This is a genomic window from Collinsella sp. HCP3S3_E11 (assembly GCF_052067375.1).
In the GTDB taxonomy this organism is placed as follows: domain Bacteria; phylum Actinomycetota; class Coriobacteriia; order Coriobacteriales; family Coriobacteriaceae; genus Collinsella.
In genome coordinates this window covers 57,672-288,357 of the sequence record NZ_JBQHQI010000001.1, presented here as the reverse complement: position 1 = coordinate 288,357, position 230,686 = coordinate 57,672, and the positions used below count along the sequence as shown (strand labels likewise).

188 protein-coding genes, 2 tRNA genes and 1 riboswitch (2 of these 191 only partly in view) are annotated in these 230,686 nt (G+C 59.9%); of the genes, 135 read left to right on the top strand and 55 right to left on the bottom strand.

Annotated features, from left to right (window positions below; translation table 11 throughout):
- The 4 genes from ACTM86_RS01195 to ACTM86_RS01180 form a co-directional block, all read left to right on the top strand.
- Window positions 1–1,714 carry the 3' portion of a helicase-related protein gene (locus ACTM86_RS01195; protein WP_427727140.1) on the top strand. It extends 1,577 nt beyond the left edge of the window, so the window shows 1,714 of its 3,291 coding nt (coding positions 1,578–3,291); its start codon lies off the left edge, out of view; the stop codon is at window positions 1,712–1,714.
- Entirely contained in the window at window positions 1,707–3,560 is a 1,854-nt protein-coding gene (drmB, locus tag ACTM86_RS01190; RefSeq protein WP_427727142.1) for a DrmB family protein, read from the top strand. Before ACTM86_RS01195 ends, drmB begins: the two co-directional genes overlap by 8 nt.
- Window positions 3,561–3,795: 235 nt before the next feature.
- Window positions 3,796–4,971: a DNA (cytosine-5-)-methyltransferase gene (gene dcm / locus ACTM86_RS01185; protein WP_427727144.1), complete on the top strand. Its 1,176-nt coding sequence runs from the start codon at window positions 3,796–3,798 to the stop codon at window positions 4,969–4,971.
- The gene (locus ACTM86_RS01180) at window positions 4,949–6,163 is read left to right on the top strand and encodes a type II restriction endonuclease (RefSeq protein WP_441015042.1); all 1,215 of its coding nucleotides are present in this window, start codon (window positions 4,949–4,951) and stop codon (window positions 6,161–6,163) included. The genes dcm and ACTM86_RS01180 overlap by 23 nt, the downstream gene beginning before the upstream one ends.
- A gap of 174 nt (window positions 6,164–6,337) precedes the next feature.
- Here the strand turns inward: ACTM86_RS01180 and ACTM86_RS01175 are convergent, their stop codons facing one another.
- Window positions 6,338–8,782: a DUF2357 domain-containing protein gene (locus tag ACTM86_RS01175; protein WP_441015040.1), complete on the bottom strand. Its 2,445-nt coding sequence runs from the start codon at window positions 8,780–8,782 to the stop codon at window positions 6,338–6,340.
- Between the two features lie 91 nt (window positions 8,783–8,873).
- Window positions 8,874–11,471, bottom strand: coding sequence for a hypothetical protein (locus ACTM86_RS01170; protein ID WP_441036892.1), 2,598 nt, complete (start codon window positions 11,469–11,471; stop codon window positions 8,874–8,876).
- Window positions 11,472–12,141: 670 nt separating this feature from the next.
- Between ACTM86_RS01170 and ACTM86_RS01165 the strand changes: the two genes are divergently transcribed.
- A complete protein-coding gene (locus ACTM86_RS01165) occupies window positions 12,142–13,509 on the top strand; it encodes a PqqD family peptide modification chaperone (RefSeq protein WP_441015036.1) in 1,368 nt (455 codons plus the stop codon).
- Between the two features lie 55 nt (window positions 13,510–13,564).
- Here ACTM86_RS01165 and ACTM86_RS01160 read toward each other — a convergent pair whose 3' ends face one another.
- The 3 genes from ACTM86_RS01160 to ACTM86_RS01150 form a co-directional block, all read right to left on the bottom strand.
- Window positions 13,565–13,987: a hypothetical protein gene (locus ACTM86_RS01160; protein ID WP_441015035.1), complete on the bottom strand. Its 423-nt coding sequence runs from the start codon at window positions 13,985–13,987 to the stop codon at window positions 13,565–13,567.
- Window positions 13,988–13,995: 8 nt separating this feature from the next.
- Window positions 13,996–14,086: riboswitch (SAM riboswitch) on the bottom strand.
- Between the two features lie 331 nt (window positions 14,087–14,417).
- Window positions 14,418–15,104 (bottom strand): hypothetical protein, encoded by a 687-nt coding sequence (locus ACTM86_RS01155; protein WP_441036891.1) that lies wholly within the window; start codon window positions 15,102–15,104, stop codon window positions 14,418–14,420.
- A gap of 121 nt (window positions 15,105–15,225) precedes the next feature.
- A complete protein-coding gene (locus ACTM86_RS01150; protein WP_427717686.1) occupies window positions 15,226–15,879 on the bottom strand; it encodes a helix-turn-helix transcriptional regulator in 654 nt (217 codons plus the stop codon).
- A gap of 267 nt (window positions 15,880–16,146) precedes the next feature.
- Here ACTM86_RS01150 and ACTM86_RS01145 point away from each other — a divergent pair, with 267 nt between their 5' ends.
- The gene (locus ACTM86_RS01145; RefSeq protein WP_441015031.1) at window positions 16,147–16,737 is read left to right on the top strand and encodes a nucleotidyltransferase family protein; all 591 of its coding nucleotides are present in this window, start codon (window positions 16,147–16,149) and stop codon (window positions 16,735–16,737) included.
- Window positions 16,738–16,850: 113 nt separating this feature from the next.
- Here the strand turns inward: ACTM86_RS01145 and yqeC are convergent, their stop codons facing one another.
- Window positions 16,851–17,588: a selenium cofactor biosynthesis protein YqeC gene (gene yqeC, locus ACTM86_RS01140; RefSeq protein ID WP_441015029.1), complete on the bottom strand. Its 738-nt coding sequence runs from the start codon at window positions 17,586–17,588 to the stop codon at window positions 16,851–16,853.
- A gap of 102 nt (window positions 17,589–17,690) precedes the next feature.
- On the opposite strand from yqeC, the gene yqeB reads away from it, so the two are divergent.
- The 24 genes from yqeB to ACTM86_RS01020 all read left to right on the top strand — a co-directional run bounded on the left by yqeB (window position 17,691) and on the right by ACTM86_RS01020 (window position 34,008).
- Window positions 17,691–18,485 carry a selenium-dependent molybdenum cofactor biosynthesis protein YqeB gene (yqeB, locus tag ACTM86_RS01135; protein WP_441015027.1) on the top strand — a complete coding sequence of 265 codons (795 nt, stop codon included), beginning with the start codon at window positions 17,691–17,693 and terminating at the stop codon, window positions 18,483–18,485.
- A gap of 9 nt (window positions 18,486–18,494) precedes the next feature.
- Entirely contained in the window at window positions 18,495–19,538 is a 1,044-nt protein-coding gene (locus tag ACTM86_RS01130; RefSeq protein ID WP_441015025.1) for an XdhC family protein, read from the top strand.
- 298 nt (window positions 19,539–19,836) lie between these two features.
- On the top strand, window positions 19,837–21,150 hold the full coding sequence (locus ACTM86_RS01125) for a uracil-xanthine permease family protein (RefSeq protein ID WP_441015023.1): 1,314 nt from the start codon (window positions 19,837–19,839) through the stop codon (window positions 21,148–21,150).
- Between the two features lie 307 nt (window positions 21,151–21,457).
- Window positions 21,458–22,015, top strand: a complete 558-nt coding sequence (rplE, locus tag ACTM86_RS01120; protein WP_154516073.1) for a 50S ribosomal protein L5 — start codon at window positions 21,458–21,460, stop codon at window positions 22,013–22,015.
- A 79-nt stretch (window positions 22,016–22,094) separates the two neighbouring features.
- On the top strand, window positions 22,095–22,280 hold the full coding sequence (locus ACTM86_RS01115) for a type Z 30S ribosomal protein S14 (protein ID WP_022094280.1): 186 nt from the start codon (window positions 22,095–22,097) through the stop codon (window positions 22,278–22,280).
- A gap of 119 nt (window positions 22,281–22,399) precedes the next feature.
- Complete coding sequence (gene rpsH, locus ACTM86_RS01110; RefSeq protein WP_006235262.1) at window positions 22,400–22,798, top strand: 30S ribosomal protein S8; 399 nt, start codon at window positions 22,400–22,402, stop codon at window positions 22,796–22,798.
- A gap of 33 nt (window positions 22,799–22,831) precedes the next feature.
- On the top strand, window positions 22,832–23,368 hold the full coding sequence (gene rplF / locus ACTM86_RS01105) for a 50S ribosomal protein L6 (protein WP_370450587.1): 537 nt from the start codon (window positions 22,832–22,834) through the stop codon (window positions 23,366–23,368).
- Window positions 23,369–23,443: 75 nt separating this feature from the next.
- Window positions 23,444–23,812 (top strand): 50S ribosomal protein L18, encoded by a 369-nt coding sequence (gene rplR / locus ACTM86_RS01100; RefSeq protein WP_118270231.1) that lies wholly within the window; start codon window positions 23,444–23,446, stop codon window positions 23,810–23,812.
- Window positions 23,813–23,826: 14 nt separating this feature from the next.
- Window positions 23,827–24,351, top strand: coding sequence for a 30S ribosomal protein S5 (gene rpsE / locus ACTM86_RS01095; RefSeq protein WP_154516070.1), 525 nt, complete (start codon window positions 23,827–23,829; stop codon window positions 24,349–24,351).
- Window positions 24,352–24,353: 2 nt separating this feature from the next.
- Entirely contained in the window at window positions 24,354–24,536 is a 183-nt protein-coding gene (gene rpmD, locus ACTM86_RS01090; protein ID WP_154516067.1) for a 50S ribosomal protein L30, read from the top strand.
- 3 nt (window positions 24,537–24,539) lie between these two features.
- The gene (rplO, locus tag ACTM86_RS01085; RefSeq protein ID WP_006235267.1) at window positions 24,540–24,989 is read left to right on the top strand and encodes a 50S ribosomal protein L15; all 450 of its coding nucleotides are present in this window, start codon (window positions 24,540–24,542) and stop codon (window positions 24,987–24,989) included.
- The gene (gene secY, locus ACTM86_RS01080) at window positions 24,983–26,269 is read left to right on the top strand and encodes a preprotein translocase subunit SecY (RefSeq protein ID WP_370450586.1); all 1,287 of its coding nucleotides are present in this window, start codon (window positions 24,983–24,985) and stop codon (window positions 26,267–26,269) included. Before rplO ends, secY begins: the two co-directional genes overlap by 7 nt.
- 18 nt (window positions 26,270–26,287) lie before the next feature.
- The gene (locus tag ACTM86_RS01075) at window positions 26,288–26,914 is read left to right on the top strand and encodes an adenylate kinase (protein ID WP_154516064.1); all 627 of its coding nucleotides are present in this window, start codon (window positions 26,288–26,290) and stop codon (window positions 26,912–26,914) included.
- Window positions 26,911–27,699 (top strand): type I methionyl aminopeptidase, encoded by a 789-nt coding sequence (gene map / locus ACTM86_RS01070; protein WP_329738298.1) that lies wholly within the window; start codon window positions 26,911–26,913, stop codon window positions 27,697–27,699. The genes ACTM86_RS01075 and map overlap by 4 nt, the downstream gene beginning before the upstream one ends.
- Before the next feature lie 232 nt (window positions 27,700–27,931).
- On the top strand, window positions 27,932–28,150 hold the full coding sequence (gene infA / locus ACTM86_RS01065; protein ID WP_035137443.1) for a translation initiation factor IF-1: 219 nt from the start codon (window positions 27,932–27,934) through the stop codon (window positions 28,148–28,150).
- Window positions 28,151–28,300: 150 nt separating this feature from the next.
- Window positions 28,301–28,414, top strand: coding sequence for a 50S ribosomal protein L36 (rpmJ, locus tag ACTM86_RS01060; protein WP_006363204.1), 114 nt, complete (start codon window positions 28,301–28,303; stop codon window positions 28,412–28,414).
- Between the two features lie 14 nt (window positions 28,415–28,428).
- The gene (rpsM, locus tag ACTM86_RS01055; protein WP_154516058.1) at window positions 28,429–28,803 is read left to right on the top strand and encodes a 30S ribosomal protein S13; all 375 of its coding nucleotides are present in this window, start codon (window positions 28,429–28,431) and stop codon (window positions 28,801–28,803) included.
- A gap of 14 nt (window positions 28,804–28,817) precedes the next feature.
- A complete protein-coding gene (rpsK, locus tag ACTM86_RS01050) occupies window positions 28,818–29,222 on the top strand; it encodes a 30S ribosomal protein S11 (RefSeq protein ID WP_006235274.1) in 405 nt (134 codons plus the stop codon).
- A gap of 19 nt (window positions 29,223–29,241) precedes the next feature.
- A complete protein-coding gene (gene rpsD / locus ACTM86_RS01045; protein ID WP_006235275.1) occupies window positions 29,242–29,838 on the top strand; it encodes a 30S ribosomal protein S4 in 597 nt (198 codons plus the stop codon).
- A gap of 32 nt (window positions 29,839–29,870) precedes the next feature.
- Window positions 29,871–30,812 carry a DNA-directed RNA polymerase subunit alpha gene (locus ACTM86_RS01040; protein WP_154516055.1) on the top strand — a complete coding sequence of 314 codons (942 nt, stop codon included), beginning with the start codon at window positions 29,871–29,873 and terminating at the stop codon, window positions 30,810–30,812.
- Between the two features lie 30 nt (window positions 30,813–30,842).
- Entirely contained in the window at window positions 30,843–31,325 is a 483-nt protein-coding gene (gene rplQ, locus ACTM86_RS01035; protein ID WP_271742473.1) for a 50S ribosomal protein L17, read from the top strand.
- A 92-nt stretch (window positions 31,326–31,417) separates the two neighbouring features.
- Complete coding sequence (gene truA / locus ACTM86_RS01030) at window positions 31,418–32,242, top strand: tRNA pseudouridine(38-40) synthase TruA (protein WP_441015021.1); 825 nt, start codon at window positions 31,418–31,420, stop codon at window positions 32,240–32,242.
- A 155-nt stretch (window positions 32,243–32,397) separates the two neighbouring features.
- Window positions 32,398–33,438 carry a glycosyltransferase gene (locus ACTM86_RS01025; protein ID WP_441053278.1) on the top strand — a complete coding sequence of 347 codons (1,041 nt, stop codon included), beginning with the start codon at window positions 32,398–32,400 and terminating at the stop codon, window positions 33,436–33,438.
- A 132-nt stretch (window positions 33,439–33,570) separates the two neighbouring features.
- Window positions 33,571–34,008, top strand: a complete 438-nt coding sequence (locus ACTM86_RS01020) for an arginine repressor (protein WP_154516043.1) — start codon at window positions 33,571–33,573, stop codon at window positions 34,006–34,008.
- A 172-nt stretch (window positions 34,009–34,180) separates the two neighbouring features.
- On the opposite strand, the gene ACTM86_RS01015 is transcribed toward ACTM86_RS01020, so the two are convergent.
- The gene (locus ACTM86_RS01015; RefSeq protein ID WP_441015017.1) at window positions 34,181–36,373 is read right to left on the bottom strand and encodes a transglycosylase domain-containing protein; all 2,193 of its coding nucleotides are present in this window, start codon (window positions 36,371–36,373) and stop codon (window positions 34,181–34,183) included.
- A gap of 160 nt (window positions 36,374–36,533) precedes the next feature.
- Between ACTM86_RS01015 and ACTM86_RS01010 the strand changes: the two genes are divergently transcribed.
- The 4 genes from ACTM86_RS01010 (at window position 36,534) to ACTM86_RS00995 (ending at window position 42,979) form a co-directional block, all read left to right on the top strand.
- A complete protein-coding gene (locus tag ACTM86_RS01010; RefSeq protein ID WP_441015015.1) occupies window positions 36,534–38,492 on the top strand; it encodes a U32 family peptidase in 1,959 nt (652 codons plus the stop codon).
- A 96-nt stretch (window positions 38,493–38,588) separates the two neighbouring features.
- Window positions 38,589–39,800, top strand: a complete 1,212-nt coding sequence (gene tyrS / locus ACTM86_RS01005) for a tyrosine--tRNA ligase (protein ID WP_427717719.1) — start codon at window positions 38,589–38,591, stop codon at window positions 39,798–39,800.
- A 357-nt stretch (window positions 39,801–40,157) separates the two neighbouring features.
- Entirely contained in the window at window positions 40,158–41,978 is a 1,821-nt protein-coding gene (locus ACTM86_RS01000) for an adenine deaminase (RefSeq protein WP_441015013.1), read from the top strand.
- Window positions 41,979–42,184: 206 nt separating this feature from the next.
- Window positions 42,185–42,979 carry a Cof-type HAD-IIB family hydrolase gene (locus ACTM86_RS00995; protein ID WP_441015011.1) on the top strand — a complete coding sequence of 265 codons (795 nt, stop codon included), beginning with the start codon at window positions 42,185–42,187 and terminating at the stop codon, window positions 42,977–42,979.
- A 118-nt stretch (window positions 42,980–43,097) separates the two neighbouring features.
- On the opposite strand, the gene ACTM86_RS00990 is transcribed toward ACTM86_RS00995, so the two are convergent.
- From ACTM86_RS00990 to ACTM86_RS00980, 3 genes are all read right to left on the bottom strand, one after another.
- Entirely contained in the window at window positions 43,098–43,940 is an 843-nt protein-coding gene (locus ACTM86_RS00990) for a Cof-type HAD-IIB family hydrolase (RefSeq protein ID WP_441015009.1), read from the bottom strand.
- An 87-nt stretch (window positions 43,941–44,027) separates the two neighbouring features.
- Complete coding sequence (locus tag ACTM86_RS00985) at window positions 44,028–45,446, bottom strand: citrate synthase (protein ID WP_441015007.1); 1,419 nt, start codon at window positions 45,444–45,446, stop codon at window positions 44,028–44,030.
- 74 nt (window positions 45,447–45,520) lie between these two features.
- Window positions 45,521–45,808: an ACT domain-containing protein gene (locus ACTM86_RS00980; RefSeq protein WP_006235289.1), complete on the bottom strand. Its 288-nt coding sequence runs from the start codon at window positions 45,806–45,808 to the stop codon at window positions 45,521–45,523.
- A gap of 349 nt (window positions 45,809–46,157) precedes the next feature.
- On the opposite strand from ACTM86_RS00980, the gene rpmE reads away from it, so the two are divergent.
- The 14 genes from rpmE (at window position 46,158) to ACTM86_RS00910 (ending at window position 62,183) form a co-directional block, all read left to right on the top strand.
- A complete protein-coding gene (gene rpmE, locus ACTM86_RS00975) occupies window positions 46,158–46,583 on the top strand; it encodes a 50S ribosomal protein L31 (protein ID WP_154516018.1) in 426 nt (141 codons plus the stop codon).
- Window positions 46,584–46,774: 191 nt separating this feature from the next.
- A complete protein-coding gene (locus tag ACTM86_RS00970; RefSeq protein ID WP_427717732.1) occupies window positions 46,775–47,878 on the top strand; it encodes a hypothetical protein in 1,104 nt (367 codons plus the stop codon).
- Window positions 47,865–48,137: a hypothetical protein gene (locus ACTM86_RS00965; RefSeq protein ID WP_441036890.1), complete on the top strand. Its 273-nt coding sequence runs from the start codon at window positions 47,865–47,867 to the stop codon at window positions 48,135–48,137. The genes ACTM86_RS00970 and ACTM86_RS00965 overlap by 14 nt, the downstream gene beginning before the upstream one ends.
- 156 nt (window positions 48,138–48,293) lie before the next feature.
- Window positions 48,294–51,101 carry a preprotein translocase subunit SecA gene (gene secA, locus ACTM86_RS00960; protein ID WP_427747705.1) on the top strand — a complete coding sequence of 936 codons (2,808 nt, stop codon included), beginning with the start codon at window positions 48,294–48,296 and terminating at the stop codon, window positions 51,099–51,101.
- A complete protein-coding gene (prfB, locus tag ACTM86_RS00955; RefSeq protein ID WP_441015003.1) occupies window positions 51,101–52,249 on the top strand; it encodes a peptide chain release factor 2 in 1,149 nt (382 codons plus the stop codon). Before secA ends, prfB begins: the two co-directional genes overlap by 1 nt.
- 162 nt (window positions 52,250–52,411) lie before the next feature.
- Window positions 52,412–53,302 carry a YitT family protein gene (locus ACTM86_RS00950; RefSeq protein ID WP_441015002.1) on the top strand — a complete coding sequence of 297 codons (891 nt, stop codon included), beginning with the start codon at window positions 52,412–52,414 and terminating at the stop codon, window positions 53,300–53,302.
- Between the two features lie 207 nt (window positions 53,303–53,509).
- Window positions 53,510–54,340 (top strand): transketolase, encoded by an 831-nt coding sequence (locus tag ACTM86_RS00945; RefSeq protein WP_441015000.1) that lies wholly within the window; start codon window positions 53,510–53,512, stop codon window positions 54,338–54,340.
- Window position 54,341: 1 nt separating this feature from the next.
- The gene (locus ACTM86_RS00940) at window positions 54,342–55,283 is read left to right on the top strand and encodes a transketolase family protein (protein ID WP_441014998.1); all 942 of its coding nucleotides are present in this window, start codon (window positions 54,342–54,344) and stop codon (window positions 55,281–55,283) included.
- Window positions 55,284–55,706: 423 nt separating this feature from the next.
- Window positions 55,707–56,924 carry a cell division ATP-binding protein FtsE gene (ftsE, locus tag ACTM86_RS00935; RefSeq protein ID WP_441014996.1) on the top strand — a complete coding sequence of 406 codons (1,218 nt, stop codon included), beginning with the start codon at window positions 55,707–55,709 and terminating at the stop codon, window positions 56,922–56,924.
- Window positions 56,911–57,831 carry a permease-like cell division protein FtsX gene (ftsX, locus tag ACTM86_RS00930; protein ID WP_154515997.1) on the top strand — a complete coding sequence of 307 codons (921 nt, stop codon included), beginning with the start codon at window positions 56,911–56,913 and terminating at the stop codon, window positions 57,829–57,831. Before ftsE ends, ftsX begins: the two co-directional genes overlap by 14 nt.
- Before the next feature lie 267 nt (window positions 57,832–58,098).
- Window positions 58,099–60,234, top strand: a complete 2,136-nt coding sequence (locus ACTM86_RS00925; RefSeq protein WP_441014994.1) for a ribonuclease R family protein — start codon at window positions 58,099–58,101, stop codon at window positions 60,232–60,234.
- Window positions 60,235–60,408: 174 nt separating this feature from the next.
- Entirely contained in the window at window positions 60,409–61,122 is a 714-nt protein-coding gene (locus ACTM86_RS00920; RefSeq protein WP_441014992.1) for a recombinase family protein, read from the top strand.
- A 12-nt stretch (window positions 61,123–61,134) separates the two neighbouring features.
- The gene (locus ACTM86_RS00915) at window positions 61,135–61,701 is read left to right on the top strand and encodes a VanZ family protein (protein ID WP_441014990.1); all 567 of its coding nucleotides are present in this window, start codon (window positions 61,135–61,137) and stop codon (window positions 61,699–61,701) included.
- Window positions 61,702–61,817: 116 nt separating this feature from the next.
- Window positions 61,818–62,183 carry an arsenate reductase family protein gene (locus tag ACTM86_RS00910; protein ID WP_441015216.1) on the top strand — a complete coding sequence of 122 codons (366 nt, stop codon included), beginning with the start codon at window positions 61,818–61,820 and terminating at the stop codon, window positions 62,181–62,183.
- Between the two features lie 212 nt (window positions 62,184–62,395).
- On the opposite strand, the gene ACTM86_RS00905 is transcribed toward ACTM86_RS00910, so the two are convergent.
- Window positions 62,396–62,659, bottom strand: a complete 264-nt coding sequence (locus ACTM86_RS00905) for a hypothetical protein (protein ID WP_441014988.1) — start codon at window positions 62,657–62,659, stop codon at window positions 62,396–62,398.
- Window positions 62,660–62,917: 258 nt separating this feature from the next.
- Between ACTM86_RS00905 and ACTM86_RS00900 the strand changes: the two genes are divergently transcribed.
- The 6 genes from ACTM86_RS00900 to ACTM86_RS00875 all read left to right on the top strand — a co-directional run bounded on the left by ACTM86_RS00900 (window position 62,918) and on the right by ACTM86_RS00875 (window position 65,527).
- Window positions 62,918–62,991: transfer RNA gene (locus tag ACTM86_RS00900), tRNA-Gln, on the top strand.
- Window positions 62,992–63,008: 17 nt separating this feature from the next.
- Window positions 63,009–63,085: transfer RNA gene (locus ACTM86_RS00895), tRNA-Glu, on the top strand.
- A 95-nt stretch (window positions 63,086–63,180) separates the two neighbouring features.
- Window positions 63,181–64,098, top strand: a complete 918-nt coding sequence (locus ACTM86_RS00890; RefSeq protein WP_427727424.1) for a hypothetical protein — start codon at window positions 63,181–63,183, stop codon at window positions 64,096–64,098.
- Window positions 64,088–64,558, top strand: a complete 471-nt coding sequence (gene smpB / locus ACTM86_RS00885; protein WP_006235325.1) for an SsrA-binding protein SmpB — start codon at window positions 64,088–64,090, stop codon at window positions 64,556–64,558. Before ACTM86_RS00890 ends, smpB begins: the two co-directional genes overlap by 11 nt.
- Window positions 64,559–64,790: 232 nt before the next feature.
- A complete protein-coding gene (locus ACTM86_RS00880; RefSeq protein ID WP_441014986.1) occupies window positions 64,791–65,294 on the top strand; it encodes a flavin reductase family protein in 504 nt (167 codons plus the stop codon).
- An 89-nt stretch (window positions 65,295–65,383) separates the two neighbouring features.
- On the top strand, window positions 65,384–65,527 hold the full coding sequence (locus tag ACTM86_RS00875) for a rubredoxin-like domain-containing protein (RefSeq protein WP_035137395.1): 144 nt from the start codon (window positions 65,384–65,386) through the stop codon (window positions 65,525–65,527).
- A 469-nt stretch (window positions 65,528–65,996) separates the two neighbouring features.
- On the opposite strand, the gene ACTM86_RS00870 is transcribed toward ACTM86_RS00875, so the two are convergent.
- Window positions 65,997–67,253 carry an Nramp family divalent metal transporter gene (locus ACTM86_RS00870; protein ID WP_441014984.1) on the bottom strand — a complete coding sequence of 419 codons (1,257 nt, stop codon included), beginning with the start codon at window positions 67,251–67,253 and terminating at the stop codon, window positions 65,997–65,999.
- A gap of 523 nt (window positions 67,254–67,776) precedes the next feature.
- Here ACTM86_RS00870 and gltB point away from each other — a divergent pair.
- The 5 genes from gltB (at window position 67,777) to ACTM86_RS00845 (ending at window position 78,547) form a co-directional block, all read left to right on the top strand.
- Window positions 67,777–72,474: a glutamate synthase large subunit gene (gltB, locus tag ACTM86_RS00865; protein WP_441014982.1), complete on the top strand. Its 4,698-nt coding sequence runs from the start codon at window positions 67,777–67,779 to the stop codon at window positions 72,472–72,474.
- A 5-nt stretch (window positions 72,475–72,479) separates the two neighbouring features.
- Window positions 72,480–73,961 carry a glutamate synthase subunit beta gene (locus ACTM86_RS00860; protein ID WP_441014980.1) on the top strand — a complete coding sequence of 494 codons (1,482 nt, stop codon included), beginning with the start codon at window positions 72,480–72,482 and terminating at the stop codon, window positions 73,959–73,961.
- 424 nt (window positions 73,962–74,385) lie between these two features.
- Window positions 74,386–75,093: a hypothetical protein gene (locus ACTM86_RS00855; protein WP_441014978.1), complete on the top strand. Its 708-nt coding sequence runs from the start codon at window positions 74,386–74,388 to the stop codon at window positions 75,091–75,093.
- Between the two features lie 434 nt (window positions 75,094–75,527).
- A complete protein-coding gene (locus tag ACTM86_RS00850) occupies window positions 75,528–76,604 on the top strand; it encodes a hypothetical protein (protein WP_441036889.1) in 1,077 nt (358 codons plus the stop codon).
- Window positions 76,605–77,176: 572 nt separating this feature from the next.
- Window positions 77,177–78,547, top strand: a complete 1,371-nt coding sequence (locus ACTM86_RS00845) for an amidohydrolase family protein (protein ID WP_441014974.1) — start codon at window positions 77,177–77,179, stop codon at window positions 78,545–78,547.
- 90 nt (window positions 78,548–78,637) lie between these two features.
- On the opposite strand, the gene ACTM86_RS00840 is transcribed toward ACTM86_RS00845, so the two are convergent.
- The 6 genes from ACTM86_RS00840 to ACTM86_RS00815 all read right to left on the bottom strand — a co-directional run bounded on the left by ACTM86_RS00840 (window position 78,638) and on the right by ACTM86_RS00815 (window position 85,967).
- Complete coding sequence (locus tag ACTM86_RS00840; protein WP_441014972.1) at window positions 78,638–79,111, bottom strand: hypothetical protein; 474 nt, start codon at window positions 79,109–79,111, stop codon at window positions 78,638–78,640.
- A 146-nt stretch (window positions 79,112–79,257) separates the two neighbouring features.
- Window positions 79,258–79,527, bottom strand: coding sequence for a metal-sensing transcriptional repressor (locus tag ACTM86_RS00835; RefSeq protein ID WP_441014970.1), 270 nt, complete (start codon window positions 79,525–79,527; stop codon window positions 79,258–79,260).
- Window positions 79,528–79,578: 51 nt separating this feature from the next.
- The gene (locus tag ACTM86_RS00830; protein WP_154515953.1) at window positions 79,579–79,800 is read right to left on the bottom strand and encodes a heavy-metal-associated domain-containing protein; all 222 of its coding nucleotides are present in this window, start codon (window positions 79,798–79,800) and stop codon (window positions 79,579–79,581) included.
- 147 nt (window positions 79,801–79,947) lie between these two features.
- Window positions 79,948–82,290 carry a heavy metal translocating P-type ATPase gene (locus ACTM86_RS00825; RefSeq protein WP_441014968.1) on the bottom strand — a complete coding sequence of 781 codons (2,343 nt, stop codon included), beginning with the start codon at window positions 82,288–82,290 and terminating at the stop codon, window positions 79,948–79,950.
- Between the two features lie 572 nt (window positions 82,291–82,862).
- Window positions 82,863–84,938, bottom strand: a complete 2,076-nt coding sequence (locus ACTM86_RS00820) for a protein kinase domain-containing protein (protein WP_441014966.1) — start codon at window positions 84,936–84,938, stop codon at window positions 82,863–82,865.
- 96 nt (window positions 84,939–85,034) lie between these two features.
- Window positions 85,035–85,967 carry an FHA domain-containing protein gene (locus ACTM86_RS00815; RefSeq protein ID WP_441014964.1) on the bottom strand — a complete coding sequence of 311 codons (933 nt, stop codon included), beginning with the start codon at window positions 85,965–85,967 and terminating at the stop codon, window positions 85,035–85,037.
- Window positions 85,968–86,247: 280 nt separating this feature from the next.
- Here ACTM86_RS00815 and ACTM86_RS00810 point away from each other — a divergent pair, with 280 nt between their 5' ends.
- From ACTM86_RS00810 to ACTM86_RS00745, 14 genes are all read left to right on the top strand, one after another.
- On the top strand, window positions 86,248–86,868 hold the full coding sequence (locus ACTM86_RS00810) for a hypothetical protein (protein WP_441014962.1): 621 nt from the start codon (window positions 86,248–86,250) through the stop codon (window positions 86,866–86,868).
- Between the two features lie 23 nt (window positions 86,869–86,891).
- Window positions 86,892–87,326 carry a zinc ribbon domain-containing protein gene (locus ACTM86_RS00805; RefSeq protein WP_441014960.1) on the top strand — a complete coding sequence of 145 codons (435 nt, stop codon included), beginning with the start codon at window positions 86,892–86,894 and terminating at the stop codon, window positions 87,324–87,326.
- 14 nt (window positions 87,327–87,340) lie between these two features.
- Window positions 87,341–87,538 carry a hypothetical protein gene (locus tag ACTM86_RS00800; RefSeq protein WP_441014958.1) on the top strand — a complete coding sequence of 66 codons (198 nt, stop codon included), beginning with the start codon at window positions 87,341–87,343 and terminating at the stop codon, window positions 87,536–87,538.
- 5 nt (window positions 87,539–87,543) lie between these two features.
- Window positions 87,544–89,082, top strand: a complete 1,539-nt coding sequence (locus ACTM86_RS00795) for a TRAFAC clade GTPase domain-containing protein (RefSeq protein ID WP_441014957.1) — start codon at window positions 87,544–87,546, stop codon at window positions 89,080–89,082.
- Window positions 89,083–89,088: 6 nt separating this feature from the next.
- Window positions 89,089–89,877: a nucleotide exchange factor GrpE gene (grpE, locus tag ACTM86_RS00790; protein ID WP_441014955.1), complete on the top strand. Its 789-nt coding sequence runs from the start codon at window positions 89,089–89,091 to the stop codon at window positions 89,875–89,877.
- 56 nt (window positions 89,878–89,933) lie between these two features.
- Window positions 89,934–91,652 carry an Hsp70 family protein gene (locus ACTM86_RS00785; protein WP_441014953.1) on the top strand — a complete coding sequence of 573 codons (1,719 nt, stop codon included), beginning with the start codon at window positions 89,934–89,936 and terminating at the stop codon, window positions 91,650–91,652.
- A 35-nt stretch (window positions 91,653–91,687) separates the two neighbouring features.
- Window positions 91,688–93,832, top strand: coding sequence for an Hsp70 family protein (locus tag ACTM86_RS00780; protein ID WP_441014951.1), 2,145 nt, complete (start codon window positions 91,688–91,690; stop codon window positions 93,830–93,832).
- A gap of 121 nt (window positions 93,833–93,953) precedes the next feature.
- Window positions 93,954–96,158, top strand: a complete 2,205-nt coding sequence (locus ACTM86_RS00775; protein ID WP_441014949.1) for an Hsp70 family protein — start codon at window positions 93,954–93,956, stop codon at window positions 96,156–96,158.
- An 11-nt stretch (window positions 96,159–96,169) separates the two neighbouring features.
- Entirely contained in the window at window positions 96,170–99,193 is a 3,024-nt protein-coding gene (locus tag ACTM86_RS00770) for a hypothetical protein (protein WP_441014947.1), read from the top strand.
- 12 nt (window positions 99,194–99,205) lie between these two features.
- Window positions 99,206–100,501, top strand: a complete 1,296-nt coding sequence (locus ACTM86_RS00765; protein ID WP_441014945.1) for a TRAFAC clade GTPase domain-containing protein — start codon at window positions 99,206–99,208, stop codon at window positions 100,499–100,501.
- 3 nt (window positions 100,502–100,504) lie between these two features.
- The gene (locus tag ACTM86_RS00760) at window positions 100,505–103,147 is read left to right on the top strand and encodes a GAP1-M domain-containing protein (RefSeq protein WP_441014943.1); all 2,643 of its coding nucleotides are present in this window, start codon (window positions 100,505–100,507) and stop codon (window positions 103,145–103,147) included.
- 27 nt (window positions 103,148–103,174) lie between these two features.
- Window positions 103,175–103,576, top strand: a complete 402-nt coding sequence (locus ACTM86_RS00755) for a hypothetical protein (protein WP_147579384.1) — start codon at window positions 103,175–103,177, stop codon at window positions 103,574–103,576.
- Window positions 103,577–103,702: 126 nt separating this feature from the next.
- Window positions 103,703–103,900 (top strand): hypothetical protein, encoded by a 198-nt coding sequence (locus tag ACTM86_RS00750; RefSeq protein WP_441014941.1) that lies wholly within the window; start codon window positions 103,703–103,705, stop codon window positions 103,898–103,900.
- 58 nt (window positions 103,901–103,958) lie between these two features.
- A complete protein-coding gene (locus ACTM86_RS00745) occupies window positions 103,959–105,602 on the top strand; it encodes a zinc-ribbon domain-containing protein (protein ID WP_441014939.1) in 1,644 nt (547 codons plus the stop codon).
- A gap of 189 nt (window positions 105,603–105,791) precedes the next feature.
- On the opposite strand, the gene ACTM86_RS00740 is transcribed toward ACTM86_RS00745, so the two are convergent.
- Window positions 105,792–106,217: a hypothetical protein gene (locus ACTM86_RS00740; protein ID WP_441014937.1), complete on the bottom strand. Its 426-nt coding sequence runs from the start codon at window positions 106,215–106,217 to the stop codon at window positions 105,792–105,794.
- A gap of 143 nt (window positions 106,218–106,360) precedes the next feature.
- Between ACTM86_RS00740 and ACTM86_RS00735 the strand changes: the two genes are divergently transcribed.
- The 4 genes from ACTM86_RS00735 to ACTM86_RS00720 all read left to right on the top strand — a co-directional run bounded on the left by ACTM86_RS00735 (window position 106,361) and on the right by ACTM86_RS00720 (window position 111,304).
- A complete protein-coding gene (locus tag ACTM86_RS00735) occupies window positions 106,361–108,283 on the top strand; it encodes a serine/threonine protein kinase (RefSeq protein WP_441014935.1) in 1,923 nt (640 codons plus the stop codon).
- Window positions 108,271–109,251, top strand: coding sequence for an FHA domain-containing protein (locus ACTM86_RS00730; protein WP_441014933.1), 981 nt, complete (start codon window positions 108,271–108,273; stop codon window positions 109,249–109,251). The genes ACTM86_RS00735 and ACTM86_RS00730 overlap by 13 nt, the downstream gene beginning before the upstream one ends.
- A gap of 189 nt (window positions 109,252–109,440) precedes the next feature.
- Window positions 109,441–110,514 carry a zinc ribbon domain-containing protein gene (locus tag ACTM86_RS00725; RefSeq protein ID WP_441014931.1) on the top strand — a complete coding sequence of 358 codons (1,074 nt, stop codon included), beginning with the start codon at window positions 109,441–109,443 and terminating at the stop codon, window positions 110,512–110,514.
- Between the two features lie 31 nt (window positions 110,515–110,545).
- On the top strand, window positions 110,546–111,304 hold the full coding sequence (locus ACTM86_RS00720) for a hypothetical protein (protein ID WP_441014929.1): 759 nt from the start codon (window positions 110,546–110,548) through the stop codon (window positions 111,302–111,304).
- 150 nt (window positions 111,305–111,454) lie between these two features.
- Here the strand turns inward: ACTM86_RS00720 and ACTM86_RS00715 are convergent, their stop codons facing one another.
- The gene (locus ACTM86_RS00715) at window positions 111,455–112,108 is read right to left on the bottom strand and encodes a zinc-ribbon domain-containing protein (protein ID WP_441014927.1); all 654 of its coding nucleotides are present in this window, start codon (window positions 112,106–112,108) and stop codon (window positions 111,455–111,457) included.
- Window positions 112,109–112,330: 222 nt separating this feature from the next.
- Here ACTM86_RS00715 and ACTM86_RS00710 point away from each other — a divergent pair, with 222 nt between their 5' ends.
- The 4 genes from ACTM86_RS00710 (at window position 112,331) to ACTM86_RS00695 (ending at window position 117,888) form a co-directional block, all read left to right on the top strand.
- Window positions 112,331–112,897: a GNAT family N-acetyltransferase gene (locus ACTM86_RS00710; protein WP_441014925.1), complete on the top strand. Its 567-nt coding sequence runs from the start codon at window positions 112,331–112,333 to the stop codon at window positions 112,895–112,897.
- Window positions 112,898–113,507: 610 nt separating this feature from the next.
- The gene (locus ACTM86_RS00705; protein ID WP_441014923.1) at window positions 113,508–115,712 is read left to right on the top strand and encodes a DEAD/DEAH box helicase; all 2,205 of its coding nucleotides are present in this window, start codon (window positions 113,508–113,510) and stop codon (window positions 115,710–115,712) included.
- 972 nt (window positions 115,713–116,684) lie between these two features.
- Window positions 116,685–116,888 (top strand): type II toxin-antitoxin system RelB/DinJ family antitoxin, encoded by a 204-nt coding sequence (locus ACTM86_RS00700; RefSeq protein WP_117647680.1) that lies wholly within the window; start codon window positions 116,685–116,687, stop codon window positions 116,886–116,888.
- A gap of 88 nt (window positions 116,889–116,976) precedes the next feature.
- Window positions 116,977–117,888, top strand: a complete 912-nt coding sequence (locus ACTM86_RS00695) for a CPBP family glutamic-type intramembrane protease (protein ID WP_441014921.1) — start codon at window positions 116,977–116,979, stop codon at window positions 117,886–117,888.
- Here the strand turns inward: ACTM86_RS00695 and ACTM86_RS00690 are convergent.
- Window positions 117,885–120,029 (bottom strand): YgiQ family radical SAM protein, encoded by a 2,145-nt coding sequence (locus tag ACTM86_RS00690; protein WP_441014919.1) that lies wholly within the window; start codon window positions 120,027–120,029, stop codon window positions 117,885–117,887. The two genes, ACTM86_RS00695 and ACTM86_RS00690, sit on opposite strands and share 4 nt — an antisense overlap.
- Window positions 120,030–120,279: 250 nt before the next feature.
- Here ACTM86_RS00690 and ACTM86_RS00685 point away from each other — a divergent pair, with 250 nt between their 5' ends.
- The 4 genes from ACTM86_RS00685 (at window position 120,280) to ACTM86_RS00670 (ending at window position 125,188) form a co-directional block, all read left to right on the top strand.
- Window positions 120,280–120,996, top strand: coding sequence for a YoaK family protein (locus tag ACTM86_RS00685; protein ID WP_154515938.1), 717 nt, complete (start codon window positions 120,280–120,282; stop codon window positions 120,994–120,996).
- A gap of 228 nt (window positions 120,997–121,224) precedes the next feature.
- Window positions 121,225–122,391 carry a lactaldehyde reductase gene (gene fucO, locus ACTM86_RS00680; RefSeq protein WP_154515935.1) on the top strand — a complete coding sequence of 389 codons (1,167 nt, stop codon included), beginning with the start codon at window positions 121,225–121,227 and terminating at the stop codon, window positions 122,389–122,391.
- Between the two features lie 265 nt (window positions 122,392–122,656).
- Window positions 122,657–123,676, top strand: a complete 1,020-nt coding sequence (locus ACTM86_RS00675) for a M42 family metallopeptidase (protein WP_117635086.1) — start codon at window positions 122,657–122,659, stop codon at window positions 123,674–123,676.
- 138 nt (window positions 123,677–123,814) lie between these two features.
- Window positions 123,815–125,188 (top strand): hypothetical protein, encoded by a 1,374-nt coding sequence (locus ACTM86_RS00670; RefSeq protein WP_427795723.1) that lies wholly within the window; start codon window positions 123,815–123,817, stop codon window positions 125,186–125,188.
- Window positions 125,189–125,196: 8 nt separating this feature from the next.
- On the opposite strand, the gene mnmA is transcribed toward ACTM86_RS00670, so the two are convergent.
- Both mnmA and cysK read right to left on the bottom strand, forming a co-directional pair.
- Window positions 125,197–126,462 (bottom strand): tRNA 2-thiouridine(34) synthase MnmA, encoded by a 1,266-nt coding sequence (mnmA, locus tag ACTM86_RS00665; protein ID WP_441014917.1) that lies wholly within the window; start codon window positions 126,460–126,462, stop codon window positions 125,197–125,199.
- Between the two features lie 18 nt (window positions 126,463–126,480).
- Window positions 126,481–127,419 (bottom strand): cysteine synthase A, encoded by a 939-nt coding sequence (gene cysK, locus ACTM86_RS00660; protein ID WP_154515926.1) that lies wholly within the window; start codon window positions 127,417–127,419, stop codon window positions 126,481–126,483.
- Window positions 127,420–127,670: 251 nt separating this feature from the next.
- Between cysK and ACTM86_RS00655 the strand changes: the two genes are divergently transcribed.
- On the top strand, window positions 127,671–128,099 hold the full coding sequence (locus ACTM86_RS00655; protein ID WP_154515923.1) for an RrF2 family transcriptional regulator: 429 nt from the start codon (window positions 127,671–127,673) through the stop codon (window positions 128,097–128,099).
- A gap of 137 nt (window positions 128,100–128,236) precedes the next feature.
- Here the strand turns inward: ACTM86_RS00655 and ACTM86_RS00650 are convergent, their stop codons facing one another.
- A complete protein-coding gene (locus ACTM86_RS00650) occupies window positions 128,237–128,602 on the bottom strand; it encodes a phage holin family protein (protein WP_154515920.1) in 366 nt (121 codons plus the stop codon).
- A gap of 326 nt (window positions 128,603–128,928) precedes the next feature.
- Between ACTM86_RS00650 and ACTM86_RS00645 the strand changes: the two genes are divergently transcribed.
- From ACTM86_RS00645 to ACTM86_RS00590, 12 genes are all read left to right on the top strand, one after another.
- Window positions 128,929–129,228, top strand: coding sequence for a YerC/YecD family TrpR-related protein (locus tag ACTM86_RS00645; protein ID WP_154515917.1), 300 nt, complete (start codon window positions 128,929–128,931; stop codon window positions 129,226–129,228).
- A gap of 240 nt (window positions 129,229–129,468) precedes the next feature.
- Window positions 129,469–132,567: a PD-(D/E)XK nuclease family protein gene (locus ACTM86_RS00640; RefSeq protein ID WP_441014915.1), complete on the top strand. Its 3,099-nt coding sequence runs from the start codon at window positions 129,469–129,471 to the stop codon at window positions 132,565–132,567.
- Between the two features lie 3 nt (window positions 132,568–132,570).
- The gene (locus ACTM86_RS00635) at window positions 132,571–136,197 is read left to right on the top strand and encodes a UvrD-helicase domain-containing protein (RefSeq protein ID WP_441014913.1); all 3,627 of its coding nucleotides are present in this window, start codon (window positions 132,571–132,573) and stop codon (window positions 136,195–136,197) included.
- 262 nt (window positions 136,198–136,459) lie between these two features.
- Window positions 136,460–140,263, top strand: coding sequence for a DNA polymerase III subunit alpha (gene dnaE / locus ACTM86_RS00630; RefSeq protein WP_441014911.1), 3,804 nt, complete (start codon window positions 136,460–136,462; stop codon window positions 140,261–140,263).
- A gap of 162 nt (window positions 140,264–140,425) precedes the next feature.
- Window positions 140,426–143,899, top strand: a complete 3,474-nt coding sequence (locus ACTM86_RS00625) for a DEAD/DEAH box helicase (RefSeq protein WP_441014909.1) — start codon at window positions 140,426–140,428, stop codon at window positions 143,897–143,899.
- 165 nt (window positions 143,900–144,064) lie between these two features.
- On the top strand, window positions 144,065–144,427 hold the full coding sequence (locus ACTM86_RS00620) for a desulfoferrodoxin family protein (RefSeq protein ID WP_154515902.1): 363 nt from the start codon (window positions 144,065–144,067) through the stop codon (window positions 144,425–144,427).
- Between the two features lie 117 nt (window positions 144,428–144,544).
- A complete protein-coding gene (locus tag ACTM86_RS00615) occupies window positions 144,545–146,530 on the top strand; it encodes a hypothetical protein (protein WP_441014907.1) in 1,986 nt (661 codons plus the stop codon).
- A gap of 294 nt (window positions 146,531–146,824) precedes the next feature.
- A complete protein-coding gene (ruvC, locus tag ACTM86_RS00610; protein ID WP_035137351.1) occupies window positions 146,825–147,346 on the top strand; it encodes a crossover junction endodeoxyribonuclease RuvC in 522 nt (173 codons plus the stop codon).
- On the top strand, window positions 147,346–147,966 hold the full coding sequence (ruvA, locus tag ACTM86_RS00605; RefSeq protein ID WP_441014905.1) for a Holliday junction branch migration protein RuvA: 621 nt from the start codon (window positions 147,346–147,348) through the stop codon (window positions 147,964–147,966). The genes ruvC and ruvA overlap by 1 nt, the downstream gene beginning before the upstream one ends.
- A complete protein-coding gene (ruvB, locus tag ACTM86_RS00600) occupies window positions 147,966–149,033 on the top strand; it encodes a Holliday junction branch migration DNA helicase RuvB (RefSeq protein WP_441014904.1) in 1,068 nt (355 codons plus the stop codon). Before ruvA ends, ruvB begins: the two co-directional genes overlap by 1 nt.
- 146 nt (window positions 149,034–149,179) lie before the next feature.
- The gene (locus ACTM86_RS00595) at window positions 149,180–150,847 is read left to right on the top strand and encodes a formate--tetrahydrofolate ligase (RefSeq protein ID WP_441014903.1); all 1,668 of its coding nucleotides are present in this window, start codon (window positions 149,180–149,182) and stop codon (window positions 150,845–150,847) included.
- Window positions 150,848–150,969: 122 nt separating this feature from the next.
- Entirely contained in the window at window positions 150,970–151,269 is a 300-nt protein-coding gene (locus ACTM86_RS00590) for a hypothetical protein (RefSeq protein ID WP_441014902.1), read from the top strand.
- A gap of 48 nt (window positions 151,270–151,317) precedes the next feature.
- On the opposite strand, the gene ACTM86_RS00585 is transcribed toward ACTM86_RS00590, so the two are convergent.
- Window positions 151,318–151,554, bottom strand: coding sequence for a hypothetical protein (locus ACTM86_RS00585; RefSeq protein ID WP_441014900.1), 237 nt, complete (start codon window positions 151,552–151,554; stop codon window positions 151,318–151,320).
- 138 nt (window positions 151,555–151,692) lie between these two features.
- On the opposite strand from ACTM86_RS00585, the gene ACTM86_RS00580 reads away from it, so the two are divergent.
- Window positions 151,693–152,649 carry a hypothetical protein gene (locus tag ACTM86_RS00580; RefSeq protein WP_441014898.1) on the top strand — a complete coding sequence of 319 codons (957 nt, stop codon included), beginning with the start codon at window positions 151,693–151,695 and terminating at the stop codon, window positions 152,647–152,649.
- An 18-nt stretch (window positions 152,650–152,667) separates the two neighbouring features.
- Here ACTM86_RS00580 and ACTM86_RS00575 read toward each other — a convergent pair whose 3' ends face one another.
- Window positions 152,668–153,849, bottom strand: coding sequence for a cation diffusion facilitator family transporter (locus ACTM86_RS00575; RefSeq protein ID WP_441014896.1), 1,182 nt, complete (start codon window positions 153,847–153,849; stop codon window positions 152,668–152,670).
- Between the two features lie 218 nt (window positions 153,850–154,067).
- Between ACTM86_RS00575 and ACTM86_RS00570 the strand changes: the two genes are divergently transcribed.
- A complete protein-coding gene (locus ACTM86_RS00570) occupies window positions 154,068–155,405 on the top strand; it encodes a hypothetical protein (RefSeq protein ID WP_441014895.1) in 1,338 nt (445 codons plus the stop codon).
- Window positions 155,406–155,673: 268 nt separating this feature from the next.
- On the opposite strand, the gene ACTM86_RS00565 is transcribed toward ACTM86_RS00570, so the two are convergent.
- The 3 genes from ACTM86_RS00565 to ACTM86_RS00555 form a co-directional block, all read right to left on the bottom strand.
- Window positions 155,674–155,895 carry a hypothetical protein gene (locus ACTM86_RS00565; RefSeq protein WP_441014893.1) on the bottom strand — a complete coding sequence of 74 codons (222 nt, stop codon included), beginning with the start codon at window positions 155,893–155,895 and terminating at the stop codon, window positions 155,674–155,676.
- Between the two features lie 35 nt (window positions 155,896–155,930).
- Window positions 155,931–156,716, bottom strand: a complete 786-nt coding sequence (locus ACTM86_RS00560; RefSeq protein WP_441014892.1) for an ADP-ribosylglycohydrolase family protein — start codon at window positions 156,714–156,716, stop codon at window positions 155,931–155,933.
- 349 nt (window positions 156,717–157,065) lie between these two features.
- Window positions 157,066–157,674 (bottom strand): hypothetical protein, encoded by a 609-nt coding sequence (locus tag ACTM86_RS00555; protein WP_441014890.1) that lies wholly within the window; start codon window positions 157,672–157,674, stop codon window positions 157,066–157,068.
- 436 nt (window positions 157,675–158,110) lie between these two features.
- Here ACTM86_RS00555 and ACTM86_RS00550 point away from each other — a divergent pair, with 436 nt between their 5' ends.
- From ACTM86_RS00550 to ACTM86_RS00520, 7 genes are all read left to right on the top strand, one after another.
- Window positions 158,111–158,743 (top strand): cyclodeaminase/cyclohydrolase family protein, encoded by a 633-nt coding sequence (locus ACTM86_RS00550; RefSeq protein ID WP_441014888.1) that lies wholly within the window; start codon window positions 158,111–158,113, stop codon window positions 158,741–158,743.
- Window positions 158,744–158,745: 2 nt separating this feature from the next.
- Window positions 158,746–159,600 (top strand): bifunctional 5,10-methylenetetrahydrofolate dehydrogenase/5,10-methenyltetrahydrofolate cyclohydrolase, encoded by an 855-nt coding sequence (locus ACTM86_RS00545; protein ID WP_441014887.1) that lies wholly within the window; start codon window positions 158,746–158,748, stop codon window positions 159,598–159,600.
- A gap of 99 nt (window positions 159,601–159,699) precedes the next feature.
- Window positions 159,700–161,223 carry a C69 family dipeptidase gene (locus ACTM86_RS00540; protein WP_441014885.1) on the top strand — a complete coding sequence of 508 codons (1,524 nt, stop codon included), beginning with the start codon at window positions 159,700–159,702 and terminating at the stop codon, window positions 161,221–161,223.
- A gap of 153 nt (window positions 161,224–161,376) precedes the next feature.
- Window positions 161,377–161,787: a hypothetical protein gene (locus tag ACTM86_RS00535; RefSeq protein ID WP_229770640.1), complete on the top strand. Its 411-nt coding sequence runs from the start codon at window positions 161,377–161,379 to the stop codon at window positions 161,785–161,787.
- Window positions 161,788–161,795: 8 nt separating this feature from the next.
- The gene (locus ACTM86_RS00530; protein WP_441014883.1) at window positions 161,796–163,559 is read left to right on the top strand and encodes an ABC1 kinase family protein; all 1,764 of its coding nucleotides are present in this window, start codon (window positions 161,796–161,798) and stop codon (window positions 163,557–163,559) included.
- 667 nt (window positions 163,560–164,226) lie between these two features.
- Complete coding sequence (locus ACTM86_RS00525; RefSeq protein ID WP_441014881.1) at window positions 164,227–171,078, top strand: InlB B-repeat-containing protein; 6,852 nt, start codon at window positions 164,227–164,229, stop codon at window positions 171,076–171,078.
- A gap of 9 nt (window positions 171,079–171,087) precedes the next feature.
- Window positions 171,088–171,978, top strand: a complete 891-nt coding sequence (locus tag ACTM86_RS00520; protein WP_441014879.1) for a DUF4430 domain-containing protein — start codon at window positions 171,088–171,090, stop codon at window positions 171,976–171,978.
- 586 nt (window positions 171,979–172,564) lie between these two features.
- Here the strand turns inward: ACTM86_RS00520 and ACTM86_RS00515 are convergent.
- From ACTM86_RS00515 to ACTM86_RS00505, 3 genes are all read right to left on the bottom strand, one after another.
- On the bottom strand, window positions 172,565–172,972 hold the full coding sequence (locus ACTM86_RS00515) for a GtrA family protein (protein WP_370450581.1): 408 nt from the start codon (window positions 172,970–172,972) through the stop codon (window positions 172,565–172,567).
- A 220-nt stretch (window positions 172,973–173,192) separates the two neighbouring features.
- Window positions 173,193–173,588, bottom strand: coding sequence for a GtrA family protein (locus ACTM86_RS00510; RefSeq protein WP_154515815.1), 396 nt, complete (start codon window positions 173,586–173,588; stop codon window positions 173,193–173,195).
- 78 nt (window positions 173,589–173,666) lie between these two features.
- A complete protein-coding gene (locus tag ACTM86_RS00505) occupies window positions 173,667–175,583 on the bottom strand; it encodes a fructose-1,6-bisphosphatase (RefSeq protein ID WP_441014877.1) in 1,917 nt (638 codons plus the stop codon).
- Window positions 175,584–175,901: 318 nt separating this feature from the next.
- On the opposite strand from ACTM86_RS00505, the gene ACTM86_RS00500 reads away from it, so the two are divergent.
- Window positions 175,902–176,792: a DegV family protein gene (locus ACTM86_RS00500; protein ID WP_427747414.1), complete on the top strand. Its 891-nt coding sequence runs from the start codon at window positions 175,902–175,904 to the stop codon at window positions 176,790–176,792.
- A 106-nt stretch (window positions 176,793–176,898) separates the two neighbouring features.
- Here the strand turns inward: ACTM86_RS00500 and ACTM86_RS00495 are convergent, their stop codons facing one another.
- On the bottom strand, window positions 176,899–177,990 hold the full coding sequence (locus ACTM86_RS00495) for a hypothetical protein (RefSeq protein ID WP_427728970.1): 1,092 nt from the start codon (window positions 177,988–177,990) through the stop codon (window positions 176,899–176,901).
- A gap of 190 nt (window positions 177,991–178,180) precedes the next feature.
- Here ACTM86_RS00495 and ACTM86_RS00490 point away from each other — a divergent pair, with 190 nt between their 5' ends.
- Window positions 178,181–178,351 (top strand): hypothetical protein, encoded by a 171-nt coding sequence (locus ACTM86_RS00490; RefSeq protein WP_441014875.1) that lies wholly within the window; start codon window positions 178,181–178,183, stop codon window positions 178,349–178,351.
- A 21-nt stretch (window positions 178,352–178,372) separates the two neighbouring features.
- Here ACTM86_RS00490 and ACTM86_RS00485 read toward each other — a convergent pair whose 3' ends face one another.
- Window positions 178,373–179,476 (bottom strand): RsmB/NOP family class I SAM-dependent RNA methyltransferase, encoded by a 1,104-nt coding sequence (locus tag ACTM86_RS00485; RefSeq protein WP_441014873.1) that lies wholly within the window; start codon window positions 179,474–179,476, stop codon window positions 178,373–178,375.
- 151 nt (window positions 179,477–179,627) lie between these two features.
- Window positions 179,628–181,778, bottom strand: coding sequence for a methionine--tRNA ligase (locus tag ACTM86_RS00480; protein WP_441014871.1), 2,151 nt, complete (start codon window positions 181,776–181,778; stop codon window positions 179,628–179,630).
- A 132-nt stretch (window positions 181,779–181,910) separates the two neighbouring features.
- Between ACTM86_RS00480 and ACTM86_RS00475 the strand changes: the two genes are divergently transcribed.
- The 3 genes from ACTM86_RS00475 to queA all read left to right on the top strand — a co-directional run bounded on the left by ACTM86_RS00475 (window position 181,911) and on the right by queA (window position 184,534).
- Window positions 181,911–182,480 carry a DUF3267 domain-containing protein gene (locus ACTM86_RS00475; RefSeq protein ID WP_441014869.1) on the top strand — a complete coding sequence of 190 codons (570 nt, stop codon included), beginning with the start codon at window positions 181,911–181,913 and terminating at the stop codon, window positions 182,478–182,480.
- A 196-nt stretch (window positions 182,481–182,676) separates the two neighbouring features.
- Window positions 182,677–183,252, top strand: a complete 576-nt coding sequence (locus ACTM86_RS00470) for an epoxyqueuosine reductase QueH (RefSeq protein ID WP_441014868.1) — start codon at window positions 182,677–182,679, stop codon at window positions 183,250–183,252.
- A 70-nt stretch (window positions 183,253–183,322) separates the two neighbouring features.
- The gene (gene queA, locus ACTM86_RS00465) at window positions 183,323–184,534 is read left to right on the top strand and encodes a tRNA preQ1(34) S-adenosylmethionine ribosyltransferase-isomerase QueA (protein WP_441014866.1); all 1,212 of its coding nucleotides are present in this window, start codon (window positions 183,323–183,325) and stop codon (window positions 184,532–184,534) included.
- A gap of 399 nt (window positions 184,535–184,933) precedes the next feature.
- On the opposite strand, the gene ACTM86_RS00460 is transcribed toward queA, so the two are convergent.
- A complete protein-coding gene (locus ACTM86_RS00460) occupies window positions 184,934–186,706 on the bottom strand; it encodes a hypothetical protein (RefSeq protein ID WP_441014864.1) in 1,773 nt (590 codons plus the stop codon).
- 233 nt (window positions 186,707–186,939) lie between these two features.
- On the opposite strand from ACTM86_RS00460, the gene tgt reads away from it, so the two are divergent.
- Both tgt and ACTM86_RS00450 read left to right on the top strand, forming a co-directional pair.
- A complete protein-coding gene (tgt, locus tag ACTM86_RS00455) occupies window positions 186,940–188,079 on the top strand; it encodes a tRNA guanosine(34) transglycosylase Tgt (RefSeq protein WP_441014862.1) in 1,140 nt (379 codons plus the stop codon).
- 233 nt (window positions 188,080–188,312) lie between these two features.
- Entirely contained in the window at window positions 188,313–189,071 is a 759-nt protein-coding gene (locus ACTM86_RS00450; protein WP_427719574.1) for a TIGR00730 family Rossman fold protein, read from the top strand.
- A gap of 187 nt (window positions 189,072–189,258) precedes the next feature.
- Here the strand turns inward: ACTM86_RS00450 and ACTM86_RS00445 are convergent, their stop codons facing one another.
- Window positions 189,259–189,417, bottom strand: coding sequence for a DegV family protein (locus ACTM86_RS00445; protein ID WP_441014860.1), 159 nt, complete (start codon window positions 189,415–189,417; stop codon window positions 189,259–189,261).
- Window positions 189,418–189,574: 157 nt separating this feature from the next.
- Between ACTM86_RS00445 and ACTM86_RS00440 the strand changes: the two genes are divergently transcribed.
- From ACTM86_RS00440 to ACTM86_RS00405, 8 genes are all read left to right on the top strand, one after another.
- Entirely contained in the window at window positions 189,575–190,237 is a 663-nt protein-coding gene (locus tag ACTM86_RS00440; RefSeq protein ID WP_441014858.1) for an HAD hydrolase-like protein, read from the top strand.
- Between the two features lie 53 nt (window positions 190,238–190,290).
- Window positions 190,291–191,727 (top strand): M20 family metallopeptidase, encoded by a 1,437-nt coding sequence (locus ACTM86_RS00435; RefSeq protein ID WP_427719569.1) that lies wholly within the window; start codon window positions 190,291–190,293, stop codon window positions 191,725–191,727.
- Window positions 191,728–192,020: 293 nt separating this feature from the next.
- Window positions 192,021–192,956: a phosphate ABC transporter substrate-binding protein gene (locus tag ACTM86_RS00430; protein WP_441014856.1), complete on the top strand. Its 936-nt coding sequence runs from the start codon at window positions 192,021–192,023 to the stop codon at window positions 192,954–192,956.
- Between the two features lie 24 nt (window positions 192,957–192,980).
- Window positions 192,981–193,889, top strand: a complete 909-nt coding sequence (gene pstC / locus ACTM86_RS00425) for a phosphate ABC transporter permease subunit PstC (RefSeq protein ID WP_441014854.1) — start codon at window positions 192,981–192,983, stop codon at window positions 193,887–193,889.
- Window positions 193,882–194,808 (top strand): phosphate ABC transporter permease PstA, encoded by a 927-nt coding sequence (pstA, locus tag ACTM86_RS00420; protein ID WP_427719564.1) that lies wholly within the window; start codon window positions 193,882–193,884, stop codon window positions 194,806–194,808. Before pstC ends, pstA begins: the two co-directional genes overlap by 8 nt.
- Complete coding sequence (gene pstB, locus ACTM86_RS00415; RefSeq protein WP_441014852.1) at window positions 194,805–195,677, top strand: phosphate ABC transporter ATP-binding protein PstB; 873 nt, start codon at window positions 194,805–194,807, stop codon at window positions 195,675–195,677. Before pstA ends, pstB begins: the two co-directional genes overlap by 4 nt.
- 205 nt (window positions 195,678–195,882) lie before the next feature.
- Window positions 195,883–197,742, top strand: a complete 1,860-nt coding sequence (locus ACTM86_RS00410; protein WP_441014850.1) for an ABC-F family ATP-binding cassette domain-containing protein — start codon at window positions 195,883–195,885, stop codon at window positions 197,740–197,742.
- Window positions 197,743–197,748: 6 nt separating this feature from the next.
- Window positions 197,749–198,519: a Cof-type HAD-IIB family hydrolase gene (locus ACTM86_RS00405; RefSeq protein WP_441014848.1), complete on the top strand. Its 771-nt coding sequence runs from the start codon at window positions 197,749–197,751 to the stop codon at window positions 198,517–198,519.
- Between the two features lie 98 nt (window positions 198,520–198,617).
- Here ACTM86_RS00405 and ACTM86_RS00400 read toward each other — a convergent pair whose 3' ends face one another.
- The 5 genes from ACTM86_RS00400 to ACTM86_RS00380 all read right to left on the bottom strand — a co-directional run bounded on the left by ACTM86_RS00400 (window position 198,618) and on the right by ACTM86_RS00380 (window position 204,330).
- Entirely contained in the window at window positions 198,618–200,570 is a 1,953-nt protein-coding gene (locus ACTM86_RS00400) for a heavy metal translocating P-type ATPase (protein ID WP_441014846.1), read from the bottom strand.
- Between the two features lie 100 nt (window positions 200,571–200,670).
- Window positions 200,671–200,889 carry a cation transporter gene (locus ACTM86_RS00395; protein ID WP_117583778.1) on the bottom strand — a complete coding sequence of 73 codons (219 nt, stop codon included), beginning with the start codon at window positions 200,887–200,889 and terminating at the stop codon, window positions 200,671–200,673.
- Window positions 200,890–200,952: 63 nt separating this feature from the next.
- The gene (locus tag ACTM86_RS00390) at window positions 200,953–201,321 is read right to left on the bottom strand and encodes an ArsR/SmtB family transcription factor (protein ID WP_427747430.1); all 369 of its coding nucleotides are present in this window, start codon (window positions 201,319–201,321) and stop codon (window positions 200,953–200,955) included.
- Window positions 201,322–201,732: 411 nt separating this feature from the next.
- Complete coding sequence (locus ACTM86_RS00385) at window positions 201,733–202,932, bottom strand: hypothetical protein (protein WP_441014844.1); 1,200 nt, start codon at window positions 202,930–202,932, stop codon at window positions 201,733–201,735.
- Between the two features lie 429 nt (window positions 202,933–203,361).
- Window positions 203,362–204,330: a 3'-5' exonuclease gene (locus ACTM86_RS00380; protein WP_441014842.1), complete on the bottom strand. Its 969-nt coding sequence runs from the start codon at window positions 204,328–204,330 to the stop codon at window positions 203,362–203,364.
- Window positions 204,331–204,501: 171 nt separating this feature from the next.
- Here ACTM86_RS00380 and ACTM86_RS00375 point away from each other — a divergent pair, with 171 nt between their 5' ends.
- Complete coding sequence (locus ACTM86_RS00375) at window positions 204,502–205,584, top strand: putative manganese transporter (protein WP_441014840.1); 1,083 nt, start codon at window positions 204,502–204,504, stop codon at window positions 205,582–205,584.
- A gap of 132 nt (window positions 205,585–205,716) precedes the next feature.
- Here the strand turns inward: ACTM86_RS00375 and ACTM86_RS00370 are convergent, their stop codons facing one another.
- A complete protein-coding gene (locus ACTM86_RS00370; protein ID WP_154515742.1) occupies window positions 205,717–206,199 on the bottom strand; it encodes a YaiI/YqxD family protein in 483 nt (160 codons plus the stop codon).
- Window positions 206,200–206,802 carry an HdeD family acid-resistance protein gene (locus ACTM86_RS00365; protein ID WP_118099399.1) on the bottom strand — a complete coding sequence of 201 codons (603 nt, stop codon included), beginning with the start codon at window positions 206,800–206,802 and terminating at the stop codon, window positions 206,200–206,202.
- 233 nt (window positions 206,803–207,035) lie between these two features.
- Here ACTM86_RS00365 and ACTM86_RS00360 point away from each other — a divergent pair, with 233 nt between their 5' ends.
- From ACTM86_RS00360 to ACTM86_RS00350, 3 genes are all read left to right on the top strand, one after another.
- Complete coding sequence (locus tag ACTM86_RS00360; RefSeq protein ID WP_441014838.1) at window positions 207,036–207,707, top strand: nitroreductase family protein; 672 nt, start codon at window positions 207,036–207,038, stop codon at window positions 207,705–207,707.
- 80 nt (window positions 207,708–207,787) lie between these two features.
- A complete protein-coding gene (locus ACTM86_RS00355) occupies window positions 207,788–208,330 on the top strand; it encodes a histidine phosphatase family protein (RefSeq protein WP_427747436.1) in 543 nt (180 codons plus the stop codon).
- Between the two features lie 17 nt (window positions 208,331–208,347).
- Window positions 208,348–208,983 (top strand): histidine phosphatase family protein, encoded by a 636-nt coding sequence (locus ACTM86_RS00350; protein ID WP_441014836.1) that lies wholly within the window; start codon window positions 208,348–208,350, stop codon window positions 208,981–208,983.
- Window positions 208,984–209,110: 127 nt separating this feature from the next.
- On the opposite strand, the gene ACTM86_RS00345 is transcribed toward ACTM86_RS00350, so the two are convergent.
- Window positions 209,111–209,791, bottom strand: a complete 681-nt coding sequence (locus ACTM86_RS00345; RefSeq protein ID WP_441014834.1) for a DUF1015 family protein — start codon at window positions 209,789–209,791, stop codon at window positions 209,111–209,113.
- 39 nt (window positions 209,792–209,830) lie between these two features.
- A complete protein-coding gene (locus ACTM86_RS00340) occupies window positions 209,831–211,051 on the bottom strand; it encodes a M20 family metallopeptidase (RefSeq protein WP_441014832.1) in 1,221 nt (406 codons plus the stop codon).
- Between the two features lie 397 nt (window positions 211,052–211,448).
- Between ACTM86_RS00340 and ACTM86_RS00335 the strand changes: the two genes are divergently transcribed.
- Window positions 211,449–212,255, top strand: a complete 807-nt coding sequence (locus ACTM86_RS00335) for a hypothetical protein (protein ID WP_441014830.1) — start codon at window positions 211,449–211,451, stop codon at window positions 212,253–212,255.
- A gap of 347 nt (window positions 212,256–212,602) precedes the next feature.
- On the opposite strand, the gene ACTM86_RS00330 is transcribed toward ACTM86_RS00335, so the two are convergent.
- The 5 genes from ACTM86_RS00330 to ACTM86_RS00310 all read right to left on the bottom strand — a co-directional run bounded on the left by ACTM86_RS00330 (window position 212,603) and on the right by ACTM86_RS00310 (window position 217,551).
- Complete coding sequence (locus ACTM86_RS00330; RefSeq protein ID WP_441014828.1) at window positions 212,603–213,766, bottom strand: phosphoglycerate dehydrogenase; 1,164 nt, start codon at window positions 213,764–213,766, stop codon at window positions 212,603–212,605.
- Between the two features lie 69 nt (window positions 213,767–213,835).
- Window positions 213,836–214,960 carry a 3-phosphoserine/phosphohydroxythreonine transaminase gene (serC, locus tag ACTM86_RS00325; protein ID WP_441014826.1) on the bottom strand — a complete coding sequence of 375 codons (1,125 nt, stop codon included), beginning with the start codon at window positions 214,958–214,960 and terminating at the stop codon, window positions 213,836–213,838.
- Between the two features lie 135 nt (window positions 214,961–215,095).
- The gene (locus ACTM86_RS00320) at window positions 215,096–215,278 is read right to left on the bottom strand and encodes a hypothetical protein (protein ID WP_441014824.1); all 183 of its coding nucleotides are present in this window, start codon (window positions 215,276–215,278) and stop codon (window positions 215,096–215,098) included.
- A 181-nt stretch (window positions 215,279–215,459) separates the two neighbouring features.
- The gene (locus ACTM86_RS00315) at window positions 215,460–217,202 is read right to left on the bottom strand and encodes a DNA/RNA helicase domain-containing protein (RefSeq protein ID WP_441014822.1); all 1,743 of its coding nucleotides are present in this window, start codon (window positions 217,200–217,202) and stop codon (window positions 215,460–215,462) included.
- A complete protein-coding gene (locus tag ACTM86_RS00310; protein WP_441014820.1) occupies window positions 217,195–217,551 on the bottom strand; it encodes a nucleotide pyrophosphohydrolase in 357 nt (118 codons plus the stop codon). The genes ACTM86_RS00315 and ACTM86_RS00310 overlap by 8 nt, the downstream gene beginning before the upstream one ends.
- A gap of 115 nt (window positions 217,552–217,666) precedes the next feature.
- Between ACTM86_RS00310 and ACTM86_RS00305 the strand changes: the two genes are divergently transcribed.
- The gene (locus ACTM86_RS00305) at window positions 217,667–217,858 is read left to right on the top strand and encodes a hypothetical protein (RefSeq protein ID WP_441014818.1); all 192 of its coding nucleotides are present in this window, start codon (window positions 217,667–217,669) and stop codon (window positions 217,856–217,858) included.
- A gap of 338 nt (window positions 217,859–218,196) precedes the next feature.
- Here the strand turns inward: ACTM86_RS00305 and ACTM86_RS00300 are convergent, their stop codons facing one another.
- Window positions 218,197–219,798 (bottom strand): potassium/proton antiporter, encoded by a 1,602-nt coding sequence (locus ACTM86_RS00300; RefSeq protein WP_441014816.1) that lies wholly within the window; start codon window positions 219,796–219,798, stop codon window positions 218,197–218,199.
- Between the two features lie 325 nt (window positions 219,799–220,123).
- Here ACTM86_RS00300 and ACTM86_RS00295 point away from each other — a divergent pair, with 325 nt between their 5' ends.
- Window positions 220,124–220,963 (top strand): metallophosphoesterase, encoded by an 840-nt coding sequence (locus ACTM86_RS00295; RefSeq protein ID WP_441014814.1) that lies wholly within the window; start codon window positions 220,124–220,126, stop codon window positions 220,961–220,963.
- 317 nt (window positions 220,964–221,280) lie between these two features.
- Here the strand turns inward: ACTM86_RS00295 and ACTM86_RS00290 are convergent, their stop codons facing one another.
- Window positions 221,281–222,855, bottom strand: coding sequence for a lipopolysaccharide biosynthesis protein (locus ACTM86_RS00290; RefSeq protein ID WP_441014812.1), 1,575 nt, complete (start codon window positions 222,853–222,855; stop codon window positions 221,281–221,283).
- 177 nt (window positions 222,856–223,032) lie between these two features.
- On the opposite strand from ACTM86_RS00290, the gene ACTM86_RS00285 reads away from it, so the two are divergent.
- The 6 genes from ACTM86_RS00285 (at window position 223,033) to ACTM86_RS00260 (ending at window position 229,582) form a co-directional block, all read left to right on the top strand.
- On the top strand, window positions 223,033–224,604 hold the full coding sequence (locus ACTM86_RS00285; RefSeq protein WP_441014810.1) for an L-lactate permease: 1,572 nt from the start codon (window positions 223,033–223,035) through the stop codon (window positions 224,602–224,604).
- Between the two features lie 262 nt (window positions 224,605–224,866).
- Entirely contained in the window at window positions 224,867–226,537 is a 1,671-nt protein-coding gene (gene pckA, locus ACTM86_RS00280; protein ID WP_427719537.1) for a phosphoenolpyruvate carboxykinase (ATP), read from the top strand.
- Window positions 226,538–226,761: 224 nt separating this feature from the next.
- The gene (locus ACTM86_RS00275; RefSeq protein ID WP_441014808.1) at window positions 226,762–227,481 is read left to right on the top strand and encodes a B3/B4 domain-containing protein; all 720 of its coding nucleotides are present in this window, start codon (window positions 226,762–226,764) and stop codon (window positions 227,479–227,481) included.
- A gap of 163 nt (window positions 227,482–227,644) precedes the next feature.
- The gene (locus ACTM86_RS00270; protein ID WP_154515655.1) at window positions 227,645–228,094 is read left to right on the top strand and encodes a MarR family winged helix-turn-helix transcriptional regulator; all 450 of its coding nucleotides are present in this window, start codon (window positions 227,645–227,647) and stop codon (window positions 228,092–228,094) included.
- Window positions 228,095–228,213: 119 nt separating this feature from the next.
- Window positions 228,214–229,068, top strand: coding sequence for a DegV family protein (locus ACTM86_RS00265; protein WP_441014806.1), 855 nt, complete (start codon window positions 228,214–228,216; stop codon window positions 229,066–229,068).
- A 193-nt stretch (window positions 229,069–229,261) separates the two neighbouring features.
- Window positions 229,262–229,582: an MGMT family protein gene (locus tag ACTM86_RS00260; protein WP_441014804.1), complete on the top strand. Its 321-nt coding sequence runs from the start codon at window positions 229,262–229,264 to the stop codon at window positions 229,580–229,582.
- Window positions 229,583–230,002: 420 nt separating this feature from the next.
- On the opposite strand, the gene ACTM86_RS00255 is transcribed toward ACTM86_RS00260, so the two are convergent.
- Together ACTM86_RS00255 and trpS are read right to left on the bottom strand one after the other, a co-directional pair.
- Window positions 230,003–230,296 (bottom strand): DUF6485 family protein, encoded by a 294-nt coding sequence (locus ACTM86_RS00255; RefSeq protein ID WP_195838532.1) that lies wholly within the window; start codon window positions 230,294–230,296, stop codon window positions 230,003–230,005.
- 221 nt (window positions 230,297–230,517) lie between these two features.
- Window positions 230,518–230,686, bottom strand: the end of a protein-coding gene (gene trpS / locus ACTM86_RS00250) for a tryptophan--tRNA ligase (RefSeq protein ID WP_441014802.1). It continues 881 nt past the right edge of the window; 169 of the gene's 1,050 nt are visible here — the last part of the coding sequence; the start codon falls outside the window, past its right edge; the stop codon is at window positions 230,518–230,520.

The following is a 230,686-nucleotide window of genomic DNA, read 5'->3' as shown; positions in this document are numbered from 1 at the left end:
CGAGTTCAGAATTGGATTATGGGTTGGTGGTGATGCAAGTCCGAATAAGCGTGACGAAGCTGAGAAAAAGAGGCAGGCTTATGTTGATAGAAACGAAGGCCTTAATCCATTTCCAGTGCGCAAGTGCCCTTGGTGTGGGAGTAGTTTTGAAGACGACCGCAGGGCATCTTATGTGCGTCAAAGGCGGACAAAAAAGCTATTGTTTGTCTGCTCGAATCCTGAATGCGGTTATTCGAAAGGCGACGGACTGCCTTTGGATGTCGTCGATGAGGAGATTTATCAAAACCCGCCATCACTTCTTGTCGGAACAATTGATAAGTTCGCAATGCTGCCCTACCGTCACGAAGCCTTTGCTTTGTTCGGAATTCACAACGGCAGAAGGGGTCGTCCTCCCAAACTGATCATCCAGGATGAGTTACATTTAATATCTGGGCCGTTAGGGTCGATGGCGGGCCATTACGAAACCCTTGTTTCTGCGCTTTGCGAGCGTACGGACGACTCTTCCAAGATTTTGCCAAAAGTCGTTGCTTCGACAGCGACGGTTGGCAGGGCTAAAGAGCAGTGCAATCAGTTATATGCCTGTGGGGAAGACAAGGTATTTCAGTTTCCGCCTTCAGGAATAGACTACGACGACTCTTTCTTTTCCTATGAAGACAAGGAAGCTCGAGGTCGCCGATATGCTGGTTTGTTTATCCCGACATTGAATGCTGCTTCAGCAAATATACGCCTCTATGCAGACCTTCTTTGGGAGCCTGCAACATGGAATGATGTTACTGATGAACAAAAAGATCCTTATTGGACCATCGTTGGCTACTATGGAACAACGAGAGAACTTGGACAAGCCGTCACTTGGATGGGCGGTGATATTCCGGAACGACTTCACGAACACAAGATGCGTGCGGAGCGAGTTGGCGATAAATCCGTGCGGTATATCAACGTGGCGAAAGAGCTGACGGGACGTAAGGATGCCGACGAGGTGAGAAAGGGCTTAGACAGCCTCACTATTTCATATCCTTCGAGTAAGGCTGTTGACCTTTGTTTTGCGACTAATATGATTTCTGTAGGCTTGGATGTCGGGCGTCTTGGGCTGATGGTTGTCGAGGGCCAGCCCAAGACAACGGCAGAATACATTCAGGCAAGTAGTCGTGTTGGCCGCGGTAAGGCCAAGGGCATTGTGTTTGTTGTTTATAGTGCTACGAAGCCACGCGATCGTTCGCATTACGAGAATTTTGCAATGTATCACAATGGGTTTTATCAAAACGTTGAGCCATCTAGCGTCACCTCATTTTGTAGACAGGTCCGCGATCGTGCTCTGTTCGGAACCTTGATCGGTATTTATCGGTCGGTGGATGAAGAAGATTCCGAGGCGTTCCGAAGCCCCGAGGAAAGGGCTTTTTCACTTGCGGCGGAAACGATACTATCTCGAATCGAAAAGGTTGACCCTCATGAGCTTGCTGGTGCCAAACAGGATATAGAAGCCATTCGCGCCATTTGGCAAGAGAGTGACTATGACCGATGGTTCGAACTTAAGCCGGATAATCTTGATCCGCCGACTCCGCTTATGCATCCTTCGGGAAGCAAGACGAGCGATGCATGGAGCGGGGGAACGTTTGATGTTCCGACTTCGATGAGAAGCGTTGACGCTCAATGCAAGCTGCGGATTGTAGGCTCATATGGCGAATATAACGAGAGGGAGGCGGAATGTAATGCCTAGGTTCAATGCTGGAAATACTCGCAAACAGGGAAGAGGAAAAAGTTATTCGCTTCGCATGGGCCAGATGTTCGGGCCGTATAGCGTTGGCGCAATATACCCGTGCGATGCCAATACTACGGTAATGATTGCCGGCCTTGATGCTTATGAGCAACAGGTAAACAAGGGGAACCTGGAGACAATTGCAGATTCAAGGCTGAAAAGATACGTTGGAGTAAATAGGTTGTATGCGCCTCCAGTTGATGACGGGCACCACGGCGGTTTCGTCCCAGCGCTTCGTTTTCCCAACTGGTTGTATTGCCCACGATGCGGTCAAATGCAATACAAAGAGTCGACCAATGTAAGTACACAGATTCGATGTGAGGCTTGTTCAAAAAAATTTAAGCGCGATATTAAGCTCATTCCAGAGCGTTTTGTCGTCGTGTGTCCACATGGCCATATCGATAATTTTCCCGTTATGCAGTGGGTGCATAACGGAACAGACATTGATCCGAAATCAAGAGAACATGTTGTAAGCAGAAGGACCATGGGCGGAAGTACGACCATGGGCGATATCGTCTATCAGTGCACTTGCGGAGCTCGTAAATCGCTCCACGGAGCTAATAGACCAGAAGGACTGAACAAGATTGGTTATCACTGCAGCGGCAGGCAGCCATGGCTTAATCGTATTTCCAAACAACAATGTTCTTGCGACGGGAAAGACCTGCGCGTCGTTATTATGGGCGCAACGAACGTATGTTATCCCGATGTGGTCAGCTCGGTGCTCATCCCCGATGCATTGGATGAGCGGGTGAAGAAAGTTGCTGATGAGCAGTTTACTACGATGCTCGAGTTCGATCGAAAAGGTGATTTGGACGCAGCGTTATCGTTAATTGCAAGCATGGGCGGAGTCGACCCGGAAGACTTGCGTCTGGCTTATCAACGAAAGAAAACTGAAGGGGACTCTGGACAATCCGAGATTGAGTATCTTCATGACGAGTATCTGACGCTGCGAGATCCTAAAATTAGGAAGAGTGGGGAATTTGTCGGTCGTGCCGTTAACCCCAATGAATACGAGTCGCCGCTAATCCGTAACTACATAGCGGGTGTATCCCTGATAGACACTTTGACCGTAACCCGGGCTCTCGTTGGGTTCACCAGATTGAACCCTGAATACAACGATCTGAAGAGTATGGAGGAAAGGCGAAGAGAGCTTTCGAGAAAACGACTTGACTGGACGCTTGCAAACCAAACCGTTGGTGAGGGAGTGTTTGTCGAATTCGACCAGAGCGTTTTGGAAGAGTGGTGTGCGCGGCCCGAGGTTGCTGCCAGAATCGAGGTAATGCAGGAAAACCTTAATAACGCGATAAAAAGTCGTAATGCTAAGCCTAGGGAGATCAATCCCCTGTTCGTCGCCATTCACACTTTTTCTCACATAGTTTTGTTGGGTATCAGCGAAGTCTGCGGTTATTCCGCCGCATCTCTTCGTGAAAGAGTGTATTGCCAAGCGTACCTAGAGGATGGCGCCGAGGAGTTCGAGGACATGCACGGCGTTCTAATCTACACTGCGTCCGCGTCGGGAGATGGTTCCCTGGGCGGCTTGGTCAGATCCGGGGAGCCGGGTAGGTTCGAAGAGATTCTAAACAATTCCATGCAGAAAGCTACTTGGTGTTCAGATGATCCTGTCTGTATTGAATCGCGGGGCCAAGGGCTTGACTCCTGTAATCTGGCAGCTTGTTATAACTGTGCACTTGTTCCGGAAACCGCCTGCGAAAACGGCAACAGGTTTCTCGATAGGGCTCTAATCGTAGGTACGTTCGACATGCCGACGACTGGTTTATTTAGTGCTGATCTTTACAATGCCCTTTGAGGAAATTGGAACAGGAAACAGACTGCTCAAACGCCTGTTTAACTAGTGGGCTAGCGAAAGCTGGCCCACTAGTTAATTGAAGGTCATAAAGACTATTCGGCTAAATATGTCCGCATGCGCATTTAATTTACTGTCATGCTGTCACTATTGCCATGCGTTGTGATACGCCTTAAGCTAGTGATTCGCTGTGTCAATTAGCGGACAAGTCGTCCGCAGTTTATTCCGATTGGATAGCATGTTAGACGTAAAAGGGGAGATAACTGCAAAGCGTAAAGAGCTTGCGTTAACTCAAAAAGAGTTCGCCGCTGCCCTTGGGATGGGGCCAAATGGTGATAGAACTGTGCGCCGGTGGGAGACGGGAGAATCTTGTCCTTCTGCAGCTGAGCTGGCTTTTATTCGCTCTTTTGGCCATAAGGCTCCATTTGCACAAGGCGATCGCAAGGACGCCCCCTTTACTTATATTGACCTCTTTGCGGGCATCGGTGGCATACGCATGCCTTTTCAAGAATTGGGCGGCAGGTGCGTTTTCTCTTGCGAGTGGGATAAGTTCGCGCAGAAGACCTATCGAATGAATTACGGGGACACCCCTGCGGGAGATATTCACGAGGTCCGCTCGGAAGACATTCCGAGTTTTAATGTGCTGCTAGCAGGCTTTCCGTGTCAGCCCTTTTCGCTTGCAGGTGTGTCAAAAAAGAAATCTATGGGCAGGGCGACGGGATTCGAAGACAAAACTCAGGGTACTTTATTCTTTGAAGTTGCTCGGATCCTGCGCGATAAGAAGCCGGAGGCTTTCCTGCTTGAGAACGTTAAGAATTTAACGAGCCATGACCATGGCAAAACCTTCAAGATTATTATGCAGACGCTTGAAGATGAACTGGGTTATGACGTCCATTACAAAGTGCTCGACAGTAAAAATTGGACTTGCCAACACCGTGAGCGCATCTATATTGTCGGCTTCAAGAAAAAGACTCCATTTGACTGGAATCAGCTTGATATGGGGTCTGGTGGTCATACTGTTAAGGAGATCCTTGAAGACAGCCCAGATAATCGATACATTTTGTCGGATAAGTTATGGGACTATTTGCGTGCTTATAAGAAAAAGCATCAGGCGGCTGGCAATGGATTTGGCTATAGCACAGTGGGCCCCGACGACACCACACGTACCCTTTCAGCGCGATATCATAAGGACGGTAGCGAAATTCTTATTTCTCGTGGCGAGGGAGTCAATCCCCGCAAGCTCACTCCGCGTGAATGCGCAAGGCTCCAGGGCTTTCCCGATCAATTCATCATTCCGGTGTCTGACACGCAGGCATATCATCAATTCGGAAACTCCGTTACTGTTCCAGCAGTGCGGGCGGTTGCCAAGGTAATGATGGAGGCTTATTTCGATGGATTACGGTGTACTGAGTAGCTACTTTGATGGCGCAGTCGCAAAGAGGCTGGTCGCGGTTGATATCGACGGGAAAGTAAGCAATCAGCACGAATTCAATGGTACCGCTGAGCTTCGATCGCTCTTTGGCGATAATGATATCAGGGGCATACCGACGACCTTTGCTTATCTGTGCGACGATGCTAACCCACTGTTTGACCATGGCTTCACAACTTGGTATGACGCTCGCAGGAAGCATCCTACTAGGACTGAATACAGGCTTTACTACAATGACAATGACGCAATTAAGGCCGCCCATATCGACGACCTAATGATCATGGCGATTTCTGATGAGCACGGTCTTTTGGTTGTGTTCGCGAGTCGAGGATCAAATGCCGAAAGTCAACTGAGGTGGCTGTTTGGTTTAGAGGATGTCTCTAGTGGCAGATTCTCGCGGTCAACGACCGATGACATTAGAATCGGATCGATTGCGGCATCTATTCTCGAGGCAATTGGTGTTGAGGTTGCCTTACCTGCTTCTGCCGAGTCATATCTGGACGATATGATCGAAAAGTTCGGCGACTCGTTTCCCAAAGGAATCGACTTCACAAGGTATTCTGCTTCGACGCTTGGCGATCTTGACTGGAGGGAATTTCCTGACCAGTGCTTACTCGATTGCTATGAACGAGAAGAGATTCTATTCAAGGTATTCGAAAGGTACTTACTTGAAAATGACCTCACTCCCTATATGAGGGGAGTGCTGGATGTTGACGCGGTACTTCGAATAACGATGTCAACATTTCAGCGAAGGAAGTCGCGAGCAGGTGCGGCGTTTGAACACCAGCTCGAGTTTCTGTTTAAAGGAAGGGGCATTCGTTATACCGCTCAGCCCTACACTGAGGGTAAATCGAAGCCGGATTTCATTATGCCGTCCATTGAGGCGTACAGAGATGCCTGTTTTCCGGTAGAGCGGCTGACGATGCTTGGGGCAAAGACGACAATAAAAGAGCGTTGGCGTCAGGTTCTCGAAGAGGCAAATCGAATTGATCATAAGCACCTAATTACGCTCGATGCTGCGGTTAGCACGGAGTACACGGATTCGATGCGCGAACACAATCTGCAACTAGTTGTGCCTCGTCCCGTTTTTGCTTCATATACTGCCGAACAACAAAAATGGTTGATGAGCGTAAGCGAGCTTTGCGAGATGCTTGAGGAAAAACAAGCAAGCGAATAGTTTGTGTGCCGTTCGCTTGCTTGACCGTACTCATAAGTTTTACGCGAAGGGCAATGTGTTGGGTAGTACTGCGGTAATTACATACACTGCTCACTGTTGGCTAATGGAACGTTGTAGATTGTAGTCACGAATGGTACGCATCCTCTCCCTGCCATTAGGCCTTCAAACAAGTCGTCAATCCCCAGCCTGCTCCTTAGCCAATCGGGCGCAGGCGCGTTTGATCTGATTCACATTCATCGGCGTCCAGGCCTTAAAGATAAAAGCGTCCTTTCCGTCAACGGTGATGGGCTCTACATCGTAGAACTTGCCTTCGCGGCCCGCTGGTATTTTGTCGCGAAGCAGCGGATGGCTAATACCCAAGGTGTCGAATGAGCACCGCTGGTCGTAAAGCGCACGTCTGTCAGGCGTCCCGTCGATAATCTGGAGCAGCATCCGTCGAACTTCGGCAGTGTCTATTGCCGGCCCAGCGGGGCGCTTTGGCTTGGCCTTGCTTTTCGGCTTGCGCTTCTTCTCCTTTTTGGGGTTTGCGGGCTTGTCGGGCTCAGCGGGATTGGCTGCGCCAGCTTCCTCCGCGGGCGCCTTGACCGCATCGGTTGCCTCTACCACAGGCTCGGCTTCAACGACCGCCGAGACCTCGATGGACTCCTCGGGTTCCGGTTCCGGTTCGCGCACAGGCTCTGCAGGATCAGGCTCCACCACTTGTTCAATTTCGACCTGAACAGGCGCCGCCGGATTCTCCGGCATCGCCGTAGTTGCAGCAAACGGTTCCCATTGCGGCTCAGGGCTTACCTCAACAACGTTCTCGGCAGCCTGCATGACATTCTCGATCGTAGCGCCCTTCGCAATTCCCAGACACTGCATCATCTGGTCAATAGAGTTTCCAAAGGGCGAGAGCGCCGCCAGTCCTCCGATAGGGGGGATGCCCTGCTGGCGGGCCCAGGACATTGCTCCTGTTGGGACGCAAGCTGCCTCGGGTGCCTGTCCGCAAAGGAGCCACACGCTATCGATGGGCATGCCGTTGGAACGAATGGTTTGAAAACGGTATTTGTTGATGCAGGGATTGAAGCGTTGCTCTTTTGCATTCTCGACAGACGTGAACTTGGAATCGAGTAAAAACAGCGAATTTTGGTCGGCATCTTTGAAGCTCAGGGCAAAATCGGGCGTCCAGTAGGAGTCACTTGGCTGCTGATCAAACAAATCATTTGCGAGCAGGCGATGCGCGCCAAGGCCGGCGAATTCTCGGTCGTTTCCATAGAGCACGGGCTGATACCACAGCGTGACCCGTTCGCTTCCACGCTGCAGGCGGTAGACGTTTGCGACTTCTCGTTCGTTGTTGGGCATCCCGTATTCCTGAGTTCGCTCAACTCGCTCAAAGGGAGCTGCGTACGAACTGTCCGGTGTATATCCCTGGCAGTCAAACCAACGGAGCAGAGAGGCGAGCGAGTACAGCTCGTAAAGGCGCGAGACGCGATGCATGCTCAAGATGAGACCTTCGCGCGCAAAATCAAATTCACCAAAAGCGTCCCACGCGCGCATGAGCTGAAAAAGGCGCGCGTAATGGGGTATTTCCTGGAAGATCTTGGTTTTGCGAGGCATCTGGAACGTGTTGGAAACGGCGGCCGGCATGGCTTCGGAAAGGAGCCTATAAAAGCGCTGTGCACGAGTTCTCTGTGCTTGGAGCTTTGACAGCAAAGGCTGGTCGCGTTCAATCTGCGCATCGATAATCATGACGGGAATGAGGTGCCCCTCGGTGCCCTGTATCCCAGACAGCCTGTTTTTCGCTTCTTGAAGGGCATCCAGCTTTTGATTGATGCCCGCAATTACCTGCGCGAGCGTGCGGGAAACATGCGAGATAAAAGAAACGACGGCCCTGTTCTCGTACGTGTCGCACGAGCGGACGGTCTGCTTCGTTTGAATTTTGCGGCTATACCAGTTGCGTCCCTGCATGCGGATGGCGGTGTTCTGGCGCACCGGGAACAGCCTGTCGGGGTTTTTGTAAAGCCATTCGATTTCGTTTCGACCGATTTGTCGCAGCTTTTCGGAAGCGACGAGCTGCTCCGAGCGATCGGTTTTGGTGCATGGTCGTGTTTTAAAGTTGGGAAGCTCTGCTTCAATACCAGCAAGGATCGTCTCGGTGAGCAAAACGAACGATTGAAGGCTATTCGCCTCAGAACCCTCCGCATCGCCAAGAGAGTCGCTGTCCTGCGTGTTTCCTGCCGATAGCATCCACCCGATAGGCGTGGCAAGCTCCTGTCCGGCAAGTTCATCCAACAATTTCACGACATACTGACGTTGGTTGCTTATGGTGCTGGAACAAGGGATTTCTTTTGTCTTTACAGCGAACGGCTCAAACAGGCGTTGGCACGAATGAATGCGGGCTTCGACGGTGGCAAATCCGTAGGTATCCGAGAACGGTCTCCAATTGTTATTCTCATTGGTGGGGACCAGTCTATAAATATAGCTGCTGCCAGCCTGCTCCGGCATGATGCAGCGCCACTGGTGCTCGTCCTCGTTAATACGCAGCATTATCTTGACTGCGCCCAGGTTGCAGTCGGTAAACAGTGACAGCTCATACTGGGCGCGGTCGACGATCGCCGCGCTGTAGTCTATTTCACCCAAGCCAGGTGTCCTGCGACCCTCGTGCATCTCAAACGACAGGGGAGCGGAAGGGTTACGGGGGTCGCGCAGGATAAGCCGGATCGAGCAGGCTTTAAGCGAAGAACTGGTAGAAGCCACTGTCTCCACCAACCTCGAGAATGTGCTCGATACGCTGCTTTGTCTTGGGAAGGCCGGTTATGGCTCCCAGGCCATCGAGCAGGCTTCTCACGCGATCCTCTGTTCCGCAGATTTGAGGCAGGACCTTTTGGGCGACGGCAAAATCGACCGGATCATAGGTGGTCGATGCCGAGGAGGTATCCATAAGGTTGCTCGCGGTAACGATGTAATTGCGCATCATGAGCTGGGAGCGCGGGCTTACGGGATGATTGGATGTAGCGCAGCATGTGAGCACTTCCTGGAATTTCGCCGCAAGGCCAGCGGGCATCTGCGTTTCGCGGACTCCAAATGCGGATTCGATCGTCGAGAGGGGGACGGCGGGCTCGTCGGAAAAGTCGTGCTCCTCGCTCTGAATGTCATCGATATCCAGGGGAGTGTCCGGCGCGTCGAGCATAATGACCCAGCTTCGGTCGAGGAAGCGGGGAGAGAGCTCTTCGGTTGTGTGGTCAAAGTTGACCGTCGCGATAAAGCGCAGCCAGGAAGGGGTCGTAAAGGCGTGCCCGCCGCCAAGGGAGAGCACCGTGGGACGGTTCCTAAACTTGTCGCACGCTAGGAGGAACGGTGACCAGTAGTGCTCGAGCGAGCTAAGGTTTGCTTCGTCTAGGAGCATGATGTAGGGGGTGGGGGTGAGGTCTTTGAGCTGTTGCTCGGCATCGAGTTGCTCAAAGGCCTGGTAGGCGGCAGCGTTTGCAGGCTCCACGCGCTCCATAAAGGGATTGTAGAAGCCGATGAAGTCCTTGTAGCTGGTCCATCCGCGCTCGACTGAGACCTCGCAGAAGCGGTTTGCTTGGGGCTGGGTAAGCCCCAAGGCTCCGGCGAGTATTCCCGCGAGGCTCGTCTTGCCCGTGCCCGGCATGCCGGCAAAGGTAGTGATATAGCCTTGTGTAAGGCAGATCATAAGGTTGGCGATATCGTTGCGGGTAAAGTCGCGTCCAGCTCGATTGATGACGGTATCGCTCATACGGTCTAAAAGGTCCGAAGCTGAAAGCTTATCGTCGGACAGCATGGCGGGCATGGTCAAAGTGGGGGCTACTTCATTTGCTTGTTGCGGGTTTGCCAAGGGGGCGGTTCCCGACGGTACGGGATTGACCGCTCCCAGAATCTCGCGAACGACGGTCGACTCGAGGAGCTTTTCGCTCGCGGTCATCTCATCCTTAAACGACTCGACGACATTTTTAATGGCTCGCTTGGCAAGGACCTTGCCTTCTTCTAGGTTTTCGAGATTTGCTTTCGCGCTCCTGAGGTCCTCGAGCGTCTTATCGAGCTCCGCTTTGCGTCCGGTGAGTTCCGCTTCCGTCTCGGCTACGATTCGTTTTTTGACCTCGTCGCGGCTGGCTTCCGCCTCATCGGCGGCCGCCCTGGCGTCACGAGCTCGCTGCTCTGCTTGAGCAGTTTCTTCTTGGGCTCTTTGGATTTGTTTTTCCAGGTCAGCCTGACGGCGCGCGACCTCTTGGCGGATTTGCTCGTTCTCTTTGACCTTGTCATAGAACTCTGCAAAGTGCTCGTCATCTAGAACGTACTGTGCGAGCTGCTCGCTAGAGACGGTATCGATAATTTCGCGCTTGCGGTTGTCGGAAAGAGTCGACCACTCTTCGTACTTGCTCAGCGCGGTGAGCATGCGCTTGCGTCGCTCTGGGGTCGTGACGATCTTCGTTTCCAGGTCGGTGCAGGCCTCGATTGCCGTCTTAAGATTACGGGCTTCGTTTTTCGAAAGGCCGACTTCCGTGGTGCGTGAAACTCGAGCGATGGCGCTCAAAACCGTTTCATTGGGCATCCAGTCATACTTGCGATTGCTGGATGTAAATCGAGTTTTGATTTCGTCGATGTCGAGAAGGCGTGCATAGGGATTGCCCTCTCCATCGTTTACGGTGAGCTTAAAGGTAAAGCACGACGCTTTCTCGGCAAAAATGTACTCGTCAAAAGACTGAACGGCCTTGATGGAATAGACGCCGGGTGCTTTTTGCTCAATCTCGAATGGCCCGTAGAGGTAAGGCTGGTCGTCTATTTCCTGGCGCAGCATGATGTACTTGGTGAGCGGCATTGCCTGCGAAACAGACGGATGAATGGTGCTGACGAGCGGTTGGCTGAAATCGATCAGCCCGTCGTCTGCGGAAATAATCTGAACAAGGCGTGATGAGATTTGGCTTTTTCTGAACTCGACAAAGTCGATGTTGCTGCGTCCCGGCTTCCAGTTGTAATTGGCAATTGAGTTGTAGCGATGATGTTCCAGATGGGGATAGTAGTTGTTATCCATGAACTGGTCGACATCAACGTTGGTTTTCATAACGACGAGTCGGCCAAAAATACCTTCGTATTCTTCTTTGGTTTTGCCTTCGAGTGTTACCGGGAGGCCGCCGATTTCGGGGAAGGTAGTGGTATCGATTCGCGTTATCTTGTCTTCGTCTACGAGGTATTGAGGATAGGTAATTGCTCGTTTTGGAGATGGCCCGTCGTACTCCACGTAGGTAATCATTTCCTTACGAACGCATTCCGAGATACTCGTAACTTTACGCGATGCGAGTGTGAAGCCCATGAGCGGTTCCTTTCAACACTGCCAAGACAGATGACTGACTAATAATTAATTGTACGGACGCTACCTGCCAATTTATTGAGCAACAAAATCGATTACGCGAACGGTTGATTACATGAGGTGAGCGCCAGTTTAGTCGTATGGCTGTCGCGATGTTCAGCTGTTTCGTCGGAAGCCAAAAGGCGAGAAGAGGATGCGTCGTCTGATCAGCCTGAGCAAATTAGATGAAACTATGCTATCTACCTGCTATTTCTGGATGAAAAAAGTTAATTCGTTTGATTGCCATGCATATTCGCAGGTAAACAGGCACGTTTTTCATTAAATTAAATAATTAAATAATTAAATAAGAAATGCGCAGCTCAGTAACGCTTGGCCTCTTCCCAATTAAACCTAACGCCGCAAAACGCTCTTGTTTATTCGCCGTATCGGACATACCATTGGTTTGACGCGGAGAATGTGCTCGCGTCGTCATTCAATGAAAGGTGATCCACATGAAGAAGGCCTACGTCAAGCCTCAGGTTTCAAAGAAGGGCTCGGTTGCGATTATTACCTCCATGTCTTGCTCTCGTGGCGGCTCCGGCCGCTCCCATTGCCTGCGTGCGTAGTTTTGCGGTCAGATTGATTGAAAAGACGCCTGCCCTACGGGACGGGCGTCTTTCTGTTTGGAGGCGTGATGCGGATTTCTTACTCACCGAATGATATCTGCTGGAGGGAATACGAACCCTTTACCGTTCTATACGATTTACGCACGCGGCAGATGCTTACGCTTGAGAACGTGGCGGCTGATATATGGCATAAGATTGCCAATGAGAAGTCTTGTGAGCTTGTTGACATTGCCAGATATATCGCACAGCAATACGACTGTGATAGCGGTGAAGTCATCAGTGATGTGTGTTCCTTTGTTGACGAGCTTTATGAAATGGGCATTATCCTTCTTGATGGAGGCTACAGCGAGGCTGAAGCTGTGTCGGGGAATTTCGCCAAGCCGGATGATGATATTGAGGGCGAAGTTATGCGATGCTTGGAGCCGTACGATCAGATTTACTCAGCGACCTTTGAGATGACTTATGCGTGCAATGAAAGCTGTGTACATTGTTACGCTCATTTCCCTGGTGCCACGCAGTCGCATTGTGTAATTGATTTTGAAGACTACCGTGGTGCAATCGATGAGCTATGCGAAATGGGTTGTATGCATCTCGCTTTTACTGGTGGAGACCCATTTGTACATAGAGAATTCCCCGATGTTTTCTTCTATGCTAGAGAACGCGGGTTCGTCTGCGACGTATACACCAATGGATTATTTCTCTACGAGAATGATGCGCTGCTGGTGCGCTTGGCGAAAGCTAGGCCTAGGGCATTTTTCATTAGTCTGTATGGCTCAAATCCGAACGTGCATGATGCGATTACATGTAAACCTGGGTCATTCGACAGGACAATTCATGTTATAAAGCGGCTTCGGGAGCTCGATGTTCCTGTGGTTCTCAATGTTATGCTTCTATCGATCAATCATCTTGATCTTCCTAACGTTATCGATCTCGCTGAAAAGCTTGGAGTGGAATACCGCGTTAGTGCGAGTCTAATTTCGCGCAACGATGGCAGCGACAAACCCATGGAGTACTTCATTGGCGACAAGGCTGCTATTAGGACCGCGATTTCGGCGATCCGTAGTAACTATTTCTCAATTGACGTTTCTGCTTCGGGACTCGAAAGAACCAAGTACATGTGTGGTGCGGGAGTCACCTCGATCTCTATTGATCCCAGCGGGCAGATACATCCCTGTGTGTCCCTAAAAAATGTTCTTGGCAATATCAAGACCGGTACAGTAAGGCAAGCTTGGAATAGTCCAGCAAGAAAAACAGTGATGGAGTCTCTGAGATGGGATAACACGAGGGAATGTACATCCTGTAAAACCCGGGATTTCTGTCCACATTGTCCAGGTATGTCTCAGGCGGAATCTGGTGATATTTTTGCTTGCAATATGTGCGATAGGATAATATCCGAGTGCATAATGGAAATTGATTCCGGATACGTTGGAATGTAAGCTCGATTTTTGCGTCACTTCGACGTATCAGAAAATGCAATTATCGAAAACTTGCCTACACTCCCGTAATCCCGCGCGCCGCGCTCAGCAGCTCGTACTCTCTTTGACTCCACTGGCGCAGTTCGGCCGCGCACACGGCGTTGCGGCACAGGTCCAGGAATACCTCAGCGCCCTCGCAGAAGCACTCACGGGCAAAGGTGCCAGATCCGTCCGCAACGCACGCGCCGTCGGCGAAGAGCTTCCAGCTGGATGGCTCGCACGAGTCATCTCCGAGCAGCTTGATCTGCAGCACATGTGGATTGCCAGCAGCACAGAGCTCTTCCTCGAGCTTCTGTACCGTAAAGCGCATCTGGTGGGAGAGGCTGTTCTTGACCATGGCCGAGGCATAGCCGCTCGGCTTGTCCAGAAGATGCATTCGTTTTGGCTTGGCTACCAAGTTGTGGAAATTGCGCTCACTGCGCACAGAGAAATTGTCCATACGGACTCCTTTCATCGATGTTGGCAGGGCCACCGTGCCTCTTGGCCGGTTGGCGTCGGGATCGTGGAGCCAACTCTCTACCCCGACTCTGGATAAAACGCGCCCGCTCCTTGCGGGCACGATGGAGTCTATCAGCGCGCGCGGACACAAATCAAGCGCCGCCTGCGAAATGATGTGCGGGCGGCGCTTGATTGCGCGGCGAATATTCGACCTGTATTCGGATAAGTGTCGAAATCGTCCGTAAGAAAGTACGGAAAAGTGTCGAAATCGGCACCTCAAAAGAACGGAAAAGTGTCGAAATCGGCACCTCAAAAGAACGGAAAAGTGTCGAATCTGACGGTCTCAACATCTGGAATAGTGTAACTGGATAACAAAACAGCACGTAGAAGCTGGTGCTACATATGGACGCTTCAGCCGCCCTCAGCCCTCGCTACTCGTCCCCGTCGTTGGGGTCGCCCTTGAGGGTGTTGATATCCAAGTAGTCGTTGTCGTCCTCTTTTTGCTGTGTTGCCGATTCGGACTCGACGGGGCTGCGGAACAGCTGGAATCCCTCAAACGCAATGACGCCAAGCAGCACTACGACAATCGCTATAAAGACAATCTTTGCTACTGGATTGAAATCCAAAAAGCGCGGCGCCTCTTCCGCGGCGTAGTAGTCGCCATAATAATCGTCGTTATCAGTGTGGCTATCGGTGTATGAGGATGTGGGCATAGCTTGCGCATGGTCGTCCGGCTCGTATTCGGAAGCGGACGCGGCGACAAGCGGATTTACCGGCTCGCCGAGCGTTGGCGCGCCGGCAGTTGTTTCGTCCAGATCGGCATCAGCCCAGGAATCGAAGGCAAACTGACGGGTCGCAAAGTCGTCGAGATCTGCAACGGGCGGTTCGGGCGCAAGATGCTGCGCCGCGGCGATAAACGATGCCGTCTCGGAGGGATCGCCTGCCGAATGGGTTTTGCCGCTCATGGGCTCGTCGGCGGTCCAAGGGCGATCGCTCATCACGTCGTCGAGGCTCAACGCAAACAGATCGTCTTCGCCCTCGTCAAACACGCGTTTCGCATGCCTGGCGCCAGAAGCGAAGCCTCTGCGGTCGTTGCGTAATGCGTTGTTCGACCCCATCTTGTTCCATCCTTTCGAACTGTCTCGTCCTTCGATTATATGGAACTTGCCTTGCGGCCGAGTCTTGGATTCGTGCATTCCAGAACTCACGCCCAAAAGGGGAGGGGCGCAGGCGCACTGACTATTTGTCGCCGGCGGCAGCCTTTGCCTCGTTGAGGTAGCTATAGAAGCTGTACTTAGAGATGCCAAAGAACTCGCAGGCACGCTCGCTCGACTTGGAAATGAGGAAGGCGCCGCGACGATCGAGGTAGCCAATGGCGCGAATGCGCTCATCCTTGGTCATAAGGGCTGCGGGCTTGCCCACGTATTGCTCGCACTCGCGCAGCAGATCTTCGAGCAAGTCGCCGATGGTTTTGGTAATGGGCTCGGGCTCGGTGTAGCCCGTGCCGTCGGTGCCGGTAAAGGCATCGAGCGAGCGCTCAAAAGCTTTCATGAGCGTAATGTCAAAGTTAATGCCCAAAATGCCGACAGGCTTGCCTTCGTCGTTGCGGATAAAGATGGTCGAGGACTTAAGCAGCTTGCCATCGGCGGTTTTGGTGAGGTATGGCTCGCGGTCGTGCACGTCGGTGGTGTCCTCGTGCATGGACTCAAACACAATATGGCTGGGACCGTCACCCAGTTTGCGTCCGCTGACGTGGCCGTTTTCGATCACTACGATGGAGTGGTCTACGTCCTCGGTCTCCAGATCGTGGACGACGACTTCGCAGTTGGGGCCAAACTGGAGCGCCAGGCCGTGTGCAAGGCGCTTATAAAACTCAATCTGTGCGGGGGTCATGGGTGCCTTCCTAAAAATTAGTTTGGGCACACTTTGCCATAAACCCCACTTGTTCGCAAATAACGAAAGTGTCGCTGCGTTATGAGCGCAACACCGCCCGTTGGTTCCAGGCCTAAAGCCGGGCTGAGGTAAACCATGTAAAGGGGGCGCTCTGCCAAACGGCGGGGTGCCCCCTTTTTGCATCGTGGGCGTGCGGGATAAGCGCTTTCGATGTAGGTGCCCCGCGGCGCGCGTTATGGGTACGATGGCTTCAGGGGAGGTATCGCCATGAAACTTGGTTGCGTCATTATGGCTTCGGGCGAGGGCAAACGGTTTGGCTCTAACAAGATGCTTGCCGATATCTATGGCGAGCCGCTGATTGCCCGGACCATCGATTCGGTTCCCCGGGGCTTTGACGTTGTTGTTACGACGCGCTGGCCCGAGGTTGCTCAGATTTGCGAGGACAAGCATTGCCCGTGCGTGCTGCATGATGGCGAGCTGCGCAGCGAAAGCGTCCGTGCGGGCCTTTCGTGGGGAGTCGATCACAACTGGAAAGGTTGCCTCTTTTTGCCGGGCGACCAGCCGCTCGTGAGTTCGGATTCCTTTGAGGCACTCGCCGGTGCTTTTAAGGCCAACGGCGGTGTCGCGCCCGTGCGTCTTGCCCTGAACGGCGAGCCGGCCTCTCCGGTGCTGTTCCCCGCGAGCTTCTTTCCTAACCTTATGGGGCTTAAGGGCAAGGACGGCGGATCGTCGCTGCTGCGCGGCCGTGCCGATATCCAGTTGGTCGAGGCACGTGCCTACGAGCTGTGGGATGTCGACACCGCCAAGGGCCAGCGCCGCGTCTCAGAACACGTTGCGGCCTGCTACGCGCCTCGCTAGCAGGGGGTGCCGCCAGGGTAGCTAATTTGGGACGGGGCTCTTTTAGCTACCCTGCCTACCTGATGGTTTTTCTCTCAACATGGGGTAGCTAAAAGAGCCCCGTCCCAAATTAGCTACCCCTGGAGGCTGGTGGCGACGACGGGGCGGCCGAGGGCAGCCTCAAAGCGGTCGGCCATCGTGGGGTCGCTGAGCGTGTCGACTTGGTTGAGCATGACGCGTGCGGTGCAGAGTCCCAGCGCCTGCATCTCGGCATTGAGCACCTGGGCGACGCGCTCGGGCGTGGCGGTATCGGTGAGCTCGCAGCCGCAACGCTCGCAAAAGAGCTCGGGGCGGTGGACGGCTTCGTTGATGGGCTTGCCGAGCCCCGAGGCGCCAACGATCCAGACGATGTTGGCCGTGCCAGAGGGAATCACCGGCTCCCAGGCGGCGTGGGCTTTGAGCGGGAGCCGCTTGCTGCCGTCCGCCTCGGCCAAGACGTAGTTAAAGCGCTGTGCCAGCTCGCCGAGCGGCTCGGCGGGGGCAGAGAGCTTGCCCGTCTCGGGGTCCAAGACACCTGCTTGGCGGATGCTTCCCCGCGCAAGGCCCGCGCAGGCCTCGCAGGTGCAACCGGGGACATGTGCGGCGCCCGGCTTCCAAGGTGCGGAGTCCAGGCGACGACTCGACCCGTTCCATGGCACGCCGGCGACGGGAAACATATGCGTGGTGGTGCAGAGGAGCACGCGGCCGCCCGCGCGCATAAGCTCAAGGCCGAGCGCCTTGAGCAAGGTCGACTTGCCGCCGCTGCCGATAATCGCGGTAATGCCCGGCTCGAGCTTGAGCGCGGAGGCAAGGTTTCCGCTCGTCGTTTCCATCTGTTCACCGCCGTATAATACTGTGATAATAAATAATCATTAGAGTAGCGGTCGAACCGCTTTTGCTCTGCTCAAACCGTAGCACAGGGAGGTGCCCCGGAAATGCTCGTTTATGTTCGCGGCGCCGGCGATATCGCCACGGGCGTCGCCGCCCGTTTGGTGCGCGCCGGCGTGTCGGTTGTCATGGCCGATATCGCGGTTCCCACGTGTATCCGTCGCACGATCAGTTTTTGTGAGGCCATTCGCCTGGGCGAGGTCCAGGTCGAGGGCATTCGCGCTCGCTTGGCGCAGACGCCGGCAGAGGCGCTTGCAATTACCCAGGCCGGCGATGTTGCCGTCGTGGTGGATCCCCAGGCCAAGATGCTCGGCGAACTTAAGCCCGCTGCCGTGGTCGACGCGATCCTGGCTAAGCGCAACTTGGGCACCACGCGCGATATGGCGCCTGTCGTCATCGCCGTAGGACCGGGCTTTACCGCGCCGGTCGATTGCGATGCCGTGGTCGAGACCATGCGCGGGCATTTCCTCGGCCGCGTCATCACCCAGGGCTCGCCCCAGCCCAATACGGGCGTGCCGGGTGTCATCGCCGGCTATGGCAAGGAGCGCGTTATCCACAGCCCCGCCGCCGGCGTGTTTAGGTCCGACCATGTGATTGGCGACATCGTGAGTGCCGGTGATGTGATTGGGCATGCGGGCGACACTCCCATGGTCACGCAGATTGACGGCTGCTTGCGCGGCCTTTTGGCCGACGGCGTTCTGGTGACCGAGGGCTTTAAATGTGCCGACGTCGACCCGCGTGGCGATGCCAGCTATATCAACTATATTTCGGACAAGGCGACGTCGGTCGGCGGCGGCGTACTCGAGGCGCTCGCCATGTTCACCGACGTTTTTAGGGGATAGGAAGCGACGATGGAAAAGCTCGATGTGGTGAATGCTGCGCTTGGCGCTCTGAAGGCTGGTAGGACGTGCGAGCTGGTGGTAGTTGCCGGCACGGCAGGGTCATCGCCGCGCGGCGTGGGTGCCTGGATGGCCGTCTTTGCCGATGGCAGCCAAGCGGGTACCATCGGCGGCGGTAAGATTGAGCTCCTTGCGCTGGACGAGGCGCGCGAGCTGCTGGCCGCAGGGCAATCGCGCCTGGTCCGCTACACCATGGGCGGCGAGAACTCCGATACCGGCATGATCTGCGGCGGAGCCATCTGCCTGTGCTATCTGCACCTGGATGTATCGCAAGCGCCGTTGTTCCAGTCGGTTGCCGACGTCTTGGCGTATCGACGCATCGGCGACTTCGTCATCGACTTTGAACCGTTTATCGCAAGCGCGCTCGAAAGCGACGCCGCCGAATACCATGGCGAGGAGTCGCGCCGCACCATTGTGGGTTGCCCCGGGCTTTCGCTGACGGAAGAGGGGAGTAAGGTCACCTACACCAACGCCGCCTCCGAGATTCCCCCGGCGCACATCGAGACGCTTTGCCCCGAGGGCCTGACCTACATCTTTGGCTGCGGTCACGTGGGCGCCGCGACGGCGCGCGTGCTCACGGCGGCGGGCTTTGCCGTCGTGGCGTGCGATGACCGCCCCGGCACGTTGACGCCCGAATGGGTGCCCGGCGTCTACGACCGTCGTCTGGTCGACTACAAGAACCTGGACGAGTTGTGCCCCATCGGTCCGCGCGATCTGGTAGTCGTCGCCACGGCGGGTCACAAGTCCGATATCGATGTGGTGATTCAGGCCATGCGCGCCAAGCCCGCCTATTTGGGTTGCCTGGGTTCGCGCCGCAAGACGGCCTTTGTGCGGGCTCGCTTGGAGCAGGAGGGCTTTACGCAGGACCAGATCGACGAGCTGCACCTGCCGATCGGCGTTGCCATTCAGGCCGAGGACACCGAAGAGATCGCCATCTCCATCGCCGCCGAGATGATCCATCTGCGTCGCACCAAGCTCGTCCCCCGCAAGCGCTAGTCGCATCCCAGGGGTAGCTAATTTGGGACGGGGCTCTTTTAGCTACCCTGCCTGCTCGATGATTTTTCTGGGACGGGGACTAAAAAATCATTAGGTACGCAATGATTTTTAAATCCCCGTCCCAGAAAAATCATCTCGAGGCGTTCGCTCACTGTTGGGTAGCTAAAAGAGCCCCGTCCCAAATTAGCTACCCCAGCTCTCTGTCGCATGCGGGTCAAAATGCTACCTGTGCCATATGCCCTATAATGTCCGCCCGTTGGGCGGCATAGGGCCGCTGCCTAGGGTATGGGAGGCGCAAATGGCAGAGTCGGTGGCAGGGGACGCCCTGTTCGAGCGTACGGGAAAAGTTTCGTTTGTGCAGGTATTGCCCCATGCACTGCAGCATGTGCTGGCGGCATTCGCGGGTATCGTTACGCCCGCTATCATCATCGCGTCGGTCTGCGGCTTTACCCCTCAAGAGGAAGCCGCCGTCATTCAGGCGTCGCTGGTCCTCTCGGCGCTTGACATTTTCCTTCAACAGTTCCCCATAAAAGGCATCGTCGGCTCGGGCTTGCCCATTGTGATGGGTGCGAGCTTTACCTTCGTGCCGGCACTTAAAGCGGTCGGTCTTGAGCTTGGTTTCGAGGCCGTGCTGGGCGCTCAAGTTATCGGCGGCGCGCTCGTCGTACTCTTCGGTCTTTTGTTTAAGCGCGTGAGCTTTCTGTTCCCAGCTCCGGTGCTCGGTACCGTCATCTTTGTCATTGGCCTGTCGCTGTGCCCGGTTGCCGTGGCGTCCATGGCAGGCGGGGAGGGCGCGGCCGATTTTGGCAGCGTCACCAACTGGACCGTCGCGCTCGTGACGTTTGTCGTCACCTTTATGGTCGGTAACTACGGCAAGGGCGCGCTCAAGCTGGGCAGCATCCTGGCCGGTATCTGCGCAGGTTTTGTCGTTGCGGCGGTGTTGGGCATGGTCGACTTATCGGCTGTCGCGACTGCAAGTTGGTTTGCCCCACCGGCGTTTGGCGCCCATCGTCTGGTGTTCGATCCAGCGGCGTGCGCCGTGGTGGGCGTTGTGGCCATCGTGAACGCCGTGCAGGTTATGGGAGAGTTTGCCGCCGTGTCCTCTGCTGCGCTCGATACCCCCGCGACCGATAGTCAGATCTCGGGCGGATTGATCGCCAATGGTCTCGTCGGTATGCTCTCGGGCTTTTTGGGCGGCGTCCCCACGGCAACCTTTGGCCAGAATGTGGGCATCATCGCCGAGAACAAGGTCGTCAACCGTATGGTCTTTACGCTCGCAGCCGCCATTCTGCTCGTCGCGGGCCTGCTGCCCAAGTGCGCGGCAGTGCTCACGTCCATTCCGCAACCGGTGATCGGCGGCGCCACGATCGGCGTGTTCGCAACCATCGGCATGAACGGTGTGGTCATGTTTTCCCGCCACGGCCTGTCTCAGCGCGATACCACGCTCATGGGTCTCTCTATCGCCTTTGGCACGGGTATTGAGCGCACGGCCGGCGCGCTTGCCGGCGCTGGATTCCCCGCATGGGTCGACACCGTCTTTGGCGGATCCTCCATTGCCGTCGCCGCACTTGTCGCCGTCGTCCTCAACCTGGTCCTGCCTCGCCAAAAATAACGCCCCATATATGAGTTGCGGTGAAATACGGATTGTTTAAGCCGGTTAAGCTGTCAAACAGTCCCTATTTCACTGCAACGGCTTTTTGGGACCCATTTGTGCGAGGGAGTTGTGGAGTTGTGCAGGCAGACGATGTTTTTCTGGAAATACGCACCCAATGCGCGTATAGTACCGATTGTTTTGTCGGCTCCTGCTGCGTCGAGTCCAAACCGCGAAATGCCATGAGCGGCGCGGATGCAGTCAGGAGGCACGAGGACAACCCACCGTGGCCACGCCCCGTGCTTAAAACCCCAAGAAGGAGTGAACAATGGCAGAAGAGAAGTATGTGCCGCGTCTGAAGGCCAAGTACAACAACGAGGTCAAGCAGCAGCTTCAGGACAAGTTCCAGTACGAGAACGTCATGATGATCCCCAAGTTTGAGAAGATCGTCGTGAACATGGGTGTCGGCGAGGCCGCTACCGATTCCAAGGCCATCGACGGTGCCGTGCGCGACCTGCGCGCCATCACCGGCCAGCAGCCGATGATCACCCGTGCCCGCAAGTCCATCGCTACCTTCCGCCTGCGCGCTGGTATGCCGATCGGCTGCAAGGTTACCCTGCGTGGCGACCGTATGTGGGAGTTCTTCGATCGTCTGACCTCCGTCGCTATCCCCCGTATCCGCGACTTCCGCGGCATCTCCGCCAAGAGCTTCGACGGCCGTGGTAACTTCTCCATGGGCGTCACCGAGCAGCTCATCTTCCCCGAGATCGACTTTGACTCCGTCGATCACCAGCGTGGTATGGACATCACTTTCGTGACCACCGCCAACACCGATGAGGAGGCCAAGGCCCTTCTGGACGCCTTTGGTTTCCCGTTCAAGAAATAGGTTCACCTGCCCTATAAGCGCCGTTCCCACAAGGGGGCGGCGCTTGGGGCGAACAATACTCTATGTGAGGAGGATATAAGTGGCTAAGACATCGATGATCGTCAAGTGCAATCGCAAGCAGAAGTTCTCTACTCGTGAGTACACGCGCTGCCAGCGCTGCGGCCGTCCGCACTCTGTGTACCGCAAGTTCGGCCTGTGCCGTGTCTGCTTCCGCGAGCTTGCACTCAAGGGCGAGCTTCCCGGCGTTAAGAAGGCCAGCTGGTAAGTCACTACCAGCGTTTCAAGCATCCGTTTGGAACAGGGAAAACGTGCTAGTTAGGCTTTGCCGTTAAGGGCGGCGAAGAACCAAGAGCACGTGTTCATCAAGAACGAAGGAGAATCTGTATGAACCTTACAGACCCGATCGCAGATATGCTTACGCGCATTCGTAACGCTAACTCTGTGAACAAGGCCACGGTCTCCATGCCGAGCAGCAAGAAGCTCGTCGAGATCGCTCGTGTTCTGCACGAGGAGGGCTACATCGAGGGCTACGATGTCGAGGACACCGTTCCCCAGAAGACTCTGCACATCACGCTTAAGTATGGTCCCAAGAAGGCTAAGGTCATCAACGGCATCCGTCGCATTTCCAAGCCGGGCCTGCGTAAGTACACCGGCGTTGCCGACATGCCCCGCGTCCGCGGTGGCCTTGGTACCGCCATTATTTCCACCAGCCATGGCGTCATGACCGACCGCGATGCTCGCAAGCACAACGTCGGCGGCGAGATCATCGCTTACGTCTGGTAATTCGCTCGGTAGGTAGAAGGAAAGGAGATCACCGTGTCTCGTATCGGTAATAAGCCTGTCCAGATTCCCGCCGGAGTCGAAGTGGCAGTCAACGGCAACAACGTTGTCGTCAAGGGCCCCAAGGGCCAGCTCGAGCTCGATGTCTATGAGAAGCTCGCTATCAACATCGAGGACAACGTCCTCACCGTTTCCCGTCCCGACGACGAGCGTGAGACCCGTGCCCGCCACGGCCTCACCCGCGCCCTCATCCACAACATGGTTGTTGGCGTTTCCGAGGGCTTCGAGAAGAAGCTCGAGCTCGCCGGCGTCGGTTACCGCGTGCAGCAGAAGGGCAAGAACCTCGAGTTCTCCCTGGGCTTCTCGCACCCCGTGATCGTCGAGGCTCCCGAGGGTATCACCTTCGAGGTTCCCGACAACACCCACGTGAACGTCAAGGGTATCAACAAGCAGCAGGTCGGTCAGATCGCCGCTGAGATCCGCGGCCATCGTCCTCCCGAGCCTTACAAGGGCAAGGGTATCCACTACGTTGGCGAGCACATCCGCCGCAAGCTGGGTAAGGCCGCCAAGTAGTCGTAACCGACTCACTCGCATAAGACCAGCACCCCGTTAGGTGCTGGCAAGATCAACCTTTTTAGGAGTTTACGTATGAACAAGCATAAGGCGAAGCTGGAAGGCCTCAAGCGTCGTCAGCGTCGTGTTCGCGGCAAGATCTCGGGTACCGCCGAGCGTCCGCGTCTTCGCGTGACCCGTACTAACGCCAACATCTATGCCCAGATCATCGACGACAGCAAGGGCTCCAGCCTGACGCTCGTCTCTGCCTCGACCCTCGAGGCCGAGTTCAAGGGCACCCACACCTCGAACAAGGAGGCTGCGGAGAAGGTCGGTCAGCTCGTTGGCAAGCGTGCCATCGAGGCCGGCATCACCAAGGTCGCCTTCGATCGCGGTGGCCGTATCTACCATGGCCGCGTCAAGGCCCTCGCCGACGGTGCTCGTGCCGCCGGTCTCGAGTTCTAGGAGGTATGTAGCACATGGCTCGTAATCAGAAGCAGCAGCGCGAGGCCTCCGAGTTCGAGGAGCGCGTCGTTTACATCAACCGCGTGTCGAAGACCGTCAAGGGCGGTCGTCGCATGAGCCTCGTCGCTCTCGTCGTCGTTGGCGATGGCAAGGGCAACGTCGGCGTTGGCATGGGCAAGTCCGCTGAGGTGCCCATGGCCATCTCCAAGGCGTCTCTCGATGCCAAGAAGAACATGTTCCACGTGCCGGTGACCGAAGAGGGCACCATTCCGCACGAGGTTATCGGCCACTTTGGTGCCGGCCGCATCATCATCAAGCCCGCTGTCGAGGGTACCGGCGTTATCGCCGGCGGCGCTGTGCGTCCCCTCTTTGAGCTTGCTGGCATCAAGAACGTCCTGTCCAAGTCCCTCGGTACCGACAACGGCCTCAACATCATCAAGGCTGCCGTCGAGGGCCTCAAGGAGCTCTCCAGCCCTGAGGACGTCGCGGCTCGCCGTGGCCTGACGGTCTCCGAGATGTTCGTCGGTAAGGAGAACTAAGCATGGCTGACACCATCAAGATCAAGCAGGTCCGCAGCACCAACGGTTGCAAGCAGGACCAGGTCCGTACTGTCCGTGCCCTCGGTCTCCACAGGATCCGCGAGGTTCGCGAGATTACTGACAACGAGTCCGTCCGCGGCATGATCTTCAAGGTCAAGCACCTTGTCGAGATTGTAGAGGAGTAGCAAATGCAGCTTCACGATCTTACTCCCGCGCCCGGTTCCACCAAGAACCGCAAGCGCGTTGGCCGTGGCAATTCTTCGGGTCACGGCACCACTTCTGGCCGCGGCCAGAAGGGCCAGGGCTCTCGCTCTGGCGGCACCAAGGGTGCCGGCTTCGAGGGTGGCCAGACTCCGCTGGCTATGCGCCTGCCCAAGCTTCCGGGCTTCCGCAACCCCCGTCGTATCGAGTACACCGCTGTTAACGTTGAGCGTCTCGAGCGTAAGTTCGAGGATGGCGCTGTGATCGACGGTGCCGCTCTTAAGGCCGCTCGCATCACCAAGAGCGAGTTCGAGCCCGTCAAGGTGCTCGGCAATGGTGAGCTTACCAAGAAGTTCACGGTCAAGGTCGACAAGGTCAGCGCTTCTGCGCAGGCCAAGATCGAGGCCGCCGGCGGAAAGGTCGAGCTGCCGTGCTAAATGGTCTTAAGAATGCTTTCCGCATCAAAGAACTGCGCGAAAAGATTCTTTTTACCATAGCTATGCTCGTCGTGTACCGCATTGGTGCGCACGTTCCTGTGCCCGGCATTCCCTTCCAGGGGATGCTGGGCCTTTTCTCGACCGATAACAATTCGGTCGCCGCAGGTGCTATGGCCCTCCTGAATCTTTTCTCTGGCGGCGCGTTGAGCTATGTGTCGGTGTTTTCGCTGGGCATCATGCCTTACATCACCAGCTCGATCATCCTCCAGATGCTCCAGGCCGTTGTGCCTTCCCTGCATGAGCTTGCCCGCGAGGGCGAGGTCGGTCAGACCAAGATTACGCAGTATTCGCGTTACCTCACCCTGGCTCTGGCAATCCTCAACTCCGTGGGTTACCTCTTCCTCTTTAAGAGCTTCGGCATCAGCTTTAATGGCGCCGCCGCTCCCGAGATCATCTTCGACCTCATGATCGTCGGCACGCTCACCGCGGGCGCCATGCTGATCATGTGGATTGGTGAGCTCATTACCCAGCGTGGTATCGGCAATGGCATGTCGCTGATCATCTTTGCGAACATCATGGCCGGTCTGCCGCAGGCGATCTTCTCCAGCACCGAGGGCAATGGCGGTGGCATCATCACTATGGTGATCATCTGCGCCATCATCCTGCTGGTTATCCCGCTGATTGTTTTCCTTGAGCGCGGCCAGCGCCGCATTCCGGTCTCCTACGCTAAGCGCGTCGTGGGCCGTCGCATGATGGGTGGCCAGACCACCTACCTGCCCATCAAGGTCAACACCGCGGGTGTCGTGCCGATCATCTTCGCTTCGGCGCTGCTGTACTTCCCGGCTCAGGTTGCCGTGTTCTTCCCCGGCATCGGCTGGATTCAGGCAGTTGCCTCTGCGCTTTCGACCGGTTGGCTCAACTGGGTGCTTAACGTTGTCCTCATCGTGTTCTTCGCGTACTTCTACACCTCCATGGTGTTCAATCCCGATGACACGGCCGACAACCTTAAGAAGCAGGGCGGCTTTATTCCGGGCGTTCGTCCGGGTAGGGCTACCGCGGCCTACATCAAGAACGCGCTCAACAAGATTACGCTTCCCAGCGCTGTCTTTTTGGCGCTCATCGCCATCGTGCCTTCGATCATCTTCTCCTTCACGGGCAATCAGCTGATCCAGGCATTTGGCGGCACGTCCATCCTCATCATGGTCGGCGTCGTGCTCGACACGGTCGACAAGCTCGAAGGCCAGATCAAGATGTATGATTACGATGGATTCTTTAAATAGGCTAGAGGAGGATTGCTCATGAACCTCGTATTGCTCGGAGCTCCGGGTGCCGGTAAGGGCACCGTTGCACAGGAGCTCGTCGCCGAGTTTGGCGTCGCTCACATCTCCACGGGCGACCTGCTGCGTGCTGCCGTCAAGGGTGGCACCGAGCTTGGTATTCAGGCTAAGAAGTACATGGACGCTGGCGAGCTCGTTCCCGACCAGCTCGTGATCGACCTTGTCAAGGAGCGCCTTGCCGCCGATGACGCCCAGCAGGGCTTCATCCTCGACGGCTTCCCGCGCAACACCGCCCAGGCTGTGACGCTCGATTCCGAGCTCTCCACCATGGGTCGCGAGATCGACTGCGCCCTTCTGGTCGACGTTGCCCCCGAGGTCATTATCGATCGTCTGTCTTCGCGTCGCACCTGCCGCGCCTGCGGTTACACCGGCACTGCTGCCGATGTTACCTGCCCCAAATGCGGCGGCGAGATGTATCAGCGCGACGACGATAAGCCCGAGACCATCAAGAACCGTCTCGATGTCTACGAGAAGTCCACGAGCCCGCTTGTCGATTACTATCGTGGCCAGGGTCTGCTCAAGTCGGTCAACGGTGACCAGGCTCGCGAGACCGTATACGGGGATGTCAAAGAGGCCCTCGGTCTATGATTAAGATTAAGTCTGCAACGCAAATCGAGCAGATGAAGAAGGCAGGAGCGCTATCTAAGATGGCGCTCCGCCACGTTGGAGCCATGGTGCGTCCCGGCGTTTCGACTTTTGAGCTCGATCAGCTCGCGGAGCAGATTATCCGCATGCATGGCGGCACCCCGGCCTTTAAGGGTTACGGCGGGTTCCCGGGGACCATTTGCGCATCGATCAACGATGCCGTGGTCCACGGTATTCCCAACCCCGATATGATCCTGCGCGATGGCGATATCATCTCTATCGATACGGGAGCCGTTGTCGACGGTTGGGTTGGCGATAACGCATGGACGTTTTTCGTCGGCACCCCTACGCCCGAGGCCAAGGCCCTGTGCGAGGTCACGCGCGATTGCCTTAAGGCTGCCATTGAGCAGGCTGTTCCCGGTAACCATATCGGGGATGTTGGTTATGCCGTCCAGTCCCTCGCCGAGTCTCACGGTTATGGCGTGCTTCGTGACTATGTGGGTCATGGCATTGGCCGCGTGATGCACGAGGACCCCAACGTTCCTAACTATGGAAAGAAGGGGAGGGGCGTTCGCCTCCAGGCCGGTATGGTCATTGCCATCGAGCCGATGGTAACGATGGGTTCCAACCATGTGAGCACGGGCTCCGACGGTTGGATCGTCACCACCAACGACCACCTGCCCGCCGCGCACTACGAGAACACCGTCGCCATCACCAATGACGGTCCGGTGATTCTCACCACCGATGCGCAAGGATCCTGGTGCTCGCTCCAAGGCGGAGAAATGTAAAAGTCGCCGCCCCCTGATGCCCAACCTCGCCTTTCAATTTCGAAGGCATGACCCCAAGGTCTATGCCTTCTCATTTCAAGGCGATCTTGGGCATCAGGGAACGGCTTTGTTTTACATTTCAAATGTAACAAGTTCCACGTAGTTGTGGAGCCATTACGAAGTTATTACGATGCGTGTATACGTGTTGTAGAATACTCAATCGCTGTCGTTTTCTAGAGAAAGATGATTGCTTGTGAAGAAGGAAGACGCAATTGAGCTCGAGGGTACGGTAAAGGAACCGTTGCCTAATGCCATGTTTAAGGTCGAGCTCGAGAACGGTCATTCGGTTCTGTGCAACATTTCTGGCAAGATTCGAATGAATTACATCCGTATTCTCCCCGGTGACAGGGTTGTCGTGGAGCTTTCCCCGTACGACCTGACCCGCGGCCGCATCACCTATCGCTACAAATAGCGGCACGCATACACGCACTCTATTTCCGACTGCAGGCTTAGCTCAACCTACGGTCGGATTGTGTGTGAAGACCAGCCATAGTTTTAAACGCCTGCGGCTGGGCGAGTAGATAGTAGGGAAGTAGTTTGAGCGCTACCGAAAGGAAGAACGATGAAGGTACGTCCTTCGGTCAAGAAGATGTGCGATAAGTGCAAAATCATTAGGCGCCATGGCAAGGTCCTCGTCATTTGCGAGAACCCCCGTCATAAGCAGCGTCAGGGTTAAGAGAGGAGACTACGTTGGCCCGTATTAATGGTGTCGACCTCCCGCGTGAGAAGCGCGTTGAGATCGGTCTGACCTACATTTACGGCATCGGCCGCACCACTGCGACGAAGATTTGCGTCGAGTGCAACGTTAACGTGGATACGCGCGTTAAGGACCTCACCGAGGATGAGGTTAACGCCATCCGCGAGTATATCGACAAGAACCAGATCATGGTTGAGGGCGACCTCCGCCGTGAGCGCAACCAGAACGTCAAGCGCCTTATGGACATCGGCTGCAACCGCGGCCTTCGTCACCGCAAGGGCCTCCCGGTCCGCGGCCAGCGCACCCACACTAACGCTCGTACCCGCAAGGGCCCGAAGCGTCAGATCGGTGCTAAGAAGAAGAAATAAGGAGCGCTAGATAGATGGCTACTGCTAAGAAGAACGTTCGCGCTGCCCGTCTGAAGCGCGCGGACCGTAAGAACATTTCCGTGGGCCAGGCTCACATCCGTTCTACGTTCAATAACACGATCGTTTCGATCACCGATCCCCAGGGCAACGTCATTTCCTGGAAGTCGGCTGGCCAGGTGGGCTTCAAGGGCTCCCGTAAGTCCACGCCGTTCGCTGCCCAGATGGCTGCCGAGGCTGCTGCCAAGCAGGCCATGGAGCACGGTATGAAGAAGGTTTCCGTCTTCGTCAAGGGCCCCGGCTCCGGTCGTGAGACCGCCATCCGCTCCCTCCAGGCTGCTGGCCTCGAGGTCTCGAGCATTCAGGACAAGACCCCCATCCCGCACAACGGCTGCCGCCCCAAGAAGCGTCGCCGCGTGTAACTGAAAGGATCGTATCAATATGGCAATCGACAGGACTCCTGTTCTTAAGCGCTGCCGTCAGCTCGGGATCGATCCCGCTGAGCTCGGTTACAGCAGCAAGAAGGAATCTATCCGTCAGCCCAAGCGCCGTCGCAAGGAATCTGAGTACGGCATGCAGCTGCGTGAGAAGCAGAAGGTCAAGTTCATCTATGGCGTTCTAGAGAAGCAGTTCCACGGCTACTTCAACAAGGCCCGTAAGATGAACGGCGTCACCGGTGAGAACCTCATGATCATCCTTGAGTCTCGCCTCGACAACGTTGTTTTCCGTCTTGGCTTCGCTCGCACCCGTAAAGAGGCTCGTCAGTCCGTCCGCCACGGTCACTTCACCGTGAACGGCAAGCGCGTGGACATCCCGTCCTACCGCGTCAAGGCCGGCGACGTCGTCGCTGTCGGCGAGAAGTTCCGTGACCTCCTCCCCATCAAGGAGGCTCTGATTTCCTCCGAGCGCTTTGAGGTCCCTGGCTGGCTTGAGGTCGATATCGAGAAGCTGTCTGGTAACGTGCTCGCTCTGCCGACGCGTGAGCAGATCAGCGGTGATATCAACGAGCAGCTCATCGTCGAGCTCTACTCTAAGTAGTCCATCCGGGCTGCTGAGGCTGGAGGTAATACATGTCAGAATTCATTAGGCCTCAGGTTCAGGTCGAAGAGATCAACGAGACGTCTGCTCGTGTCTCCGTCGAGCCGCTCGAGCGCGGTTACGGTGATACGCTGGGCAACTCCTTGCGTCGCGTTCTTCTGTCCTCGCTCGAGGGTGCCGCCGTCGAGGCTATTCAGATCGATGGTGCGCAGCACGAGTTCATGACCATCCCTAACATGGTCGAGGATGTCACTGACATCGTCCTGAATGTCAAGGGTCTTGTCTTCAGGGCTCTCGGCACGACCGACGAGGCGACCGCCACCATCTCGGTTGACGGCCCCTGCGAGGTCACCGGTGCGGACTTCTTTATTCCGTCCGAGTTTGAGTTGGTCAACCCCGAGCAGCACATCGCTACGCTCACCGAGGGTGGCCATCTCACCATGAGCATGCGCATCGGCTATGGCCGCGGCTATGTCTCTGGCGAGGCCAACAAGCGCGACAACGATCCCATCGGTGTGATCCACGTCGACTCGCTGTACTCGCCGGTATCCCGTTGCGCCAAGCTCGTTGAGGCTTGCCGTGTCGGTCAGCACACCGACTACGACCGCCTTGTCCTCGAGATCGAGACCAACGGCTCCATCGCCCCGCGCGACGCCGTGGTCCAGGCTGCCAATATCATCAACCAGCATATGGCTGCCTTTATGAACCTTGCCGAGACCCCCGAGGTCGAGGAGGAGGTTTCGATCTTCGCTCCCGAGGTCACCAACGACAACGCCGAGCTGGACAAGCAGATCGAGGATCTGGACCTTTCTGTCCGTTCCTACAACTGCCTTAAGCGTGCCAGCATTCACTCGGTCCGTCAGCTCGTTGAGTTCTCGGAGAACGATCTTCTGAACATCCGCAACTTCGGTGTTAAGTCGATCGAGGAAGTGAAGGACAAGCTTGAGTCCATGGGCCTGAGCCTGAAGGCTTAATGCTTCGCATATTTGAGGAGAAACTAGACCATGCGTCACAACGTTAAGAAGGGCCTGAAGCTCGGCACCGATGCGAGCCACACCAAGGCCATGAAGAAGAGCCTGGCCAAGGCCCTCTTCGAGAACGACCGCATCAAGACCACCGAGACCCGCGCTAAGGCGCTGCGTTCGGTTGTCGAGCCGATCATCACCTGGGCCAAGAAGGGCGACCTGCACTCTCGTCGTCTGGCTATCGCCAAGCTCGGCGATAAGCAGCTCGTTGCCGAGATCTTCGACAAGGCTGCTCAGGGCATGTGGCAGGATCGCAACGGCGGTTACACCCGCATCATGAAGCTCGGTAACCGTAAGGGCGACAACGCTCCCATCGTTATCATGGAGCTCGTCACCGAGCCTTGCACGCCCAAGGCCAAGAAGGCTGCTCCGGCCCCCAAGAAGGCCGCTGCTCCCAAGAAGGTCGAGGCTGTCGAGGAGACCGCTGCCGAGGAGGCTCCTGCTGAGGAGACCGCTGAGTAGACAATTCGTCTGCATAGGCTATATTCGAGGGGTACGTTCGCGTACCCCTCTTTTTTTGTCGCGATATCGTTGTTTGTTTGTTGGGAGCGCCCATGACCGCGCCGTCTGATTTCAATTTGACTCCAGAGCTCGATGCCACGTTGGTGTTTCGTGTTGCCTATGACGGCTCGTCCTATAGCGGATTTGCCGAGCAGCCGGGGCAGACGACGGTTGCCGGAGAGCTGCGTCTTGCCATAGAGACGCTCTTGCGCCGCTCAGTCGATTTGACGTGTGCCGGGCGCACCGATGCAGGGGTGCATGCGGTGGCCCAATACATCAGCGTGCCCGTTATGGACGCTGAGCTCGCTTTAACGCGCCGCAGGTGGCTGCGAGCTATGGATGCGCTGCTGCCCAAAGATATCGCCGTTAATGAGGTCTACAAGGCCCGTAAGGGCTTTTCTGCGCGTTTTGACGCACGTTCTCGGACCTATACCTACCGCATTGCAGATCGCGATGCGCGTCCGGTGCTATCGCGTGGCGCAGTATGGTGGCATCGTTATCCTTTGGACGTGGATGCGATGGCAGGCGCCTGCCCAGCGCTTTTGGGCGAACAGGACTTTAAGAGCTTTTGTAAGGTCGCTTCTGCCGTGGGCAAGCCAACGCATCGTTGCGTGATGCGTGCCGAGTTTGGCCACGAGGTCGCCTTTGGCGAGGATATCCTCACGTTTACCATCGAAGGCAATGCGTTTTTGCATTCGATGGTGCGCACCATCGTGGGAACGCTCGTCGAGATCGGCATGCATCGCCGCGATCCCGAGTGGATGCGCGAGGTGATTGACGCTTGCGATCGTACTGCTGCGGGTCCCACGGCGCCGGCGTGCGGCCTTACCTTTATGGGCGTAGATTATGACCCCACCGAGCTCGTCGCGCTCGAATAGGGGAGAAGCGAGAGCCATCTAAGTATGCTGCTCGTGTGGGCGAGCCGTGTGCAACATCTGTTCTTGGCGTGCAGCGCATCAGGCGACTCATTGCGTTTATTGCCGGGGTGTACCATGAACGGCAGTTGATTATTGCTGTCGAGAGGATGGATAACTTGCTTCGACGTGGCTCGCTTCCGCGACTTTCGGTGATCCTTGTTGTGGAGGGTTCGCCCAGCTACGCGATGCGCGCACTCGAAAGCGTCCAAAACCAAGACCTCTACGATATGCAGATTGTCGTTGCATGTCGCAACGCTGCGCCGGGCGTTCGTCATTCGCTCGATGTTGCCGCGGGCAGAGATATTCACATCGATTTGATAGACGTTGACGATCCGTCGAGCGGAGCTTGCCTTCGCGAGGGTTTTGCCGCTTCGCGCGGGGCCCACATTATCGCTATGAGCGCCGATGAGTGGTTTGCGCCGCACGCGTTTTTGGCAATGCTCGATGTCGCTTGTGAGACCTCGGCAGATATCGTATTTCCCTCGGTGTCGCTCGATCGCTACGATACGCATCGGGAACGCCATTCTCGTATGTTGGATGCGCAATCCATTGCCCTTGCCGACGATGGAGACCGGGCTTCAGGCCTGGCCAAGCTGGTCGAGAGCGGTCTGGTTTGTCAACATTCCGGCGTGATGTATGAACGCGCCCTGTTTGAGTTGTGTCTGCAGCATGCCGAGTCGTATCGTGCGATCGCCTTTTTGGCGCCTGCCCTTTCGCATGCGGAACGCGTATTTGGGTGCGCCGAAGCTTGTTTCCATACGGCCGCGCCATCGGTTGCGGATTCATTCGACCCCACCATGTTCTCGCGACTTTCCGATGACGCCAAGGCGCTTGAAGAGCTTTGCGTGCCATTTGACGCAATAGATGACGATAACCATCTAAAGCTGGCCTGCCAACGGTTTTACTATGGCCGCTTGGTTGCTTGTATCGAGAATTTGTGCCTGAGCCCCCATGGGGTGTCTTCAATTGAGCGCACGGCACGATTGCGTGATATGCTCAACGACGTGCGGACCCGCCAGATGGCGGTGGCCCTTAAGGGAGAGCGCCGAGGCCTTGGGCTTTTGTTTGGGCCGATTGCCAACGTTAAGCCTATGCGCTGCGTTATGTATGCGCATCTGGCTGCTTTTTTGAACAGAACGGGCGCAAGGATAGCCTAGCTGTGTCATATTCGAAAATAATTTGCATATAATTGTTTCGAAATGCGTTCTTATTCACAAATAGCCTCAAATAGCGCTAAACTATTCAATCACTGATAGATTGTCTTCGCCATCTATGGAGTGAGGTTTTATATGGCTAAAAAACGCAACGGGCGCCAGGATGCCATCAGAGATATCGTGCGCAATAAAGACGTGCGTACGCAGCGCGTGCTGGTGGACGAACTCCGCGCCATGGGCTTTGATTGCACGCAGGCGACGGTTTCGCGTGACATCGCCGATATGGGGCTGCGCAAACTGCCCGAGGGCATCTATGTTCTGGCTGAGGACCTGCACCTGCAGCGCATGGTCTCCGAGCTGGTTACCGGTGTGTTGCGTACCGACAACCTGGTTATGATTAAGGCTCAGCCCGGCACCGCCTCGGGCATTGCCGCGGCTGTCGATGCGGCCGAGCTGCCCGATGTGCTCGGATCGCTTGCCGGCAATGACACGATTTTGGTTATCGCTCAGACTGCCGAGGATGGCGAACGCCTCGAAGCGCTGATTAACAAGCTCAGTGCCGCGCGTAAATAGCTTTACGCACGTAAACAACGCCAGCTAAGACGGTAGAAATACAGGGGCGTCGGTTTTGAGCTGACGCCCTTTTTGTGACAGTCCTGTCGTGGCATCTCGATTGCGCGCGATATGCCATGTATGTCCCAACAAAAAGCGCCCGAGCATTTGAGCTGCTCGGGCGCATTGCTATCTACTGACCTGTGGAGGGATCGGGGGTCGGGCTAGGGCTGGGATCGGGGGTCGGGCTAGGGTCGGGGCTGGGGCTGGGGCTGGGGTCGGGGCTGGGGCTGGGGTCGGGGTTGGGAGTAGGGGTGGTACCGCCGCCATCGCCTTCGCCGCCGGTGTTACCGCCCTCGCTGCCGCTCCCGCCGGTGGTCTCCTCCTCTTCTTCCTCGTCTTCGTCCTTATCCTCGCCCTCTTCCTTCTTCTTGTTGTTTGTGCCGTAGAACTTCCAGACGTTATTGTTCTTGTACGTGGGAGCCGTTCCGGTCGGGAACTCCTCGCGCTCGGCGCCCGCAAGAACGGTGTTCATGAACTTCTTAAAGACGGGCAGGTTGGTGCTGTCGCCCAGCAGGTCCGAACCGTACTTTTGGATGGGAATCTCGCCTGCGGAATAACCGGTCCACAGGGCGCATGCCAGTTGCGGCGTGTAGCCGCAGAACCACAGGTTGGTGGTGTTGTCAGTGGTGCCCGTTTTGCCGGCATAGGGCTGGTTGACGTTCAGCGCGCCGGCGGCACCCGTGCCGCTGCCCTGCATGACGCCGGATAGAACGTCGGTAACCGCGGCAGCCTCGCCTTCGGTGAGCACCCGCGTGGGATTGTCGGTGTGCTGGTACAGAACCGAGCCGGTACGCGAGTCGATCTCGGTGATGGCGATCGGCTGGCGATAATAGCCGCCGTTGGCAAAAGCGGCGTAGGCCGATGCCATCTCGAGCGGTGAGATGGACCCGGTGCCGAGCGTCATGACGGGAACGTCCTCGATATTGTCCTTGGCGGGATCGATGCCGAGCTTTTTGACGAGCGACATGATCTTGTCATTGCCGATGGCTTCGGCCACCTGAATGTAGCCGGTGTTGGATGAGTATGCCGTTGCCTGCTTAAGCGTGATGTTGCCATAGCTCTGCTTGCCATAGTTTTGCACCTCGGTCGTGGTGCCCTTGGCCTTGAGTGGCGAGTTGCAGTTGAGACTGACGTTGGGGTTCATGCCGTTTTGGATGGCAGTTGCCAGCGTAAAGGCCTTAAACGTGGAGCCCACGGGGCGCTTTGCCGTAGCGTGGTTCACGTGATTCTCGTCGGCGTTGTAGTCGTAGCCGCCCACCATGCACTTGATGTAGCCGGTCTTGGGGTCAACGACAACCATGCCCATGTCCAGGCCATCGAGCGAAAGCGTGTCGAGCTGTGAGCGCACAGCCTCCTCGGCCACCTGCTGCATGGTGGGGTCGATGGTGGTCTTAACAGTCAGGCCACCCTTAAAGAGCACGTCGGTGGAGAACTCCTGCTCGAGCAGCTGTTTGACATAGGAGATAAAGTAGGGCTGTGAGTATACGTCGACGCCGCTGCCCGAGATCTCGGTCACGTTGAGGGTGATGGGCTCAGCCTGCGCGGCATCGTGCTCTTCCTGCGTGATGTGGCCCAGGCGCAGCATGTTGTCCAGAACCTTGTTGCGGCGGGACAGCGCCAGGTCGGGATTAACCGTGGGGTCGTACTGTGAAGGCGAGTTGGGCAGACCGATGAGCAGCGCGGCCTCGCTCAGGGTGAGGTCGGAAGCACTCTTGGAGAGGTAGGTCTCGGCGGCGGCCTCGATGCCATAGGCGCCGTGGCCATAGTAAATGGTGTTGAGGTACATCATGAGGATCTCGTCTTTGGAGTACATGTCCTCCATCTTGATGGCGATATAGGCCTCGCGTACCTTACGCTCGATGGTCGAGTCGAACTGCTCCTCCTGCAGGATGGTGTTGCGCACCAGCTGCTGGGTGATGGTCGAGGCTCCTTCGTGGCCGCCGGCAAGGGTTGCCACCGAGGCACGCGCGATGCCCAAGAGGTCGATGCCGCCGTGCTCGTAGAAACGCTCGTCCTCGACGTCGATCGTGCCCTGCAGGACGTACGGGGAGACCTGGTCCTTGGTGATGGACTTGCGGTTTTGGGTATAGAAGCTGGCGATCTTGTTGCCGTTGCAGTCAACAATCTCGGTGGGCTCGCTGACCAGATAGGCGTTGGCGTCGGTGTAGTCGGGCAGGTCGGACAGCCAGCGGTTGACGTTGCCGATCATGCCGATGCCAAATGCTACGCCCGCGATGAGCAAAAAGCCCAAAAGCGAAAGCAGGATGACGGGCAGGACGTGCGTCTTAGAGCGACCGTGTCCCTGTCGTTGGCGAGGACCCATATGTTGACCTCCAAGTATGTCGTGCCAGGCGGCGGGTATGCGTCGGGCAGGATGGACATAAGTTATTACACGATAAACCAATCGAGCCGCGCGAAGCCTCGTGTATGCTGGTTGACGGCAATTAACAGAGCGATTGCATACCTTGGTAAGGAGTTTGCCGATGGCGATTTGGGCGACGGAGCCTAGCAGACAATGCGGGAATGGGACGCCAACATCGGGGCTGGCACTGCCCGAGCTGTTGGCTCCTGCTGGCGGGCTCAATCAGATGCTCGCCGCGATCGCGGCAGGTGCCGATGCCATTTATGCCGGGTTGAGCGGATTTAACGCCCGCGTGAGTGCGCACGGGTTTAGTGACGACGAATTTGCGCGCGGGTGTGCCGTGGCGCACGCCCATGGTGTGCGCGTGTACGTGACGCTCAACGTATTCGTGTTCGACGACGAGCTGTCCGAAGCCGTGGCACTGGGGGCACATGCGCATGCGCTGGGCGCCGATGCACTGATCGTGGCAGATGCGGGCCTAGCCCGCGCGCTGCATGCGGCAATTCCGGGGGTCGAGATTCATCTGTCCACCCAAGCGGGCGTCCATAGCAAGGGGGCCGTGCGTTTGGCGGCTGACGAGCTGGGGGTCGAGCGCGTGACGACGGCGCGCGAGCTGACCGTGGCAGAGATTGCGACGCTCTGCGCTACCGGTGTGCCCATCGAGGTGTTCTGCCATGGCGCCATATGCATTGGCTATTCGGGCGCGTGCGAGTTTTCGGCCCTGCGGCGCGGACGGTCGGCGATGCGTGGCGACTGCACGCAGCCGTGCCGCCTGGCATACGATTTGGTGGATGAGGCTGGGGAGAGCGTCGTTGCCGTCGAAGGCGATCGTCTGCTCTGCCCGCGTGACTATCTGGGCATTGCTCATTTACCCGAGCTTGTTGCTGCCGGGGTGGCGTCGCTCAAGATCGAGGGGCGTATGAAGAACCCCGACTACGTCTACAACGTGGTGCGGGCGTGGCGCCGAGCGCTCGATATGCTGCGTGATGGCGCGTGGGATCCCGATGCCGTGCAGGCGCTCGAACGTGAGCTGGGAAGGTCGTTTAACCGCGGGTTTACCGACGCGTATCTGCGAGGCCGCTCGGGCGCGGAGCTTATGAGTTTTGAACGCGCGATCAACCAGGGCGTGCGTGTGGGCCGTTTGGTTGCCGTGGGACATGAGGAAGTGACCGTCGAGCTCGATGCTGCCGTGGCGGCGGGCGATACGCTCGAGATCAGGTTTTACCCGGGCGCCGACGCGCGTCCCGATGTACCTAAACGCTGGCCGCAAGTTCCCTGCCCGGTGGATGCCGCGGCGGGGGAGCGCATCGTTGTCCATTGCAAGCGCAAGGTCGACGCGGGCTGCGAAGTGTATCTGATTCGCAGCGCTGGTGTGCTTGAGCAAACGGCGGCGGCGCTGGATCGCATGCGGGCCGAGGCCGATGCGGCCGTGCTTGCGAAACGCGCTGTCGAGACGCTGCCGTTTGCGGGCGTTCTGATGGATAGCGGAACGCAGCCGGAAGAACCTGCAGAGTCTGTCGCCGCTCGCTTGGTCTTTGCCTGGCAGCTGATGGACCAGGACCCGAACGAAGGGCTCGACCTGTCCGATGCGACTGTTGTGCTCGACGAGGTCTGCCGTGTGGGCGATATCGAGCGGACTCGGTCGCTCATGCAGCGCGCCGGCCGCATCGTCTGTCGTAATCTGGGACAAGTGGCGATAGCTCGCGAACTGCGCGTCGTCTTTGACGTGGCAGCGCCGGTGTTCTGTGCGAACCGGGCAACGCTCGCCTGGTTGCGAGGGCTTGGGGCGCAGCGCGTGTTTTTGCCTGCCGAACTTGTCGCTCACGATGCGAAACGCGTTGCCGAGCTTGCCGCCTGTCCTGGCGTCCTGGGCCCCGTCGATACCGACCGTCCCGAGCTCATGGTGTGCGAGCACTGCCTGCTGACCGCAGAGGGCGTCTGTGCCACCGATGCGACGGGACAGGTCTGTTGCCGCGACTGCTTGCGTCGCCGGCAGACGCGCTATCTGGTTGAGCGTGACGGTACGCGTTTGCCAGTTGCCATCGACGCATGCGGCAGGACGAGGATTTTCCTGTCGTAGGTGCCGCGTCGCGTCAGTTTGTTATCATATGAGAGTTTATGGACTTCCAGCACCGCTGTTTTCGGCGAGGGTGCTATAGCAAAAGGAGGATACCCAATGCTGTCTGTTGACGAGCAAATGCGTATCATCACCTCGGGCGCCGCGAAGATCGTCCCCGAGGCCGACCTTCGTAAGAAGCTTGAGAAGGGTGAGCCCCTCAACATCAAGCTCGGCGTCGATCCCACCAGCCCCGACCTGCACCTGGGCCACGCCGTGCCCCTGCGCAAGATGCGCCAGTTCCAGGACCTGGGCCATAACGTCACCCTGATCATCGGCAACGGTACCGCGCTGATCGGCGATCCTTCGGGCAAGAACTCCACCCGCCCGCAGCTTTCTCAGGAGCAGATCGAGGCCAACGCCGAGACTTACGTGAGCCAGGCCATGAAGATCTTGGACCCCGAGAAGACCACCATCGTGCACAACGGCGACTGGATCTTGTCGATGGACCTGGCCGGTCTGCTGCAGGTGTGCTCCAAGTTCACCGTCGCCCGCATTCTTGAGCGCGATGACTTTACCAAGCGCTATCAGTCCCAGACGCCGATCGCCCTGCACGAGTTCCTGTATCCCGTGATGCAGGCATACGATTCGGTCATGATCAAGGCTGACGTGGAGATGGGCGGCACCGACCAGCTTTTCAACCTGCTCGCCGGCCGTGAGCTCATGGAGAAGATGGGCATGGAGCCGCAGATCGCGCTCACCATGCCGCTGCTCGAGGGCACCGATGGCGTCCGTAAGATGTCCAAGTCCTATGGCAACTACATCGGTCTGACCGACGCGCCCAAGGATATGTTCGGCAAGACCATGTCCATCCCCGACGAGATGATCGGCAAGTACTACCGCCTGGCGAGCTCGCTCACCCCGGCCGAGGTCGACAAGATCGACGCTGCCCTGGCCGATGGCTCTGCCGATCCCTATGAGCTCAAGCGCGCTCTGGGCCGCGACCTGTGCGACACCTACCACGGCGCCGGTGCCGGCGACGAGGCTCAGGCCGAGTTCGACCGCGTGTTCAAGGAGGGCCAGCTCGCCGACTTCCCCGAGAAGCATATTGAGCTGACTGTAAACGACGAGGGCCAGATTTACCTTGCCGGCCTGCTCAAGGACCTGGGTCTTTCGGCCAGCGCCGGCCAGGCTCGTCGCGACATTGACGGCGGCGGTGTCAAGATCAACGGCAAGGCCGTGGCTCCCAAGAGCTACAACATCGACCCCAGTGCCCTCAAGCTGGGTGACACCCTCTCCGTGGGCAAGCGCAAGGGCTTTAAGTTGATTTAGTTACGCGGTTTTACCAAACCGCGTAACAGCTCGACGCTGGGCGGGCTCCAGAGCGACAACTTGTCATTCAAAGAGGACGGCATGACCAGAAGGTCTATGCCGTCCTCTTTTCATGCCAATTTGTTCGCTCTGGAGTCCGCTCGCTGTCCGTCCTCCACCTACGGCGTTGTCCCGGTTGGCACTTAGGGACGTTTCTTTTTGGTGCAAAGCAGCCTGTCCCCATTGCGCCAAGTGGTGTGTGCCGTTAAGCAGAGGGGCGTATTGCTGGCCCATCGTTTGGGCATACAATGGCTATTGGCTTGCTGCGGTGAAGGTCTGTCCGCTCCGCAGCTTTTTTCTACGGTTAAAGGAGTATGTATGTCCGTTGAGGTCATGAGGTCTGTGATCGATGCCGCCGAGGGCCGCGTGCCCGTCGACACGCTGTTTGCCAACGCACAGATCGTTGATGTGTACGGTCAGCGCGTGGCGCCCGGTAGCGTCGCCGTCAAGGACGGCGTGATCGTCGGTGTTCTCTACGATGGTCGAGATGACGCTGCTGGCACGTACGAGGCAGCTGAGGTCATCGACTGTCAGGGTCGCTATCTCGCACCCGGTTTTATTGACGGACACTTGCATATCGAGTCTTCGAACATCCGTCCCGCCGAGTATGCGCGCATGGCGGCGACGCGTGGCACCACCACCGCTATTGCCGACAGCCACGAGATCGCTAACGTTTCCGGCCTAGACGGCCTGCGCTTTATGATCGAGGACGGTTGTCGCGCACCCATCTCCATCAAGTACATGATGCCTTCGTGCGTGCCCGCACTGCCCGACGAGCAGGCCGGTGCCGTCATCACCGCTGCCGATATGCAGGCGTTTTTTGCCGAGCATCCGGGCGACGTCTTTGGTCTGGGCGAAATGATGAACCTGCCGGGTGTCTTTATGGCCGACCCCGAGACCTGCGCTCGCATCGATGCTGCCAACCAGACACCGTCCAAGCAGGTTGACGGTCATGCTCCGCTTGTTGCCGGCAAGGATCTCAACGCCTATGCCGCGGCGGGTATTATCGCCGACCACGAGTCGACGATTCCCGAGGAAGCGCTCGACAAGCTATCCCGCGGCATGTATGTCATGCTGCGCGAGGGTACGTGTAGCCACGACCTGGCCAACCTGTCGCCGATGCTGCTGGAAAACCCCGCCCGTGCTCGCCGCTGCTGCTTTGCGACCGACGACCGCGCTCCCTCCGACGCGCTTTCGACCGGCATGATCGACAACGCCTGCCGCGTGGCTATCGAGGCCGGTATTGACCCCGTGGTTGCCATCTCCATGGCGTCCCTTTCCACGGCCGAGGCCTTTGGCCTGGACCACGGTTGCCGCGACCCGCATGAGCTCCGCGGCGCCATCGCTCCGGGCAAGCGTGCCGACCTGCTGGTGCTCAACGATCTGACGTTTGCCACGGCCCCGCATCGCGTATATGCCGCCGGTGCTCTGGTGGCGCAGGATGGCACCTTTGTGGGCGAGATCGCACCCGAGATGGCTGAGGTTGCAGCCCTTGCCGACGAGCTGCGCGCCTCTGTTAAGCTGCCGAAGCTTTCGCTCGACGTGTTCGACTATGCCTTTAAACCGGGCGAGGCCGTTATCGATGTAGTCCCGGGCATGGCTATCACGGGCACGGTTCGTCCCGAGACTGACGAGGATTTGCGCCGCATTATGCTGATTGAGCGCCATGGCCGCGGCGTGTCGCTGCAAGCCGAGGGCGTCGACGGCGACGGCCCCGCTGGCCTGGGCCTGGTCGGCAAGCATATCGGTCGCGGCTGGGTGCGCGGTTTCACCATCACCGGTGGTGCCATTGCCTCCACGATCGGCCACGACTCGCACAACGTGTGCGTGGTGGGCGACAACGCCGCCGATATGATGGCTGCTGTTGAGGCTGTGGGCCAGGGCGGTCACGTGCTGGTGCGCAACGGCGAGGTCGTGGCGCGCATTCCGCTGGCGCTCGGTGGCCTGATGAGCGAGGGCACGGCCGAGGATGTCGCGGCGCAGCACGACGACTTTATGGTCAAGGCGCGCGCCATGGGTATTGAGCCGCCGCTCGACCCCATCATGGGCATCATCTTCCTGCCCCTGCCGGTCATCCCGACGCTCCGCATCCGCCCCGAGGGCATGTTCGACGTCACGACCTTCACCTACGCCGACTAGTCATCGGGGACGTTCTTAAACGACTAGTCGCTGGGGACACTCTTTGGCGTGTCGCCTGACGCCGCGACCGTGGGCTCTCTGGCGCGCGTGAGCTATTTGCCAGGTCTATGTAACGTTTATGACTGCGGGGTCTTATTTGAGCTCCCTTTGGGTACGTTGGAATCGGATACACGTTCGATTCCAGCAAGCCCGAAGGGAGCTTTTCTATGTTTAAGCTGATTGCATCCGATATGGACGGCACACTGCTTGACGAAAATGGCCAGGTGCCTCCCGAGACCTACGAATTGATCCTGGCACTACGCGAGCATGGCGTGCATTTTGCCGCGTCGTCAGGCCGCCGCTACGATCGCCTGTGCGAGTTCTTTGCGCCCGTTCGCGACAAAATGGACTTTGTCGCAGCTAACGGTGCCCAGGTCTACGCCGACGGCAAAATGGTAGACCGCGAGGTGTATTCGCACCTGGCGATTCGAAAGCTCGCCCAGGCCGTCGCGACGTTTCCCAATTTGCATCTTGCACTCTTTGACCGAACCAAGTCCTTTTTGCTCGATGACGAGTGCAAGTTCGTACGCGAGGTCGATAAGGACCTTCCCAATGCCGAGCGCATTTGGGAGCTGCCCGATCCCAGCGTAAATATCATCAAGGCGAGTATCTTTTGCGATGATGGTGCCGTTATGGACAGCGCTTACGTACTGCAGCGCGAGCTCGGCCAGTTCTTTACCTTTGCGCCTTCGGGCAACGCGTGGATCGATGCCATGCAGCCCGGTGTGTCGAAGGCCTCGGGCATCGCACAGCTCATGGAGCACTATGGCGTCGAACGCGACGAGGTCATGGCGTTTGGCGACTCGATGAACGACTACGAGATCATTCGTTTTGTCGGCACGGGCTGCGCGATGGAAAACGCGCGCCCCGCGCTCAAGGCAGTCGCCGATCGCGTGGTGGGGTGCAACCGCGACCACGCCGTCCAGCAGGAGCTCCGTCGCGTGCTGGAGAGTCTCGCCTAATTCGGCAGATGGGGACAGTCCTTGCAGCGCCCCGCGAAGAGTGCCCCCAACGACTACTGTGACCAGGGTAGCTAAAAAAGCCCCGTCCCAAATTAGCTACCCTGCCGGGTTGCTGCTGCTAGGCGAGGGCGGCCATGATGGCGCGGGCGACGCCGTCGTGGTCGTTGTCGTATTCGGTGATGGCGCCAGCGGCTTCGCGGTCCTCGGGCTCGGCATTGATCATCGCCGTACCGTGGCCCGCTACCTGCAGCATGGGGATGTCGTTGATGTTGTCGCCGAACGCCCAGGCGTCGGCGAGAGGCTCGCCCAGATGCCCACATAGCCAAGCCAATGCCGTTCCCTTGGTGGCGCCCCCGCCCATGACCTCGATATTCATGGCGTACGAACGCGTGACCTCAATGCCTTCGAGTGTGTCGAGCGCCGCCACGATAGCATCGCGGTCGGCTGAGTCGTGCCAGTACATGGCGATGCGTTCGAGCACCTCGACCTCGTCGATTTTGCTGTCGATATCCATGTCGATCGGCGTTCGCGTGCGCTTGAGCGAAGCCGCGATGTGAGGATCTCCGCCGCAGAATTCGTCCAGGCGCGTGTAGAGCGAGCGGGGGAGGAAGCACCGCCCGTCCGCGAAGATATCGAAGGTCACATCGTGGCCGGCGGCAATGCTATGGACGCGGTGGGCGATGGCGCGGTCGAGCGGTCGGCTCAATATGCGCGTGGCGCGTGAGGCATCGGTGGGCACATCCTCGTCGAGCTGCCAGACGCTAGCGCCATTGGCGCAGACTGCGTAGTGCACGGCAGGATGGGCGAGGATGGCCTCAAAGACGCCCGACAGCGGACGCCCCGTGCACGGTACAAACTCAATGCCGCGACGTGCGAGCTCGTCGAGCATCGTCCAGGTGGCGTCGCTCATCTGCTTGTCACTCGTCAACAGTGTTCCATCCATATCGGAAAAAACAATCATTCGATGCAGCCCTTTCTGCTGGCATAAAAAGCGTGGCCGAGGGCGGTGATACCCTGGCCACGCTCGTGCTCTATAACGGTGCGCGTCCTAACGGTCGGCGAGTGGCTTGTACTCCAGTGGCTCGATCACCGGACGGTATGCCGGGCGAATAATACGGTGTGCGCAGAAGAGCTCTTCCATGCGGTGTGCCGACCAGCCGGCCATGCGGGCCACGGCGAACATCGGCGTAAAGAGCGTCTCGGGTACGCCGAGCATCTTGTAGATAAAGCCTGTGTACAGGTCAATATTGGCGCAGATAGGCTTGGTCATGCCGTGGTCGCGCATGACCTGGGGCGCCAGGCGCTCGATGCGCTCGATCAACGCGAATTCCTCGCCCAGATCTTTCTTGGCGGCGAGCGAACGTGCGTAGTGGCGGCAGACCTCGGCGCGCGGGTCGCTGAGCGTGTAGACGGCGTGCCCCATGCCGTAGATGAGCCCCGTGCCGTCAAAGGCCTGCTTGTCGAGTATCTTGCTCAGATATGCAGCAACCTCGTCATCGTCTTCCCAGTTGGAAACATGCGCGCGAATGTCCTCGTGCATGGATACGACCTTGGCGTTGGCACCGCCGTGACGCGGGCCCTTGAGCGAGCCGATAGCCGAGGCGTAGGCGGAATACGGGTCGGTGGCCGAAGACGACAGCACGCGGCAGGCGAAGGTGGAGTTGTTACCGCCGCCGTGCTCGGCGTGGAGCATGAGCATCACGTCGAGCAGCATGGCCTCGTCGCGGGTGAACGCCATGCCGCCGCGCAGGACCTGCAGAATGGTCTCGGCGGTGGAGAGACCGGGCGTGGGGTGCGGCACGTGCATCTCCGAACCGTGGCACTTTGCGATCGATGCCATGTGCGCAAAAGCGGCGATGCGGGGCAGGCGTGCCAGCATGGAAATGGCAACGTCGATCTCGTGCTCGGGTGTGATTACATCGGGTTCGGCATCGAAGGCATAGAGCAGCAACACGGCGCGCTGAAGCACGTTCATGATGCTCGAGGATACCGTGGTCATGGGGAACACGCGGACGTATTCGTCGCTCAGGTGCCTAAAAGCACCCAGGCGTTCGCAAAAACCGTCAAGCTCTTCCTTGGTGGGCAGAGAGCCCGTGATGAGCAGGTAGGCGACTTCTTCGTAGCCGTAGCGGTTCTCGGCCTGGGCATTGTTGACCAGATCTTCGATGCTGTAGCCACGAAGCGTGAGCTTACCCTGATCGGGCACAACCTTTCCGTCGACCTTGTTGTAACCATGCACATCCGAGATGCGAGTGAGGCCTGCAACCACGCCCGAGCCATCTGCATTGCGCAGGCCGCGCTTGACATCGTGCTCGACAAACAGCTCCTCGTCATAAGGGTCGGTCGGCAGGCCGTAGTATAGATTTTCGCTTTCGGGCGAAATCTGGCGGCTTGCTTCGTAGTCCAAGACCAGGCGGCTCAGGTGGTCGTCGAAGCGGTAATAGATTTTCTTGGCGTCGTAGGCCATGCGCGCTCCTCTCCGGGCTATGTGGCGACGTTGCGCCTGGGCGCACGTTGGGCCGTCGTCACGCAGCCTGTTCGCTACAGGCGGTACATAAAGTTAAAGACGTCCTCGCGCTGGATGGACACGTTGACGCCCGAAAGCTCGCCGGCCTCGGCCAGGGCCTTCTGCAGCTCGGCGAAGTCGAGCTTGGACTCGGCGGTGTCGGCCAGCATGGTCATGGTGAAGATGTCCTCGATAATGGACTGCGTAATGTCGCGGATGTCGACATTGGCTTCGCCCAGGACGCGGGTGACGCCGGCGACAATGCCGGGGCGGTTCTTGCCAAGGACGGTGATGACGATACGGGAGGACGAGATCTCGGCCATGGGAAACCCTTTCGCGTGTTAGCGGTGCGCGGCGGCGCTCCTCTACGGTACAGTGTTCATCATTGTACCTGTCCCGTGCAAAAAGGGGCACCTTTGCTGCGGCGTTACACGTCTGCAACATGGAGCGCTTGTCTCGTAGGGTGTATTTTTGGCACCCTGGACAGCTCGGGCGACTCTGTTGGCGCCGCGATCGGGCAGATTCGCCTGTGCGCTCCGGCGTAAAGACCGTGAACCTTTTGTGGGACGCTCGGCGCCGTGGTAACATAGCCGAGTTTGTTGTCTTGGTCGGAAACCAAGACGCCTTATGCGCTGATCGGTAACCAGCGCCTGACCAATAAGGAGTCCTACCATGAAGCAGGGTATCCATCCCCAGTATGTCGAGTGCACGGTGACGTGCTCCTGCGGCAACACCTTCAAGACGCACGCTACCGTGTCCGAGATGAGGGTCGAGCTTTGCAACGAGTGCCACCCGTTCTACACCGGCCAGCAGAAGTTCGTCGACACCGGTGGACGCGTCCAGCGCTTCGCCGACAAGTTCGGTGGCGCCGCTGCCGCCCAGCTCAAGAAGGCCGAGGAGGCCAAGGCCGCCAAGGCCGCCAAGGCTGCTGAGGCCGAGGCCGCTCGCAAGGCCGCCGCTGAGGCTAAGGCTGCCGAGAAGGCCAAGCGTGCCGCTAAGTTTGCCGAGGAGGCTGCCAAGCAGGCCGCCGAGGCTCCCGCAGAGGCTCCCGTCGAGGAGGCCGCTGCCGAGGCCGAGACCACCGAGGCTGCTGAGTAAATAGCTCGCCGAGGAATCGCTCGCATTCATGGCAAAAGGGCCGTGCATCCAATTGGGTGCACGGCCCTTTTCTTATCGACGCAAAGTAGCACGTCCTCTTTGCACCGAACGGTGGGGATTTTTCGTTTGCCCAGATAAAACCTGCCAAAATAAACCTGTCCCTTTTTGGCAGGTAACCGATAGGAGGCTACGTGGACACATCGACGTCCTTGGGCAATCGCGAGCTCGCGGTGGCAAAGAAGCGTGCGCTCGATGCTGCCTATTTTAGGAAGGGTATCGCTGTCGCGGCGCTTTCGAGCTGCATGTATGCGCTGTACACGGCCTTTGTTACCGCCGGTCAGCTCTTTGGCGTTTGGGCCGGTTGGTTCGATGCGTTTGCTCCCTCCGGCCTTTTGGCGGTATTCATCTTGCCCACAATCGCCTCGGGCGTCAATGACGTGCTGAGTGCAGTCTGGGCCACGTTTTTCACTGCCGGTCAGGGCAAACTCGCCGACCTAGGCCGCTGCATCGCCTCAAAGCCCGGCGTCATCGTTATCGCCGCCGCCTTCATTGGCGGGCCCATCGCTTCTGCCGCCTACGTTATCGCGCTTTCGCAGGCAGGCACGCTTGCCGTGCCCATCGCCGCGCTCAACCCCGCGATCGGTGCGGTGCTCGCCCGCGTGCTCTACCGACAGCCGCTTAGCCCCCGTGTCGTCACCGGCATCGTTGTCTGCGTGGTCGCCGGCGCTATGATCGGTAGCGCCGGCCTAAGCGGGCAGGCATCTTCCGGCATGCCGCTTGGCTTGGGCCTGGCGCTGTTAGCCGCCCTGTGCTGGGGCGTCGAGGGATGCGTGGGCGGCCGCGCCACCTGCATGATCGATCCTCAGATCGCCATCAACATCCGTCAGCTTGTCTCGGGCGTCGGCAACCTGTGCTTGGTACTGCCGGCCCTAACCTTGGCATGCGGAGAGCCCCTTGGTCAGAGTTACGTCCTTGTCGCCCAAGCGCTCACCGACAAATCCTCCGTCGTGTTTTTCGCCTGCTCCGGTTTTGCCGCCTACTTTTCGTTTATGAGCTGGTATCGCGCCAACTCCATGTGCGGCACGGCGCTGGGCATGGCCATCAACGGCACCTATACCTTTACAGCGCCGCTGTTTACGTGGATTATCGTCGGCCTGGTCTTGGGCTTTGACGGCTACGCGCTTCCGTCCGTCGCATGGGTGGCGGCCGTCGTCAACCTCGTCGGCATTTGCCTGATCGCCGTGAATCCCCTCGACATGGTTAAAAAGGACGGTGATCGGGATGCTTCCGCTTAACTATGCCATGTTCGATTATTTTGTTTGCCATGACGAGGCTTGCGTCGACGATGTGATGGCCGATCTCGCGGCCGAGTACGCATCGTTTGCCGCCTTTGCAAGGCCGCGCATGCAGGAGGCGCTCATGACCGCGCACAAGAATGGCCTGATTGACGAGACGCGCTTTGATTTGAATGCCGAAGGCGAGCTTCGCGTCTACTATCGGGCGAGCGCCGAGCAGCGCAAAGTTATCGGCGCCTATCTGGGCCGTAGCCACTAAAATAAAACGTCCCTTTTTGGCAGGTCGGTCGTAGTTATTACGTGGGGGATGAGGTCGAGCGTATAGCGTGCGTCCCGTTTGGCTAAAGTACAACTATCTGTGTTTAACTCGCCCAGTGCAGTGCGCTACGGGCGATGGCCAAAAAAGGAAAACCGCATGGGATTCATGTCAAAGCTGCTGTCCTTTGGATCCGATAAGGACCTTAAGCGCTACTACAAGATCGTTGACCAGATCAACGGGCTTGAGCCTCAGTTTGAGAAGATGACCGAGGAGGAGCTTCGCGGCCAGACCGACAAGTTCCGCGAGCGTTATGCTAACGGCGAGTCGCTTGACGACATGCTCCCCGAGGCCTTTGCCACCGTGCGCGAGGCTTCAAAGCGCATCACGGGCATGCGTCACTTTGACGTACAGCTCATCGGCGCCATGGCGCTGCACGAGGGTCATATCGCCGAGATGAAGACCGGCGAAGGCAAGACGCTCGTCTCCACCCTGGCCGGCTATCTTAACGCCATCGCCGGCAAGGGCGTGCATGTCGTTACCGTCAACGACTACCTGGCAAAGCGCGACTCCGAGTGGATGGGCCGCATCTACAAGTATTTGGGCATGACCGTCGGCCTGCTGCAGAACAACATGCCGCTCGAGCTTAAGCGCCCGGCCTACCAGGCCGATGTCACCTACGGCACCAACTCCGAGTTTGGCTTTGACTACCTGCGCGACAACATGGTCACCCGCCCCGAGCAGCGCGTCCAGCGCGGCCACAGCTACGCTATCGTCGACGAGGTCGACTCCATCCTGATCGACGAGGCCAGGACCCCGCTGATCATCTCGGGCGCCGGCACCAAGTCGGCCAGCACCTACAAGGACTTCGCGCGCGCCGTGCGCGGGCTGGAGCGCGGCGAGGACGTGTCGCACGATATGCTCACCGCCACCGAGGACGTGGAGCCCACGGGCGACTACGTCATGGACGAGGCCAAGCACACCATTGCCGCCACCGAGCGCGGCCTCAAGAAGATCGAGCGCCGCCTGGGTATCGAGGACATCTACGCCGACCTTTCGGGCCAGCTGGTCAACCACCTGCAGCAGGCGTTGAAGGCCCAATACATGTTCCACCGCGACAAGCAGTACGTCGTTACCAACGGCGAGGTCAAGATTGTCGATGAGTTCACCGGCCGCATCATGGAGGGCCGTCGCTACTCCGAGGGCCTGCATCAGGCTATCGAGGCCAAAGAGGGCGTGCTCGTGCGCGAGGAGAACCAGACCCTTGCCACCATCACCCTGCAGAACTACTTCCGTCTGTATGACAAGCTCTCCGGCATGACCGGTACGGCGCTTACCGAGGACGCCGAGTTCCGCGAGATCTACAAGCTGCCCGTCGAGGTCATCCCCTCCAACAAGCCCGTGCAGCGTGTCGATCACGAGGACCTGGTGTACCGCACCATCCAGGCCAAGTACAACGCCGTTGCCGACGACGTCGAGCGACGTCACGCCAAGGGCCAGCCGGTCCTGGTCGGTACCGTCTCCATCGAAAGCTCCGAGAAGCTGTCGGCCGCCCTTACCAAGCGCGGCATCGCGCACGAGGTCCTCAACGCAAAGCATCACGAGCGCGAGGCTCATATCGTTGCCCAGGCCGGTCGTTACGGCGCCGTGACCATCGCCACCAACATGGCCGGTCGTGGTACGGACATCTTGCTGGGCGGCAACCCCGACGAGCTGGTGCGCGAGCGCCTTGAGTACGAGGGCCTGACCATGGAGGACGTGACGCCCGAGCAGCTCGAGCAGTTTAACGCCGAGGCCAAGGAGACCTGCAAGGCCGAGCGCGAGCGCGTGCTTGCCGCCGGCGGTCTGACCGTCATCGGCACCGAACGCCATGAGTCCCGCCGTATCGACAATCAGCTGCGTGGCCGTTCTGGCCGTCAGGGCGATCCGGGCGAGACCCAGTTCTACCTGTCGCTCGAGGACGATCTGATGCGCCTGTTCGGTGGCGACAAGATGGACCGCGTCTCCAAGATGATGGTCACGGCAGAAATGGGCGACGACATGCCCATCCAGCACAAGATCATCTCCAAGGCCGTCGAGAGCGCTCAGCACAAGGTCGAGAGCATCAACTTCTCCATGCGCAAGAGCGTTCTTGAGTACGACGACGTGATGAACAAGCAGCGCCAGGTTATCTACGCCGAGCGCAACAAGATTCTGGACGGTAAGGACCTGACCGACCACATCACCGAGGTCATGCACGACACCGTGTACCGCTGCGTGCAGGAGTTTTGCACTAAGGACAGCCACGACGGCGAGCGCGACCTCGATGGCCTGCGCAAGTGGGTCGTGGAGCTGACCGGCCATATCGATACGCCCAAGTTCCCCGACGAGGATTACGAGGCCCTTGCTGCCGATGTCCTGGCCTACGTCGAGAAGTGCTACAACATGAAGGCCGAGCGCTTGGGCGAGGACCTCATGCGCGAGCTCAACACCCAGGTCATGCTGCGCGTCATCGATACCCGCTGGATGAACTACCTGCAGGAGATGGACTATCTCAAGACCGGTATCGGCCTGCGCGGCTTTGGTCAGCGCGACCCGCTGGTCGAGTACAAGACTGAGGCCTATGGTGCCTTCCAGATGCTCGTTGACACCATGTATGAGGATTACCTGCGCACCGTCCTGCGCATCGAGATCAAGGCCGCCCCGCAGGCTGTGGAGCGCAAGGAGGACCCCGCGCTCGAGGGTGCGCGCTTCTCCGGCCCCGCCGACGTCGATGGCGACAACGGCAACTCGGTCCTGCGCAAGGAGGCACGGGCGCAGGCTCGCACGGCCGTCCAGGGCGGACCGGCAGCTGTCAACAACGGCGCTAAGGTGACCACCTACCGCAAGTCCGAGAGCGACGACCCGTATGTCAACGTGGGTCGCAACGAACCGTGCCCTTGCGGCAGCGGCAAGAAGTTCAAGTACTGCCACGGCAGGAATCGTTAATGGCCGAGGCTTTAGAGGTAACGCCCGCCGAGCTGGACAAGTTTGCGGACCGGCTCGGCGAGGTTGAGTCGTATCTTCATTTGGACGAGAAGCGCACCCACGTGACCGAGCTCGAGGCCAAGAGCGTCGCTCCCGGCTTTTGGGACGACGCCGATGCCGCTCGCGCCACGATGGAAGAGATTGCGCGCGCCAAGGAGGATATCGCCGCCGTGGATACCGCGCGCGGCGAGCTCTCCGATGCCCGCGCGGCGCTGGAACTTGCCGAGGAAATGGGCGATGACCCCGATGCCGCTGCACTGCGTGAGGAGGCTGCCGCCACGGCTGATCGTCTGGCGCGCGCCATCGATGAGCTCGAACTTTCGAGCTGGTTTACCGGTGAGTTCGATCACGGTGACGCGATTGTGACCATCAAGCCCGGACAGGGCGGCTTGGAGGCGCAGGACTGGACCTTCATGCTCTTTAAGATGTACATGAAGTACTGCCAGCGCCGCGGCTGGAAGGTCACCATCAACGATTGCCCCGCTGCCGAGGTCATTGGCATTGATCGCGCGACCTTTACCGTTGAGGGCAAGGATGCCTTCGGTATGCTTCGTGCCGAGGCCGGCGTTCACCGTTTGGTGCGCATTAGCCCCACCGATGACAAGAAGCGTCGACAGACTACGTTTGCCGGCGTCGAGGTCATTCCGGTGCTGCCCGACGATATCGATATCGAGATCAACCCCGACGATATCCGCGTCGACGTGTACCACGCAAGCGGCCCGGGCGGCCAGGGCGTCAACACCACCGACTCCGCCGTGCGCGTGACGCATTTTCCCAGCGGCATTGTAGTGACCTGCCAAAATGAGCGCAGCCAGATTCAGAACAAGGCCGCGTGTATGCAGATTCTCAAGGCCCGCCTGTACGAGATTGAGCTCGAGAAGCGCGCCGAGGCGCTCGACGAGATCCGCGGTCCCAAGACCACGATTGGCTTTGGCAACCAGATCCGCAGCTACGTGCTCTATCCGTATCAGATGGTCAAGGACCTGCGCTCGGGCGTGGAGACCAGCAACGTCGAGGCCGTTCTCGACGATGGCGACTTGGATCCGTTTGTGATCGGCTACCATCGCTGGGCTACCGGCAATGCTGATGCGGAGTCTCCGTCCGCTTAAGCCCCGGGTGAGTCGCGGACCGACACTAAACTCTGGACAGGCGGTTTTATATCCAGAGCAAACCCGCCGCGGGGTGGCTTTTGCTCGGCGAATCGGTAGAATCAAATACGGTAAGAAGTTCAAAGCGCACCCAATGGGGTGCGCTTTTTTGAGGGAGGCAGCATGGCATATCGTCTGGATATTAAGCGCATTCTTTCAATGAACTTCTTCCGCGATCTGCCCCAGATCATGCTTGGGTGCGCTTTGGCGGCCATCGCGACCGACCTGTTTTTGATTCCCAACGGTCTTGCCGCCGGTGGCGTTACGGGCCTTGCGACTATTATCCAGGCGGTCGGTGCCGCGCGGGGCGTGTCGCTGCCCGTCGGTATCCAAACCATCGTGATGAATGCCTTGCTGTTGCTGGTCGTAATGCGCGAGGGCGGCATGTTCTATGTGGTACAGACGGCGACAGGCTTTGTGCTACTGGGCTTCTTTACCGACCTGTTTGCCCCGTTTGTAGCGCCTCTGGCAGATGCAGACCTGATGCTTCCCGCTATGTGGGGCGGCATTATCACGGGCATTGGTTACGGCATGGTGTTACGCGCCGGCGCCAACACCGGCGGCTCCGACACCATCGGCCAGATTATCTCGCGTAATACCTCGCTGCCGGTGGGTTCGACCGTCATGGCGATCGATGTCGCCGTATGCGCGGCATCGGCCCCCGTCTTCTCTCTGGAGAACGCGCTGTATGCAGGGCTTTCGATGGTAATTAGCGGCTATGTGATCGACGCTGTGGTCGATGGCGGCAACAAGCGCCGCATGGTGCTCATCATCTCGGAGAATTTCCCCGATATCGCGGCCGATATCATGTATGGCCTGGGTCGCGGCTGCACTAAATTAAAGGCGACCGGCATGTATTCGGGCGCTGAGAAGCCGGTGATTATGGTGATCGTTAGCCGCCGCGAGCTCAATACACTCAAGACCATCGTGCGCGAGCGCGATCCTCAAGCTATCGTGACGGTCGCCGACGTTACGGAAGCCTTCGGCGAGGGGTTCAAGGACATTAACGCGTAGGGCAGACTGCGCTCCATCCAAAAGACGTTCACATTGATAAACCGATTCATCAGCGGGTCTGCCAGCTAAATTATTCAAATAATGATAAAAACTCTGGTAAAGCCTTCAGTTTCCAGCATAATGAATGGCGCACGTGCATTGCGGCTGGGTTGGGATTACCTTCTGCGCCGTGCGCATCTTGTCTAAAGAGGATGAAAGGAAGGCACAATGAGCGACGAAGAGCTCAAAAAGGTTGCCAACGAGGTAAGGAAGGGCATCGTCACCGGCGTGCACGCTGCCAAGTCCGGCCATCCGGGCGGTTCGCTCGGCTCTGCCGACATCATGACTTATCTGTACTTTGAGGAAATGAATGTCGACCCGGCCGATCCTCGCAAGGCCGACCGCGACCGCTTTGTGCTCTCCAAGGGCCATTGCGCTCCGGGTCTGTACGCCGTGCTCGCCGAGCGCGGATTCTTCCCCAAGGAGGACCTCGAGACGCTGCGCCATATCGGCAGCCACCTGCAGGGCCACCCCAACATGAACGACACCCCGGGCGTCGACATGTCCACCGGCTCACTGGGCCAGGGCATCTCCGCCGCCGTGGGCATGGCCGTCGCCGCCAAGCACTGGGGCGATACTTACCGCACGTACGCCCTGCTGGGCGACGGCGAGAGCGAGGAGGGCCAGGTCTGGGAGGCCGCCATGTTTGCCGGCAATCAGCAGCTCGACAACCTCTGCGTGATCGTTGACCACAACGGCCTGCAGATTGACGGTCCCGTCGAGGAGGTCAACGATCCCATGCCGCTCGCCGAAAAGTTCCGCGCCTTTAAGTTCCACGTGGTGGAGCTCGCCGACGGCAACGACTTCGGTCAGATTCGCGCCGCCTTTGCCGAGGCTCGCGCCACCAAGGGTCAGCCTACCGCCATTATCGCCGAGACCATGAAGGGCAAGGGCGTTTCCTTTATGGAAAACCAGGTTGGTTGGCACGGCAAGGCCCCCAACGATGAACAGTTTGAGCAGGCCATGGCAGAGCTCACGGCCGCCGGAGAGGAGCTCTAGGATGGCAGACGTCAAGAAAATCGCCACGCGTGTAAGCTACGGCGAGGCCCTCGTTGAGCTCGCTGCCGAGCACGACGACTTTGTGGTCCTCGACGCCGATCTGGCCGCCGCCACGCAGACCGGTAAGTTTAAGGCCGCCTGCCCCGACCGCTTCTTTGATGTGGGCATTGCCGAGAGCAACCTGATGGGTGTCGCCGCCGGTATCGCGACCACCGGTCGTACTGCCTTTGCGAGCACCTTTGCCATGTTTGCCGCCGGCCGCGCTTTTGAGCAGGTCCGTAACTCCATCGGCTATCCGCACCTCAACGTCAAGATCGGCGCCACGCACGCCGGTATTTCGGTGGGCGAGGACGGTGCCACGCACCAGTGCTGCGAGGATATCGCCCTTATGCGTGTTATCCCTGGCATGACCGTGATTGTCCCGGCCGACGACGTGGAGGCCCGCGCCGTGGTCCGCGCCGCCTACGAGTGCGACGGCCCCGTGTACATGCGCTTTGCCCGTTTGGCCTCGCCGGTCATCAACGACCCCGAGACCTACAAGTTCGAGCCGGGCCGCGGCATCGTCATGCGTGAGGGCGCCGATGTGACCATCATCGCCTGCGGCCTGATGGTTGGCGAGGCTCTCGAGGCTGCCGAGCAGCTCGCTGCCGAGGGCATCGACGCCGAGGTCATCAACATGCACACCATTAAGCCCATCGACGCCGATCTGATCGTCAAGAGCGCCGCCAAGACCGGCCACGTCGTGACCGTCGAGGAGCACTCCGTGATCGGTGGCCTGGGCAGCGCCGTTGCCGACGTGCTCTGCGAGCAGTGCCCGACGCCGCTCAAGAAGATTGGCGTCAACGACACCTTTGGCGAGTCCGGCCCGGGCGCCGAGCTCCTGCACAAGTACGGCCTGGATGCCGCCAACATCGTGGCAACCACCAAGGAGTTCTTGGCCTAGGGCAAGACGAGGCGAAGTATCGCTTCAGCAACCGTAAGCAAGCCAGAACAGGGGCGCCCCCAAAGAGGGCGCCCCTGTTTTTGTCGGTAACAAACAAATTAGGCCCGCACCAAGCAAGGGCTTCCTCCGGGAAGCGGGCCCAGACCAGCAAAGTGCAACTCAGCCTGACGCCTCCAACGGTGATGTTGGCGAAAGCCTCCGGACGGGGCTCGCTTTGAAAACAATCCGCAGCGCGAAACCTGCTTATCTGGAGCTCCGCAGGAGCAAGATAAGCAGGTTTTATGCGCGAGGACGTTTTCAAAGCGAGCCCCGTCCGGAGGCTGGTGGGGGTTGCAAAACCGTGCGTCTTATGTGCAGCGAAGCTAATGCTGCTAAAATACAAAGCGCTCATGTAGTTTAAACGCACGATGATAAGGAGCACCAGTGGGTAACCACTTCCGTACCTCCGGTGCGGGCGATGAGGCCCCCAAGACACGGCAAGGTGTCCCGGGCACACGTTTCGCCACTCCGGATTCAGAGGGCCAGCATATTGCCCAGGCCCCCGCACAGCCGGCAGATCAGGCACGGCCGGTATCCGATCCCTTTGCCTACAATCCCACCAGCGATGCCGAGCTTTCCGCCGCTGCGGGCTTTGAGCCCGTCCAAAAGGTGACTGCTCGCGTGAACCAGCCTCAGACGTCAGCTGAGCCTCAGCCGACCATGGCGGGCATTCCCGATCCCATGGCTCCTGCTACGCCCGCGCCGCAGCCGGCGCAGTCCGGCCTCTTTGCCGGCATTCCCGATCCTACGCAGCCCGCTGCGCCCATGGTCGAGAATGATCAGGCTGCCGAGGTCGCAAGTCTTGACAACGCGCTCAACAACCCCGATTTTACGTCGGTGTTCGCGCCTATCGATCCGCAGGCAAGTCGCAAGAAGATGGCCAAGCAGGCCGGTGTCGAGCCCGTCATTCTGATGGAGCATGTCACCAAGATCTACCCGGCACAGCCCAACAAGCCCGCACTCGACGACATCAACATCGAGATCTATCCGGGTGAGTTCGTCTTCTTGGTCGGTCATTCCGGATCGGGTAAGACCACGCTGCTTTCCACGCTCAACCGTGATGTCAGGCCTACGAGCGGTCGCATTTTGGTCGCCGGTCAGGATCTCATGAAAATCAAGAACCGCAAGGTTCCCTTCCTGCGCCGCCAGATTGGCGCCGTGTTCCAGGACTTTAAGCTTCTGCCGCAAAAGACCGCCTATGAAAACGTGGCGTTTGCCCTGCAGTGCATAGGCAAGCCCAAGGGCGTCATTCGCAGCCAGGTGCCCGAGGTACTGCGTCTGGTCGGTTTGGCCGATCAGATGGACTCGCTGCCCGATCAGCTTTCCGGCGGCGAGCAACAGCGCGTGGCCGTCGCCCGCGCCATGGTCAACCGTCCGCCGCTGCTGATTTGCGACGAGCCAACGGGCAACCTCGACCCGGCAATTTCGCTCGGCATCATGAAGCTGCTCGAGCGCATTAACCGCACCGGCACGACCGTGATCGTGGCTACCCACGATCGCGAGATGGTCGATAGTATGCATCGTCGCGTGATCGCCCTCGAGGGCGGCCACGTAATCCGCGACCAGGAGAGGGGAGGTTACGGCAACTATGGCACCAACTAACGTGGGCTATTCGCTCAAAGAGGCAATGAGCCACTTCTTCCGTAACTGGACCACCTCGCTCGGCGCCGTCATCACGATTTTCCTATCGCTGTTTATCATCGGCCTGTTCATCATGGGTTCCGCGATGCTGAACTCCGTGATCGGCACCGTTGAGGATCAGGTTGTTATCAACGCGTTTATTAGCGATGACGCCGACCAGGCCGACGTCCAGGCTTTCGAGAGTGAGCTCAAGACGTGGAACAACGTTAAGTCCGTGACCTATAAGGACAAGGACGACGCGCTGGCCGAGTACACGAGCAAGATGTCGGGTAACGCCGACGCCACTCTGAGCGCACTTGATGGCCAGAATCCGCTGCCTGCTTCGTTCGCGATCGAGATGGACGATCCGTCCCAGGTCGAGAGCACGGCCAAGAAGCTCAAGAAGAACTCCGATTTCCAGAAGATCGCGGATGACGGTGACGTTGATGCGAGCGTTCTGTACGGTCAGGAGGAAGTGAGCCGCCTGTTCCAGGTGACGAACTACATCCGCATCGCTGCCGTTGTGCTTGTTGGTTTGCTGACGTTTATCGCGTTCATCTTTATCAACAACACGATTCGCCTGTCGATTACGGCTCGCCGCCGCGAGATTGCTATCATGCGCCTGGTGGGCGCCAGCAATGGCTTTATTCGCGGTCCGTTTATCACCGAGGGCGTGCTGCAGGCCGTTTTGGGCTCGCTGCTTTCCATCGGTGTTTTGGAGCTGCTTCGCAACCTGTTGGTTCCGCGTCTTCAGGAGAGCATTGGCTGGATGTCGTTTGCGCTGCCGATGCAATACTACCTGGTGACGTATGCCGCACTGATCCTGGTCGGCGTGATCATCGGTCTCTTTGGTTCCGCCATTGCCATGCGTCGCTACCTGCGCGTGTAGACACAGCTGGAATTAGTTTTGCTAACGGGCCGTCCCGCTCTGGGGCGGCCCGTTTTTTGATCCCGTGCGACGGAGGAAAAGGGCTCACCGGCAGTTCGGCTTGTCTCGATAATTCGATTTTCTCCGTCACATAGGGATCATGACGCGAGGTGCGTGCCCTGTTGTTGATTGGGTAGACTCTTTGATGCGTGCGGTTTAGGCCTGCACGGTGTTTTGACGTGATGCGGTTGCGCCTGCGGGCCCCGCAACAGATAGTAAGGAGGCGCCATGGGGCGCAATAACAAACATAAGCGTAGCGCTCGCAACAAGCGCGCGCCGGTGCGCAGCGAGCGGCGTCCCAGCCTGACGGGCCGCGTGCAGCTCCATGAGCACAGCGCCTATGTTGTCACCGATAATGGCGACTATAAGGTTATGGGTCGCGGCAAGCGCGAGATTATGGACGGCGACATCGTGGCCGTGAGCATTAAGACCGGACCGCGCGGCGATCGCCGTGCGGTGATCGAGGGCGTTGTCGAGCGCGCGGCCATAAGCGTGGTGGGCACGTATCAGACGGCAGGCCCCCTCGGTGTGATCGAGCCGCTTGATTCGCGTCTCAAGGCCGATTTCTTTATTTTGCCCGAGGATACTTCGGCGGAGCGTTTGGGCGTGCATCCGGGCGATGCAGTCGTCGCACGCATCTTGACCTATCCGACACGCTTGGAATCGGGCACCGTGACTCTTGAGCGCCGCATTGGCGGTGACGATGCACCCGACTTGGGCGTTCAATATGTCATGGCTCGTTACGGCTATACCGATAGTTATCCCGAGACCGCCCTTGCCGAGGCCGAGGAGCTATCGCTCGACGTGGCGACGGCTCTTAAGGACCCGCTTCGCCGTGATCTGCGCGACCGTTTTATCATCACGATCGATCCGGTCGACGCGCGCGACTTTGACGACGCCATCTCGTTGGAGCGCACGACGCAGGGCGGCTACAAGCTGGGTGTCCATATCGCCGATGTATCGCATTATGTGGCCTGGGACGGACATATCGACCTAGAGGCTCGCCATCGCACGACGTCGGTGTACCTTGCCGATCGTGTGCTCCCCATGTTGCCCGAGCGCCTGTCGAATGACCTGTGTTCCTTGCGCCCCGACGAGGATCGCCTGGCGTTTACCGTCGACATCGAGCTCGATGCGCAGGGGCACGTCCGCCACTACGATCCGTATCCCAGTGTGATTCGCTCGCGCGTGCGCATGGACTATGACGGTGCCGAGGCACTGCTGGTGCGTGCCGGTGCGGTGGAGTACTCCGTGTTGAAAGGTGCCGCCGAGGATGTTGCTGCAGCCGAGGCGTCGCGCGAGGAGGCGCTTGAGCGCGGTTTGACTTGCGAAGAGACTGCCCGCGACTACGACGTGGATCTGAGCGATTTCCTAGTCGCTGCCAACGAGCTTGCCGAGCGACGCCGTCGCATTCGCCGTGCGCGCGGCTCGGTCGACTTTGACACGGCGGAGATTCGCGCTTTGCTGGACGAGGACGGCATTCCCGTGCAGATCGTGGCCCGCGAGCGCTCGTGTGCCACGTCGCTCATCGAGGAAGCTATGCTGCTTGCCAACGAGTGCGTTGCCGAGTGGCTGGCAGACCGCGATATTGAGGCATGCTATCGCGTGCATGAGGATCCCAGCCCCGACAGCTTGCACGGGGCCGCTGTGGCGCTGGCGCAGCTGGGTATCATCGACGATCGCCGCGCGGCCGGCATTGCCCTGGGAAGTCCCGATGAGCTGCAGGCGGCGGTTGACGCTGCCGCTGGCACGGCAAATGCCCCGCTTGTCAACACGTTGCTATTGCGCAGTATGCAGCGCGCGCTGTACAAGCCGCGCAACGAGGGCCACTTTGCGCTCGCCGCGCCGTGCTACTGCCACTTTACGAGCCCTATCCGACGCTATCCGGACCTTGTTGTCCATCGCGTGCTCAAATTGCAGCTGGCGTATGAGCAGCTGGGCGGCAAGGATGCCTTGGCGCGCACGCCGCGGCTGATCGGCAAGGGTCGCGAGTCGCTGCCGCGCATCTTGCCGCAGATTTGCCGTGCATGCAGCGATGCCGAGCGTGCGGCCGACGCCGCCAGCCATGCGACGCAAAAGATCAAGATTGCCCAGTATTACGAGGATCGTCTGGGCGAGCGCTATGCCGGAACCATTTCGTGGGTCAGCAGCATGGGCCTCTTTGTGCGCCTCGACCTGACACAGGTCGAGGGCTTGGTCTCGATTAAGAGCTTGGGAAGCGAGTGGTTCGAGTTTGACGAGGACGCGCTCACGTTGACGGGTGCCGACACGGGGCGCCGTTTTGAGTTGGGGCAACGCGTGATCATCGAGGTCTCGCGCGTCAATACCACGCGCGGGCACTTGGATTTCAGGCTTATTCATTAGCCGGAATTTGGTGATTGATAGAGAACGGGGCGGTCTTTTGGGGCTGCCTTTTTCGTGGCGGTTCAATCGTCTTGCCGCTCGCGCGCTTGCGTCTTCCGCCTGCTATAGGGGAGATAAAACCTACCAAAATAAACCTGTCCCTTTTTGGGAGGTTTACGAGAGAGCGGGGATGAGATGACAACGGTGTACGGGTATGCGCGGGTGAGCTCGCGTGATCAAAATCTGAATCGGCAGCTGGATGCGCTGGGCGCCTATGGCGTGGAACCGGCGAATATCTTTGCCGACCATGCGAGTGGCAAGGACTTCGATCGACCGCGGTATCGCGAGCTGCTGTGCGCGTTGGATTCCGGCGATGTGCTGGTGGTACTTTCCATTGATCGGCTGGGCCGTAACTACAGCGAGATCCTCGAGGAATGGCGGTGCATAACCAAAGAGCTCGGCGCCGCCATCGTGGTGCTGGACATGCCATTGCTCGACACGCGCGCCAGAGACTGTGGTGGGTCGGACGTGACGAGTACGTTGATTGCCGATATTGTTTTGCAGCTGCTGAGCTATGTGGCACAGGTGGAGCGCGAGAACATCCACCGGCGCCAAGCCGAGGGCATTGCGGCGGCGCGAGCGCGCGGCGTGCGCTTTGGCCGGCCCCGCAAGCCCTGTCCCCCGCAATTCGAGCTGGTACGCGATGCCTACGAGGCGGGTGATATCACGCGGAGTCAGGCGGCAAAGCGGCTAGGCGTGTGCGTGGGGACGTTCGATCGCTGGATGCGCGAGATGGAATCGGGGCGCCACGGTCCTTTGGCGCCCCGATTCGAACATTTTGGATTTCGCTACGGCGACAACTGCATTTGGGGGTACACTCGCTGCTGCTCAAAAAATGACGGAGGTTAGCCCTTGGCGCGTGTGAAGCACATAGTCGGATGGATTTCGATTGTCCTGCTGGTCGTGACGCTGGCAAGTATTTGGATGCTGACGGAGCAAAACGTGGAGCAGACGTCGTCGCTCAGCGAGTCCACCGCGCGTGCGGTGGAAGGACGGGCCGCGGACGTGCGGCCCGACGCCACGCAGGAGTTCCAGGCGGGGGATGCCGTCGAGGGCACGGATTCAACGACTGCCACTGTTCATCCCGACCCGCTTGCGCCCGTTCGTCTGTGGATGGGTGCCAACATTCGTCGCGTCGCACATACCGTTGAGTTCTTCTTTGTAGGACTGTTTGCTTTGGCGACAGTGGCATGCCTGGGCGAGTGCCTGCCATGCGCGCGATTCCGGTACGTACTCGCTCTGCTCTTTTGCGCCGTCTGCTCTGTCGGTGACCAAGTGCACAAGATCTTTGTTCCTGGTCGTCATTTCGACATGATCGACCTGGGCTTCGATGCCGCGGGTTACGTTGTCGCCATGCTGTTGGTGCTGTTGGCCGCCGCGCTGGTTCAGCGCGCGACCTGTCCCATTGGCGCCCATGCGAGGCGCTAACCTCAAGATGGAAAATCGCGACCGCCTGTACGTCGGCGCTGGTTACAATATCGGCATCGGTCGCAGATGGCCATCGATGCGCTGTTTGCCAGACACTTGTCTTTTCTAAGAAGGGAATCCCCATGGCAGTGCTGTTTGTTGAATACCCCAAATGCTCGACGTGTAAAAAGGCCAAGGCCTGGTTGGACGAGCATGGGGTTGAGTACGTCGATCGCGATATTGTTACAGACAATCCTTCGGCTGAGGAACTTGCGACCTGGATTGCTCGTTCGGGGCTGCCGGTGCGACGCTTCTTTAACTCGTCGGGCATGAAATATCGAGAGCTTGGTCTGAAAGCGCGCCTGGATGCGGGTATGACGGACCAGGAATGCTGCGAGCTGCTGGCGACTGACGGCATGCTGGTTAAGCGCCCGCTGCTGGTGGGCGACGACTTTACGATCCCCGGCTTTAGGGAAGCGGCTTGGACCGAGGCGTTGCTGTAGCGGCTTCGGAAAGTGCGTCCCATTTTGAGTGCTGATTCTGGGATGCGCTTTCCGGTTGAGGGCTCTATCGGAAATGACATCCCGTTTCGAGTGCTGATTCTGGGACACGGTTTCCGGTTGAGGGCTCGACGGGAAAGTGGGGACCAGTTTGAGCTTGAAATCTGGGATGCGCTTTCTGCCGGCGGGCCTACTCCAGGGCGGGCCTGCCCCAGTCAGTCCTTCAGCTGCGCCCATTCGTGTGGGTCGTAGATCTTTACGTGCTTGTCGGGCGTGTCGCTCCAGTACTCTTCGTCCATAAAGGGCAGGTATGCCTGAATGCCGGGGCAGATAAACGGAATTCGTTGCCGCTGCAGGCGCTCGCGCTGCCGCCGCTCCAGGTTCGTCTCGGATATGACGGTCGGCATGCCGGACAGCTCGACGAGGCTTGCCTGGATGCGCTTGAGGTCGGGGAGCGCCGCATGCCATGACGTCCGCATGATCAAAAGATACTTCGATTGTGTTGCCTGGTGCTATCGTTTTCGCGTTAGTATCTGCCAACGGTTGACGGTTACCGCTCGCGGCGTTTTGCCCTTCGTGTACAGCGGTCGGCATCACAGGTCCTTCACGGGTTGGACGAAATTAGGCCAATTTGACCGAATTTTAAAAAAGTCAAAATTGGGGCTTGCGTCACGGAGCGACTTCCCGTATATTTCTTTCTTGCGCAAAGGCACAGCCGAGCGCAGCGATGCAATCATTGGGATGTCGTCTAATGGCAGGACAGCGGATTCTGGTTCCGTCAATGGGGGTTCGACTCCCTCCATCCCAGCCATTGCATTTGCTACATATGGCCCGTTCGTCTAGCGGTTTAGGACGCCGCCCTCTCAAGGCGGAGATCACCAGTTCGAATCTGGTACGGGCTACCACAAATTGAATGCCCGGGCCTCGCAAGAGACCCGGGTTTTGTGTATACACCGTATGTGTGGAATGAGCCGCGTTTCACCTGGACCGAGGAGTTGCCATGGACCTGCCCATCAGCCTACAAGACATTACGTATGCCGAGAATTACCTGGCGCAGGGAGACCTGGCCACGGCGACGCCGCTGCTGGAGCGTTTGGTGGAGCTCGCCGAGGAGTATATCGATGCCGAGTGCAAAACGGAGGAGAACCGCCAGTACTTTAGCTTCGATAGCAAGTTTGAGCGCCTGGCCTACCGCCGCGTGGAAAAGGATCCACGCGAGCTGGTGCAGGTCGAGGTGCCCTTTGATCGCCTGTACTCCGACATGGCGTTTGCCTACATCCGTCAGCAGGATTATGTGAGCGCCCGCAATGCCTTGATGCAGGCCGTGCGCTGGGACCCCATGAACTGCAACTACCGACTGGATCTGGCCGAGCTGTTCCGTGCGCTCGAGGACAAGCAGGAGTGGGCTTCGCTTTCGTTTTCGGTGCTGGAGCGTGCGAGTGACGGCAGGTGCGCCGCCCGCGCCTACGCCAACTTGGGCCAGTACTTTTTGGAGCCCGAGACCGAGAACGTCTCGGCGGCCGTGGGTTGCGCACGTCTGGCGCTGCGCTTGGCCCCTGGCGATTCACATACGACGCGCTTGCTCAGCAAGATCCATGCCACCTATCCGGATGCCGCCGACGAGAGTGATGAGCATGTGATGGGCGAGCTGGCGTTGCAGGGCGTACCGACCTCGCCTTCGGCCGAGATTGCCATTTGTCTGATTATGTGTGCGACCGACGCTGCGGGCGACGGTGACAAGCAGGAGGCTACACGCCTGACGGTCCGTGCCCGCGACCTGGTGGGCGAGGAGGCATGCGCGGCGATCATTAAGCTGGTGCGCGAAAGCGATGCCGAGCTCAACGCCGAGCGCAAGGCCAAACGCGAGGCCGCGAGCGGGAAAGCCGATGACGCCGAGGAGGCCGGCGATGCCCAGTAAGCGCGAGCGCAAGCTCATCTCCAAGAATCGTTCGGCGCATCACGAATACTTTATCGACGAGACATTCGAATGCGGCATTGAGCTGAGCGGTACCGAGGTCAAGTCGATTCGCGAGCGCGCCTGTCAGATTACCGATACTTTTGCGCTGATTCGCGGCGGCGAGTGCTGGCTGGTGGGTTTGCACATCCATCCCTATAGTCACGGTGGCGTGTGGAACCGTGATCCCGATCGCCGGCGCCGTCTGCTGCTGCATCGCAAGGAGATTGATTTTCTTGACGGCAAACTGCGCAACCGCGGCTATGCACTGGTGCCGCTCGAGCTCTACTTTAATACCGATGGTCGCGTTAAGCTGCTGTTGGGCCTGGGCCGTGGCAAAAAGCTCTACGACAAACGCGAGGACATGGCCAAACGTGACGTTCAGCGCGAAATCGATCGCGCGCTTAAGGAGCGTAATCGCTAAGGGTTGATATCCGGGCGGGCGGGGATGTTCATCCATCACTGTTGTCGTACTCCCGGTCTGCTCCTCGCAAGTTGCGGTGGAATAGTTCCTGCTTGTTGGGTATCCAGGCTTAAACAGGGACTTTTTCACCGCAACTGCGTGTGGCTCATTTTTCTTACCGTTCTGACACATATGTCTCATTGTGGGTATATACGTCTGCAAGGCTCAATTCCGAGTTAGGGGAGTGATCGTTTTGGATAAAACTGCGTTCTTTACGATGCCGTGCGGGCTGTATGTGGTGAGTGCCGCGGCAGATGGATCGCGCGCCGGCTGCATTATCAACACCGCAGTGCAGGTGACGTCCACGCCGCCGCGCATTTCGGTTGCCGTGAACAAGGAAAATGTCACGTCTAGCGTTATCTCGTCTGCCAAGGCCTTTGCGCTGACCGTGATCGATCAGACGGCCGATATGCCCTACATTGGTAACTTTGGATTCCGTACCAGCAGCAACTTTGACAAATTTGCCAAGTACGAGACGCGCGAGACCGCACTGGGCATGCCCTATGTTCCCGAGCATGCGGCGGCCTTGTTTAGCTGCCGTTTGATCGACACAGTGGATGTGGGCACGCATCTACTGTTTATCGGCGAGGTCGAGGATGCCGAGCGCCTGAGCGACGAGACGCCGCTCACCTACGATTACTACCATAAGGTCCTGAAGGGCAAGACGCCGCCCAAGGCGTCTTCGTACCAAGGGTAGAAATGCGGTAAAACCGCTTGCATTATATTATTAAGAATATATACTAATAAGCAAAGTACATCAGCAGCCACGTTCGAGAGGAGAACATCATGGCCGAGGAAAAGAAGACGTACAAGTTCGTGTGCACCGTTTGCGGTTACGAGGTAGAGGTCGACACGCCCGAGCTGCCCGAGGATTACGTGTGCCCGGTGTGTGGCGTCGGTCCCGATCAGTTTGAGCTCGTCGAGGAGTAGCTCGTAGACACACGACTTGCAGCAACATATAGCTCTGTCCAAGGGCCCCGGTCGGATATCCCGGCCGGGGCCCTTTTCCTCCGTCCCCAAGGGATCACGGCTGCTATTAGCCGATCCTGTCTGTTGTGAGTCCGGCCGACCTTTTGTCTTAACCTGCAACATCTAACGGCTCAAAACGGGTCTTCCTGTTACAGAACGAGACAAACCAAAACCATCATTCTCAAAATCTCAATCTATAACATTTAGGCACGTAAACCCCCTCTACTTGTTACAGATCGAGACAAAAGGTTGGGGCTGAAGAAATATCTCGATCTGTAACATCTGGGCGCGGAAATTGGGTCCACTTGTTACAGATCGAGACAAACTGAAACTATCTCTCAGAAAATCTCAATCTGTAACATCTAAGGGCTCAAAGCGGCCTCACGTGTTACAGATTGAGACGTTATATCTGGACAGTCACGCCATCCCATTACATCCCCGTTAGCAGTACGATGTCGAGAATCGTCACGATGACACCGATCCCTACGAGCAACGCGTTGAGCGGGCGCGAGTTGGCGTATTTGCCCATGACGCGGGGCGAGCTGGTGAGTCGTATGAGCACAAAGACCGTAATCGGCAGCTGAAGCGACAACAGTGCCTGACTCCAAATGAGACCCTCAAAAGGATTCGGGACGATCAGGCACGCCGCCACTGCGCCGACGAAACAGGCCGCCACTCCGATCGAGGAATGTCGGTCGTGGATGTCGTATTCCTCGTCGAATATGCCCGCGGTGATGGTGCCCGCCGCCATGCCCGCCGTCACGCTACTCGATATGCCCGCAAACAGCAGTGCCACCGCAAAGATGGTCGAGCTTGCCGGGCCCAGAATGGGGGAGAGCGTGGCCGCTGCGACGGCGAGGTCGTCTACGACAATGCCGTGCGCAAAGAAGGTCGTTGCGGCCAGGATGACCATGGCCGAGTTGATTGCCCAGCCCACACCCATCGAAAAGAGCGTGTCGAAGAGCTCGTAGTGCAGGCGTTCTTCGATAACCTGCTCGCCTTGGCCTTCGAAGTGCATGGATTGGATGACCTCGGAGTGCAGGAAGAGGTTGTGGGGCATAACGACCGCGCCTAGGACACTTACGATAATCGCGACTGAGCCGGTGGGCATACTGGGTGTAATCCAGCTTGTGGCGGCTTGCGGCCAGTCGACCTTGACCAGCAGAAGCTCGGCTAAAAACGAAAGTCCCACCACGCCCACGAAGGCGATGATCCAGCGTTCGGCGCGTTTGTAGGAGCTTGTCATGAGCATGACAATCGATGCCGCCGCCACGATGATGCAGCCGGCACGTACGGGCAGGCCAAAGAGCATTTGAAGTGCGATCGCACCGCCCAGGACTTCGGCCATGGCGGTGGCGACCGTGGCTAGATACGCGCTGCCGAGTATCGCACGCCCGACGAGGCGGGGCAGGTGGCGCGTCGTGGCCTCGGCAAGACACATGCCCGTGGCGATGCCCAAGTGAGCCGCGTTGTGTTGCAGCACGATGAGCATGATCGTGGACAGCGTGACGATCCACAGCAGCGCGTAGCCAAACTGCGAGCCGGCGGCCATATTGGAGGCCCAATTGCCCGGGTCGATAAAGCCGACGGTCACGAGCAGCCCGGGGCCGATATGCCGTGCGATGTCGAGTCCGCCGTGGCCGCCGGTGCGCGGGGAACCAAAGTGATGTTTGAGTTGGTCGATCATGGTGCACTCCTGCGTGCCGTTTGTTTGACGCCGCAAAGGATACCCGTTTTAGGCTCGAAATTTGACCATGACTAACAAAATTGTTGTATTTGAATAGGATGGTAAAAGGGGGTTGCCGAAATGTCTTGATCTGTAACAACTAGGGATGGAAATTGGGCCTAGGTGTTACAGATCGAGACAGGAAGAAATGGTCCTATGGAAAATCTCGATCCGTAACAGCTGACCGCCAAAACCGCCCCTTCGTGTTACAGATTGAGACATTCGTAACCGTCTCTCGAGAACATCTCAATCTGTAACCGTTAGTCGTCGAAATTGGGTCTTCCTGTTACAGATTGAGATGTTTGAAGCGGTGAGCTTACAGGCCGAACCTGGGGCCCTTGTTGTTGCCCTTGAGGTCGGCGGTGTCCACTCGTAGGGCGTGCGTTACGCAATTGTTTCGAAACGGGCGGGAAACACAATGGGCCGGCGATGCTTCTAGTATGCCTATTCAACTGACTGTCTAAATATCTAGGGGAGGATCGCGATGCAGGCAGATTCCGCTCAGCAGCAGGGCCTTTATCGCCCCGAATTCGACCACGATGCATGTGGCATCGGCGCGCTTGCCGATATCAACGGTGAGCGCCACCACCAGATTCTGGACGATGCGCTGTCCATTCTGGTCAACCTGGAGCACCGCGGTGGCACGGGACTCGAGAAGAATACCGGCGACGGCGCCGGCATCCTGTTCCAGGTTCCGCATCACTTTTTCCGCAAAGAGGCTCAAAAGTGCGGCCAGATTCTGCCGGCAGAGGGCGACTATGGCGTGGCCATGCTGTTCTTCCCGCAAGACGACAAGGGCGTAGAGGATGCCCGCCGCGTGTTTGAGGAAGGCTGTGCCGAGGCCGGCGTGCCGCTGCTCTTTTGGCGCGAGGTGCCGGTCGACCCTCACGATCTGGGCGAGACGGCCCGCGCCTGCATGCCCACCATCCTGCAGGCCTTCCTGGGCCGTCCGGACGACACGCTCGCCGGCGATGCCTTTGAGCGTCGCCTGTACGTGTGCCGCCGTACCATCGAAAAGAAGGCCGACGCCGAGTTTGCCCTGCGTGACAAGATCTTCTATGTGTGCTCCATGAGCTCGCGCACCATCGTGTACAAGGGCATGCTGGTCGCCACGCAGATGCGCCGCTTCTTTATCGATCTCAACGACGCCGCCGTCAAGACGGCCGTGGCGCTCGTCCACTCGCGCTACTCCACCAACACCACGCCTAGCTGGGAGCGCGCACATCCCAACCGCTTTATTATCCACAACGGCGAGATCAACACCCTCAAGGGCAACGTCAACTGGATTCGCGCCCGCGAACCTAACCTGTACAGTCCCGTGCTGCAGCATGATCTTGAGCGTGTGATGCCCATCATCAACCGCGAGGGTTCCGACTCCGCGATTCTGGATAATGTACTCGAGTTTTTGGTCATGAACGGCCGTCCGCTCACGCGTGCCGCGTCCATGTTGCTGCCCGAGCCGTGGGACCACAACGACAACCTGAGCGAGGAGCGCCGCGCCTACGATGCCTACCAGTCCATGCTCATGGAGCCCTGGGACGGCCCGGCGGCCATCGCCTTTACCGACGGCCGTACGCTGGGTGCCGCCCTCGACCGCAACGGCCTGCGCCCGGCTCGCTACTACGTGACGCGCGACGGCCGCTTTATGCTGGCAAGCGAGGTGGGCACCATCGAGGTGCGCCCCGAGAATATCCTGACAAGCGGTTGTTTGGGACCGGGCCAGATGCTCGAGGTCGATTTTGCCCGCGGCCGTGTGATCTACAATGATGAGCTGCGCGCCCGCTATGCCAAGGAAAAGCCCTACCGCGATTGGATTGCCGAAGAGACGCTGACCGTTGACGCGCTCGACAAGCCCGCCGCGGCAACGCCCGCCGAGGATGCCGAGGTGCCTGCCGCCGTGCGTATGGCCAAGCTCGGGTATCACTGGGATGATGTTGACGAGGTCGTGCGCCCCATGGCCCAGCAGGGCAAGGCCCCGCTCGCCTCGATGGGTATCGATGCGCCGCTGGCCTGCCTGTCCAAGAAGACATGCTCGTTCTTTGACTACTTCTATCAACTGTTCGCCCAGGTCACGAACCCGCCGATCGACGCCCTGCGCGAGCATATGGTCACCTCGACCACGCTCTACCTGGGCAACCACGGCAACCTGCTCGAGGATTCTCGTACGGCCTGCCAACTCGTGCGTCTGGAGCGCCCACTGCTGAGCGAGGAGGAGTTCGACCGCATTTGCGCGATTGACCGTGTTGGCTTTAAGACCCGCCGTTTCCGTGCCGTTTACCGCCGCGATGCCGGCGAGGGCGCGCTGCAGGCTGCGCTCAAGCAGCTTGCAGAGGACGTTGAGGCTGCGGTCCGCGACGGCGTGAACATCGTGGTGTTGAGCGATCGCGCCGGAGCGGACGAGGTACCCGTGCCGTCACTGCTCGCCGTGGGCTGCGTGCACAACCACCTGATCCGCGCCGGCGTGCGTACCTTTGCCGACATCGTGGTGGAGTGTGGCGACGCCGTGTCTCCGCACGACTTTGCGGCGCTGGTGGGCTACTCCGCGAGCGGCATCTATCCGTACAACGCGCATGCGTGCATTCGCGACCTGGCGGCGCACGGCGATCTGGACGTGACAGCCGAGCAGGGCATCGCCAACTACAATAAGGCTGCGACCGCCGGCATCGTTTCCATCATGTCCAAGATGGGCATCTCCACGGTGCAGAGCTACCATTCGGCGCAGATCTTCGAGGCCGTGGGCTTTACGCCGGAGTTCGTCAACGCGTACTTCGCCGGCACGGTGAGCCGTGTGGGCGGTATGGGTGTCGAGGACGTTGAGCGCGAGCAAAACGAGCGCTACGACGCCGCGCTCGCTATCCTTAAGAGCCCGGCTCCCGATCAGCTGCCCACGCTGGGTCTGACCAAGTGGCGCCCGCTCGGCGGCGAGGATCACCTCATTGATCCGCAGACTGTCTACTTGCTGCAGACCGCCTGCCGTGAGGACAGCTACGACACCTTTAAGGAGTACAGCGCCCGCCTGCACCGCACCGGCCGTGCCGTGCGCCTGCGTGACTTGCTCGACTTTAATGCCAACGGCCGCACGCCGGTTTCGCTCGACGAGGTGGAGCCCGCGCGCAACATCGTCCGCCGCTTTAACACCGGTGCCATGTCGTACGGTTCTATCAGCAAAGAGGCGCACGAGTGCATGGCCATCGCCATGAACCGCCTGCATGGACGCTCTAACTCGGGCGAGGGCGGCGAGGATCCGCGTCGCGAGACCCCGCTGGCTAACGGTGACTCCAAGAACTCCGCCATCAAGCAGGTGGCAAGTGCGCGCTTTGGCGTAACGAGCCGCTACCTGTGCAGCGCCTTCGAGATTCAGATCAAGATGGCCCAGGGCGCCAAGCCCGGCGAGGGTGGCCACCTGCCCGGTAAGAAGGTCTACCCCTGGATCGCCGAGGTCCGTCAGTCCACGCCCGGCATCGGCCTGATCTCGCCTCCGCCGCACCACGACATCTACTCCATCGAGGACCTGGCAGAGCTGATCTTTGATCTTAAGAACGCCAACCCCGGTGCGCGCGTGTCGGTCAAGCTGGTCAGCGAGGCCGGCGTCGGCACCATCGCCACCGGTGTGGCCAAGGGTGCCGCCGACAAGATCTTGATCAGCGGCCACAATGGCGGCTCGGGTGCCGCGGCGCGCGATTCCATTTGGCACGCCGGCCTGCCGCTGGAGCTCGGCCTTGCCGAGGCTCAGCAGACGTTGCTGCAAAACGGCCTGCGCTCCCGCGTGGTGCTCGAGGCCGACGGCAAGCTCATGGACGGCACCGATGTTGCCGTCGCCTGCCTGCTGGGCGCCGAGGAATTTGGCTTTGCGACCATGCCGCTCATCTCCATGGGCTGCCTCATGCAGCGCGACTGCCAGCAGGACACCTGCCCGGCCGGCATCGCCACGCAAAACTGTCGCCTGCGTCGCGGCTTCCGCGGCAAGCCCGAGCACGTTGAGCACTTTATGCTCTTTGTTGCCGAGCAGCTGCGTGAGGTCATGGCGAGCCTGGGCTTCCGCACCGTCGACGAGATGGTCGGCCATCCCGAGTGCCTGCGCCAGATCGAGGTACCGGGCAACCGCAAGGCCAACCTGCTTGATCTGTCGCCCGTGCTGGCGAGCGCGACCTGCGAGTTCGGTGCCCATATCCCGGGCGCCGACGGTCGCCACTTCCTGCCGCAGATGGCTGCGGACAGCGAGCTCGACAAGACGCTCGACTCCACGTTGTTCGTGCCCTATACGGCCGATGCCCGTGCGCACCTGCGCCCGATTCGGTTCCGCGCCGATATCGCCAACGTCAACCGTTGCGTGGGCACCATCCTGGGCAATGCGGTGACCAAGGCGCATCCCGAGGGCCTGCCCGCCGGCTCCATCACCATCGATTGCGATGGTTCGGCCGGTCAGAGCTTTGGCGCCTTTCTGCCGCGCGGCATTACGCTCAACGTGTGCGGCGACGCCAACGACTACTTTGGCAAGGGCCTTTCGGGCGGCGAGGTGTCGGTGCGCCCCAACCCGCATGCGACCTACAAGTTCGACGAGAACATCATCGTGGGCAACGTGGCGTTCTTTGGTGCCACGAGCGGACGCGGCTTTATTAACGGCCTGGCAGGCCAGCGCTTTGGCGTGCGTAACTCCGGTGCCACTGTGGTGGTCGAGGGCTGCGGCAACCATGGCTGCGAGTACATGACGGGCGGCCTGGCGCTCATCTTGGGAGAGGTCGGGCAGAACTTCGCCGCCGGTATGACGGGTGGCGTGGCCTATGTCTTTGACCAGTACGGCACGCTCGAGGCCCGTGTGAACCACGAGAGCGTGGAACTCAAGGCCCCGACGGCTGGCGAGCTGGCGCAGATTCGCGCGCTCATCCAGGAGCACGTGGACGCGACGCAGAGCCCGCGCGGCATTAAGCTGCTCTACAGCTTCGACTCGATGAGCAAGCACTTTGTGAAGGTCATTCCGACCGAGTACGAGCGCGTGCTGGCGATTGTCGCTGCGGCCGAGGCCGTGGGCAAGACGCATGCGCAGGCCGAGGAGTTGGCGTTTGACATCGTGACCGGCCGCGCGAGCGCCGCGGATGTCGCTCGCTTTGATGTCGCGGGCGGTGCAGCGGGCACTGCGCCCGTGGCTGTCAGCTCTGTTGCTTCGACCAAGAAGGAGGCGTAAGTGCCATGGGTAAGCCCGGTGCTTTTCTTGATATCGATCGCGTGACCCACGAGCTGCGCCCCGTGGAGGAGCGCAGCCGCGATTTCGATCCGCTGTATGTGGAGCTCGACGACGATGCGCGCCGCGCCCAGGCGAGCCGCTGCATGATGTGCGGCGTGGCGTTTTGCCAGATGGGTGCGAGCTTTGGCAAGGCGCGTCCGAGTGGCTGTCCGCTGCACAACCTGATTCCCGAGTGGAACGAGCTGGTGTATCGCGGTCGCTGGGACGAGGCGGCCGAGCGCCTGTCGCTCACCTCGCCCATGCCCGAGTTTACGAGCCGCGTGTGCCCGGCACTGTGCGAGGCTGCGTGCAACCTGGGTTCGGTCGACGGCCAGCCCACAACGATTCACGATAACGAGCGCGCGATCAGCGACCACGAATGGGCAAACGGCGGCCCGCGTCGCTTTGAGCCGGCAGGGGAGGACGCGCCCTCGGTCGCCGTGGTTGGTTCTGGCCCGGCTGGCCTGGTGGCTGCATGGGAACTTGCGCGTCGCGGTGCCCGCGTGATGGTGTTTGAGCGCGACGACCGCCCAGGCGGTCTGCTCATGTACGGCATTCCCAACATGAAGCTCGAGAAGTCCGTGGTCGAGCGCCGCGTGGCGCTCATGCGCGAGCTGGGCATTGTCTTTGAGCTGGGTACTGACGTTACGAACCCTGCGGTGGCGGCCAAGCTCAATGGTTTTGACGCCGTTGTGGTGGCTGCCGGTGCTCGTACGCCCCGCGGTCTTTTGGCTACGAATGTGGATGCCCCGGGCGTGGTGTATGCCGTGGACTACCTGACGGCTTCGACCGTCTCGGTGCTCGATGGCGGTGAGCCCGCGGTGAACGCGCGCGGCCTGGACGTTGTGGTCATTGGCGGCGGCGATACCGGCAACGACTGCGTGGGTACCGCGGTGCGCCAGGGTGCACGCAGTGTGCGTCAGTTTGAGTTCTTGCCGGCTGCGCCCGATAAGCGTGCGGCGAGCAATTCCTGGCCGCAGTGGCCCAACGTTAAGAAGACCGACTACGGTCAGCAGGAGGCTATCGCTGCCATGGGCGGCGAGATGCGTGCTTGGGGCGTGGATACGCTCGAGGTATTGCTGGACAAGAAGGGCGCTGCCGCGGGCCTGCGCGTGGTCGATCTGGACTGGTCGGCCGGCAAGCCCGAACGCATTGCGGGCTCCGAGCACGAGGTGCCGGCCCAGCTGGTGCTGATCGCCTGTGGCTTTACGGGTCCGGAGCACGGCGTGTTCGACGCTGTTGACGTGCCTATTGCCACGGCGGGCCGTCCGTTGCCCGTGATGGCCTCCGATGACTCGCATCTTGCGGCTCGCGTGGATGGCGTTGCCGCAGATGCCGCGCCGGTGTATGTGGCCGGCGATGCCCGCAACGGTAGCTCGCTCGTGGTGAGTGCCATGGCCGATGCCCTCGCCTGCGCAGCCGAGGTCGCCGAGGCGCTGGGGCTGTAAGACAATCACGGAGTTACTCAACAATCGAATCGGCAAGGGCTGTCCCCAACGGCCGGCACGTAAGGAGCGTCCCCAAGTGCCGGCAGCTGGGGACGTTCCTTACGTGCCGGCATCCGGGGACACTCCTTGCGGGTTTGCGAGCGTTTTGCTCGTTTGCCGACGTTTGGCTGCCTACCCGTTGGCGTTTGCGCTCGTTGCGCTCTGCTGTTTATGTGGCGGCTTTAGTTGTTTGCGGACAGCGGCGCGGGTGATTCGTCTAGTTCTACCCGCGATTTTGTGGCAATTTGCATAATCTGCAAGTATCCCGTCAAGTGCTTGGTCAGCATCTGGTTTGCAGCCCGATGCCCATTTCGCCCGTGATGGCGGCGACCACCCGCCCTCCTCGTAAGCTCAAATTGAGGTTTATCAGTTTGAGGAGGATGCCATGGCTGATCATGTTTTGGACCGGGGACGTCTGGCCGAGGCCGTCGGTGACGATATCGCCGGCATGGCCCAGTTTTGGATGCTGCGCAAGTTTCAGTTTTTGGAGTCGGCGCGTACACAGTTCGAAGTGATAGTCGATCCATGGCTCAGCTATTGTGAGGAGCCCTCGCAAAATGAAATCATGGCCTATAACATGGCATTTACCGATTGGCTGCTGTTTGAGCGTCCCTATTACCATGGCAAGACGCTGCTTGAGCTGTATGTTGACGAGCCGCCGGCGTCGCTTTCGCCTACTTCGCTCAGACGGCTCGGGCAGGTGCGCGACACGCACTATTTCTCGCGCTTTGGCATTTTGGATAAGGATCCCGCGACCGGCATGGTCGCGCTGCGTGACACGCGTACCGACCGTCGCTTTGACGTCTACGATCCGCATATCGTGCAAAAGGAGCACTGGCGCGATGGCGCGATTGCAGTGCGCCTCGCGTGCGTCGACGATGTCTGGCTGACGGCGGGGCAGCTCTACCTCTACGACATTGCGCGCCTGAGCGACACGGCGGTCGACGGGCCTGGCGCCGTGCATCCTGAGGACCTAGAAGATGGCTTCGATACCTCGTGTATCAGCTTCTTCTTACGGCTGGTTCGCGACATCATGGGTGCCCAGGGGCGCTACGTAAAGTCACTCAACATCTACAAACAGGAATGGGAGTAGGGGATGGGCATCTGCCGCCGCCGCCCGTCTATTTGTCTCGGTCTGTAACGTCAAGGGACAAAAAACCGGTCTACCCGTTACAGATTGAGACGAATGCTTGGGCGTTGCTGGTTTGTCTAAATCTGTAACGTTTAGGGGTCTGGAGAACGTCTAACTGTTACAGATTGAGACGTTTGGCACCCGGCAGGGGGGGGATGTCTCGATCTGTAACATCTGCAGGCCAAAACTCGATCTAACTGTTACAGATTGAGACGTTTGGCACCTAGCTGGGGAAATGTCTCAACCTGTAACATCTACAGGCCAAAATTCGACCTAACTGTTACAGATCGAGACAAAGGTTGGCCGTGGTACCGAACAATCTAAATCTGTAACAACTAGTGGCTCAAAGATTGTCTTCCTGTTACAGATCAAGACATTTGTCAGCGGAGGCAACGGTGACGATGGTCCATTTGTCTGACGTGGTGGTGATGAAAGTGTCTAATACCGTTTTCAAACACAAACATGCAGTACGTAGCACCTTGGCGCGGAATAGGATGCTCGCCAGGCTCACGGAGGCGGCTGAACAAGGCGTGCTGCTTGCGACGCACGACAATGCCGAGCTCATGTGGCTGCGGCGCCATGTGGGCACAGACGATATTGCGGAGCCCGAATCGCACCTATTCTGTTTTCAGCATGAATGGGATGTGTTGACGCCGCCGGAGCGGGCTCGGCGGACCATCAAGGGGCTTGCGGAGTTTCATCCCGATTGGGCGTTTTGGGGGTATGACGCCGCGCTGATATGGGGTCTGGAGGTGCCTAATGATCTGCTCGGGCCGCGTTACTTGGTCAAGACGGGTTGTTCGGTGGCGTTGAGTACGGGATATAGGCTGCTGCGTCCGCAGGCGTCGGGTGCGCTTGAGCGCGTCGACGGCGTGCGAGTGACGCCGTTTTGGCGCACGGTGGAGGATTGTCTGCTGCGTGCGCCGTTTTCATATGGTCTGGCGATTGCCGATTCTGCGCTGCGGGCGAAGGGCATATCGCGCGACGACCTCTGCGAACGGCTCCAGGCCGATTGCGAGGGCAGACGCGGGTATCGCAGAGCTCAGGTGATTGCGTCGCATGCGGACGGGCTGTCCGAAAATGGTGGCGAGTCTCGGTTCCGAGCGTTCTTTATTGCATACGGTTTTCCGGTGCCAGAGTTGCAGGTGGAGTTTCGCGATCCGCTCGATTCGAGACAGGTGTTTCGGGTCGATTATTTCTGGAGGCTCGAGGACGGGACGTGCGTGATTGGCGAGCTCGACGGAAGAGGAAAGTATACCCTGCAGGATGGTGGGGATCGGGAGTCGGTCGATCCGTTCGTAGCAGAGCGTCAGCGGGAATCTCATCTGACAATGCTCGGGCACAAGGTGCTGAGGTTCACGTTTGATGAACTCAAGAACTCGGGGAAGCTGGCTGAAAAGATGAGGCTGGCGGGTATTTCGCAGCGGGCCGATTTGGCTGAGGGATGGAAGCGTCAGTGGTATGGGCGCTGAGGGATACGACTAACGCGGATGTGGTTGTTCCTGTCGATTTTGTCTCGATCTGTAACAACAAGGGGCCGTTTGGCCTCGTAACTGTTACAGATCGAGACAGAAGGTTGGCTGCCGCTAAAAGATCTAAATCTGTAACATCTAGAGGCCGAAAACCTGTCTACATGTTACAGATTTAGATGTTTGACGACAGGGCTGGAGAATATCTCGATCTGTAACATCTGACGGCCAAAATTCGACCCAACTGTTACAGATTGAGACAAAGGCTGGCCGCGGTGCCGAAAGATCTCGATCTGTAACATCTAGCGGCCAAAATTCGACCCAACTGTTACAGATTGAGACAAAGGTTGGCCGCGGTGCCGAAAGATCTTGATCTGTAACATCTGGCTGCTAAAACCTGGTCTACCTGTTACAAATCAAGACGTTTTGCTGGAACGGCCGGAGCATTGCCGTGCTGTCTCCGTTTGCCCTCACAGCTCTCTCGTCCCTCCGCTAACCGATATGTTCGACTTTAGTTTGCTGCATTAGGTGATAATGGACAAATGTTCAAGTTAATCGTGAGGGAGGAGCTCGATATGGCGTCTGCCGATCGTTCCACGTTGTTTATCAATGCGACCGTCCTGGATGGTTCGGAGCATATGGAGCCGCAGCCCGACATGGCCGTGGCCGTTGAGCGCGGTGTCATCACGTGGATGGGGCCGAGCGCTGTTGCGCAGGCGCCTGCAGGTGCCGAGGTCCTTGACCTGGCCGGGGCGTATCTCATGCCGGGCCTCATCAATATGCATGTGCATCTGTGCGGCTCGGGCAAGCCGGTTTCGGCGGGCGATGCGGGCGCGCTGATGAAGAAGCTCGATAATCCCGTGGGGCGCGCTATCGTGCGCCATATTCTTAAGGGCAGCGCCCAACAGCAGCTGGCAAGCGGCGTGACCACGGTGCGCGGCGCGGGCGACCCGCTGTTTGCCGATCTGGCCGTGCGCGATGCTATCGACGCCGGCAAGTATCAGGGTCCGCGTTTGGTGGCGCCGGGAACGGGCGTCACGGTGCCGGGTGGCCACGGCGCGGGCTTGTTCGCCCAGGTGGCCAACAGTCCCTCCGAGGCGGCCGAACAGGTGCGCGACCTGTATGCGCGCGGTGCCGACGTCATTAAACTGTTCGTAACGGGCGGTGTGTTCGATGCGACCGAGGTGGGCGAGCCGGGCGTGCTGCGTATGCCGGTGGAGGTTGCCGCGGCGGCGTGCAAGGCAGCGCACGATATGGGCCTTCCGGTTATGGCTCATGTCGAGAGCACCGAGGGCGTACGCGCCGCGCTCGAGGCCGGCGTCGATACGATCGAGCACGGCGCTCCGTTGACGCCCGAGATCCTGGAGCTGTACCGCGGCGCCGCGGGAACTCAGCTCGAGGGGCGTGCGCCGAGTGTGACCTGCACGATCAGCCCCGCACTGCCGTTTGTGCTGCTCGATCCGGAAAAGACTCATTCGACTGACACGCAAAAGAAGAACGGCGATATCGTGTGCTCGGGCATTATCGAGAGCGCTCGTGCGGCGCTGGAAGCCGGTATCAAGGTAGGTTTGGGTACGGATTCGAGCTGCCCGTTCGTGACCCAGTACGACATGTGGCGCGAGGTGGCCTATTTTGCCAAGTACGTGGGCGTGAGCAATGCATTTGCGCTGCATACGGCTACGCAGGTCAATGCTGAGCTGCTGGGGCTGGGCGGCGAGACCGGTGCGATCGAGTGCGGCAAGGCTGCCGATATCCTGGTGACGCGTGAGAACCCACTCGATGACCTGTGCGCTCTGCGCGAGCCGATGCACGTGATGTGCCGTGGCGATCTGGTGCGCAAACTCAAGGTGAAGCGTATTCCCGAGGTGGACGCCGAGCTCGACACGATTATGGCCATGCCAGCCGAGGCGCTTTCCGAGGAGCTTGCCCGCGACGGCGTGGCGTAGGTGTGACGGGGGCGGGCCCTTTGTCGCATTCAAAAAAGCCGAGGTCCCGGTGCGAGGCCTCGGCTTTTATTTTGTCCTGCGGTATGGCGGCTACGAGCGCGTCTCCATCTTGGCGTGGCACTTGGGGCAGGTGACGCGGATCTTGCCCTTGCCCTTGGGGACGGAGAGCATCTGGCCGCAGTTGGGGCACTTGAGGTATGCCGTGGTCTTGCGACCCTTCCACATCTTCTTGGCCGTGCGCTTGGCGCGCTCAAAGTCTTCCTTACTGGTGCCGGCCGCGCGTGAGGTGCTGGCCGCTGCAGCGCCGCCACCCAAGCTGGCGACAAACTTGCCCAAGCCGGGGACCTTAGCCGAGCCGGCGACAAAGGCCTCGTTCTCCTTGCGACGTGCGTCGATGTTTTTGGACAGGCCGCGCAGTACGCCGATCACGATGACGGCGATGGCGATCCAACTGAGCCACTGGACGCGGGTCATCGATCCGATCATCGCGATGACGATGCCCGCAAAACCCATCACGATGGTGAGCTCGTCGGCGCCATTGCGGCCCTTCATAAAGTCATTCATGCAAATTGCCTTTCGTTCGATATGCCGCACGCCTTTATACCCGATTTAGAGCAAGGGGGACAGGTTAATCTGCACCAATGTGGTGCAAACATACCTGTCCTCGGAACATCAAGACGGTGCAAAGTGGTTTGTCCTCAATGCGCCGATTACTTAGAGAGCTTGTCGACGACGCGTTCGATCTCGGCGAGCTTCGCGGCTTTGAGGTCTTCGTCGCCCGATTCGATTGCCGAAGTCACGCAGCCCTCGATATGCGCCTTGAGTACGTCGGCGTTAATGCGCGCGAGGAGTGCCTGTGTGGCCATGAGCTGCGTGGAAATATCGACGCAGTAGCGGTCCTCCTCGACCATCCGCAGGATGCCGTCGATCTGGCCGCGCGCCGTCTTGAGCATACGGTTCACCGATTTGCGGTCTGCCATCATGGCGGGTCCTCGTTTCTGGTCGATGGGGTCGAATGCTTCTGGTAGCAGCTAGGCTGCGGTCACGGACAGGGCGTGGAACTTCTCGCCGGCGCTCTCGACGGCGGCAGCGAGCTGCTCAGCGGCCACGGTGTCGGCGCACTCCACCTGTACCGTCTGAGTCTCGTGATCGGCATCGGCGTCGGTCACGCCGGCAACGTTGAGCAGTGCCGTCTCGACAGTAGCGTCGCAGTGGCCACACATAAGGCCGGAAGTCTTAATTGTGTAACGCATGGGTATTCCTCTCTGTTATGTCGGCTTTCCCAGGCACCCGACCTTGACCTTCAAGCCGTCGCTCGCGTACCAAAGTACGCGTCGCTCCTCTTTCAGGTCAATCTCGGGCACCTGGAAAACCCGTTCTAAGTGGACGTAATGGTGAGCCTATTTTGTCACTTTAGGCTTAAAGGATTTCAGGCGCAGCGCGTTGCTTACGACGCACACGCTCGACAGGCTCATGGCTGCGGCGCCAAACATCGGCGAGAGCTGCCAGCCGGTGAGGGGGAAGAACACGCCCGCAGCGAGCGGAATGCCGATGCCGTTGTAGAACAGCGCCCAGAACAGGTCTTGCTTGATGTTGCGAATCGTGGCGCGCGAAAGCTCGATGGCGCGGGCGACGTCCATGAGGTCGCTGCGCATGAGTACCACATCTGCCCCTTCCTTGGCGATGTCGGCACCGGTGCCGATAGCAAGGCCCACGTCGGCGCGCGCCAGGGCGGGGGAGTCGTTGATGCCGTCGCCCACCATGGCGACCTTGCCGCCCGCATCCTGCAGTTCGCGCACGTGGCGTTCCTTGTCGGCGGGCAGGACATCGGCGATGACCTGCTTGCTGCTCAGTCCTACGCGGCGGGCGATTGCTTCGGCCGTCACACGGTTGTCGCCGGTGAGCATGTGCACGTCGACGCCGAGCGAACGCATTACAGCGATGGCCTCAGCGCTCGTCTCCTTGACCTCGTCAGCTACGGCAATGGTGCCGACAAGCTCGCCGTTCTTGGCAAAGAACAACGGTGTCTTGCCCTCGGCGGCGAATCGCTCGGCAAGACCGGCGGGCACGGTGATACCCAGCTCGCCCATTAAGCGCACGTTACCGGCAGCGATGGCGTTTTGTCCCTCGCGCGCCGTAACGCCTCGTCCAGGCACGGCGGCAAAGTCCTCGACCATGCGCGCCACGATTCCGCGCGCCTCGCACTCGGTCATAATCGCCTCGGCCAGCGGATGCTCGCTCGAACGCTCCAGCGCGGCAGCGAGCTTCAGTAACGCCTTTTCACTCATGGCGGGCGAGCCATCGGCGCGCGTGGCTACCGCGATATCGGTCACGGCAGGTTTGCCGCGGGTGACCGTACCCGTCTTATCGAGCACTACGGTACCCACGCCGCGCAGGTTCTCCAGCGCCTCGGCGCTCTTAAACAGAATGCCCATCTCGGCACCCTTGCCGGTGCCCACCATAATGGCGACGGGCGTGGCTAGGCCGAGCGCGCAGGGACAACTGATCACCAGCACGGCCACGGCGGAGGTAAGTGCCTCGTTTATGCTGCCGGTCAGTGCCATCCACACCGCCAAGGTCACGGCCGAGATCACGAACACCACGGGCACGAACACGCCGGCGACCTTGTCGGCCATGCGGGCGATGGGCGCCTTGGTGGCGTTGGCGTCCTCGACGAGCTGGATGATCTTGGCGAGTGATGTCTCGGCACCAACCCGCGTGGCGCGGAAGGTAAACGAGCCGGTGCGGTTGACGGTGGCGGCGTTGACGGTGTCGCCGGCGGTCTTTTCCACGGGGATTGACTCGCCGGTGAGCGCACTCTCGTCCACGGCCGAGCTACCCTCGAGCACCACGCCGTCGACGGGGATTGACTCGCCGGGGTGCACGCGCAGGACCTGGCCGGGAAGGATGCTATCGACGTCGACGGTGGTTTCGCTGCCGTCGTCGGCAACGACGGTCGCGGTTTTAGGCGCCAGATCGATGAGCGCCTCGATGGCGCCGCCGGTTTTGGACTTACTGCGCGTCTCGAGGTATTTGCCCACGGTGACGAGCGACAGGATCGTGCCCGCGCTCTCAAAATACAGATTGTCCATGCCTGTCATCATGGCCTCGTGCACCTGAGCTGTGGCCAGCTGGTCGGCCATGATGAACATGGCGTAGAGCGACCAGGCAATGGAAGCGGTGGCGCCCACGGCAATAAGGGCATCCATGGTGGGTGCGCCGTGCGCGAGCGATTTAAACCCGTTGATAAAGTACGCGTCGTTGACGTAGACGATGGGGATGATCAGGACAAGCTCGGTGAGGGCGAGCGTCATGCTGTGGATATGGTCGGTGAAAATGCCGGGCAGCGGCCAGCCGAGCATGTGTCCCATGCCTATGTAGAACAGTGGGATGAGGAAGACGATCGAGACGATGAGGCGGGTGCGCATGGCAGAGGCGGCGGCCTCCAGCTTTTTGGTGGGCGACTCCATATGGGCGGCGCCAGACCTGGCTTGTGCGCTGCCGTTTGAGCCGGCGGCACCGGTGCCCGTGCTGACGGGCGAGGCCGAGTAGCCCGCGCGGTCGACGGCGGTGCAGATATCGTCGGGGGAGACCTGCGCGGGGTCGTAGTCGACCATCATGGAACCGGCGAGTAGGTTGACCGCGACGCTTTGGACGCCGTCGAGCTTGCTCACGGCACGGTCCACGTGTGCCTGGCAGGCGGCGCATGTCATGCCGCCTACGTCGAACTTATCTTGAGCCATGGCCTCTCCTTTCTGTGGTTCGGTGTTGGAATTGTTAACCTCCCGATACTATACACCCATACCCCCTGGGGGTGTCTAGTAATAGTTGGAATGTATGACTTTTCATTACAGATGAGGGCTGCTGCTCAATCGGTGGCCGCCTCTGCCAAACATCTCAATCTGTAGCGTCTGGACCGGTTTTTGAACCATAGTTGTTACAGATTTAGACAAACATTTCAGCCGAAAACTAACGTCTCGATCTGTAACATTTAGACCCGGTTTTACCGAGTATTTGTTACAGATCAAGACAAACAGCTGGCAGGAAACTCAATGTCTCAATCTGTAACGTCTGGCGGAAAATATAACCTCTAACTGTTACAGATCGAGACGGACCGTCCGCGGTCAACTCAAATGTCTTGATCTGTAACATCTAGAGAGGTTTTTGACCCCTTACTGTTACAGATTGAGATGTTGTCTCGCGGGGCTGGGGTTTTGTTTCGATCTGTAACAACTAGACCGGTTTTTGGGCTCTAACTGTTACAGATTAAGACGATTACCGGGGTGGGGTCCCGTCACGGCAAGACGCCCGCTGCCTAGATGCAGAATCCGGGAATCACGCAGGTTCGCTTGTTTGGCTTTTCCGCAGGCGTTGCGTACATAAAGACGTCGCCGTCGTGCCCCACGCGGTTCATATAGAGTGTGCCTTCGCTCTCCGATGTGTCGGGGCTCGCCGTTCGTTCCCACCAACAGGTGTCCTTGCCCTTCCACTGGCGGACCATCGTCTCGTTCGTGGAATACGGGCTCACCTTGAGCTCGCGGAAGAGCTGATACTCCTTGCCCTCGCCGTTGTAGATGTCTGCCAGGTAGTGATAGTCCTCGGCAAACGAATCGGGCGGTTGCGTACCGCACAGCTCGACCATGGCGGGCAGCCAAAGGGTTGCGGGCAACTCGCTCAGACACGATGCGCTTCTGGCAGCGCCAACGTTATTCGAGATCTTTTTGACAGATTTAATGAGTGCGCGCAACTCGTTGGGCAGCAGCTTAAGGCCATCGTTATCGAGCCATTCCCGCAGCTCGCAATCTGCCCAGCCGGCGCTCAACGGTTGGGCCGCGGCATCGCGCTCGGCGATGCCGGCATCGAACATAAACGTCAGTCCGGCCTTGCCCGTACCGTCTAGAAGCTCGTCGTGACGGATGCCCACGAGTTGTGCGCCGACCTCCAGCCCGTTGGTGAGCGTGACGCGCTTGGTGCATGGATAGGGGATATGACCGTCATCGTCGAGCAGATGATAGCGCTTGGCGATCTCGCGTGCCTCGCTACGGGTCTCGGCAGCCTTAATCTTGAGCGAAATCTCCTGCAGCTGATCCCAGGTGTAGTCGTCAAGCGAACCGCGGATGCCGTCCAGGTAGTCGGGGATGCCAAAGCCATGGGTTGCCGCCCCGATAACGCCGAGCCCCGCAACGGCCGCGACAACGCCACCGATAATAAAGCGGCGGCGGGTCATGGCATCGTGCCGGGCCTGCTCCAGAATCTCTCGCGCTCGCTCGCCGGCGACGTCGACCTTAAGGTGCGTACCAGAATCGATATCAATCGCGGCCTCGTCTCTTGCGCCTTCGCGGCCCTCGGATTCGGCATCGGTGAGGTATGCCGAGAGCACCTCGAGCATCTGCTGCTCGGTGGGACGATCGCACTGCTCGACTGAGATGCCTTTCATGATGATCTGGACGAGCGCTTTGTCGCCCTCGCAGCGCGGCTCGAGCGGTGCCGGATTGGTCTTGGTCTTTATGAGGTAGAACGAGCCGGTTGCCGCGGCGCCCGTCGACTCCACATCGAACGGCTTGCGACCGCTGTAGAGCTGGTACAGAATGCTCGAAAGCGCGTAGACGTCGATTGCGGGCGAGCGGCGAAGGGCCGCGATGCCTTCGATATCCTGCGTGAGCATCTCGGGCGCGGCGTATGCGGGTGTGGCAAAGCGCCAGATGTCGGCGCGCCGGGTGATCGTGTCGTCGCCGAGGGCCATGGTCGCGGAGCCCATGTCGATGAGGCAGGGGTCAAAGGAGCAATCGGCGATCTGCTGCTCGAGCGTTCGACTGGTGGTACGGAACATGATATTGGCGGGCGACAGATCGCGATGGACGACCGGATTTACGAGTCCCTGGGTCATCAGGAGTGCGCGAAGCACGGCGTTTCCAACGGCGGCCACCATCTGGGTGGTTAGCCCGCCCGAGGCATCGTGCGGAAGCAAGGGCAGCGCCTGCTTGAGCGAGGTGCCCTTGACCCACTCCATGAGGATGAGCGGGTCGTCCTCGCACGATCCATAGCCATAGACGCGCGGAAATCCGCGCAGGTGCGAGACGGTGCACAGATGACGGTACTCCTCGAACAACGCGGCGGTGTTGGCCAGGTGCGCAGCCGCTTGCTCGGCGGAGCGATCGGGTGTTTGGTCAGAAAGGATGGCGTTGTCCTTGAGCAGCTTGACGGCAAAGACCTCGCCGCTTGTGTTGGTCGCGCGAAGCACGTGTCCGATATTGCCGCCGTCGCGGTATGCCGTCTGAAGAATAAGCGTCATAAACCGGCGCTTGGCGTCGTCCTCGGCGCTGGGGTCGACCGCCACAGCGGTATCGAACGTGTCGAGACGGATGAGTTTATTACCTTCGACGATATCCATGAGAATGCTCCTGTCAATACGAATAAAGCTGGGTCATCAAGACGAGGAGAGCGGAAGGGAAACGATTTGACCCGTCATGATAGATATTGCCAGCGGCTATTTAGCCAAGGATACGACAAGGAAGGAAGTATCCGTTCCCAGCTGAAGAATGTCACCATTTGCAATGATTGCGGAGGGAGAGGCCTCTGAAATTCCTCGTTTGCTTCGGGGCATTTCGAGCGTCCGCTCTTTTCCGTTCGATCCACTGATGAGAATCGTCCCGTTTGTAGAATGAAGCCCCCTTGCGTACCAGGTGCCGTTTTCGAGCCAGATATGAAGATGCCGGCGTGACACCGAGCTTCCAACATCAGTGATATCGGAGGCGTTGTAACTAATGGAGCCAATGACCGTTCCCTCGGGTTCAATAGACAGGGGGTGAATCGGGGGGACGATCGAGCTGCCGATTACGCGAATTAACCCCAGCTGGGTTTGATCGGGTTTGCGGGAAGCTCGTTTCGGATTACCCGGGCTTGTCAGTTCTGTCTTCAAAGAGACGGCAAGGCTCGCGTTGGCAAACATCTCGGTGCTCTCAACGGCGGCCGAGGCGTTTTGCAGACAGCCGCACGCGATAAAGAGATGCAGATATAAGATGTCGCGGTCCAGCTCTGATTTGAGCGTCCCGTTATTAATTCTGTGCAGCGCGTTGGCATAGACGCTTGCGTCCTCGCCGATGCAGGTTAGAGCTTCTTGCATGTTAAGTGCCGCCGGTCCCGCATAGTGCGCGGACACGAGACGGCGCGCATTTGCCCCGCCCAAATTCGAGATGATTTTCGAAAACAACGTCTGAGTGCTAATGCCAAAGTTAGAAAACTCGGCGGGATCGATGGAACCCGGAGCGGCGTTTGTAATCTTTCGCGAAAGAAACGGACGATTGGAGACATGGCTGAACAGATCAGACTTGCTCGAAATGAGAATCGAGGCGGCAGTGCAGTTAGTGATGCCGCCGAAGCTTCGCAAGTCGCTGTACATCTCTGAACTTGGTGTACGCATACTCCTCCGTTTCCATCGTTAGCCTGACGAGCCTTTAAAATGTGCGCGCCGATTGCAGGGCTTAGGCCAACTCGTAAGGAATGTGCTGGTGGGCGCATTCGGCGTTCGGCGCGATGACACGGGTAGCACGAATCGAATGATGGTCACGCAAAGCAACGGGCAGGGTGTCCCGACCGCCGTTCGCGTAACCTTTTGCGACCATTTTAGATGTTGCGCAACACTTCTCGCAATTTCAGCGATAGAAATAATACGAAAGTTCACCAGCTGAAAGGAAAGAGTTATGGCGCTTTACGACGAAGCTCGGACCATACCTTATGACACCTTTGACTATAAAGCGGAGTGCGATGCATACGATAGGGCGTCCTCGGACTGGGACAAGTTTATGCAGGCCGCCGCTCTCGCGAAGTTCGCTAGCCGCAATGGTGACCGACGCGGCGAGGAAGACTGGCTTTTGCGCGCACTGTGCTGGGCTGATTGCGATTCGTCGTGTAGCGAGGTCGCGTATGCACTTGCCGATCATTGCGATAGGTACGGCGTCTATATTAGCTACTGCTTGGGGAACGACGATGTGCCCACCCGCATGGACGGCAGGCTTTGGAGAAAGTTTGCTAGGGGAGAAAGCCTTAGCGATGACTCTTCAACGGACTCGCAGGATGGTTCCGGTCCCTCTGCCGAGGCCGCGGCTCAGGTTGGCGCGGCGGCTTCGAAGGGCCTGATCGACGAGGTTGGCTGGGGCACCGTTATCCTGCTGCCCTTTGGCGTCTTTATGATTGGCAAGTTTATCCTCGATACCTACGGCGATATTATCTTTGGCTTCCTGAAGACTGCGGGCATCGTGGTCGCCATCATCGCGGTGTTGTTTGTCATTACAAAGTTCATTCTTCCAAGATTTCGTGGTTAATAGCGAACGTGTAAGGAGTTCACATGCAATGCGTGGCTTGCGGAAAAACAATTCCCGATAGCATGGCTTTTTGCCCTTATTGCGGAGCCGCTCAGACAGGAGGTGCGTCTGGCTCGACGAGCTCATCGGCGGATTCCGGAACGGGGTCGTCTTCTGATTCTGGTTCTGATTCGTCATCCGGGGCTAGCGCGACGACGTCCTCCGGTCCTGCTCCTACCCCCGCGCCCAGCCCCACGCCTGGTGCTGGAACGACTTCGGGCTCCTCTGCAGGCGGAAGCGCCGCTGCTTCTGCACCCGTCGCACCGACGCAGTACGAGTCGGACAAGCGCCTGGGACAAATAGCCTGCGTCCTTTCTGCCGTTGCTTTGGTTCTCGTAATCGCTGGCCTTCAGAAGGCATACATCGGTCTCGGCGTAATCATCGCTGCTTACTTGCTGATCAACATTTTTAGGAAGTAGGAGGAGGCAAACGCATGTTAGAGGTATTCGGACTCATTGCAGTTCTGTTTCTTTTGTTTGTCATCTACACGATCGTGAGGGCTTTTCAAGCCCAGATCACCTTTGTTCTTGGCGCTATTGTTTTGAGTTTCTGCGCGTATGGCGTTTTTAAGGCTTTTAAGAATTACGCGGCTGCATTTAAGAAAAATGCGATTGATTCGAACAGGAGCTAGCGATTATGGCATTGACTGACGAGCGCTATAACCAGACGGCTGCTCTTTTGCCGCCCGAGCCTTCTCGTGCTGAGTACTGGCTCGATAAGGGTTTCTCTGATCTTGGAGCGACGATTCGAGAGGCGATCGTCCTTAACAGGGTTACGCGCGGGGAATTAATTACCGAGCTCTACAACGGTGGCTTTATCCACAAGGTCCTGTGGGGCATCTGCTTCCTCTCGTTTCTTGTTGCGGGCGTTGCGGGAACGGTAATCTTTGCATTCATCCATTCGGCCGTCATCATGGTCGTAATGGTGCTCGTTTACATCCTCTTTGGTCTCTCGCGCGCATTGGATGCTTGGTATCGTAAAACGCGCAAAATGGAGTTTGTCTGCGAGCAGTGCAAGCATGTTTGGCCGACCCCTGGGTATGTTTGCCCCAAGTGCGGCAAGGTTCATTCCTACCTTCGTCCCAACACGTTTGGCTTCTATACGCATGTGTGCGAGTGCGGCCAAAAGCTCCCGTGCACCTTCTTTGCGTCTGCTAAGGGGCCTGATGGATCGACCATCCATCGCTCTGACTTGGAGCAGTGCTGCCCTAATCCCAATTGCGCCCATTCGGTCGCTTCGGGTGAGGCCAGGACGATGTCTATTCCCGTTGTTGGTGGCCGTTCGGTAGGAAAGACCTCCTACATTGCGGCACTTGCCCACGACCTTGTGCTCGACCGCGCAGCCAAGGAGGGCTATGACACCGATTTTCTCGATGATGACAAGCGAGGGCTCTTCTCCGAGCTCGAGAAGATTTATCAATCGGGCGATGCGAGCATGACGAGTGAGGACTCAGACGTCAAGCACGCCTCCGCATTCTCGCTGAGCGTCTTTATCCGCAAGGACGGGCTCGATCCCGACCGTCTAATTCATCTCTACGACGTCGCCGGTGAGACCTTCCTTAATAACGACGAGCACGAGGACCAACTTCAGTACGCATACGCCGAAGGCGCCGTGCTGCTGGTGGACCCCATGAGCATCCCGGATTTGGCAAGCGAGCTCGAGGAAGGGCTTTCGGCAACGGATGCCGCCGTTTCTGGCCGCTCGAACCCCGACGACGTCTTGGCTTCCTTGATCGAGAAAGTCAAAAGCGTTGCCAAGCCGGATCGTCAGGGCAGATTCACCATGCCCCTTGCCGTGGTGCTGAGCAAGGCGGATCTTCCGGGCTTGGATGAAAAAATCGGACAGGCCGCCTGCGATGCGTATCTTGCTGCAAATCCCGAGTGTCCTGCCGCCGACGCGCAGGATGCCGTACTCCGCGATTTCCTGCTCGAATATGGCATGGGCAACTTCTTGACGTCGCTTAAGGCGAGCTTCCGCTCGTATCGCTTCTTTGCAGCCTCTGCCGTTGGCCACGAGCGTCTCGCCGGCGCTTACGATCCCAAGGGCGTTGTCGAGCCGTTTTCATGGATTGCGGGCCAGGCGGACCCGACGTTTGCCACGGCGATTTCTCTCCCCGTTGAGAACGCTGTTTCTTATGCCCAACAGCTCGAGATCGATCGAAGGAAGAAGAGGTAGACGCACATGACTGACGATGTTTTTGTTCCCTCGTTTGAGGACGTCGCGCCCGAAGAACCTGTATGCGAAGAGGTGGGGTGCGCTAGCGAACCCGTTGAGACTGCCGAGCCTGCTGCGGAGTCGCCCGAGCCCGTTGAGGCTGAGGCGCCTGCCACCGACGACACGGCCGTCGAGGAGGGGGAGTGCGATTGCGACGCGAATGCCACTGCTGGTGTTGAAGCCGGCGAGTCGACTCCCGTTATGCCTGCCGGGGAGCTGGGGCGTCGCCTCGATGCTTTGGATGAGGGGATTGCTCAACTAACAGGGCTCTTCCGTCAGAAGATTGATCGCACCACCTTTGAGGAGGAAGTGCTCAAGAACAACAGTGCAGAAATTGAGCGGTATCGCTCCGGTGTGTACGAGAAAATCACCACGCCCCTGCTTAAGCGCGTGACGTCGGTGATTGATGCCATGAACAAGACGCTAGCCTATCTTGGCACCGTTGAGGGGGATGCGGCTCAGCAGCAGGCGGAGGATCTCTCCGTCTATCGCGAAATGCTCGTCGAGGTTCTTTGCGATTTTGGCGTCACCTCGTTTGCGCCCGAACCGGGAGAACGGTTTGAGAGCGGTCGTCATACGCTGGCTATGCCACGCACCTTAACGGGCGATCCTGAAAAGCGCGGCGTCATTATCGAGGTCCTGTCGCCGGGCTATGAGCTTTCGGGGTCTGTTCTCGATCCGGCATTTGTCCGCGCGTATACGTATAAAAAGGGTTACGTCGAGCCCGAGCAGCAATTAGACAAAGACGACGAGTAGGCATAGAACCTAGTCGTCTCATTCAACCTAGTCACCATTAAAGGAAGGAAATAATCATGAGTGACGAGAAGACAACGGTAATCGGCATCGACCTGGGTACCACCTACTCTTGCCTCTCTTACATCGACGAGACGGGTAACCCGGTGGTGGTCAAGAACTCCGAGGGCTCCAACACCACGCCCTCTGTGGTGCACTTTGATCCGGATGACCCCTCCAAGTACGACGTGGGTCAGCCTGCCAAGGACAATGCTTTGATCGACCCCGATTTCACGGCCTCTTTTGTTAAGCGCATTATCGGCGACAGTCCCGTTGCCATCACGATAAGCGGCAAGGACGAGAACGATGAAGAATGGACGCAGACCTACTCGCCCGAGCAGATTTCTGCCTATGTGCTCAAGAAGCTCACCTATGACGCTGCCCAAAACATGCCCATGGGCTACGATGGCTGCGTCATCACCGTTCCTGCTTACTTTGGCGATGCCGAGACACAGGCAACGCTTGCTGCGGCAAAGATCGCTGGCCTCAATGTGTACGGTACGGTGCAGGAGCCTGTTGCTGCCGCCATCAACTACGGCTGCGACAAGAGCGATAAGGACGAGGACGTTATCGTTTACGATCTGGGCGGTGGTACCTTTGACGTTTCCGCGGTTTCGTTTAGCCATAGCTCGGGCTCCAAGAACATCGAGGTCGTCTGCAACCAGGGCGATAAGAATTTGGGCGGCGGCGACTGGGATGCCGCCATCGTTGCGTACCTCAAGGATAAGTTCTGCGAAGAGGCGAAGGTAGACGAGGACATCTTTGATGAATATGCCGACCAGCAGCTCCAGGGCGAAGCCGAGAAGCTCAAGTTTGCCCTTACGTCCAAGGACAGCGCCAATGCAGTTCTGAACTTTACGGGTCGGCCCCAAAGGATCGGCCTTACCATCGATGACTTTAACGATATGACGTCCGATTTGCTCTCTCGTACCATCGACATCATGCGTACCTGCTTGGACGGCGCTAGGGCTAAGGGCCATAACCCAACCAAGATTCTGCTCGTGGGCGGCTCTACGCGCATGCGTCAGGTTTCCGACTGCCTCAAGCAGGAGTTCCCCGATCTTGAACAGGCCATTAACGATCCGGATGAGGCCGTAGCAAAGGGTGCTGCCCGCTATGCCGCCCAGCTCGCCAGCATGCTGTATCACAAGGCCGAGCAGGAGGGTACCTCCGAGGAGACGGTTGAGGTCGTCGACCAACAAACGCAGGAGGTCAAACAGCAGCAGAACGTCGGCGCTAACAACCTGGCTATGACGTTCGTCAATCCCGAGGACGCGGCTTCTGCCATTAAGATCTCCGTCGTCACGTCGAAGAGCTATGGCGTCGAGGCGTTGGATGACTCGGGTACTCCCTGCATCTTCAACCTGATTCTTAAGAACCAGAAGATTGATCCCGAGAAGGGTTCTTATGAAAACACCCAGCGCTTTGGTACGTCCGAGGCCGGACAGACGTCTGTTCTCGTTCAGGTCTATGAGAACGATGCCGAGCAGGAGAAGGTCGAGAAGGATCGCGAAGCCCTTGCGTCCGCTTCCATTGACCTTTCGGGCACCAACCTGCCTAAGGGCTCTCCTATTGACGTGACGTTTATTTTGAGCGAGCAGGGCATCCTCGACGTTCGCGCCGTTGAGCCTACGTCTGGTCAGTCCTGCGAGGTCGAGGTCGAGGTCAAGGGCGGCCTTACCGAGGACGAGATCCGCGAGGCGCGCTCCAAGGCCACGGCCATGCAGATGGTGCTTTAAGACACTAAGAAGACAGACGAGTTGAGGGAGACGATATGGGTATCGCGGTAGGTATCGATCTGGGGACGACGTTCAGCGCCGTCGCGTGCGTGGGTGCGGATGGCGAGCCCAGGATCCTCCCCAACTCGTCCGGCGAGCATACGACTCCCTCCGTGGTCGCCGTCGCCGAGGACGGCTCGGTCGTCTGCGGCGAGGCGGCCAAGGAGGCCCAGCTCATGGGCGATGCCAATGTGGCCTCCTTTTACAAGACGAATATGGGCAATGCCGGTTACGTGGAGTGCCTGCGCGGCTGCGAGTTCGACGCGACCACGCTCTCGTCCACGTTTCTGCGCCATCTGATCGCGGACGTCTCCCGCGCCAACGGTGTCCAGATCGACTCCGCGGTGGTGACGGTGCCCGCGTACTTCGAGGCGCCCCAGCGCGAGGCGACGCTCGAGGCCCTGCGGCGCACGGGCGTGCGCGCCCTGGGCACGCTGAACGAGCCCTCGGCCGCCGCCTACGCCTACGGACTCATGAGCGCGGACGCCGCCGGCGAGCGCACGATCCTCATCTACGACCTGGGCGGCGGCACGTTCGACGTCACGGTGGCCAGGCTCTCGGGGCGCGAGATCCGCGTCCTGTCCTCCACGGGCAATCACCAGCTGGGCGGCCGCCAGTGGGACAGCGCCCTCTCGGACTTTATCCTGGACCAGCTCTGCGACGCCAGGGGGCTAGACCGCGACGATGTCGAGTCGGACCTCACGCCCTCCGACATCAACACGCTTGCCGTCGTGTCCGAGCAGGTCAAGCGAGACCTTACGAACCGCGCACGCACGCGCGCCCGCGTTATGGCGGAATCGGTTTCCGGAACCGTCGAGGTCACGCGCGAGGACTTTGAGGAGGCCACGCGCCACCTGCTGACGCTCACGACGGATTGCTGCGAGGAGGCGCTGCGCGAGGCGGGGCTTACGTGGGCGCAGGTCGACGGCTACATCCTCGTGGGCGGTTCCACCAAGATGCCGCAGGTGCGCGAGTACCTCACCGGCAAGGTGGGCAGCGGCCCCATCGGCGGCAACGTCAACCCCGACGAGGCCGTGGCCCTGGGCGCCGCCGTGTACGCGGCCCAGAAGTGCGGCACCGCGTTCTCGCTCCCCGGCGCTTCTGCCGCCGCCCCGCGCTTCTCGCTGGGCGCCCTCCCCAAGCTGGTGGACTGCACGGCGCACTCCATGGGCATGATCGCGGAGAGCGAGGACCGCTCGCGCTACGTGAACTCCACCATCATCGCCAAGAACACGCCCGTCCCCGCCACCAATAGCCGCGAGTACGCCGTGCGCGCCACGCCGGGCCGTCCGGGCTCGCTCGAGATCTACCTTCTGCAGGGAGACGACCCGGCGCCCCTCAACAACACGGTCGTGGGCAAGTACGTGGTCCCAAAGATTCCGGGCGAGCGCGGGCGAGAGACGCACGTCTTGGTCTCGTATTCCTACACCGAGAACGCCACCATCGAGGTGGGCGCAGCGCTCGCGTCCTCGGGCAAGGCGCTCGAGGTGGAGCGCGCCGAGGTCGAGTCCGACCTCTCGCGCTTCCTGAACGCGCCGACGGACAACGATGCAACAGTTGAAAACCATGGCGTGAGTGCTGATGTCATGATTTGTATTGATGTCTCTGGCTCCATGTACGGCGAGGGTTTTGAGGCGGCCGAGAAGGCTGCAACGGCGTTCCTCGATTCCATTGAAGGGTCGGGCGTTCATGTTGGCGTGATGTACTTTGGGTCTAATGCAAAAGTCTGCTGTGATCCAACGCTGGATTACGGCAAAGTTTCGCTGCTCACGAGCAATAGCGATAGGGGCTTTCGGTCCACGCTCGCTTCCGAATGCGGCGGAGGAACGTACAACCCGCTGGGCGTTTATGCGGATTGGTTGGATGCAAAAATGGATAGGAGCGACGCGAAGGCGGACGTTCTCCTCATCCTTACCGATGGGTGCTGGTGCGACGCTGACAAAGCTATTCAGGATGCAGAGTCGCTTAAAGACGATGGCGTGACCATCATCGGTATCGGCACCCCTGATGCCGATCTTGAGTTCCTCAAGGAGATTTCCACCTCCGATAGCTACGCGGGCCTCTTCGACTTCTCCGAACTCGGCACCGCGTTCTCGAGCATCGGCCGCTCCATCTCGAGCGGATCCGGCATCAGCATTTAGGGAGCCTCTTTTATGGGAGCGGCCTTACCGAGGACGAGATCCGCGAGGCGCGCTCCAAGGCCACGGCCATGCAGATGGTGCTTTAAGACACTAAGAAGACAGACGAGTTGAGGGAGACGATATGGGTATCGCGGTAGGTATCGATCTGGGGACGACGTTCAGCGCCGTCGCGTGCGTGGGTGCGGATGGCGAGCCCAGGATCCTCCCCAACTCGTCCGGCGAGCATACGACTCCCTCCGTGGTCGCCGTCGCCGAGGACGGCTCGGTCGTCTGCGGCGAGGCGGCCAAGGAGGCCCAGCTCATGGGCGATGCCAATGTGGCCTCCTTTTACAAGACGAATATGGGCAATGCCGGTTACGTGGAGTGCCTGCGCGGCTGCGAGTTCGACGCGACCACGCTCTCGTCCACGTTTCTGCGCCATCTGATCGCGGACGTCTCCCGCGCCAACGGTGTCCAGATCGACTCCGCGGTGGTGACGGTGCCCGCGTACTTCGAGGCGCCCCAGCGCGAGGCGACGCTCGAGGCCCTGCGGCGCACGGGCGTGCGCGCCCTGGGCACGCTGAACGAGCCCTCGGCCGCCGCCTACGCCTACGGACTCATGAGCGCGGACGCCGCCGGCGAGCGCACGATCCTCATCTACGACCTGGGCGGCGGCACGTTCGACGTCACGGTGGCCAGGCTCTCGGGGCGCGAGATCCGCGTCCTGTCCTCCACGGGCAATCACCAGCTGGGCGGCCGCCAGTGGGACAGCGCCCTCTCGGACTTTATCCTGGACCAGCTCTGCGACGCCAGGGGGCTAGACCGCGACGATGTCGAGTCGGACCTCACGCCCTCCGACATCAACACGCTTGCCGTCGTGTCCGAGCAGGTCAAGCGAGACCTTACGAACCGCGCACGCACGCGCGCCCGCGTTATGGCGGAATCGGTTTCCGGAACCGTCGAGGTCACGCGCGAGGACTTTGAGGAGGCCACGCGCCACCTGCTGACGCTCACGACGGATTGCTGCGAGGAGGCGCTGCGCGAGGCGGGGCTTACGTGGGCGCAGGTCGACGGCTACATCCTCGTGGGCGGTTCCACCAAGATGCCGCAGGTGCGCGAGTACCTCACCGGCAAGGTGGGCAGCGGCCCCATCGGCGGCAACGTCAACCCCGACGAGGCCGTGGCCCTGGGCGCCGCCGTGTACGCGGCCCAGAAGTGCGGCACCGCGTTCTCGCTCCCCGGCGCTTCTGCCGCCGCCCCGCGCTTCTCGCTGGGCGCCCTCCCCAAGCTGGTGGACTGCACGGCGCACTCCATGGGCATGATCGCGGAGAGCGAGGACCGCTCGCGCTACGTGAACTCCACCATCATCGCCAAGAACACGCCCGTCCCCGCCACCAATAGCCGCGAGTACGCCGTGCGCGCCACGCCGGGCCGTCCGGGCTCGCTCGAGATCTACCTTCTGCAGGGAGACGACCCGGCGCCCCTCAACAACACGGTCGTGGGCAAGTACGTGGTCCCAAAGATTCCGGGCGAGCGCGGGCGAGAGACGCACGTCTTGGTCTCGTATTCCTACACCGAGAACGCCACCATCGAGGTGGGCGCAGCGCTCGCGTCCTCGGGCAAGGCGCTCGAGGTGGAGCGCGCCGAGGTCGAGTCCGACCTCTCGCGCTTCCTGAACGCGCCGACGGACAACGATGTTAAGGGCGAGGGCCAGGGCCCCGTCGACGCCCGGGTGATGATCTGCGTTGACGTTTCGGGGTCTATGGATGGAGAGGGCTTGAGGGCGGCGGACGAAGCAGCCTATGCGTTTCTTCAGTCTGTTTCCTCTTCTGGCACTAAGATTGGCGTGATGTATTTTGGGAACATGCCCAAAGTGGTTTGCAATCCTACATCGGATTACAATAGGGTACGTGAGCTCACAAAAGACGATAGTTCTGGTTTTAAATCGTGGTACGCCCGAGACTGCGCAAGCACACTTTTGCTATCTGAAAACGGCGTATGCAAGAGCTGCCCCCGCATCGGCTGCGATATTTGTGGAACTCGTAGCCCCTTGCTTGCTTATTCCAAATGGCTATCTACGGATGAGTGCGAGGATGAGGCCGACATTCTTCTCATCCTTACCGATGGGTGTTGGTGCGACGCTGACAAAGCTATTCAGGATGCAGAGTCGCTTAAAGACGATGGCGTCACCATTATCGGTATTGGCATAGCAGACGCCGACCTGGAATTCCTCAAAAAGATTTCCACCTCAGATAGCTACGCGGGCCTCTTCGACTTCTCCGAACTCGGCACCGCGTTCTCGAGCATCGGCCGCTCCATCTCGAGCGGATCCGGCATCAGCATTTAGGGAGCCTATTTATGGAACAAGAACTCAACTTGCTACTCGTCGTCGGCGCGCCGCTTGACCCCGTTCCTTCACAGGAAAAGCTACGGCAGCTGCTCACGGATGCACGTGTGGTGTGGGGCCCCAAGGCCTCGCGCGGTACGGACCAGATTATCTACAAGCGCTTCTTGGGCGAGGTTCCCAACATGGAGAAAGCGTTTGCCGATGGCAACGAGGCCCAGGTCTCTGCCATCGCGGCAAACGCTCTTAAGGTTGTGAACGGCGCGCTCGATCCGGTACTCGAGGCGGCGGCGGAAAACAATCAGATTTCCGCCGGTCAGCTGGATCTTATCTGCAACAAGACCAAGAAGCGCATTAAGAAAACCCACTTTGGCGTTGAGTATCAGGTGGACGAGGCTCTTGTGCGCAAGCGTGCTGCCGAGCTTAAGTACACGGTTGCCGAGGGCGGTGCCACCGCATCTACCAACGACGGATCAAACGATGTCTACAAACGCTACATGGAAGATAAGCTTCCTGGTTGGGCGGGCTATAAAAAGGAGACGGATCTTATTGCCCTGGGCAAGAGCGACCTGTATGACTTTGCCTGCCCCGACGGCTGCGCCGACCCCTATCGCGCCCGGAGCGCAGACCTGCTTGCGAAGGCAAAACAGGTGGCGGGATCGTTCCGCGCTAACACGCCCGAGCAGGCGGCCGCGGCGAGCCTTGAGGCCCTGTGCCGCAAGGCCTTTGGCACAGACGACGCTCGTAAAGAGTACGACGCATGCCTCAATCGCCTTAAGCTCAACCGTGTCTTTGATGAGCTCGACGAGCTCGCATCGTTCTCGGACAACAGCTTAAGGGTCGAGCAGCAACGTGCTGCCGTTGAGACCCTTGCTCCCTTTGTGGCAGACAAGACCGAGGCGCGTTCCCTGCTCGTTGGTCACTGCAAAAAGAAGGGTATTTCGCTTGAGCGAGATGCAGAGCTCGACTCGCTCGTTCAGTGCCGCTGCGGTCATATGAACGACAAATCTGCTGCCACGTGCGGTCGCTGCGGTTTGCCGCTTATGCTCGAGTGCCCCTCGTGCCACAAGAAATACCCCAACACCAACGATCGCTGCCCCGGTTGCGGCGCGCCTTTGGGTGCGGCCATCGAGGATGCGGAGCGCCTGTGCGACGCTGCCGATAAGCTTGCGGGCTGGCTCAACTTTGAGGGTGCGAAGGCAAATCTCGCTCAGGCGCGCTCGGCGTGGCCGTCCTTGCCCCGCGTTGCCGAGGTCGACACAAAAGTCGCTCAGCTCCAGGCTGCCGCGGGCGATTTGGGCGCCAAGCTCACGTCCGCCATTGCGGAGCGTCGCTTTGCGGAGGCGGATGGACTCTTAAGGCGCGCCCTGCTCGTACCGGGCGTCGATGCTGCCTATCTTAAGGCGCGTGAGGCGGAAGTTTCTTCGGGCGTAACCGAGGCGGACGACCTTGTGCGTCAAGCTCAGGGGACGACAGATGCGGAGGAGGCAGCCGAGCTCTGTGAGCAGGCGCTCGCTCGCTGCGCCGACCACGCCGCTGCCCGTTCGTTCCTTGCGTCGCATGCCCCGCAGTCGGTTTCCAACTTGGAGGCTCGCGGCAATGCCGAGACTTCGACCGTAAGCCTTGTCTGGCAGCCGAGCCGTTCGCGCGGTGCGCTTGTGTACGAGATCTACGTTGTCGAGGGTGACGGTTCTTCCGGCGATCAGCTCCTTGGCACGACTGACCAGCCCTCATATACCCACGAGCATGCTCCCCAGGGGTGTGCGCTTGCATACAAGGTGGTTGTCGTACGCGTCGGTGTGCGTTCCCAGCCTGCTACGAGCGAGGTTATCGCTCTTGCGCCCGACCTTACGGACGTGCGCTTTATGCCGGCGCATGAACAGATCGAGGTGTCTTGGAAGCCGCTGCCGTCGAGTGCGACCGTTCAGATTACGCCGCTCGATGGCGGGGACCCCATTACCGTCCCATCTGGTGGTCACTACGTTATCGGCGGCCTTACGGACGGCGTGACGTATCACTACGAGATGAGTGCTTCCTTCGATATCGTTGGCTTGGGCCGTCGCCAGACGCATCCGCAGACATTCGAGGCGACCCCGCTCGATGCTACGCGCTATGTAGACGGCCTTGTCTCGCGTGCTCATAAGGGCGCGGAAGGCGTCTTTGATCTTGAGTGGGAGGATGTTGGCGCCGAGGTGCGTTTCTTTGGCTCCGTGGACGCCAAATCCATTCCCCAGCCGGGGTCGACGTCCGATGTGGCGTCGCTCGAGCGAGATTTTGAAGTTGTGAGCGTGAACGTTGCCGGGCCGGGCAAAGGCACGCTCACCTGGAAGAGCGATGAGGTCCTTTACTTCTTTGCGGCCACGGTTTGCGGTAGCTCCGCTATCGTGGGCGCCAAGGCTCGTGTGTCAAACGGCGGCAAGGTGGGTATCGACTCCATCGAGGAGGCAAACGGCAAGCTGCTTATCTATGTCTCGGTAAAGGATCGCGCGGTGACGGGATTTAGTGTTGCCGTGAGTGAGACAAGCTTTGTGGACGACCTTTCGGACTCCTCGTGCCAGCCGCGACCCGTTTCCAAGAAAAACTGGGAGCGCGATGGCTGCCTAACCGTACCGGCACCCGACGGACAGAGGCTTTACGTCTCGGTCTTTTCGCGTAAGGGCAGTGTGGGCAGCTTTGAGTTCTCGGATCCTGCGCAGCAGATTTTTGAACGTCGCCATGCACATGTATGCTACGAGCGCACGGATAGCAAGAAGCTCTTTGGTCCTCGAGAGTCTACGTTTACGTTTTCGGCCCAAGAGGGCGGCTCCTTCACGTTGCCTAAGACAAGGATCGCTTATTGCATCGGCAACCTGTCGCCCGCGTTATCGGTCGATTCCGTAACGCTTGAGGAGTTTGGTCCCGTCGAGGTCGATGGAACCTACAGCATCACGGTTACGTTGCCCAAGGCCAAGAAGATATCTATCCAGGCGTTTCCCGCTTCGGGCATTAAGTCTGTGGAGGACGCCTACATTACCTCTTCCGGTTATCTCGTTCAGTAAAGGGTTTTCATTATGGGTTTCTTTTCGTCATTATTCGGATCGGCTGCTACGCCTTCCGGCATGCCGTCCTTCTCGTCGAGCAGCATTGTGTGTCCGTTTTGCTTTGAGCAGTTCGGGGCCGATGCCGTAGAGTATCGCTGCACAAATCGCCAGTGCGACGCCGGCCCTTCGGGGTCTGCTGCCGAGGTGGACGAGAAGTACTCGACGTTTCGCGGATGGCCGCGGCCCAGACCCGTGGGACACGTCTTTAAGCCCCAAAAACAGGGCCACTTTGGTGGCGGCTCCGTGTGCTGCGACGTATGTCACTCCAACACGCCCGTGCCCATTTGCCCTTCGTGTCACAGTCCGCTGCCGCAGTCTTCGATTGATGGCAACAACGAGATCATCGCTATCGTGGGCACGCGCGGCTCGGGCAAGAGCCATTACATTACCGTGCTTATCGACCAGCTCACGCGCCGCGTCGGGCATGTCATGGATGCCGGTGTAAACCCGTTCCTTACCATGGACGGTCTTTATAACTGCCGTGAGCTGTACCAAGAGACCAAGTACAAGCCGCTGTTCGAGGAGCAGCATACGCTCGAGGCAACGTCGCGCGCGCTGGGCGGTGGCGACCGCAAGGACAAGATGCCGCTCATCTACACGTGGAACTATACCGAGGCGTCGCGTGGCCGCAAAAAGGCATTTACGCTTTCGTTCTTCGACGCCGCTGGCGAAGACCTGGAGGACCCGCAGGCCGTTGCCACGGTCAACCGTTACCTGCAGCATGCGCGCGGCATCATCTTCCTTGTCGACCCACTCCAGATTGCGGGCATTCGGGAACAGCTCGAGGCAGCGGGCGAGACGGACCTTACGAGCAGCCTTCGCGGCGTTCAGGGCACGACGGGTTTCGAAGGCGTGCTCAGCGCCATCACGACGCTTATCCGCACGGCGCGCGGCATTCGCGAGGGGGACGCCATCGATGTTCCCGTGGCCATCGCTTTTTCTAAGTTTGACCAGCTGACGCCCATTTGCGGTGCGGCGGTTACCGTTCAGCAGCCAAGCCCGCATGCTAAGCACGGTGCCTTCGTCGAGGCGGATCAGCAGGCCGTCGATGCCGAGCTGCGTGCGCTGCTCGAAAACTGGGATGAGGGCGCCATCGTCTCGAGTGTTCAAAGTAATTTCCGCGATGTTGCCTTCTTTGGCGTGTCTGCCCTGGGCCTGCATAATGCTCCGGACGAGAGCGGCTCGGTTAAGCGCCCTCGTCCGCTGCGCGTGGAGGACCCCCTGCTGTGGATTATGGCCAAGAATCACCTTATTACCAAGGAGTAGAACATGGCTGCTCACCAGATTATCTATACCTCGTGTCGCCGCGGCATAGAGGGGACCTCCGATGGCTTCCAGGTCTTCTCGTACGACGAGAAGCTTCCGTCTATTCCCGCAGCCGGTTCATCTCAGGGTTACAACGCCCTGTTTGTCGACTCTGTTCCGCACGATTTGGGCTTCTCTATCTTTGGCTATCATCCGCTCGATGGGGACTACTGTCTATACTGCAACAACACCCGGCTGCCTCACGACTACATGGGGCCGCAGGGGCGTTCGGGCAATATGTTGCGCCAGTCGTTTCTTGTTCCCTGGGCTGATATGTCGTTTGCGCCCATTGAACTCATGGGTTCGTCTGTGCTGCGTTCGCAGATGGGGCCCGAAGTTCAGAGCGCGGAGAAGCCCGACTATCTGCCGTGCGTAGATTTGGCCCCCGCTGGCAATATTACTTTTGATGAAGTCTGCGAATGGCTCGAGGACGAGGACATGGCAGACTCCATGGGGGAGCTGCTGGCAAAGCTCTTTGCGGCAAAGATGGGCGGCAAGCAGCTTGTTGTCGTTGCCACGGCGGAGGAGGCGGCTCAGATTATCGGAGCCATTTCTTATGCCTTGCCGCTGCGTTTGTCACGCCAAATTTCCTTTGTGCTGGGTGCCGATGATGCAACCGAGGCATCGGGCGATATCATCAACGCTTCTGCCGAGGCCATCGCGGCGGCTCCGGATTACGTGACAAGTGGTTGGATCGTCTTTGATCCCCATAACCCGGACAGCAATGGATCCTACGCAGGTGTTGACGGATATCTGGGATTTGTCGAGCTTTCCTATTCGCTGAACCCCAAGCGCCTCGCGGATTTCTGCAGCTTTGTCCAGGAGCACACGACGGCCAAATTCATGTTGGGCGCACTGGACGATGCCCATGATTTGTGGGCACTGCTTGGAAAGAGCGAGCCGGATGCGGACGCGGGCAGGCTTCTACGTGCACTCTCCTTTGCAGAGGCTTCGTCCGACGAGGCAACAAACGCGCAACTCACCAATCAGCTCGTAGATTCGCTTGATACGCTGGCGGATATGGGTCTTGGCGTGCTCATCCCTGTTTTGAGCTATCTGCTGCGGCGTGTAGGCGGAATGGATGCCGAGAGGCGCGAGGGCGTGTGCGCCGTCGCGGCCGCTACGGTATCGCGTCTGCTTTCCGATGCCTCGGTGGCGCCGCGGGACTTCCCCAAACAGATGAGCTCGCTATGCGAATCTTGCTCACGTGCCGGCCTCGACCTTTTGGCAATTCTTCAGCGCGGCGGCGATTCTTCGTGGCTGTTTGCGCCGGGCGAGGTATCGGACGTTCAAAAGATTATCGATTTGCTGGATCTGTTCTCTAAATCTGCTGCGGCCCGCAAGTGTACGCTGGAGGAAGCTGGTCCCGACGGCGAGCTTGGACGCTTTGCCGCTGGGGCCCTGCAAGCGGCCTTTGCTCTTGATCGCGTGAAGCTATCGACGGCTGTGATTGCCTATGTCAACGGGTTCACCCATTCGCTCGATGTTTACGAATCTGCCGTCGAGGCAGCGGTGACGGCGGTGTGCGCTGTTGCCCCGAAGGAGATTAATGGCATTTGGGGGGTCATCGCTGCTCGCGCTCCGTATGCCAAGGTTGGAGAACTTCCGCGTGGTCTTGTGTGGCTGAGCGACCATGGACGCGAACAAGACATGGGAACCATGTTCTCGTTTGGCTTGGGTCACGTCGAGGGCGTAGAGGCTGCGTCGGATCTGTATAAAATCTGCTGTAGGGAAGGATTCCCTACTCATAAGGCGCTTGCCATAGGTTATACCGATGCTACGTCCTTATATGTTGCTTACCTGTTGAGCTGTCGCAGCGAAAAAGCGACCTCAATACTTCGTGAGCTTGTTGAATCGCTTGCCAAGGCGGCTCCCAGTAACAAGTTGGTGTGTTGCCCACCCATGGTAAAAACGATGGGCACTGCTTCGCATGGCCTTACGGATGGAATCGATCCTTTGAATCCCTCAAAAGAAGATCTTAGGACGTTGCGCGCCCTTTATGGCTATTCCCGGGCTGCGAATGCGGCGGTGCTTGGTCGCCAGGGCATGCTCGCACTGGCACTTGCGGAGTTGGGGAGGGCTTCTCAGGCGAGCGCGGATTTCAGGGCATATCAGGGAATTCCCGATATCCTAAAAAGCTACCGTGGGGCTGTCGATTTTTCCGACGTTGAGGGCCGTGACCGAGATAGGATCTGCGACGCTTTCGCCCAGGGTGTTTTGGGATGTTGCAAGGACCTTGGCGATTTTGCCTTTGCCATGGCTGCAATGTCGGCCACTTGCTGGTTGCCTGCCTTCGAGGCCTGCGCTCAGCTTGCTTTAAAGTATTCGCGCGGCAGACAGGGATCGTTCGATCGCTTGGCACTGGTTCTTTCGTACCTAGCGGTTTACGGAGTGAATCGCGAAGACATGCACGCCGCTATGGGCAAGGTCCTTCCCAAAGTTAAGCTCGAAAACCATGGCGCCCTTAAGCACGAATGTGCCCGTTACTGCGGGCCCCGCGCGCTCGAGGCGCTGGGAATTACGGCTCCTGCCGATGTTGCGCAACAGATTGACGCGATTCTCGCTGACAATGTCAAAAAGGGCGGGTTGCCGTTCTTTAGAAAGTAGGTAAGTTTAAGCAGACGGGTGATGACCATGGGGTTGTTTAATAAGGTTTCTGGGCTGGCGCAGGGCGCTTACGGTAAGGCGGCAGGCTATTCCGATGCCGATGAGTCGTTTATCGGCGCCGATGTCGATGGCATGATTTGCCATATGGGTCTTTATCCCAACTACATTAAGCTCCGCACTAGGGAGCCGCGCACCGAGCAGATCAAGCGTGCCATGGAAGATCCTATTTCTGCGTTGGTTGGCCCGGCTCAAGAGGTCGAGCGCATCATCCGCGTGGGCAGCCACGTTCGAGATTTTGAGCGTTGGACCGAGTTTGGCAAGCGTTGCTATACGCTCAAGATTATGGGCACCAGAAAGCTTGTTCGCATTCGCTTGGTTCCGGCTGATGGCCAGCGCTTTGAGAACTACGTAATGAGTCATTGGATGTAACGAGGACGGCGGGTTGCTCGTTCTGATAGGAAGAAGGTAAGAAGAATGGCTGGAAGCGGTTCTTGGCGTCCTCAATATGATTCGAGGAGGCAAAAGGGTGGACATGGCGCGTACTCGCCGAGCAAGATGTCCTTTTCTGAGCACAGGAGGCGTGGGCCTTCTGTTTACTTTGCCGCCAACTGGGTGCTCATTGGCGTCGTGGGGGCTTTGGCAATGCTGCTCATCGGCCTTACGGCGCTCATCCGAGGCAACTGGGAAGGCTTTCTGTTTGCCCTGGTGGCTGCGCTTATTTGCTACAAGCTGTTTTTCCATAAGCGCTCGTAGGGGAGCGATGGGATTTAGTTTCCCTGTATGCAACTACTAATCAAAATAGGAGAATACCATGGGACTGTTTGGCTCTTTTGTTCAAGCATTTAAAGACGGATACAACGGCGTAGACGAAGAGCAGGACACTGCGCCTTCCACTAAGGAAAATACTGCTCAAAAACCCGCACCCGCAAAGGAGACTGCCCCTGCTCAAAAGCAGGCTGCCTCCGAGGAGCCAAAGTTCTGCGGCGCATGCGGCGCCTCCCTCGAGCCGGGTACCAAGTTCTGCCCCAAGTGCGGAGAACCGGTGATGGGCGTTGCGCCGGAGCATCAGGCCGTTCCGGTCGAACCTCCGCATCTTATGCCGACTGATACATTGCAAGCGTTTTTGGATACGGGCTGCAACCAGATGTCCTTGCTCGAAGGAGCTGCGGCTTACCAAAAGGTTACACATGCCGATCCTGTTTTTGGAACTGAAGAGGTTAATTCTCATTTCCTACTTCATGGCAATGAGATGGCTATTCAAAAGGTTGCTGGAGTAATCAAAGGCCTATCTGAACAGTTTTTTAAGCATAAGCTCATTGTTAATGTAGACATGCTGCCCGCAGATTATCGACAGGTGGTTCGTATCTATTCTGCTGAGGTGGGGAGGCGCTTGGAAAAAATGATGTATTTCACGCTCGTACGAGAAAACGTGAGAGATGGCGCCGTTTATTACCTGTATATGGTTGGCGATGCTTACGAGCTGCAGGCCAAGGCCGATGCCGGTGTCATCTTGTCCAACGACGAGAATGAGAGACTTGCCAGGTTTGCTGCCCTTCACGACACTTTTAGCGAGTTTATTTCAACTGCAACGAACGGGGTTATCTTTGCCTTTGCTTCTTTGAACGACCGCCAAATGAATGGCCAAGCTAACTTTAAAGACGGATACAACGGCGTGGACGAAGGGCGGGACGCTGCGCCCTCTACGAAGAAGGGCGCTGCCGAAAAACCCGCTCCCGCAGAGGGGGCCTCTCCTGTCCAAAAACCGGTTGCCTCCGAGGAGCAAAAGTTCTGCGGTGCGTGCGGCGCCTCCCTTGAGTCGGGCACCAAGTTCTGCCCCAAGTGCGGAGAACCGGTGATGGGCGTTGCGCCGGAGCATCAGGGCGTTCCGGTCGAACCTCCGCATCTTATGCCGACTGATACATGGCAAGCGTATGTGGATACGGGCTGCAACGAGATGTCCTTGCTCGAAGGGGCCGCGGCTTACCAAAGGGTCACACATGCCGATCCTGTTTTTGGAACTGAAGAGGTTGATTCTTATTTCCTATTTCGTGGCAATGAGGTGGATATTCAACAGGTTGCTGAATATATCAAAAAGTATTCTGAACAGGCTTTTGGGGATAAGCTCATTGTTAATGTAGACATGTTGCCCGCAGATAATCGACAGGTGATACGTATCTATTCTGCTGAGGTGGGGAGGCGCATGGAAAAAATGAGGTATCTCACGCTCTTACAAGAAAACGTGAGAGATGGTGCCGTTTATTACGCGTATATGGTTGACAATGTTTACGAGCTGGTGGCCAAGGACAAGGCTGGTGTCACCTTGTCCAACGACGAGAAAGAGGTAGTTGACGCGTTTATCGCCCTTCTCGGCACTTTTATCGATTTTCATACAGCTGCAATCATGGCGGTTCTCTCGACTTTTGCTACTTTGAACGATATCCTAATGAATGGCTAAGCTAACTTTGAGGGCTCCAAGGTGTAAAAAGACTCGCCAATTCTTGTGTTGATCAACTGTAAGCACGCAAGCTATATCATCCGTCCTCATTTCTTGCTTAAGGAAATGAGGGCGGATTTGTTGTTAGGGCCAGAGGTTCATCTTGTTATAAGAATGGGGCGGTCAAAGCCGCCCCATTTACATATTATGCTAGGGGAGTGTCGTCGCTCCCATTGCTGTGCTTTCGGTTGCAATGTTGCCGATGGCCTTCATAAGGCTTTCGACTTGTTTGTTGGTCGCTGCATTGTTTCCGGAGAGATCACAGCGCCACGCCATGAGCTTTGCGTTGCTAGAGCATGCTTCTACCGTTATGTAGATGCGTGCCGGTCCTTCGGGACGAAGCAGATTTAGTTCTAAGGCTCGCAGGCGCTTTCCAAAAAAGACACCTCCCTGGATTGCCTCGAGTCCCGTACGCACGGTTATGCGCAACTCCTCTTGCTTTGCGGCCCGAAATGCAAAATCGGACCATGTCGTGTCTGCAAAGCACTGAGCTCCGGACACCACTATGGGCCCCATGGGGTATCCGGGCGCGCATCGTTTCTGTAGTTGTTCGACAGTGATATCTGATGCGGTCATGTGGCCTCCTCTCACAATTTGCCTGCATAGGGCAGGCGTACTCTCAGTGCAAATTATCCGACAGCCCTTTTCGTGCCTGTTGCGCAACATATTCGAGCATGCCTGCGTGATACTTTTGCTCAGACGATTGCAATGGGGGAGCCATGGATAATTTGGAACAGCTCGAGGTTGTGCAGCTTGATGGTTTTACGCCCAGCATTCCTGTGGAGCCCGGGCGTGAACAGGAGCTCACATCGCGTTTTGATATGCTCTTTCTTCAACCGGGGAGCACGCTTCATGGTGGTTTTGGTGCGGTTGCCAAGGTGGTGAACCTTTACGAAGAGGTTTTTGCCCTCAAGCGGTTAAACGCACCCGATTCCAACAGCGATTGCTCGCCTTCTGAGCTGAGGGAGATGCTGTTCGAAGAATATAAAAACCAACTCGCAGTATCTAGGCTAAAAGGCTTTCCACAGGTCTATGGCTATGGGTCGTGGAAGGGCGAGCCGCTTATCCTTATGGAATGGATCGAGGGCACCACGCTGGCGCATGCTGTACCCGATCTGCCTCATGAAGGCGACGGTGTTCAGGGTGAAGTCGTGGCACAAGTGGGCATTTCGGTCTTGGAGATCTTGCAGGGTGTCGAGCGCCTGAACAGCCGCCTTGTGCATCGCGATATTTCTCCTAATAACATTATGTTTCGCACCAAGGATATGAGCCTGTCTCAGCAGATTGCTGCCGGCGCCTTCGATACGTGCCTGATCGATTTTGGCAATTCGACCACAGAATGCCAAGATATTCCCATGGCCTTTACGCAGCGTGTGGGCATGATGCGTGGGGCCACGCGAGATTACGCTCCTCCCGAGATGCTGACGGCAGACGTAGAGGGCGTGGAAGAGCTTAGAAACAATCCCGCAATTGATATCTATGCACTCTGCAGCGTGCTGTATGAACTTTACGCGGGGCATACGCCATTCGACCTTACCCACTCTCTTGGAGGGTCAGATTATCGCACCAAAATGAGCATGGATCCAAAACCGCTTGTTGCCCGGCGCACATACGAGGCGCCGTTGCTCAATGCGATTATGAGCGGTATCAGGCCTTCTCAGGAGGCCAGGCCAACGGTGGATGGCCTTTTGTACGAGCTTGAATGCTGGTATGAGGGTCGTCAACGAAACGGAACGGTCGCAGCTCCTAAGCCGGTTGAAATGCCCGAAAAATATGATGCGGATTCGGGCTGGGATGAAACGACGCCTGTTGGCAATGCGGTGGTCGTACCTCTTACGGAATCCAACCCGTTCGAGAACGACTTTGTGGCTCCGGTGGCAGAATCGGCAACTGTGCCTATGCCGCATGCTGAGGAGCGTTTTGAAGCGTCCCGTAAAACTCCGGTGTCCGAGCCGGAGCCAACAGGGGACGCTTGGTCTGAGCCTGATGTTTATTTTGATGCTTCCGGTGCGGAGCACGTTCCGGTTCCCACGCCGGTGCCCGTGCCTACGCCTGACACCGCACGGAGTGCGGCAGGCGCCGCGGCGGCGGGGGCTGGCGCTGCATCGACGGCGAGGGCCGGCACTGCATCCGCCGCAGCCGCTGCTGGTGCCGCTGCTGGTGCTGCTGCGGGCTCGGCCGCCGCGGGGGCTGCATCGCCGCGACCGAAAAGAGGTGGAGGATCAGGCACTGCCCGCGCCTCGAAACCCCGTTCTGCCTCTGCTTCTTCGAGCCCCGTGCCGCCGCCCCCTGCGCCTCCCGTACCGTCTCCTGCGCCGGCGACTTCTGCACCGGCGCCCCCTGTTCCCTCGGGCTTTTCGAGTTCGAGAAAAAAGAAACGAGGGGCCGTTTCGAGCAGTGGCACATCTATTGGGTTTAGGGACGTTCGTCATTCGCGTCCCGTGCGAAAACTCGGTTGGCGATTGCTAATAATTTTGGCAATCATGTTTGCGCTTAGCGTAGTGTCGTGTGCCGCACGGATTGCGTTTGGGTCGGAACTCCCCGGCCACCAGGAGAGTTCTGAGGTTCAAGAAACGAATTGCGTTAGCGATGATAGCCAGGGCGTAGTCCCTGCTGAGGAGGATGTTTTATGGCAGAGATAACACCGCGCCGTATCATGTTCGAGGATTTAAGGGGGTTTGCGGGCCTCGACTATCACGATGCGTGCTGCCTATTGCTTTCCGTTCGACCTGTTGCCGGCGGGATGTCTCCTCGTGAGTCGCTCGAGGTCATGCATCGTTCGAGCATTATGCGCAACTACGTTGACATTGTCCCATCCAAGACAAATCCCTCGCATTTTGGCGATCTCCAAAACGCCTCGCTCAACGTTATGGCGCGACTGGCGGCACGACAGGGCTCCGGTGCAGCGTCGCGCGTTAAAATTGCCGATCACTACCGCGGACCGGCTGCCCACGCTATGGCCGATGCATTCGATGCGTGGGGGTTGAGCGGGCAGACGTATCTTAATGCGGTCAGGTGTATCGACATGGCAGTGCTTCCTGCCGGCAAGGATAGAGCTGCTCTGTTCGTCATGCTGTTTGTAGTGGCGGGCTGCCTCCAGGATCCGACGCGTGCGGCAGAATTAGTCGAGGACTTTCTGGAGCGATGCATGGGCGGGCACTTTAGCTCAACGACGCTTAGGCTCGATAACGGTAAGAATGATTATGCCTCCGTAACGAGCCCCGTCGATAGCGCTTCTACAACGCTTGGCCTTATCTTGCGGGAAGGCAGCGTCGTGCGCCTGCCGGCATATGAGCTGTCCCAAGATCCAGAAGGCACTGTCATTGGCTATTTGCCAACTGGTACAAACGTGATCGGTGCGCCCGATGGCTGTGTAAGCGCCCGTCACCTTCGTATTTGGTGCGAGGGTGGTCGTTGGTATGCGCAGGGTCTTGGTTCAACAGCGGGAACAGTACTCAAACGCGGCGCCGAAGACTTGACGGTCGTTGAGCCCCCGAGCTCTGAGGCCGAGCCGGGGCGTGAGTACCCGCCGGTGGAAATCAAAGTGGGGGATGAGCTTTGCCTTGGCGGCAAAGTGACGTATATCGTTGCGCGAGGCAAAATCGGATAGCTGCAGCTTCTACATCCAACCGTTCGGCGGTGTTGCGCAACGTTTTTTGTCCTTTTGGGTTTACGAAAAGATAAAGGTATCGTTCCGACGAGAAAGGGCATGTTATGGGCCTATTCGATAATCTAAAGTCTGGGCTGTCATCTGCGGGAAGCGCTCTTAATATCAAAGACGGCTGCCGATGCTGCGGACGTGGCGGCGAGCATCCAGGCGGAGAGCGCATTTTGCACGCAATGCGGTGCTCCGCTATTGCCGGGAGCGATGTTTTGTGGGAAATGCGGCGCTTCGCAGACAGGGACCACCAAAGCGGCTACGACATCAAAGGTGCTGCCCGACTACGTCTTTCCGGACCTTTCGTGGAATGAGGTCGCCGATCGAATTCTTGCGGACCGTCGCTTTCCAAGCGAACTATGGGATCTTGCGGGGAGCGTAAGTAAGCCGCATGAGATTCAGATTTCCGATGTAATTGGCTTTTGCAACATTTCCAACTGTGATGCTTTTATTGTTAGAGGCGGGGGTTCACTCTCTCTGGATGTTTTGGCACTCGAGCTTATCGATGTCGCCGAAGACCACGATCGATCGTCTCTGAAAATAAAAATCGACCGCGACATTACTCGCGGGGGCGGAATTACCATTGCGGCGAATGTTCCAGATCCCGAGAGCCCAATTGAGGCAAACCCCTTCAATTTGATAGTGCAAGAGGCCTATGGGGACGATGCCATTTTCTACTATTACCGTATTCGTAAAACCGACCATCGCGTCTTTGTCGGTCCCGATGCTTTCGGTCGGACCGACTGTGTTGTCGCGATGACGTTTGCTAGGCTCAATTCTAAGGGGGGCGAACCGCTACGCCCTGTGCTCTGGATTGTCGATGCAACTCCATTATGCAATCCAATTGAGGCTTCGCTGACAGAGGCGATAAATGAGAATTCGGACGACCTCCTTGCGCAGGCCGCTGGCTTCAAGAAGGGAAGGTACCCTTCTCCTATCGACGGAGTGATGCGCGACGATATCGAGTCCTATACGATTCTGGACCCATCTGTTAATCCGTATCAAGCGGTCGTCGAACTTGGGCATCGTATGGGCCAGGAGGGCTGGAAAATTGTCCAAGGGCCTGATGATTGGTATTACGGAGGCGACTTAATTCAGTTGGCTCCTTCGGGCGCTGGTATGGGCAAACAGTGGTGGGATACTTTAGTCGTTCGGGTCGAAGCGAAAACAAGGGGTTACATCTTGTACCTCATTCCGCTGTATAATCTGTTATAATCAGGCGTACAGTCTTCGCAAAGAGGGCAAGATGCTGCGTCCAGATATGGAAGCGGCTTTCCAGGCTGTGGCTCCGTTTGCAGACCAAATGTTTGATTTTCTTGAGGCTGCAAAACATACCTTTATTTATGCAGTCGCGCAAATCAACCAAGAGGCAGCCAGCCGGTGCGGCATATCGCTGGATTTAAAGAGATCTTTGCCGCGCGGTTCCTTTGATGAATTTCTCCAGGCTTGTCAGGCAGGTGAGCATGAAAAGGCGAGCAAGTTGGACAACGATCTTACTACGCTTCAATTCCGCCTTTATGATGACCCACTTGCTGACAAGCGATTCTGTGCCTCATATGTAGTCCCCCTTGTGGTACTTGGTTTAGAGAGTCTCGCGAGAATTATTCAGAATTCATCTTCTATTGGGCCCCTGGTTGCCCGCGTGGTCGATCGTCCTGATGGACGTGAAGGCGATCAGCTGATTGAGGTTTTCATTGCCGAAGGAGAGGAAGACAAGCTGTGGCAGAAGGGTTGCCACTGGTTTGTTGCTCGCGGGGAGACGGCAGATGGACTCCCGTTACTTAACGTATTTCTGTCCTCTTGCGAAATGGACAAGGCGATTGCCAAGAACAGGAGCGGCGCTGTTCTACCCCCGGATGTCAAAGCGCTTCTAGTTGATTGCGCGGCGAATTCCGATCGCGTTGTAGAAATGACCGAGTCCGTTATACCCCCTGTGGGACTGGGGCACGTTATTCGTTTGCTCAATAGTGAATGGCTGTCGGAGAAGTCCCAATCGCAGGATTAGGTGCCTTCGTATTAGAAATCGTTTTCTAAGGAGGCCCCGCCGACGTGTCGCTGCGCCAGCGGGGCCTCCTCGTGGTTACATTCCAAAGCAAAACGCCCTCCCAGAAGATTGCTCTTCTGGGAGGGCGTTAGGGATTCTATTCGCTATTTGTTAAGCAAGCTTGTTGCCGCAGCTGGGGCAGAACGCAGCGCCGGCTTCCACGGGGGCACCGCAGTTGGGGCAGAAGCCGCCTGCATTGCCAGCGGCCTGGGCAAAGCTGGACAGGTCTTTACCTGCCGCCGCGTCCTCGAAGTGCTCAAGTACGGTCTGGACGGAATTGCAGAAGTCGGCCTCTGCTGCAATGTCGATGTCGTCGACGAGCTTCTCGGCCTTTTTGGCAAAGCCTTTTCCGATTCCGCGGTTCAGCATGTTGTTGAGGGCGGGACCGTCTTCGTCCATCATGTCTGCCTGCTCCTCGGCGGCCCTTACAGCCTGCTCTGCCGCTTCGGCGCGTGTGCTCGGGCAGCGGTAGGTCTTGAGGTCAGAACCCTGGAGGACGCAAACGTACGTTGCCCAAACCTGGGACTGCATTCCGTATGCGAAAATCTGAAGCGCGGGAATCTGCGTCTTTTTGAAGAGACCGCCATCGACTACCTTGATCTTGCCAACACTGATCTTATAGCTGTAGGGAGAATTAGCCGCGAGGCTGTTGAGAGCATCGTTGGCAATGGTGATGCAGTCCTCGATTGAGCGATTTCCGACCGAGGTGACAATCGGATCTCCGAGATCATTGCTGTACTCGAGGTTAGAGAGCTTAAGTGCCATTGTAGTTCCTTTCCAATTGATGGTTTCGGCTGTCTTTCGACAATTCGTATTCTGGAGCCGCGAAATATGATTCTGTTGCGCAACATCAAGGATTTTTGAGAATGCGGTGTTGTTGACGAGTTGGTCGGTTGCTTGAGGCAGCGCTCTTTGTTGCGCAACGGATTTCTGGAACAACGCCGTATGCTCAACTCGTCCTAAAGATATAAGAGAAAGGACAGGACAATGGCCGAGGTTGAAGTAAGGGCTTTAGGTCCCGACGACGTCGACGAAATGGTCGATCTGGATGAGCAGTCGGGCTACGAGGTCTACGATGCATATGCGGATTACATTGAGGAAGAGGACGAGGACGGCGATGGAGGCGAAGAGAACAATTACCTCTGGGGCGTCTTTGCCGATGATGAGCTGGTCGGTTTTTGCGTAACGGGCGGTGCAGATGACCCCGACCTGCCGGATGCCGTTACGGAGCACCCGCTCAACGAGTACACGTCGACGTTTTTGAGCCATGTGTATGTTGACCCCGACTACCGCGGTAACGGCTATGGCGCGCGCCTGGTGCACGACGCCCTGTTGGGATACTGGGAGAGCGAGGGCGAACAGCAGCCTACATTCCTGAATCTGAGCGAATATCTCTTTGACGATGCTGATGCGGATCCGATTAAGCTCGCGCATCTGCTCATCGACTTCTTTGGCAAGAACGGGTTTGAGCCCATTCCCGACGATGACCACGACATCACCTACACCTGCATGGTCTTGGATCCCAAGAACTTTAAGGATCCGGACGCGGAGTAGGGGTTGCGAGGTGTTGGTTTAGCTTCCCTAGTTGATGTTTGACGGGACCGGACGTTCCAGTTGTGATGGCTGGACGTCCGGTCTTTTTTGGCCTGTCGGGTTTGGTGCTCGGCACGTCTGTCTCGATCTGTAACATCTGGCGGGGGATACGGGGTCTAGTTGTTACAGATTGAGATGTTTGTGAACCGTGTCGACCGTTTGTCTCAATCTGTAACACCTAGACGAAGATTCGGCCTGTAGATGTTACAGATTGAGATGTTAGCCAAGGAGGCTGACTGAATGTCTCGATTCGTAACGTGTAGACCTGGTTTTGCCTCGTAACTGTTACAGATTGAGACAATTGGCCCAGACCCGCCCCGTCCGCCTCGTCATCTGTGGTTTACGTGGGGGCATACGGAGTGCAGGTATACTAACCCGCGGCGAATCTGCTCCATCGCTTAGAGCTGCTGCGTCTGGACGGCGCGTGATATGGCTGCCAAAGCGATCGCCAGCGTGCTGAGCAACGTCCTCTCTGTGCGCACCCGTTTTTGTATGTACTAGCGCACTACCAAGCACGCCCGCGCGGCCGCATGCCGTGCCCCTTGCGCGTGCAGATAAGGAACAACAACATATGCGTAATTCTGTATCCGACGTCACCGACGTCGAGATCCTGGACGAGACCCGCGAGGCCATGGCCCAGGCTGCCTTCGATGCGGCCGACGAGGCCAGCGCCGCCGAGACCGTCGAGTCCGCTACCGAGAACCTGCCCGCCTTTGACGAGCTGGGTCTTTCGGACGAGATACTTCGTGCCATCGAGAACCTGGGTTACACGGCGCCGACGCCCGTGCAGGCCGGTTCGATCCCCGTGGTGCTCGAGGGCCGCGACCTGCTTGCCGCCGCTCAGACCGGCACCGGCAAGACGGCCGCCTTTTTGCTGCCGACCATGAACAATCTGGAGCACATCGCTCCTCCCAAACCTGTGCGCGAGCGCGGCGGCCGTAACCGTCGTCGCGGTGCTAAAAAGCCCGAGGGCAACGGCCGCGGCCCCGTGATGCTCGTCATCACCCCTACGCGCGAGCTCGCCCAGCAAATCGACGAGGTCGCGAGCAAGATCGCCGACGTCACCGGCCATGTTGCCGTGACCGTTGTGGGCGGCGTGAGCTACAAGCCGCAGACCGCTGCCCTCAAGTACGGCTGCGACATCCTGGTCGCAACGCCGGGCCGTCTGGTCGATCTGATCGAGCAGGGTGCATGCCACCTGGACGAGGTCAAGGTGCTGGTGCTCGACGAAGCCGACCGCATGCTTGACATGGGCTTTTTGCCCGCCGTTCGCCGTATTGTGCGCGAGACGCCGGCCGAGCGCCAGACGCTGCTGTTCTCGGCGACCCTCGACGAGGAGGCCGTGGGCGAGATTACCGACCTAGTGAGCGACCCGGCCCGCGTGGAGATCGCGCCCGCCACGTCGACCGCCGACACCGTCGACCAGTTTGTGTTCCCGGTGTCCATCGAGGCCAAGAACAACCTGCTGCCCGAGTTCCTCAAAAAGGAAGGCCCGGAGCGCACCATCGTCTTTATGCGCACCAAGCACCGTGCCGACAGCTGCTGCCGTCGTCTGGAGCGCAAGGGCATCAAGGCCGCCGCGATTCATGGCAACCGCAGCCAGGCCCAGCGCGAGCGCGCACTTTCGGCCTTCCGCGACGGCACCGTCGACGTGCTGGTGGCAACCGACGTGCTCGCCCGCGGCATCGACATCAGCGACGTGCGCTACGTCGTGAACTTTGACGTGCCGGCCGAGCCGACCGACTACATCCACCGTATTGGCCGTACGGGGCGCGCCGGCGAGCTGGGCTGGGCCATCACGTTTGTGACCGAGCAGGACGTGGAAGAGTTCTACGAGATCGAGAAGCTCATGGACAAGACTGCCGACATCTACGAGGCCGGCGACCTGCACGTGGGCCCCAATCCGCCCGCGGTTGACCCCGAGCGCGACCCTGCGGCCTTTAAGGTGAAGAAGAAGACCAAGCGCGGTAAGTCCAAGAGCAAGAAGAAGCTTGAGCAGGCGCGTCGCGACGGCAAGCGCAACGGCGACGATTACGGCGATGTGGCCGGTCGTTCCAACCGCGGTCGCGATGAGCGTCGCGGCGACAGCGAGCGCCCGAGCCGTCCCAAGCGCGGCGGCAAGACCCGCGTGCGCGAGGGCGTTCAGGCTCGCGTGGACGAGGCCGTGGAGAGTGTGGCCCGCGAGGTGGCTGCCGAGGAGCGCGGCGGTGCTGGTGCCGTCGAGCCGGCCCCGCGCGGCAACCGTGCCGAGCGCCGTGCCAAGCAGTTCCAGGGCGAGGCACATCGCCGTCGCCGCGAGGACGAGGACCGCGGTGGTCGTCGCCGTGTTGAGCGCGAGGACGAGGGCCGTGGCTCGCGCGGCGGCAAGCGCGGCGCGGGCGACCGTCGTCGTTCCGGTCGCGATGACGAGCGCGGCGGCCGCGGCGGCGAGTCCCGTGGCGGCAAGCGCTTTGACGAGCGCGGCGGCCGCGGCGGTGAGCGTCGCGAGGATGCTCGCGGCAATGGCGGCCGCAGTGGCGCCGGCCGTTCTGGCGAGTCGCGCGATCGTCGCGACCCGCGTGCCAGCCGCGATCGTCGCGATGATTGGCGCAACTACGACGATACCCGCGAAGAGCGCCGCGGCGGCTATCGCGGCGGACGTGGCGGCAACCAGGCCGGCTCCCGTGGCGGCCGTGCCGGCGGTCGCGATAACCGTGGCAGCTATGGTAACAATCGTGGCGGCAAGCGCGGCGGCAGCTCCCGTCGTCCCGGCGACGGCGGCGGCAAGCGCAAGTAACATATGCGTCGTGCGGTAAGGCGACACGAGTTTGGGCCTCGAGCAGACTATGCTCGGGGCCCTTTTAGTGGGCTCAGTATTAGGTGGGGCCAGTCTTCTTCGTGGAAACGCGCGGAGACGGTCGCGGCAAGGGATACGGGCTATCGACCTAGTTGGAGATTCGCGTATGCGGGGGGCCGACATCAACGCAGGGCATGAGGTTTTCTGCTGACGCGCGGCGGCTGCGGTGCCCGGGCGGACACGCCGGGGATTTCGCCCGCTGCCTGGCGCCCTTGCCGCCATCCGGCTTTCGCGCTCGCATTCTTTTGGATGCGGGCGTGTTTTTCGTGGCGCGCACGGGTCCCCCGGGGCGCGCCGTGCATTTTCGGGAGTTTTCAGCAAGCCGGGGTGACTGCATACGCGCCGGAATCGTCTTTTTGAGCCAGCGGGATCCTTCGGCAGTCGATTTGGGTTGGCTGACGGCGTCCGGCGCGGCGATAACGCGCGTTTCGCGTCGCGCCGTGCCCCAAAACGACGCCAATCGCGCGGCGTCCACGATTTGCGGCACCGCCTGCGGGGGCCGCGATGCTGAAAACTCCGGTTTTTGCACGTTACAAGCGGGGGTACGTTGGGACGAGAAGGGGTGCCCCCGTCTTTATATGCATGACGCAAGCGAAATTATGCAAGACAATAGGGCGCCATGCGCCGGATACCCAGCCTGGGCGCGCCATACGCCGACGCTTAGGCCCTCGATATCTCGGACATCATCACGCTCTAAATACTAACCCAGCAACAAAATAATCCGTCTTTTCTCCGTCCCCATGGGGCCGGTTGTGGTATTCTATCTGCCGGGTATAACTTAGGAATACCAAGTAATACCAACGCCGCAGAAACAAACTCCAGATGCGGGCCAATCGGGTTGCTTTCCAGCCCGTCGCCCAGCCGCGTGGCCCGCATCTATCCGCACTACCGTTGTTTCAAAAAGGAAGCGCCATGGCAGAACACATGACCCCGGTTGTCGCGAAGGTCTTGCCCGAGGAAAAGGCGGCCTTCGCGGCGGCAACCCAGCTCGTGGGCACCACGCCGTCCAACGCCATCCGCATGTTTATCGCCGCGTTCAATCGCTGCGGCACCTTCCCGTTCGACATTTCACCCAGCGGGGCCTTTGGCACTGCACCCGATTCTCATCAACAATGACTGTCCCAAACTGCCGGTACTTGGGGACGTTCATTTTCTGCCGGCAGTTAAGGAACGTCCCCAAGTACCGGGTTTTGAGGAGGCTGGCATGCTCAATGCGATGATTTGGGCGCTTGCCTGTTTTTGCGTCGTCGCTGTCGATATTGCCCTGAGCGTCGTTTTGTTCTCCGCCCTTGGCGTCGCATCGGTGTTCATGGGTTTTTCGATCGATGACCTCGACATTCAATTGCTTCAGGCCGCCGCTCAGACGGCGTCGTTTTTGATGGCGCTGCTGTGGTGGCGTTATCTGTGGCCGCGCTCGTTTATGGCGCGTTCGCAAAGCGAGCATCCGCTCGGCGGGGGAGCGCGTGGGGCGTGGAAACGCATCGCCTGCGTTATCGTGATCGGTCTTGCCCTGCAGGTGGTCGTTAGCTACGTGACCGACGCCGTGCTGTCGCTGTTGCCCGATGCCGCGGCCGACTACAGCGAGCTTGTCGAGGAAACGGGCATGGGCGATACCAGTCCTCTTGCCGTCCTGACCACGGTGCTCGGCGCGCCGTTTTGCGAAGAGCTCCTGGTGCGCGGTGTTATCTTTGAGTTTTCGCTGCGTGCGTTTAATCCCCAGTGCCGTCCGCTCTGGAAGCGCCGGCGTCGTGCGAGTGCGCAAGACGGCGCCATAGTGCCCTGGGCGGCCCCAAGCACGTGGGGTGTCGCCGCGGCGATTGTGCTGCAGGCGGCAATCTTCGGTTTTATGCACATGAATTGGGTGCAGGGTTGCTACGCGGGTGCCGCCGCCCTCATCTTTGGTTGGTTGCTCGTGACGACCGGAAAGCTCCGCTACACGATCCTGCTGCACTTTGCCTTTAATGCCGGGTCGTATCTCATGGGCCTGCTGTGGTTTGTGAACACGCCGCTCGACGTGGTAATTACGGTCGCTATCGCCGGCGTCATCCACGTTGAGGCAATGCGCTCGCTGCGCCACGCGTGTGGGATGGACGCAGCGAGCGCACTGCTGCCTTAGTTGCGGCGACCGCCTCCGTTGGCGCCCTGACGTCCCTGGGCCGCACGGTTGCGCCCGGCGGTGTTCTGCGCGCGCGACATGCCGTTGTGCCCTTTGCTGCCCTTGGGTCCCTTGGCTCCAGCGCCGCCAGCGCCACCGTGGCCCTTGCCGCTCTTCTTACCGGTGCCATGTCCGCCGCCGGCAGATGTCTCGCCCGGGCGTGGCGGCACGGGGCGGATCAGGCAATGCTTGGTGTAGCCGATCAAATCGCGACGGCCGGCTTTCTCTAGCGCCTCGCGCACGAGCTTGTAGTTCTCGGGCTTGCGATACTGGATGAGTGCGCGCTGCATGGCCTTTTCGTGCGGGTCGCGCGCCACATAGATCGGCTCCATGGTGCGCGGGTCCACGCCGGTGTAGTACATGCACGTCGACATGGTGGACGGCGTGGGGTAGAAGTCCTGCACCTGCTCGGGCATGTAGCCCATGTCTCGCACGGCCTCGGCAAGGTCCACGGCTTCCTTCATCGTCGATCCGGGGTGGCTCGAGATCAGATACGGCACCACGTACTGCTTGAGTCCGTACTCGCGGTTCAAGCGTTCAAATTTACGGCAGAATGCATCGTAGACGGCTCGGCTCGGTTTTCCCATCACGGAAAGCACCGCGTCGCTCACGTGCTCGGGTGCTACGCGCAGCTGGCCCGAGACGTGGTGCTCCAGCAGCTCGCGCAAAAACTCGTCCGAGGCATCGGCCATGGTGTAGTCGAAGCGGATGCCGCTGCGGACAAAGACCTTCTTGACGCCCGGCAGCTGGCGCAGGTCGCGCAGCAGCTGGGTGTAGCCGCTCTCGTCGACCACCATGTTCTTGCACACGCTCGGCCACAGGCAGCGCTTGTTCTTGCATACGCCGTGCTTGAGCTGCTTGTCGCAGGCGGGACGGCTAAAGTTGGCCGTCGGCCCGCCCACGTCGTTGATATAGCCCTTAAACTCGGGATCGCGCGTGAGCAGCTCGGCCTCGCGCATGATCGAGTCGTGGCTGCGCATCTGCAGCACGCGGCCCTGGTGGAAGGTGAGCGCGCAAAACGAGCACTCGCCAAAACAGCCGCGGTTGGAGCTGATCGAAAACTTGATCTCGGCAAAGGCCGGCACGCCGCCCGCCGCGTCGTAATCGGGATGCCAATCGCGTGCGTAGGGGAGCTCGGCCACCTCGTCCATCTCATCGGTGGTGAGCGTCGCCGACGGCGGGTTCTGCACCACATAGACGCTGTTGGGGTAGGGCTCTACCAGGCGATGTCCGGTGATGGGGTCCATATTCTGCTGCTGCACGTTAAAGCTGCGCGCGTAGTTGAGCTTGTCGGCGGTAAGGTCGTCCCAACTGGGCAGCAGGTCGTAGTCGTAGACCTCGTCGAGCGAACCCGTGCGGTAGACGGTGCCGTTGATATAGGTAATCTGATCGACGGGCAGTCCCGCGTCGAGCGCGTCGGCGATCTCGACAATCGCGTGCTCGCCCATGCCGTAGATGAGGATGTCGGCGCCCGAGTCGAGCAGTACCGAGCGCTTGAGCTTGTCCTGCCAGTAGTCGTAGTGGGCCAAGCGACGCAGGCTTGCCTCGATGCCGCCGATGATGATGGGGGCGTCTTTGAATGTCTGGCGGATGAGGTTGCCGTAGACCGTGACGGCACGGTTGGGGCGGTGCCCCTCCTCGCCACCGGGGGTATAGGCGTCGGTGTGGCGGCGGTGCTTGGTCACCGAATAGTGGTTGACCATGGAGTCCATGTTGCCGGCGCTGACGAGAAAGCCCAGGCGCGGCTCGCCGAGCACGGTGATGCTGGCGGGGTCGGTCCAGTCGGGTTGGCAGATGATGCCCACCTTGTAGCCGTGCGCGTCGAGGACGCGGCTGATGATGGCCATGCCAAAGCTGGGATGGTCCACGTAGGCGTCGCCGCAGATGTAGACAAAGTCGCACTGGTCCCAGCCGCGCGCATCCATGTCGGCGCGGCTGACGGGGAGGAACTTATCGCGGCCCGGGCGCCAGGGGCGGGCAGGCGCTGCCGGGGCATGCGCGGGGCGCGAGCCCTGGGCTTTGCTTCCACGCTTTTGCTGCTGGCCGCGTTGGGCATGCTTGCCGTGCTGGTTGTGCTGAGCGTCCTGGGGCTTTTTTGCCACGATTCCTCCCGGTGTTTGTATGCTGCACGTAATTGTAACCAGTCTTTTTGGGACGGGGCTAAAAAGACTGGTGGAGTACACGAGGTGTCGGGTGTCGATGCCGCGCCCGCCGTTTGTTTCCAGACGGTGTATCTGCGCGTTGGGGAGTCCGTCTCGCGGGCGCGCCATGTTGTCAATGGGTTACAGTATGAACGGCGGCTATGTTTCCGCCAACGCACGAGAGGGTCGTCAACAAGGAGGGCGCACGACGATGCAGCGTGCCAAACAGATATCGGAGTCTATTGAGCTGGGCATCATCTTGGCGCTCGCCGGTGGCTTTATGGACGTTTATTCGTACATTGGGCGCGACCATGTTTTCGCCAACGCGCAGACGGGCAACATCTTGCTGGTGGGCGTGAGCATCTCGGAGGGCAATTGGGCGCTCGCGGGGCGCTATTTCTTCCCTGTGGTGTCGTTTGCCGTGGGCATTATGCTTGCCGACCTGGTACACGAACGGTTTGGCAGCGTGATTCACTGGCGCCAGGTGACGGTGTTTTTTGAAGCCGTCATCTTGCTGGGCGTGAGCTTTATCCCCGGTGGCGGCTACAACTTGCTCGCCAACTGCCTCATCTCGTTTGCCTGCGGTATGCAGGTCGAGAGCTTTCGCAAGATCCACGGTCACGGCATTGCCACGACCATGTGCATCGGTAACCTGCGCAATGCGCTGCAAAACGTGGACGACTACATCATCACCCACAAGCGCGGCTTTTTGGAAAACGGCCTGCTGTACTTTGGCGTGATCTTTACCTTTGTGTTTGGCGCTGTGCTGGGAAACTGGTGTATTGAGCGCATGGGGCTGCACGCTATTGCGGTGGCGAGCGTGCTGCTGTTCGTGGCGTTTGCCATCATGTTTATCGACCGCGAGCGCGACCTGCGTTTTCGCTGGAAGCGCGCCTGCGAAGATTGGAAAGAGGCCTGCCAAAAATAGCGGCAGGGTGTGGCAAGGGGCTGACCCCTTGCCACACTGATCAATAATGGGGAGGGGACGGTCATCTCGGCCGCCCCTTTTTGTTTAGTGGTCAGGCGGCGACGATACCAGTTGTTAAAACGCTTTAAATAATCTGACGTTCTCATGCGTTTTTCGCTTCAAAAGCGTTAGGATGGGAGCCATAGCGTGGGGCGTAATGGGTGCCCCGCACACGATGGGAGGCTATCAATGGCTAATCGTTTCGTTCTCAACACCATTTCTTATCATGGTTCCGGCGCCATCAAGGAGATCCCCGGCGAGCTCCAGCGTCGCGGCTACAAGAAGATCTTCGTCTGCTCCGACCCCGATCTGGTCAAGTTTGGCGTTACCGCTAAGGTGACCGACGAGCTCGATGCCGCCGGCATCGCTTGGAGCCTCTACTCCGAGATCAAGCCCAATCCCACTATCCAGAACGTCAAGGACGGCGTCGAGGCCTTCAAGGCCGCCGAGGCTGATGCTATCGTGACCGTCGGTGGCGGCTCCTCTATGGACACTGCCAAGGCCATCGGCATCATCATCAACAACCCCGAGTTCGCCGATGTCCGCAGCCTCGAGGGCGTTGCTCCCACTAAGAACCACGCCGTGTTCACCATCGCCGTGCCGACGACCGCCGGTACCGCTGCTGAGGTGACCATCAACTACGTCATCACCGACCCCGAGAAGGTCCGCAAGTTCGTGTGCGTCGACACCAACGACGCCCCCGAGGTCGCCGTCGTCGACCCCGACATGATGGCTTCCATGCCCGCCGGCCTGACCGCTTCCACCGGCATGGACGCTCTGACCCACGCCATCGAGGGCTACACCACCAAGGGCGCTTGGGAGCTCTCCGATATGTTCCACTTTGAGGCCATCAAGCTGATCAGCGAGAACCTGCGCGACTCCGTTGCCGAGGCCAAGTCCGGCCAGCCCGGCTCCGGCCGCGAGGGCATGGCTCTTGGTCAGTATGTCGCCGGCATGGGCTTCTCTAACGTTGGCCTGGGCATCGATCACGCCATGGCTCACACCCTGTCCGCTCACTACGACACCCCGCACGGCGTCGCTTGCGCCATGCTGCTGCCGATTGCCATGGAGTTCAACAAGCCGGTTTGCGCCGAGCGCCTGGCCAAGGTCGCCGTCGCCATGGGCGTTGACACCACGGGCATGAGCACCGATGAGGCTGCCGACGCCGCTATCGCCGCCGTTAAGCAGCTCTCCGCTGACGTGAACATCCCGCACGTCTGCGAGGCCATGAAGGCTGACGAGATCGAGGTCCTGGCCAAGGACGCCATGGCCGATGCTTGCTTCCCGGGCAACCCGCGTGAGGCGACGCTCGACGACGTCATCGAGCTCTTCAAGAAGATCTGCCCGGCTGCCTAACATGGTTCGGCGGGCCCCTGCCCGTTAGCCCCACAATCGTCCTCGGACATGTCGGAGGCCCCGCTGCGCACTACGTGCGGCGGGGCCTCCTTCTGTCCTGCGGAAAGATTCTGGGGCTAACGGGCGGGGGCCCGCCGGCTCGTTATCGTGGCGGGCACCGCTCTGAGAAGCTCGATGGGTTGTCTCGCTAGGTAAAAAGATGGCTCGCGGTGGTATCGTTGCTGTGGGTTTAATTCGATATGAAAGGGTGACTTTGGTGTCCAAGATGGATTCTACGCTCTCCTATATTACTGACCAGTTGAAGGCGCTGACTTCGATTGCTTCGCCTACGGGCTATACCCGTGCGGCGACTGATTATCTAATGGAAACGTTGCGCGATATGGGCTTTGGCCCCGAGCGTTCCAATAAGGGCAACGTGCTGGTTGAGCTTGGCGGCGAGGGCGAGCCGCTTGTGTTGGCGAGCCATGTCGATACCCTGGGCGCCATGGTGCGCTCCATTAAGGACAATGGTCGCCTGCGTCCCACGACGCTCGGCGGGCATCAGTGGTCTACGGCCGATGGCGAGAACTGCACCGTCTACACGCGCGATGGCAATGTGTACACGGGTGTGGTCCTCAATACCGAGCCTTCGGCGCACGTGGCCGACGAGCCGGTCAAGACCATCGAGAAGAACATGGAAATCCTGCTCGATGAGAATGTCGACAGCAAGGATGACGTGCTTGAGCTGGGCATTCAGACGGGCGACATCATCGCTATGGACCCGCGTACCACGGTGACGGAGAGCGGCTACATTAAGAGCCGCTTCTTGGACGACAAGCTGTCGGCCTCCATTTTGCTGGGCTTGGCGCGTGCCGTCGCCGCTGGCGAGGTGACGCTTTCGCGCAAGGTTTCACTGCTCTTTACGGTGTACGAGGAGGTCGGCCACGGTGGCGCTTTCGTGCCGGCCGACACGCGCGAGATGATCAGCGTTGACATGGGTTGCGTGGGTGACGATCTGGGCTGCACCGAGCGCATGGTGTCGATTTGCGCCAAGGATTCGGGCGGCCCCTACAACTACGATCTGGTGACCACGCTGTCCAATATCGCGCGCGAGCTGGAGCTCGATTACGCCATCGACGTGTACCCGCATTACGGCTCGGACGTCGAGGCCACGCTTTCTGCCGGCTACGACATCCGTCACGGCCTGATCGGCCCTGGCGTGTACGCGAGCCACAACTACGAGCGCAGCCACATCGACGGCGTGCGCAATACCTACGAGCTGGTTCGCGCCTACGTTCAGCGCTAGGGGAGCAGCTTGCGACTCGGCTGACCAATCGCTAAAGCCCGATTTCTCGGGCTTTTTTTCGCTTTAGGTCGTTTAGTATTATGATGTATCTAATCTATTAACTAAACGTGTAAATTACTTAACGAGGTGATGCGGTGTATGGATACGTCTGAGTACTTGTCTATGGGTGATGCTGCCCGCCTGCTGGGCGTTACGAAAGCCCGCATATCTCAACTTGCCGCATCGGGAACGCTCGCGTGCGATATTGTGGGCGGACGGAAGATGGTCGAGTACAATTCCGCGGTCGCTTATCAAAAGGTCCGCAAACGTGGACGCCGTCCTGCGGCCGATGTGGGGCGCAAGTTTACGCTGATGTCGGCCGACCATGAGGTCGCGCATGTCTCATTTGATCCGTCGCGCGAATTTCCCTTCGAAATCGCGGAGGTCCTCGATGCACAACGAATGCCGTTTGGCACGTGCTCGAGCTCTTCTCCTACGGTGAATAAACGGGAGCTCAACGTGTGGTGGAGCCATCGGTCGGTGCCCGATGTTCGCCCCGGACTCGTCTCGCGCTATCGCGAACTGGGAATTGCCAGTGGCATCGAGGTCCCGGTTCAGTGCCTGGGCCTCTCGCTTTCGGATTGCTATTGGCTGCGGCCGGCAGAATGCGACGGGCTCAAATGGCGAAACCTCAATTACTTCGAGAATGATTTTGAGCGATCGGCGCCCGAGGGACGTTCGGGTTGGCTGGAGGGCATCGGTCTTAAAAATCCGGATAACACGTCCGAGGGCGAGCTCCCTAAATCGTGGATGATTCGCAACGCTGTTCGCGTTCTGGTCAAGGGGTGCGGCATGGACGATCAGCGTCCCTTTAACGAGGCGGTTGCAACGGCTCTACATCGTCGCTTGCTGTCGGAGGGCGAGTTTGTTCCTTATACGGTTGAGCGAATGTTCGATGGCCCTGTGTGTCTGTGCGACGACTTTCTTGACGGCCGCGAGGAATACGTTCCGGCTGTTTACGTTAAGGGCGCACTTGGTAGCCAGCGGGGAAACTCGACATACGACCGGTACTGCCGCTTCCTTGGTAAACATGGAGCAGACGAGGCTGCCGTGAGAAGGTCTATGTCGCAGATGATTGTCTGCGATGCCCTTTTGGCCAACAGCGATCGCCATTGGCGAAACTTCGGCATCATCCGCAATGTCGACACCCTGGAGATAAGGCCTGCTCCGCTGTTCGATAGCGGCAACTGCCTGTGGTACAACGTACCAACTGCCGTGCTCGCAGCTGGGGAGTTTGGGTTTTCTGCTAAGCCGTTTGGGCCCGACCCTTCCGTCCAGCTGGCGCTTGCGGACTCACTCGATTGGTTCGATTCATCGCGGCTCAACGGATTTGTTGATGAGGCGATCGAGATTCTTTCGCAGAGCGAATGGGCCACAGCGGAGGGCCGGCTCGAGTCCATTTGCCGCGGCCTCGAGCGTCGCGTTATCGAGGTGAATGCTGCTGTTGAAGTGCTTCGACACGTGCGGCGATAATCCTGCAGCTACCTGATGGCGGCAGTTACCGTGCCGCCGCCCAGGACGACGTCGCCGCGATAGATAACGACGGCCTGTCCGGGGGCGACGGCGCGCTGCGGCTCGTCAAAGGTCAGAAGCATCTGTCCGTCGGCGCCACGTGTAAGGGTCGCTGCCTGGTCCTTTTGACGGTAGCGGTACTTGGTGCCCACGCGAATGTCGCCGGACGTGAGCTCTGCCTCCATGCGGTCGGCAGGGGCGCTCCAGATCCAGTCGTTGGCCGTGAGTGCTGTCGCCGTCAGGTCCTCAGCCTCGCCCAGATGCACAATGTTGTTGGCGGCATCGACGCCCGTTACATACACGGGGCGCGCCATCGCGACGCCCAAGCCCTTGCGCTGGCCGACGGTATAGCGCAGTGCGCCGTTGTGGCGTCCGACCACGCTGCCGTCGCGCCATACAATATCGCCCGGCTCGGCGGCATGCCCACAGCGGCGCTCGATATAGCCCGCGTAGTCGCCGTCCGCGATAAAACAGATATCCTCGCTCTCGGCCTTCTTGGCGTTGATGAAGCCCTGCTCGGCGGCAATGCGGCGCACGTCGCGCTCTTTGTCCAACCCTGCCAGCGGAAAGATTGTGCGTGCCAGGCGCTCTTGCGTGAGCGAATACAAAAAGTAACTCTGGTCCTTCTTGGAGTCTTCGCCGCGGTGCAGCTGCCAGGTGCCATCGGGCGCTTGGCTCGTTTTGGCGTAGTGACCCGTGGCAATGTAGTCGCAGCCCATATCGAGCGCCGCGTCGAGCAGCGCGCCAAACTTAATATGGCGGTTGCAGATGATGCACGGGTTGGGCGTCAGCCCCTCCTGGTAGGCGGTCACGAAGCGCTCGATAACGTTGCGGTCGAAGGCCTGCTGCAGGTCGAGCACATGGTGAGGTATCCCCAGGCGATCGGCGACGGCCTTTGCATCGGCGATGTCGCGGTCGACCTTGCTCATGCCCGTGACGGGATCGGGCGCAGGGCAGGTGAGGCGCATAGTGGCACCGACGCATTCGTAGCCTTGGCACTTGAGCAGATAGGCAGTCACGCTGGAATCGACGCCGCCGCTCATGGCGACGAGCACGCGCTTGTTGTGCATGGGGAGGTTCTCCTTGGTGGCATGTGGCCAAAAAAGAAAAGCGGCGCGGGAGGCTGGTTCCGCGCCGCAGACATTGTAGCAAGTTCGGACGTCTCGTGGGACACCCTGACGGGATGGGCTCAGACCGCCGGGAGAGAGAGGAGGCAGGTTCGTCCCTGAGCTCAACCTATGGGAAAAAAGGCTCTAGTCCTGGAACAGTGCCGTGGACAGGTAGCGCTCACCGGTATCGGCGAGCAGTGCCACGATGGTCTTGCCCTCGTTCTCGGGGCGCTTGGCTAGCTGCAGCGCGGCCCACACGGCGGCACCGGACGAAATGCCCACGAGCACGCCCTCCTTGTGGCCCACGGCGCGGCCGGTGGCAAAGGCGTCGTCGTTCTCGACGGGGATGATCTCGTCATAGACCTGGGTGTCGAGGACGTCGGGCACAAAGCCGGCACCGATGCCCTGGATCTTGTGCGGACCGGCCTGGCCCTTGGAGAGTACCGGGGAGGTGGCGGGCTCGACGGCGACAACCTGAATCTCGGGGTTCTGCTCCTTGAGGAACTCGCCCACACCGGTCACGGTGCCGCCGGTGCCAACGCCGGCGACGAAGATGTCGACCTTGCCGTCGGTGTCGTCCCAGATCTCTGGGCCGGTCGTGGCCTTATGGATGGCGGGGTTGGCGGGGTTCACAAACTGGCCGGCGATGATGCTGTTGGGGGTCTCCTTCTGCAGCTCCTCGGCCCTGGCGATGGCGCCCTTCATGCCCTTGGAGCCGTCGGTGAGCACGAGCTGTGCGCCGTATGCCTGCATAAGCTTGCGGCGCTCGACGGACATGGTTTCGGGCATGGTGATGATCACCTTGTAGCCGCGAGCCGCCGCCACCGAGGCGATGCCAACGCCGGTGTTGCCGCTCGTGGGCTCGATGATGGTATAGTCGCCGCCGCGCACGAGCTTGCCGGCCTTCTCGGCCTCGTCAATCATGTTCTTGGCGACGCGGTCTTTGACGGACCCGGCGGGGTTGAAGTATTCCAATTTGACGAGCACGCGGGCCTTAAGGTCCTCATCGGCCTCAAAGTGAGTGAGCTCCAAAAGCGGGGTGTGGCCGATAAGCTGATCGATGGACGTATAAACCTTGCTCATGGTGAACCTCCAAGTGTTCAAATGACTGGATACCGTGTGGTTTTACGGTGGCCTAGTAGCTAAACCCATAAACCTTATAGGTTGTTTGTTTAGCTGTTGGCAAGCATAGTAGACACTAAAGCCTAGTAATGCAATAGGAAATAGGAGATTATTACGAGCTGATTAACCACCTTGACTGGAATGGGTATTTTCAAAGCCAATTTTTCGGCTAGAATTTCAACGGATTAAAAGACCGAAAGGCAGCACTATATATGTTGGTTTCTACTAAGGGCAGGTACGCCCTGCGCGTTATGGTCGACCTGGCCGAGCACCAGGCGGCCGGTCGCATCCCGCTCAAAGAGATCGCGGCGCGACAGGGGATTTCCGAGAAATATCTCGAGAACATCTTGGCTACGCTCGTGCGCGCCAACATGCTTTCGGGCATGCGCGGCAAGGGCGGCGGCTACGTGCTCACGCGCCCGCCCGAGCAGTACACGGTGGGAGAGATCTTGCGCCTGACCGAGGGCAGCCTGGCGCCGGTCGCCTGCCTGGATGGCGACTGCAAGGGCTGCTCGCGATCTGACGAGTGCCCCACGCTCGACGTGTGGAAGAACCTGGACAAGCTCATCAACGACTACCTCGACGGTGTGACGCTCGATGCGCTCGTCGCCCCCAACGGGGGCTACGACTACGTCATCTAGCCCCACCAGCCATTTGGGGACGGGGTAGAAATGGTAGATTCTTTTGTCCTCTGAGGCTTGACAAAGGCGAAGGCCGTCCATCGTTGCGATGGACGGCCTTCGTTTTGGCGTGTCGTGGCGGTCCGTATCCGGTTGCTTTAGTTCCTGGCGATGCTGTCGAAGATGCTTCGAGTGATGGACACCAAAATGCTACCCATAAAGGCCGACCCAAAGCCGGCAATGGAGATGCCCGCGCCCAGCAGATTTACCGATAGGTAGCTGGCAAGCTCGAGCATAAAGCTGTTGACTACAAGCTGAAAAATACCCAGCGTGATAATGGTGAGCGGCAGCGAGATGACCGTCAGGAGCGGCTTGACGAGCGAGTCGACGACGTTGAGGAACAGTCCCACAAAGGCAAAGCAGACCCAGGCGTCGGCCATGCCGAAGGGCTGAATGCCGGGGACGAGGAACGTGGCGATCGCGATAGCGATTGAGGTCAAAAGCCAGTTGAGCAAGAAGCGCATGGTGGGTTCCTTTCCGGTGCGCGTGACGTGTTGGTGGCGCGTAAGCTCGTTTGCCGCGGCGAATCGGATGGTTGCCTTGGCGTGCGCCTCTGCGTTGGGCGCCCATTGTCTCAGATATTCGTGGAGCTTGCGTGCGCATTCGGTTTCAAAACGGCGTTCGTCCTAAAAAACGCGCCGCTGACAGAGAGTCTTGTCACTTTAGTTTGGTGGTGTGCTAAACTGCTACGGGCAAAAGTCACATGCGTTGCCCTATTGCATAGAATGGGCGAACGATGCCCGGTGCCAGTATCAACTTCGATGCCTTTTGGCGGGTTTGGCGGTGATCGATGAATATCGAGAACATGTTTGACAAGCCTGATGTCAAGCAGCTAGTCCACGCATTTAGTCTTTTGGACGACGAGAAAGATATCCAAGCGTTTTTGACCGATATCTGCACACCGCGCGAGATTTGCGATCTATCGCAGCGTCTGCAGGTCGCGCGCTACCTGGACGAGGGCGAGCCCTATGTCGAGGTTCAGGTCCGTACCGGCGCTTCGTCCACCACGGTGAGCCGTGTATCCAAGGCGCTCAACGGCGAGTACGGTGGCTACCGCAAGATCCTCATTAAGCTGGAGGATGGCGAATAGGCCGCGGCAAAACGAATTGTGAAAAACCGCTCCTTCGGGGGCGGTTTTTATATGCCGAATAATTGGTGCAAAGGGGCCAGGTTCGCTTGCACCAACGGACGAGTCTGCCCCCTTGGCACCAATGCGGTGCAAAGCGACTTGTCTCCAAAGCGCCAAAAGATGAAGCTGCGGTGGCAATGTGTCCGCTTGGGCGGGTAGGATGGATGCATTGATTATTGCGAACAGTTTGAGTGGAGGACCATGCCTGTTCGAATCTATACCACTAATGCCGGCACGGATTTGAGCGATGCCGAGTCGGCGCTGCTTGCCGACCTTATTGCCCGCCACGGGCGTGCCGTGCTGCTGGCGCCAACGTTTGCCGAGCTCGACCTGTGCCGTCATGATGCGGCGGAAGCCGGCGTTTCGCTGGGCATCGATTACAAGACGCCCGCGTCGTGGCTTCGCTCGCTTTGGGAGCTTTTGGGCGACGGGCGCGGTTTCGTCGACAACCTGCAGCGCCAGATGCTGTTTTCGGACATGGTCACGCGTCTCGATGATGTCGACCTGCAGCCGCTTTCGCGCAGCCAGGGCACGGTGCGCATGCTTGCGCGCATGGCCCGCGATGTGCTGCCAGGTGTGGCGGGGACAGCTGCCGAGCGATGCCGTGGCAACAATTGCCGGCCTGAGCCAAAAAGCGATGCCGAGGCTCGTGTGTTCGAGCTTTTGCGTGCCTACGCGGGCGGTTTGGACCGTCGAGATATGGTCGAGCCCTGCGAGGCGGCTGACATTATGGCCAGCACTCTGGCCGATAATCTGCCGGTGTGCGCCCGTGCCGTCTGTGTACGCGGCGTCACGTCGTTTACGCACGGTCTGCTCGAGCTGCTGTCTGCTGTGGCGAACAGTGGGGGAGAGGTCGTCGTGCTGCTTGCTCGCGAGCAGGCGGCGATGCGCGAGGAACTTGCCGCGGCATTTGATGCCAGCGGTGTGCTGTTTGAGATCGCGCCGCTGGGGGAGGACGCCGTCGCGTCTGATGCCGCTTGTGGAGCTACCGCTCAGCCTGCCTTTATTGAGGTCGCGGGCCCCCACGCCCGTGCTCATGCTTATGCGGACGCAATTGATGATCTGGTAAAAGCGCGCCAGGGTTTCGGGGCCGACGATACCGCCGACCCCTCCGCCGACCCCGTACGCGTGCTCGTTGTTTCTGCCCGGGCACCCCAGCTGTTCGGTGAGCTCGCCTCTCGTCTGGCGGCTCGTCATATCGCTGCCGAGACAACTGAATTCACGGCGTTTTCCCAATCCATTGCGGGCAGGCAGTTTGCGGCGCTTGCCAGCTTGATCGAGCGCATGAAGGCGGCCGATGAGGGTGTGGCGTCAAAGACCGAGTGGTGGCCCGCGCCGGAGCTTACCGACTGGATCTACAGTCCGCTTTCGGGCGCTGATGCCGCCAATGCCCGTATCTTCGATAAGAATATGCGTCTCTCGCGTAGCAAGACTACCGCGGGCGTTAAGAGCCTGCTGCAGAGCGTGCAAGGCCAGGTGAGGGGCGCACGCAAGGCGGCGAGCGACGAAAACTGGTTTAAGAACGTACCGTGTGTGGTCTCGGACGTGTTCCAGGCACTGTGGCGCGACAAGCCCGTGACGGCGCTCAAGGCCATGCTTGCCGTTGCCGAGGCGTTGCCCGATCGCTCGCTGGGTAGCCTGGATGGCCAAGCTCGTCGCCAAGCGGAGACGGCCCTGCTGCGCCACGCCATCGACATCCTTATGAATGACGCCCGCGCGCTCGACGTGTCGCAGGCCGCGACCGTGCCCGTGCTCGATGGCATTCGCACCAAGGTGGACAAGCGTAGCACCGCCTACGATTACGAGACCTACGAGGTTGACGGTGCGCCACGTGCCCAGGTTCGCTTTGCCTCGCTTGCCGATGCGGCGGCTCTGCGCCCCGGCAGCTACGATGCCGTGCTGTTTGCCGATGTCGATCTGGACAGCTATCCGCTCTCACACGAGGAAGGACCGCTGGCCACGTTGGCTGCGAGCCTTGGTCGCGAGGGCGTGACGCTTGAGCCTGCGGCCTTGTTGCGCGTGCGCTTTGGCCACGCGATGCGGGCGGCACGTGGCCCGGTTGCGCTTGCGCGCGTGACGCACGATCGCCAGGCGCGCGAGTGCTATCCGGCTGCCGTGTGGACCGAGTTGCGGGCGCATGCCGAGGCCACCGGTGCCGCTCAGGTGACATGCGTGGGCGAGGGCGATATCGTAGGTGATTTTGACCCTGCAGCCGGCAAGGGCCTCAAGCGCGAGCGCGTGGCATGCGAGGCTCCTCAGCATTTGAGCGAGGCGGCCGTGCCATATCTGGTCTTGCGCCATCGGGACGGTGAGGGCGAGGACGCGCCGCTTGTACCGCGTCTGACGTCTGCCTCGCAGATCGAGGCCTATTCCACCTGCCCGCTGTGCTGGTTCGTCTCGTATCGCGTTAAGCCCCAGTCTATCGACGCGGGTTTTGGCAACATGGAGAAGGGCAACTTTGTCCACGACGTGCTGGAACATCTGCATGCCCGTTTGCCCCAAGAGGGCATGGAGCGTGTGACGCCCGAAAACCTGCCGCGTGCGCAGGAGCTGCTGCACGAGGTCTTTGCCGAGACCTTGGCCGAGCACGCCGGCAAGCGTGGCAACGAGGGCCCGCTGGTGCCGCTCTCGCCGGTGGAGGAGCGTCAGGTGGCCGAGATCTTGCCGCAGCTGGAGGGCGTGCTTGCCTACGAGTCTGAGGCGCTTGCCCCCTTCGCTCCGCGCTACCTGGAGTTTGCGTTCAACGAGCTCCAGGTCGAGTATGCCGGCTGGCCGCTCGGCGGGCGCATCGACCGTGTGGATGTGGATGCCGAGAATCGCGCTGTGGTGATTGACTACAAGCATCGCACGGGCGTTGAGGAGTTTAAGCTCGCCGACCCCACGGTGCGCGACGAGGAATCGGGCACGGCGCCCATCGACGATCCGCGCTGGTTGCCGCCACATACCCAAACGCTCATCTACGCCCAGGCCATGCGCCGGGCGCTGGATTTGGATACCCGTGCGGCGCTCTATTTTTCGACCAAGGGCGGCAAGCCGGCGTTGCGCGGTGCCGCGAGCGCCGAGCTGCTCGAGGAAGAGCGTGGCGACGGTCGCATCCCGGGCCTTAAGAAAGGTTTCCCCGGCGAGGGTGGCAGCATGGACTTCGACGCCCTGCTCGATCGCGTGGAGGCCGGCATCGCCGAGCGCTTGCGCGAACTCGAGGCGGGCAACGTCACTGCTGTCGACCCGGCGTCGACGCAGGCCGCGCATGCCCGCTGCTCGTATAACCACGAAGGAACGTTTGTAAGGAGGGACGTGTAGACCATGGATCTTTCGACCTTGATGCCGCAACAGCTGCAGATCGTCAAGACGCTCGACCGTCCGCTGTTTGTCTCGGCGGGCGCCGGTTCGGGCAAGACCTTTACCCTCACGCGCCGCATCGTCTACGCGCTCTCGCCCGAATCCGGTCCGTTCGTCGAGCATCTGGACCAGGTGCTCGCCATTACCTTTACCAAGGATGCCGCGGCCGAGATTCGCGATCGCGTGCGCCGTGCGCTTATCGACGAGGGCATGGACGAGGAAGCGCTGACCGTCGACGACGCGTGGATCTCGACCATTCACGGCATGTGCTCGCGTATCCTGCGCGCACACGCGCTTGAGTTGGGCATCGACCCCGAGTTCACGGTGCTCACCGATACCGACGAGCTCATGGACCAGGCTGTTGAGCATGTGCTGGCCCGCGCGACGGCACCCGATGCCGCCCCCGAGCTCGCGGCATCGCTCAAGGCCCTCTACGCCTGGTATCCCATGGCGGGCGAGGGCGGCCCCTTTGGTGCCGGCACGACCATCAAGGGTCTGGTGCGCGAGATGCTGGAGCTCTCGAGCCAGCTGCCGGGCGGCATGGACGACGTGTGCGTGGCGCGTGGCCAGGCCGATACCTCGGCGCTCGCCTATGCCTATCGCGCGGCGCTGGGCGCAAGCAAGGCCGCGACCGAGAAGGCGCAGACGGCGCTCGACGCCATCGACGCGTTCGAGGCGAGCGGCAAGACCATGGTCGATGCGGCGCGACTCATGATGTCGTGCACCATGCCGCGCGCGAGCAAGGCGTTCCCCAAGGAGCAGGTCGAGCTGCTCAAGGCCGAGGCCGCCGATGCATTTATCAATATCGTGCTTGCCTGCGGTGGCCCCGCGCTCGATGCGCTGGTGGGCTTGGCCCGCTCTGTAGAGGCCGAGTATCGCGCACTGAAGGCTGCCCAGTCCGCCCTCGATAATAACGACCTGCTGCGCATGGCCTACGAGGCCCTGCGCGATTACCCTGCCATTCGTGCTGCGTACGAGGGCCGCTTTAAGATGGTCATGATCGACGAGTTTCAGGATACCGACCAGATGCAGGTCGACCTGATCCGTTACCTGACGGGTGCGGGGGAGCGCGCGCTGTGCACCGTGGGCGATGCGCAGCAGTCGATCTATCGCTTCCGCGGCGCCGAGGTCGAGGTGTTCCGTCGCCAGGAGCGCAAGGTGGAATCGACGGCGGCGTCGGAGACGGTTGCCACGTCCGATGCCCCCGCCGGCGAGCTCGTCAAGCTCGTGCGCAACTTCCGCAGCCACGACGAGGTGCTGCGCTATGTGGCCCGCGTCTTCGACGGCGATGACGGCGGCCTGATGCAGGGCTTTTTGGATCTTGAGGCGAGCGACGGCCGCAAGGACACGCTGGTGGCGGATGCCTCGCGCCGCCAGGCCCTCTTTGTTGCCGGCGGCAGTACGCAGGAGCGCACACAGGCCAAGGCCCGCGCGATCGCGGAGCGATTCCGCGCGCTTGCCGATGCCGGCCAGCCCCAGGGCGGCATGGTGCTGCTGCTGGGCCGCATGACCAACGCAGACGTCTACGCACAGGCCTTCCGTGACCAGGGGCTCGACTGCGTCATCGCGGGCGGCTCGGTCTTTGCCCAAGCTGCCGAGGTGCAGACGGTGCGCGCCCTGGTTTGTGCCCTCGCCAATCCGGCCGATACGGCGCAGGGTCTTATGCCACTGCTGGCCTCGCCGATGTTTGCACTCGGCGCCCAGGAGTTCCTGGCGCTGGCGACCAAACTCGACGATCAGACGGGCGAGACGTCGCGCCGCAACATCGATGCGGGCATCATGAGCGATTCCGATGTGCCGGGCTTGCAGGGCTTGCCGCTCGTGACGCGTGCCCGCGAGGTGCTGCGCTACGCACTGCGTCGCGTGGGGCGTGATTCGTTCGCCGCCATCGCGCGCGACGCGGTCAATGCTTCCGGCTGGTTCGTGCGCCTGGCGCAGCGCGGACCCGAGGGCAAGGCCATCGCCGCCAACGTGCTCAAGGCGCTCGATGCCGTGGCCGAGGCGGAGGCCGAGTTCGGTAACTCGCCGCGCTCCATTGCGCTTGCCTTCGATCGCTTCCTGGCGGGCAAGGAGGCCCCGGGCGCCCTCAACGAGGAGGGCGACGGCGCGGTGCGCATCATGACGGTTCATGCCTCCAAGGGTCTGGAATATCCGGTCGTGGCGGTCGCCGAGTGCTTTGGCGTGCGTAAGTCCTCGGGTTCGGCACAGATGGGTCGCGTCGAGGGCGGAGCGCAGGTCGTGGCGCTGCCGGCACGCTTCGACGGCGTTAAACTCTCGGACGGTACGTTCGTAAAGGGCGATGACGTCAAAAAGCAGTTTGAGCATGCGTTTAAGGGCAAGGGCACGTCGCTGTGGCTACCGCCGGAGCTCATGGAGGACGTCTGTGCGACGGGTTCTCCCGCCGAGGCATTTGCCCGCCTGCGCAACGACGACCTGCAGCTTTCGCTCGAGGAGCGGGCCCGTTTGCTCTACGTTGCCATGACCCGTGCGCGCGAGCTGGTGATCTTGGCGATGGATGCCGGCGTGAGCCGTGGCAAGGTGACGGTGCCGACCTTCGATGTCGAGACCGATCTGACCTACGACGTGCTGCGCCGCATTTTGCCGACCGACGCTCTGGACATGCCGCAGCTCGATGCCGACCGCCTGGTATTCGACAACTCCCAGCCGGGCGACTACGAGCTCATTTCGCTTTCGGACTTTACCTTTGGCGAGCAGGCGTTTGAGGCCAACGCTTCGCTGGATGCCGAGGGCAGGCTCGTTCGTGGCGATACCGATGTCGCCGATAATGCTGCGCACTCAACCGTGCCCGGTCCTGCCGACCCCATGCCCGATTCGTTTGAACTCGTATATCCCCAGGCGGCGGGCGTGCGCATGGGCACGTGTCCGTTCCCGGCGCGTGATTCGTACAGCTATTCGTCGATCGCCGCGGCGCTCCATGCCGAGACGGAAGACCGTGCCGCCGAGGCGCGTGTTCCCATGGATGAGGCGGGCGACGATGCCGAGTCGGATGGCTCGGAGATAGCCGATGCAGACGTGGCTGCTGTCGAGCCCGCCGGCAACCCCATGGCGCTGGGCTCGGCGTTCCATGCCGCCTGCCAGTGGCTCATCGAGATGGGTGCCGATGCGCTGCCCGCTGAGCGTGCCGATGCGCTGACGCGCCTGTGGTGCCTGACGCCGGAGCAGCGCGAGCGTTTTGACGTTGCCCTGAATCGCTGGCTCAGGTCGTCGGTCCGTGCCGAGCTTCTTGCCTGGCCGTGCGTCCGTGCCGAAGTGCCGTTCTTCTCGCTGGGCTGCGAGGACAAGGACATTGCCCGCTACGGTGCATATGCCGAGGGCGCCATCGATGCGCTGGCGACCGACCCGGCCGATCCGTCACGCGCACTGGTTATCGATTACAAGACGGGTGGCACGCCGGATGAGACACCCGACCAGCTGCTCGAGAAGCACGCCCTGCAGGCGCGCGTCTATTCGGATGTTCTGCATAAGGCGGGCTTTAAGACGGTGACCGTCAAGTTCGTCCGCGTGGAGCAGACGGCCCCAGCTGTCTTAGTCGAGCTCGCCGAGCCCCAGGTGGTCACCTACAACTTCTAGCCCTCAATAACGTGCGGTGGAATCCTTTTCGACTCCACTGCAGCTCAGGGGTAGCTAATTTGGGACGGGGCTCTTTTAGCTACCCCCATACATCGGTTGAGATGTATTCCGACCCCGACTCGTTCGCCGTCAGTCAAAGGGTAGCTAAAAAAGCCCCGTCCCAAATTAGCTACCCGTGTGGGTTTGGCTAGGTTCGGGCGCTGTCCGTGCCGTGGGGTAAAATCGTTCAGTCAGAACACGAACCCGCATCGGAGCTCATCACATGGCATTCGTCCATCTGCACAACCACACTGTTTTCTCCATGCTCGACGGCGCAACCCGTATCCAGGATATGGTCAACCGTGCCGTAGAGCTGGGCATGCCCGCCGTGGCCATTACCGACCACGGCTACATGTATGGCGTGCCCGATCTGGCGCTGGCCTGCGACGCCGTCAACCACAATACGCCCGAGTACAAAACGTGGAGCCACGACAAGGCCTTCTTGGAAAAGGACCGCCGCGACGAGCTGGTGGAGCCCGATCCCGAGGCAAACCCGCGCGAGCATGCCCAGTATGTGAAGGACATGGCCATGTGGGACGAGAAGGGCAATATCGACGAGCTCAAGCCGCCTCTGGTCATCAAGCCCATCTTTGGCTGCGAGGTCTACTTTACGCCGGACGAGACGCTCGCCCGCGACCACAAACCCGAGCTCTACCACATGATCCTTCTGGCCAAGGACCAGGAGGGCTACGTCAACCTGATGCAAACGGTCTCCGAGGCCGCCGTGCAGGGCTTTTACTACAAGCCGCGCGTGACGCTCGACAACCTGCGCCGCCACGCCAAGGGCATGATCTGCACCAGCGCCTGCATCGCGGGCATCATCCCCAAATACATCGACCGGGGTGACATGGAGGGCGCCATCAAGTGGGCCGAGACCTTCCGCGATACCTTTGACCCCGGCGACTTCTACATCGAGATCCAGGAACACGGCATCACCACCGATAACGGCCTGACCGACGAGCAGATGGACCGCACGCTCATTGATATCGCCAAACAGGTGGGCGTCAAGGTCATCGCCACCAACGACTTCCACTACCTGCGCCGCGAGGACGCGCCCGTGCAGGACGTCATCATGTGCATCGGCATGAACGCCAAGGTCGACGACCCCAACCGCATGCGCATGACCGGCTCGGAGTTTTACATGAAGACCGAGGAGGAGATGCGGGCGATGTTCCCGTATTGCCCCGAGGCCTGCGACAACACGCTCGAGATCGCCGACAAGTGCTACGTTGAGCTGGACTGGGACTCCATCATCCTGCCGCGCTTTCCGCTGCTCGATCCCGGCGAGACGCACGAGAGCCAGTTCCGCCGCGAGTGCGAGAAAGGCCTGCGCCAGCACTACGGTGACGACTGGGCCACGCGCGAGATCGGTGGCGTCAACATCAAAGAGCGCTTTGAGTACGAATACAAGGTCATTTGCGACAAGGGCTTTGCCGCCTACTTTTTGATCGTCGCCGAGTACGTGCAATGGGCCAAGGACAACGGCATCGGCGTCGGCCCCGGCCGTGGCTCGGCCGCCGGCGCTATCGTCGCCTACGCCATGAACATCACCGCGTTCGACCCGCTCGAGAACGGTCTGATGTTCGAGAGGTTCCTGTCCCCGCAGCGTACCGAGATGCCCGATATCGATATGGACTTCGACGATGAGCGGCGTCTCGAGGTCGTGGAGCACGTTCGCCAGCTCTACGGTCCCGAGAAGGTCACCCACGTCATCACCTACTCGACCATTAAGGCCAAGCAGGCCATCAACGACGCCGCGCGCGTCCTGGACTACCCGGTCTACATGGGCCAGCGCCTGTCCAAGATGGTCTCGAGCGACCCCAAGGTCAAGCTCAAGCAGGTGCTCGAAAAACAACCCGGCAAAGAGGATCTGTTTAACCCCGACTTTGCCGAGGCCTATAAAAAGGACGACGACGCCCGCCGCATCATCGACACGGCGCTCTCGATCGAGGGCCTCACCCGTGGCGAGGGCGTGCATGCGTGCGCCGTTCTGATCTGCCGCGACCCCGTCAACGAGCACGTGCCCACCAAGCTCGACACCAAGGGCGGCGTTGAGATTACCCAGTACGAGGGCCATACCGTTGCCGACATGGGCCTGCTCAAGATGGACTTCTTGGGCCTGCGTACGCTGACGGTTATCTCCAAGGCCAAGGCAAACATCAAAAAGAACTTCGGCATCGACATCAAAGAGGAAGAGATTCCCTTTGACGATCCCGAGATCTTTAAGCTCATGGGCTCCGGCCACACCGCCGGCGTCTTCCAGGTCGAGTCCGCCGGCATGACGGCCACGATCAAGAACATGAAGCCCACCGAGTACAAGCACGTCGTGGCATTGATCGCCCTATACCGCCCGGGCCCGCTGGGCGCCGGCATGGTTTCGTCCTACATCAACCGTATGAACGGCAAGGAGCCGGCCGTCTCCTACGACGACCGTCTGGACGACATCTTGGGCGAAACCTACGGCACCATGGTCTACCAGGAGCAGGTTATGCTCATCTCCGTCGAGATGTGCGGCTTCTCCAAGGGCGAATCGGACTCGCGTATCCGTAAGCCCGTGGCTAAGAAGAAGATCAAGCTGCTCACGTCGACGGTACTCCACTGGGAGGATGGCTCGGACGAGACCACCTACGACCACTGGATGAACGGCGCCATCAAGAACAACTACACGCGCGAGGTCGCCCAGAAGATTTGGGACGATGTTCTCGAGTTCGCGTCCTACGCCTTCAACAAGTCGCACTCCGCCGGCTACGCCATCTTGGTTATGCAGACGGCGTGGCTCAAGGCGCACTATCCGCACGAGTACATGGCGGCCGTCCTGACGTCCTATACGGGCAAGACCGACAAGATCGTGCACTACGTCTCGGCATGCCGTCACGACGGCATCCCCGTGCTTTCGCCAGATGTCAACGAGTCCGGTACCGAGTTCACGGCTACCAAGGAAGGTGTGCGCTTTGGTCTGGCCGGCATCCGCGGCGTGGGCACCGGCGTGGCGCAGGCGATTATCGCCGAGCGCGAGGCGGGCGGTCCGTTTAAGACGCTGCATGACTTTGTCGAGCGCGTGGACTCGAGCCAGGCCAACCGTCGCGTGATCGAATCGCTCATCAAGGCAGGTGCCTTCGACTCCACGGGGTATCCGCGTCGTCAGATGATGCACTTTGTGGACAAGAACAACCCCGAGAACATCATCGATGCCGCGGCAAAGCGCCAGAAGGATCGCGCGAGCGGCCAGACGTCGTTCTTCGACATGTTTGGCGACGTTGAGGGCTCGGGCTTTGAGGTGAGCGTACCCGATCCGGATGGCCAGGAATGGGACCGCCACCTTAAGCTGAGCCAGGAGAAGGAGGTTCTGGGCATCTATGTCTCGGACCACCCGCTGCGCCCGTTTGAGTATGCGCTCAGCAAAGCGCGCGACTTCTCGTTCTCGCAGATCGACACCGGCTACGAGGTGCAAAACCCCACGGGCGGCACCATCAACCAGGAAATTCCCGAGGGCAAGGCGCTGTGGTGGGCCGGTATGGTCTCGAGCGTGTCCAAGCGCGTGACCAAAAACGGCGACCCCATGGGCATCGTGCAGCTCGAGGACATGGAAGGCGAGGCCACGGTCGTGGTGTTCCCCAAGACCTTCAAGGAGGCCGAGGGGTATCTGTACGGTGAGGTCGATCCCGAGACCGGCGCGCAGCTGTCCGATGCGTTTGTGCGCATTAAGGGCAAGCTGGAGCGCTCGGACCGCGGCGACCAGATCATCGCGCAGGAGATCGTGCCGCTTGAGCTCAACGAGGAGAACAACAAGCCCAAGGTGTTTGAGGTCATGGTGCCCAACAGCCGCTTTAGCCAGAGCAATATGGCGCGTCTTGCCACGGTGCTCACCGCCAACCCGGGCGGCGACCGCGTAGAGATCTTTATCGAGCAGGCGGACGGGCGCGTGCTGCGTGCCGAGGTACCTGCTAAGGTCAACGCACGCTCGATTCCGCTGTTGGCCGAGGCCAAGGCCATCGTGGGTAACCAAGGCAGAGTGACGGTGATCTAAGGACGCCGTTGGCGGGGTAGCTAATTTGGGACGGGGCTTTTTTAGCTACCCTTTGGCTGACGGCGAATGAGTCGGGGTCGGAACACATCTCAACCGACATATGGGGGTAGCTAAAATAGCCCCGTCCCAAATTAGCTACCCCGGGTGAGATTGGAGGAAGCGATGGCGCAGGGGACGTTTGTGCAGGCGTTTCGTAAGGAGGCGGCGCTCAGCAGTACCTTTATGAAGGGGCGTTCGCTCATGCTCAACGGCGCCGTGCTGTCGTTTGAGGACTCCGGCTCGCGCTTCTCCAAAAACGTGAATATCGAGGGTACGGTGCGTGGTTCGCGCGGCGACCTGTATAAGACGCACGTGGCGCTCGATATGGACGAGCACGAGGTTGTCGACTACGACTGCGATTGCCCCGCCGCCTTCCGCTATTCCGGCATGTGCAAGCACGCCATCGCCACGGCGTTGGCGTATCTGGATGCCAGCGGCGCCGAGCCCGTCGAGGGTTTGCGCACGCCGGTCCGCACGTTTACGGTGTCGCCCGCACAGTCCAAGCAGCCCACACGCCCCGCGCCCAGCGCATCTGCGGTCAACCCCAACTTTCCCTTCCCGGCGCCCGTGCCCACGAGCCCGAGCCTTGTGGCAGCGCTTTCCGATCTTTCGGACGCGCGCATGGATAAACTCGTGGCCATGCGCCGCAAGCTCGCCGGCGCCATTGACCCCGATGCGCCCAAAGCGGTGCTGGAGCCCTCGCTGGTGCCGTACTACAATCCGCTGTTTGCCGATCGCTTTAGCTGGGCGCTTGAGTTTCGCATCCGCTGCGGCTCGGTGTCCTACGTGGTTAAGGATATCGACGGCATGGCCGATGCCTATGCGCGCGGCGGTACGTTCTCCTATGGCAAGAAGCTTACGTTCCTTCATGCGCCCGAGGCTTTCGATGATGTGTCGGCAAAGCTGCTCGACTTTGTTGCAATGACGGTCGCCTACCTAGGCGATATTACGAGCTCGCGCTCGGCATCATACGACTTTGCGCGCAGCGGTTTTGTCGCCGAGCGTCAGCTGCCGGTATCCGAGTATTCCATCGTGTCCGTGTTGGACCTGCTGCGTGGCAGGACCATGTCCTTTGAACCTGCTTGGTCGCGGGGGACGACGACGCACCGCGCCTACGAGGTGACAGTCGAGCCGTTGCCGGAAGGGGAGAACGAAGTCCCGGCTAAGCGCCCGCCGCTGATTGCTGCCAAGATTGTGCCGGCAGCCGGGGGCAGCTACGACTTGCGCCTTCCGGCCGATACGTACTGCTTTGCCTCGGGCGACGTCGCCTATCTGGTCGATACGCGCCGCGCGCGCCGTACCGACACGGCGTTTGCCCAACATGCCGCGCCGTTCCTATCGCACTTGTTGCCCTGCCGCACACCGGTCCATATCGCCGCCGACCAGGTGGGTGAGTTTTGCCGCATGGCGCTGCCTATCTTGCGCGACTACACCGACCTTACCGCGCCCGCTGTGCTCGATACCGTGGCGCCCGAGCCAAGCTTTGCCATGGCGATCGGCGTCGACGATGGGCTCGTGACCTGCAAAATTACGGTTACCTACGGCGACTGGTCGGCAGATCTCTTTAGCATGGGCGCTCCGGGCAGCCCCTTCGAAGAGCAGCGCCCGGGCGTGCCGCCGCGCGACGAGGTGGCAGAGTTTCGCGTTATGGATACGGCGGCTCTGTATTTCGACTTTTACGAGGGTGGCCTGGCGTTTGAGGAACGCGATGACGAGAGCCTGTTCCACTTGCTGACTGAGGGCCTGTCTGCCCTGTCCGAGCTGGGCGAGGTCATGCTCAGCGACCGTCTGCGCCAGATCTCGGTCCGCCCTGCGCCCAAGCTTTCGGTGCGCGCCACCGTCAAGAGTAACCTGCTCGACGTCGAACTGGGCGCGAGCGGCCTTTCGGCGGCAGACCTTGCCATCTACCTCGATTCCTACAAGCGTCACCAGACGTTTGCTCGTCTCACGTCGGGCGACATCATTCGCCTGGACGAGGGAGCGCGCGCCGCGTTTGGCCTTGCCGAGGATCTGGGGGTCGATGCTGTCGACCTGCTCGACGGCGTGTCACTTCCCGCGTCGAGTACCCTGTTCGTCGACAGCATGCTTGCGCGCACGCCCGCGCTCGAAGCCGATCGCGACGCTGCATTCCGTCGCACCGTCGAGCGCCTGGACACGCTCGGCAAGATGGACTTTACGGTGCCGGCTTCGCTCAAGGCCACACTGCGTGGCTACCAGGTCGATGGCTACCAGTGGCTCGGTTCGCTCGAACACCTGGGCCTTGGCGGCATCTTGGCCGACGACATGGGCCTGGGCAAAACGCTCCAGATGATCGCGCATATCCTGGCGCGCGTGGAGGCGGGGGACGCTAAGCCCACGCTTGTGGTGTGCCCTGCGTCGCTTGTGTACAACTGGACCGCCGAGCTGGAGCGCTTTGCCCCCTCGATTGATGTGTGCGCCATTGTGGGCGCTAAGGCCCAGCGTCGCTTGCAAATTGCCGGTGCCGCCGAGCATAACGTGGTCGTGACGTCGTATGACCTCATGCGTCGCGATATCGACGAGTACGTCGAGCAGGACTTTGCCCGCGTGGTGCTGGACGAAGCCCAGTACATTAAAAACCCGCTCACGCAGGTGGCTCGCGCCGCAAAGCGTCTGCCTGCCGGCGTGCGCTTTGCCTTGACGGGCACGCCCATCGAAAACCGCCTGTCCGAGCTCTGGAGCATCTTCGACTTTTTGATGCCGGGCCTGCTCGGCACGCGCGAGTCGTTTGCCAAGCGCTTCGAAAGCCCGGTCGAGCACGCCGAGGGTGACAGCGCCGCTCGCCTGCAGGCGTTCGTGTCGCCGTTTGTGCTGCGCCGCGTCAAGGAAGACGTGGTGGCCGACCTGCCCGAGAAGATCGAGGATACGGTGATGGCGCAGCTCACCGGCGAGCAGCGCAAGCTCTACCTGGCCAACCAGGACCGCATTGCCCAGCAAGTGCAGCACCGCGAGGCCGGGGAGTTCAAAAAAGATAAGCTCAAGGTACTTGCCGAGCTCACCAAGCTGCGCCAGATCTGCTGTGATCCTCATCTGCATTACGCGGACTACAAGGCGGGAAGCGCCAAGCTCGATACGTGTATGGAGCTCGTCCACGGCGCGCTCGACGGCGGTCATCGCATCTTGCTGTTCAGCCAGTTTACGGGCATGCTCGATATCATCGGCAAGCGCCTGGTCAAGGAGGATATCGCCTTCCTTAAGCTTACGGGCGCATCGTCTAAAGAGAGCCGTGCCAAGATGGTTGCGCAGTTCCAAGCGGGCGAGGTGCCGGTGTTCTTGATTTCGCTCAAGGCGGGCGGCGTGGGCCTTAATTTGACGGCTGCCGACGTGGTCATCCACTACGACCCGTGGTGGAACGTGGCGGCGCAGGACCAGGCGACCGACCGCGCCCACCGCATTGGCCAGCAGCACACCGTGACCGTGTACAAGCTCATCGCCAAGGACACGATCGAGGAACGCATCATGCAGATGCAGGAGTCCAAGCGTGATCTGGTCAACAGCGTGCTCGGCGGTGACGGCATTTCGTCGGCGCTGTTCACGCGCGAGGACGTTCTGGCGCTGCTCGGCGGCGACGGTCGCTAGCTGCGCGCGGGATGGGGCTGCCGGGCTGGGCCAGGTCGCCGGTTCGTCCTGGCCCGACCGCTTGCCTCACCCGTTATGTGTTCATTTGTAATGCCATGGATGGTTCGGCGCTCTTTGGGCATAAGAACTATCGAGAACATTGGCACATCAGCAAAGGAGAACATCATGGCGAAATTCTTTAAAGACTCCGACGGCAAGCTCGTTGCCGCTCTTGGCGACGACGTTGCGACCCCTGCCGGCTGCACGGAGCTGACGGCAAACACCGAGGATGCGGCGCACGAGAAGCACGTGCCTGTTGTCGAGATCGAGCGCGACGGCCACGTCATTCGTGCGCGCGTGGGCTCGACGGAGCACCCCATGCTGCCCGAGCACTACATCGAGTGGATCGCGCTTGAGGCCGAGGGCCGCCTGGAGGTCCATTACCTTGAGCCCGGCATGAAGCCCGCGACGTTTTTCGCTGGCGGCTCCAAGACCGGTACCGTCTATGCCTACTGCAACCTGCATGGGCTGTGGTCCGCGACGTTCTAGGAGCGCGCCCCCGCTCGGGGTATCATAGCTAGCATATGCACATGCAAGCGCCGGCTGCATTATGCGGCCGGCGCTTTTACTACGGTTTCGATGGTTTACGACGGAAAGGGCTGGGCCATGAAGCTCGCGCTTGCACAGATCGATATGCGCCTGGGTGATATTGAGGGCATTTGCGGTCGCATCGAGGACCAGGCTCGTCTGGCCCACGAGCGCGGGGCGCGCGTGCTGTGCGTCCCGGCACCGCTCTTTATGGGTGCTCTGCCCGGCGGCCTGATGGGTACTGCCGACTTTGAGCACGACATGCTGACAGGCCTGACCGGTGTTGCCGAGCGTATCCAAGAGCTCGATATGATCTGCATCGTGCCCGCGGCGGTTTCGTTTGAGGGCCAGCCACTGCTCGACTACATGATGCTCAAGGACGGTCATGTGGTGCCGGCGCGATCGAGCATTGCCCTGCAGCGTGGCGAGAACAACGACACGCGTTGGGCGCCGCCGGTGTTCGACGTGGACGGCGTGCGCATCGCCGTGATTTTTGACTTGGACCGCGAACTCGAGATGTTGCCGACCGGTGTTGACCTCATTGCGTATTTCCAATTCAACGCGTTTGACATGACCGACCGCGAGACTGCCGCCATCGCCGCCGTTCGCAGCGGTGCCTACCGCAAGATCGCATCTAAGCGCAGCGTGTGGTTTGCCTGCATGGCGCCGGTCGGTGCGTACGACGAGTCGGTATATACCGGCGGTTCGTTTGTGCTCGACGACTGCGGTCGCGTGGTGGCCCAGGCGCCGTGTTTTGAGGAGAGCCTGCTGGTTCAGGAGATTCAGCGCGGCGTGATGCTCGATGCCCTGGAAGATCACGAACTGCCCGAGTTTCGTTCCGAGGCGTGGCTGTGGCAGGCGCTGGTGCTCGCCGTGCGCGACAATGCCCGCGCTCGCGGCGCGTCGCGTGCTGTGGTGGCACTCGAGGGTGACTTGCCATCGTCCCTGCTGGCGGCACTTGCCGTTGACGCTCTGGGCCCGCGTAATGTGATTGGCCTTGTGCTGGGGCGCAACCGTATCTTTACGCCGGCTCAGGAAGAGGCCGAGGCTGCCCGCTGTGCCGCCGTCCGCGCGATTGCCGAGCGCCTGCACATTCGCACCGTCGAGCGCGATGCACCGGATGCGGCGCGTGTGCTCGATCGCGACGTGTCGGCAGGCGATGCCGAGCGTCTGCGCTCGCGTGCGCTGGGCCTGATGTTGGAGGATACGGCGCTCGAGCTGGGCGCCATGGCGTTGAGCCCGCTCTCCAAGACCGAGTACGCGCTAGCGGCACCCGCACTGTCCGGCGGCTACCAGGGCGACTTTGCGCCCTTTGGCGATGTGTACCTGTCGACGCTTGAGTTTGTGGCGCGCGTACGCAACCGCACGTCTGCCGTGGTGCCCCAAGAGCTCGTGACGCTCAACGCGGTGGAAGATTGTATGGAGCGAGTGCTGGCGCAGGCGCTCTCGACGCTCGACGGTCCGGTCGATATGCTCGACCGCGCGGCACAGCTGCTCGGCGGGCTTGAGCCGGGTGAGGTCGATGGCGCGCTCGAGGCGCACGTGGACCGCAATCGATCTTTCGACGACATCCCGATGGCCGCTGGCAAGCCTGAGGCCTGCTCGCTGCTGCTGATGCTCGTTCGACAGGGTGAGGCTGCCCGTCGCATGTTGCCGACGGCGCCGATCGTTTCGGCCCGTTCGTTTGCCGAGCGCGCTTGGCCGTACATGCTTGCGTGGTCCGATTTGGGGCTCAACGGCAAGGAGCGCATGACGGTTGATTCACTGGCGCGCGCCGAAGTGCGCCGCTTTGCCGATAGCGATACGGGCGATCGCATGCGCGGTGAGATGATGGGTCTGTTGGGTGAGCTGTTGGGTATTTCGCCCGAGCAGATGGAGGAGCTGCGCTCTGAGGACGGTCAGCGTCGTTTGCACGAGGGAATGAAAAAGTTCGAGGGCGAGGTCCAGGACGCCATCGAAAGGATGATGGGCGGCCAGGGCGGACCGCAGGGCGGGCCCCAGGGTACGCCGATGCCACATCCGCCGGTGGATCCCCGTCAGTTTCCTTTTTTCTCGCAGAACTAAACTGGGGATGGGGCCAAGGTTACGCGGTTTTGCCAAACCGCGTAACGAGTCGACGCTACGCGAGCCCCTGCCGGGCCATCTGCCGCTCAAACCGTCGCTTGCGTACAGAAGTACGCGGCGCTCCTCTTTCGCGGCACCTTGCCACGGCAGGGACTCGCTCGCTGACTTATGCTCAACCTATGGTTCGACCTTGCTTGCCAGATACGGTCGCTGTTGTGTTATTCTAGAACAGACGTTCGTGAATAGTGCGTGGGGCCTTGCCTTGCGCTGCGCTTGTGACGAGGGGAGGTTAGCTTGGTTATCTTGGGTATCGACCCTGGTTTGGCCCATACGGGGTGGGGGATTATCGAGGAGCGACGTGGCGAGGTTCGCTGTCGTGCCTATGGCTGCATCGAGACCAGTGCTGGAAGTCCGCTCGCGGTGCGCCTGTCGCATATCGCCCGCGACCTCAAGGGCGTTGTCGAACGCTATCGTCCCGATACCGCTGCTATCGAGAGCATCTACTTTGGCGCCAACGTTCGTTCGGCCATCCCCACGGCGCATGCCCGCGGCGCTGCGCTTGTGGCGCTTTCGGAGTGCGCGCTCGAGATTGGCGAATACACGCCCATGCAGATTAAGCAGGCTGTTGTGGGCACCGGCGCCGCAGATAAGCGACAGGTCGCCTACATGGTGCGTACGCTTACGCAGCTCGATCACGACCCGCACCCCGACCATGCTGCCGATGCCCTGGCCTGCGCCATCTGCCACGTTAACCTCAGCCGCACCCGCGCGCTTACCGGCGGCGAGTTCTATCAACAGAGAGGAACCGGATACTGATGATCTCCCAGCTCCACGGAACGCTTGTCGAGGCCACGATGAGCTCTGCTGTCGTCGATGTGTCGGGCGTGGGCTTTGAGCTCGGCATCTCGGGCAGCACTGCGGCCACGTTGCCGACGCCCGGCGGCGAGGTCCGCCTCTACACGCGCATGCAGGTGCGTGAGGACGCCATGACGCTCTTTGGTTTTGCCTCCAAGGATGAGCGCACGATGTTCGACCGGCTCGTGTCCGTCTCGGGCGTTGGCCCGCGCTTGGCGCTCGCCGTGCTCTCTACCTATACCGTGGGGCAGCTGTATTCGCTGGTGATGGCCGAGGACGACAAGGGCATGGCCAAGGTACCCGGTGTGGGTAAAAAGACAGCTCAGCGCCTCATTCTGGAGCTCAAGAGTACCTTTGCCAAGGATAAGGGCTTTGTGCCGGTCGACGTGATTCCCGGACAGGTTACGATGCCCGTGCCCGCTGCCGCTCCCTCGGCCATCGATGATGCCCGCGCGGCACTCCTTTCCATGGGCTTTAGCCCGCAGGAGGCCGATGTCGCTCTGAGCGGGTATGATGGGCAGGATATGCGTGTCGAGGATCTGCTCGGCGCGGCGCTTAAGCGACTCGGAATGGATGCGTGATGTGGGAAGCCGATGACTCTCAGGACCTGTGGGCGACGCCCGGCAGCTCGCCGGCGGCATCCATGGCGCACGGTGAGCGCATGGTGGGCTCGGAGCTAACGCCCGAGGACCTCGATGTCGACCGTACCCTGCGTCCCCAGCGCCTGGACGACTACTGCGGTCAGGAGCATATCAAGCAGAGCCTTCGCGTGCTGATCGAGGCGGCGCAGAGCCGTGGCGAGACGCTCGACCACGTGATCTTCTCGGGCCCTCCGGGTCTGGGCAAGACCACGCTGGCCACCGTTATCGCCAACGAGCTGGGCGCTCAGATTAAGACGACGAGTGGCCCGGCCATCGCACGCACCGGCGACCTGGCGGCCATCCTTACCAACTTGCAGCCGGGTGACGTGCTGTTTATCGACGAGATCCACCGCCTCAACCGTTCGGTCGAGGAAGTCCTGTATCCCGCGATGGAGGACTTTGCGCTCGATATCGTGATTGGCAAAGGTCCGGCGGCGCGCTCGATTCGCCTGGATATCCCCAAGTTTACGCTGGTGGCGGCAACGACCCGCTCGGGTATGCTGACCGGCCCGCTGCGCGACCGTTTTGGTATTTCGTATCGCTTGGACTACTACACGATCGAGGAGCTTGCCCAGATTGTGACGCGCTCGGCAACCATTTTGGGCGTGACAATAGACCATCCGAGCGCGCTCGAGATCGGCTCACGCTCGCGTGGCACGCCGCGCTTGGCTAACCGTCTGCTCAAGCGCGTGCGCGATTACGCCCAGGTGCGCGGCAACGGTCCTATTGAGCTTGATATCTGCCGTCAGGCGCTCGAGTTCTTTGAGATTGATGAGCTTGGTCTGGACTGGATGGACATTCGCATCTTGGAGACGCTCGCCAAGACGTTCTCCGGCCGTGCCGTGGGCCTGACGACCCTTGCCAGCGCGGTGGGCGAGGACCCGGGTACGCTCGAAGATGTCTACGAACCCTACCTGTTGCAGTGCGGATTGATGATTCGCACACCGCAGGGCCGTCAGGCAACCCTGCGCACATTCGAGCATTTGGGTATCGAGCCGACCCTGTAGGAATGGGCTTGTTTTAGCGCATCTGTAGGCTATCGCTGGGCATTGGATAAACATATCGCCGTTCATCGGTTATGGGCGTTTTACTATTGCGCGCCCGTGCTATGCTGAATTGGTCTTTTTCTCATCCGGTAACGAAAGGACCGCCCATGCCTACTGACATCGAAATCGCACGTTCTGTTACGCCGCTGCCTATTACCGAGGTGGCCAAGAACGCCGGCGTCGACGTTAAGCACCTGATTCCGTACGGCTTCGACAAGGCTAAGGTCGACTATTCCCTGCTCAACGAGCCGACCGATCACCAGGCCAAGCTTGTCCTCGTGACCGCTATCAATCCCACGCCTGCAGGCGAGGGCAAGACCACCACGACCATCGGTCTGGCCGACGGTCTGCGTCGTCGCGGCGTCAAGAGCGCCGTTGCCCTGCGCGAACCTTCGCTCGGTCCCGTCTTTGGCGTAAAGGGCGGTGCCGCCGGCGGCGGCTGGGCCCAGGTCATCCCCATGGAGGACATCAACCTGCACTTTACCGGTGACTTCCATGCTATCGGTGCCGCCAACAACCTGCTGGCCGCCATGCTCGACAACCATATTCAGCAGGGCAACCAGCTCGGCATCGATGTTAAGCGCATCACCTGGAAGCGCGTCGTCGACATGAACGACCGTCAACTGCGCCATGTTATCGATGGCATTGGCGGCAAAGCCCAGGGCGTGCCGCGCGAGGACGGCTTCGATATCACCGTTGCCTCCGAGGTCATGGCAATCCTGTGCCTGTCTACGAGCATCAGCGACCTCAAGGAGCGCCTGGGCGAGATCGTTGTCGGCTACAGCTATGCCGGCGAGCCCGTCCGCGCCCGCGACCTCAAGGCTCAGGGCGCCATGGCTGCTCTGCTTAAGGATGCGCTCAAGCCCAACCTGGTGCAGACGCTCGAGGGCACGCCCGCGTTTGTCCACGGCGGTCCCTTCGCCAATATCGCCCACGGCTGCAACTCCATCATGGCCACCCGCATGGCCATGCGTTTTGGTGACGTCGCGATTACCGAGGCCGGCTTTGGCGCCGACCTTGGTGCCGAGAAGTTCCTGGACATCAAGTGCCGCATGACGGGCGTTCGCCCCAGCGCTGTCGTGATTGTCGCCACTGCCCGCGCGCTTAAGTACAACGGCGGTGTTGCCAAGGCTGACCTCAACGACGAGAACCTCGAGGCCCTTAAGGCCGGTATGCCCAACCTGCTGCGTCACGTCGACAACATCCAGAACGTCTATGGTCTTCCCTGCGTGGTCGCCATCAACCGCTTCCCGACGGACACCGAGGCCGAACTTGCGCTCATCGAGTCCGAGTGCCAGAAGCTCGGCGTCAACGTTAAGCTGTCCGAGGTTTGGGCTAAGGGCGGCGAGGGCGCGCTCGATCTGGCTGATGAGGTCATGCGCCTGATTGAGCAGCCGAGCGAGCTCAAGTTTGCCTACGAGGACGGTGCCGATGTGGCTGACGCCCTGGAGGCCGTTGCCACCAAGGTCTACCGCGCCGATGGCGTCGACTTTACGCCGGCTGCCAAGCGCCAGCTCGCCGAGCTGCGCGAGAACGGCTTTGGTAACCTGCCGGTGTGCGTCGCCAAGACCCAGTACAGCTTCAGCGATAACGCCAAGGCTCTGGGCGCGCCCGAGAACTTCCGCATCACCGTGCGCGAGCTCAAGGTTTCCGCCGGTGCCCACTTTGTGGTCGCGCTGACCGGCAGCGTTCTGACCATGCCTGGCCTGCCCAAGGTTCCCGCGGCAGAGAACATCGACGTCGACAACGACGGCAACATCACTGGCCTGTTCTAAGCCTGCTGCCCCTAGCTGCCTGCCCGCCCCGCCGCGCCTACCAAGGCCCGGCGGGGCTTTTTGATCCCTTGGGGACGGAAGGATTACGGATCATTTTGTGGCTGTTGGGTCAATGAGGTGAAGTGTCCGAGCTGAGCGCCGTGCTTACCAGCACCGAGGAGAGCGTAGCCAGCACCATCGCAACGGTGCCCACGACGCTGGAGCAGCTGAAGTCGAAGGACGATGACAGTGCGCAGGTGGGCTACGAAGCCGCCTCTGCCACGCAGGATGTTGACTTTACGGCTGCGGTTGGCGAAGGCCCGCTGGACCCGTCCCCCGATGACACGTGCCAGATCACGGCTACGTGGACCTATCCTCAGGTAAAGAGCCAGGGCGTGGGTGTCGCCAAGTTCAACAAGGATATGTTGGTACCCTTGGGTTAAACGTAGTAGATGGGCGCATTTTATGGTTCACAGCCCAAGAAGAGGTCGTTAGCCGCGCTGGAGGCCGAAGAGTTTGGCGTTGCGCTCGGCGACCATCATGTTGATATCGGCGATTTCCATCTCGCCGTCAATGTAGGGCTGGTAGGTACCGTACGGGTCGCCGGCTCCCAAGCTGCAGCTGCCGCAGTTATCGCAGCTGCCGTTGCCGCAGCCCGCGAGCGCTAGCTTGATGATCTCCTCACGCTCGGCACGCGTCGTGTCCTTGATGAGCCTGCTTTTTGCCATGACATATCCTCGATTCGCTTGTGACCGTCGGCCGCGCATGTCTTGTAGATACCGGCGGGCTTTGTCCATCATAGGCTTTTGCGCGGGTAGAATGCATGGATAACTTGATGCTTACAGGCGACGGAAAGGAAACGTTGCATGGACCAGGACAAGACGACTGTGATGGGTGGCTACGGCTCCCCGCGGACGGGCAATGGCGCCGATGAGACCCGCGTCGTGCCGAATCCCGGCTACGCTGCCCCCGATACGACGCAGGTGTCGGCTGATCCCACGCGCGTTGTGAATTACGGAAACGCGGCGCAGGACTCGCATGGTGTCTCATCGCAGAACCCCTACGGCAACGCGGCGGTAGACCCTTATGATGACCTGCTGCAAAATCCCATTCCACAACCTCAGCAGACCACGTATATGCCGCGCACGGCACAGCCGCGCTACGAGTCGCACGACCGATACGCGCGCGAGCCGTATCGTGAGTATCCCAAGTCCATCCCCCAGTATGGCGAGGACGAGGAGAAGAAGCCTTCGCGTTCGTCGAGCGTGATTAAGAAGATCCTCATCGTGCTGGCGATCTTCTTTGCCTTGTCGGTTGTGTTTGCCATCGTGTCGGGCATGCTCAACAAACGGGGCGCCACGACTGATACCACGGCCGAGCAGACCGAGACTGCCCAGTCCGGCACCGTCGACCTGAGCGATATCCCGGGTCAGTACTGGTCTAACGCCAAAAAGATTCTCAAGTCGCGCGGGGCCGATCTTTCGAATGCCGTGATTCTGACCGACGACGGCTCGACGCCCGTCGTCGATGCCAACTGGGTCGTCACATCTGCCTACTACAACGCTGACGGCAACCTTGAGATTCAGCTCACGCGCAAGGACGGCTCGTCGGGCAACGCGTCCGGCGACCAGGGCACCACGGACAGCTCGAGCTCCAACACGCTGGAGGACCTGAGCAACAAGGCGCAGGAGCTTGGGGATAAGGCCCAAGAGCTGGGCGACACAGCCCAGAACCTCGGTGATACTGCTCAGAATCTGGGTGATATGGCAACGAACGCCTGGGATGCCCTGCAAAACGGCATTTCGGGCGCGCAGGGAAACTAGCGGCCGAGCGGAGCGGGGCTACAACTGTTCTGCCGGACGGTCGGGCGAGCTAAAGCCCGAGTCAAACGTGACAACGCATGATGCATCGGGCCTGCGCTCGTGCACGATATGCGTTACGCGCTCCAACAGCTCGTCGTCGGAGATGCGAAAGCCGTCGGGACGCACCAGGTCAAACGAAACGAACCCGTCGTGCTCGTGCAGGTCGTGGATGGAGAGCGCGGGATCGATCTGCATGACGCCACGCTTGACCCAGCTGCGCAGGTCGTCGCCGGTGGTGGCGATGGGGTCGCAGTGCAGCGTGATGTCGATGCCCATCTGGCGTTTAATATCGTGTTCGACGGTGTCCAGGATCTCGTGGTGCTCAAAGGCATCGCCCTCGCCGGGCATTTCCACGTGTGCGCTGGCAAACTGACGGCCGGGGCCGTAGTCGTGCACCATGAGGTCGTGTGTGCCCAAGACCTGGGGGTACGACATGATCCTGTCGCGGATTTCCTGGACGAGCTTGGGGTCGGGCGCTTGTCCCAACAGCGGGCTGATGGCGTCGCGCACCAGGCCCATGCCGCTGATGCAGATGAAGATGCCCACACCCAGGCCTGCCCAGCCATCGAGGTCAAAGCCGGTCATCTGCGAAATAAGCGCCGCCGCCAAGACCGAGCCCGAGGTGATTACGTCGTTTTTGGAGTCCTGCGCCGTGGCGATGAGCGTCTCCGAGTCGATGCGGTCGCCCAGCGCGCGGTTGAATGCGGCCATCCATAATTTGACGAGCATGGATAAGACGAGGGCGGCTAGGGAGACCAGCGTGTAGGCGGTGGGGGAGGGCTTGATGATCTTGGAGATCGATTCGAGCACCAGGTTGATGCCGACGGCACAAACGAGGACGGCGACAAACAAGCCGGCGAGGTATTCGTAACGGCCGTGGCCATAGGGGTGGCCTTCGTCTGCCGGGCGGCTGGCAAGGCGGAACCCGAGCAAGCTCACAATGTTGCTCGAGGCGTCGGAGAGGTTATTAAAGGCGTCGGCGACAAGTGAGACAGAGCCGGCGAGCAGACCCGCGATGCCCTTGGCCAGGCACAGGGTAATGTTGAGGCCAATGCAGATGAGGCTTGCGGCAAAGCCCGCGTTGGTGCGACAAGATGCATCGACCGGCTCGCCCTTGCTGCCGGGAACAAGTGTATGTACCAGCCGATTTACAAATAGCATGGCGTACCTCCTCGCATCCTCGTTTAAGGGGATAGTGTAGCTCGCATGGGCGCGCCGTGCGCCGATGCTCAGAAAATGCAGTAATGGTCTGCTGGAGCTAACGAGCGGGGCTTCTTGTCCGACCGCGTGCTCCATTTTGGGCCACATGGGTATGGGCATGTGCCTGCCTGCCCGACATACTTAATGTCGACAGCCCTTGCGTAAAGGAGGATGTATCCATGGACGAGATGTTTGCCATTAAATGCCAAAACTGCGGCGGCCCCATGTACTCACACCAGGCTCAACGCAGCTTTGAGTGCGCCTATTGCGGCACGGTCGTTCCGTGGCAGGCCGATGCGGGGGAGCCCAGGAGCGCCCTGGGCATTCGCCATGCGCCGCTGACGGTTGTCGATGGGCTGCTTAAGCTCACCCATGTGTCGCAGCTCGAGCGCCCGGTGGACCCCGACTGGTATTTCTTTCATGCGCACTGGCGCAACCAGTCGGTTCTGGAGCATCTACTGTGGGAGGACCGCGGCACGGCGCAGGAGTTCCAGGAGGCCGCGCACATGAGCATCCCGTGCCCCTTCTGCGGCGCATCCTTCGAAGGCGAGTCGACCCAGCGCGTGTTTGAGTGCCCGTCCTGCGGCAATAAAATCGGAATCGCCGACCTACTCAAGCCCGGTACCTTTAGCAAGCGCCTGACCATGGGCGTTGGTGCGGAGTATGTACCCGAGCAGGGTATTCCCTGCGAAATCTCGCCGCAGCAGGCACGTGCCAACGCGCTGCAGCTGGTGCACCAGTATGCGGAAGCCTTTGCCGGTCACGATGTAGAAGACGCGATCCAAAACGACATGATGCTCTTCTACTTTCCCATGGCGCTCGCGGATTTGCGCATGATGGCGTCCTTCCCGGGCAAGGGGCTGAGCAAGGAGACCTTGGTGTACTACGAGGTGCTCGACTGGGCATATCCGCGGGCAAACTACCTGGACGTTCGTCTTATGGGCATTTTGGAGCCGTGGGACTTTGGCAAGGTGGGGTCGTTCGATCCCGCCATGCAGGAAGGCGACTTCCGCGTTGTTTCCGTCGATGCGTCTACCAAGGACCAGGTGATCATTGATAAGCTGGCGCTCGACATTGCCGGCAACGATGCCGAGGCGGTGCTGGGGCTCAATAAAAAGAGTATCCGTGCGTGGGCGCGCAAGGCCCGCAAGCATAAGGACGGCCTGGTGATGGTGCCGGTCTACTTTGTCGACCGTCCCTCGTCGGACAGCCGCGATGGCGAGCAGGTGCGCATTGCCGTAAACGGCCAAACGGGCCGCGCGGCCGCGGTAGTGTTTAGCGATAAGCGCGAGACGCATGTGGTGGCACCGCTCAATCCCAACGTGATGCTGTCGAGCGAAAGCACCGTGCACGCCACGCCCATCGAGGTCAAATACGTTAAATCGCCGTTTCTGTACCAGATCGTGCGCCGTGGAGGCGGTGAACAGCCGCGGCAGGTGGCGGCGGCGGCCGAGGGCTCCTACCGAGAAGAGAAGTCCAAACGCAAGGGTTTGTTTGGCGCGATATTTGGTAAGTAGGGGGGGCGGTACGGGACAGCGCGCAGTAGTGCGAGCTGTCCGTCGTAGTAGATCTAAATAAACGGTGGGACGGCTGCAAAAGAGCCGCCCCACCGGGTAAAATCAGGTTGTGCCGCGGAACCCGCTCCTCAGCGCTTAAACTTCGGAGACGCGGGCAACGCAGGAGCTAATGTCTAAAGGGCCGGCTGCAACCGGCCCTTTTCTATGACCCCCTTCTCCACCCATCCCCTGGTTTGGAACAGTGTCGATCTAACGGGCAATCAAACCTCTAGCTCTCTTTGAATTGGGTAGTCATCTGCCCGAAGAAACTAAGTTCGGATGGCTCATAAAGGAGCAAGTCGCCGTCCGCGGTCTTGTAGACTCCGCAGGGAAGATAACGCCCGTCGGGGAGGACATAGAGGTCTCCTTCCTCCTTCAGCCCAGCTGGGAGTAGCGGAATTTCGTGCTCGTCCACTTGGAACTCATCTATGTGTGCAGTCTTCCTCTCCATGATGCCTCCTGGCTTGTTTCTGTTGCCGCCGCGATCTAAAACAGGCAGCTCTCAATCAGCTCTTTACCGCGCAGAGTGTCGATCCACTCCTGCGGGATGGCCTCGATACCGTATGCCGTGCCTGCGAGTGCACCTGCGACGGCTGCGGTGGTGTCGGTGTCGTCGCCTAGGTTGACGGCGGCAAGCACGCAGTCTTCGTAGCTGCTGGTGTTGACGAAGCACCAGGTGGCTGCCTTAAGCGTGTCGCGCACGAAGCCGCCGGATCTGATTTCGTGCTCGGGCGCGCTTTTCAGCTGCAGCGCCCACGAGGGGAGTGCGCCGCTCAGCACGTCTCTCATCAGCTCAACAAATATGACGCATGACTCGGTCGACGTTCTGTGAGCGTGCGTTATCGCGGAGATCTCACGGATCTCTTCGTACGTCGCGTCGACAAACGCCAGGGGCGCGATGCGCATGAGCGATCCGTTGCCGTTGTCGCGCTCGCCGGAGCCTCCTTTGCCGGTGCGCAAGGCGCGGGCGGTCGTGCCGCCGTAATCGAAAACGCCGTCGATCGTATACTCGCCACGGGCAATCCAGCCTACGAACTTGTCGCGCATGTCCGCGGTGTCGATATGCCCGAGCTCCCTAATCGAGTCACAGGTAGCAAGCGTCATAGATGTGTCGTCGCTCCAGGTGCCGGCGGGTTGCCCATGCGTGCCGTAGCCAATCATGTCGGTGCATTCGAACGTGCCGCGAGGCATAAACTCGTAGGGAACGCCCAGCGCGTCGCCGACGGCAAGTCCGTAGATGCAGTCGCGCAAAGACGGTTTTGGTGTGCCCATTCGTATCTCCCGCTTTCCTCTTGAGGGATGCTGCTTAATAGATAATGGCTGGCTAATGGCGATTATCATAAAGCCTGGCGGGGACAGAAACTGCGACGTCGTCGGAGGTCTTCGAGAAAGGGTCTCGTGGCTACTAGAATGAAATGCTAGGGAAAACAGAGGCGCAGTAGCCGGCTGTTGACCGCCTGCACCTTGGCCTCAGCAGCCACGCGAAGGCGCAGGAATTCGTCAACGTGTTCAATATGGTGATGTGATCGGGCGCTTTCGAACACAAAAAAACCGGGATGCAAGGAGTCGCACCTTGCATCCCGGCTGAGTTAAAGCGGCGCTGCTGCATGCCGTTGGAGCTTTAGCGCTTGATCTCGATATCGTCGAGCTTGACGTTCATGGCCTCGGTCTTGGCCTTGGCGATGTCATCGGCAAACTCCAGGGACTTCATCATGGTCTCGACAGCGTCCTTGTGCTCTTCAACGTTGTCGATGCGCACATAGACGCTGCCACCGTCAACGTCGGTGAAGTACTCGGTCGTCACGCCGCCCGAGTGCGTGAAGTAGGCGCTGCGCCAGGTCTTGCCGTTGTACTTAACGGGATCGCTCTCGGTCCATCCAGAGTTGGCCTTCCACTTTGCCTCGTAGTCGAATAGCTCGTCGGCGTTCTTGTCAGAGTCGAAGACAGGGATGAAGCGATCGCTGGCGTGCTCGCTCTCGGTGAACTTAAACTGGGCCTTGTCGGCCGTGTCGCCGGCAACGTCGGTGATCTCGACGCCCTCGGGGACCTCGACCTTAAACCAAATGAAGTCGGTCCGCATATCCACGGCTGGCTTTTCTGTTCCGCCGCCACCGCCACTGCCGGTAGCGCCACCGCTTCCGCCGCAACCCACCAGGGCAACCGCGGCAAAGAGACTGATGCAGAGGGTGACAATCGCAAAGGCCTTCTTTTCATGGTCGTATCTCCTCATCTGTAACCGCCCATGGATTACCTGCCTTTACTGTACGCGCGAGCGGCTCGTTCAGGTGGGCCATGTGTCCCATTCTGAGGGCCGGATTTGCGCCGGCAAGTGGCAATATGTCCGGGAGAGGGGAGGGCCGATGCCGTCGGCCCTCCCCAGGGTGAGGTGCCCGTTGTTTTAATGGGACGCGTGTACGCGGGCGTTTCCCCAACAGATTCCTTGTTTATAGATATGCCTCAGTTTTTGACGTCCGGAAGTCTCGAAAGGTGGGTCATATGTCCCATGTTTGCGCCGCCGACGCCTATCGTTCGTCATAGAAATCCGCGATGGCCAGATGCGCTGACGCTCGTGTGCTTATGGGCTAGACTTAGCACCATTACTTGATCGATACAGTTGGCCGGCGGTTGCCGCCCGACCGATCTATATGACTTGAAGGTGCATGGGCATGAGCCAAGAGATGATGGATAAAACCTGTCGAGAGTTTGCCGAGGCACTTGCCGCGCGCGAGCCGGTTCCCGGCGGCGGCAGCGCGAGCGCCTTTGTGGGCGCGCTGGGCGCCTCGCTTTGTGGGATGGTCGCTCGTTATGGGTCGACCAATCCTGCGCTTGCCGATCGAGCGGACGATTTGGCGCACGCGTTTGCCCAGGCGGATGAGTTGGCGCAGGAACTTGTGGATCTGGTCGCCGAGGACGTTCGTGCCTACGGCCAGGTGTCCGCGGCGTACGGTATTTCGCGCGAGGATCCGGCTCGACCGGCTGCGATTCAGGATGCGCTGCACGTGGCGGCTATGCCACCGTATCGCATTATGGATGCCTGCGGGCGCGCGCTGGCGCTGCTCGAGGACATGGCGGACAAGGGGTCGCGCCAGCTGCTGTCCGACGTTGCCTGCGGCGCCGTGTTCTGCCGCGCCGCCATGCAGGGTGCGAGCCTGACGCTCTTTGCCAACACCACATCTATGAAAGACCGGGCGCGTGCCGAGGAGCTCGAGGCGGCGTGCGATGAGCTTCTGGATACGTGGCTGCCGCGCGCCGATGCGCTGGCGCGCCGCGCCGCCGACGCCGCCAGGAAGAGGGGATAGCCATGGCCGAGCTGCTCAAAGGGGCTCCCGTTGCCCGCGCTTTGACCGAGGAGCTCGCTGCTCGCTGCGCCGCCCTGCGCGAACGCGGCATTGTGCCGACGCTGGCCATCGTTCGTGTGGGCGAGCGCGAGGACGATCTATCATACGAGCGCGGCGCCCTCAAGCGCTGCGAAAAGGCTGGCATCGATGCTTGCCGCGTTTTGCTTTCTGCCGATGCTTCGCAGGATGAGCTGCTGGCGGCTATTAAGGACATCAATGCCGACCCCGCCGTTCATGGCTGCCTAGTGTTTCGCCCGCTGCCCGCTGGGCTTGACGAGGATGCGGTTGCCGCGGCACTCGATCCCGCCAAGGATGTCGACTCCATGACGCCGGCCTCGCTACTTACCACGCTTTCGGGGCGAGGCGAGGGCTTTGCTCCTTGCACGGCAGAAGCCGTGTTGGCGTTGCTGGACCATTACGGTGTTGAGCTGGATGGGGCCAAGGTCGCGGTCGTCGGTCGGTCTCTGGTGATTGGCCGTCCCGTTGCCGCCATGCTTACGGCTCGCAATGCCACGGTGACGACGTGCCATACGCACACGCGCGACCTTGCTGCCGAGTGTCGTGCGGCTGATGTAGTGGTTGCGGCAGTTGGACGCGCGCGCACGATTGGCGCGGATGCGGTTCGCGAGGGCCAGACGATCATCGATGTGGGCATTAACTGGAACGAGGCCGCCGGCAAGCTGGTCGGCGACGTCGATTTTGATGCTGCGGAGCCGGTCGTTAGCGCCATCACGCCTGTGCCGGGCGGCGTGGGGGCTGTGACCACCGCGATTCTCGCCAAACACGTGATCGAAGCGGCCGAGCGCGCATCGAAATAGGCTTTTGACCACGGGGGCTACCGAGGCTGTGGTTTCGCCCTTTTTGCACCGAAGCGATACACTGTTGCCGTTTGATTTCTTCGCTCAAGGAGGATGCGCATGCCGTGCACAACGATTTTGGTCGGTAAGAACGCGAGCTATGACGGGTCGACGCTGGTTGCCCGCAACGAGGACTCGTCCAATGGGGTATTTGAGCCCAAGCGCATGCGCGTAGTGCATCCCGACGAGCAGCCGCGTGTCTACACGAGTGTCCTGAGCCACCTGACCGTTGAGCTGCCCGACAATCCCATGCGTTACACAAGCGTCCCCGACGTTGTCCCGGGTCATGGCATTTGGGCCGAGGCCGGTTTCAACGAGCTCAATGTTGGCATGTCCGCAACCGAGACGCTCACCACCAACGAGCGCGTCCGCGGCGCCGATCCGCTCGTGGACTACGTGCCCGCCAAGGGTAACGAGGGCGAGGACGGCTATGCGCCGGCGCAGCCCGGCGGTCTGGGCGAGGAGGACATGGTGACCCTGGTGCTGCCATACGCCAAATCCGCCCGCGACGGTGTGCGCATTCTGGGCGACCTGCTCGAGCGCTACGGCACCTACGAGAACAACGGCATCGCCTTTAGTGACGTTGACGAGATCTGGTGGCTCGAGACCATCGGCGGCCACCACTGGATCGCCAAGCGCGTACCCGACGACGCCTATGTGACCATGCCCAACCAGCTGGGTATCGACAGCTTTGACTTGGACGACGCCGAGGGCGCGCAGGTCGACCACATGTGCTCGGCCGACCTGCGCACCTGGATGGCCGAGTGGCATCTGGACCTGACGCTGGGCGTTAAGGGCGACGGTCCCGCCGCGGTCTTTAACCCGCGCGAGGCCTTTGGCTCGCACAGCGACAGCGACCACGTCTACAACACGCCGCGCGCCTGGTACATGCAGCGCTGCCTCAACCCCAGCGATGTGTGGGACGGTCCCGACGCCGACTACACGCCCGAGAGCGACGACATTCCCTGGAGTCGCGTGCCCGAGCGCAAGGTGACCCTCGAGGACATCAAGTACGTGCTTTCGAGCCACTACCAGGGCACGGAGTACGACTGCTACGGCAGCAAGGGCACGCCCGCCACGCGCGGCGCCTATCGTCCCATCGGCATCAACCGCAACAGCCAGCTCGCCGTGCTGCAGCTGCGCCCCTATGCGCAGCCGGCGTATCGCGCCGTGCAGTGGATGGCGTTTGGCTCCAACTCGTTTAACGCGCTTGTGCCACTGTACGCCAATGTCGAGACCATGCCCGAGTACTATGCCGACACGCAGGCTCGCGTGACGTCCGAGAATTTCTATTGGGCAAATCGCCTGATTGGCGCCTTGGCCGATGTTCGCTTCCATGAGTGCAGTCGCGCGGTCGAGGATTATCAGGAGAAGGTCGGCGGCATGGGCCACAAGCAGATTCACGACGTTGACGCCGTTGTCGCCGTACTGCCCGAGGCCGAGGTGCCCGCCGAGCTCGCCCGCGCCAACGAGGCCTTTGCCGAGCTTGTGCGCGTGGAGACCGATGCCCTGTTGGGCAAGGTGCTCTACACCACGAGCTGCGCCATGAAGAATTCCTTCGCGATGAACGATAACGTAAGGTAAAGATAACCTTGCAACGAGCGAGCGGGGCAAACGCCGTCAAAGGCTTTGCCTCGCTCGATTTCTATCCCGGTGACAAACGATTTTGTGTCGTTTGCCCAATCTTGGGTACAAGTAGGCCAATGAAGTTGTTCACGATTGGAGCCAACCATGGTTATGAAATTCGATCAGCTTGTTAACGGTGCCATCAACGTGGGCTTCGGTGCCGCCGCCGTTGCCGTCGAGGGCGGCAAGAAGGTCCTCGACGACCTCAATGCCAAGGGCGAGCAGGTGCGCAAGGACGCCGGCACCCCCGATATCGCCCGCAGCGTGTCCGACATGTTCGAGCAGGCCGGCGGTACCATCTCCGACCTGACCGAGCGCTTGGGCATGCAGGGCGAGACTGCGGCCCAGCGCGTGCTCGACGAGCTCATCCTCGCCCGCGTGCGCGTCATGACCGCCCCCGAGCGCACGGCCTTTTTGGCCCATGTGCGCGACATCGTCGATTCGGTCGAGGACAACGTGACCTCGGTGCCCGTCGAGTCTGTTGAGCCCGACGATGCAGAGGACGCCGAAGAGGCCGAGTAGCAGCGCAGATGGCAGATTCCACCACCGATTACAACAATCAAGATCCCTTGGGTGACGAGGCGGCGGTTGTCGACGAGGTCGAGGCCGCCGTCTCGGGCGCTCGCAAGAAGCCGCGCGCTGTCGATATGGTCCCCGAGGAGCCCGACGCGATGGCGCCGGACGAGGAATACCAGCTCACGCCGGCAGGTCGTCGTGAGCGCATTGGTCAGATCGTTCGCCTGATCAAAAAGTACCGCGTGTGGGACAACCTTACGCCGGTGCGCCTGCGTCGTCTGCTCGAAGAGCTCGGTCCCATGTTCGTTAAGATGGGGCAGATTCTGGCCAACCGCTCCGAGATCTTGCCGCAGCGGTTTTGCGACGAGCTGCGCCGTCTGCGCTCCGACGTAGAGCCGGTGCCGTATGAGGTAGTGCTCCGCTGTTTGGAAGAGGAATACGGCCAGCGCCTGGGGCAGATATTCGACGCGATTGACCCCAACCCGCTCGGTAGCGCGTCACTCGCGCAGGTGCACCGCGCCCGTCTGGTGACTGGCGAGGACGTGGCCGTTAAGGTGCAGCGCCCCGGCGCGCAGCAGGTGATGGCTCAGGACATCGACATCATTCGCTCGGTGGTGCGCATCGTTTCCAAGTTCGTCAACACTGATCAGTTTGTGGACCTGCATGGCGTGGTCGAAGAGCTGTGGACCTCGTTTCGCGAGGAGACCAACTTTTTGGCCGAGGCCAAAAACCTCAACGATTTCTATGACTTCCACAAAAGCGTGCATGGCGTCTCGTGTCCCAAATCCTACTTGGACCTTTGTACCGAACACGTCGTGGTCATGGACTACATTGACGGCATCTCGATTGCCGACCCCGAGCGCCTGGTGGCCGAGGGTTATGACTTGGAAAAGATTGGCGCCGCGATCGTCGAGGACTACTCGACGCAGGTGCTCGACGACGGCTTTTTCCATGCCGACCCGCATGCGGGAAACATCATCCTCAAGGACGGCATCGTCTACTTTATCGACCTGGGCATGGTCGGGCGCATGTCGAGTCACGACCGCGGTATCGTCAAGGACATGATTTTCGCCGTGGCCGAAGGTGACGTTCCCAAGCTCAAGGATTCGCTTATGCGCTTTGCCGTGACGCGCGGCGATTCTGCCGAGCTCGACCATTCGGCCTTTTTGTCCGACTTGGACTTTATCGTCGCCGACTTTGCAGGGCTCGATCTTAAGGACCTGGATATCGGCGAGTTTTTGACCTCGCTGTTAAATCTGGCGCGAAAAAATGACGTTGAGCTGCCGAGCGTGGTGACGATGTTCGCGCGCGGCATGGTGACGCTCGAGGGTCTGCTGACCGAGTACATGCCCAACGTCAACATGATCCAGATCATCCAGGCGCACATCAAAAACGAGAAGAGCACCTATGCGCGCGTCCGCGAAATGGGGCGCGATCTTGCCGCGAGCAGCTATCGCGCGGCAAAAGGATCGCTCGAGGCGGCCGAGTATCTGGGCTTGGCGTCGCGCATGCTCACGCGCGGCCAGCTTAAGGTGAACACGCAGATCATGAGTAGCGATAAGGCGCTGCGACAGCTGGGTGGAATTATCGACCGCATGTCGATGGCAATTGTGATTGCCGGCCTGTTTATCGGCTCGTCGGTGGTGTACTACGCGCGCATCGAGCCGGTTGTGTTCGGTATCCCGGTCATTGGCTTTATGGGCTACGTGAGTGCGCTGGTGCTGGCGCTGATGCTGGGCCGCGAGATCTGGCGCAACAGTCACGGCGGCAAGCGTTAATGGCCCCTGGGGGACGGAGGAAAACGGATCATTTTGCCTTGCGTCGCGCCGGCGTGGGCTGGTCCGAACAAAACTATGCCGGTTTACGGGGCTGGAGCGCCGAACCTCGAGCATACCGAAATTTGCGCTTTTAAAACCGCAGGTAGATGAGTCGTTGGTTTTCGAAAATGGCAGATATGGTTGCGAAGTGCTGAATTAGCTCCGTAAACCGACATAGTTTTGAAACGGGCTGTTCTTGCAAGGTCCGACGACAGTCCTTCCTATCGCAAACCATAGCTTTTACCTTGGGCTTCGCCTGTGTGCGGGGTCCTTTTGCGTGCTACCATACTGACAGTAATAATCGATGGCCTAGATGGTGGTGCGGAGACGCACGAATGCGCGGTTTTCCTGCGTGTTTGGGAGAATCGGGGTGCAAGTCCCCGGCTGTACCAGTAACCGTAATTCCTCTTGGCCCGGGATGGCCGCGCCGCAGATCGGACGGCGCGCCCGGGTCGGTAAGGTTAAGTCGGATCGCCTCCCATCTTGCACGCGGCCGCGGTGCATGCCGCCGGTACGCGTTGGGCTCTGGAGGGAAGGGGGGACCCCGATGGGGGTACTCGAGCGCAATGTGCGTGATGACGTGGGGCAGCCGCTGGGCAATGCTCCAAGTGTAGACAGTAGGAGACAAATGGATATGTTTGAGGACGAGTGCCAGCGCGCCTCGTGGCGTCGTCATGGAGCGATTGCCCGCGGCATAGCCAAGCGCGGTCTGGTGGCGTTCCTGGCTTTTGCCATGGCTTTTGGCACCACGCCGGCGCAACTTTGGGCCGAGGGCGCCGAGGGCATTGCCGAGTCTGTGGCTCAGGCTGCGACGGGCGGCGAGGGCGCGGCGGCCGACGAGGACGCCGCTGCCGACGCCGGCGCGAACGGTGCTGCCGTGGAGGACGGCACGGGTACCAGTGACGCTGCGGCCGGTCAGGGTGCAACTTCGGGCGCCGCGAAGGGCGATGACGCCGCAGGTGATGCGGCTGAGTCCGACAGTTCCGCCGCGATGCCTGCTGTCGCTTCGGAGCAGGGCGAGCCGAAGGCCGCTGCCGCTTCTGCCACAACGCTTTCCAGCGTGGCCAGGGTCTGCATCCAGGACACCAAGGATGAGAACTACTCGTATTCCACGAAGTCCGGCGCGCTCAATGCGGGTGATACGCTCTGGGCCAATATGTACGATAAGGATGAGGACGACTACTACAGTTCGGCTTATTCCGTCTCCAATCCTGGCACCTGGACTTACACCTGGCTCGCCGGCACGACCAGGGCTAGCAACAATGTCTCCGACTACACCGAGGTCGTTGGCCACGAGCAGTCCCTCACCGTCACCGACGCCATGGTGGGCAAGTACTTCATCTGTAAGGTGACGGCGGGTGGCAAGGACTATTACGGCCCCTCCGTTTCTTATGGCTCGGGCATCAATGCCAATTACATTCCCGGTCCGGTGCTGGGCGCTGGGCAGGCAAACCTCTACTCCGTCAAGCTGAGCAGCTCGTCTCCTGCCGTTGGCGACACGCTGACCGCTACGCCGCACACTGCGTACAACACGCCCGCCTCAAGCGACACCAAGGTGACCTATACCTGGTATGAATCGACGAATAAATCCTCTGGTTGGACCAAAATCGAAGGCGCAACGTCGGCGACCTTTACGGTGCCCGAGGACCTCGCCGGCAAGTATCTCAAGGTGGTTGCCAACGCGGGCGTCAATGACGTCGATGCGACGACCTCCGATGCTGTGCTCAAGGCCGGCGCGGTCAAGCTCGCAGGTGTCGAGCTGACTGCATCATCCACGGAGATCGGCGCGACCCTTACGGCTAAGGCGTACACAGGCTTGAGCTACAGCCCCACCTACGTCGATAACTCTAAGGTCACCTACACCTGGAAGAAGTACAAGGGCGCCTCGGAACCCAGCAGCTCGACCGCGTGGGAGACCATCGAGGGAGAGTCCGGCCCTGCGCTCACGGTGACCGACGACCTCAAGGGCTACTACGTATCGGTTTCCGCGAACGCGGGCGCGAATGAGGTCTCGTTCGGCGGCTGGTCGACCGGCTACGGCGTGGGTCCCTTCAAGCAAGCCGGCGCTGTGGACATCTACTCCGCCATTCTGGCCCCCGAAGGCTCCACCTCCGGCACCTTCATCTATACCGTTGACGACACTGTCCAAGCACTCGCTAAAGAGAAGGGCGCTTCCGATTACATTGATTCCTCGAAGCTGAGCTATCAGTGGCAGGTCGCAGATGCTAAGGGCGGCACCTACACCGATATCAAGGGCGCAACGTCGAGCACCCTTAAGCTTGCAGCCTACAAGGGCAAGTCGGTCCGTTGCCATGTAACCGCAAAGATCGGCGGCAGCAATTACAATACTAAGGGCACGAGCCCTATCGGTGCTTCTGGTTCCGTCAACATCACGAGCGTTAAGCTCGACAAGACGGGCGAGGCCAACGCAGGCGAGGCCATCACGGCGACCGCTAATGCGGCTTCGGGTGATGTGACCGCCAACGAGCACGTTGCATGGTCGTGGTGCTGCGGCGATACGGCGAAGACGTGCACGACGAAGATCGATGGCGCGACCACCAATACCTTTGCACCCGATGCGTCCTACGCCGGTAAGTATGTCAGGGCATGTGCTAACGGCGGTTTTGGCGACGAGAAGTCGAGTGCTGTTCTCGTTGTCGAGGCCGGCTCTGTTGAGCTTTACGGTGTGACGGTTGAGGGTGCGTTGGCATCTGGCCAGGTAGCCGCAGGCAAGGTCTTGACCGCAAAGGCGACCAAGGGCAACTCCTACACCGACGTCTCCGCGACGGACACGGTCCACTATCAGTGGCAGTGCTCCAACGACAAGAGCTCCTACGACAGTCACTTCGTCAACATTCCCGATGCGACCGACTCCGCGACGTATGCGCCGACCAACGACATGGTGGGCAAGTACATTCGTGTGATCGCCAAGAGTAAGAACTCGGTGAAGAGCACCGAGAAGAAGAGCACCTACTACGGCACGCAGCCTGTCGACCCCGTTGGCCCCGTGACGCTTGCCGGGCAATACGAGCTCAAGTCCGTTGCGCCCAACGAGGCTTCTTCGACGACGCTCTCCGTCGGCTCAGTGCTCACTCCACGCGTGAAGATCCCTGGTTCTTCGAGCTGGTCCGATTCCGATCTGCCCGAGGACGCTAAGCTCACGCTCGCTTGGTATGCCAAGGGTGAGGGCGATTCGGACTGGGCGGAACTCACCGAAGGCATTGACGCCGAGACCGGCGCGCTGACGCTCAACGATTCTCTCGTCGGAAAGCGCATCAAGCTCACGGCGTGCGCACTCGACAATACCGTCGAGTGGGTTTCCTCCGATGACGTCACGGCGGCGGGGGAGTATAACCTGCTGCGCGTGATTGCCGACCCGCAGATTAATAGCGATTCGATCCATCTCGTCTCGGGCGATAGCGTTAAGGCGACGGTGCAGGCCAAGCGCGCTGACGGTTCGACCACCAACGGCATTGACGTGACCACTCAGGCGACTGTTGCCTGGTATGCAGCTGATGATGCGAAGGCTCCGACGGCCGACTGGACGCTGCTGTCCGATATGTCGGGCGCCATGGCAACGGTTTCGGCTTCTGCTGCCGGCAAGTACCTGAAGGCTGTCGCCACGAGCGGCAGCTCGGCGGTCGAGCTCGTCTCCGCCAACAAGGTTATCGCCGCGGACTCGCTCGAGGCTGCAGTCCAAAAGCTCAACGATGCCAACAAGCAAATCGTTGTTGACTACAGCGCCGAGGGCGGCAACGTCAACGATGTCCTGAAGGCGCAGCTTGCCAATCTGGGATTTACCGACGTTGACGTTAAGGTCTCCGAGGGCGGCGTGCTCTTTAAGGTAGAGGATGCCAAGGCCACGGTCGGTATCTCCGACGCCCAGGATAAGACCAACGGCGATGTGACGTTCTTCTACATCGATCCTAACGATTACACCGGCAGCTATATCGATGGTCTGCGCGGTGCCGAAGCGACGTTCGTGCTGTCGCGTAATGGCGAGACCGTGCGCTACAAGCCCAACAAGACGGTGCAGGTTGCTTGGGACGAGGCTAAGCTGCAAGACCTTCTTGACAGTGCTGCCGAATCCCTGCAGATTGGCTACGCAGCGGGCGAGTCCGCCGATGGCGTGACCCAAAATGTCACGCTTCCGTACAAGGCGGGTTCCGCAAAGAAATTCTCTGTTGAATGGACAAGCTCCGACACCGAGCGCCTGTTTGTTTCTGGTTATAGCTGGGAAGATAAGACGGGTAAGGTTTCGCGCGCATCGAGCGATCGAGACGTGATGCTGACCGCCAAGGTTACGGTTACGAGTGGCGACATCAAGCTTGCCGGATCGCACGACTTCACGGTGACCGTCAAGGGCGATCCCGAGAAGGTTGCATCCGACAAGGCCGACCTGCAGGCAAAGGTCGATGCGGCCTTTACCTACGACAATATCAAGTACTACGGCACCAAAACGGTTGCCGACAAGGACGGCCTAACCGCCGACCTGCAAATGCCACAGCCCAAGAACCTTGGCGTCGACGGCAAGTATTACAAGGTCGAGTACTCCGCCAGCACCGATGACATCACGTTTAACGGTTACAAGGGTACGGTCTATCAGCCGCTGCCTGGCGCCGAGGCAGCGAAGACCAAAGTCACCCTTACGGTGACCGATAAGTCCAACGCCGAAGTCACGGCAAGCAGGACCCTTGACTTTGCGATTTCTCCGCAGAATCAGGACGAGCTCAATGCCGAGTTGTTCCACCTTAGCCTTGCGAAGTCTTCGTTCTACTTGGGTATTCTTGATGGCCAAAATGCCTCCAGCGTGACGGGCAACCTGCATGCACCGCTTAAGGTGTATGGCCAAGGACTCGGCGTTAACTGGTGCTATTCCACCGAAGAGGCTTTGGGACATTACGGCTTCGTGTTTAGTGAGCTCCCCGGTGGCACGGAGAACACCTATCGTTTGCTCAAGTCGAGCAAACCGAGGGTTATCGCGCATGAGAACCTTATCCTCACTCAGCCCGAATACAACACGAAAGTCACGATTAGCGGCCGTCTGAAGAGTGAGCGTTTTGCCCGTTATGCCGAGCGCTATCCCGACAATTCGGACTACGCGGTGCTTGCCGGCTTGGATGTTTCTGCGACGGTAAACGTCAAGGGAACGACGGGGCTCGACAACCCGAACGAGGGCAAGACCATTACGGTGACGGCCAAGGTCACGGGCGTCTCCGCAAGTGATGCCGACGGCAACTACACCGAGCAATCGGTGGTGCCCTTGACCGAGCTTACGCTTCCCGCCGACGATGACACGACGGCCGAGTCGGTACTCGAGCAGCTTATGACGGCTGCCGGTTGTACGAACCTTGAGGCAAACGCCTTGGGTCTTACGAGTGCGACGATGCCCGATGGCCGCGTGCTGGGCACAACGAGCGCCGCGCCGTACAGCTTCTGGTCGTTTTACGTAAACAATGGGTTTGCGAACTTCGGCGCCTCGAGCTATTGCCTTAAGAACGGCGATTGCGTCGAGTTCCGTTACGTTAAGGGCGATGGCATACAGAAGCCTTCGTCGGCGCCTGCCACCAATCCTGGGGCTGAGCATCCCGATGTCGATACGGCATGGAATGGCTTTGCGAACGGTGGCTCGGGATCCGCAACGGATGCCCTTACGCCTACGACAAAGACCGATACGCCTTCCTGGGCGCTCAACCTTTTAACCGAAGAGCAGCAGAAGGCAGGCGCAAGCGCCTCTGCGTCTGACCCCATTGTCGCGAACGGAAAGGTGTACCTTGTCACGGGCGCTTCGGTATGGGGCGGAAAGACGTGGAATGCCGTTCTGAATGAGATCGACCCCGAGACGGGTTCCGTCGTACGCTCGCTTGAGCTTGGCTCTTCCATGGATAGCACCTGCCGTCCCGTTATTGCTCAGGGTATCATCCTAATTCCGCTTTCCGGCGGCTATCTGCAGGCTGTTTCGGCGAAAACGTTTGAGACGCTTTGGTATTCCGATGCCTTCGCTATGCAGAATCAATCTTCGTTGACCGTTGACGGCGACTACGTCTATATCAACACCCTTGATTGTTGGTCTGCCAATGGCAATGACGTGCAAAACGGTACGGTCAGGCGCATCAATATTCACACGGGCGCCATCGCCGGTAGCGCCTCCGTCGCTGACGGAGGTTACTACTGGTCTGGCGGCCTGATGGTAAATGGCTACTATGTAGTTGGCGGAGATTTTGGCCAGGTGCGCGTATATTCTGCCGATCTGTCAAAACTTGTTGGTTCGATTAAGCTGTCTGGTGGCAACATCCGTTCGGCGCTTACCGTTCATGACGGCTATATATATGCTGTTACGCGCGACGATGGTACGTTGCACAAGCTGACCATTGGTTCCGATGGTTCCATTACTGAGGCCGCGAAAGTTCAGTTTGCCGCTTATTCGACTTCGACGCCCGTTTTCAGTGGTAAGTATGCTTTTATTGGCGGGACAACCGTGAACAATTGGAAGGCTAAGGCTAAGGCCAAGGATACGGCTAAGGGCCTACTTTCGATCATTGACCTCTCCGATATGAGTGTGAAGCAGATTACGAAGGCCGATGGCGAAGAGCTTGGCTTTGAGTCCAAGGGCACGCCGCTCGTCTCAACACATGATGGCGAGACGTACGTATATTTCACCTTGAACGGCGCCAAGGGCAATTGGCCTAACTACACTACCGGCGGTGGCGTGTACATGTACAAGCTGGGCGATGCCGAGGCAACCGAGGTGTTCGTTCCCGGTTCTGGATATGCCAACTATTGCATGGCTTCGGTTGTCTGCGATCAGTTCGGCAATCTGTATTACACCAACGATTCGGGCCATCTCTTCTGTGTGAAATCTCAGGCACATCGTGTCAAGTTTGATGCTCAGGGCGGCTCTGCGACTGGCGATCAGACGCCTGCTTCCGGCTCGACCGTCACCAAGCCGGCCGATCCGACGCGTGAGGGCCACACCTTTGCCGGTTGGTACACCGATGCTGCCTGCACCAAGGCGTATGACTTTAGCGTTGCGGTGACGGCCGATATGACGCTCTACGCCAAGTGGACCAAGAATGCCGTTACCCCTGGCGGTAACGGCGGCTCTGGCTCCAACGGCTCCAATGGCGGTTCGGGTAATGCCGGTGCTGGTTCTGGCTCCGGTAACGGCGCAAATGGCCAGCAGACTGGCGGTGCTGTTGCTCCGGGCCAGAAGCCGGTATCCACCACGACCACGACCGAGACCAAGGACGGCAAGGATTCCAAGAAGGATTCCGACAAGTCCGACAAGAAGGACAGCAAGAAGTCTGACAAGAAGTCCAGCAAGTCCAGCTCCAAGTCCGATGCGGGCTCGGCCGCCGCGACTACCGCTGAGGCTCCTGTGCAGCAGTCTGGCTTCAATCCGCTTGCCATCGTTGGTGTTGCGGCCGGCATGATCGGGCTTGCGGTCATTGGCGTGTTCGTGTTTACCAAGCGCCGGTAGGTGAGAGCTGTGTCCAATAAACCTCAGGATGCCGACTCCAAGCAACCCGACTCGTCGTTCATTCAGCTCGACGATGCTAAGCAAAAGGGCGCCGCCTCGGCGGCGTCCGCCTCTCGGCGCAAGGCGCTGCTTGGCTCTCTGACGGCCGTCTGCATCGCACTGATTGTCGTCTCGCTGGGCTTTGTTCACCCTTCCGCCAGCGGCGCCTGGTCCATCGATTGGATCGCTCGGGCTGTGGCGGGGAGGAGCGTTGCCGACTCTGGCTCTATCGCCTCTCGCAAGACGGAGACAGCGGGCTCCTCGTCTTCTGACGCTGTGGACTCCGAGTCCAAGGATTCGAATGAATCGGATTCCAAGGACGCTTCCGAGTCTTCGGACGAGAAGTCAGACAAGGATTCGAAAGAGAAGAAGTCCGAAGACAAGGGCGGCAAGAAGTCCAACAACGCGTCTGCCGGACAGGGCTCCGAATCCGCTGGTGGATCGAGTTCTTCAAACGGCTCCTCTTCGGGCGGCGGCTCGGCGGCCGGCGGTGGGTCTGCATCCAACGGCGACAGCGCCTCTGCTGGCAATCAGGGCAGCTCGCAGCAGCCTGGCTACATTACTGTGACGGTCTCAGTGACGTCGAGTTCCGTGGGTAACCCGGTGTCTTCTGGCGGTACGTTCACCTTCAACGAGGGCGCTACGGCCTACGATGCTTTGTGTGCACTGGGTCTTTCCGTAAATGCGCACGGCTCATCGTACGGCACGTATGTCGCCGCTATCGGCGGCCTGGCCGAGAAGGAGCACGGTGGTACAAGCGGCTGGATGTACTCCGTTAACGGTGTGACGCCCAACACGGCGTGCAGCAACTACGTTCTCTCCAACGGTGACAGCGTCGTCTGGTATTACGTAACGGGCTAAATGCCTTGACATAACACGCCAAACGGACGGTTCGGACCAACATCCGAGCCGCCCGCTTTTATGCGAATGGGACGTCGTTTCCCAATCGAGGCTCAACCGGAAATCGCATCCCACTCTGAAGGTGAATTCCGGGACACAGTTTCCGCATCAGCATCCATTGGGAAAGCGCATCTCGTTCTAGACATCGATAACGGGATGCGCTTTCCGTTTCGGCGTCCGCGGGAAACTGCGTCCCGGAATCCGCGCTCAGACCGGGATACGGTTTCCCGATGGGGCGGGTTTCGGAAAGCGTGTCCCGCTCTGGGGGCTCATTCCGGGATGGATTTTCCGCATGGGGGCTCATCTGGAAACTGCGTCCCGTTCTGTTGACTGATTCCGGGACACAGTTTCCGCTAGGACGGCGTTGCGGAAGCTGCATCCCATTCTGAGGCTGCAATCTGGGATACACTTTCCGGAACAGCGCTCATGGGGAAGCTGCATCCCATTCATGCACCGTAGCCCGCCTTCCTCGGCAGACTCTGCAAACAAAAAACCGGTTGGAACGAGAAGTCCAACCGGTTGCGAATGCAAGGGTATGTTTGGCTGACTACGACCGTGCGCCTTCGAGGAAAAAGCGACGGCTAAAGTAGTTGTACCAGGTGACCAGGAACGTGGCGATGGCCTTCATGGCCTGGTAGCCGATGCTCAAAAACGTGACGCCCACAAACATGTATAGGTCGTTGAGGCCCAGACCGATCACCGACAGGATGGTGAAGATCGTGAACTCGCGCTTACGGCTCATGCCCTCGCGATGGTCGAACACGTACTTCATGCTGAGCCAGTAGTTAACCACGACGGACGTGGTAAACGAGACCGTCGTGCTCATCAAAAAGTCGAGGTGGAACAGCTCGACGAGCGCAATAAGCATGCCCCAGTCGACGCCAAAGGAGATAAGGCCCACGACAGCGAACTTGAGGAACTGCTTGGTATGAGGTTGTGCCAGCGCGTTACGCACGTAATCACATCCAATGCGTTGATGAATCGAGCAACGAGATACTTTAGAGCTTTTGCATGGCAAACGTAAGGTCTTTGGCAAGAACTATACGAACTCGCCAAATATTCAAGAGGTAATCTGCAAACGTTGCAAATCTACCCGTAAACGAGCAAGGCCCGCGAATAACACAGCGCTCGACGCGCGTCATTCATGGGTCTCGTGGTGCAACGAGGAGGCCGAGCTATTTGGTCTGCTCGCCCTCTAGGAAGATTTTTCGCGTTACAAAGTTGTAGACCATGACAAGTGCGGTAGCGCAAATCTTGGCGATATTGGCCTCGAGGCCCAGGCCGGCGTTGAGGGTCAGCACGATGCCGTCGTTGAGCGCCAGGCCAATAACGGATAGCACGACAAAGATGATGAACTCGCGGCGGCGGCTCATGCCCTCCTTGTGTGCAAACACGTACTTCATGCTCGCTACGTAGTTAAAGATGAGCGAGACGATAAAACCGCTGGTGTTGGCGATCAAGATGTTGAGGCCCAGGCCGTAGTGGAGCAGATTCATGATGCCAAAGTCGATGACGGTGGCAACGACGCCGACGACGCCAAACTTTATGATCTGCGCAAGGAGCTTTTGCATGGTACCTGCCTTAGGGTGGCGCCGGGGCGCCGCGGGGATGACAAACCCAGCAAGTTTAACCAATCCCCGCAGGCGGGGCTAGGCGCGCTCCTCGATAGCACCGTTTCTATATGCATCGAGGAGCTGGCGCAGGTCTTGGATCTGACTGCGAATCTTGACGCCGGTATCGGTGTCGCTCACCATGCGGCGCCGGTCGGCCTCGTCAAAGCGGTTGGTCTCGCTTTCGATATCGATGTTGCGGGTGAGCGCCTCGGCAACGCTGGTAAAGGCCTGGTGCGACTTGAGGCGGCATCCGCGCGAGCTCGAGATGAGCGTGTAACCGGCGATGCCCGTTTTGGGGTGGTAGGCGCGACAGAAACCGCCGTCGATGACCAGCAACTTTCCGTTGGCGCGGATGGGCTGCTCGCCCTTGGTGGTCTTGACGGGCGTATGGCCGTTGATGATATGGCCCGTCGGCGAGCAAGCCATGGGGGCGACGCCAAACTCGCGCATGATGTCGTCGCAAACGGACGAGGACGTGGTGAGCGTGTAGTACGGGTCCATCGGCTCGACCCACGTGCTCTTGTCGGCAATGTAGGCGCGCTCGAAGGTGCGCACCACGCGTCCGCTGGCGGGTGAGTTAAAGCCGATCCACAGGTACCACATCCAGTCGAGGGCATCGCGGTCGCCGACGCGCCAGGCGCGGCGGGCGATATAGTCGCAAAAATCAAAATAATCGCGGCCGGCGTGCCAGGTACCCAGGCAGTTCATGCTGCTAAAGGTGCCGTCTTCGTTGAGCGGTACGCAGCCGTGGAACAGCAGATTGCCGTTGGCGACCTTATACATGGAGCCGTGGGTATAGAGGAAATCGATGTGGCGATGCAGATGATCGGCGGTGACAAATTCGGACACGAGCTTGTCGATGATGTGCTGCTCCTCGGGCGTGAGCGTGTAGGGGTCTGCCGGATCGACGGTGGGGAAGTCGTTAGTCGTGAGCGGCCACACACTGCCGTCGGCGAGGGTGACCGTGCCGGTGTCGTGATCGACCTTGTCGAGCAGAAGACGGTCGGCCATGTCGAACTCGGGGTGGCGCTGGATAATCTGGCCCTCGAGCTTAAAGAGCAGAACGTTGATGGCTTTGATGAGCGGGCTGATGGGCTCGCCGGCGGTATAGGTAGCGTTGGCAAAGGCGACAAGCTCGCGCAGCGAGATGCCGTAGTCGTTCTCGAGAATCTCGTAGTTGTCGTAGCGCAGGTTGTTGCGTAGCACCGTGGCGATGCAGGCAGGCTCGCCGGCAGCGGCGCCCATCCACAACAGATCGTGGTTGCCCCACTGAATATCGAGCGAATGATAGGTGAGCAGGCGGTCCATAATCTTGGCCGCGCCGCCGCCGCGGTCGAAGATGTCGCCCACCAAGTGCAGGTGGTCGACGGCGAGGCGCTTGATGAGCGAGGCGAGCGACTCGATAAAGTCGTCGGCGCTGGCGGTCTCCAAGATGGATTCGATGATGCGCTCGTGATAACGCACGCGGTAGTTGTTCTCGTCCGGATGCGTGTGCAGCAGCTCGTCGATGATGTAGGCGTAATCGCGCGGGATGGCCTTACGTACCTTGGAGCGGGTGTAGCGGCTCGAAAGCGAGCGGGCAACCACAATGAGCTGGTTGAGCATGGTCTTGTACCAGGTGGGCGAGTCCTCGTGCCGGCTGCGGACCAGATCGATCTTCTCGCGCGGGTAGTAGATGAGCGTGCACAGCTCGCCCTTTTCGTTAAAGGAGAGCGTGTCGCCAAAGATTTCGTCGACATGCTCGCGCACGACGCCCGAGCAGTTGTTGAGGATGTGCATAAAGGCTTCGTACTCGCCATGCACATCGCTCATAAAATGCTCGGTGCCCTTGGGTAGGTTGAGGATGGCCGAGAGGTTGATGATCTCGGTGAATGCGGATTGCTCGGTGGGGAACTGTCTCGACAGCAGGCGCAGATACTTGAAGTCTTGCGGATTGCGATCGAATGCGACCATGAAACACCTTCCGATGTGGTTGGTAAAACTGATAAACAGCGTCAAACGTTTATCAGTATGCGCCGCTTTTGTTTCAATTCGGGTTAGGAGATTGAATTGTTGGCCGAACGGTTTGCTAAATCGATTTAGTCGAGGTAGATATGGCGGTTGAGTGGAGACGTAGGGTCGTTTTTGCAGGCGCATACCTCCGGGATCGCTAGAGATGATGACGGTAAAGATGTTCACTACCTTTGGTTCAATTTGGTAAATAACGGACATTTGTACCGTATTCACGCATGCTGTGCGATAATTTGCGCAGCAATGAGTAAGGAGCCTCATATGAGTGATTTTGTCCTGACCTGTGAATCCGCCGCCGATCGAACCCGTGAGTTCTTTGCGTCGCGCAATATTCCTGTCGTGTGTTTTCATTACGAGATCGACGATGTTGTCTATACGGACGATCTGTATCAGTCGATTACGCCGGACGAGTTTTTTGCTCAGATTGCCGCGGGCGCCATGCCCAAGACGTCTCAGGTGAGCGTGGGTGAGTACGAGGAGTTTTGGGAGCCATTTGTTGCCGAGGGTAAAGACGTGCTGCACCTGACGTTGTCGTCGGGTATTTCGGGCACGTATGGATCGGCCTGCGTTGCGGCGCAGATGCTCGCGGATCGCTATCCCCAGGGCGGCAAGGTGCGCGTCATCGATTCGCTGGCGGCGTCTTCGGGCCTTGGCCTGCTGGCGGAATGTGCCGCCGACGTTCGCGATAGCGGCGCTTCGCTCGACGAGACGGCCGCCTGGATTGAGGAGCATAAACTCAACCTTCACCACTGGTTCTTCTCGACCGATCTGTCGAGCTACCTGCGCGGCGGTCGCATTTCGGCCGCGAGCGCGATCATCGGCACGGCACTCAAGATTTGCCCGCTTATGACGGTCGATTGCGAAGGTGAGCTGGCGCCGCGTGAGAAGATTCGCACCAAGAAGCGCGCGATTTCCGAGATGGCTAAGACCATGATGGCACACGTGCAGGGCGGTGCGGATTATTCGGGTAAGTGCATCATGTCGCACTCGGCGTGTCGCGAGGATGCCGAGGCAGTTGCGGCGCTGATCGAGGAACAGGTTCCGCAGCTTAAAGGCAAGATTGAGATTAATGACATCGGTGCTCTGATTGGCTCGCATACCGGACCTGGTACGGTGGCGCTCTTCTTTATGGGCGACAAGCGCGTGGACTAACGTTTGTGGGCTGGCTGACGGTTTTAACGGCTACGCCTGTCCTCCTGACATTTGATAGCAGAAAAAGGCCCGTCCCGTTGTTTGCGGGGCGGGCCAAGATGTTTTGCTAGCGTTTCTTTCCGCGGAAGAAAAAGCCGTGCAGTGACGGCTTGAGTCCGCGGTTGGCACGACGCTCCTCGATATGATCGTGGATCGAGGCGACGCGTTCGATGACCTCGTCGGGAATCGGCACGTCGGGATTCATGTTCTCGACCTGGCTGACCTCGGCGGCGGCGACCTGGTCGATAATGGGCACATCGTCGCGCGAGATGACAGGCGTGGCGTCTTCCTTCATCTTGCGGTAGCGCTCCATCATGTCGGTTTGCAGCTGCTGGGCCGAAGGCGGCGTCCAGATGATAGCGTTGGCGCCGGCGGCGATGGTTTCGCGGATGCTCTCGGGCGTCTTGCCACCCGGTGCGATGAGTGGCAGGCTGGGATAGTGCTCTCGCAGTTCGCGTAGGACCTGGGGTGTGTTTTTGCCGGCGGCGATGTTGAGGATCTTGGCCCCGGCGCGCACCTTGGCGTGGGCATCGTCATCGCAGCGAACGACCGTGGCGATGACGGGGATGTCGGCGATGTTGGTGATGTGCTCGACCATCTCGGCGGTAGCGGGGGAGTTGACCACGCAGCCCGCCGCGCCCTGCATCTCGGAGACGGCCGCCATCTGCACGGAGCGCTTACCGGTGGTGGTACCGCCGCCAACGCCCACAAAGACCGGGCACTCGGCAACAGTCAGCAGCGCCTGCGTAATGGCGGGCTGCGGCGTGAAGGGGTAGACGGCAAACACGGCGTCGGCATTGGAGTTGCGGATGACCGCCACGTCGGTGGTGTAGATGAGCGATTTGATGCGGCGTCCAAAGAGCGTAAAGCCGCTGGCCTCCTCAATCTCATCGGGCATGCGGAGGGCCGCCTTGCGCAGGCGCCCGTCGATGGGCAGCGGCTCCATGGGCAAAAGGCCGCTGGGGGTTACGGCCACCTGGGGCTCGGTAAATTCGTCCGCAAGCTCAACCTCTGAGAAATCGACCGAGGCGACGATGTCCTCGTGAACCTCGGCGGGAACATCGATGGGGGCTTGGTCGTTCGTCGCGGCGGGCGTGTCGAAGGAGCTGGTGGCGACAAAAGCGTCAACGCGCTCGTTCAAATCGTTGAGAGAATCCATTGCGGTCCGTTTCTATAATGTGCGGTCGGCTGCGTGCGACCGGCGCTACGTTGCTAAAACGTTTGACGAGTTGATTTTTCCCCGCCGCGCCATCCGTTAGACTGAAGGGCCGCGAACGTGAAGGAGCTGTGGTGGCAGGTTTTGAGGTGCTATCTTGGATGTCCCGTATACAAAAGAGAGGTGACGCGGTATGGAAATCTCGACATTATTGGGCTCGATTGGCCTATGCGTGGGCGCAATCGTAGCCGCCGCGGTCATCTACTTTGTGGTTACGGCCATTAAGGGCAAAAGAGCCGAGCGCAAGGAACGCGAGGCACTTAAGCAGCACCGTGACCAGCAGGACAAGCGCGTACGGAGATAGCTTGTTGAGTTGGTCCGTGTGCTAGCTGCGTTTTCGGATCAAAGCGATGTAGAAGCCCTCAAAGTCGCGGCTGGGTGGGATGGTCAGCGTGCCGGGCATGCCGTTGGCGACGGTCGAGACGTGGCCGGTGGCGATGGCCTCGGTGAGGGCGTTGCTCTCGACGCGTGGCTCTTCGCCAGCTTCCTGGGCGCGACGCGCTTCGCTTTCGCTCGGCGTGCCGTCGAGGGGAATGAGCTCGCAGTCCATGTGCTTGTCGAGGGCCTCTTGCAGGGCGTCCTCGTTTTCCTGCGGCAAGATCGAACAAGTCGAATAGACGAGCGTGCCGCCCGGCTTGAGGGCGCCCATGGCGCGGTCCAGAAGCGCGCGCTGTGAGCGGGCGCACTTGCAGAGCAGCTGCTCGGTCAGGCCGCGCAGGCTTTTCTCGTTGCCGCTGATGACGGTGCCCGTGCCGGTGCAGGGGGCGTCGAGCAGGATGCGGTCAAAGCGGAAGAACTCGTCAAGCTCGCGTGCGTCGATACGCATGACGGGCACGTTTTTGGCGCCCTGGCGGCCCAAGTTGGCCTCGAGCTTTTCGGCGCGGGGAATGCTCATCTCGCAGGCGGTGAGGTGCGCCTGTCCCCGGGTAAGGGCGGCGATCTGCGTCGTCTTGCCGCCGGGGGCCGCGCACATGTCCAGGATATCCTCGCCGGCCTGAGCGCCCAGCACCAAAGGAGGCATCATGGACGACAGGCTCTGCAGATAGATTTTGCCGTTGCGGTAGATGTCGAGATCCCACAGATCGGATACCTGGGCCTCGGGCAGGATGAAAGCGTCCGGGTACCAGGCAACGGTTTGGTGGGCGATGCCGGCTGCGTCGAGCGCGGCGGCGATGTCCTCGGCGGTCGCCTTGAGCGTGTTGGCGCGCAGCGTGACCGGGCGTGTCGCCGCGGCGCCAAAGCCTTCGATCATGAGCTCGGCATCGGCAGGCGCATAGGCGCCGGCGACCGTGTCGACCAGAAAGCGCGGCAGGTCGGCGGCGGAGTGTTGGGCGGCAAGCTGGTCGGAAAGCTCGGTAGCGGCAAACTGCCTAAGCTTGAGCTCGGGCTTAACCTGCTTTTTCTGCTTACGACGACGCGGCTTGGACATCCGTCTTTCCTTCCCATTCCATTAAAAGTAGTCAATTTGGGACGGGGCTATTTTAGCTACCCGTCCGTTTCGGCAGGCGTTGCAGTTAAATTTGGGACGGGGTAGCTAAAATAGCCCCGTCCCAAATTGACTAGTCTGCCTTGGCGTTTGTCTAGTACTGGCTCTCGTGCTTGCTAAAGAAGTCGAAGCGCGGGGGCAGCGGCTTTACGCGGTGCTCGCCGGGCTTCTCGCCCAGGCTCTCCACAAACTCATCCGTGGAGGCAAAGATGTTGTCCCAGCTAAAGAAGGCGACCGGATCGACGTCGAAGTACTCGCAGATGAGCTCGCAGCCGGCCGGCACAATACTGTGCATGAGCACGGTCGCCACGCGCAGCTCGGTGAAGGCGTCGACCAGTGCCTGCGTCATTGCGGTGTTTGCCTCGCTACCCTCGAGCTTGTTGGCAGCCTTGGAGGCATCGCTCCAGCGCTTGTTGGCGGCACGCAGGTAGTCGTCGCACACGGCGAGCGCGCGGTGCGTCTCGAACTTGTACATGGCCTGCTCAAAGGCGAGAGCTGCCTGCTGGGCGGCTTCGACCACGGTGGCGGAGGCGGCACCGGCGGGGATGCAGCCGTTGCGGTAGGGGCTCTCGTCGCCCTCCTTGACGGCGACGCCGTAGAAGCAGCTGCGGGCCAGGCGGTTGAACACGCCGGTCAAAAGCGCGCTCTCCTTAAGGGCCGGGTCGATAACGCGCTTGTCGTCGCAGGCGCGCACCTCGTTGCCGTCCTTGTCCTTGCCGGTCACGCGTGTGTCATATGCCTTGGGGCTAAAGCTCACCGGCTTCTCGGACAGGCCGAGCGACAGCCAATGCGCGCGCATCTGCTCGCAGGTGTAGTGGTTGAGCAGGTCGTCTGCCGGCGGGGGAGGCGTCTGCGAGGACGAGCTGGCTTTTTTGCCCATGTAGAGCAGGTGATAGCAGGCGCTGACGGTGCTCTGCGTGAGGTTCCAACCCAGGGCCTCCCACATGGCGGTCTGCGCGATGCAGTAGAAGTAGATGTTGTCCTGACCGATAAACTGGTAGATCTGTGCGTCGTCCGAGCACCACCAGTCGCGCCAGTCGAGCGAGCTGTGCTGGTAGGTGGGCGCGGGGACCTGCGTGGAATCGGCGGCGGGCTCGCCCATAAGGGCGGCGTCCTGGGCGGCGACGCCCTCGGTCACGCCGGCGGCGCGGGCGTCGCGGGCGAGCACGGTGCGGGTGTAGCTGATGGGCGCCCACAGGCTCTCGGGCCAGCACCAGCAGGTGACATCGGTCACGCCGTCGACCTGGGGCACCGGAACGCCCCAGTCGATGTTGCCGGTGATGCGGAAGGGCACGAGCGCCTTGCCGCTACGGAAGCGCACGCCGCCGTTGGCGAGCACCGCGTGGGCGTCGTCGCGCTCCTTCCAGCTGGGGAAGGTGACGGTAAAACTGCTCTTGTTGCCCTCGGGCTCCAGCACGGTGTGCTCGGGGAGCTGGTCCTCGACGGCGTCGAAGGCCTCGCGGAACTTGTTCTGGATGTAGAGCTGTGCCGGCAGCAGCCACTCCTCCATGGTCTTGGAGACCACGGAGCGAACCTGCGGGTTCTGGGCGAGCTTGGCAGTATAGGTCTTCATAAAGGCGAGGTAGGCGGGCAGGTCGAAGTAGAGGTTGTCGACCGGGCGCAGCTCGGGCACCTCGCCGGTGAGCTGGCTCTTGGGCGCGATGAGCTCCTCGGGCTCAAACTGGTGGCCCAGGTCGCACTCGTCGGCATAAGCCTTCTCGGACTTGCAGCCTTGGATGGGGCAGCGGCCGATGACCTGGCGACCGTTGAGGAACGTGCCGGCCTTGGCGTCGTAGAACTGCAGGGTAGAGCGCTTGGAGATGGTGCCCTGCTCGTGCAGGCGCTCGATAATCTCGGCGGTCACCTTGTTGTGAATCTGCGCCGCCGGCTCAAGGCCCGAGCCGCCGTAGATGTCGCAGCTGATGTTGTAGTTGTTGAGGGTCGCGGCCTGGCGGGAGTGATTGGACTCGACATACTCGCTAATGGACTTATCGTAGCCCTCGTTCTCCTTGAGCTTGCGGTAGCTCTCCATGATGGGCGAGCCGTAGCAGTCGGTGCCCGAGGTGAAGATGACGTTCTCGCGGCCCAGGCGGTCGCGCAGGAAGCGGGCGAAGAAGTCGGCCGGGACAAAGACGCCGCCAACGTGGCCAAAGTGAAGACCCTTGTTGCCATAGGGCTCGCCGGCGGTAACGATGGCGCGGCGGGGCCAGCTGGGACGGTCGTTCATGGAGTATTTGGATGCCATGGGACTCCTTCGCATATGGTGAGAGCGCAGCCGGGCGCAAGGCCTGGCGACGCGGTGGTCAATTCGTGCATATCGTTCGACATTATCGCACATGCGGACGGGTACGTGGCAGGGGCGCTATCCTAAGATGCTATGAATGAGATTTCCAACATACATGCGTTTGAAGACGAGGATTTCCTGCACGCTTGCTTTGTGTGGGGGATGGTCGTGCTTGGCGCATTTGCCGTGTGCCTGGTGCCGGTGTTTATGCTGCTGGGTGGGCCCGCGGACTTGGATGCGGCTGACGCGGGTGGCTGGACGGCTGTCTTAGGCTGGATAGTTGGCTTGGCTGCGGTTTCGGCGGCGTCATTTGCCGTGCACGAGCTGGTGCACGGCGTGTTCTTTAAGCTGTTTGCGCCCGCCGGTGCGCACGTGACCTTTGGGGCGAACCTCGAGACGTGCATGATTTACGCCTGCGCCGAGGGCGTGGTGTATTCGCGCCGGCGGTACATGGCAGTTTGTCTGGCGCCGACGGTTGTCGTGACGACAGCGTTTACCCTGGGGTTTGCGTTTTCGGGCTATCCGCTGCTGTGCTACCTGGCAGCCGGCTTGCATTTGTCGGGCTGTGTGGGCGACTGGTATTACGTGCGGACCATTTTGCGCGACCGCCGCATTGTCGCCTGCGAAGATACGTCCTTTGGCGTTCGCTTTTTCGCAAGGTAGTCTTTTTGGGACGGGGCTATTTTGACTACTTTCCTGTTGATGCAGGTATTTGGAGCTGCTTGACGTTAAAAGTAGTCAAAATAGCCCCGTCCCAAAAAGACTACCCTGGGCAAAGATTGGGAGGAGATGTCAAAAGTAGTCAAAATAGCCCCGTCCCAAAAAGACTACCCTGGGCAAAGATTGGGAGGAGATGTCCATGAAGCCGCTGCTGCTGCATGCGTGCTGTGCGCCGTGCTCGCTGGAGCCGGTTCGTCTGCTGCGTGAGGAGGGGTTTGAGCCCACGATTTGCTGGACCAACCCCAATATTCAGCCGCGCGATGAATGGCAGCGCCGCTTGGACGAGCTTCGCCGGTGGTGTGCCGATGGCGACATCGAGCTCATCGAGGCGGGGGAGGACCGCGAGCGCTGGGAGGCCGGCGTGGCCCCGCTGGGCGCCGATCGACCCCGTCGCTGTCGTGCGTGCTATGCCCTGCGCCTGGCCGAGGCATGCCGTGTGGCCCAAGAGTGCGGGTTTGAGTTTGTGGGTACGACGCTCGCCGTCTCGCCGTATCAGTTGTTCGACACCTGCAACGATGTGTTGGAGCGCTTGGCGGCGGCACATGGTCTCACCCCGGTGATTCGCGATTTTCGCCCGTATTATCCCGAGGCCACGCGTCGTTCGCGCGAGCTGGGTATGTATCGGCAGAATTATTGCGGCTGCCGATTCTCGGCCGTCGAGGCGGCCATGGACCGCGCCCGCATCCGCGACGAGCGCAAAGCGTCCAAAAAGTAGTCCTTTTGGGCTGGCAGCCTGCTAGGATGTAGAGCGGATTTTAGCTATATAAGGAGTATTCGACGTGTCTATGCGTACCGATGATTTTGACTACAACCTTCCTGAGGAACTGATTGCCCAGGCTCCTGCCGAGCCGCGCGACTCCTGCCGCCTGCTGGTGGTGGATCGCAAGGGCTCCCAGGCGGGAACGCCGCTGGAGCACGGCGGTACCGTCGAGCACCGCATCTTCCGCGACATCATCGACTATATCGAGCCGGGCGACGTGCTCGTCATCAACCAGACGCGCGTGATGCCGGCCCGCCTTATCGGTCGCAAGGCCGGCTCGGGCGGCGTGGTCGAAACGCTGCTGCTCAAGCGCCGCGAGGACGTGGATCCGCTGGGTCACGTTTGGGAGTGCTTGGTCAAGCCGGGCAAGCGCTTAAAGCCCGGCGCTCAGATTGAGTATCGCGCCGGTGGCGCCCATGCGCCCGAGGGTGCTCCAGTGGTGCTGACGGCCGAGGTCGTCGACTTTGTCACCGATAGCCGCGGCGGCCGCCTGGTGCGTTTTGAGCCGGCCGGTTGCAATGCCGCCGGCGAGCCGCGCACGCTCGATGAGGCCATCCATGTTGCCGGCCACGTGCCGCTGCCGCCCTACATTACCGATTACGAGGGCGATCCCGAGAAGTACCAGACCGTCTACGCCATGAAGGAGGAGCACTCAGCTGCCGCTCCCACGGCGGGCCTGCACTTTACTCCCGAGCTCATGGCCGCTATCGAGGCCAAGGGTGCGAAGTTTGCCGCTGTCGAGCTCGAGGTGGGCATCGATACCTTCCGTCTGGTGGAGGAGGACGACCCCACGCAGCACGTGATGCACACCGAGCGCTATCACGTGTCGCAGGAGGTTGTCGACGCCGTGCATAAGGCTAAGGCCGAGGGGCATCGCGTGATTGCTGTCGGTACCACCGCAGTCCGCTCGCTCGAGAGTGCGTTTGACGCGGACGCGCCGGTGTCCGATCCGGCTGTGACGGCGCGCTATTTTGAGGGCCGTAAGGATGGGGCCGACACGCTCGGCCGTGGTGACATCGTGGCGCGCGAGAACGCGACGACGCAGCTCTACCTCATGCCCGGCTCGACCTATCACGTGGTCGACGCGCTGATCACTAACTTCCATGTTCCGCGCTCCACACTCATGATGCTCGTGAGCGCACTTGCCACCCGCGATCAGATCATGGATGCCTACGCCGCCGCTATCGAGCAGCGCTACCGCTTCTTCAGCTTTGGCGACGCCATGCTCATTTGTTAGTTACGCGGTTCTACGAACCGCGTAACTGCTCGACGCTGCGCGGGCCGCATTTGGACAATCTGACGTTCAACTTCAAGGGCGCGACCAGAAGGTCAGCGCCCTTTCGTTTCACGTCACCTTGCCTCAAATGCGACCCGCTCGCTGTCGCTGGCAAAACATCGGCATTTCTTTGGCTGTCAAGAGATTGCCGTTCTGGCGGGTTTTCGCTGACTTCGCCAAAACATTGGCGTTGCCGTGGCTCAACCTGCCAAAAAGGGACAGGTTTATTTTGGCAGGTTTTATCTGGGCAAACGTTGTTGGTGCAATGGGGACTGCTATATATGCACCAAGTTGGTGCAAAGTTGCCTGGCCCCTTTGCACCAATCAAAACGTTGCGGTGAGTGTTTTTTGGCAGCTGGTTTACTTGCTCGCGAACAGCCAGATCAGGGCGATCACGAGGATTACGGCGACAATGCAGACGATTGCGCCGGTGAATTTAACGCGTGAGTCACGGGTGCGCTCGCGCACGTCGTTCTCGGCGGCTTCGAGCTGAGCCACTTCGCGCTCGGCTTCGGCGCGCTCGGCCTTATCGCGAGCCAGGGAGCCCGCGAGCGATTCGGTGATCTCGGGATGGTTGTGCACCTCGGTCGCCTGCTCGATGATCGACTGCGCATGCGCGACGTCCGCCTGGGCATTGGCGATAGCCTGCTCTTGCTCTTGACGCGCTTTGTCCTCGGTGACGATCTTCTCGCGTAATTCGCGCTGGCGCGCTGCAGCGGCCGCCTTTGCGGTCTGCAGCTCGTCGCGCGCGGCATCGGCCTCGGCCGTCACGGCCTGATGGGCGCGCTTGGCGTCGGCGATGGGGGCTTGCGCCTGCTCGACGGCGTGCTCGGCGGCTGCGAACGAGTGCTCAAGATCGGCGGTGATGCGCGGGACATCCTCCTCGGCTTTACGCAGGGCATCAGCCGTGTCGGAGATTTGCATCGAAAGCTCGCTGGTGCGCACCGTATAGTTGGCGGGATTTGCCGAGGGATTGCGCTGCAGCTCGGCATACTCACGGCGCAGCGTCTCGAGCTGGGCGCGCGTGGCGTTGACGGTTTGCTGCGCTGCGGCAACGCCGGCGTCGCGCTCGGCCTTCACCTTGTCGCGGATGCGCTTGGAATCCTCGAGACGTCGTACGAGGCGGTTACCGGTCTCGCGCGAGCTGGCCTCGCGCGCTTCGACGGCATCGAGTGCGGCTTTGAGACGCCGCTCGGTGGCGTCGTCCTCTTCTTTTATTTGTTCGAGCTGCGCTTTGAGCTCTGTTGTCTTGGCGGCATGGGTATCGCGGCCGATTTCTGCCGCCGCAGCGGTCTTTTGAGCCGTGGCGATTGCCTGGCGCTGGTCGGCGACAATCTGGTCGTAACGCCCTGCGATATCCTGCCGCGTCTCGAGCTCCTCGCCTTGATCGGCGATGCGCTGATCAAGTTCGGCCAGGTGGGCACGAGCGTCCGCGAGCGCCTTCTTTGCGGCGTTCATCTCGCGCATGGCAGAGGCGCCCTGGGCGATAAAAGTGCCTACGGCGTTTGCTGTATTTGAGACGGCGGTTCCCAGATCGCGGCTGGCTGCAGGGGCGTGTGGAGCGGTCGGGTGACCGGCGTCGGCCGTACCCGCATCGGGCGCCTGCGACGTGGCGATATTGCCGGTGCCACCCTCGATCACGGAAAAGCCGGCAGTGTGCGGGTCAACTGCATCTGCGCCAATTGTAGGGTGCTCGAGCTGTAAGAACGAAGGTACGGTGCTGCCTTGGTCGGCAACGGGGGTCTCGCCAGGCACGAAGGTCGATGCGGCCTCGGCGGCCTTCTCTTCTTCGGCGTCCACATCGGCGTCGGCCACGGCGTCTTTCATCGCTTTGACGGCATCCATCATGGAGTCCATGACGGCATCGAGCTCTTCTTCCGAAGATACCTCGATGGGGCCTGCCGCCTGTGACGCGGGGTCCGCGTCGGGCTCGGCGTCGTTCGACTCCGGTTGCTCGCCTTCGTCATGCTCGACAGTATCGCCTGTGTTTGTTGCCTTGTCCGCACCGGCGTGCGCATCTTCGGCGGATGCATCGACGGAAGCGGCGACGCAGGTAGGAGTGCTGCAGTCGTCGGCGACGTCTGCGGAATCATCAATATGCTGCTGAGTCTGGGGGTCCAGCTCGTCTGTCATAGGCATGTGCTCCTCATCGTTGATTGTCACCCTATGATAAAGTCTCGCGCCGGCATCCCGCGCGCCGCAGCAAAGTTTCAAAACGTGTTCGATGGCTCGCTTGGATAGCAAAAATTCGGCCGCTCTATTCAGTTTGCGCTTGACATTCCCTTCTCCGAAAGACGTTATGCCGTTCGCCTGCCGCGGTCTTTATAATGGTTTGCGTATGAACCGCAACCAAGGAGTTCCAGTTTATGGACCAGAGCCTATTTAAATTCGACCTGATCGCCGAGGATCCGACGACGCATGCGCGTGCCGGCGTGCTGCACACCCCGCACGGCGACATCGAGACGCCGATCTTTATGCCCGTGGGCACCAAGGCAAACGTCAAGGGCATTCCTGCCGAGACCGTCAAGCAGCTCGGCGCCCAGATCGTGCTCGCCAATACCTATCACCTGTCCATGCGTCCCGGCGAGGACACCATCGCCGAGTTGGGTGGTCTGCACAAGTTTATGAACTGGCATGGCCCCATCCTCACTGATTCCGGCGGTTTCCAGGTGTTCAGCCACAACGACGCCGTCAAGCTCACCGACGAGGGCGTGCGCTTTATCGTCAACGACTACGACGGCCGCCACGTGTTCTGGACGCCCGAGGACAACATGGAAATCGCCATGAAGCTCGGCTCCGACATCTGCATGCAGCTCGATCAGTGCCCGGGCTATCCCGCCACGCGCGCCTACGTTGAGCGCGCCGTTGAGCTGTCGAGCATGTGGGCCGAGCGCTGCTATAAAGCTCATACCCGCGACGACCAGGCGCTCTTTGGCATCGTTCAGGGTGGCATGCATCTGGACCTGCGCCTGCGTTCGCTGCGCCATCTGGAGGAGTGCGGTGACTTCCCCGGTTACGGCATTGGCGGCTACTCGGTGGGCGAGGACCACGAGACCATGTTTGAGACGCTGGCACCGCTCGCGAGCGAGTACATGCCCAAACATAAGCCGCGCTACCTGATGGGCGTCGGCAACCCGACGACGCTCGTGCGTGGTGTAGGCGTGGGCATCGACATGTTCGACTGCGTGCTGCCGACGCGCACCGGCCGCATGGGGACGGCGTTCTCGAGCGAGGGTCGCCTTAACTTCCGCAATGCCCGCTTTGCGCACGACGACGGCCCCATCGATCCCACCTGTACCTGCCCGGTGTGCACGGGCGGTTACAGCCGTGCGCTCATTCGCCACATGGTCACGCAGAAGGAGATGCTCGGCGGCATTTTGCTTTCGATGCACAACATCTACTACCTGCTCAACCTTATGCAGCGTGCCCGCCAGGCCATTATCGAGGGCCGTTACGGTGCGTTCGTGAGCGACTGGATGAACAGCCCCGCGGCAGTGGATTACTAAGAGCTGCGGGTGCGCTTACGGGGGCGCTCGCGCGGTGTCGAGGCTACGTGCCAATCGACCGTGCGTAGCCGGCGCCGGGCATCGCATGCGTCGGCATCGGTTGCACGACCTCTGACCGATGCCTTGCAAGCGCTTGATGCATCGTGGGTACCATACCGAATGGTTGATGTTCGGGCGGGTGTTTGACGCATGGCGTCGACCCCGCCCGTTTCTATTTTCGATAGGAGTATCCCATGATTAAGAATGAGAACGTCGAGGGCGAGCCGGCCTACGACGAGACGTACCGACGCGGCCCCGTGGTTATGCGCGGCCCCATGATTCCTAAGGACAACACCTACGCCAACCTGCTGGCGCCCGAGGACTCGACTGACTGGTTGCACGCCGACCCGTGGCGTGTGCTGCGCATTCAGGCCGAGTTTGTCGATGGCTTCGGCGCGCTTGCCGAGCTCGGGCCCGCGGTGACCATCTTCGGCAGTGCCCGTACGCCCAAGACCGATCCGCTCTACAAGGCGGCGCGCACGGTCGGCCGCAAGATCGCGCAGCGCGGCGTGGCGGTTATCACCGGCGGTGGTCCTGGCATTATGGAGGCGGCCAACAGGGGAGCGGCGAGCGCCAACGGCAAGTCGGTCGGCTTGGGTATTGAGCTTCCACACGAGCATGGGCTCAACAAATACGTGAACCTCGGCATGGACTTCCGTTACTTCTTTGTGCGCAAGACCATGTTTGTCAAATACAGCTCGGGCGCCATCGTGTTTCCCGGTGGTTTTGGTACGCTCGACGAGATGTTTGAGGTGCTCACGCTGGTGCAGACGCACAAGGTCAAGCGCATGCCGCTTGTTTTGGTGGGCAGCGAATACTGGCAGGGCCTGTTCGACTGGCTCAACGGCCCGGTGATGGATGCCGGCATGATCAGCCCACTCGATCCAGACCTCGTCCACATCACCGATGACCTCAACGAGGCCGTCGACATCGCCCTGAGCGGGCTGATGTAGGGTAGGTAAAATGGGACGGGGCTAAAAAGACTGGTCTGAAACGTTTGATATCAGTCTTTTTGGCCCCGTCCCAAATGAACTGCTTCCAAGTTGCGGTGGAATAGGGATTGGTTGGCGACGATGCGCTTGGCGCCACGACCCTTTTTGATCGCCTTGATCTCGCCCGATTTCCACTCCGGCGAAACGGTCAGGCGAATATTGAGCATCTGCGCGAGCTGGCCTGCACCTGGTCGAGCGGCTCTTCGCCTTCGATAATCACATGAAGTGGAATCACGTAAATGCCGAGCTCTTGGGCGCGGGCGGGGGAGATGTCCGACGTGGAGTCGGTTATGATGGCAAAAGACATAATTGCACCTTTCGTTGGGGCGCGACGGCGCCGCCTTCTGAGAGCAAAGTGCGACAAGTATAGTAGAGTCGCTCCACATTGCTAGGTTCAATTGTTGAATAGTCAACAGGTTGAAGTTTCGGTGTGGAAATCGTCAACTGGGGGAAGAGGGATGTCGATGGAGGCACTGGAGATATGCAAGCGGCCGGTCGTGCTGTTTGATTTTGACGGCACGGTGGCCGATACGGGCCGGGCGGTGATGACCTCGACGCGTAAAGCGCTGGCTGCGCGTGGGTTTTCTGAGGCGCAGATGGGTGACCTGCGCCGCATGATCGGGCCTCCGTTGTGGAAGAGCTTCCACGACTTTTACGGCTTCTCGCGCGAGGAGTCGCTTGTGGTGGCCGACGAGTACCGTGCCTTTTTTGATGAGCTGGGACCGGAAGAGTACCCCGTGTTCGATGGAATTCCCGAACTGCTCGATGGCCTGGCCGCCCAGGGGCATCACTTGGCCGTGGCGACGTCGCGCATGGAGGCAAAGTGCATCGACATGGTGGGCGAGCTGGGGCTTTCGCAGTTTGAGGCGGTGGTCGGTATGAATCCGCCGCAGGGGCGCGAGACCAAGGCCGATTCGGTTCGCGATGCCCTGGCGGCGCTCGGCGCGACGGCGGACGATGCCGTGATGATCGGCGATCGCTTTAACGATGTGGAGGGCGCGCACGCAAGGGGCGTGCCGTGCATTGGCATCTATTCGGGCGCGGCGGTGCCGGGCGAGCACGAGGCGGCGGGTGCCGATGCAGCGGTGCACTCGGTGGCCGAGCTTGCTAAACTTTTCGCCATCTAATGACGTTATGCGAGGGGCGGGTGTGGCCGTCGCTCATTGGTAAGGAGGTCGTCATGAATCAGGTGGAGCAGAGCGTTACCGAGTATGTCGACGAGATCTGGGAAGATGTCGTTGCCGATATCGAGCAGCTGGTGAGCTATCCGTCCGTGGCCGTTGCTGCCCATGCGGAGCCCGGTGCGCCGTTTGGCCGCCCGGTCCGTGATGCGCTCGATTGTGCGCTCGGCATTGCGCAAAAGCTCGGCTACCAGACGAGCGACGACGAGGGCTATGTGGGCATCGCCGACATTCCCGGCCGCGGCGATAAACAGCTTGCGACTATCTGCCATGTGGATGTGGTGCCCGCCGGTCCCGGTTGGAACACCGACCCGTTTGCGATGGAGCGCCGCGAGGGCTGGCTGCTCGGTCGTGGCGTGATCGACGACAAGGGCCCGGCCGTGTTGTCGCTCTACGCCGGTGCCTACCTGATCAAGCACGGCATTGTGCCGCGCTATACCTTCCGCGCGCTGCTGGGCTGCGATGAGGAAGTGGGCATGTCCGACGTTCACCATTATCTGGAGAACCACGCAGACCCCGACTTTTTGTTTACGCCCGATGCCGAGTTCCCGGTCTGCAATGCCGAGAAGGGGCAGTTTGGGGCGACGTTTGTGAGCTCCAAGATCGACGGCGGGCGCATCGTATCGTGGAGCGGTGCCGAGGCGAGCAACGCCATTCCGTCGCAGTCTATCTGCGAGCTCGCAATTGCCGCCGATGAGCTGCCGGCGCCCGTTGAGAACGCCGACCGCCTGGAGATCACGGCGCTCGATAACGGGCATGCGCAGATTTTCGCCCACGGTATTGGCGGTCACGCTTCGATGCCCGAGGGAACGATCAATGCCGTCGGCCTCATCGTGGCGTATCTGCGCGAGGCCGAGGACGCGTTTGGTGCACGCGACGAGCGCCTGCTGACGCCCGCCGAGCACGAGTTTGTCAAGTTTCTGACCTTTGTACATGCGGATGCCTATGGCCACGGCCTGGGTATCGACGCGACGAGCCCGGCGTTTGGCCCGCTCACGTGCAACCCCGGTGTTATCCGTGTGATGGATGGCCATATTGAGCAGGTCATCGACGTACGTTTCCCCGACAGCACGAGCGCCGATACCATCTGCGAGCAGCTCGAGCCGCTCGTGGGCCGCTTTGGCGTGACGTGCCGTGTGGGTCGTGCAAAGGTGCCGTTCTCGGTGTCCGCCGACGATCCGGCCGTGAAGGCGCTTATTGATACCTATAACGAGTTTACGGGCAAGCATGCCGAGCCCTTTGCCATGGGCGGCGGCACGTACGCGCGCAACTTTGCCCGCGCCGTGTCGTTTGGCCCCGAGGAAACCGGCCTGGAGCTGCCCGCATGGGGTGGCCAGATGCACGGCCCCAACGAGTGCGCCAACGAGGAACAGCTCAAGCAGGCGCTCAAGATCTATATTGTTGCGATCCTCCGTTTGAATGAATTAGAGCTTTAAGGTTACACGGTTTCCTAATCTACGTTGCGATGGAATAGTTCCTAGAATGGTCCATTTGATGGCCAAGCAGGAACTATTTCACCGCAACTTTGTTTTTATTGGTGTAAAAGGCAGGCCATGCTTGGGGGCGGGTTTGTTATTCGTCTGTAAAGCCGAGTCGCGCTTGCGGTAAGGGTCTATCAAATGCCCGTAAGAATCCGCAGTTGGCGCGGGCACCGCCCGATCGAGGCCGTATCTTTCCAAACAGCAAAGCGGGCAGGGTGCCCGCGAGTCGCATGTATGAAAGGAAGATCATGCTCGATCAGGCTTATTCTCGTCGTCAGTTCCTCGGCCTCGCTGGTGGTCTTGCCAGCTTCGTGGGCCTCGGCCTCGTTGGTTGCGGCGGCGCAGGCGCTTCCAACGCCGCCGACAAGGGCAGCGCTGCTGCCGAGTCCGTCTCCGGCGAGGTGACCTACGACGGCGCCTCCTCGTTCCAGGCTCTCGTCGAGGCCGCTGCCGAGAAGTTCATGGACGCCAACCCGGACGTCTCCGTCTCTGGCTCGGGCAACGGTTCGGGCAAGGGCCTGACCGCCGTTGCCGCCGGTACCGTCACCATCGGTAACTCCGACGTCTTCGCCGAGACCAAGCTCGAGGCCGACCAGGTCAAGAACCTCGTCGACCACGAGGTCGCCGTCGTGGGCATGGGTCCCGTCGTCTCCAAGAACGTGAAGGTCGACGACTTGTCCCTCGAGCAGCTCAAGGGCATCTTCTCCGGCCAGATCACCAACTGGAAGGAGGTCGGCGGCGACGACGCCACCATCGTCGTTCTCAACCGCAAGGCCGGCTCCGGCACCCGCGCCACCTTCGAGGCCGCCGTCTTTGGCGACGAGGCCGTCGACTTTAAGGGCGACGCCGAGCTCGACAAGTCCGGCGACGTCCAGACTCAGATGGCCAGCACCGACAACGCCATCTCCTACCTCGACTTCTCACACTTCGACGACTCCAAGTTCAACGCCATCAAGGTCGAGGGCGTGGAGCCCAAGAGCGCAAACGTCACTGACGACTCCTTTAAGATCTGGGCGACCGAGCACATGTACTGCGCAAAGGACGCCGACGATGCCACCAAGGCCTTCCTGGAGTTCATGCTTTCCGAAGACGTCCAGGGCAAACTCGTCGAGGAACAGGGCTTTATCCCCGTCTCTGCCATGAAGGTCGTCAAGGACGCCAGCGGCAAGGTCTCCGCTAAATAAGTAATCGCCCCGGAAAGGTTTGCAATGGCAAAACAGCTGCCAAAGCGCGACCTTGAGAACGTGGGCCTGGGCGTCACGGGCGCGTGCGTAGCGCTCGTGGCGCTTGTCGTTGCCGCGCTCATCTTTATGGTCGCCCAAAAGGGCCTCTCGGCTTTTCTCAAGGACGGCGTTTCGGTCGTCGAGTTCTTTACCGGCACCAAGTGGGACCTTGCCAACACGGCCGAAAACGGCCTGCCCTATACCGGCGCCCTGCCCCTGATCGTCACCTCGTTTGCGGTCATGGTGCTCTCCACGCTTATCGCGCTGCCCATCGCCATCGGCTCTGCTATCTTTGCGGTCGAGATTAGCCCTAAGTTTGGCTCCAAGGTGTTTCAGCCGCTTATTGAGCTTTTGACCGGCATTCCCTCGGTCGTCTTTGGCCTGGTCGGCTTTCACGTGGTCGTCGGTCTTATGAAGAACGTTTTCCACGTGAGCACGGGCCTGGGCATCTTGCCCGGCGCCATTGTGCTGGCCGTCATGATCTTGCCGACGATGACCACCCTTTCGGTCGATGGCCTGCGTGCCGTGCCCGATAGCTACCGTCAGGGTTCGCTCGCGCTGGGCTACACCCGCTGGCAGACCATCTGGCACGTGGTACTCAAATCCGCCATGCCGTCGCTCATGACCGCGGTCATCCTTGGCATGACCCGCGCCTTTGGCGAGACGCTCGCCGTGCGCATGGTTATCGGCGGTATCGAGGCCATGCCGACGTCGCTCCTGTCGCCGGCCTCCACCATCACCACCACGCTCACCACGTCTATGGCGGTCTATGCCGAGGGCTCGGCCCAAGACGACGTCCTGTGGGCGCTCGGTCTGCTGCTGATGGGCATGAGCCTCATCTTTATCCTGATCATCCACCTTATCGGCCGCAAGGGGGCGAAGGCTCGTGGCTAGCACGCGCATTCATATCGACGAGGCGAGACTCGGGCGCGTCCAAAAGCAGGACCGCATCGCCACGGGCGTGCTGACGGCAATCGTCGCCATCGTCATGCTCATCGTCGTCTCCATGGTGGCCTATATTCTGTTCGAGGGCATCTCGACGCTGTTCCAGCCGGGCTTTCTCACGCAGCCCGCGCGCGCCAACGGAACCCAGGGCGGCGTGCTCTACCAGCTGTTCGACTCGTTCTATCTGCTGTTGATCACCCTAGGTATCTCGGTGCCCATCAGCTTGGGCGGCGCGGTCTTCCTGGTTGAGTACGCGCCGGACGGCCCCATCCGTGACATCGCCTCCACCGCCATCGAGACGCTGTCCTCGCTGCCTTCCATCGTCGTCGGCATGTTCGGCTTTCTGGTGTTCTCGGTGCAGCTGGGCTGGAAGTACTCCATCATCTCCGGTGCCGTCGCGCTCACCATGTTCAACATCCCCATCCTGGTGCGCGTGATCCAGCAGGCGCTCGAGGACGTGCCGCAGGCCCAGCGCGATGCGTGCCTGGCCATGGGCCTCACCCGTTGGGAAGCCACGCTGCACATCCTGATCCCCGAGGCCATGCCCGCTATCGTGACCGGTATCGTGCTTTCGGCCGGCCGCGTGTTTGGCGAGGCCGCAGCACTGCTCTTTACCTCGGGCATGAGCTCGCCGGTTCGCCTGAACTTCTTGAGCTTTAACCTGTCGAGTCCCACGTGCGCCTGGAACGTGTTCCGCCCCGGTGAGTCGCTCGCCGTGCACATCTATAAGATCTACGGCGAGGGCAGCCCCGAGGCACAGCAGATTGTTTGGGGCACCGCGGCACTGCTGATGATCTGCGTGCTGCTGTTTAACGTAGTCGCCCGTATCGTGGGCAAGCAACTGGCAAGGAGGATGACGGCCGAATGAGCGAGATAAATGCAACGCCCGCAACCGAGGCGGCCGCGTCCGAGACCCAGAACTTTTTGTCGAGCGTGGGGGAGAGCGAGAAGCGCGTGCGCGTAAGCGGCAAAGCCGTGAGCGACGAGGTCGTGCTTTCCACCAAGGACGTCAACGTTTACTATGGCGACCACCATGCGCTGCACGATACGTCGCTCGACTTTCACAAGGGCGAGATCACGGCGCTCATCGGGCCTTCGGGCTGCGGTAAGTCGACCTTTTTGCGCAGCCTCAACCTTATGAATCGCGAGATTCGCGGCTGCCGCGTGGAGGGCGAGATCAACTACCGCGGGCGCAACGTGAACACCAAGACCGAGAACACCTACGAGCTGCGTCGCTCCATTGGCATGGTGTTTCAGCAGCCCAACCCTTTCCGCAAGTCCATTCGCGACAACATCACGTTTGCGCCCAAACGCCACGGCATTACTGACCGCGACGAGCTCGATCGCATGGTAGAGGAAAGCCTGCGCGGCGCGGCGCTGTGGGACGAGGTCAAGGACAAGCTCGACAAGAGCGCCTACGCGCTTTCGGGCGGCCAGCAGCAACGCCTGTGCATTGCGCGCACGCTGGCGCTCAATCCCGATGTGATTCTGTTTGACGAGCCCTGCTCGGCGCTCGACCCCATCTCGACGCTGGCAATCGAGGACCTGATGTCATCGATTGTTGCCGACCGCGCCATCGTCATCGTGACGCACAACATGGAGCAGGCGTCGCGCGTGTCCAACCGCACGGCGTTTTTCTACATGGGCGATATGGTCGAGTACGACGAGACCGACGAGATTTTCCAACGGCCCAAGGATAAGCGGCTGAATGATTACCTCACCGGCATGTTCTCCTAGTCCGGGACATGCTTGAGGCCCGCGGCGGCCATGGTTGCCGCGGGACTGATTGGAGAGGCGGGCCATCTCTTGCGGGAGATGGCCCGCCTTTTTGCTCTGCGACCGAAACGACCACCACAAAGGGGACAGGCACCTTCGTGGTGGTTTGGGGTGGGGCTCGCTGCTATCATGGACAACGTTGAATTTCTACGAAGGAGCAGGGCATATGGCGATTCTTTTGGGATGCGATTCTGTCAGCCTAGAGTTTCCCACCAAGCATATTTTCGATAGCGTGACGCTCGGCGTGGACGAGGGCGACCGCATTGGCATCGTCGGTAAAAACGGCGACGGCAAGTCGACGCTGCTGAGTGTGCTCGCCGGCACACTGGAGCCCGACGACGGCCGCGTGACGCATCGACGCGACACGACGATTGGTTTGCTCGGCCAAAAGGACAATCTGGTCGATACCGACACCGTGCATCATGCCGTCGTCGGCGACACGCCCGAGTACGAATGGGCCTCGAGCCCGCGTACGCGCCAGATTCTGGCCGGCCTTATTAGCGATGTGCCCTGGGAGGGCACGGTGGGCGAGCTTTCGGGCGGTCAGCGCCGCCGCGTGGACCTCGCGCGCCTGCTGATCGGCGACTACGATGTGCTCATGCTCGACGAGCCCACCAACCACCTGGACATGCGCACCATCAACTGGCTCGCGCGCCACTTAAAGGCCCGCTGGCAGCGCGGCCAGGGCGCCATGCTCGTGGTCACGCACGACCGTTGGTTCTTGGACGAGGTCTGCACCAGCATGTGGGAGGTCCACGATGGCCAGGTCGACCCCTTCGAGGGCGGCTACTCCGCATATATCCTGCAGCGCGTAGAGCGCGACCGCATGGCCGCCGTTACCGAGGAGCGCCGTCGCAACATGGCGCGCAAGGAGCTCGCGTGGCTGAGCCGCGGCGCACAGGCGCGCTCCACCAAGCCCAAGTTTCGTGTGGAGGCCGCCCGCGAGCTCATTGCCGACGTGCCGCCCGTGCGCGACGAGCTGGAGCTCAAGCGCCTGGCGGTGAGTCGCCTGGGCAAGCAGGTTATCGACGTGGTCGACGTGGACGCCGGCTATGCCGATACCGACGGCGCGCCCAAGCAAGTGCTCTCCGACGTGACCTGGCTCATTGGTGCGGGCGACCGCTATGGTCTTTTGGGCGAGAACGGCGCCGGCAAGTCCACACTGCTCGATGTGATTCAGGGCAAGATCGCGCCCCTGCGCGGCCGCGTGAAGATTGGCCAGACGGTGCGCTTTGGCGTGCTGTCGCAGCAGCTCGAGGAGCTCGAGCCCTACATGGGCGACACGATCCGCGAGGTGCTCAGCAACTACAAGAAGTACTACGTTATCGATGGCAAGGAGACCTCGCCCGAGAAGCTCTGCGAACGTCTGGGCTTTACGACGCAGCAGCTCTGGAGTCGTATCGGCGATCTTTCGGGCGGACAGCGCCGTCGCCTGTCGTTGCTGCTGACGATTCTGGACGAGCCCAATGTGCTCATCCTGGACGAGCCCGGCAACGACCTGGATACCGACATGCTGGCGATTGTCGAGGACCTGCTCGATGGTTGGCCCGGCACGTTGATTCTGGTAACGCATGACCGCTTTTTGATGGAGCGCGTGACCGACCAGCAGTGGGCGCTGCTCGATGGTCACCTGACGCATATGCCCGGCGGTGTCGACCAGTACCTGCGCCTGTGCAATGCCACCGCCGAGGGCGAGCCCGTGGGTGCGCCGAGCGCCAAGACCGGCACGTTTGACACCGGTGCCGCGGCAGCTGCGGCCGAAAAGCCCGGGGCGAGCGGTCAGCCCAATGGCCTTTCCAACGCCGAGCGCCAGAAGCTCCGCCGCGAGGTGAGCTCGCTCGAGCGCAAGATGGAGACGCAGCGCGCTCGCGTGGAGGAGGCCGAGGCCGCGATGGCTCAGGTCGACCCCACCAACTACACGGCGCTGGGCGAGCAGCAGGCAAAGATCGACGAGGCTCACGCCGCTATGGACGAGCTGGAGATGGCGTGGCTCGAGGCGAGCGAGAAGCTCGAGGGCGAGGAGTAGACGAGGATGATCAAAGCCGCATTTTTCGATATCGACGGCACGCTACTGAGCTTTAAGACGCACCGGATTCCGGCGTCGGCTCAGCAAGTGCTCGACAGCTTTCACGAGCAGGGGATCGCGTGCGTGATCGCCACGGGCCGTCCGACCTACCAGATGCCCGATTGGCTGTTCGATCTTGGCTGGGATGCGTATATTACGCTTTCGGGCCAGCACTGCTTTGATGCCGAGGGCGTCTACCGCAGCTGTCCGATTGATCCGGACGACGTTGCAGTGATTGTGGACCAGGTGGCCGAGGGGCGCTATGACTCACTGTGCATGCAGGGCGAGAACTCGTTTGTGAACCGCCTGTCCGAGCGCGTGGTGACGGCCGGTAACAACGCGGGAATCGTCTACCACGAGGAGCCGTTTGAGCACGCCTTCGATGCGCCGGTTTACCAGTTCTGCGCCTTTGTGGATCCTGCCGACGAGCATATCGTGACCGATGCCGTGTCGCATTCGCTCACCACGCGCTGGTGCGACCTGTTCTGCGATATTATTCCGGCCAACGGCGGCAAGGACCTGGGTGTGGCGGCGACGCTGGAGCGCCTGGGCATCGACGCGAGTGAGGCGATTGCCTTTGGCGATGGCGAGAACGACCTGTCGATGTTTGCCGCCGTGGGCACGAGCGTGGCCATGGGCAACGCGCAAGACACGGTAAAGGCTGCGGCGAGCTACGTGACGACCGCCGTGGACGACGACGGAATTTACAACGCCGCAAAGCACTTTGGGCTGCTATAGCTGCGGCTCGGCACTTGGGGACGTTCCTTTTCTGCCGGCAGTTGGGGACGCCCCTTGCGCGTTGTGTGCCGCGTCGCCCGGCCGGACAGCCACGCATGCTACAGGTTCTTGACACCCATCGCGCGCATGGCGTTCAGGATGGCGATGATCGCCACGCCCACGTCGCCGAACACGGCGAGCCACATGTTGGCAATGCCCAGTGCCGCAAGTACCAGAATCAGCATTTTAATGCCCAGTGCAAAGATGATGTTCTGCCAAACAATCGTCATGGTCTTGCGAGCCACGCGGATTGCACGGGAAATGTTGGACGGCTTGTCGTCCATCAGCACAACGTCCGCTGCCTCGATCGCGGCGTCGGAGCCCATGGCGCCCATGGCAATGCCCACATCGGCACGGGTGAGCACGGGCGCATCGTTGATACCGTCGCCCACAAAGGCGAGTTTGCCCTTGCCCGATTCGGTCGCCAGCAATGCCTCGACGCGCTCGACCTTGTCACCTGGCAGAAGCTGCGCGTGGAACTCATCGACTCCCAGCTGATTGGCCACGGCGGCGGCCACTTCCTCGCGGTCTCCCGTGAGCATGACGGTGCGCTTGACGCCGGCGGCGTGCAGGTCGCGAATCGTTTGCTCGGCATCGGCTTTGACGGTGTCGGCAATTACGATGTGACCGGCATAGACGTCATCGACCAGCACATGGAGGATAGTGCCGACGACCTCACAGTCCGGTGTTTCAACGCCGGACGCGGCGAGCATCTTGGCATTGCCGACGACGACGTGCTTGCCGTCGATGTTCGCCGTCACGCCATGGCCCGCGTCGTTGGTGGAGTCGCATACACGCTTGGGGTCGAGTTGGCCCTGGAAGGCGGCGCGCACCGACTGCGCGATGGGATGGTCGGAGAACGACTCGGCGAGGGCTGCGACTTCAAGCAGCGATTGCTCGGTATAGCCGCCCTCAGGGTGCACCGCGACGACCGAGAACGTGCCGTTGGTGAGCGTGCCGGTTTTGTCGAAGACGACGGTATCCACATCGGCGAGCGCCTCGAGGTAGTTGGAGCCCTTGATGAGAACTCCCAGCTTGGACGCGCCGCCGATGCCGCCAAAGAAGCTCAGCGGCACGCTAATTACGAGTGCGCACGGGCAGCTGACGACGAGGAAGGTCAGGCCGCGCAGGATCCAATCGGACCAAGCACCGGTCACCAGGCCGCCGCCGAGCGCGAGCACCGCTGCCGCGCCGGTGACGGCGGGCGTGTAGACGCGGGCGAACCGTGTGATGAAGTTTTCGGTGCGCGCCTTCTTTTCGCTGGCGTTTTCCACAAGCTCCAGGACGCGCGCGACGGTGGACTCGCCAAAGGGTTTGGTGGTGCGCACGCGGATAAGACCCGTCATGTTGATGCAGCCGCTGATGATATCGTCGCCGGTCTTGGCGGTACGGGGGACCGACTCGCCGGTGAGGGCGGCGGTGTCGAGCTGGGTTACGCCCTCGACGATAACGCCGTCGATGGGCACGCGCTCGCCGGGCTTGATGACAATGACGGTGCCGACGGCGATGTCATCGGGAAAGACCTGCTCGAGCGTGCCGTCAGCCTGCTCAACGTTGGCGTAATCGGGCGCGATGTCCATCATGGCGCTGATCGACTTGCGGCTCTTGCCCACGGCGTAGGCCTGGAACAGCTCGCCGACCTGGTAGAACAACATAACGGCGGCGCCTTCGGCCATGTGCGGATCGGTATCGGGGAAGAGCACCGTGGCAAACGCGCCGATGGTCGCGACGGCCATGAGAAAGCTCTCGTCGAACGCCTTGCCGCGGCGGATGTTATTGAATGCCTTTTGGAGCACGTCGTAGCCGGCAATCAAAAACGGCACGAGGAACAGCACAAAGCTGGCGTAGATGTTGCCTGGAGTGCCGAATGCGGCGGTGAGGGCGCCGAGCTCATCGAGGGCGTACACCACGACAAAAATACCCAGCGCTACCAGGATGCGGTTGCGTTTATGCTCGAGTGACTCTTTTTTCTTGCGCTTCTTCTTTTTCTTCTTGGGGTCGGCGGTGGCCATGACTCGTATCCTTCCATTTGAATGTATGAACACCCGCTCATGTAATTTTGCGAGCAAAGGCCACGGCAAGCGCGGCCTTGCAGGTTGGCGTAAACCTGGGCTAGAGAATGATCTCGCAGTCCGGCTCAGCGTCGGCGGTGAACTCCACGACGCGATCGAGGACCTCGTCGAACTCAGCGTCGTCGGCTTCGAGCGTCAGCTTCTGAGTCATAAAGTTGACCGAAACGGATTTGACGCCCTCGAGCTTGGCGAGTTCGTCCTGAAGCTCACGCGCGCAGTTGGCGCAGTCGATCTCGTCGAGCTTGAACTGCTTTTTCATGATGGGTTCCTTTCCCTGTATTTGCGGCTTGGGTGCAGACCGCGCTGGTACCGTGGTTGGTCGCTATTCGCAGATGTGGCTCATGCCTTGGTTGAGCATGGTGTAGACATGATCGTCGGCGAGCGAGTAGAGGATGTTGCGCCCGTCGCGCCGGAATTTAACCAGGTGCGACTGTTTGAGCGTGCGCAGCTGGTGCGACACCGCGGACTGCGAGGTCGCAGTCGCCTCGGCGATGTCGGCCACGCAGAGTTCGCGGCCCATGAGAGCGTAGAGGATCTTGATACGCGTGGTGTCGCTGAAAACCTTGAACAAGTCGGCAAGGTCGTACAGCAGCTCCTCGTCGGGAAGGTCCTCGGGCGAGCAAGTGGTGGGGATGTCGGGCACGATGGCGGTGTCGATGTCGGTCCTTATTTCATCGGCGTGTTCGCTCATTGCAATATCCTTTCATATGAACATGTGCTCATATAACTTACTTCCGAGTATATGAGCGCATGTTCATATGTCAATATAATTTGCAAAATTTTTTGCTGTCGATTGGCCCCAGAGGCGGCTAAGGGCATTGGTTGGTGCTGATAAGGCCGCCGATGCCAACGTGGGTACCCTAGCGACGTGCAAAAAGGGGAGTTTTCAGCATCGACGAGGGGTTATTTATTGCATGATACGGCGTCGTTTGCCGCCACAGGGCTTTACTGGAGTGCAAATGGCAATAGATATTCCCCAGCTGTTGCCTAAATTAGATCGAAAACAGCGGCTTCGGTGCAAAATGGGGCAATTCGGCCGCCCTCGGATACTCGGCTCTGCTGAAAACTCCCGTTTTTGCACGTCGCCGGGGTACCCACCCTGTCAGTCCGCCTCTGTTCTGGCCCCGTACACCCTGCCTTCGGGTGTGGAAGTGCTTGTTTGGGCGAACTCCGGGCAATCCAGCTCGATGACTTGCATGTCGTCGATGACCGGGACATTGTTGATCGTCGGGTCGTCCAGCGAGATGCCCTCGAGCACTGCGCGCTCGAGCTCAAGTGCATTACCCTGCGCTGCGTCTTGACGGAGGAGCTCCTCAATACGCTTCTTTTCCTCGATAAATCTCCTGAGCACAAATTGTCGCAGCTCTTCTTGCTTGATTGCGAAATCTTTGGGCAGGCGCGATGGGCGAATGCCCTCCTTTCGCTGGATTGCCTCCATAACCCTGGCGAAGGCGCTGGCGTGCATAAAGGAATAGCGACTGACGGTAATGATTCCGTAGCCCATGGACGCCAGCGCGTTCTTGCGCTCTTCGTCAATGGCGCGGTCTTCTTCGGCATCGTGCTGAAATCCGTTGTATTCGATGTCGGTTCGGGACCGCTTGAGATATGCATCCATATAGAACTTTTCGCGCCGCGTGAGATTCTTTGCAGCAGCTGTGACCTTTACTTCGTAGTCGGTCTCGATCTCGCTAATGCCAAGACCGCCCTCGCGCCTGGGTAGCGTGAGCATCATGACAAACGCCGTTTCCATCGGCGATCGGCATCCGTCCCGCACGCATTGGATGGCTTTTCGGGCAAGTTCGAGGCCCTTGCAGTCGATGAGGGAGTTAAAGAAATGTTTAAGGCTCGAAGTCGAGGTGAGCGCGAAGCGCTCGGTATAGGATGTCGAGGCATCGTGCCCAAGGGAATAGGCGCCACACAGTTCGAAGTAGTACTCCACAAGTTCTCGAAAGGGAAGATAGGTTGCGGCCTGAAGCGCACAGAGTTCGACGCCGACAATATAGATGTCGTCGGCAAGCTTGATAAAGCGCGAGCCCGCGAATCGCTTGGATGATACGTGGCACTTGCAGCCCGTCATGCTGCGCACGTTTGCGCGCTCGAACACCGTTGTATCGAGCGGGGCATCGTTATCCAGAGCGACGTTGTGCCTGGCGAGCCAGTCGGCGGCAGAGTCGAGCAGCTCCTTGCTGGGGCGCGCCCCGTAGATCTTGGCAGGGCTGCAGGGCTCGGTGCCAATTGCGGATACCGAGTATGCGGCTTGGTAGACCGCTTTTGCCGTGTTATGTGAAAGTACGATACTCATACAGATAGCATGGCAGACCAGGCGGCGGGGTTCGCAATGAACGCCAAGGTAAAATGTCGCGGCATAACAAAAGCTGTCCAAGCGCTTGACGCCAATGATGGAGAAAGATGCTATTTGGAGCATTGTCGCAGCTCGCTGGCTACGTAGACCTCCACAACTGATGCTGGTCAGCATCGTTTTGATGCAAAGACGGCGTCAACAAAAATGTGCAATTTGGCTTGAACATGCGCAGATGAAGTTCTTGGTTATGCGGCGGCTAGACATCGGGGGCTGGAGGGCCGCGTTGTACGGCGCGAAAAACGGGCCGATATCCGCTTGGACATCGGCCCGTATTGCGTCGCTTGAGAGGGGCGCCTCGGCGTGTCGCTTTTGCGCGGGGCGCTATGGTCCGGCAAGTATTGCTCGCGAATGGCGCCTCTGCTTGGCAATCTACTTGGCAAACAGGTTCTTGAGGTTGAACTCGGCCTGCACCGTCCGGAGCATGAGGTCGGTGTCGTCGAGGCCCAGGTGCTGCTCGTTGGCGTCGGGCGCGAGGGTGCCGCGACGGCGGGCCCAGTTCTCGAGCGCGGCGGGTGCGGACTCGCGGGGGAGCGAGCGCACGCCGGCGTCCAGGCTGCGGCAGATCTGGCGCGAGTCGATGACGATAATCTTGCCGGCTCGGCGCGCCTCGGCATAGCCGTCCAGATGGATCTTGAACCAGCTGTCCTCAAAGGCGGCGTTGTGCGCCATGTACGGGTATTTCTTCATGAGCTTGAGCAGCTGCTTTTGCAGCTCCTTGTTCTCGCGGAAGGGCGTTTTGCCGTCGATGTCGTCCCAGGTGATGTGATGGATATTCGACAGCGGCACATCTTCGCCGCGGTAGATATCGGGCAGGCCGCAATAGTGCGCCTCGGCGTCGTGCGGGACGGCGTCGCTGGTGAGCTCCATGATCTCCCAGCCCACGTTGATGATGTAGCCGCGCTCGGGTGCGCGGCCGGTGGTCTCGATGTCGATGCCGAGCACCGTGCCCTGGATGGGCTTGCGGGCGTACGCCACGCCGAGCGCATCGCGGTCGCCGCGGATCTCGCGCATGACGGACGCGGCGGTGCGCTTTTGCATCTTGCCGATGGCGGCGCAGGTATCGGCGTCGGACAGGCCGCGCGAAAGCGTCGCGGGCGTCACGTTGCGCAGGCGCGCCTCGCCAATCTGGTCGCATAGGTCGCGGTTGCGGTCGGCCAGGTCGCGCACGGTGGCAAAGTCGAAGCCAGGGTCGCCCTCGGCGGTAAAGTACTCGGTCTCGAGCACCTTGAGGGCCTCTTCGCCTTTTTGACGCTCGGACTCCATGGCGGCGTGATCGCCATAGATGAACATGGGGATAAACGGCTGGCGCTCGTATTCGAGTGCTTGCGAAACGTTCATATACTGCTCCTTGGACGGGCCGCGTCGTGCGGCTCGGGGTCATTGAGATGTGGCGAGATGATAGTTTACCACAGGCAACTATTGGCATCACGCCTAGGACAACTACAATACCCTAGTTGACCGCTAGGACTTTTACAATGCTGCCGAAAGACACGAAAGGTTCCATCCGTCATGGATTTGCTGATTGATATTTTGCTCGACGCCGGCAAGGACACGCTCTCGCTGGTGCCGTTCTTGTTGGTGACATATCTGGCCCTCGAGACGCTGGAGCATGTGGCGGGCGATCGCGTCAACGGCGCCATCAAGCGTGCCGGTGCCGCTGGCCCCGTGGTTGGCTCGTTGCTGGGCATGGTGCCGCAGTGTGGCTTTTCGGCGATGGCGGCAACGCTGTACGCCGGTCGCGTCGTGACGTTGGGCACCCTGGTGGCGGTGTTTCTCTCGACCTCCGACGAGATGCTGCCACTGCTACTTGCCGAGCAGGTTCCCGTGCAGACTATGGCGGTGCTTTTGGCTTCGAAGGCGCTGATCGCGCTGGTCACGGGCTTTATCGTAGATGCCGCCATTCGCGGTCTGCGTCGCAACGCCCGTGCTCATGCGGCGATCCGCCGTACCGTGTTGGGAACCGCTGCCAATCCGGCGCACGTTAACTGCGCGCATGACGATCACAGCGGCGGTGACATCATCGACGAGGTGGCCGAGGCGGGCGTGAGCGCCGACCACATCCATGAGCTGTGCGAGCGTGACCATTGCGGTTGTGATGAAGACGAGGACGAGCGTGACCACGGACATGGCCACGACCACGGACACGAGGGCGAGCACGAACACCACCACGGTCGCTCCCACTCACAGAAAGGCGCGCCTGTCCTGTCGATTATCCGCAGCGCGATTTCGCACACCGTACAGGTTTCGGTATTCATTTTCCTGGTGACGCTGATTCTGGTCGCCGTGCTCGAGACCTTTGGCGAGTCCGCAATCGAGCAGTTCCTGCGCGGCAACGAGACGCTCGCTGTCCTGGGTTCGGCGCTTGTCGGCCTCATTCCCAACTGCTCGGCGAGCGTGGTCATCACGCAGCTGTATCTGGAAGGCGCGCTGCAGCTGGCACCGATGCTCGCCGGCACGCTCATTTCTGCCGGCGTGGGTTACCTGGTGCTGTTCCGCACCAATCGCAGCGCTCGCGAAAACGCTGTGTTCCTGGTCATGATGTACGTCATCGGCGCGGGCTGGGGTCTTATCCTTTCCGCCTTTGGCCTCTAAGTAGATGTTTGAGGTATCCCGTAAAAACTGGGGCATGCCTCAAACATCTACCGCCATGACCGGCGTTGGATGCGCGCCAATCGCCAAAACAAAAAGGTAGATTTTTAGGCATGTCCCAAAAATCTACCTTGGTTAGCGCAGCAGGTCGGTGAGGTTGCGCTTAAAGCGGGCGCGGTCTTCGCTGGTGAAGGCTGCCGGTCCACGGGTGCGACCGCCGGCGCGGCGTACTTTCTTTTCTTCGTGACGAATAAACAGCTGCATATCGATGGTGGCTTTGTCGTACACGCGCCCGCGCACGCCGATGGCGGCGGCATCGCGACCGAGCACCATGCTCGCCAGGCCAATGTCCTGTGTCACGACCACATCGCCTGCCTGCAGACGCTCGATAATGGCAAAGTCGGCGCTATCGGCGCCTACGCTCACGTCGAGCGTTGTGACCCAAAAGCCACGTCGCGCGTGCTCGGCATCGCGCGGGTCGTCACGGCGAATGTGCCGCTCCAGGTTTTGCGTGCTGTTGCCGGCGACAACCACGGCAACACCCGCCCGTCGCGCGCAGTCGATCGACTCACGCGTGACCGGGCAGGCGTCGGCATCAATAAACAGCGTTCGCGGCATCTAGTGCACCAGCTTGCCAAAGCGGATAGCGCGAATAACTAGCGTCACGCCAAACACCAGGAGTGCAGCGCCGGTAAAGATGACGAGCATCTTTGCCGACCACAGCGGATAGATGAACACGAACACGCCGGCGATGATGGAGAGCGCGCCGCTCAGGATGGCGAGGGCGCGGTTGGAAGAAAGCTCGGACTCCAGAATCGACATGATGCCCTCGACAATCCAGCCAAAGCCGGCCACGACCACCACAAGCGTGCTGAGCGTCGCGGTCGAAAGCGCCTGGTTGCGCAGGATCACCACGCCGCCCAAGATGATGAGCAGGTTGGCGAGGATGCTCGTGACGCGCCAGCCGGCGGGCAGCAGCGGCTCAAAAATGGCGGTGAACAGCCTGACGCCAGCCGTGATCACAAAGTAGAAGCCCAGTACGGTCGTCAAAAAGACGAGGGTCTTAGCGGGTGCAAACAGCAGCGCGATGCCGGCGATGAGCGCGATGACACCCGTGGCGGCGTAGATCCAGCGCACGGCTTTAATCGCCTTGCCTGCCATGCTTTTCTCGTCAAATCCAAACAGACTCGATTGTTGGTCGTCATTTTTAAAGATGCCCATGAGGCCTCCTTTCCGTACGGCGTAAGCCGTGATCGTTACAACCAGTATCGCCTAAAGGAGCTGGCGTATGGGTCGGGGAGGGCGAAACGTAACCCAAAGGCCCCGATTTGTTTCCGTTGTTCCCCACGTTGCGATTTTCTATTCAACAGGTGTAGAACATTGCAGCTCTGTTCGTTATTGCCTGCGTTTTAGGTTAGATTTTCCTAAGAACAATTGGCTTTTTGGGGGTCCCTATGAACGAAGCAGTTCCCGCGGCGCCTTCGAGCGTCGAGTCGATGGCAAAGCAAGGTTGCGAAAAGCTTGGCCTGGATGCGTTTGATGCGCTGGTCCGTCGCGCCCGCACATGCCGCCGTTTTGACGAGTCCATGCGCGTGCCGCGCGAGTTTTTGCTCGAGCTGGCAGAGCTGGCGCACCTGGTCCCCTGTGGCGCCAATGCTCAGCGCTTGCGTTTTCATGTGGTGAGCGGTGCCGAGGACTGCGCTCGCGTGTTTGACGAGCTCGCATGGGCCGGGGCGCTCAAGGACTGGCCGGGTCCTGTCGAGGGCGAGCGTCCGACCGGCTACATTGCAATTCTTGCCGAGCGCACCGTTCCCGGCAAGTCCGCCGCGCCTATCACCGAGGTCGACACGGGCATCGCGGCTCAGACGATGATGCTCGCCGCGCGCAGCGCAACGCCCGAGGTGGCGGCTTGCATGTTCAAGGCCTTTACACCCCGCGCGATCGATGCGATGGGGCTCGATAACGACAAGTACGAGATCAAGCTGATCATGGCTTTTGGCGTGCCGGCCGAGACCCAGGTTATCGACGCGATCGATTCCAACCCCGAAGGTTCAATTAATTACTGGCGCGACGAGGCGCAGGTGCATCACGTGCCCAAGCGTCCGCTTGCCGACGTGCTGGTGTAGTTGCGTCGTTGCGGCGCGATCCGGCGGCAAACCACCACAAAGGTGCCTGTCCCCTTTGTGGTGGTGCGAGGGGAGGGCGTGTGTCCGATCTGTATTTGGTTCGGCATGGGCAGACCGAGCTTAACGTGCAGAACATTTTGCAGGGCTGGCAAGACTCGCCGCTCACGGAGCGCGGGCGCGAGCAGGCACTGGCGACGCGCGCGGCGTTTGAGGCGCGCGGCATCTCCTTTGACCACGCGTATTCGTCTCCGTTGGGTCGGGCGCGCCACACGGCCGAGCTGATCGTTGGCGAGGATCTTCCCATAGAGCCGGTCGATGATTTGCGCGAGTGGCGCCTGGGCACGCTGGAGGGCACATCAAATCGCGATATGCCGCCGCAGCCCTGGGGCGATTATCCGGTGGCCTTTGGTGGCGAGTCGGAAGGCGAGCTTCGGGCGCGCATGGTCGCGGCGCTGTCCCGTATTATGGCCCGACCGCAGCACGATCGTGTGCTTGCGGTCTCTCATGGCTCTGCCTGCCAGGAGTTTCTTAGATGCGTGACCGGCGGGGGAGAGCAGCCCGACAACGGTGCCGTGCTTCATTTTGGCTATTGCGACGGGGCGTTTTCGCTCCTTGATTGGTAACGAACGAAAGGACCCCTATGAACAAAGATCTGTATCTGGTCCGTCATGGACAGACAATATTCAACCTTAAACGCATTATTCAGGGATGGAGCGATTCGCCGCTCACGCAGTTGGGCTGCGAGCAGGCGGCGCGTGCCGGTATGTTCTTGCGTGCGCGTGGCGTTGAGCCCGATCACGCCTACACCTCGACGCTGCACCGCACCGAGCAGACTATCGCCAGCCTGTGGCCGGGCCTTGCCTACGAGCGTCTGGATGGCCTGCGCGAGTGGTTCTTTGGCGACTTTGAGGCCGAGCGCGTGATGCTGATGCCCGAGCGTCCGTGGCGTGACTTTTATCGTCAGTTTGGCGGGGAGGGCCAGATGCAGGTACGTGAGCGCATGGTGACGACGTTGACCGATCTTATGCGACGCCCGGACCATTCGTGCGTGCTCGCGGTGAGCCATGCCTCGGCCATCAAGGAGTTTTTGGATCACTCTAGGGGAGCGGCGGCCGACGAGCGCGAGCGCGTGCCGGGCAACTGCTCGGTTCTGCATTTTGCGTTTGACGACGAATCCGATACGTTTGAACTGGTCGAAGTCTTTACGCAGGAGGATTACGCGCGTGAGCTGGGGCTAGAGCCGCTCGTGGCGGCAGCGGGCCCGCAGCGTGGGTAGCGCGGGCGCGGCGATTCGGATCGCCGACATAATTGCTCGATGCGAAGGGGGCGGGGATGCATGCGCATGTATCCCCGCCCCTTGCTTGTTGAGCTGCCGAGTCTTTGTGCTGGGCGTTTAGGCCCCGTTAGAACCGTGAGATCTGGTGAGTGAGCAGACCCGTCGGAACCTGCGGCGCGCCGCCGCTGACCTGCGCGGCGGGGAACAGCACGGCCACGGTAAAGTTGAACGGCTCTTTGCCCGTGTAGGTGCCGGCTGCGCGGGCCTCATCGGCCAGCAGCTGCGCCGCCCCTGCCAGCGCGGCAGCGTAGGCGGGGTCGTCTACCGGCTCCGGCGCCGGTGCCTGATCGAGCATGGCTCGGATGGCGGCAACAGCGTCCTCGCGCTTGACTTCCCATACGCGATGCGTAATGCCGGTGGGGTCGGTGACGGCGTAGAGCGATGCGCCCTCTTTGGCGGCGCCAAGGATGATATCCATGACGGGCGAGGCTTCGTAGGCGAGCGACACGGGGCGCGGCTGAGCCTTGAGCTCGGCGATTGTACGGGCGGCTGCGGCCGCATCTGCGGAAGCTGCGTCGTCGCCCGTCAGTACGCCGACCGGGCAAATTGCCACAACGCCCGTCACGCGCCCTGGCTCTCCGGAGCATTCGTACACGTAATACGCCGCACCCGGATCCTTGAGCATGAGCCCATCGGCAATCGCACCGCGCAGGGCGTCGTTGCCACTCAGGATGTCGCCCATCTGCGGCAGCGCCTCGAGCACACGGTCCTGAGCTGGGCGGATGCAGGGAAACGGAAGAGCTTTCATGGACAGTCCTAACGCGCGAGTCGGTTTGTTCGCGGCTAATTATGCCCCAACTTGGCTATTCGCGCCCCAGAGCGTGTTGTCGGCGAGCGCGATCAGCACCCGCTGGCATCGAACGATGTCGGCGTGGGGCACATATTCGTTGGGCTTATGGGCGAGCGCCAACGAGCCGGGGCCATAGCTCATGCAGTTGCGGTTACCCGTCTTGCCGGCAATGACGGCAGTGTCGGTGTAGCCGGTAAAGAAGCCGACGGTCGCGTCCGCGCCTGTCACGTCATCGGCGGCACGCTTGAGCGCGGCTAGAAGGGGAGAGACCGGATCGCGCTCGATGGCGGGGCGGTCGCCTGTCACGGTATAGCTTCCATGGCAACCGGGGTCTGCGGCTTCGGCGTCGGCGATGGCCTGCTCTACCATGCGCGTCGCGGCGGCCGTATCGGTCGGCGGCGTCAGGCGCATATCGACCCAGACCTTGGCGCGGTCGGGCACGACATAGGGGCGATAGCCGCCCTCGATCTGTCCAAACGTGATGGTCGAAGCCCCCAGCTCATCATGTGCGGGCAGCGCCGCAAACGCGCGACGAAGCGAGCATACGGCCTCGGCCATGGCGGCGACGGCATCCGCTCCCTTCCAGGGCTGGCTCGCATGCGCCGTGACGCCGGTCATCTCGATCTCGAACCACGTGCGACCTTTGTGCGCCACCTGAATCTGTCCGTCGGTGGGCTCGGTGTCCAGCACCCATTCGCGCGAGCCGACCCAGCCGGCATCGATGGCGGCCTCGGAGCCGCGCATAAAGTCCTCTTCGTCGACCGAGCAAATAAGCGAGAAGCCGCGGTGGGGCAGCTCGCCCTTCGCCGCCACGCGCTCGAGCGTATGGACCAGTGCGGCAATGGCGCAGGCCAGACCGCCCTTCATGTCGCAGGCACCGCGGCCATAGAGTTTGTCGTTGCGCACGGTCGCCCCGAGTGGCGGTGTGTCCGCGTTCCAGCCATCTCCTAGGGTGACGGTATCCATATGGCAGATGTAGACCAGCCGCGGCTCGTCGCTCACACCCGGCACGGTGACCATAAGGTTGCAGCGCCCGGGGAGTACTTCGAGCTCTGCAACCTGCACGGCATCGAGCGCAGGACTATCAAGCTGCGCCAACTGCTGTTCAATGAGCCTCTTAATGAAGTGTTCGATCTCGCCTTCGTAGGCGCCCGGGTCCGAGCTATCAATCTTCACGAGCTCCTGCGTAAGCCGCCAGGCAAAGTTCTCATCAACCATATGCAACCTCACAATCAGTTTGCTTCAAAAACCGATTGTAAGCCACCTGGAAGATTCGCGACGTGTGCGTAGCAGTATTAACCGTTCGCAGGCCGAGCCATCGCGTTTGGCGTCCGGGCAGGCTCACAAACGACGCAATGGGTACGTATCCTTCATGGATGACATGCTGTGCGACATATCTGCCTTTCGGTATCACCGGATACCTCCGCAGGTCTTGGCAATAATGCCGGACCTGCCCGATTCTGCGGACGATCCGCGCAGGGAGCATCTTTGTGAGCACCCGCTTGTCAAGCATTTCCTGGGCACTCCGCTACACGTGTTGGCGCAGGGCGTCTGCGGGCGCAAGGGCGGTCGAATTGTCAGGCATGTCTGGAACGGGGAGAGGCCGTTTGGCTCCGTGCGACAGACAGAGTTTGGCCTTGATGTTGCGTCCCCGCTCTTTACCCTGCTGACCCTGGCTTCCTCGGTCTCAAATGAGCGCCTGATCATGTGCATGTATGAGATGTGCGGCACCTTTGCCGTGTGCAAGATTGCGCCTCAGGTAAAGTCGGCACTTGAGCAGGCATATGGGAGCCGGTGGGGTGACGCACGGTTGGGCTGGGAAAACGTAAAGGATGCCTCGGGGAATCCAACGGACCTGTGGAAGCGACCGCCCTTGATTGAGCTCTCTGAACTAACCGAGTACGTCGATAAGATCCAGGGGCTCCGCGGTGCTAAATCGTTCACGCGTGCCGCGAAATGCATTACGGGGGTTGTGGCATCGCCGCTCGAGGTCCAGGCTTCGATGCTGTTTGGCCTTACGAGGTTGCGCGGCGGCGAAGGGCTGCGCCTTACCAATAACGTTGAGATTCGCATGACGCGCAGCGCCCGCCTGATTTCGGGGCTTGATAGGCGCTACGCCGATATCCTGCTGTCAAATAAGGACGGCAGCAGAGAGTGCCTGGTTGAATGTCAAGGTAAAGCCATTCATGGATCCATAGAATCCAAGATCTCGGACTCCGATCGAACGACGGCCCTTCAAGCGATGGGATATCCTGTCGTTCTGATGACCTATGGTCAGCTGGTCGACTCCGATGCCTTCCGCGTGGTGATGGAACTCATCATGTCCTATCTCGATGTGCCGTTGAAAGACAAGACGCCGCGGCAGCAGGAGCTCGAACGGCGGCTTCGTGAGGAGATTTTTATCGATTGGGCGGGAATGTAGCCGTGCGGGTGGAAAACGGTCGCGTGAGCTAGGGTTTGGTTACGAAAAGGCTTCAGTTGCTCTTTGAAATAGGCTTTAAAAACGCTACCCAGAACAAGTTATTTCGGAAAATGGACAGTCAACTTAAATTTGGCATATAAAGATCGATTTTTACCTACTAAAACCACTGATAAAGCTGTTTATCAGAGTAGGTGCGCTCAGTGATTTGGGCATGACTGTCGATTATCCGAAATAACTTGTTCTGGGTAGCACTTTTCCAGCCGTCGGGAACAACGAAATTCGCCCCCATTTCGTTAAAACGGGGGCGAATAGACTTCGTGGCTTGTCTGGCAGGCTTGGCGCCGACGCTACTTGATCACGCGTACGCGATACATCGACGGAATCTGCTTGAGCGCCTCGATGGTGCTGCTGTCCAGGTGCTCGTCGGTGTCGAACATGGTGTAGGCGTTCTCGCCGGCGGACTCGTTGGTCATACGCTGCACGTTGGCGTTGTCCTTGGCCAGGATGGCCGTGATCTGGCCGATCATGTTGGGCACGTTGGCGTGCAGGCAGGCAATGCGGCTTGCGGCGCGCGCCTTGCCCATGCTGCAGGCGGGGTAGTTGACGCTGTGCGCGATGTTGCCGTTCTCCAGGTAGTCCTTGAGCTCGCTGATGGCCATATCGGCGCAATTGGCCTCGGCCTCGCCGGTGCCGGCGCCCGAGTGCGTGGTGATAAACGTATTGGGCATCTTGACCGTCTTGGGCGTGGCAAAGTCGCAGCTAAACCAGCTCAGCTTGCCCGCGCGCAGGGCTGCGTCGACGGCGTCCTCGTCAATGATGGTCTCGCGCGCATAGTTGATGAGCACGGCGCCCGGGGCCAGCAGGTCGATCTGCTCGGTACTGATCATGCCGATGGTGTCGGCCTTGCTGGGCACGTGCACGGTGAGGTAGTCGCAGCCGCGGCAGAGGTCCTCGAGCGTGCCCACGCGCTGCACCTCGCGGCTCAGCACCCATGCGTGCTCGACGGAAATGAACGGATCGTAGCCGTAGACGTCCATGCCCAGATCGACGCAGGCGTTGGCGACCTTGGAGCCCACGTTGCCCAGACCGATGACGCCGATGCGCTTGCCCTTGAGCTCGCGGCCCACAAAGGCCTTCTTGGCCTTCTCGGCATCGACCTGAATCTCGGGGTCGTCGGCGTTGTCGCGCACCCAGTTCATCGACTGCACCACGCCGCGGCTCGAGAGCACCAGCATGCCCAGGACGAGCTCCTTGACGGCGTTGCTGTTGGCACCGGGGGAGTTAAAGACGACGACGCCCTTCTTGGCGTACTCCTCGACGGGGATGTTGTTGACGCCGGCGCCGCAGCGGGCGATGGCGCGGATGCCCTCGGGCAGCTCGTAGCCGTGCAGGTCGGTGGAGCGCATCAGGATGGCGTCGGCCTCCTCGGCGGTGCCCACAAACTCGTAGCCCTCGCCAAACTCGACCTTGCCGTTTTTGGTTATGTCGTCGATGGTTTTGATCTTGCGCATGAAAAACTCCTTAGCGGGTTTGTTTATAACAAGTGGTTTGAAGTGGCTGGTCGGCCCGCGGGTTGCGGGCTAGTTAGATCGCGGACTCAAACTATGCTGCGCTTCGAAGTCCTTCATGTACGAGGCCAGTGCCTGCACGTCTTCCATGGTTACGGCGTTGTAGACGCTGGCGCGCATGCCGCCCACCAGGCGATGGCCCTTGACGTTTTGAATCTGGTGCTCGGTCGCGCCTGCGACAAAGGCCGCGTCGAGCTCGGCATCGCCGGTGCGGAAGGTGACGTTGGCGATGGAGCGGCTGCCGGCCTGCGTGGTGCCGTGGAACAGCTCGCTGTGCTCGAGCAGGTCATAGAGCAGGTTGGCCTTGGCCCAGTTGCGCTCGGCCATGGCGGCTAGTCCGCCGGTTTGCTCCACCCAGCGGAATACCTTGCCGCATACGTAGATGCCAAAGGTGTTGGGCGTGTTGAGCATGGAGCCCTTGGCGGCCTGGGTTTTAAGGTCCAGGTACTGCGGCGTCTGCGCAAAGGCGGGGCCATCTGCGATGAGGTCGTCGCGCACGATAACCACGGTCACGCCCGCGGCGCCGGCGTTTTTCTGCGCGCCGGCGTAAATGAGCCCGTAGCGCTCAACGTCGAGCGGCTGCGACAGAAAGCAGCTCGAGACATCGGCGACCAGCGGCACATCGCCGCAAGCGGGCAGCTCGTGGTACATGGTGCCAAAGATGGTGTTGTTCTGGCAGATGTAGACGTAGTCGAGCCCGTCGCCCGCGGCCTCGGCGGCAATGCGCGCGTTGATATTGGCCATGGTGGGAATGCGGTCGAAATTGGTGTCCTCGGAGCTTGCGAGCAGCACGGCCTCGCCGTACTTGGCGGCCTCCTTGTACGCCTTGTTGGCGAAGTTGCCGGTCACGACGTAGCCGGCGCGGCCGCGGCGCATGAGGTTCATGGGGATGCCCGCAAACTGCAGCGTGGCGCCGCCCTGCAAAAACAGGACACGGTAGTTGTCGGGGATGCTCAGCAGGCGGCGCAGGGTTGTCTCGGCGTCGTCGATAATCTGCTGGTACATGCTAGATCGATGGCTCATCTCGAGCACGGACATGCCGCAACCGCGGTAGTCCATCATCTCGTCGGCGATCTCGGCGAGCACGCTTGTAGGCAGCGCGGCCGGGCCAGCTGAGAAGTTGTGCACACGTGCCATCTTCTAGTTCCCCTCGTAGTCGTTTGAACGTTCGGGATACTTTAGCACAGTGGAGCGCCCGGCGCGACCGCATCACGGTAAAACTCGACTGCGCCGCTATGATTTACAGGATGGTTACATGGGGGAGAGGTGACCTTACCTGATGGCTCGCATCCGATCTGCCTCTGCTTTTGCTTGTTTCCAAGGACGCATGCGGCCGTTGACGAGGTCATCGTAGCCGCGGGCGATGGAGTGCTGGACTCGTGCCCGCTCGTCGCTCGAGTTGATCTTTTCTGGGCGGCGCCTTGATTTGTCGGGGAATGCGGGCAGTTCGTTCATGAAACAGCCTTTCAAAAAAGAAAATGCCGGGGGGATCCCCCGGCCCTTGACTGCCCTCCATAGCGGAAAGCAGCTCTTTTATACCATGCTGTGGTTGTCTAGCTCAAGTATAAAACACGAAAATATGTTCGTGTGTTTAACATTTGAGTAACGCCTTAGATTTGCGACGTCTGTCCTGCGTCTAAATCACCGGGATATACCGCGACAAATACTCCTTGAGTGCGGGGTCGCACACATAGAGATACGTTCCCAGCATGCCACGCGTCATGAGGACATAGTAGGCGTTGACGATAATCTTCCGTAGCTCATCTTCGCTCGCCTTTTTCTTTGCGACAGCATCTTTGAAGTTCGCTTTGTTAACGCAGACGGCTCCTTTATCGGTGTCGTAGTAAATGTCTGGCCCCAGAATGACGAATCCGTAATTGAGGTCGTAGCCCTGCACCGTGTGGATGCATCCAACCTCGTTGACGGCGTTGGCAGAATTAACCCAATCCTTTTGGGTTGAGTTCCAACGTTTGGGAATGCCCTCGATGACGATGTCGAAAGCGTCTTTGTGTTTCTTCGTTTCCCACTTCCACGCAAAACCTGCCGTCATGCGGGATAGACCAACTTCTTCTTCCTTGGCTTGCTGCAGGGAACAGAAATCCTCAAATCGGTCGACGATTCCAAACTGGTATCTGGGGATATCGCTGTCCGGATCCCCGGCTCGCGAATCGTAAGGCTCCGATGAAAAGAGTTCGTTGAACTTCATGCCGGTATGCATAAACGCCTTGTTGTTGAGTAAGTCATAGACAAAATCGAGGTATTCGTCACCACCGCGTACGCGCATTTGTGTGCTTAGGCTGAACTCTTCAGTTTCAATGCCTGCTTCTTCGAGCTGATTGAGTCGCTGCTCAAGGCCGTCTCGATTGAGTCCGGATGCGCGAACCTGCTGTTTGGGGTCGTAGAACAGGTACGCCTTGTCACAGCATTTGAATATCCAGTCAACCTGGTTGCTCGTATGCGGAAGGTCGAGGCGATCGCAGGTGTTGTAAAAAGCCCCAATGCCGGAGCCCATGCTTAGATAATTACCTAGTCGATGTGCTTCGTCGACAAGCAGGATGTCATACCGATCGTTTTTGGTTACGTCACTGGGGCTCAAGATATCGCCAGGCTTTAGCCCTGGAAGGAAGTGCGTGAGTTTCCTGAGGGTCTTCTTCAGAGAATCCATGGGGGTGACAAAACCGACTCGCAGGCCGGAAAGGTTGGGCTCATTTTTGATTTTGAACATGAGACTGATGGCGAGGATTGTTTTACCTGTTCCCGGCGCGCCATTCACGACGGTTATACGTTCTCTTTTTGAGCCGCCATGTTTTGTGTCTTCATGCTCCTGTTCGAGACGTTTATAAATCGTCTCGATCGTTTCGTATTGGTCGGGCGTAAGCGTCTTGAAAGGCGAGAACTTGAACAGATCGGAGTTCTCGAGCTCTTCAATCGGATGAATCGCGTAGTTTTCTTCGCGAAGCTTTGTCCAGAGGTCTCGGAACTTCTGGCGATATTGAGGCCGCTCAAAATAATCGAATTGGGCATAGCCGTTGTTGGCATTGGTGACCTGGTATTTTTCGTCGGCACAGAACAGTTCGATGAGCCTGTTTTCAAACTCAAATGTCGCTGATTGATTGAATGTAGGGTTGTCGATCAGAAGTGTTCGATCGAAATCCTTGTCCACGTTTGCAGCGTGTTGTTTCATACGGCGCTGGTAGTTGGTTGTTTGGCCGATGTATGCCGTCTTGTTACTGCTGTTGGTAAGAATGTAAAGGACGGGCCAACTCTCGTCATGATGGGCTCCAGGCTTTGGCGTTCCAAAGTCCTGAAGTGATTCGCTTGTCTCAAAGGGCTGGGGCAGGGGAAGCGTGTATTGCCGAAGGGCGAACTCATTACTCATGATGGTCCGCCTTTCTGTATTCGTTAGATGATGCGTCGACGGGATAGCGCTCGCCATTGCGCTTGAGCTTGGACGAAAGCGCCGCTGCCAGGTCGATTTCATTTAAATCTGCGAAACGCAGAAGGAAAAGGAGCGTGTCGGCGACTTCGTCTTCGATGACTTGGCGCTGCTCGGTCTCTTCGAACATTTCTGCAATGCGCTCGTCGCTCATAAAACGAAAGAGCTGAAGGAGCTCGGAGGACTCAGTCGCCATGCCGATGGCAAGCTCTTTTGGCGTGTGATATTTGCGCCAGTCGCGTGCATCACAAAAGTCCCTGACTTGTTCCGTCATGACATCGAGTTTATCCATCGTCTGCAACCCCCCTGATGTTCATTGTTTTATTATGGCCGTATCTGGGATTTATTGCACATCATTTGGAACGTACGGTTTGTTCGGTCGCGATTGTCCGGTGGGAGGTTTCACCATGAAGATCGAAGTTGATGTGGACCAACTGCGCGAGAGCCTGTTCGATCGCGCTGGGAGCGCGGCAGGCGTGGGCTTTCCTGCTGCCATGCTCGACGTGATGGATATCGAGGATGAGTCCCCTCAAGAGCTCCTAGCCCGAGCCGAACGCGAAGGCTTCGACCTCCGCGACTTTGCCGTCGACGATGACTAGGAATGTGACAAGGGTAGCTAATTTGAGGCGGAGCGTCTGCACCCGCAGCTGCGCGAACATACAAGATAAGCCGTCGCAATGGAGTCTAATGAGGTCGCGACCGTTCTATTATGACTGGACGCTGGCTAAGTGAGTAGGCTTTATTGGAAATCCTGAGCACACGACCAATTTGCTTCAACAAACCCGCAGGTCACAGACTTATGCTTTGGTGACGTGGTCGGCGATTCGGCAAAAGTCTACTCACTTAGTTTTGAGAGGCGCTAATTGTCCGCAACGAGACCCCAGCCGGGGCGATTGGTGCTCAAATGTAGCCAATTCGGGATGGCTGTCCCTTGCCGCTACGACGCCAGGGTGGCGATGACGGCTTTGTCGCCGGCGTATATATGGGTGTTGCCGTCGGGGATGATGGTTTGGCCATCGCGCTTGAGCATCACGACGATAAACGGGTGCTTGCCTTGCGGCACGTCGCGCAGGCGCAGTCCTGCCAGGCGACCGTGGGGTGTCACGGTGACCTCGCGCAGCGTAACCTCGGCACGCTCTTCAAACGTCGGCGCGGCCATAACCAGAAGGTCTCCTTCTTCAATTACGGTATCGCCGTTGGGCAGCACCGGGTGTGCACCGTCGCGCAGTACCAGGGCTACGAGCATGTCCGTGGCACTGCCGATGTCCGCGAGCGAGCGACCGGCAAACGGATGGCCCGCGCCCACCTTGAGCTTGACGAACGACATGCCGTCCTCGTCGCGGTAATCGTTAAAGGTGCGGCGCACGTCGCCGGCCGCATCGATCATGTCGAGCTTCTTTGCCACCGCAGGCAGCAGCGAGCCCTGCACCACAATGCTCGCCACGGCAATCACAAACACCAGGTCAAACAGGTCGTGACCGCCGGGAACGCCGGCCACCACGGCAAAGAGGCTAAACACGACCGAAGCCGCACCGCGCAGGCCCGCCCAGCTTACGAGTGCGACCTGGCGAGGATTGGACTTAAAGGGCGCCAGCAGCAGACCGACGGCGATGGGGCGGCTCACGAAGAGCATAAACGCCATGAGTGCCAGGCCCGGTAGCAGCATTTGCGGCAGGCGCGCGGGCGTCACGAGCAGCCCGAGCAAAAAGAAGATGGTCATTTCGGCCATCTCGGTGAGGGTGTCAAAGAAGTGCGCCAGCTCGACCTTACCGGTGATGTCGCTCGCACCCAGCACAATGCCGGCAAGGTACACGGCTAAAAAGCCGTTGCCGCCCAGATAGCTCGGCAGCGCGTAGGCGACGATCGCCACGGCGAACAAAAAGATAGTCTGCGCGCCCTCGGCCGTTGTGTGTGCGCGCTCGATCAAGCGGCCAGATGCCCAGCCGATGACAAGGCCCAGGCCCACACCCAGGATGATCTGCTTGGCCAGCAGCACGGGGATGTTGATGTCCCCGCCGGCCGCAAGGGTTGCAAGCACAGCGGTGAGCATGTAAGCGACGGGGTCGTTGGAGCCCGATTCGACCTCGAGCAGCGAGTCAGTGCCACCTCTCAGCGACAGACTGTGCTCGCGCAGCACGCTAAAGACGCTCGCTGCGTCGGTCGACGCCACGACCGAGCCCAGCAGCAGGCCGCCGATCCAGTCGAAGCCCAGTGCGAAGTGCGCAAAGGCGCCGGTGATGCCGGCGGTAATGACGACGCCGAGCGTGCTCAGCAGCACCGCGGGCACGGCGACAGGTTTGGCGCGGTCGATATTGGTGTTAAAGCCGCCGTAGAACATGATGAACAGCAGCGCCGTGCTGCAGACGGTTTCGGTGAGCGCATAGTCGCTAAAGTCAATGTGCGCCGGCCCGTTGACGCCCAGCAGCATGCCGAGCGCGATAAAGATGAGCAGGGTGGGGAAGGGGAGCTTTTTGCCGACGGGTTTGATGGTCAGGCACAAAATGATGACGAGGCCTATAAAGAGAAGGATCTGGTTCATGGATAGTGTCCGCTCCTGGGAGGTTGGCGTGGCACGGTCAGTTATCTGCGGTTATTTGTACCCAAAGATGGTGGGTTTATGGGAACGGATTGCGGGCGTGCGCATTTTCGACACGAGGCTGCGGCGTGTGCGAAGCTGGCCGGGAATCAGCTGCCGGCGGTGCACCGTGAACTGCGCGCGCGGGCGTGCGGCTGCTAACGACCGTTGGCGACGCGTGGCCCTTCCCAGCTTTATTGCAACGGAGTACAATGGGTAACGTTTAAGTTCAACTTGAAGTTTTAGTTGTGGCTCCGGGCTTCGGCCGTAATGCAGGGAAAGGCGTTCCATGGCGATCTATGTGACATCCGATGCTCACGGGCACGTGCGCGCGCTGGACGAGGCCCTGTCCAAGATTTCGCTGACGTCCGAAGATACGTTGTACGTGCTGGGCGACATGATCGATCGCGGTCCCGATCCGGTCGGTGTCATCAACTTGGTGCGCTCGCTGCCCAACGCTCGCGTGCTTAAGGGCAACCACGAGCAGATTATGCTCGACGCGATCATTGGCCAGGACCCGCTCGATGCCGAGACCTGGGATATCAACGGCGGTTGGACCACGCGCCAACAGCTCAACGAAATGGAGTTTGAGGCATACGAGGAGCTGGTGCGCTGGGCTGCCGCCCTGCCGCTCTATGCGGTGGCAGAGACTGCCGAGCGACCGTATCTGCTGGTGCACGCCGGCATTCAGACCGAGGCGGCGCGCGCGTTTTTGCTTGAGCATGGTGTCGATTGCGGTGACGGCAGGGGAGCGGTCGATGCCGATAGCGAGCTGCTGCAGCAAATGCTCGCCGTGCAGTCGTCCGATGACTTGCTCTGGATTCGCCATGGCTATTGGGATGCCCCGACGGGGCTGCTGTCTGCCGAGGGCAAGGGTCCGGTCGTGGTGAGCGGTCACACGCCCACGGTGTCGCTCGGGCGTTATTGCGAGGTTGGCGGCCTGGCAGGGCTCGATGAGGAGTCGGGCCGCGGGCAGATTGTGCGCCTGGGCGGCGAGGATACCGCCGGCGTTCCCGACCGCATCGACATCGACTGTGCCGCCGCCACCGGCTCCGAGTTCGGCCGCGTAGGCATTCTGCGCCTGGACGATGGGGCGGAGTTCTATGCAAACATTCTCCCTGGCGAGTAATCGGTGCAAAGGGTAGCTAATTTGGGACGGGGCTTTTTTGACTACTTTTGCCCTTCTGCCCATCAAATGATTTTTCTGGGACGTGGATTACATAATCATTTGGATGCCCGCTGGCTAAGTGAGTAGACTTTTTTGGAAATGCCGAGCACCCAACATATTTGCCTCAATAAAACCGCAGGTCACAGACTTGTGCTTTGTCGGTGTGGTCGGGGATTCGGTAAAAGTCTACTCACTTAGTTTTGCGTGATGCATATTGTCCGCAACAAGACCCCAGCCCGGGTAATTCCATCGCAAATTCCGGTGGCCGAGGCATCTAATTAGACACCGTACGGGTTGCGGGCTCGTTCTATACGCTGGCGAATGTGGGCGTACTCGACAATCAACAGCACCAGCAGTAGGGCCATGATAGCCAGGTAGCTCACGACGGCACCCATTAGCCCCAGTAGGTTGATGAGGATCATCGGGAGCACCACGCTCACGGCAAAGCAGATCAGGTAGATCTTGGTGACATCGCCGGCGTGGCGCAGCACTGTGATAATGGCGTAGATAAAATCGATGGCTGCGGTGATGCCGCCGGCGACGACCATCAGCAGCGCCAATGTGCGGTAGCGCTCAAAGTTGAGGCCGTACATAAAGCTCATAAGGGGAATGCCGGGGCCTGCCATAAACGCGGCGCATGCGCCAGTGATAGCCACGATCAGTGCCATGACGGCGACAATAATTAAGTCAAAGCGGCGACGCTTGCGCGGGTTAGCCCAAATGCTCGACAAACGCAAGAGCTGCGGTTTATAGATAAAACCAATGCTCAGCAAAATGGCCTGCGCCGGAAAGAACAGGGCATTAAAATACAGCTGATATTTGTAGGCCAGCGTGCCTTCCATCACAAATTTGGGCATACTCTCGATAAGGTTGAACAAAAAGAGCGCGCCAAAGAGCGGGGCGCACTGCGCAAAAAGGCGGCCGACTTCGCGTATGCTCACGCGACGCGATTTTTCGGTCTCGAGTAGGGCGAGCGGGGCGGTGACCAGCACAAGCGAGGCGATCGCTGTAACACCCATGGCCATGGCCGCGATGGGCATGCTGCGCGTGAGGAACAGTGCCGCGCTAAAGACCGCGATGACGCCGGCGGAACGCAGCGTTTGGCTCATGCCGGCTAGGTAGAGCTTGTCGGCCTGCTGCAGGCGGCCCTCGTACACGTCGGCGATGCCGTCGATCACCTTATAGAGGTAGACGCCCAGGCCGATCGTCGCCATGTGCGCGTCGTAGCCGCGGGCGCTGCTGTACATGAGGCCGCAGCCTAGGGCGAGAGCTCCGCAAAGCCAGCGGTTGAGCTGGTAGGAGGCAAAGGACGTCTTCTCGTCGATGTCCGAGACCTGAAAATTGCGCACGCCGTAGTTGCACGCGATCATGATGAGCGTGCCGGTGACAAAGGCGATGGAGAACTTGCCGGCTTCCTCGGCGCCCACGAGTTGCGTGGACACGATAGTGAGCAGCGGAAACGCCATGCCCCACACGGCGGTGCCGAGGGTATTCCAAAGGTAGTCGCGGCGGGTGGCGTGCTCCTCGTATTCGGCTTCTTGCGTGGAGAAACCGCCGCCGTAGACGGCGCCGAGCAGGCGGTTCCACCAGGCGTTGACCATACGGCGGACAGGACCGGGCTCGCGATCGCGCTCGTGCCGACGACGCGTGGCTTGGCCGCTATTTGGCCCGCCGGCGTTGCGCTGACTCAGCTCCTGGATACGCGCGAGCTCCTCGGCGGTGTGCGATGCGGGGAACAGGCCGTTCTCGATGCGTCCGCCCTGTTCGTGCGCCCCGCCCGATACAGCGGGGTTGGCGATGCCGTTGCGGCGGGCGATGGCGCGGCGGATGCTATCGAGGGGCGAGATGCTCAAGGCGGGTCCTTTCTATTGCTGCGTTCTAGTATAGACGCGACGGTGTCACACATGTTTTTGAACGGATTGTTCAATATTTTCGGGGGGCGGCAGTAAATTGTCGGTGAGCGTGCGGTATCCTGTTGAAGTTATGTGATACCACGATGCCGCCCGCGCGGCACCAAGGAGCTTCTACCTATGGACGTCGCCGCATTCTTGCTGGCTCTTGTGCCGATCATTTGGCTTGTCGTGATGCTGCTGTGCTTTAAATGGCCAGCTTGGAAAGCCGCCATCGGATCGTTTGTCCTTTCGTGCGTGCTTGCCTTCGCATGGTGGCACCTGCCGACAGCGCAGATCGCGACCGCCTCGCTCGAAGGCTTTTTGATGGCCCTGTGGCCCATCGTTTTGGTAATCATCGCCGCGGTGTTCACGTATAACCTGTGCGTTCGCACGGGCGCCATGGACGTGATCGGCAGCATGATCACCTCCATCAGCAGCGATCGCCGTCTGCTGGCGCTGCTTGTGGCCTGGTGCTTTGGTGGCTTTATGGAGGGCATGGCCGGTTTTGGCACCGCCGTCGCTATTCCCGCCGGCATGCTCGCGGGCCTGGGCTTTGAGGCTGTGCCCGCCGTGCTCATCTGTCTGCTGGCCAACGGCGTGCCCACGCCCTACGGCTCCATTGGCATTCCCACGGTGTCCGTTGCCGGTCTGGTGGGCCTGGATCCGCTACATTTGGCGACCGTTCAGATGGTGCAGCTGGCGCCTTTCTTTGTGTTTATGCCGCTGTTTATCGTGCTGGTTGCGGGTCGTGTCGCCGATGACCAGGGTAATGTTGCGGGCGTTGCCGAGCGCCTGAACGGCGTGGCGGGCATCGCCGTGCTCTCCGGCGTGTCCTTTGCCGGTGCGGCTCTTGTCGTTGCTATGTTTGTGGGTCCCGAGCTTGCCGTCGTCGTCGGTTCCATCGTTTCGCTCGCGCTGACAGCTGCGCTTGCCATGCGTGCCGAGAAGTCGGGGCATCTGGACGCACGCTTCCACATGAATATCGAGGCCGGCGAGCAGCTCACCGCTAAGTCGGCGCTTTCGGCTTGGTCGTGCTTCATCCTGATCTTTGTGCTGCTGTTGGGAACGTCTAACCTGGTGCCTGCCGTGCATGCTGCGCTCGCACCGTTTGCGAGCCAGGTGCAGGTGTATTGCGGCGAGAACCCCGGCACGCTCACGTTTTCGTGGATCAACACGCCGGGCGTCTGGATTTTCCTGGCGGCGTTTGTCGGCGGCGCCATTCAGGGTGCTTCGCCGCGCATGATGGGCAAGGTGCTGGCCGCGACCGTCAAGCAGATGATGCCGACGGTCATTACCATGCTTTCGGTTCTGGGCTGTGCCAAGGTTATGGGCTATGCGGGCATGATCTCTTCGATCAGTGCGTTTTGCATTGCGGTCGCCGGTGGCCTGTACCCGATTCTGGCTCCGTGGATCGGCGCGGTCGGTGCGTTCGTGACCGGTTCGGGCACGTCTTCTGGCATGCTGTTTGGTCCCATCCAGAGCCAGGCTGCCACCGCGCTGGGCGTGAGCGACTACTGGATGGTCGCGCTGAACGCGCTTGGCGTCGCTGCCGGCAAGATGATCTCGCCGCAGACGCTCGCTATTGGTCTTGCCGCCGTGCACGTGCGCGGCAAGGATGCCGAGCTCCTGGGCGCGGTCCTGCCCTACGCCGCCGGCATGCTGATCCTCATGAGCGCCATCGCCATGCTCGGCCAAGGCTTGCCGCTATAGTTGGCACTTAGGGACGCTCCTTTTGTGCCGGCATCCGGGGACACTCCTTGAATGTTGCCTGTTCAAGAGTGTCCCCAACGACTCGTCGTTTGAGAACGTCCCCAATGACTACCCAATGACTAGGCCGCTTGCCTGCGATTTTTGACCGTTGGGCGGGCTTGCCGCCCTTGCCACAAAAACGTTTTTGCATATCGGGTACAACGGGCTTTACGTGAGTAAAGTGCGCGCCGCGCCCGCGTGACGCGCTTTTAAAGGAGGCCCCATGCCTGGTGTTACCCCTGCAGAAGTTCTGTCCAACTTTGGTATTACGCTGGTCGAAGATCCCGCCGAGAATCAGCCGCGTCTGCTGGTCGATCTACCTGCTGCGGAGCTCGTCGAGCACGCCATCCGCCGTGAAGAGGGCCGCATGGCATCCAACGGCGCGCTGGTAATCGAGACGGGGGAGCGCACCGGCCGTTCTCCCAACGACCGCTTTATCGTTGACACCCCCGATGTTCACGATAAGATCGCCTGGGGCGCCGTCAACCGCCCGCTTTCGATTGAGAGCTACGAGGCCATCAAGGCCGGCATCGTCGACTATCTCAACGAGCGCGATGTGTTCGTCACCCGCGGCATGGCGGGTGCCGACCGCAACCACACGCGTCGCCTGCTCGTTGCCTGCGAGCGCGCGAGCCAGGCGCTCTTCATTAAGCAGATGCTCGCCCGTCCGCTTGCTCGCGAAATTGCGCGCACCGGCGAGCCGGACTTTTGCGTGCTCGCGGCACCCGGGTACCAGTGCGACCCCGCCATCAAGGGCCTCAACTCCAGCGCCGCCGTGGTCATCAACTTCCAGGAGCGCGTGATTCTGGTTGCCGGCACCGGCTACTCCGGTGAGATTAAAAAGTCCATCTTCAGCGTCATGAATTACCTGCTGCCCGTCGAGGACGATGTGCTGCCCATGCATTGCTCGGCCAGCATGGATCCCGTCACGCACGAGACCGCCGTGTTCTTTGGCCTGTCCGGCACCGGCAAGACCACGCTTTCGGCCAATCCCACGCGCCTGCTGATCGGCGACGACGAGCACGGTTGGTCCGACATGGGCATCTTCAACATCGAGGGCGGCTGCTACGCCAAGTGCGAGGGCTTGGACGAGTTTCACGAGCCCGAGATTTTCAATGCCGTTCGCTTTGGCGCGATCTGCGAAAACGTGGTGCTCGACGAGAACCGCAAGCCCAACTACGATGACGTCTCGATCACGCACAACACGCGCGTTGCCTATCCCGTCGAGCATATCCCCAACGCGTGGACCAAGGGCATGGGCACCACCCCGAGCGTCGTGCTGTTTTTGACCTGCGATGCCTTTGGCGTGCTGCCGCCTATCTCGCGCCTGACGGCCGATGCCGCCATGTATCACTTTGTGACGGGTTTCACCGCAAAGATCCCCGGTACCGAGGTCGGCGTCACCGAGCCCACGCCTACGTTCTCCTCGCTGTTCGGAGAGCCGTTTATGCCGCTCGATCCCATGGTCTATGCCAAGATGCTCGGCGAGCGTATCGCCGACGGCCGCACCCGCGTCTATCTGCTCAACACCGGCTGGATTGGCGGCGGTTATGGCGTGGGCCATCGTATCGAGCTTGCCTACACGCGCGCCCTGGTCGCACGCGCCCTCGACGGTACCATCGAGGACAGCGAGTTCTTGCACGACGATATCTTTAATGTCGACATTCCCACCACGTGCCACGGTGTGCCGGACGGCATCCTGGTGCCGCGCCAGTACTGGCAGAGCACAGCGCGCTACGACGAGGCCGCGCACAACCTGGCGGTGATGTTCGAGGAGAACTTCGAGAAGAAGTACTCGCACCTGCCCGAGTCCGTCAAGGCCGCCGGCCCGCACGCTCAGGTGTCCGCCGAGGCCCGTCATCGCGGCCGCGGCCTACTGGGACTCCGCCACTAGCGTCGCCTCGAGTCCATATCCACCACAAAGAGGCAGGCGCCTTTGTGGTAGTTTTGCTCGTGTGGATGACTCGGGTTACAATACGCCTGACATATCGTCCCCTTCTCCGGATGGGGACAGCGTAAGCGCTCTTGTGACGGCACCGTAGGACTTTGAAGGTGGCCGCTGTGAGGGCGCTTTTTGTTTAGGCGCTCGCGTTGGCGCGAATTGCGAAAGGAGCACGTATGAAGAGCTTTATTGCCGAGGATTCATTTTGGGAGCTATTTCCACAGGCGGCGGTCGGCGTCGTGGTCGTAAAGGGCATGAAGCCCGCGGTTCAGATTCCCCAGGAGGACGTGGACGCGATTGCGGCGCTGCTCGATCGCGCCAATATCGATGCGGAGCGCCACCTGACAAGCGATACCATCAGCGAGAACGCGCCGGTCAAGGCATGGCGCGAGGCCTATCGCCTGTTCAAGACCAAAAAGGGCGCGCGTTGCTCAATCGAGAACCTGCTCAAGCGCGTGCTCAAGGGCAAACCGGTCGGTCATATCACACCGGCGGTGGATATTTACAACACGGTGTCGCTGACCTACGCGCTGCCCGTGGGAGGCGAGGATTTGCACGCGATTGAGGGAGACCTTCGCTTGAAGGTGACCGACGGTGGCGATGCGTTCCTGCCGCTTGGCGAGGAGGCGGATGACCCGACGCTGCCCGGCGAGCTCGCCTACATCGATGATGCGGGTGCCGTGTGCCGCTGCTGGAACTGGCGCGACGGCGTTCGAACGGCTCTGTCCGACGATTCTGCCGATGCGTTCCTGGCGATTGAGTGTGTTGAGACCGAGCGAATGGGGGACTGTCAGGCCGCGATCGATCGCTTAGCCGAGCTGCTTGAGCGCTATCTGGGAGCGACGGTTGTCGTCAAGACGCTTGTGACCCGCGATAACCCGCGCGTGGAACTCTAGCTCGGGCCAAACCACCACACAAACCACCACAAAGGTGCTATCCCCTTTGTGGTGGTTTTTATGTTGATGAGTTAACAATTGGGATATTTGGGTACGGGGGTTCGGGCATGCGGCTAAGATGTTTACCCGTTAGCATCATGCAAGCGAAAGGCGGTCGTCTCCCATGCAGCAGAACGACGAGACACGTTTTGAGGATTTTGTCGGACTGATCAGCGGGCTCTACAAGGAGATCCAGCGCATTAAGGCATCTGAGGGCGCAAGGCTGGGCCTTAAGGGTTCCGATATCATGTGCCTGTACTATCTTGAGCGCAGCAAGGACGGCCTGACTGGTGCCGATCTCGCCCGCATGGCAGGCGTGACCCGCGCTGCCGTCTCGCGCACGCTGGCGCATCTGGAAGAGGGCGGCTACGTCGAGGTCGACGATTCGGGCGATGCCGCCGTTAAGTATCGCGCCCCGGTTCGCCTGACCACGTTGGGCGGCGAGAGCATGAATGAGGCCGATCGCATTATTCGCGAGGTGCTCGACGCCACCGGCAAGGCCATGGGCGTGGAGCAGCGCGAGCAGATGTACGCGTCGCTGCGTACGATTCTCGACACCCTGCGCGAGCTGTAGGGCAGCCTAGGCATTTGCTTCCCATTAACAACTGCATCGTCCCGTTTGAGCGCGTATACCGTGCCGGGGCATTGCTGTCAAAATTCCCTGCGCGGGACCTGCGCAAGAAAGGATTCGCTATGTCCGTCCGCATTATTACCGATTCCGCAAGCGATATGTCGCCGGCGGAGCACCCGGCACTGGCTGTTTTGCCACTGTCCGTTACCTTTGGCACCGATGTGTACATGGATGGCGTCGACATCGATCACCAGCGCTTTTACGAGATGCTCGTGGAGCGCGATGAGCTGCCCAAGACCGGTCAGGTCAACCCGTACGCGTTTTCGCAGGCTATCGCCGAGGTTCGTGAAGCCGGCGATGAGGCCGTGATTATTACCGTGGGCGCTAAGCTTTCCGGCACCAATCAGAGTGCCCGTACCGCACTTGCCGAGGCACCGGGCGGCGATGTGTTCGTGGTAGACAGCAACAACGTCACCCTGGGCGAGCGCGTGCTGGTCGAGTATGCCCTGCGCTTGGTGGACGAGGGCCGTAGCGCGGCCCAGATCGCGGCGGCGGTCGAGGCCGTGCGCGACCGCGTGGTGGTTATCGGCCTGCTCGAGACGCTGGAGTACCTGGTGCGCGGCGGTCGCCTGTCTGCTGCGGCCGGCGCCGTGGGTACGCTGCTCAACGTAAAGCCCGTGGTGGCTGCCGAGGACGGTCTGATCGTGCAGCTGGGCAAGGCGCGCGGTTCCAAGAACGGTCGCAACCTGCTGAACCAAAAGGTCGAACAGGCGGGCGGCGTCGACTTTTCCATGCCGCTGGCGCTCGGCTATACGGGCCTTTCGGATGCGGTGCTCAGGAAGTATATCGAGGACAGCGCCGCGCTGTGGGCTGGCCACACCGAGGGCGAGTTGCCCGTTCACACCATCGGCGCCACCATCGGCACCCATGTAGGCCCCGGTGCCGTAGCCGTAGCCTTCTTCCAGCCTGCCAACTAACCGACCTGCCAAAAAGGGACAGGTTTATTTTGGCAGGTTTTATCTGGGCAAACGCTACCTGCCATGCCATGTGATCCCTCGGCGATGACGGGGTTGCGGACCATCGGCCGCACGGAGGCCGCAAATGATCCGCAACCCTGCCGTCCCCGAGGGATCATTTGATTTATGCTGTTGCGGGCGGAAAGGAGCATCGATGGCGTCTGAGGGCTTTTTTGAACGGGTGTACGAGGTGGTCGAGCAGATCCCTGAGGGGATGGTTGCCACGTACGGCCAGGTGGCGCTGCTCGCCGGCCGTCCACGAAGTGCGCGGTACGTGGGCTATGCGCTGCACAGCAATCCGCGCCCCGGCGAGATTCCCTGCCATCGTGTGGTGTTTGCCGATGGCAGCATTTGCGAGGGCTTTGCGTTTGGCGGCCCCGATGCTCAGCGCGAACTTCTGCTGGGGGAGGGCGTGACGTTTGTCGACCCCATGCACGTCGACTTGGCCGCCTGTCGTTGGCCAGCAGGGCTCTAGCGGCTCTGCCGTGGCCAAGACCACCACAAAGGTGCCTGTCCTCTTTGTGGTGGAACGCTGGCTCCATTGATGTTTCCCCAGATAAAACCTGCCAAAATAAACCTGTCCCTAATTGGCAGGTTTAACGGGGTTAACTTATGCAGAAGGTGTGGCGGCGCGGTTTGATGCTACAAAGTAAACATTGGTGAACTATATTGTATTCAGCAACGGAGCAGGCCGTAGGCGATGAAAAAGCCTGCCCTGTTGAGTTTGATTCGCATTCCTCCCCTCTGTGCGATTCAACGGTGTACTTCAGGAAAGCGCCCGTCGGCTGCCATGGTCGGCGGGCGCTTTCCTGTAGGCATGGGGCAAACCCATCAGGTCTGTTATCCCATAATGAGGTACTGACGTTTGGTTTTAGGGGGGCACTAACTTTGATTGTTAGTCCCGCTTACAGCAACCGATCTTGGTAAATCCCTGCGGCGCTTCTTCGCCTGCGGGGATTCTTGGGCTGTCGCTTCCCAGATATGCTTCTACATGCCGCGCGAACGCTTGCCACGACCACTCGTCTTTATCGGCCTCAAGCCGATCGGGAGAAATCGCGTTGAACAGGCACGTTGGAATCTCGTGCTCGTGCAGATTCTTAGCGATGCACGGTGTGCAGCCCTTCTCGTGGTTGACAGGGTTAAATGGGCATTTCCGGTCGTTGCAGGTACAAAACGCAACTGAGCTCATGGGACTCCTTCCGGTCGGTCGGGTCTGCCGTAAAAGCTGCCGCATGTTAAACAATAGGGTGTCATTGCTTAACAGGATATAGCCTCAAGGTGCTTGCGACTTAGGGGTTCTGCCAAGCGGCTGAATATCTCGGCGACCGACCTCTGAAGAAAACAAAACCGCCGCAACGAGGATTGTGCCAATCGCGGCGGTTTAGTTTGAGTGTTGTTTATTGCTCTCGACTAGTACACCATGCCCATGGCGTCCCGAACCTCTGCCAGCGTCTGCTCGGCAATCTCGTTGGCGCGACGGTTGCCCTCGTGCAGGACGTCCTTCACATAGTCCAGGTCGTTCTCGTAGCGCTGGCGACGCTCGCGGATCGGTGCGAAGTACCCGTTGACGGCCTCGGTC

Excerpts from the sequence above, each read along its gene's own strand:
- drmB (WP_427727142.1), top strand. The coding sequence starts at position 1,707 with ATGCCTAGGTTCAATGCTGGAAATACTCGCAAACAGGGAAGAGGAAAA.
- dcm (WP_427727144.1), top strand. The coding sequence starts at position 3,796 with ATGTTAGACGTAAAAGGGGAGATAACTGCAAAGCGTAAAGAGCTTGCG.
- ACTM86_RS01180 (WP_441015042.1), top strand. The coding sequence starts at position 4,949 with ATGGATTACGGTGTACTGAGTAGCTACTTTGATGGCGCAGTCGCAAAG.
- ACTM86_RS01170 (WP_441036892.1), bottom strand. The coding sequence starts at position 11,471 with ATGGGCTTCACACTCGCATCGCGTAAAGTTACGAGTATCTCGGAATGC.
- ACTM86_RS01165 (WP_441015036.1), top strand. The coding sequence starts at position 12,142 with ATGCGGATTTCTTACTCACCGAATGATATCTGCTGGAGGGAATACGAA.
- ACTM86_RS01160 (WP_441015035.1), bottom strand. The coding sequence starts at position 13,987 with ATGGACAATTTCTCTGTGCGCAGTGAGCGCAATTTCCACAACTTGGTA.
- ACTM86_RS01155 (WP_441036891.1), bottom strand. The coding sequence starts at position 15,104 with ATGGGGTCGAACAACGCATTACGCAACGACCGCAGAGGCTTCGCTTCT.
- ACTM86_RS01150 (WP_427717686.1), bottom strand. The coding sequence starts at position 15,879 with ATGACCCCCGCACAGATTGAGTTTTATAAGCGCCTTGCACACGGCCTG.
- ACTM86_RS01145 (WP_441015031.1), top strand. The coding sequence starts at position 16,147 with ATGAAACTTGGTTGCGTCATTATGGCTTCGGGCGAGGGCAAACGGTTT.
- yqeC (WP_441015029.1), bottom strand. The coding sequence starts at position 17,588 with ATGGAAACGACGAGCGGAAACCTTGCCTCCGCGCTCAAGCTCGAGCCG.
- yqeB (WP_441015027.1), top strand. The coding sequence starts at position 17,691 with ATGCTCGTTTATGTTCGCGGCGCCGGCGATATCGCCACGGGCGTCGCC.
- ACTM86_RS01130 (WP_441015025.1), top strand. The coding sequence starts at position 18,495 with ATGGAAAAGCTCGATGTGGTGAATGCTGCGCTTGGCGCTCTGAAGGCT.
- ACTM86_RS01125 (WP_441015023.1), top strand. The coding sequence starts at position 19,837 with ATGGCAGAGTCGGTGGCAGGGGACGCCCTGTTCGAGCGTACGGGAAAA.
- rplE (WP_154516073.1), top strand. The coding sequence starts at position 21,458 with ATGGCAGAAGAGAAGTATGTGCCGCGTCTGAAGGCCAAGTACAACAAC.
- rpsH (WP_006235262.1), top strand. The coding sequence starts at position 22,400 with ATGAACCTTACAGACCCGATCGCAGATATGCTTACGCGCATTCGTAAC.
- rplR (WP_118270231.1), top strand. The coding sequence starts at position 23,444 with ATGAACAAGCATAAGGCGAAGCTGGAAGGCCTCAAGCGTCGTCAGCGT.
- rpsE (WP_154516070.1), top strand. The coding sequence starts at position 23,827 with ATGGCTCGTAATCAGAAGCAGCAGCGCGAGGCCTCCGAGTTCGAGGAG.
- rpmD (WP_154516067.1), top strand. The coding sequence starts at position 24,354 with ATGGCTGACACCATCAAGATCAAGCAGGTCCGCAGCACCAACGGTTGC.
- rplO (WP_006235267.1), top strand. The coding sequence starts at position 24,540 with ATGCAGCTTCACGATCTTACTCCCGCGCCCGGTTCCACCAAGAACCGC.
- ACTM86_RS01075 (WP_154516064.1), top strand. The coding sequence starts at position 26,288 with ATGAACCTCGTATTGCTCGGAGCTCCGGGTGCCGGTAAGGGCACCGTT.
- map (WP_329738298.1), top strand. The coding sequence starts at position 26,911 with ATGATTAAGATTAAGTCTGCAACGCAAATCGAGCAGATGAAGAAGGCA.
- rpmJ (WP_006363204.1), top strand. The coding sequence starts at position 28,301 with ATGAAGGTACGTCCTTCGGTCAAGAAGATGTGCGATAAGTGCAAAATC.
- rpsK (WP_006235274.1), top strand. The coding sequence starts at position 28,818 with ATGGCTACTGCTAAGAAGAACGTTCGCGCTGCCCGTCTGAAGCGCGCG.
- rpsD (WP_006235275.1), top strand. The coding sequence starts at position 29,242 with ATGGCAATCGACAGGACTCCTGTTCTTAAGCGCTGCCGTCAGCTCGGG.
- ACTM86_RS01040 (WP_154516055.1), top strand. The coding sequence starts at position 29,871 with ATGTCAGAATTCATTAGGCCTCAGGTTCAGGTCGAAGAGATCAACGAG.
- rplQ (WP_271742473.1), top strand. The coding sequence starts at position 30,843 with ATGCGTCACAACGTTAAGAAGGGCCTGAAGCTCGGCACCGATGCGAGC.
- truA (WP_441015021.1), top strand. The coding sequence starts at position 31,418 with ATGACCGCGCCGTCTGATTTCAATTTGACTCCAGAGCTCGATGCCACG.
- ACTM86_RS01020 (WP_154516043.1), top strand. The coding sequence starts at position 33,571 with ATGGCTAAAAAACGCAACGGGCGCCAGGATGCCATCAGAGATATCGTG.
- ACTM86_RS01015 (WP_441015017.1), bottom strand. The coding sequence starts at position 36,373 with ATGGGTCCTCGCCAACGACAGGGACACGGTCGCTCTAAGACGCACGTC.
- ACTM86_RS01010 (WP_441015015.1), top strand. The coding sequence starts at position 36,534 with ATGGCGATTTGGGCGACGGAGCCTAGCAGACAATGCGGGAATGGGACG.
- tyrS (WP_427717719.1), top strand. The coding sequence starts at position 38,589 with ATGCTGTCTGTTGACGAGCAAATGCGTATCATCACCTCGGGCGCCGCG.
- ACTM86_RS01000 (WP_441015013.1), top strand. The coding sequence starts at position 40,158 with ATGTCCGTTGAGGTCATGAGGTCTGTGATCGATGCCGCCGAGGGCCGC.
- ACTM86_RS00995 (WP_441015011.1), top strand. The coding sequence starts at position 42,185 with ATGTTTAAGCTGATTGCATCCGATATGGACGGCACACTGCTTGACGAA.
- ACTM86_RS00990 (WP_441015009.1), bottom strand. The coding sequence starts at position 43,940 with ATGATTGTTTTTTCCGATATGGATGGAACACTGTTGACGAGTGACAAG.
- ACTM86_RS00985 (WP_441015007.1), bottom strand. The coding sequence starts at position 45,446 with ATGGCCTACGACGCCAAGAAAATCTATTACCGCTTCGACGACCACCTG.
- ACTM86_RS00980 (WP_006235289.1), bottom strand. The coding sequence starts at position 45,808 with ATGGCCGAGATCTCGTCCTCCCGTATCGTCATCACCGTCCTTGGCAAG.
- rpmE (WP_154516018.1), top strand. The coding sequence starts at position 46,158 with ATGAAGCAGGGTATCCATCCCCAGTATGTCGAGTGCACGGTGACGTGC.
- ACTM86_RS00965 (WP_441036890.1), top strand. The coding sequence starts at position 47,865 with ATGCTTCCGCTTAACTATGCCATGTTCGATTATTTTGTTTGCCATGAC.
- secA (WP_427747705.1), top strand. The coding sequence starts at position 48,294 with ATGGGATTCATGTCAAAGCTGCTGTCCTTTGGATCCGATAAGGACCTT.
- prfB (WP_441015003.1), top strand. The coding sequence starts at position 51,101 with ATGGCCGAGGCTTTAGAGGTAACGCCCGCCGAGCTGGACAAGTTTGCG.
- ACTM86_RS00950 (WP_441015002.1), top strand. The coding sequence starts at position 52,412 with ATGGCATATCGTCTGGATATTAAGCGCATTCTTTCAATGAACTTCTTC.
- ACTM86_RS00945 (WP_441015000.1), top strand. The coding sequence starts at position 53,510 with ATGAGCGACGAAGAGCTCAAAAAGGTTGCCAACGAGGTAAGGAAGGGC.
- ACTM86_RS00940 (WP_441014998.1), top strand. The coding sequence starts at position 54,342 with ATGGCAGACGTCAAGAAAATCGCCACGCGTGTAAGCTACGGCGAGGCC.
- ftsX (WP_154515997.1), top strand. The coding sequence starts at position 56,911 with ATGGCACCAACTAACGTGGGCTATTCGCTCAAAGAGGCAATGAGCCAC.
- ACTM86_RS00925 (WP_441014994.1), top strand. The coding sequence starts at position 58,099 with ATGGGGCGCAATAACAAACATAAGCGTAGCGCTCGCAACAAGCGCGCG.
- ACTM86_RS00920 (WP_441014992.1), top strand. The coding sequence starts at position 60,409 with ATGACAACGGTGTACGGGTATGCGCGGGTGAGCTCGCGTGATCAAAAT.
- ACTM86_RS00905 (WP_441014988.1), bottom strand. The coding sequence starts at position 62,659 with ATGCGGACGTCATGGCATGCGGCGCTCCCCGACCTCAAGCGCATCCAG.
- ACTM86_RS00890 (WP_427727424.1), top strand. The coding sequence starts at position 63,181 with ATGGACCTGCCCATCAGCCTACAAGACATTACGTATGCCGAGAATTAC.
- smpB (WP_006235325.1), top strand. The coding sequence starts at position 64,088 with ATGCCCAGTAAGCGCGAGCGCAAGCTCATCTCCAAGAATCGTTCGGCG.
- ACTM86_RS00875 (WP_035137395.1), top strand. The coding sequence starts at position 65,384 with ATGGCCGAGGAAAAGAAGACGTACAAGTTCGTGTGCACCGTTTGCGGT.
- ACTM86_RS00870 (WP_441014984.1), bottom strand. The coding sequence starts at position 67,253 with ATGATCGACCAACTCAAACATCACTTTGGTTCCCCGCGCACCGGCGGC.
- gltB (WP_441014982.1), top strand. The coding sequence starts at position 67,777 with ATGCAGGCAGATTCCGCTCAGCAGCAGGGCCTTTATCGCCCCGAATTC.
- ACTM86_RS00860 (WP_441014980.1), top strand. The coding sequence starts at position 72,480 with ATGGGTAAGCCCGGTGCTTTTCTTGATATCGATCGCGTGACCCACGAG.
- ACTM86_RS00855 (WP_441014978.1), top strand. The coding sequence starts at position 74,386 with ATGGCTGATCATGTTTTGGACCGGGGACGTCTGGCCGAGGCCGTCGGT.
- ACTM86_RS00845 (WP_441014974.1), top strand. The coding sequence starts at position 77,177 with ATGGCGTCTGCCGATCGTTCCACGTTGTTTATCAATGCGACCGTCCTG.
- ACTM86_RS00840 (WP_441014972.1), bottom strand. The coding sequence starts at position 79,111 with ATGAATGACTTTATGAAGGGCCGCAATGGCGCCGACGAGCTCACCATC.
- ACTM86_RS00835 (WP_441014970.1), bottom strand. The coding sequence starts at position 79,527 with ATGGCAGACCGCAAATCGGTGAACCGTATGCTCAAGACGGCGCGCGGC.
- ACTM86_RS00830 (WP_154515953.1), bottom strand. The coding sequence starts at position 79,800 with ATGCGTTACACAATTAAGACTTCCGGCCTTATGTGTGGCCACTGCGAC.
- ACTM86_RS00825 (WP_441014968.1), bottom strand. The coding sequence starts at position 82,290 with ATGGCTCAAGATAAGTTCGACGTAGGCGGCATGACATGCGCCGCCTGC.
- ACTM86_RS00820 (WP_441014966.1), bottom strand. The coding sequence starts at position 84,938 with ATGGATATCGTCGAAGGTAATAAACTCATCCGTCTCGACACGTTCGAT.
- ACTM86_RS00815 (WP_441014964.1), bottom strand. The coding sequence starts at position 85,967 with ATGCGTACACCAAGTTCAGAGATGTACAGCGACTTGCGAAGCTTCGGC.
- ACTM86_RS00810 (WP_441014962.1), top strand. The coding sequence starts at position 86,248 with ATGGCGCTTTACGACGAAGCTCGGACCATACCTTATGACACCTTTGAC.
- ACTM86_RS00805 (WP_441014960.1), top strand. The coding sequence starts at position 86,892 with ATGCAATGCGTGGCTTGCGGAAAAACAATTCCCGATAGCATGGCTTTT.
- ACTM86_RS00800 (WP_441014958.1), top strand. The coding sequence starts at position 87,341 with ATGTTAGAGGTATTCGGACTCATTGCAGTTCTGTTTCTTTTGTTTGTC.
- ACTM86_RS00795 (WP_441014957.1), top strand. The coding sequence starts at position 87,544 with ATGGCATTGACTGACGAGCGCTATAACCAGACGGCTGCTCTTTTGCCG.
- grpE (WP_441014955.1), top strand. The coding sequence starts at position 89,089 with ATGACTGACGATGTTTTTGTTCCCTCGTTTGAGGACGTCGCGCCCGAA.
- ACTM86_RS00785 (WP_441014953.1), top strand. The coding sequence starts at position 89,934 with ATGAGTGACGAGAAGACAACGGTAATCGGCATCGACCTGGGTACCACC.
- ACTM86_RS00780 (WP_441014951.1), top strand. The coding sequence starts at position 91,688 with ATGGGTATCGCGGTAGGTATCGATCTGGGGACGACGTTCAGCGCCGTC.
- ACTM86_RS00775 (WP_441014949.1), top strand. The coding sequence starts at position 93,954 with ATGGGTATCGCGGTAGGTATCGATCTGGGGACGACGTTCAGCGCCGTC.
- ACTM86_RS00770 (WP_441014947.1), top strand. The coding sequence starts at position 96,170 with ATGGAACAAGAACTCAACTTGCTACTCGTCGTCGGCGCGCCGCTTGAC.
- ACTM86_RS00765 (WP_441014945.1), top strand. The coding sequence starts at position 99,206 with ATGGGTTTCTTTTCGTCATTATTCGGATCGGCTGCTACGCCTTCCGGC.
- ACTM86_RS00760 (WP_441014943.1), top strand. The coding sequence starts at position 100,505 with ATGGCTGCTCACCAGATTATCTATACCTCGTGTCGCCGCGGCATAGAG.
- ACTM86_RS00755 (WP_147579384.1), top strand. The coding sequence starts at position 103,175 with ATGGGGTTGTTTAATAAGGTTTCTGGGCTGGCGCAGGGCGCTTACGGT.
- ACTM86_RS00750 (WP_441014941.1), top strand. The coding sequence starts at position 103,703 with ATGTCCTTTTCTGAGCACAGGAGGCGTGGGCCTTCTGTTTACTTTGCC.
- ACTM86_RS00745 (WP_441014939.1), top strand. The coding sequence starts at position 103,959 with ATGGGACTGTTTGGCTCTTTTGTTCAAGCATTTAAAGACGGATACAAC.
- ACTM86_RS00740 (WP_441014937.1), bottom strand. The coding sequence starts at position 106,217 with ATGACCGCATCAGATATCACTGTCGAACAACTACAGAAACGATGCGCG.
- ACTM86_RS00735 (WP_441014935.1), top strand. The coding sequence starts at position 106,361 with ATGGATAATTTGGAACAGCTCGAGGTTGTGCAGCTTGATGGTTTTACG.
- ACTM86_RS00730 (WP_441014933.1), top strand. The coding sequence starts at position 108,271 with ATGGCAGAGATAACACCGCGCCGTATCATGTTCGAGGATTTAAGGGGG.
- ACTM86_RS00720 (WP_441014929.1), top strand. The coding sequence starts at position 110,546 with ATGCTGCGTCCAGATATGGAAGCGGCTTTCCAGGCTGTGGCTCCGTTT.
- ACTM86_RS00715 (WP_441014927.1), bottom strand. The coding sequence starts at position 112,108 with ATGGCACTTAAGCTCTCTAACCTCGAGTACAGCAATGATCTCGGAGAT.
- ACTM86_RS00710 (WP_441014925.1), top strand. The coding sequence starts at position 112,331 with ATGGCCGAGGTTGAAGTAAGGGCTTTAGGTCCCGACGACGTCGACGAA.
- ACTM86_RS00705 (WP_441014923.1), top strand. The coding sequence starts at position 113,508 with ATGCGTAATTCTGTATCCGACGTCACCGACGTCGAGATCCTGGACGAG.
- ACTM86_RS00700 (WP_117647680.1), top strand. The coding sequence starts at position 116,685 with ATGGCAGAACACATGACCCCGGTTGTCGCGAAGGTCTTGCCCGAGGAA.
- ACTM86_RS00695 (WP_441014921.1), top strand. The coding sequence starts at position 116,977 with ATGCTCAATGCGATGATTTGGGCGCTTGCCTGTTTTTGCGTCGTCGCT.
- ACTM86_RS00685 (WP_154515938.1), top strand. The coding sequence starts at position 120,280 with ATGCAGCGTGCCAAACAGATATCGGAGTCTATTGAGCTGGGCATCATC.
- fucO (WP_154515935.1), top strand. The coding sequence starts at position 121,225 with ATGGCTAATCGTTTCGTTCTCAACACCATTTCTTATCATGGTTCCGGC.
- ACTM86_RS00675 (WP_117635086.1), top strand. The coding sequence starts at position 122,657 with ATGGATTCTACGCTCTCCTATATTACTGACCAGTTGAAGGCGCTGACT.
- ACTM86_RS00670 (WP_427795723.1), top strand. The coding sequence starts at position 123,815 with ATGGATACGTCTGAGTACTTGTCTATGGGTGATGCTGCCCGCCTGCTG.
- cysK (WP_154515926.1), bottom strand. The coding sequence starts at position 127,419 with ATGAGCAAGGTTTATACGTCCATCGATCAGCTTATCGGCCACACCCCG.
- ACTM86_RS00655 (WP_154515923.1), top strand. The coding sequence starts at position 127,671 with ATGTTGGTTTCTACTAAGGGCAGGTACGCCCTGCGCGTTATGGTCGAC.
- ACTM86_RS00650 (WP_154515920.1), bottom strand. The coding sequence starts at position 128,602 with ATGCGCTTCTTGCTCAACTGGCTTTTGACCTCAATCGCTATCGCGATC.
- ACTM86_RS00645 (WP_154515917.1), top strand. The coding sequence starts at position 128,929 with ATGAATATCGAGAACATGTTTGACAAGCCTGATGTCAAGCAGCTAGTC.
- ACTM86_RS00640 (WP_441014915.1), top strand. The coding sequence starts at position 129,469 with ATGCCTGTTCGAATCTATACCACTAATGCCGGCACGGATTTGAGCGAT.
- ACTM86_RS00635 (WP_441014913.1), top strand. The coding sequence starts at position 132,571 with ATGGATCTTTCGACCTTGATGCCGCAACAGCTGCAGATCGTCAAGACG.
- dnaE (WP_441014911.1), top strand. The coding sequence starts at position 136,460 with ATGGCATTCGTCCATCTGCACAACCACACTGTTTTCTCCATGCTCGAC.
- ACTM86_RS00625 (WP_441014909.1), top strand. The coding sequence starts at position 140,426 with ATGGCGCAGGGGACGTTTGTGCAGGCGTTTCGTAAGGAGGCGGCGCTC.
- ACTM86_RS00620 (WP_154515902.1), top strand. The coding sequence starts at position 144,065 with ATGGCGAAATTCTTTAAAGACTCCGACGGCAAGCTCGTTGCCGCTCTT.
- ACTM86_RS00615 (WP_441014907.1), top strand. The coding sequence starts at position 144,545 with ATGAAGCTCGCGCTTGCACAGATCGATATGCGCCTGGGTGATATTGAG.
- ruvA (WP_441014905.1), top strand. The coding sequence starts at position 147,346 with ATGATCTCCCAGCTCCACGGAACGCTTGTCGAGGCCACGATGAGCTCT.
- ruvB (WP_441014904.1), top strand. The coding sequence starts at position 147,966 with ATGTGGGAAGCCGATGACTCTCAGGACCTGTGGGCGACGCCCGGCAGC.
- ACTM86_RS00595 (WP_441014903.1), top strand. The coding sequence starts at position 149,180 with ATGCCTACTGACATCGAAATCGCACGTTCTGTTACGCCGCTGCCTATT.
- ACTM86_RS00585 (WP_441014900.1), bottom strand. The coding sequence starts at position 151,554 with ATGGCAAAAAGCAGGCTCATCAAGGACACGACGCGTGCCGAGCGTGAG.
- ACTM86_RS00580 (WP_441014898.1), top strand. The coding sequence starts at position 151,693 with ATGGACCAGGACAAGACGACTGTGATGGGTGGCTACGGCTCCCCGCGG.
- ACTM86_RS00575 (WP_441014896.1), bottom strand. The coding sequence starts at position 153,849 with ATGCTATTTGTAAATCGGCTGGTACATACACTTGTTCCCGGCAGCAAG.
- ACTM86_RS00570 (WP_441014895.1), top strand. The coding sequence starts at position 154,068 with ATGGACGAGATGTTTGCCATTAAATGCCAAAACTGCGGCGGCCCCATG.
- ACTM86_RS00565 (WP_441014893.1), bottom strand. The coding sequence starts at position 155,895 with ATGGAGAGGAAGACTGCACACATAGATGAGTTCCAAGTGGACGAGCAC.
- ACTM86_RS00560 (WP_441014892.1), bottom strand. The coding sequence starts at position 156,716 with ATGGGCACACCAAAACCGTCTTTGCGCGACTGCATCTACGGACTTGCC.
- ACTM86_RS00555 (WP_441014890.1), bottom strand. The coding sequence starts at position 157,674 with ATGAGGAGATACGACCATGAAAAGAAGGCCTTTGCGATTGTCACCCTC.
- ACTM86_RS00550 (WP_441014888.1), top strand. The coding sequence starts at position 158,111 with ATGAGCCAAGAGATGATGGATAAAACCTGTCGAGAGTTTGCCGAGGCA.
- ACTM86_RS00545 (WP_441014887.1), top strand. The coding sequence starts at position 158,746 with ATGGCCGAGCTGCTCAAAGGGGCTCCCGTTGCCCGCGCTTTGACCGAG.
- ACTM86_RS00540 (WP_441014885.1), top strand. The coding sequence starts at position 159,700 with ATGCCGTGCACAACGATTTTGGTCGGTAAGAACGCGAGCTATGACGGG.
- ACTM86_RS00535 (WP_229770640.1), top strand. The coding sequence starts at position 161,377 with ATGAAATTCGATCAGCTTGTTAACGGTGCCATCAACGTGGGCTTCGGT.
- ACTM86_RS00530 (WP_441014883.1), top strand. The coding sequence starts at position 161,796 with ATGGCAGATTCCACCACCGATTACAACAATCAAGATCCCTTGGGTGAC.
- ACTM86_RS00525 (WP_441014881.1), top strand. The coding sequence starts at position 164,227 with ATGGATATGTTTGAGGACGAGTGCCAGCGCGCCTCGTGGCGTCGTCAT.
- ACTM86_RS00510 (WP_154515815.1), bottom strand. The coding sequence starts at position 173,588 with ATGCAAAAGCTCCTTGCGCAGATCATAAAGTTTGGCGTCGTCGGCGTC.
- ACTM86_RS00505 (WP_441014877.1), bottom strand. The coding sequence starts at position 175,583 with ATGGTCGCATTCGATCGCAATCCGCAAGACTTCAAGTATCTGCGCCTG.
- ACTM86_RS00500 (WP_427747414.1), top strand. The coding sequence starts at position 175,902 with ATGAGTGATTTTGTCCTGACCTGTGAATCCGCCGCCGATCGAACCCGT.
- ACTM86_RS00495 (WP_427728970.1), bottom strand. The coding sequence starts at position 177,990 with ATGGATTCTCTCAACGATTTGAACGAGCGCGTTGACGCTTTTGTCGCC.
- ACTM86_RS00490 (WP_441014875.1), top strand. The coding sequence starts at position 178,181 with ATGGAAATCTCGACATTATTGGGCTCGATTGGCCTATGCGTGGGCGCA.
- ACTM86_RS00485 (WP_441014873.1), bottom strand. The coding sequence starts at position 179,476 with ATGTCCAAGCCGCGTCGTCGTAAGCAGAAAAAGCAGGTTAAGCCCGAG.
- ACTM86_RS00480 (WP_441014871.1), bottom strand. The coding sequence starts at position 181,778 with ATGGCATCCAAATACTCCATGAACGACCGTCCCAGCTGGCCCCGCCGC.
- ACTM86_RS00475 (WP_441014869.1), top strand. The coding sequence starts at position 181,911 with ATGAATGAGATTTCCAACATACATGCGTTTGAAGACGAGGATTTCCTG.
- ACTM86_RS00470 (WP_441014868.1), top strand. The coding sequence starts at position 182,677 with ATGAAGCCGCTGCTGCTGCATGCGTGCTGTGCGCCGTGCTCGCTGGAG.
- queA (WP_441014866.1), top strand. The coding sequence starts at position 183,323 with ATGCGTACCGATGATTTTGACTACAACCTTCCTGAGGAACTGATTGCC.
- ACTM86_RS00460 (WP_441014864.1), bottom strand. The coding sequence starts at position 186,706 with ATGACAGACGAGCTGGACCCCCAGACTCAGCAGCATATTGATGATTCC.
- tgt (WP_441014862.1), top strand. The coding sequence starts at position 186,940 with ATGGACCAGAGCCTATTTAAATTCGACCTGATCGCCGAGGATCCGACG.
- ACTM86_RS00450 (WP_427719574.1), top strand. The coding sequence starts at position 188,313 with ATGATTAAGAATGAGAACGTCGAGGGCGAGCCGGCCTACGACGAGACG.
- ACTM86_RS00445 (WP_441014860.1), bottom strand. The coding sequence starts at position 189,417 with ATGTCTTTTGCCATCATAACCGACTCCACGTCGGACATCTCCCCCGCC.
- ACTM86_RS00440 (WP_441014858.1), top strand. The coding sequence starts at position 189,575 with ATGGAGGCACTGGAGATATGCAAGCGGCCGGTCGTGCTGTTTGATTTT.
- ACTM86_RS00435 (WP_427719569.1), top strand. The coding sequence starts at position 190,291 with ATGAATCAGGTGGAGCAGAGCGTTACCGAGTATGTCGACGAGATCTGG.
- ACTM86_RS00430 (WP_441014856.1), top strand. The coding sequence starts at position 192,021 with ATGCTCGATCAGGCTTATTCTCGTCGTCAGTTCCTCGGCCTCGCTGGT.
- pstC (WP_441014854.1), top strand. The coding sequence starts at position 192,981 with ATGGCAAAACAGCTGCCAAAGCGCGACCTTGAGAACGTGGGCCTGGGC.
- pstB (WP_441014852.1), top strand. The coding sequence starts at position 194,805 with ATGAGCGAGATAAATGCAACGCCCGCAACCGAGGCGGCCGCGTCCGAG.
- ACTM86_RS00410 (WP_441014850.1), top strand. The coding sequence starts at position 195,883 with ATGGCGATTCTTTTGGGATGCGATTCTGTCAGCCTAGAGTTTCCCACC.
- ACTM86_RS00405 (WP_441014848.1), top strand. The coding sequence starts at position 197,749 with ATGATCAAAGCCGCATTTTTCGATATCGACGGCACGCTACTGAGCTTT.
- ACTM86_RS00400 (WP_441014846.1), bottom strand. The coding sequence starts at position 200,570 with ATGGCCACCGCCGACCCCAAGAAGAAAAAGAAGAAGCGCAAGAAAAAA.
- ACTM86_RS00395 (WP_117583778.1), bottom strand. The coding sequence starts at position 200,889 with ATGAAAAAGCAGTTCAAGCTCGACGAGATCGACTGCGCCAACTGCGCG.
- ACTM86_RS00390 (WP_427747430.1), bottom strand. The coding sequence starts at position 201,321 with ATGAGCGAACACGCCGATGAAATAAGGACCGACATCGACACCGCCATC.
- ACTM86_RS00385 (WP_441014844.1), bottom strand. The coding sequence starts at position 202,932 with ATGAGTATCGTACTTTCACATAACACGGCAAAAGCGGTCTACCAAGCC.
- ACTM86_RS00380 (WP_441014842.1), bottom strand. The coding sequence starts at position 204,330 with ATGAACGTTTCGCAAGCACTCGAATACGAGCGCCAGCCGTTTATCCCC.
- ACTM86_RS00375 (WP_441014840.1), top strand. The coding sequence starts at position 204,502 with ATGGATTTGCTGATTGATATTTTGCTCGACGCCGGCAAGGACACGCTC.
- ACTM86_RS00370 (WP_154515742.1), bottom strand. The coding sequence starts at position 206,199 with ATGCCGCGAACGCTGTTTATTGATGCCGACGCCTGCCCGGTCACGCGT.
- ACTM86_RS00365 (WP_118099399.1), bottom strand. The coding sequence starts at position 206,802 with ATGGGCATCTTTAAAAATGACGACCAACAATCGAGTCTGTTTGGATTT.
- ACTM86_RS00360 (WP_441014838.1), top strand. The coding sequence starts at position 207,036 with ATGAACGAAGCAGTTCCCGCGGCGCCTTCGAGCGTCGAGTCGATGGCA.
- ACTM86_RS00350 (WP_441014836.1), top strand. The coding sequence starts at position 208,348 with ATGAACAAAGATCTGTATCTGGTCCGTCATGGACAGACAATATTCAAC.
- ACTM86_RS00345 (WP_441014834.1), bottom strand. The coding sequence starts at position 209,791 with ATGAAAGCTCTTCCGTTTCCCTGCATCCGCCCAGCTCAGGACCGTGTG.
- ACTM86_RS00340 (WP_441014832.1), bottom strand. The coding sequence starts at position 211,051 with ATGGTTGATGAGAACTTTGCCTGGCGGCTTACGCAGGAGCTCGTGAAG.
- ACTM86_RS00330 (WP_441014828.1), bottom strand. The coding sequence starts at position 213,766 with ATGCGCAAGATCAAAACCATCGACGACATAACCAAAAACGGCAAGGTC.
- serC (WP_441014826.1), bottom strand. The coding sequence starts at position 214,960 with ATGGCACGTGTGCACAACTTCTCAGCTGGCCCGGCCGCGCTGCCTACA.
- ACTM86_RS00320 (WP_441014824.1), bottom strand. The coding sequence starts at position 215,278 with ATGAACGAACTGCCCGCATTCCCCGACAAATCAAGGCGCCGCCCAGAA.
- ACTM86_RS00315 (WP_441014822.1), bottom strand. The coding sequence starts at position 217,202 with ATGAGTAATGAGTTCGCCCTTCGGCAATACACGCTTCCCCTGCCCCAG.
- ACTM86_RS00310 (WP_441014820.1), bottom strand. The coding sequence starts at position 217,551 with ATGGATAAACTCGATGTCATGACGGAACAAGTCAGGGACTTTTGTGAT.
- ACTM86_RS00305 (WP_441014818.1), top strand. The coding sequence starts at position 217,667 with ATGAAGATCGAAGTTGATGTGGACCAACTGCGCGAGAGCCTGTTCGAT.
- ACTM86_RS00300 (WP_441014816.1), bottom strand. The coding sequence starts at position 219,798 with ATGAACCAGATCCTTCTCTTTATAGGCCTCGTCATCATTTTGTGCCTG.
- ACTM86_RS00295 (WP_441014814.1), top strand. The coding sequence starts at position 220,124 with ATGGCGATCTATGTGACATCCGATGCTCACGGGCACGTGCGCGCGCTG.
- ACTM86_RS00285 (WP_441014810.1), top strand. The coding sequence starts at position 223,033 with ATGGACGTCGCCGCATTCTTGCTGGCTCTTGTGCCGATCATTTGGCTT.
- pckA (WP_427719537.1), top strand. The coding sequence starts at position 224,867 with ATGCCTGGTGTTACCCCTGCAGAAGTTCTGTCCAACTTTGGTATTACG.
- ACTM86_RS00275 (WP_441014808.1), top strand. The coding sequence starts at position 226,762 with ATGAAGAGCTTTATTGCCGAGGATTCATTTTGGGAGCTATTTCCACAG.
- ACTM86_RS00270 (WP_154515655.1), top strand. The coding sequence starts at position 227,645 with ATGCAGCAGAACGACGAGACACGTTTTGAGGATTTTGTCGGACTGATC.
- ACTM86_RS00265 (WP_441014806.1), top strand. The coding sequence starts at position 228,214 with ATGTCCGTCCGCATTATTACCGATTCCGCAAGCGATATGTCGCCGGCG.
- ACTM86_RS00260 (WP_441014804.1), top strand. The coding sequence starts at position 229,262 with ATGGCGTCTGAGGGCTTTTTTGAACGGGTGTACGAGGTGGTCGAGCAG.
- ACTM86_RS00255 (WP_195838532.1), bottom strand. The coding sequence starts at position 230,296 with ATGAGCTCAGTTGCGTTTTGTACCTGCAACGACCGGAAATGCCCATTT.